Annotated in this window: 220 protein-coding genes, 6 tRNA genes and 2 pseudogenes (2 of these 228 only partly in view); 95 read left to right on the forward strand and 133 right to left on the reverse strand. The window is 74.8% G+C overall.

Features of this window, described 5'->3' with window-relative positions:
* Positions 1 to 522, reverse strand: partial view of an extracellular solute-binding protein gene (locus FHX36_RS08175; protein ID WP_110552782.1) — the 5' end (the start) only. Its footprint begins 816 nt before the window's first position; only the first 522 of its 1,338 coding nucleotides appear in the window; it begins with the start codon at positions 520 to 522; the stop codon falls past the left edge of the window.
* A 91-nt stretch (positions 523 to 613) separates the two neighbouring features.
* Complete coding sequence (locus tag FHX36_RS08180; protein ID WP_221202817.1) at positions 614 to 1,795, reverse strand: ROK family protein; 1,182 nt, start codon at positions 1,793 to 1,795, stop codon at positions 614 to 616.
* Between the two features lie 112 nt (positions 1,796 to 1,907).
* Between FHX36_RS08180 and selD the strand changes: the two genes are divergently transcribed.
* The 6 genes from selD to FHX36_RS08210 all read left to right on the forward strand — a co-directional run bounded on the left by selD (position 1,908) and on the right by FHX36_RS08210 (position 8,573).
* Positions 1,908 to 2,915 carry a selenide, water dikinase SelD gene (selD, locus tag FHX36_RS08185; RefSeq protein ID WP_110553083.1) on the forward strand — a complete coding sequence of 336 codons (1,008 nt, stop codon included), beginning with the start codon at positions 1,908 to 1,910 and terminating at the stop codon, positions 2,913 to 2,915.
* A gap of 208 nt (positions 2,916 to 3,123) precedes the next feature.
* Positions 3,124 to 4,098, forward strand: coding sequence for a carbohydrate ABC transporter permease (locus FHX36_RS08190; protein WP_220036005.1), 975 nt, complete (start codon positions 3,124 to 3,126; stop codon positions 4,096 to 4,098).
* Positions 4,095 to 4,997, forward strand: coding sequence for a carbohydrate ABC transporter permease (locus tag FHX36_RS22745; protein ID WP_110553082.1), 903 nt, complete (start codon positions 4,095 to 4,097; stop codon positions 4,995 to 4,997). Before FHX36_RS08190 ends, FHX36_RS22745 begins: the two co-directional genes overlap by 4 nt.
* A gap of 74 nt (positions 4,998 to 5,071) precedes the next feature.
* Positions 5,072 to 6,367 (forward strand): ABC transporter substrate-binding protein, encoded by a 1,296-nt coding sequence (locus FHX36_RS08200; RefSeq protein ID WP_110553081.1) that lies wholly within the window; start codon positions 5,072 to 5,074, stop codon positions 6,365 to 6,367.
* A 34-nt stretch (positions 6,368 to 6,401) separates the two neighbouring features.
* Positions 6,402 to 7,511 (forward strand): ABC transporter ATP-binding protein, encoded by a 1,110-nt coding sequence (locus FHX36_RS08205; RefSeq protein ID WP_110553084.1) that lies wholly within the window; start codon positions 6,402 to 6,404, stop codon positions 7,509 to 7,511.
* A gap of 96 nt (positions 7,512 to 7,607) precedes the next feature.
* Positions 7,608 to 8,573 (forward strand): zinc-binding dehydrogenase, encoded by a 966-nt coding sequence (locus tag FHX36_RS08210; protein ID WP_110553080.1) that lies wholly within the window; start codon positions 7,608 to 7,610, stop codon positions 8,571 to 8,573.
* A gap of 15 nt (positions 8,574 to 8,588) precedes the next feature.
* Here FHX36_RS08210 and FHX36_RS08215 read toward each other — a convergent pair whose 3' ends face one another.
* The 5 genes from FHX36_RS08215 to lepA all read right to left on the reverse strand — a co-directional run bounded on the left by FHX36_RS08215 (position 8,589) and on the right by lepA (position 13,915).
* Positions 8,589 to 8,897 (reverse strand): hypothetical protein, encoded by a 309-nt coding sequence (locus FHX36_RS08215; RefSeq protein WP_110553079.1) that lies wholly within the window; start codon positions 8,895 to 8,897, stop codon positions 8,589 to 8,591.
* A 46-nt stretch (positions 8,898 to 8,943) separates the two neighbouring features.
* Complete coding sequence (locus FHX36_RS08220) at positions 8,944 to 10,668, reverse strand: MFS transporter (protein ID WP_183513662.1); 1,725 nt, start codon at positions 10,666 to 10,668, stop codon at positions 8,944 to 8,946.
* Complete coding sequence (locus FHX36_RS08225) at positions 10,637 to 11,338, reverse strand: LppX_LprAFG lipoprotein (protein ID WP_110553296.1); 702 nt, start codon at positions 11,336 to 11,338, stop codon at positions 10,637 to 10,639. The genes FHX36_RS08220 and FHX36_RS08225 overlap by 32 nt, the downstream gene beginning before the upstream one ends.
* A gap of 64 nt (positions 11,339 to 11,402) precedes the next feature.
* The gene (locus FHX36_RS08230) at positions 11,403 to 12,071 is read right to left on the reverse strand and encodes an MOSC domain-containing protein (RefSeq protein ID WP_258372913.1); all 669 of its coding nucleotides are present in this window, start codon (positions 12,069 to 12,071) and stop codon (positions 11,403 to 11,405) included.
* Positions 12,068 to 13,915, reverse strand: a complete 1,848-nt coding sequence (gene lepA, locus FHX36_RS08235) for a translation elongation factor 4 (protein ID WP_110553297.1) — start codon at positions 13,913 to 13,915, stop codon at positions 12,068 to 12,070. The genes FHX36_RS08230 and lepA overlap by 4 nt, the downstream gene beginning before the upstream one ends.
* A gap of 227 nt (positions 13,916 to 14,142) precedes the next feature.
* Here lepA and rpsT point away from each other — a divergent pair, with 227 nt between their 5' ends.
* Both rpsT and FHX36_RS08245 read left to right on the forward strand, forming a co-directional pair.
* Positions 14,143 to 14,403 carry a 30S ribosomal protein S20 gene (gene rpsT / locus FHX36_RS08240; RefSeq protein WP_110553298.1) on the forward strand — a complete coding sequence of 87 codons (261 nt, stop codon included), beginning with the start codon at positions 14,143 to 14,145 and terminating at the stop codon, positions 14,401 to 14,403.
* Positions 14,404 to 14,503: 100 nt separating this feature from the next.
* Positions 14,504 to 15,088, forward strand: a complete 585-nt coding sequence (locus FHX36_RS08245) for an RBBP9/YdeN family alpha/beta hydrolase (protein WP_110553299.1) — start codon at positions 14,504 to 14,506, stop codon at positions 15,086 to 15,088.
* 73 nt (positions 15,089 to 15,161) lie between these two features.
* Here FHX36_RS08245 and holA read toward each other — a convergent pair whose 3' ends face one another.
* The 21 genes and pseudogenes from holA to ndk all read right to left on the reverse strand — a co-directional run bounded on the left by holA (position 15,162) and on the right by ndk (position 37,969).
* Positions 15,162 to 16,337: a DNA polymerase III subunit delta gene (holA, locus tag FHX36_RS22750; RefSeq protein ID WP_343056584.1), complete on the reverse strand. Its 1,176-nt coding sequence runs from the start codon at positions 16,335 to 16,337 to the stop codon at positions 15,162 to 15,164.
* 151 nt (positions 16,338 to 16,488) lie between these two features.
* Positions 16,489 to 18,621: pseudogene (locus FHX36_RS22755) on the reverse strand (ComEC/Rec2 family competence protein); the annotation flags it as partial.
* Between the two features lies 1 nt (position 18,622).
* Positions 18,623 to 18,976: a ComEA family DNA-binding protein gene (locus FHX36_RS22760; protein WP_343056585.1), complete on the reverse strand. Its 354-nt coding sequence runs from the start codon at positions 18,974 to 18,976 to the stop codon at positions 18,623 to 18,625.
* Positions 18,916 to 19,512, reverse strand: coding sequence for a hypothetical protein (locus tag FHX36_RS22765; protein WP_246405432.1), 597 nt, complete (start codon positions 19,510 to 19,512; stop codon positions 18,916 to 18,918). The genes FHX36_RS22760 and FHX36_RS22765 overlap by 61 nt, the downstream gene beginning before the upstream one ends.
* 138 nt (positions 19,513 to 19,650) lie before the next feature.
* Positions 19,651 to 20,559, reverse strand: a complete 909-nt coding sequence (locus FHX36_RS08265) for a DegV family protein (protein ID WP_110553881.1) — start codon at positions 20,557 to 20,559, stop codon at positions 19,651 to 19,653.
* A complete protein-coding gene (locus FHX36_RS08270; RefSeq protein ID WP_110553882.1) occupies positions 20,546 to 21,325 on the reverse strand; it encodes a histidine phosphatase family protein in 780 nt (259 codons plus the stop codon). Before FHX36_RS08270 ends, FHX36_RS08265 begins: the two co-directional genes overlap by 14 nt.
* Positions 21,322 to 21,801 (reverse strand): ribosome silencing factor, encoded by a 480-nt coding sequence (rsfS, locus tag FHX36_RS08275; RefSeq protein WP_110553883.1) that lies wholly within the window; start codon positions 21,799 to 21,801, stop codon positions 21,322 to 21,324. The genes FHX36_RS08270 and rsfS overlap by 4 nt, the downstream gene beginning before the upstream one ends.
* Positions 21,798 to 22,565, reverse strand: a complete 768-nt coding sequence (gene nadD, locus FHX36_RS08280) for a nicotinate-nucleotide adenylyltransferase (protein ID WP_258373015.1) — start codon at positions 22,563 to 22,565, stop codon at positions 21,798 to 21,800. Before nadD ends, rsfS begins: the two co-directional genes overlap by 4 nt.
* A gap of 306 nt (positions 22,566 to 22,871) precedes the next feature.
* Complete coding sequence (locus FHX36_RS08285; RefSeq protein ID WP_183513665.1) at positions 22,872 to 24,317, reverse strand: vWA domain-containing protein; 1,446 nt, start codon at positions 24,315 to 24,317, stop codon at positions 22,872 to 22,874.
* The gene (locus tag FHX36_RS08290; RefSeq protein WP_110554078.1) at positions 24,317 to 25,201 is read right to left on the reverse strand and encodes an AAA family ATPase; all 885 of its coding nucleotides are present in this window, start codon (positions 25,199 to 25,201) and stop codon (positions 24,317 to 24,319) included. The genes FHX36_RS08285 and FHX36_RS08290 overlap by 1 nt, the downstream gene beginning before the upstream one ends.
* 27 nt (positions 25,202 to 25,228) lie before the next feature.
* On the reverse strand, positions 25,229 to 26,479 hold the full coding sequence (locus tag FHX36_RS08295) for a glutamate-5-semialdehyde dehydrogenase (RefSeq protein WP_181428936.1): 1,251 nt from the start codon (positions 26,477 to 26,479) through the stop codon (positions 25,229 to 25,231).
* A gap of 33 nt (positions 26,480 to 26,512) precedes the next feature.
* A complete protein-coding gene (locus FHX36_RS08300) occupies positions 26,513 to 27,109 on the reverse strand; it encodes a GNAT family N-acetyltransferase (protein ID WP_110554077.1) in 597 nt (198 codons plus the stop codon).
* 3 nt (positions 27,110 to 27,112) lie between these two features.
* Positions 27,113 to 27,592 (reverse strand): peptide deformylase, encoded by a 480-nt coding sequence (gene def / locus FHX36_RS08305; protein WP_110554076.1) that lies wholly within the window; start codon positions 27,590 to 27,592, stop codon positions 27,113 to 27,115.
* A 94-nt stretch (positions 27,593 to 27,686) separates the two neighbouring features.
* Positions 27,687 to 28,808: a glutamate 5-kinase gene (gene proB, locus FHX36_RS08310; protein WP_183513666.1), complete on the reverse strand. Its 1,122-nt coding sequence runs from the start codon at positions 28,806 to 28,808 to the stop codon at positions 27,687 to 27,689.
* Complete coding sequence (gene obgE, locus FHX36_RS08315; RefSeq protein WP_110554203.1) at positions 28,805 to 30,292, reverse strand: GTPase ObgE; 1,488 nt, start codon at positions 30,290 to 30,292, stop codon at positions 28,805 to 28,807. The genes proB and obgE overlap by 4 nt, the downstream gene beginning before the upstream one ends.
* 120 nt (positions 30,293 to 30,412) lie before the next feature.
* Entirely contained in the window at positions 30,413 to 30,688 is a 276-nt protein-coding gene (rpmA, locus tag FHX36_RS08320) for a 50S ribosomal protein L27 (protein ID WP_110554204.1), read from the reverse strand.
* A gap of 7 nt (positions 30,689 to 30,695) precedes the next feature.
* Complete coding sequence (gene rplU, locus FHX36_RS08325; protein ID WP_110554205.1) at positions 30,696 to 31,007, reverse strand: 50S ribosomal protein L21; 312 nt, start codon at positions 31,005 to 31,007, stop codon at positions 30,696 to 30,698.
* A 203-nt stretch (positions 31,008 to 31,210) separates the two neighbouring features.
* Positions 31,211 to 34,519 (reverse strand): Rne/Rng family ribonuclease, encoded by a 3,309-nt coding sequence (locus FHX36_RS23840; RefSeq protein WP_343056586.1) that lies wholly within the window; start codon positions 34,517 to 34,519, stop codon positions 31,211 to 31,213.
* Positions 34,520 to 34,789: 270 nt separating this feature from the next.
* The gene (locus FHX36_RS08335; protein ID WP_110553940.1) at positions 34,790 to 35,557 is read right to left on the reverse strand and encodes a TIGR03936 family radical SAM-associated protein; all 768 of its coding nucleotides are present in this window, start codon (positions 35,555 to 35,557) and stop codon (positions 34,790 to 34,792) included.
* Complete coding sequence (locus FHX36_RS08340) at positions 35,557 to 37,482, reverse strand: TIGR03960 family B12-binding radical SAM protein (protein WP_110553941.1); 1,926 nt, start codon at positions 37,480 to 37,482, stop codon at positions 35,557 to 35,559. Before FHX36_RS08340 ends, FHX36_RS08335 begins: the two co-directional genes overlap by 1 nt.
* A 64-nt stretch (positions 37,483 to 37,546) precedes the next feature.
* On the reverse strand, positions 37,547 to 37,969 hold the full coding sequence (gene ndk, locus FHX36_RS08345; RefSeq protein WP_110553942.1) for a nucleoside-diphosphate kinase: 423 nt from the start codon (positions 37,967 to 37,969) through the stop codon (positions 37,547 to 37,549).
* Positions 37,970 to 38,043: 74 nt separating this feature from the next.
* Here ndk and FHX36_RS08350 point away from each other — a divergent pair, with 74 nt between their 5' ends.
* Together FHX36_RS08350 and FHX36_RS08355 are read left to right on the forward strand one after the other, a co-directional pair.
* Entirely contained in the window at positions 38,044 to 38,265 is a 222-nt protein-coding gene (locus FHX36_RS08350; RefSeq protein WP_110553943.1) for a helix-turn-helix domain-containing protein, read from the forward strand.
* Position 38,266: 1 nt separating this feature from the next.
* Positions 38,267 to 38,803 (forward strand): Clp protease N-terminal domain-containing protein, encoded by a 537-nt coding sequence (locus FHX36_RS08355; RefSeq protein WP_183513667.1) that lies wholly within the window; start codon positions 38,267 to 38,269, stop codon positions 38,801 to 38,803.
* An 18-nt stretch (positions 38,804 to 38,821) separates the two neighbouring features.
* Here the strand turns inward: FHX36_RS08355 and FHX36_RS08360 are convergent, their stop codons facing one another.
* From FHX36_RS08360 to FHX36_RS08370, 3 genes are all read right to left on the reverse strand, one after another.
* Positions 38,822 to 39,025 (reverse strand): hypothetical protein, encoded by a 204-nt coding sequence (locus FHX36_RS08360; RefSeq protein WP_110551423.1) that lies wholly within the window; start codon positions 39,023 to 39,025, stop codon positions 38,822 to 38,824.
* 176 nt (positions 39,026 to 39,201) lie between these two features.
* Positions 39,202 to 39,612, reverse strand: a complete 411-nt coding sequence (locus FHX36_RS08365; protein WP_110551422.1) for a DUF4233 domain-containing protein — start codon at positions 39,610 to 39,612, stop codon at positions 39,202 to 39,204.
* Entirely contained in the window at positions 39,609 to 41,006 is a 1,398-nt protein-coding gene (locus FHX36_RS08370) for a bifunctional folylpolyglutamate synthase/dihydrofolate synthase (protein ID WP_110551421.1), read from the reverse strand. The genes FHX36_RS08365 and FHX36_RS08370 overlap by 4 nt, the downstream gene beginning before the upstream one ends.
* A 19-nt stretch (positions 41,007 to 41,025) precedes the next feature.
* On the opposite strand from FHX36_RS08370, the gene valS reads away from it, so the two are divergent.
* The 3 genes from valS to FHX36_RS08385 all read left to right on the forward strand — a co-directional run bounded on the left by valS (position 41,026) and on the right by FHX36_RS08385 (position 45,532).
* Positions 41,026 to 43,614, forward strand: a complete 2,589-nt coding sequence (valS, locus tag FHX36_RS08375) for a valine--tRNA ligase (protein WP_110551420.1) — start codon at positions 41,026 to 41,028, stop codon at positions 43,612 to 43,614.
* Positions 43,611 to 44,477 carry a hypothetical protein gene (locus FHX36_RS08380; protein WP_146251540.1) on the forward strand — a complete coding sequence of 289 codons (867 nt, stop codon included), beginning with the start codon at positions 43,611 to 43,613 and terminating at the stop codon, positions 44,475 to 44,477. Before valS ends, FHX36_RS08380 begins: the two co-directional genes overlap by 4 nt.
* Positions 44,478 to 44,728: 251 nt before the next feature.
* Positions 44,729 to 45,532, forward strand: coding sequence for a DUF559 domain-containing protein (locus FHX36_RS08385; RefSeq protein ID WP_110551418.1), 804 nt, complete (start codon positions 44,729 to 44,731; stop codon positions 45,530 to 45,532).
* 110 nt (positions 45,533 to 45,642) lie between these two features.
* Here the strand turns inward: FHX36_RS08385 and clpX are convergent, their stop codons facing one another.
* From clpX to FHX36_RS08410, 5 genes are all read right to left on the reverse strand, one after another.
* Positions 45,643 to 46,917 (reverse strand): ATP-dependent Clp protease ATP-binding subunit ClpX, encoded by a 1,275-nt coding sequence (clpX, locus tag FHX36_RS08390; RefSeq protein ID WP_110551427.1) that lies wholly within the window; start codon positions 46,915 to 46,917, stop codon positions 45,643 to 45,645.
* Positions 46,918 to 47,234: 317 nt separating this feature from the next.
* On the reverse strand, positions 47,235 to 47,864 hold the full coding sequence (locus FHX36_RS08395; RefSeq protein ID WP_110551417.1) for an ATP-dependent Clp protease proteolytic subunit: 630 nt from the start codon (positions 47,862 to 47,864) through the stop codon (positions 47,235 to 47,237).
* 2 nt (positions 47,865 to 47,866) lie between these two features.
* On the reverse strand, positions 47,867 to 48,517 hold the full coding sequence (locus FHX36_RS08400) for an ATP-dependent Clp protease proteolytic subunit (protein ID WP_425487822.1): 651 nt from the start codon (positions 48,515 to 48,517) through the stop codon (positions 47,867 to 47,869).
* A gap of 290 nt (positions 48,518 to 48,807) precedes the next feature.
* Complete coding sequence (tig, locus tag FHX36_RS08405) at positions 48,808 to 50,259, reverse strand: trigger factor (protein WP_181428689.1); 1,452 nt, start codon at positions 50,257 to 50,259, stop codon at positions 48,808 to 48,810.
* A gap of 91 nt (positions 50,260 to 50,350) precedes the next feature.
* A tRNA-Pro gene (locus tag FHX36_RS08410) sits at positions 50,351 to 50,424 on the reverse strand.
* A 64-nt stretch (positions 50,425 to 50,488) separates the two neighbouring features.
* Here FHX36_RS08410 and FHX36_RS08415 point away from each other — a divergent pair.
* The 3 genes from FHX36_RS08415 (at position 50,489) to FHX36_RS08425 (ending at position 52,835) form a co-directional block, all read left to right on the forward strand.
* Positions 50,489 to 50,562: transfer RNA gene (locus tag FHX36_RS08415), tRNA-Gly, on the forward strand.
* 535 nt (positions 50,563 to 51,097) lie between these two features.
* Complete coding sequence (locus tag FHX36_RS08420) at positions 51,098 to 51,493, forward strand: ester cyclase (RefSeq protein ID WP_110551415.1); 396 nt, start codon at positions 51,098 to 51,100, stop codon at positions 51,491 to 51,493.
* Positions 51,494 to 51,698: 205 nt separating this feature from the next.
* A complete protein-coding gene (locus FHX36_RS08425) occupies positions 51,699 to 52,835 on the forward strand; it encodes a Gfo/Idh/MocA family protein (RefSeq protein WP_110551425.1) in 1,137 nt (378 codons plus the stop codon).
* Here the strand turns inward: FHX36_RS08425 and FHX36_RS24135 are convergent.
* The 4 genes and pseudogenes from FHX36_RS24135 to FHX36_RS08445 all read right to left on the reverse strand — a co-directional run.
* Positions 52,795 to 53,031, reverse strand: a pseudogene (locus FHX36_RS24135) (winged helix-turn-helix transcriptional regulator); the annotation flags it as partial. The gene FHX36_RS08425 and the pseudogene FHX36_RS24135 sit on opposite strands and share 41 nt — an antisense overlap.
* Before the next feature lie 75 nt (positions 53,032 to 53,106).
* Positions 53,107 to 54,129, reverse strand: a complete 1,023-nt coding sequence (locus tag FHX36_RS08435) for a TerC family protein (RefSeq protein WP_110551414.1) — start codon at positions 54,127 to 54,129, stop codon at positions 53,107 to 53,109.
* A gap of 207 nt (positions 54,130 to 54,336) precedes the next feature.
* The gene (locus FHX36_RS08440; RefSeq protein ID WP_110551413.1) at positions 54,337 to 55,230 is read right to left on the reverse strand and encodes an SDR family oxidoreductase; all 894 of its coding nucleotides are present in this window, start codon (positions 55,228 to 55,230) and stop codon (positions 54,337 to 54,339) included.
* Between the two features lie 44 nt (positions 55,231 to 55,274).
* On the reverse strand, positions 55,275 to 56,048 hold the full coding sequence (locus FHX36_RS08445) for an SDR family oxidoreductase (RefSeq protein WP_110551412.1): 774 nt from the start codon (positions 56,046 to 56,048) through the stop codon (positions 55,275 to 55,277).
* Between the two features lie 103 nt (positions 56,049 to 56,151).
* Between FHX36_RS08445 and FHX36_RS08450 the strand changes: the two genes are divergently transcribed.
* Positions 56,152 to 56,910, forward strand: a complete 759-nt coding sequence (locus FHX36_RS08450; RefSeq protein WP_220035857.1) for a TetR/AcrR family transcriptional regulator — start codon at positions 56,152 to 56,154, stop codon at positions 56,908 to 56,910.
* Between the two features lie 350 nt (positions 56,911 to 57,260).
* On the opposite strand, the gene FHX36_RS08455 is transcribed toward FHX36_RS08450, so the two are convergent.
* A complete protein-coding gene (locus FHX36_RS08455) occupies positions 57,261 to 58,433 on the reverse strand; it encodes an epoxide hydrolase family protein (RefSeq protein WP_110551411.1) in 1,173 nt (390 codons plus the stop codon).
* A 60-nt stretch (positions 58,434 to 58,493) separates the two neighbouring features.
* Between FHX36_RS08455 and FHX36_RS08460 the strand changes: the two genes are divergently transcribed.
* On the forward strand, positions 58,494 to 59,459 hold the full coding sequence (locus FHX36_RS08460; protein WP_110551410.1) for a helix-turn-helix transcriptional regulator: 966 nt from the start codon (positions 58,494 to 58,496) through the stop codon (positions 59,457 to 59,459).
* Between the two features lie 19 nt (positions 59,460 to 59,478).
* Here FHX36_RS08460 and FHX36_RS08465 read toward each other — a convergent pair whose 3' ends face one another.
* The 4 genes from FHX36_RS08465 to FHX36_RS08480 all read right to left on the reverse strand — a co-directional run bounded on the left by FHX36_RS08465 (position 59,479) and on the right by FHX36_RS08480 (position 61,919).
* The gene (locus FHX36_RS08465) at positions 59,479 to 60,456 is read right to left on the reverse strand and encodes a phosphotransferase (RefSeq protein ID WP_183513668.1); all 978 of its coding nucleotides are present in this window, start codon (positions 60,454 to 60,456) and stop codon (positions 59,479 to 59,481) included.
* A complete protein-coding gene (locus tag FHX36_RS08470) occupies positions 60,453 to 60,848 on the reverse strand; it encodes a DUF2255 family protein (protein WP_110551305.1) in 396 nt (131 codons plus the stop codon). Before FHX36_RS08470 ends, FHX36_RS08465 begins: the two co-directional genes overlap by 4 nt.
* A 112-nt stretch (positions 60,849 to 60,960) precedes the next feature.
* Positions 60,961 to 61,515, reverse strand: a complete 555-nt coding sequence (locus FHX36_RS08475; protein ID WP_110551306.1) for a dihydrofolate reductase family protein — start codon at positions 61,513 to 61,515, stop codon at positions 60,961 to 60,963.
* Positions 61,515 to 61,919, reverse strand: a complete 405-nt coding sequence (locus FHX36_RS08480) for a VOC family protein (RefSeq protein WP_220035849.1) — start codon at positions 61,917 to 61,919, stop codon at positions 61,515 to 61,517. The genes FHX36_RS08475 and FHX36_RS08480 overlap by 1 nt, the downstream gene beginning before the upstream one ends.
* 94 nt (positions 61,920 to 62,013) lie before the next feature.
* Here FHX36_RS08480 and FHX36_RS08485 point away from each other — a divergent pair, with 94 nt between their 5' ends.
* Entirely contained in the window at positions 62,014 to 63,453 is a 1,440-nt protein-coding gene (locus tag FHX36_RS08485) for an amidase family protein (RefSeq protein WP_181428677.1), read from the forward strand.
* A gap of 7 nt (positions 63,454 to 63,460) precedes the next feature.
* Here the strand turns inward: FHX36_RS08485 and FHX36_RS08490 are convergent, their stop codons facing one another.
* Complete coding sequence (locus FHX36_RS08490) at positions 63,461 to 64,468, reverse strand: sigma-70 family RNA polymerase sigma factor (RefSeq protein WP_110551308.1); 1,008 nt, start codon at positions 64,466 to 64,468, stop codon at positions 63,461 to 63,463.
* A 224-nt stretch (positions 64,469 to 64,692) separates the two neighbouring features.
* Between FHX36_RS08490 and FHX36_RS08495 the strand changes: the two genes are divergently transcribed.
* From FHX36_RS08495 to FHX36_RS08505, 3 genes are read left to right on the forward strand one after another with little or no spacing between them, the layout of a single operon-like run.
* The gene (locus FHX36_RS08495; RefSeq protein ID WP_110551309.1) at positions 64,693 to 66,012 is read left to right on the forward strand and encodes a sensor histidine kinase; all 1,320 of its coding nucleotides are present in this window, start codon (positions 64,693 to 64,695) and stop codon (positions 66,010 to 66,012) included.
* On the forward strand, positions 66,003 to 66,677 hold the full coding sequence (locus tag FHX36_RS08500; RefSeq protein WP_258372623.1) for a response regulator: 675 nt from the start codon (positions 66,003 to 66,005) through the stop codon (positions 66,675 to 66,677). Before FHX36_RS08495 ends, FHX36_RS08500 begins: the two co-directional genes overlap by 10 nt.
* Before the next feature lie 3 nt (positions 66,678 to 66,680).
* Complete coding sequence (locus tag FHX36_RS08505) at positions 66,681 to 66,824, forward strand: hypothetical protein (RefSeq protein WP_181428678.1); 144 nt, start codon at positions 66,681 to 66,683, stop codon at positions 66,822 to 66,824.
* A gap of 6 nt (positions 66,825 to 66,830) precedes the next feature.
* On the opposite strand, the gene FHX36_RS08510 is transcribed toward FHX36_RS08505, so the two are convergent.
* Positions 66,831 to 67,133, reverse strand: coding sequence for a DUF4097 family beta strand repeat-containing protein (locus FHX36_RS08510; RefSeq protein ID WP_110551310.1), 303 nt, complete (start codon positions 67,131 to 67,133; stop codon positions 66,831 to 66,833).
* A 713-nt stretch (positions 67,134 to 67,846) separates the two neighbouring features.
* On the opposite strand from FHX36_RS08510, the gene FHX36_RS08515 reads away from it, so the two are divergent.
* Together FHX36_RS08515 and FHX36_RS08520 are read left to right on the forward strand one after the other, a co-directional pair.
* Positions 67,847 to 70,042, forward strand: a complete 2,196-nt coding sequence (locus tag FHX36_RS08515) for an MMPL family transporter (RefSeq protein WP_221202824.1) — start codon at positions 67,847 to 67,849, stop codon at positions 70,040 to 70,042.
* Between the two features lie 51 nt (positions 70,043 to 70,093).
* Complete coding sequence (locus FHX36_RS08520; RefSeq protein ID WP_110551312.1) at positions 70,094 to 71,335, forward strand: GNAT family N-acetyltransferase; 1,242 nt, start codon at positions 70,094 to 70,096, stop codon at positions 71,333 to 71,335.
* 132 nt (positions 71,336 to 71,467) lie between these two features.
* Here the strand turns inward: FHX36_RS08520 and FHX36_RS08525 are convergent, their stop codons facing one another.
* Positions 71,468 to 72,058 (reverse strand): hypothetical protein, encoded by a 591-nt coding sequence (locus FHX36_RS08525; RefSeq protein WP_110551313.1) that lies wholly within the window; start codon positions 72,056 to 72,058, stop codon positions 71,468 to 71,470.
* 4 nt (positions 72,059 to 72,062) lie between these two features.
* Positions 72,063 to 72,548: a ribose-5-phosphate isomerase gene (locus FHX36_RS08530; RefSeq protein ID WP_110551314.1), complete on the reverse strand. Its 486-nt coding sequence runs from the start codon at positions 72,546 to 72,548 to the stop codon at positions 72,063 to 72,065.
* Here FHX36_RS08530 and FHX36_RS08535 point away from each other — a divergent pair.
* Together FHX36_RS08535 and FHX36_RS08540 are read left to right on the forward strand one after the other, a co-directional pair.
* A complete protein-coding gene (locus FHX36_RS08535; protein WP_221202826.1) occupies positions 72,547 to 73,257 on the forward strand; it encodes a DUF429 domain-containing protein in 711 nt (236 codons plus the stop codon). The two genes, FHX36_RS08530 and FHX36_RS08535, sit on opposite strands and share 2 nt — an antisense overlap.
* A complete protein-coding gene (locus FHX36_RS08540) occupies positions 73,254 to 74,015 on the forward strand; it encodes an MBL fold metallo-hydrolase (protein ID WP_110551316.1) in 762 nt (253 codons plus the stop codon). Before FHX36_RS08535 ends, FHX36_RS08540 begins: the two co-directional genes overlap by 4 nt.
* On the opposite strand, the gene FHX36_RS08545 is transcribed toward FHX36_RS08540, so the two are convergent.
* Both FHX36_RS08545 and FHX36_RS08550 read right to left on the reverse strand, forming a co-directional pair.
* Positions 74,012 to 74,779, reverse strand: coding sequence for an SDR family oxidoreductase (locus FHX36_RS08545; RefSeq protein WP_110551317.1), 768 nt, complete (start codon positions 74,777 to 74,779; stop codon positions 74,012 to 74,014). The genes FHX36_RS08540 and FHX36_RS08545 overlap by 4 nt on opposite strands.
* Before the next feature lie 91 nt (positions 74,780 to 74,870).
* Complete coding sequence (locus tag FHX36_RS08550) at positions 74,871 to 75,536, reverse strand: mycothiol-dependent nitroreductase Rv2466c family protein (RefSeq protein ID WP_110551318.1); 666 nt, start codon at positions 75,534 to 75,536, stop codon at positions 74,871 to 74,873.
* A 157-nt stretch (positions 75,537 to 75,693) separates the two neighbouring features.
* Between FHX36_RS08550 and pepN the strand changes: the two genes are divergently transcribed.
* Positions 75,694 to 78,243, forward strand: a complete 2,550-nt coding sequence (gene pepN / locus FHX36_RS08555; RefSeq protein WP_110551319.1) for an aminopeptidase N — start codon at positions 75,694 to 75,696, stop codon at positions 78,241 to 78,243.
* 130 nt (positions 78,244 to 78,373) lie between these two features.
* Here pepN and FHX36_RS08560 read toward each other — a convergent pair whose 3' ends face one another.
* The 3 genes from FHX36_RS08560 to FHX36_RS08570 are packed head-to-tail and all read right to left on the reverse strand — an operon-like array spanning position 78,374 to position 80,698.
* Complete coding sequence (locus tag FHX36_RS08560; RefSeq protein ID WP_246405434.1) at positions 78,374 to 78,835, reverse strand: DUF5130 family protein; 462 nt, start codon at positions 78,833 to 78,835, stop codon at positions 78,374 to 78,376.
* Positions 78,836 to 78,893: 58 nt separating this feature from the next.
* Complete coding sequence (gene ctaJ, locus FHX36_RS08565) at positions 78,894 to 79,226, reverse strand: aa3-type cytochrome oxidase subunit CtaJ (RefSeq protein ID WP_110551321.1); 333 nt, start codon at positions 79,224 to 79,226, stop codon at positions 78,894 to 78,896.
* Between the two features lie 41 nt (positions 79,227 to 79,267).
* Positions 79,268 to 80,698 carry an amidase gene (locus FHX36_RS08570; RefSeq protein ID WP_110551325.1) on the reverse strand — a complete coding sequence of 477 codons (1,431 nt, stop codon included), beginning with the start codon at positions 80,696 to 80,698 and terminating at the stop codon, positions 79,268 to 79,270.
* A 36-nt stretch (positions 80,699 to 80,734) separates the two neighbouring features.
* On the opposite strand from FHX36_RS08570, the gene kynU reads away from it, so the two are divergent.
* Positions 80,735 to 81,988 carry a kynureninase gene (kynU, locus tag FHX36_RS08575; RefSeq protein WP_110551322.1) on the forward strand — a complete coding sequence of 418 codons (1,254 nt, stop codon included), beginning with the start codon at positions 80,735 to 80,737 and terminating at the stop codon, positions 81,986 to 81,988.
* A 1-nt stretch (position 81,989) separates the two neighbouring features.
* On the opposite strand, the gene FHX36_RS08580 is transcribed toward kynU, so the two are convergent.
* Together FHX36_RS08580 and FHX36_RS08585 are read right to left on the reverse strand one after the other, a co-directional pair.
* Positions 81,990 to 82,841: an SCO6745 family protein gene (locus FHX36_RS08580; RefSeq protein WP_183513669.1), complete on the reverse strand. Its 852-nt coding sequence runs from the start codon at positions 82,839 to 82,841 to the stop codon at positions 81,990 to 81,992.
* Positions 82,838 to 83,449, reverse strand: a complete 612-nt coding sequence (locus FHX36_RS08585; protein WP_343056587.1) for an HNH endonuclease — start codon at positions 83,447 to 83,449, stop codon at positions 82,838 to 82,840. The genes FHX36_RS08580 and FHX36_RS08585 overlap by 4 nt, the downstream gene beginning before the upstream one ends.
* A gap of 122 nt (positions 83,450 to 83,571) precedes the next feature.
* On the opposite strand from FHX36_RS08585, the gene FHX36_RS08590 reads away from it, so the two are divergent.
* The 5 genes from FHX36_RS08590 (at position 83,572) to FHX36_RS08610 (ending at position 91,036) form a co-directional block, all read left to right on the forward strand.
* Complete coding sequence (locus tag FHX36_RS08590) at positions 83,572 to 85,650, forward strand: prolyl oligopeptidase family serine peptidase (protein ID WP_183513670.1); 2,079 nt, start codon at positions 83,572 to 83,574, stop codon at positions 85,648 to 85,650.
* 227 nt (positions 85,651 to 85,877) lie between these two features.
* Positions 85,878 to 87,290 carry an MFS transporter gene (locus FHX36_RS08595; RefSeq protein WP_281372007.1) on the forward strand — a complete coding sequence of 471 codons (1,413 nt, stop codon included), beginning with the start codon at positions 85,878 to 85,880 and terminating at the stop codon, positions 87,288 to 87,290.
* A complete protein-coding gene (locus FHX36_RS08600) occupies positions 87,287 to 87,712 on the forward strand; it encodes a globin (protein WP_110551878.1) in 426 nt (141 codons plus the stop codon). Before FHX36_RS08595 ends, FHX36_RS08600 begins: the two co-directional genes overlap by 4 nt.
* 106 nt (positions 87,713 to 87,818) lie before the next feature.
* Positions 87,819 to 89,330: a glycoside hydrolase family 13 protein gene (locus FHX36_RS08605; RefSeq protein ID WP_258372675.1), complete on the forward strand. Its 1,512-nt coding sequence runs from the start codon at positions 87,819 to 87,821 to the stop codon at positions 89,328 to 89,330.
* 152 nt (positions 89,331 to 89,482) lie between these two features.
* Complete coding sequence (locus tag FHX36_RS08610; RefSeq protein ID WP_110551880.1) at positions 89,483 to 91,036, forward strand: ATP-binding cassette domain-containing protein; 1,554 nt, start codon at positions 89,483 to 89,485, stop codon at positions 91,034 to 91,036.
* Between the two features lie 164 nt (positions 91,037 to 91,200).
* Here FHX36_RS08610 and FHX36_RS08615 read toward each other — a convergent pair whose 3' ends face one another.
* Positions 91,201 to 91,569: a hypothetical protein gene (locus tag FHX36_RS08615; protein WP_110551881.1), complete on the reverse strand. Its 369-nt coding sequence runs from the start codon at positions 91,567 to 91,569 to the stop codon at positions 91,201 to 91,203.
* 545 nt (positions 91,570 to 92,114) lie between these two features.
* Between FHX36_RS08615 and FHX36_RS08620 the strand changes: the two genes are divergently transcribed.
* Genes FHX36_RS08620 through FHX36_RS08635 form a run of 4 tightly spaced genes read left to right on the forward strand, consistent with a single transcriptional unit; the run spans position 92,115 to position 94,604 of the window.
* Positions 92,115 to 92,681 carry a biotin transporter BioY gene (locus tag FHX36_RS08620; protein ID WP_110551882.1) on the forward strand — a complete coding sequence of 189 codons (567 nt, stop codon included), beginning with the start codon at positions 92,115 to 92,117 and terminating at the stop codon, positions 92,679 to 92,681.
* An 11-nt stretch (positions 92,682 to 92,692) separates the two neighbouring features.
* Positions 92,693 to 93,433 (forward strand): energy-coupling factor ABC transporter ATP-binding protein, encoded by a 741-nt coding sequence (locus tag FHX36_RS08625; RefSeq protein ID WP_110551883.1) that lies wholly within the window; start codon positions 92,693 to 92,695, stop codon positions 93,431 to 93,433.
* Complete coding sequence (locus FHX36_RS08630; RefSeq protein WP_110551884.1) at positions 93,430 to 94,068, forward strand: energy-coupling factor transporter transmembrane component T family protein; 639 nt, start codon at positions 93,430 to 93,432, stop codon at positions 94,066 to 94,068. Before FHX36_RS08625 ends, FHX36_RS08630 begins: the two co-directional genes overlap by 4 nt.
* Entirely contained in the window at positions 94,065 to 94,604 is a 540-nt protein-coding gene (locus FHX36_RS08635; protein WP_110551885.1) for an MOSC domain-containing protein, read from the forward strand. The genes FHX36_RS08630 and FHX36_RS08635 overlap by 4 nt, the downstream gene beginning before the upstream one ends.
* Positions 94,605 to 94,658: 54 nt before the next feature.
* On the opposite strand, the gene FHX36_RS08640 is transcribed toward FHX36_RS08635, so the two are convergent.
* The gene (locus tag FHX36_RS08640) at positions 94,659 to 95,063 is read right to left on the reverse strand and encodes an acyl-CoA thioesterase (protein WP_110551896.1); all 405 of its coding nucleotides are present in this window, start codon (positions 95,061 to 95,063) and stop codon (positions 94,659 to 94,661) included.
* A 174-nt stretch (positions 95,064 to 95,237) separates the two neighbouring features.
* Between FHX36_RS08640 and FHX36_RS08645 the strand changes: the two genes are divergently transcribed.
* On the forward strand, positions 95,238 to 96,224 hold the full coding sequence (locus tag FHX36_RS08645) for an isopenicillin N synthase family dioxygenase (RefSeq protein WP_110551886.1): 987 nt from the start codon (positions 95,238 to 95,240) through the stop codon (positions 96,222 to 96,224).
* A gap of 82 nt (positions 96,225 to 96,306) precedes the next feature.
* A complete protein-coding gene (locus tag FHX36_RS08650) occupies positions 96,307 to 96,735 on the forward strand; it encodes a protein-tyrosine phosphatase family protein (RefSeq protein ID WP_110551887.1) in 429 nt (142 codons plus the stop codon).
* Positions 96,736 to 96,866: 131 nt separating this feature from the next.
* On the opposite strand, the gene ettA is transcribed toward FHX36_RS08650, so the two are convergent.
* The 3 genes from ettA to FHX36_RS08665 all read right to left on the reverse strand — a co-directional run bounded on the left by ettA (position 96,867) and on the right by FHX36_RS08665 (position 100,140).
* A complete protein-coding gene (gene ettA, locus FHX36_RS08655) occupies positions 96,867 to 98,537 on the reverse strand; it encodes an energy-dependent translational throttle protein EttA (protein ID WP_110551888.1) in 1,671 nt (556 codons plus the stop codon).
* 114 nt (positions 98,538 to 98,651) lie between these two features.
* Positions 98,652 to 99,179 (reverse strand): single-stranded DNA-binding protein, encoded by a 528-nt coding sequence (locus FHX36_RS08660; protein WP_181428736.1) that lies wholly within the window; start codon positions 99,177 to 99,179, stop codon positions 98,652 to 98,654.
* Positions 99,180 to 99,330: 151 nt separating this feature from the next.
* Positions 99,331 to 100,140 carry a class I SAM-dependent methyltransferase gene (locus FHX36_RS08665; RefSeq protein WP_110551890.1) on the reverse strand — a complete coding sequence of 270 codons (810 nt, stop codon included), beginning with the start codon at positions 100,138 to 100,140 and terminating at the stop codon, positions 99,331 to 99,333.
* 72 nt (positions 100,141 to 100,212) lie between these two features.
* Here FHX36_RS08665 and FHX36_RS08670 point away from each other — a divergent pair.
* A tRNA-Arg gene (locus FHX36_RS08670) sits at positions 100,213 to 100,285 on the forward strand.
* Positions 100,286 to 100,308: 23 nt separating this feature from the next.
* On the opposite strand, the gene FHX36_RS08675 is transcribed toward FHX36_RS08670, so the two are convergent.
* On the reverse strand, positions 100,309 to 100,869 hold the full coding sequence (locus tag FHX36_RS08675) for a TetR/AcrR family transcriptional regulator (protein ID WP_110551891.1): 561 nt from the start codon (positions 100,867 to 100,869) through the stop codon (positions 100,309 to 100,311).
* A gap of 63 nt (positions 100,870 to 100,932) precedes the next feature.
* Between FHX36_RS08675 and FHX36_RS08680 the strand changes: the two genes are divergently transcribed.
* The gene (locus tag FHX36_RS08680) at positions 100,933 to 101,436 is read left to right on the forward strand and encodes a DUF2867 domain-containing protein (protein WP_246405436.1); all 504 of its coding nucleotides are present in this window, start codon (positions 100,933 to 100,935) and stop codon (positions 101,434 to 101,436) included.
* A gap of 32 nt (positions 101,437 to 101,468) precedes the next feature.
* Positions 101,469 to 101,876 carry a hypothetical protein gene (locus tag FHX36_RS08685; protein ID WP_110551893.1) on the forward strand — a complete coding sequence of 136 codons (408 nt, stop codon included), beginning with the start codon at positions 101,469 to 101,471 and terminating at the stop codon, positions 101,874 to 101,876.
* Between the two features lie 4 nt (positions 101,877 to 101,880).
* Here the strand turns inward: FHX36_RS08685 and FHX36_RS08690 are convergent, their stop codons facing one another.
* Both FHX36_RS08690 and FHX36_RS08695 read right to left on the reverse strand, forming a co-directional pair.
* Complete coding sequence (locus tag FHX36_RS08690) at positions 101,881 to 102,375, reverse strand: pyridoxamine 5'-phosphate oxidase family protein (RefSeq protein WP_110551894.1); 495 nt, start codon at positions 102,373 to 102,375, stop codon at positions 101,881 to 101,883.
* Between the two features lie 61 nt (positions 102,376 to 102,436).
* Positions 102,437 to 102,580: a hypothetical protein gene (locus tag FHX36_RS08695; protein ID WP_181428737.1), complete on the reverse strand. Its 144-nt coding sequence runs from the start codon at positions 102,578 to 102,580 to the stop codon at positions 102,437 to 102,439.
* Positions 102,581 to 102,747: 167 nt separating this feature from the next.
* Between FHX36_RS08695 and FHX36_RS08700 the strand changes: the two genes are divergently transcribed.
* Positions 102,748 to 103,914: a S1C family serine protease gene (locus FHX36_RS08700; RefSeq protein WP_220035908.1), complete on the forward strand. Its 1,167-nt coding sequence runs from the start codon at positions 102,748 to 102,750 to the stop codon at positions 103,912 to 103,914.
* A gap of 93 nt (positions 103,915 to 104,007) precedes the next feature.
* On the opposite strand, the gene FHX36_RS08705 is transcribed toward FHX36_RS08700, so the two are convergent.
* The 5 genes from FHX36_RS08705 to FHX36_RS08725 are packed head-to-tail and all read right to left on the reverse strand — an operon-like array spanning position 104,008 to position 108,319.
* Positions 104,008 to 105,594 carry an AtzH-like domain-containing protein gene (locus tag FHX36_RS08705; protein ID WP_183513672.1) on the reverse strand — a complete coding sequence of 529 codons (1,587 nt, stop codon included), beginning with the start codon at positions 105,592 to 105,594 and terminating at the stop codon, positions 104,008 to 104,010.
* Between the two features lie 5 nt (positions 105,595 to 105,599).
* On the reverse strand, positions 105,600 to 106,037 hold the full coding sequence (locus FHX36_RS08710; RefSeq protein ID WP_110550879.1) for a cupin domain-containing protein: 438 nt from the start codon (positions 106,035 to 106,037) through the stop codon (positions 105,600 to 105,602).
* A gap of 34 nt (positions 106,038 to 106,071) precedes the next feature.
* Positions 106,072 to 106,806, reverse strand: a complete 735-nt coding sequence (locus FHX36_RS08715) for a cysteine hydrolase family protein (RefSeq protein ID WP_181428640.1) — start codon at positions 106,804 to 106,806, stop codon at positions 106,072 to 106,074.
* Entirely contained in the window at positions 106,803 to 107,546 is a 744-nt protein-coding gene (locus tag FHX36_RS08720; protein WP_110550880.1) for an SDR family NAD(P)-dependent oxidoreductase, read from the reverse strand. Before FHX36_RS08720 ends, FHX36_RS08715 begins: the two co-directional genes overlap by 4 nt.
* On the reverse strand, positions 107,543 to 108,319 hold the full coding sequence (locus tag FHX36_RS08725; RefSeq protein WP_258372588.1) for a creatininase family protein: 777 nt from the start codon (positions 108,317 to 108,319) through the stop codon (positions 107,543 to 107,545). Before FHX36_RS08725 ends, FHX36_RS08720 begins: the two co-directional genes overlap by 4 nt.
* A gap of 93 nt (positions 108,320 to 108,412) precedes the next feature.
* On the opposite strand from FHX36_RS08725, the gene FHX36_RS08730 reads away from it, so the two are divergent.
* Positions 108,413 to 109,723, forward strand: a complete 1,311-nt coding sequence (locus tag FHX36_RS08730; RefSeq protein ID WP_183513673.1) for an amidohydrolase family protein — start codon at positions 108,413 to 108,415, stop codon at positions 109,721 to 109,723.
* A gap of 79 nt (positions 109,724 to 109,802) precedes the next feature.
* Here the strand turns inward: FHX36_RS08730 and FHX36_RS08735 are convergent, their stop codons facing one another.
* Positions 109,803 to 110,771: an isopenicillin N synthase family dioxygenase gene (locus FHX36_RS08735; RefSeq protein WP_110552808.1), complete on the reverse strand. Its 969-nt coding sequence runs from the start codon at positions 110,769 to 110,771 to the stop codon at positions 109,803 to 109,805.
* A gap of 111 nt (positions 110,772 to 110,882) precedes the next feature.
* Positions 110,883 to 112,169 carry an FAD-binding oxidoreductase gene (locus FHX36_RS08740; protein ID WP_110552807.1) on the reverse strand — a complete coding sequence of 429 codons (1,287 nt, stop codon included), beginning with the start codon at positions 112,167 to 112,169 and terminating at the stop codon, positions 110,883 to 110,885.
* Positions 112,170 to 112,325: 156 nt separating this feature from the next.
* Here FHX36_RS08740 and FHX36_RS08745 point away from each other — a divergent pair, with 156 nt between their 5' ends.
* Complete coding sequence (locus tag FHX36_RS08745; RefSeq protein WP_110552805.1) at positions 112,326 to 113,384, forward strand: Rieske 2Fe-2S domain-containing protein; 1,059 nt, start codon at positions 112,326 to 112,328, stop codon at positions 113,382 to 113,384.
* A gap of 114 nt (positions 113,385 to 113,498) precedes the next feature.
* On the forward strand, positions 113,499 to 114,878 hold the full coding sequence (locus tag FHX36_RS08750) for an amidohydrolase family protein (RefSeq protein WP_110552804.1): 1,380 nt from the start codon (positions 113,499 to 113,501) through the stop codon (positions 114,876 to 114,878).
* 68 nt (positions 114,879 to 114,946) lie between these two features.
* On the opposite strand, the gene FHX36_RS08755 is transcribed toward FHX36_RS08750, so the two are convergent.
* From FHX36_RS08755 to FHX36_RS22775, 6 genes are all read right to left on the reverse strand, one after another.
* Positions 114,947 to 116,116: an ABC transporter substrate-binding protein gene (locus FHX36_RS08755; protein ID WP_220035982.1), complete on the reverse strand. Its 1,170-nt coding sequence runs from the start codon at positions 116,114 to 116,116 to the stop codon at positions 114,947 to 114,949.
* A gap of 181 nt (positions 116,117 to 116,297) precedes the next feature.
* On the reverse strand, positions 116,298 to 117,176 hold the full coding sequence (locus tag FHX36_RS23845) for an ABC transporter permease (protein WP_110552809.1): 879 nt from the start codon (positions 117,174 to 117,176) through the stop codon (positions 116,298 to 116,300).
* Positions 117,177 to 117,217: 41 nt separating this feature from the next.
* A complete protein-coding gene (locus FHX36_RS08765) occupies positions 117,218 to 117,991 on the reverse strand; it encodes an ABC transporter ATP-binding protein (protein ID WP_110552802.1) in 774 nt (257 codons plus the stop codon).
* 119 nt (positions 117,992 to 118,110) lie between these two features.
* Complete coding sequence (locus FHX36_RS08770; protein ID WP_110552801.1) at positions 118,111 to 119,355, reverse strand: amidohydrolase family protein; 1,245 nt, start codon at positions 119,353 to 119,355, stop codon at positions 118,111 to 118,113.
* Positions 119,352 to 120,353, reverse strand: coding sequence for a methylenetetrahydrofolate reductase (locus FHX36_RS08775; protein ID WP_183513674.1), 1,002 nt, complete (start codon positions 120,351 to 120,353; stop codon positions 119,352 to 119,354). The genes FHX36_RS08770 and FHX36_RS08775 overlap by 4 nt, the downstream gene beginning before the upstream one ends.
* A 174-nt stretch (positions 120,354 to 120,527) precedes the next feature.
* Entirely contained in the window at positions 120,528 to 121,493 is a 966-nt protein-coding gene (locus FHX36_RS22775; RefSeq protein WP_110554150.1) for a PDR/VanB family oxidoreductase, read from the reverse strand.
* Between the two features lie 90 nt (positions 121,494 to 121,583).
* Here FHX36_RS22775 and FHX36_RS08785 point away from each other — a divergent pair, with 90 nt between their 5' ends.
* The 3 genes from FHX36_RS08785 to FHX36_RS08795 are packed head-to-tail and all read left to right on the forward strand — an operon-like array spanning position 121,584 to position 124,323.
* A complete protein-coding gene (locus FHX36_RS08785) occupies positions 121,584 to 122,927 on the forward strand; it encodes an FAD-binding oxidoreductase (RefSeq protein ID WP_110554151.1) in 1,344 nt (447 codons plus the stop codon).
* Entirely contained in the window at positions 122,924 to 123,532 is a 609-nt protein-coding gene (locus tag FHX36_RS08790; protein WP_183513676.1) for a pyridoxamine 5'-phosphate oxidase family protein, read from the forward strand. The genes FHX36_RS08785 and FHX36_RS08790 overlap by 4 nt, the downstream gene beginning before the upstream one ends.
* A gap of 53 nt (positions 123,533 to 123,585) precedes the next feature.
* Positions 123,586 to 124,323 (forward strand): GAF and ANTAR domain-containing protein, encoded by a 738-nt coding sequence (locus tag FHX36_RS08795; protein ID WP_110552149.1) that lies wholly within the window; start codon positions 123,586 to 123,588, stop codon positions 124,321 to 124,323.
* 18 nt (positions 124,324 to 124,341) lie between these two features.
* Here FHX36_RS08795 and FHX36_RS08800 read toward each other — a convergent pair whose 3' ends face one another.
* The gene (locus FHX36_RS08800) at positions 124,342 to 125,373 is read right to left on the reverse strand and encodes an LLM class flavin-dependent oxidoreductase (protein WP_110552151.1); all 1,032 of its coding nucleotides are present in this window, start codon (positions 125,371 to 125,373) and stop codon (positions 124,342 to 124,344) included.
* Between the two features lie 130 nt (positions 125,374 to 125,503).
* On the opposite strand from FHX36_RS08800, the gene FHX36_RS08805 reads away from it, so the two are divergent.
* From FHX36_RS08805 to FHX36_RS08815, 3 genes are all read left to right on the forward strand, one after another.
* Positions 125,504 to 125,809 carry a DUF427 domain-containing protein gene (locus FHX36_RS08805; protein WP_110552148.1) on the forward strand — a complete coding sequence of 102 codons (306 nt, stop codon included), beginning with the start codon at positions 125,504 to 125,506 and terminating at the stop codon, positions 125,807 to 125,809.
* Positions 125,810 to 126,066: 257 nt separating this feature from the next.
* Positions 126,067 to 126,516, forward strand: coding sequence for an STAS domain-containing protein (locus tag FHX36_RS08810; protein ID WP_110552147.1), 450 nt, complete (start codon positions 126,067 to 126,069; stop codon positions 126,514 to 126,516).
* 96 nt (positions 126,517 to 126,612) lie between these two features.
* Complete coding sequence (locus FHX36_RS08815) at positions 126,613 to 129,063, forward strand: EAL domain-containing protein (protein ID WP_110552146.1); 2,451 nt, start codon at positions 126,613 to 126,615, stop codon at positions 129,061 to 129,063.
* 124 nt (positions 129,064 to 129,187) lie between these two features.
* Here the strand turns inward: FHX36_RS08815 and FHX36_RS08820 are convergent, their stop codons facing one another.
* Positions 129,188 to 129,886 (reverse strand): hypothetical protein, encoded by a 699-nt coding sequence (locus tag FHX36_RS08820; RefSeq protein WP_110552145.1) that lies wholly within the window; start codon positions 129,884 to 129,886, stop codon positions 129,188 to 129,190.
* A 77-nt stretch (positions 129,887 to 129,963) separates the two neighbouring features.
* Complete coding sequence (locus tag FHX36_RS08825; RefSeq protein ID WP_110552144.1) at positions 129,964 to 130,794, reverse strand: SGNH/GDSL hydrolase family protein; 831 nt, start codon at positions 130,792 to 130,794, stop codon at positions 129,964 to 129,966.
* Between the two features lie 111 nt (positions 130,795 to 130,905).
* Here FHX36_RS08825 and FHX36_RS08830 point away from each other — a divergent pair, with 111 nt between their 5' ends.
* Positions 130,906 to 131,691, forward strand: coding sequence for a transglutaminase-like domain-containing protein (locus FHX36_RS08830; RefSeq protein ID WP_110552143.1), 786 nt, complete (start codon positions 130,906 to 130,908; stop codon positions 131,689 to 131,691).
* Between the two features lie 21 nt (positions 131,692 to 131,712).
* Here the strand turns inward: FHX36_RS08830 and FHX36_RS08835 are convergent, their stop codons facing one another.
* The 5 genes from FHX36_RS08835 to FHX36_RS23850 form a co-directional block, all read right to left on the reverse strand.
* Positions 131,713 to 131,982 carry a hypothetical protein gene (locus tag FHX36_RS08835; protein ID WP_110552142.1) on the reverse strand — a complete coding sequence of 90 codons (270 nt, stop codon included), beginning with the start codon at positions 131,980 to 131,982 and terminating at the stop codon, positions 131,713 to 131,715.
* Positions 131,983 to 132,057: 75 nt separating this feature from the next.
* Positions 132,058 to 133,287 (reverse strand): sigma-70 family RNA polymerase sigma factor, encoded by a 1,230-nt coding sequence (locus tag FHX36_RS08840; protein ID WP_183513678.1) that lies wholly within the window; start codon positions 133,285 to 133,287, stop codon positions 132,058 to 132,060.
* Positions 133,284 to 133,631 (reverse strand): YciI family protein, encoded by a 348-nt coding sequence (locus FHX36_RS08845; RefSeq protein ID WP_110552140.1) that lies wholly within the window; start codon positions 133,629 to 133,631, stop codon positions 133,284 to 133,286. The genes FHX36_RS08840 and FHX36_RS08845 overlap by 4 nt, the downstream gene beginning before the upstream one ends.
* Before the next feature lie 84 nt (positions 133,632 to 133,715).
* A complete protein-coding gene (locus tag FHX36_RS08850; protein ID WP_110552139.1) occupies positions 133,716 to 134,642 on the reverse strand; it encodes an NAD(+)/NADH kinase in 927 nt (308 codons plus the stop codon).
* 3 nt (positions 134,643 to 134,645) lie between these two features.
* On the reverse strand, positions 134,646 to 136,070 hold the full coding sequence (locus FHX36_RS23850; protein WP_110552138.1) for a dihydrolipoyl dehydrogenase family protein: 1,425 nt from the start codon (positions 136,068 to 136,070) through the stop codon (positions 134,646 to 134,648).
* A 26-nt stretch (positions 136,071 to 136,096) separates the two neighbouring features.
* On the opposite strand from FHX36_RS23850, the gene FHX36_RS08860 reads away from it, so the two are divergent.
* Entirely contained in the window at positions 136,097 to 136,609 is a 513-nt protein-coding gene (locus FHX36_RS08860; protein ID WP_110552137.1) for a flavin reductase family protein, read from the forward strand.
* A 3-nt stretch (positions 136,610 to 136,612) separates the two neighbouring features.
* On the opposite strand, the gene FHX36_RS08865 is transcribed toward FHX36_RS08860, so the two are convergent.
* Positions 136,613 to 137,515 (reverse strand): serine hydrolase, encoded by a 903-nt coding sequence (locus FHX36_RS08865; protein WP_110552150.1) that lies wholly within the window; start codon positions 137,513 to 137,515, stop codon positions 136,613 to 136,615.
* Positions 137,512 to 138,402: a LysR family transcriptional regulator gene (locus FHX36_RS08870; RefSeq protein WP_183513679.1), complete on the reverse strand. Its 891-nt coding sequence runs from the start codon at positions 138,400 to 138,402 to the stop codon at positions 137,512 to 137,514. The genes FHX36_RS08865 and FHX36_RS08870 overlap by 4 nt, the downstream gene beginning before the upstream one ends.
* A 128-nt stretch (positions 138,403 to 138,530) precedes the next feature.
* On the opposite strand from FHX36_RS08870, the gene bla reads away from it, so the two are divergent.
* The 3 genes from bla to FHX36_RS08885 are packed head-to-tail and all read left to right on the forward strand — an operon-like array spanning position 138,531 to position 142,729.
* Positions 138,531 to 139,466: a class A beta-lactamase gene (gene bla / locus FHX36_RS08875; protein ID WP_110553833.1), complete on the forward strand. Its 936-nt coding sequence runs from the start codon at positions 138,531 to 138,533 to the stop codon at positions 139,464 to 139,466.
* A gap of 57 nt (positions 139,467 to 139,523) precedes the next feature.
* On the forward strand, positions 139,524 to 142,124 hold the full coding sequence (locus FHX36_RS08880) for a bifunctional FO biosynthesis protein CofGH (RefSeq protein ID WP_110553835.1): 2,601 nt from the start codon (positions 139,524 to 139,526) through the stop codon (positions 142,122 to 142,124).
* Positions 142,125 to 142,132: 8 nt separating this feature from the next.
* On the forward strand, positions 142,133 to 142,729 hold the full coding sequence (locus FHX36_RS08885; RefSeq protein WP_146251694.1) for a hypothetical protein: 597 nt from the start codon (positions 142,133 to 142,135) through the stop codon (positions 142,727 to 142,729).
* Positions 142,730 to 142,743: 14 nt separating this feature from the next.
* Here the strand turns inward: FHX36_RS08885 and yczR are convergent, their stop codons facing one another.
* Positions 142,744 to 144,126 carry a MocR-like transcription factor YczR gene (gene yczR, locus FHX36_RS08890; protein WP_183513680.1) on the reverse strand — a complete coding sequence of 461 codons (1,383 nt, stop codon included), beginning with the start codon at positions 144,124 to 144,126 and terminating at the stop codon, positions 142,744 to 142,746.
* A 61-nt stretch (positions 144,127 to 144,187) separates the two neighbouring features.
* Here yczR and yczE point away from each other — a divergent pair, with 61 nt between their 5' ends.
* The 3 genes from yczE to FHX36_RS23855 all read left to right on the forward strand — a co-directional run bounded on the left by yczE (position 144,188) and on the right by FHX36_RS23855 (position 146,399).
* Complete coding sequence (gene yczE, locus FHX36_RS08895) at positions 144,188 to 144,820, forward strand: membrane protein YczE (RefSeq protein WP_220036063.1); 633 nt, start codon at positions 144,188 to 144,190, stop codon at positions 144,818 to 144,820.
* Positions 144,821 to 144,893: 73 nt separating this feature from the next.
* Entirely contained in the window at positions 144,894 to 145,343 is a 450-nt protein-coding gene (locus FHX36_RS08900) for a cupin domain-containing protein (protein WP_181428905.1), read from the forward strand.
* 75 nt (positions 145,344 to 145,418) lie between these two features.
* The gene (locus FHX36_RS23855; RefSeq protein ID WP_110553815.1) at positions 145,419 to 146,399 is read left to right on the forward strand and encodes a LacI family DNA-binding transcriptional regulator; all 981 of its coding nucleotides are present in this window, start codon (positions 145,419 to 145,421) and stop codon (positions 146,397 to 146,399) included.
* 59 nt (positions 146,400 to 146,458) lie between these two features.
* Here FHX36_RS23855 and FHX36_RS08910 read toward each other — a convergent pair whose 3' ends face one another.
* On the reverse strand, positions 146,459 to 148,384 hold the full coding sequence (locus tag FHX36_RS08910) for a pectate lyase family protein (protein ID WP_220036062.1): 1,926 nt from the start codon (positions 148,382 to 148,384) through the stop codon (positions 146,459 to 146,461).
* Between the two features lie 193 nt (positions 148,385 to 148,577).
* On the opposite strand from FHX36_RS08910, the gene FHX36_RS08915 reads away from it, so the two are divergent.
* From FHX36_RS08915 to FHX36_RS08925, 3 genes are all read left to right on the forward strand, one after another.
* Positions 148,578 to 150,260, forward strand: a complete 1,683-nt coding sequence (locus FHX36_RS08915) for a DUF885 family protein (RefSeq protein ID WP_183513682.1) — start codon at positions 148,578 to 148,580, stop codon at positions 150,258 to 150,260.
* A 426-nt stretch (positions 150,261 to 150,686) separates the two neighbouring features.
* On the forward strand, positions 150,687 to 150,950 hold the full coding sequence (locus FHX36_RS08920) for a WhiB family transcriptional regulator (protein ID WP_181428827.1): 264 nt from the start codon (positions 150,687 to 150,689) through the stop codon (positions 150,948 to 150,950).
* A 42-nt stretch (positions 150,951 to 150,992) separates the two neighbouring features.
* Positions 150,993 to 152,006: an NADPH:quinone reductase gene (locus tag FHX36_RS08925; protein WP_110552869.1), complete on the forward strand. Its 1,014-nt coding sequence runs from the start codon at positions 150,993 to 150,995 to the stop codon at positions 152,004 to 152,006.
* A gap of 72 nt (positions 152,007 to 152,078) precedes the next feature.
* On the opposite strand, the gene FHX36_RS08930 is transcribed toward FHX36_RS08925, so the two are convergent.
* From FHX36_RS08930 to FHX36_RS08955, 6 genes are all read right to left on the reverse strand, one after another.
* Entirely contained in the window at positions 152,079 to 152,705 is a 627-nt protein-coding gene (locus tag FHX36_RS08930; RefSeq protein WP_110552870.1) for a hypothetical protein, read from the reverse strand.
* Complete coding sequence (locus FHX36_RS08935; protein ID WP_183513683.1) at positions 152,689 to 154,218, reverse strand: prealbumin-like fold domain-containing protein; 1,530 nt, start codon at positions 154,216 to 154,218, stop codon at positions 152,689 to 152,691. The genes FHX36_RS08930 and FHX36_RS08935 overlap by 17 nt, the downstream gene beginning before the upstream one ends.
* Positions 154,219 to 154,551: 333 nt before the next feature.
* Entirely contained in the window at positions 154,552 to 156,822 is a 2,271-nt protein-coding gene (locus FHX36_RS08940) for a metallophosphoesterase (protein ID WP_220035989.1), read from the reverse strand.
* Between the two features lie 219 nt (positions 156,823 to 157,041).
* Entirely contained in the window at positions 157,042 to 158,196 is a 1,155-nt protein-coding gene (locus FHX36_RS08945) for an acyl-CoA dehydrogenase family protein (protein WP_110552873.1), read from the reverse strand.
* 1 nt (position 158,197) lies between these two features.
* On the reverse strand, positions 158,198 to 160,192 hold the full coding sequence (locus FHX36_RS08950) for an ATP-binding protein (protein ID WP_183513684.1): 1,995 nt from the start codon (positions 160,190 to 160,192) through the stop codon (positions 158,198 to 158,200).
* Positions 160,193 to 160,222: 30 nt separating this feature from the next.
* Positions 160,223 to 160,408, reverse strand: a complete 186-nt coding sequence (locus FHX36_RS08955) for a hypothetical protein (protein ID WP_110553908.1) — start codon at positions 160,406 to 160,408, stop codon at positions 160,223 to 160,225.
* Positions 160,409 to 160,506: 98 nt separating this feature from the next.
* Here FHX36_RS08955 and FHX36_RS08960 point away from each other — a divergent pair, with 98 nt between their 5' ends.
* Complete coding sequence (locus FHX36_RS08960) at positions 160,507 to 161,031, forward strand: ferritin (RefSeq protein WP_110553907.1); 525 nt, start codon at positions 160,507 to 160,509, stop codon at positions 161,029 to 161,031.
* A gap of 31 nt (positions 161,032 to 161,062) precedes the next feature.
* Here FHX36_RS08960 and FHX36_RS08965 read toward each other — a convergent pair whose 3' ends face one another.
* Complete coding sequence (locus FHX36_RS08965; protein WP_110553906.1) at positions 161,063 to 162,676, reverse strand: carboxyl transferase domain-containing protein; 1,614 nt, start codon at positions 162,674 to 162,676, stop codon at positions 161,063 to 161,065.
* 63 nt (positions 162,677 to 162,739) lie between these two features.
* On the opposite strand from FHX36_RS08965, the gene FHX36_RS08970 reads away from it, so the two are divergent.
* Positions 162,740 to 163,363, forward strand: coding sequence for an SACE_7040 family transcriptional regulator (locus FHX36_RS08970; protein ID WP_220036067.1), 624 nt, complete (start codon positions 162,740 to 162,742; stop codon positions 163,361 to 163,363).
* On the opposite strand, the gene FHX36_RS08975 is transcribed toward FHX36_RS08970, so the two are convergent.
* Together FHX36_RS08975 and FHX36_RS08980 are read right to left on the reverse strand one after the other, a co-directional pair.
* Positions 163,337 to 165,130, reverse strand: a complete 1,794-nt coding sequence (locus FHX36_RS08975; RefSeq protein WP_183513686.1) for a hypothetical protein — start codon at positions 165,128 to 165,130, stop codon at positions 163,337 to 163,339. The two genes, FHX36_RS08970 and FHX36_RS08975, sit on opposite strands and share 27 nt — an antisense overlap.
* A gap of 135 nt (positions 165,131 to 165,265) precedes the next feature.
* The gene (locus FHX36_RS08980; protein WP_183513687.1) at positions 165,266 to 166,477 is read right to left on the reverse strand and encodes a hypothetical protein; all 1,212 of its coding nucleotides are present in this window, start codon (positions 166,475 to 166,477) and stop codon (positions 165,266 to 165,268) included.
* Between the two features lie 131 nt (positions 166,478 to 166,608).
* On the opposite strand from FHX36_RS08980, the gene orn reads away from it, so the two are divergent.
* From orn to FHX36_RS08995, 3 genes are all read left to right on the forward strand, one after another.
* Positions 166,609 to 167,289, forward strand: a complete 681-nt coding sequence (gene orn / locus FHX36_RS08985) for an oligoribonuclease (RefSeq protein WP_110552220.1) — start codon at positions 166,609 to 166,611, stop codon at positions 167,287 to 167,289.
* Between the two features lie 62 nt (positions 167,290 to 167,351).
* Positions 167,352 to 167,424: transfer RNA gene (locus FHX36_RS08990), tRNA-His, on the forward strand.
* A gap of 443 nt (positions 167,425 to 167,867) precedes the next feature.
* Positions 167,868 to 168,410 carry a DUF1353 domain-containing protein gene (locus FHX36_RS08995; RefSeq protein ID WP_181428760.1) on the forward strand — a complete coding sequence of 181 codons (543 nt, stop codon included), beginning with the start codon at positions 167,868 to 167,870 and terminating at the stop codon, positions 168,408 to 168,410.
* 57 nt (positions 168,411 to 168,467) lie between these two features.
* Here the strand turns inward: FHX36_RS08995 and FHX36_RS09000 are convergent, their stop codons facing one another.
* On the reverse strand, positions 168,468 to 169,643 hold the full coding sequence (locus FHX36_RS09000; RefSeq protein WP_110552222.1) for a L,D-transpeptidase: 1,176 nt from the start codon (positions 169,641 to 169,643) through the stop codon (positions 168,468 to 168,470).
* A 226-nt stretch (positions 169,644 to 169,869) separates the two neighbouring features.
* Here FHX36_RS09000 and FHX36_RS09005 point away from each other — a divergent pair.
* The 3 genes from FHX36_RS09005 (at position 169,870) to FHX36_RS09015 (ending at position 171,166) form a co-directional block, all read left to right on the forward strand.
* Positions 169,870 to 169,945, forward strand: a tRNA-Lys gene (locus FHX36_RS09005).
* Positions 169,946 to 170,152: 207 nt separating this feature from the next.
* Entirely contained in the window at positions 170,153 to 170,890 is a 738-nt protein-coding gene (locus FHX36_RS09010) for a GAF and ANTAR domain-containing protein (RefSeq protein WP_110552233.1), read from the forward strand.
* A 45-nt stretch (positions 170,891 to 170,935) separates the two neighbouring features.
* Positions 170,936 to 171,166: a hypothetical protein gene (locus FHX36_RS09015; protein ID WP_110552223.1), complete on the forward strand. Its 231-nt coding sequence runs from the start codon at positions 170,936 to 170,938 to the stop codon at positions 171,164 to 171,166.
* A 132-nt stretch (positions 171,167 to 171,298) separates the two neighbouring features.
* Here FHX36_RS09015 and FHX36_RS09020 read toward each other — a convergent pair whose 3' ends face one another.
* The gene (locus FHX36_RS09020; RefSeq protein WP_110552224.1) at positions 171,299 to 172,036 is read right to left on the reverse strand and encodes a GAF and ANTAR domain-containing protein; all 738 of its coding nucleotides are present in this window, start codon (positions 172,034 to 172,036) and stop codon (positions 171,299 to 171,301) included.
* Positions 172,037 to 172,390: 354 nt separating this feature from the next.
* Here FHX36_RS09020 and FHX36_RS09025 point away from each other — a divergent pair, with 354 nt between their 5' ends.
* From FHX36_RS09025 to FHX36_RS09035, 3 genes are read left to right on the forward strand one after another with little or no spacing between them, the layout of a single operon-like run.
* Positions 172,391 to 173,119 (forward strand): GAF and ANTAR domain-containing protein, encoded by a 729-nt coding sequence (locus FHX36_RS09025; protein WP_181428761.1) that lies wholly within the window; start codon positions 172,391 to 172,393, stop codon positions 173,117 to 173,119.
* A 20-nt stretch (positions 173,120 to 173,139) separates the two neighbouring features.
* A complete protein-coding gene (locus tag FHX36_RS09030) occupies positions 173,140 to 173,934 on the forward strand; it encodes an enoyl-CoA hydratase/isomerase family protein (RefSeq protein WP_110552226.1) in 795 nt (264 codons plus the stop codon).
* Between the two features lie 14 nt (positions 173,935 to 173,948).
* Positions 173,949 to 174,317, forward strand: a complete 369-nt coding sequence (locus FHX36_RS09035) for a hypothetical protein (RefSeq protein WP_110552227.1) — start codon at positions 173,949 to 173,951, stop codon at positions 174,315 to 174,317.
* On the opposite strand, the gene FHX36_RS09040 is transcribed toward FHX36_RS09035, so the two are convergent.
* Complete coding sequence (locus FHX36_RS09040; protein ID WP_110552228.1) at positions 174,262 to 175,491, reverse strand: MFS transporter; 1,230 nt, start codon at positions 175,489 to 175,491, stop codon at positions 174,262 to 174,264. The two genes, FHX36_RS09035 and FHX36_RS09040, sit on opposite strands and share 56 nt — an antisense overlap.
* Positions 175,492 to 175,535: 44 nt before the next feature.
* On the opposite strand from FHX36_RS09040, the gene FHX36_RS09045 reads away from it, so the two are divergent.
* Positions 175,536 to 176,078: a gluconokinase gene (locus FHX36_RS09045; protein WP_110552229.1), complete on the forward strand. Its 543-nt coding sequence runs from the start codon at positions 175,536 to 175,538 to the stop codon at positions 176,076 to 176,078.
* Between the two features lie 21 nt (positions 176,079 to 176,099).
* Here the strand turns inward: FHX36_RS09045 and pruA are convergent, their stop codons facing one another.
* The gene (gene pruA, locus FHX36_RS09050) at positions 176,100 to 177,725 is read right to left on the reverse strand and encodes an L-glutamate gamma-semialdehyde dehydrogenase (protein WP_110552230.1); all 1,626 of its coding nucleotides are present in this window, start codon (positions 177,723 to 177,725) and stop codon (positions 176,100 to 176,102) included.
* A gap of 13 nt (positions 177,726 to 177,738) precedes the next feature.
* The gene (locus tag FHX36_RS09055; protein WP_110552231.1) at positions 177,739 to 178,674 is read right to left on the reverse strand and encodes a proline dehydrogenase family protein; all 936 of its coding nucleotides are present in this window, start codon (positions 178,672 to 178,674) and stop codon (positions 177,739 to 177,741) included.
* A gap of 100 nt (positions 178,675 to 178,774) precedes the next feature.
* On the opposite strand from FHX36_RS09055, the gene FHX36_RS09060 reads away from it, so the two are divergent.
* From FHX36_RS09060 to FHX36_RS09070, 3 genes are read left to right on the forward strand one after another with little or no spacing between them, the layout of a single operon-like run.
* Entirely contained in the window at positions 178,775 to 179,959 is a 1,185-nt protein-coding gene (locus FHX36_RS09060) for a helix-turn-helix domain-containing protein (RefSeq protein ID WP_183513688.1), read from the forward strand.
* 41 nt (positions 179,960 to 180,000) lie between these two features.
* Complete coding sequence (locus FHX36_RS09065; RefSeq protein ID WP_181428887.1) at positions 180,001 to 180,654, forward strand: biliverdin-producing heme oxygenase; 654 nt, start codon at positions 180,001 to 180,003, stop codon at positions 180,652 to 180,654.
* Entirely contained in the window at positions 180,651 to 183,032 is a 2,382-nt protein-coding gene (locus FHX36_RS09070; protein WP_110553590.1) for a SpoIIE family protein phosphatase, read from the forward strand. The genes FHX36_RS09065 and FHX36_RS09070 overlap by 4 nt, the downstream gene beginning before the upstream one ends.
* 11 nt (positions 183,033 to 183,043) lie before the next feature.
* On the opposite strand, the gene FHX36_RS09075 is transcribed toward FHX36_RS09070, so the two are convergent.
* From FHX36_RS09075 to FHX36_RS09100, 6 genes are all read right to left on the reverse strand, one after another.
* Positions 183,044 to 183,301 (reverse strand): hypothetical protein, encoded by a 258-nt coding sequence (locus tag FHX36_RS09075; protein WP_110553592.1) that lies wholly within the window; start codon positions 183,299 to 183,301, stop codon positions 183,044 to 183,046.
* Between the two features lie 48 nt (positions 183,302 to 183,349).
* Positions 183,350 to 183,967, reverse strand: coding sequence for a class F sortase (locus FHX36_RS09080; RefSeq protein WP_110553594.1), 618 nt, complete (start codon positions 183,965 to 183,967; stop codon positions 183,350 to 183,352).
* Positions 183,961 to 184,932: an ice-binding family protein gene (locus tag FHX36_RS09085; RefSeq protein WP_181428888.1), complete on the reverse strand. Its 972-nt coding sequence runs from the start codon at positions 184,930 to 184,932 to the stop codon at positions 183,961 to 183,963. Before FHX36_RS09085 ends, FHX36_RS09080 begins: the two co-directional genes overlap by 7 nt.
* 166 nt (positions 184,933 to 185,098) lie before the next feature.
* Positions 185,099 to 186,163, reverse strand: coding sequence for an NAD(P)-binding domain-containing protein (locus FHX36_RS09090; protein ID WP_183513689.1), 1,065 nt, complete (start codon positions 186,161 to 186,163; stop codon positions 185,099 to 185,101).
* Positions 186,164 to 186,209: 46 nt separating this feature from the next.
* Positions 186,210 to 186,974, reverse strand: coding sequence for a class I SAM-dependent methyltransferase (locus FHX36_RS09095; RefSeq protein ID WP_246405440.1), 765 nt, complete (start codon positions 186,972 to 186,974; stop codon positions 186,210 to 186,212).
* A complete protein-coding gene (locus tag FHX36_RS09100; protein WP_343056588.1) occupies positions 186,971 to 188,002 on the reverse strand; it encodes a methylenetetrahydrofolate reductase C-terminal domain-containing protein in 1,032 nt (343 codons plus the stop codon). The genes FHX36_RS09095 and FHX36_RS09100 overlap by 4 nt, the downstream gene beginning before the upstream one ends.
* 144 nt (positions 188,003 to 188,146) lie before the next feature.
* On the opposite strand from FHX36_RS09100, the gene FHX36_RS23860 reads away from it, so the two are divergent.
* Positions 188,147 to 189,094, forward strand: a complete 948-nt coding sequence (locus FHX36_RS23860; RefSeq protein ID WP_181428803.1) for an ATP-binding protein — start codon at positions 188,147 to 188,149, stop codon at positions 189,092 to 189,094.
* A gap of 61 nt (positions 189,095 to 189,155) precedes the next feature.
* Here FHX36_RS23860 and idi read toward each other — a convergent pair whose 3' ends face one another.
* The gene (gene idi / locus FHX36_RS09110) at positions 189,156 to 189,698 is read right to left on the reverse strand and encodes an isopentenyl-diphosphate Delta-isomerase (protein WP_258372789.1); all 543 of its coding nucleotides are present in this window, start codon (positions 189,696 to 189,698) and stop codon (positions 189,156 to 189,158) included.
* A 153-nt stretch (positions 189,699 to 189,851) separates the two neighbouring features.
* Here idi and FHX36_RS09115 point away from each other — a divergent pair, with 153 nt between their 5' ends.
* From FHX36_RS09115 to FHX36_RS09130, 4 genes are all read left to right on the forward strand, one after another.
* A complete protein-coding gene (locus FHX36_RS09115) occupies positions 189,852 to 192,452 on the forward strand; it encodes an EAL domain-containing protein (RefSeq protein WP_146251622.1) in 2,601 nt (866 codons plus the stop codon).
* 49 nt (positions 192,453 to 192,501) lie between these two features.
* A complete protein-coding gene (locus FHX36_RS09120; RefSeq protein ID WP_110552657.1) occupies positions 192,502 to 193,335 on the forward strand; it encodes an alpha/beta fold hydrolase in 834 nt (277 codons plus the stop codon).
* Positions 193,336 to 193,364: 29 nt separating this feature from the next.
* Positions 193,365 to 194,453, forward strand: coding sequence for a winged helix DNA-binding domain-containing protein (locus tag FHX36_RS09125; RefSeq protein ID WP_110552658.1), 1,089 nt, complete (start codon positions 193,365 to 193,367; stop codon positions 194,451 to 194,453).
* Between the two features lie 63 nt (positions 194,454 to 194,516).
* Entirely contained in the window at positions 194,517 to 195,563 is a 1,047-nt protein-coding gene (locus FHX36_RS09130; protein WP_246405441.1) for an NAD-dependent epimerase/dehydratase family protein, read from the forward strand.
* A 15-nt stretch (positions 195,564 to 195,578) separates the two neighbouring features.
* Here FHX36_RS09130 and FHX36_RS09135 read toward each other — a convergent pair whose 3' ends face one another.
* Both FHX36_RS09135 and FHX36_RS09140 read right to left on the reverse strand, forming a co-directional pair.
* On the reverse strand, positions 195,579 to 196,733 hold the full coding sequence (locus FHX36_RS09135; RefSeq protein ID WP_110552661.1) for an acyl-CoA dehydrogenase family protein: 1,155 nt from the start codon (positions 196,731 to 196,733) through the stop codon (positions 195,579 to 195,581).
* 117 nt (positions 196,734 to 196,850) lie between these two features.
* Positions 196,851 to 197,705, reverse strand: a complete 855-nt coding sequence (locus FHX36_RS09140) for an aldo/keto reductase (protein ID WP_110552660.1) — start codon at positions 197,703 to 197,705, stop codon at positions 196,851 to 196,853.
* A gap of 167 nt (positions 197,706 to 197,872) precedes the next feature.
* Between FHX36_RS09140 and FHX36_RS09145 the strand changes: the two genes are divergently transcribed.
* Together FHX36_RS09145 and FHX36_RS09150 are read left to right on the forward strand one after the other, a co-directional pair.
* Complete coding sequence (locus FHX36_RS09145; RefSeq protein ID WP_221202835.1) at positions 197,873 to 199,138, forward strand: MFS transporter; 1,266 nt, start codon at positions 197,873 to 197,875, stop codon at positions 199,136 to 199,138.
* The gene (locus tag FHX36_RS09150) at positions 199,131 to 199,730 is read left to right on the forward strand and encodes a histidine phosphatase family protein (protein WP_110554188.1); all 600 of its coding nucleotides are present in this window, start codon (positions 199,131 to 199,133) and stop codon (positions 199,728 to 199,730) included. Before FHX36_RS09145 ends, FHX36_RS09150 begins: the two co-directional genes overlap by 8 nt.
* Before the next feature lie 79 nt (positions 199,731 to 199,809).
* Here the strand turns inward: FHX36_RS09150 and FHX36_RS09155 are convergent, their stop codons facing one another.
* Positions 199,810 to 200,889 (reverse strand): EAL domain-containing protein, encoded by a 1,080-nt coding sequence (locus tag FHX36_RS09155; RefSeq protein ID WP_110554187.1) that lies wholly within the window; start codon positions 200,887 to 200,889, stop codon positions 199,810 to 199,812.
* A 151-nt stretch (positions 200,890 to 201,040) separates the two neighbouring features.
* Here FHX36_RS09155 and FHX36_RS09160 point away from each other — a divergent pair, with 151 nt between their 5' ends.
* A complete protein-coding gene (locus FHX36_RS09160; RefSeq protein WP_110554186.1) occupies positions 201,041 to 201,661 on the forward strand; it encodes a TetR/AcrR family transcriptional regulator in 621 nt (206 codons plus the stop codon).
* A gap of 12 nt (positions 201,662 to 201,673) precedes the next feature.
* Here FHX36_RS09160 and FHX36_RS09165 read toward each other — a convergent pair whose 3' ends face one another.
* From FHX36_RS09165 to FHX36_RS09180, 4 genes are read right to left on the reverse strand one after another with little or no spacing between them, the layout of a single operon-like run.
* On the reverse strand, positions 201,674 to 203,923 hold the full coding sequence (locus FHX36_RS09165; protein ID WP_343056589.1) for a heavy metal translocating P-type ATPase: 2,250 nt from the start codon (positions 203,921 to 203,923) through the stop codon (positions 201,674 to 201,676).
* The gene (locus tag FHX36_RS09170; RefSeq protein ID WP_181428651.1) at positions 203,920 to 204,126 is read right to left on the reverse strand and encodes a heavy-metal-associated domain-containing protein; all 207 of its coding nucleotides are present in this window, start codon (positions 204,124 to 204,126) and stop codon (positions 203,920 to 203,922) included. Before FHX36_RS09170 ends, FHX36_RS09165 begins: the two co-directional genes overlap by 4 nt.
* A 26-nt stretch (positions 204,127 to 204,152) precedes the next feature.
* Positions 204,153 to 204,446, reverse strand: a complete 294-nt coding sequence (locus FHX36_RS09175; protein WP_110551018.1) for a metal-sensitive transcriptional regulator — start codon at positions 204,444 to 204,446, stop codon at positions 204,153 to 204,155.
* Positions 204,447 to 204,477: 31 nt separating this feature from the next.
* Complete coding sequence (locus FHX36_RS09180) at positions 204,478 to 204,975, reverse strand: DUF427 domain-containing protein (protein WP_110550980.1); 498 nt, start codon at positions 204,973 to 204,975, stop codon at positions 204,478 to 204,480.
* Between the two features lie 85 nt (positions 204,976 to 205,060).
* On the opposite strand from FHX36_RS09180, the gene FHX36_RS09185 reads away from it, so the two are divergent.
* Positions 205,061 to 205,297, forward strand: a complete 237-nt coding sequence (locus FHX36_RS09185) for a hypothetical protein (RefSeq protein WP_220035821.1) — start codon at positions 205,061 to 205,063, stop codon at positions 205,295 to 205,297.
* A gap of 27 nt (positions 205,298 to 205,324) precedes the next feature.
* On the opposite strand, the gene FHX36_RS09190 is transcribed toward FHX36_RS09185, so the two are convergent.
* The 3 genes from FHX36_RS09190 to FHX36_RS23870 form a co-directional block, all read right to left on the reverse strand.
* On the reverse strand, positions 205,325 to 205,618 hold the full coding sequence (locus FHX36_RS09190) for a DUF3618 domain-containing protein (protein WP_110550982.1): 294 nt from the start codon (positions 205,616 to 205,618) through the stop codon (positions 205,325 to 205,327).
* 71 nt (positions 205,619 to 205,689) lie between these two features.
* On the reverse strand, positions 205,690 to 206,280 hold the full coding sequence (locus FHX36_RS23865) for a QsdR family transcriptional regulator (protein WP_110550983.1): 591 nt from the start codon (positions 206,278 to 206,280) through the stop codon (positions 205,690 to 205,692).
* A 97-nt stretch (positions 206,281 to 206,377) separates the two neighbouring features.
* Entirely contained in the window at positions 206,378 to 207,226 is an 849-nt protein-coding gene (locus FHX36_RS23870) for an alpha/beta hydrolase family protein (RefSeq protein WP_220035822.1), read from the reverse strand.
* A gap of 316 nt (positions 207,227 to 207,542) precedes the next feature.
* Between FHX36_RS23870 and FHX36_RS09205 the strand changes: the two genes are divergently transcribed.
* Positions 207,543 to 207,623 (forward strand) — tRNA-Leu (locus tag FHX36_RS09205).
* A 10-nt stretch (positions 207,624 to 207,633) separates the two neighbouring features.
* Here FHX36_RS09205 and FHX36_RS09210 read toward each other — a convergent pair.
* On the reverse strand, positions 207,634 to 208,197 hold the full coding sequence (locus FHX36_RS09210) for a DUF6461 domain-containing protein (protein ID WP_146251525.1): 564 nt from the start codon (positions 208,195 to 208,197) through the stop codon (positions 207,634 to 207,636).
* Between the two features lie 85 nt (positions 208,198 to 208,282).
* Here FHX36_RS09210 and FHX36_RS09215 point away from each other — a divergent pair, with 85 nt between their 5' ends.
* Positions 208,283 to 208,894 (forward strand): class I SAM-dependent methyltransferase, encoded by a 612-nt coding sequence (locus FHX36_RS09215; RefSeq protein WP_110550986.1) that lies wholly within the window; start codon positions 208,283 to 208,285, stop codon positions 208,892 to 208,894.
* A 10-nt stretch (positions 208,895 to 208,904) separates the two neighbouring features.
* Here FHX36_RS09215 and FHX36_RS09220 read toward each other — a convergent pair whose 3' ends face one another.
* From FHX36_RS09220 to FHX36_RS09230, 3 genes are all read right to left on the reverse strand, one after another.
* Complete coding sequence (locus FHX36_RS09220) at positions 208,905 to 209,858, reverse strand: DUF6910 family protein (protein WP_258372606.1); 954 nt, start codon at positions 209,856 to 209,858, stop codon at positions 208,905 to 208,907.
* A gap of 4 nt (positions 209,859 to 209,862) precedes the next feature.
* Positions 209,863 to 210,111, reverse strand: coding sequence for a hypothetical protein (locus FHX36_RS09225; RefSeq protein ID WP_110550987.1), 249 nt, complete (start codon positions 210,109 to 210,111; stop codon positions 209,863 to 209,865).
* A 94-nt stretch (positions 210,112 to 210,205) separates the two neighbouring features.
* Positions 210,206 to 210,814 carry a hypothetical protein gene (locus FHX36_RS09230; RefSeq protein ID WP_110550988.1) on the reverse strand — a complete coding sequence of 203 codons (609 nt, stop codon included), beginning with the start codon at positions 210,812 to 210,814 and terminating at the stop codon, positions 210,206 to 210,208.
* Between the two features lie 218 nt (positions 210,815 to 211,032).
* Between FHX36_RS09230 and FHX36_RS09235 the strand changes: the two genes are divergently transcribed.
* Both FHX36_RS09235 and FHX36_RS09240 read left to right on the forward strand, forming a co-directional pair.
* Positions 211,033 to 213,177, forward strand: a complete 2,145-nt coding sequence (locus FHX36_RS09235; RefSeq protein ID WP_110550989.1) for a glycosyltransferase — start codon at positions 211,033 to 211,035, stop codon at positions 213,175 to 213,177.
* A complete protein-coding gene (locus FHX36_RS09240; protein ID WP_110550990.1) occupies positions 213,174 to 213,803 on the forward strand; it encodes a hypothetical protein in 630 nt (209 codons plus the stop codon). The genes FHX36_RS09235 and FHX36_RS09240 overlap by 4 nt, the downstream gene beginning before the upstream one ends.
* 4 nt (positions 213,804 to 213,807) lie before the next feature.
* Here the strand turns inward: FHX36_RS09240 and rdgB are convergent, their stop codons facing one another.
* The 3 genes from rdgB to FHX36_RS09255 are packed head-to-tail and all read right to left on the reverse strand — an operon-like array spanning position 213,808 to position 215,662.
* Positions 213,808 to 214,416: an RdgB/HAM1 family non-canonical purine NTP pyrophosphatase gene (gene rdgB, locus FHX36_RS09245; RefSeq protein WP_110550991.1), complete on the reverse strand. Its 609-nt coding sequence runs from the start codon at positions 214,414 to 214,416 to the stop codon at positions 213,808 to 213,810.
* Positions 214,413 to 215,135, reverse strand: a complete 723-nt coding sequence (rph, locus tag FHX36_RS09250) for a ribonuclease PH (protein ID WP_110550992.1) — start codon at positions 215,133 to 215,135, stop codon at positions 214,413 to 214,415. Before rph ends, rdgB begins: the two co-directional genes overlap by 4 nt.
* An 11-nt stretch (positions 215,136 to 215,146) precedes the next feature.
* Positions 215,147 to 215,662, reverse strand: a complete 516-nt coding sequence (locus FHX36_RS09255; protein ID WP_110550993.1) for a MarR family winged helix-turn-helix transcriptional regulator — start codon at positions 215,660 to 215,662, stop codon at positions 215,147 to 215,149.
* Positions 215,663 to 215,746: 84 nt separating this feature from the next.
* On the opposite strand from FHX36_RS09255, the gene FHX36_RS09260 reads away from it, so the two are divergent.
* From FHX36_RS09260 to gndA, 4 genes are all read left to right on the forward strand, one after another.
* Positions 215,747 to 216,634 (forward strand): alpha/beta fold hydrolase, encoded by an 888-nt coding sequence (locus FHX36_RS09260; protein WP_110550994.1) that lies wholly within the window; start codon positions 215,747 to 215,749, stop codon positions 216,632 to 216,634.
* A 60-nt stretch (positions 216,635 to 216,694) separates the two neighbouring features.
* Entirely contained in the window at positions 216,695 to 217,099 is a 405-nt protein-coding gene (locus FHX36_RS09265) for a YjbQ family protein (protein WP_110550995.1), read from the forward strand.
* Positions 217,100 to 217,142: 43 nt separating this feature from the next.
* Positions 217,143 to 217,628, forward strand: a complete 486-nt coding sequence (gene bcp, locus FHX36_RS09270; RefSeq protein WP_110550996.1) for a thioredoxin-dependent thiol peroxidase — start codon at positions 217,143 to 217,145, stop codon at positions 217,626 to 217,628.
* A gap of 103 nt (positions 217,629 to 217,731) precedes the next feature.
* On the forward strand, positions 217,732 to 219,171 hold the full coding sequence (gndA, locus tag FHX36_RS09275; protein ID WP_110550997.1) for an NADP-dependent phosphogluconate dehydrogenase: 1,440 nt from the start codon (positions 217,732 to 217,734) through the stop codon (positions 219,169 to 219,171).
* A gap of 99 nt (positions 219,172 to 219,270) precedes the next feature.
* Here gndA and FHX36_RS09280 read toward each other — a convergent pair whose 3' ends face one another.
* The 6 genes in view from FHX36_RS09280 to FHX36_RS09305 are tightly spaced (at most 43 nt apart) and all read right to left on the reverse strand, a layout consistent with a single transcriptional unit that may run on beyond the window.
* Complete coding sequence (locus tag FHX36_RS09280; RefSeq protein ID WP_110551020.1) at positions 219,271 to 220,230, reverse strand: DNA polymerase domain-containing protein; 960 nt, start codon at positions 220,228 to 220,230, stop codon at positions 219,271 to 219,273.
* A 40-nt stretch (positions 220,231 to 220,270) separates the two neighbouring features.
* A complete protein-coding gene (locus tag FHX36_RS09285; RefSeq protein ID WP_110550998.1) occupies positions 220,271 to 221,011 on the reverse strand; it encodes an MBL fold metallo-hydrolase in 741 nt (246 codons plus the stop codon).
* Positions 221,008 to 221,817, reverse strand: a complete 810-nt coding sequence (gene murI, locus FHX36_RS09290) for a glutamate racemase (protein WP_110550999.1) — start codon at positions 221,815 to 221,817, stop codon at positions 221,008 to 221,010. Before murI ends, FHX36_RS09285 begins: the two co-directional genes overlap by 4 nt.
* 13 nt (positions 221,818 to 221,830) lie before the next feature.
* The gene (locus FHX36_RS09295) at positions 221,831 to 222,565 is read right to left on the reverse strand and encodes an HAD-IA family hydrolase (RefSeq protein ID WP_110551000.1); all 735 of its coding nucleotides are present in this window, start codon (positions 222,563 to 222,565) and stop codon (positions 221,831 to 221,833) included.
* A complete protein-coding gene (locus tag FHX36_RS09300; RefSeq protein WP_110551001.1) occupies positions 222,562 to 223,512 on the reverse strand; it encodes a PLP-dependent cysteine synthase family protein in 951 nt (316 codons plus the stop codon). Before FHX36_RS09300 ends, FHX36_RS09295 begins: the two co-directional genes overlap by 4 nt.
* A 43-nt stretch (positions 223,513 to 223,555) precedes the next feature.
* Positions 223,556 to 223,713, reverse strand: the 3' portion of a protein-coding gene (locus tag FHX36_RS09305) for a MoaD/ThiS family protein (RefSeq protein WP_110551002.1). 121 nt of this gene lie beyond the right edge of the window; 158 of the gene's 279 nt are visible here — the last part of the coding sequence; the start codon falls outside the window, past its right edge; it ends in the stop codon at positions 223,556 to 223,558.

Here is a 223,713-nt window from a genome sequence, read left to right on the forward strand (position 1 = left end):
CTCGGCCATCGTCGTCGGCACCTGCACGCCGGCGGCCTGGAACAGGTCCTTGCGGTAGAAGACCGCCCGGGCACCGGAGTAGTAGGGCACCGCGTAGAGGGCGTCGTCGACCCGGCCGGCCTCGACGAAGCCCTGCAGCAGGTCGTCGCCGCCCAGGTCGTCGTACATGTCGCTGATGTCGCTGAAGGCGCCGGCGTAGGTGAAGGTCGGGCTCTGGGTGTTGCCCACCTCCACCAGGTCCGGCGTCTGGTCCTCCGAGGCCAGCGAGGTCTGCAGGCGGGAGACCAGGCCGGTCCAGTCCTGCTCCTCGATCACCAGCGTGTCGCCGGGGTGCTGGTCCTCGAAGGTGGCGATCAGGTAGTCCCGCAGCTCCTGCGGGGTGTCGGCGCCGTTGACCCACATGGTGAGCTCGGTGCCACCCCCGCTGTCGGCCTCGGCGTCCTCTCCGCCGCCCCCGCAGGCGGCCAGGGTGAGCATGCTGACGGCCACGGCGGCCAGGGCGCTCGTGCGTACCCTCGTCATGTCGGTCTTCCTTCCCGATGCGCGGACGGCGCCGGACAGCGCCGTTCCAGGGGTTGCGATCTCCGATGTGCAGGAGGTCGGCTCGGGGTGGTCACGTCACCCCGAGCTGACCGGACAGCACGAGCACGGCCGCCCCGGACAGGACGCCGTCCTCGCCGAGCGAGGTCATCCGCAGCTCCACGTGGCTGCTGATGGCCGGCATGGTGCGCTCCTGGAGGGCCGCCAGCGCTGCCTCGCGCAGCGGCCCGTCCAGCAGCTCGCGGGGGCCGCTGAGCACGACCTCCGCGAGGTTCATGGCGCTCACCACGGGGGCGAGCACGATCCCGAGGCGCCGGCCGACCGCGGCGAGCGCGGTGTCGGCGCCCGCGGCGTCCTGCCCGGCGGTGCGGCGGCGCATCGCCGGGACCGACAGCACGGTCTCCAGGCAGCCCATCCGGCCGCACGCGCAGGGGGCCGGCCGGCCGAGCGGGGCGTGGTCGACGTCGTCCCGCTCGTCGACGGCGGTGACGTGGCCGAGCTCGCCGGCCGCGTGCTCGTGGCCCTGGACCAGGGCGCCGTCCAGCACGATGCCGGCGCCCACGCCCTCCCCCACGGTGAGCACCAGCAGGCCGGTGTCGGAGGCGCCGCCGTAGGTGAACTCGCCCAGCGCCGCGGTGTTGGCGTCGTTAGCCACGTGCACCGGGACGCCGAGCGCCTCGTGCAGCAGGGCGGCGAGCGGGACGTCGTACCAGCCGCGGTTGGGCGCCTGGACGACGGTGCCCGCGTGGTCGATGACGCCCGGGGAGCCGACGCCGACGCCGAGCACCGGGTGGGTCGCCGCGGCGACCAGCTCCCGGCAGAGCTCGACCAGCGCCGCCACGGCGGCCTCGCCGGTGCGGCCGCCGACCGAGGCCGCCCGCCGCTCGCGCACCTCGCCGGAGAGGTCGAGCACCGCGCCGTGCATCCGCTCGTCGTCGGCGAGGTCGACCGCGACGATCTGGAAGGCGTCGGTGCGCAGGCCGACCAGGGTGCCGGGCTTGCCGACCTTGCCCTCCGCGCGCAGCCCCAGCTCGGTGACCAGCCCCTCGGTCATCAGCGAGGAGACGAGGTCGGAGACGGTGACCCGGGTCAGGCCGGTGGTGCGGGCCAGGTCGGCGCGCGAGCAGGGACCGGAGTGGAACAGCTGCTGCAGGACCATCGACCGGTTGTGGGCGCGGGCGTCCTCGGGCAGCACCTTGGTCGTCGGGCGCAGCAGCCGGCGCTGCCGCTGAGCTCCCTGCGTTGTCGCCGTCACGTTTGTTAGGACACCGTCCTTACATATTCCTGTCAAGGGGTGTCCACGTGCGAGACACGTTCGTGACACTCGCGTCCCACGCGCCTCGGACCGAGGCCTAGATTGCTGAGGCGTGACCACGACCTCGCTCCCCGTCCGGCTCACCCAGTACGCCCACGGCGGCGGCTGCGCCTGCAAGATCCCGCCCGGCGAGCTGGAGGCCGTGGTCGCCGGCCTCACCCACACCGGCCCCCGGGACCCGGCCGCCGAGCTGGTCGTCGGGCTGGACGACGGCGACGACGCCGCGGTGGTGCGGCTCCCCGGCGGTCAGGGCCTGGTGCTCACCACCGACTTCTTCACCCCGGTGGTCGACGACGCGTACACCTTCGGCCGGATCGCCGCCGCCAACGCCCTCTCCGACGTCTACGCGATGGGCGGGACGCCGGTGATGGCGGTGAACCTGCTGGGCTGGCCGCGCGACGTGCTGCCGGCCGAGCTGGCCGCCGAGGTGCTGCGCGGCGGGCTGGAGGTCGCGCACGAGGCCGGCTGCCACGTCGGCGGCGGCCACTCCATCGACGACCCGGAGCCCAAGTACGGCATGGCGGTCACCGGCGTGGTCGACCTGGACCGGCTGATCCGCAACGACGCCGCCGTCGCCGGGACGCCGCTGTCGCTGACCAAGCCGCTGGGTGTCGGGGTGCTCAACAGCCGGCACAAGAACACCGGCGAGGTGTCGGAGGAGGCGGTCGCGTCGATGACCGCGCTGAACGCCGAGGCCTCCGTGGCGGCGGTCGCGGCCGGGATCCGCGCCGGCACCGACGTCACCGGCTTCGGCCTGCTCGGCCACCTCTACAAGATGGCCCGGGCCAGCGGGGTCACCGCGGTCGTCGACGCCGCCGCCGTCCCGTACCTGGCCGGCGCGCGGCAGGCGCTCGCCGACGGCTGGGTCTCCGGCGGCACCCGGCGCAACCTGGACTGGGTGCGCCCGCACGCCGACCTGTCCGCGGTGTCGGAGGACGAGGCGCTGCTGCTGGCCGACGCGCAGACCTCCGGTGGCCTGCTGCTGGGTGGTGAGGTGCCCGGCGCCCCGGTGATCGGCGAGTTCGTGGCGCAGCAGGAGTGCGCCGTCGTCGTGCGCTGAGTCCCCCGCCGGGTCGCCCGCCGGCCCAGGGAGCCGACGCCACGCCACAGGAGTGGGCCGCGTCACAACCTTGGAGCTATCTTCTCGCCGTGAGCACCTGGGGGAAGGTCGTGCGGCAGCACGGGAACTGGCCTGTTCACCGGCGCGGGTGCCCGCCGAACCCCGGGCGCCACCTGCCGTTCACCGCACCCGGACAGGGTCCTCGGCTGTGAGCGCCGAGCCGATGACCGCTGCGCCGGCCCCGGCGCCCCTCCCGGCTCCGCCGTCCGGCACCCCCGGCAAGGTCCGGAAGTCGGGGAACCCGCCGGGCAACCGGCGCCGGGACCTGCTCATCGCCGCCGCGTTCCTGGTGCCCAACCTGGTCCTGCTCGTGGTGTTCACCTACCGGCCGCTGCTGGACAACATCCGGCTGTCCTTCACCAGCTGGAACATCTCCTCCCCGAGCGCGACCTTCATCGGCGTCGACAACTACGTCGAGTGGTTCACCAGCGACTCCAGCCGGCAGGTCCTCTGGAACACCATCGTCTTCACCGGGTCGGCGGTCGTCGGCACGATGGTGCTCGGCCTGGTGCTGGCCCTGCTGCTGGACCAGAAGCTGTTCGGCCGCAACGCGGTCCGCTCCCTGGTGTTCGCCCCGTTCGTGCTCGCCGGGGCGGCCGTGGGGGTGGCCTTCCAGTTCGTCTTCGACCCGACCTTCGGCCTGATCCAGGACCTGCTGGCCCGGGTGGGGATCGACGCGCCGCAGTTCTACCAGGACCCGGACTGGGCGTTGTTCATGGTCACCGCCACCTACATCTGGAAGAACCTCGGGTACACCTTCGTCATCTACCTGGCCGCGCTCCAGGCGCGCCGGGTCGAGCTGGACGAGGCCGCCGAGATCGACGCCGCCTCGACCTGGACGAAGTTCCGGCGGGTCACCTGGCCCCAGCTGCGGCCGGCGACGTTCTTCCTGCTGATCACGGTGCTGCTCAACAGCTTCCAGGTCTTCGACGTCATCAGCGTCATGACCCGGGGCGGACCGCTGGGGAACGGCACGACGACGATGGTCTACCAGATCTACCAGGAGACGTTCGTGAACCAGCGGGCCGGCTACGGCGCCACGGTGGCGACCATCATGTTCCTCGGCCTCCTCGTCATCACCCTGGTCCAGGTCCGCGTGATGGAGCGGGGGCGGGAGTCGTGACCACCGTCGCCCCCCGTCCGGAGACCGACGCCGCAGCCCGCCGCGGCGCGCACGCCGACACCGCACCGCACCAGCGCACCAGCCCGCTGTCCCGGGTGGGCGGCTACCTCGGGCTGCTGCTGGTGGTGGTGCTGGTCGCGCTGCCGCTGTACTGGATCCTGGTGACCTCGCTGAAGGACCGCCCGGACATCTACACGGTGCCCGTCACCTGGCTGCCCGACCCGTTCACCAGCGACAACTACCGCGCGGTCGGCACAGGCGTCTCGTTCACCGACTACCTGCGGAACTCGATCATCATCACCACGGTGCTGACGGTCGTCGAGGTCACGCTCGGGGTGCTGTCCGCCTTCGCCCTGTCCTTCCTGCGCTTCCCCGGCCGAACGCTGGTGCTGCTGTTCGTCATCGCCAGCCTGATGGTCCCCAACCAGGTGACGGTGATCAGCAACTACGCGCTGGTCGCCCAGCTCGGCTGGCGGAACACCTTCGCCGGCATCATCGTGCCGCTGGCCGGCGTCGCCTTCGGCACCTTCCTGATGCGCAACCACTTCCTGTCGCTGCCGAAGGAGATCATCGAAGCGGCGGAGATGGACGCGGCCGGACCGCTGAAGATGCTGTGGCGGGTCGTGCTGCCGATGTCGTGGCCGACGCTGATCGCCTTCACGCTCATCACCATCGTCAACGAGTGGAACCAGTACCTCTGGCCACTGCTGATGGCCGACGACTCCTCGACCGCGCCGCTCCCCGTGGGGCTCGCCCAGCTCCAGGACACGGCCGGGCTCACCAACTGGGGCCCGGTCATGGCGGGGACGGTCATCACCATGCTGCCCATCCTGGTCATCTTCCTGCTCCTGCAGCGACACATGATCAAGGGGCTCACCGCCGGGGCGGTCAAGGGCTGAGCCACCGGACCACCCACCACCGCCCCACCTTGACCGCACGCACTGCGCACTGATCGACGAACGGGAGCACCGCCATGACCGAACTGGACCGCCGCAGGTTCCTCCAGCTGACCGGCATCACCCTCACCGCCGCCGGCCTCGCCGCCTGCGCCGGCACCGGCTCCTCCGAGGACTCCGGCGACGACGGCCCCGTCGAGAGCCTGACGTTCTGGTCGAACCACCCGGGAGAGTCCAAGCCGGTCGAGACCGAGCTGCTCGACGCCTTCACCGCCGACACGGGCATCGCCGTCAAGCTGGTCACGGCGGGTGCGACCTACGAGGAGGTCGCGCAGAAGTTCAACGCCGCCCTCTCCGGCGGCGAACTGCCCGACCTCGTGGTGGCCTCGGACGTCACCTGGTTCAACTTCGCGCTCAACGAGGCGATCACCCCGATGAACGACCTGTGGTCGGCCGCGGACCTGGACGTCGACGGTTACGTCGAGTCCCTGGTCTCGGACTACGAGTTCGACGGGAAGAACTACGCGCTCCCCTACGCCCGGTCGACCCCGCTCTTCTACTACAACAAGCAGATGTGGGCCGCGGCCGGGCTGCCCGACCGCGGGCCGGAGACCTGGGCCGAGTTCGCCGAGTGGGCGCCCCGGCTGGCCGCCGCCAACCCGGGCATCCCGCCGCTGGCCCTGCCCGACGGCAGCAACTACCTCGACTGGCACTTCCAGGGGATGATCTGGACCTTCGGCGGCGCCTACTCCGACGAGTGGAAGCCGACCTTCACCTCGCCGGAGTCGCTCGAGGCCGGCCAGTACCTGCAGGACCGGTTCAAGCAGGGTCACCTGGCCATCAACAACGACCCGAACAGCGTGTTCGGCGCCGGCCAGGCTGCCTCGCTGCTGCAGTCCACCGGTTCCCTGGGCGGGCTGTCGGAGACCGCCGGCTTCGACTTCGGCACCGCCTTCCTGCCGGGCCCGACGCCCGGGTGCCCGACCGGTGGCGCCGGTCTCGCCATCCCGCAGCGGATCTCCGACGAGCGGAAGGAGAAGGCGATGCAGCTGCTCGCCTTCCTGACCAACACCGAGAACACGATCACCTTCACCCAGGCCACCGGGTACATGCCGGTGCGCAAGGACGCCGTCGACGACCCGAAGACGCAGGCCTTCCTGGAGGAGCGGCCGAACGCCCGCACCGCGCTGGAGCAGCTCGAGCTGACCCAGTCCCAGGACTACGCCCGGGTCTTCCTCCCCGGTGGCGGCGCGCGCATCGGGGCGGCCCTGGACCGCATCACCATCGGCGGCGAGGACGTGGAGACCGTCTTCGGGGAGCTGGACGAGGAGTCCACGACGGTGTTCGAGCGGGACATCGAGCCCAAGCTGTGACCAGCCTCCGCAGGACGGGTAGGGGGTGCCCGGCATGGCCTCGGTGACCTTCGAGGCGGTGACCCGCTCGTTCGCCCAGGCCGAGCGGCCGGCCGTCGACCGCCTCGACCTGGAGGTCTCCGACGGCGAGTTCCTCGTCGTCGTGGGGCCCTCGGGATGCGGCAAGTCGACCAGCCTGCGGATGCTGGCCGGCCTCGAGCCGATCGACTCGGGGCGGGTGCTCATCGACGGGCAGGACGTCACTGGGCGTCGGGCCCGGGACCGCGACGTCGCGATGGTCTTCCAGAGCTACGCCCTGTACCCCAACATGACGGCCGGGGAGAACATGGCGTTCGCGCTGAAGAACCTCGGGGTCGGGGCCGACGAGATCCGCACCCGGGTGGCCGAGGCGGCGCGGGTCCTCCAGCTCGAGGAGCTGCTGGACCGGAAGCCGGCGAAGATGTCCGGCGGCCAGCGGCAGCGGGTGGCGATGGGGCGGGCGATCGTGCGCGACCCCAAGGTCTTCTGCATGGACGAGCCGCTGTCCAACCTGGACGCCAAGCTCCGGGTCTCCACCCGCGCGGAGATCGCGAGCCTGCAGAAGCGGCTGGGCACCACCACCGTCTACGTCACCCACGACCAGACGGAGGCGATGACCATGGGCGACCGGGTGGTCGTCCTCCGCGACGGTCAGCTGCAGCAGGTCGGCACGCCGATCGACCTCTACGAGCGGCCGGTGAACACCTTCGTGGCCGGCTTCATCGGCTCCCCCGCGATCAACCTCGTCACGGGGGTGCCGGTCCGTGACGGGCGGGCCGTGCTGATGGAGTCGCTCCAGGTGCCGCTGCCCGCCACGGGTGCTGCGCGCGCCCTCGACCGGGTCACGGTGGGCATCCGCCCCGAGGGTGCGGACACGGTCGGCGCTGCCGGGTCGACGGGCGACGACCGGCTGACCGTGCGGGTCGCCCGGGTGGAGCGGCTGGGCTCGGAGGTCTTCGCCTACGTCGACCCGGTCGGGCTGGTCGACGGGGCGGTCGGGACCGCCGAGCACATGGTGTTCCGGCTGGACAAGCGCCAGGACCTCCAGGACGGCGCGGTGCTGCAACTGCGCGTCCAGCTGCCGGAGGTGCTGGTCTTCGACGCCGACGGGCACGCGCTGCGGTAGCACCAGGGACGCCGTCCGCACCGGTCGCCCGCCGGTCGGTGCGGACGGCTCCTGGCCGCAGTGCGCCCCTGGGGGTGGCGGTGCCATAGTCGCCCCATGCTGGCCGCCTTCGTCTCCACCCCCGCCCCGGACGACCCGCTCTCGGTGCTGGAGGTCGGTGACCGTCCCGAGCCCGAGGCCCCCGACGGCTGGACGACGGTGACCGTGAAGGCCGCCTCGCTCAACCACCACGACCTGTTCAGCCTGCGCGGCGTCGGGCTGCCGGCCGAGCGGATGCCGATGACGCTGGGCTGCGACGCCGCCGGCCTCGACGAGGACGGCAACGAGGTCGTCGTGCACGCGGTCATCTCGTCGGCCGGCTGGACCGGCGACGAGACCATGGACCCCAAGCGCTCGCTGCTGTCGGAGGTGCACCAGGGCACGCTGGCCGAGAAGGTCGCCGTCCCGCGGCGCAACCTGGTGCCCAAGCCGGCCGAGCTCTCCTTCGCCGAGGCCGCCTGCCTGCCCACCGCGTGGCTCACCGCCTACCGGATGCTCTTCGTCCGCTCGGGCCTGCGGCCGGGGTCGACCGTGCTGGTGCAGGGCGCCAGCGGTGGCGTCGCGACGGCGCTGATCCGGCTCGGCAGCGCCGCCGGCTACCGCATCTGGGTGACCGGCCGCAGCGAGGAGAAGCGGGCGGCGGCGCTCGCGCTCGGCGCGGACCAGGCGTTCGAGTCCGGTGCCCGGCTGCCCGAGCGGGTGGACGGCGTCATGGAGACCGTCGGCGAGGCCACCTGGAGCCACAGCATCAAGTCGCTGAAGCCCGGCGGCGTCGTCGTCACCTGCGGGGCGACCACCGGCTTCAACCCCGGCGCCGAGCTCAACCGCGTCTTCTTCACCCAGCTGTCGGTCATCGGCTCGACGATGGGCACCCGCGAGGAGCTCGACGACCTGATCCAGATGTGCCGGATCACCGGCGTCCGCCCGGAGATCGACGTCGAGCTGCCGCTGGCCCAGGCCCGCGACGGCTTCGAGCGGATGCTCGAGGGCCGCACCGCCGGGAAGATCGTCTTCACCCTCTGACGCGGCCCGCTCGGGTCAGGAGTGGACGTGGGCCGCGGGCACGACCAGGCCCCGCGGCTCGAACTCCTCCGTGAGCGGCGGAGCCGGCGATCGCCGGCCACCGGAGAGCTCCGCCATCGTCGGACCGACGACCTCGGCCTCGTAGCGGGCGTACTGCTCCCGGGACTCCCAGACCTCGAGCACCTGGAAGCCGGCCGGCGTCTGCCTCGCGACGTGGCAGAGCAGCCCCTCCACCGGGCCGGTCACCCGCCGGCGGAGCTCGGCGTGCATCGCGTCGTAGACCTCGATCGGTGCCGGTACGTCGATGACGATCCCGAAGGTCATGACGACCTCCTCACCCTGGTGCGGGTCATCCGGACGGCGCTCGACGCTAGTCCGCCGGGCTTCGGCGCGGAAGGCGCAGCAGCGCCAGGGCGGCGACGGCGGCCAGCGCGGCCGCGACCGCCGCGCCGGCGAAGACGGTGTGCAGCTGGGTGAGCACGGCTGCGTCGGTGGCCTGCTCGTAGGGCGCGCAGTCGGTCGGGGTCTGCGGGCACAGCTCGAACGGTGGGTCGATCGCGGCCACCTCGGCGGTGAACCGGCGCAGCGCGACCGCGGTGAGCAACGCCAGCCCGACCAGCATGCCGACGGTGCGGGCGACCACCGCCAGGGCCCCGGCACTGCCGTGCACCGCCGGCGGGGTGACCGCGAGCAGGACGGCGTTCACCGGCGCGATCGCCAGGCCGAACCCGAGCCCGGCCGCCGCCAGCACGACCGTCGACGCCGCCCCGTCCAGGGCCTGGGCGTCCCAGCCGGTCATCGCCCACAGCGCCAGGGCGGTGAGCGCCGCTCCCCCGGCGGCGACGAACCGGGGCGCGACCACCCGGCACAGCCAGCCCCCCGCCACCGCCCCGACCGGGACGGCGACCAGCAGCCGGACGAGCACCAGCGCGGCGCCCAGCTGGTCGTCCCCGCCGAGCGAGCGGGCGAACAGCGGGACGTCGACCAGGGCAGCGACCAGCGCGACGCCGACGAGCAGGTTGACCAGCAGCGCGCCCCACGCACCGGCCGGGCGCAGCGCCGCCAGCGGCAGCACCGGGTCCGGCGTCCGGCGCTCCCACAGCACGAACGCGACCGCGGCCGCAGCGGCCACCGGCAGCAGCACCGGGCCGTGCGCGACGACCTCGGTGGCCGGGTCGGCGGCGGCGAAGGCCCAGACCAGGGTTCCGAGGGCGACGACGACGAGCACCGAGCCGACGACGTCCAGCTCGCGGGCCAGTGCGGGCAGGCCGCGCAGCGGGAGCACCGCGCCGGCCGGCCGGGCCAGGCTGCGCACGATCAGGCCGAGCCCGGCGACGACGGCGACCAGCACCAGCGGCGTCACGCCGGCGACCGGCACCCACAGCAGCCCGAGCGTCACGTCCTCGGCGAGGGCGGCCGGCTCGGCCAGCCGCAGCCCCAGGGCCCCGGCGGCCAGCACGGCGAGCGCCAGGCCCAGCGGATCGGGCCGGCGGGTGCGGCCGGTGGCGAGCACGCCCGCCGCGAGCGCGAGACCGAGCAGCAGGTTGAGCCAGAAGATGGCCCGCCAGTCGGCCACGGCGAGCACCGCGGCGCCGGCGAGCGGCCCGAGCACCGCGCCCAGCTCCTGGACGGCGCCGACCACCCCCAGCGGCACCGCGCGGCGCTCGGGTGGCCAGCGGTCGGCCACCAGCGCGAGGGTCGCCGGCACCAGCCCCCCGGCGCCGACGCCCTGCAGCCCGCGGCCCAGCACGGCCGGCCCCAGCTCGGTCGCGGTGGCGGTGAGCAGCGAGCCGAGCGCGAACAGCAGCAGGCAGCCGACGAGCACCGGCACCCGGCCGCGCAGGTCGGCCAGCCGGCCGAGCAGCGGCAGGGTCGCGGTGTAGCCCAGCAGGAAGCCGCCGATGATCGGCGTGGCCCGCTGCAGCTCGTCCAGGCCCACGCCCACGCCGGTCAGGACGTCGGGCAGCGCCAGGACGACGACGTAGGTGTCGGCCGCGGTGACCAGCACGGCGAGCGCCGCGAGGACGACCACGGCCAGCCCCGGGGCGGCCGGGGCGGCGGCCTCAGCCGGTGGGCGGTGCGGTGATCTCGACATCGGCCCCGAAGTCGCTGAGCGCGACCGTGTAGGTGCCGTCCTCGTCGGCGACGAAGAACGGCCCGGTCAGCGCCACCTCGCGCAGCTGCCCGCTTTCGGTGGCGATCGACATCCGGGCCTGGACGGCCTGCGCGGGGTCCTTGCTGCTGAGCACCTGCTCGACCAGGTCACCGGGGATCGACGCGGTGACCTCGCGGACGACCTCGCCGTCCACCCGCCGCTCGTCGCCCAGCTCGGCGTCCTGGGCGCCGGTCAGCAGCTGGGAGATGCCGGACTCCGGGTCGAGCAGCGCGCCGGGGTCGCCGAGGCCGAACTGGGCCGGGTCGACCACGCTGAAGGTCGAGGCAAAGGGGAGCTGGGCGTAGACGGTGCCGTCGACCGAGACGACCTCGACGTCGATCGCCCCGCCGAGCGCCGTCACGTTCAGCGTCCCGGCGAAGGACGCCGGCCGGACGATGTCGCCCTCGCCGCCGACCAGCGTGGTGCCGGTCGGCGGGGCGCCCTCGCTGTCGAGGACGAAGTGCGCCGACGACGCGTCGTCCAGCGTCGTCCGGGCGCGCTCCAGCAGGTCGGCGGCCGACTCCTCCGGCTCACCGCCGCAGGCGGTCAGCGCCGGGGCGAGGAGCAGGGCGAGCGCGAGCACCGTGGTGCGTGCGCGGCGGTGCGACAACTGGACCTCCCCGTCGTGGCCGGCCGGTGCCCGGACCCCGGCGGACCCTAGCGCGGTGGCCCGGTCAGGTCTGGGCGGCGAGCCGTCGCTCGATCTTCGCGGCCAGCTTCGGCTGGTCCTTGAGCGGCAGGTGCGGCAGCGCCGGTGCGAGCTCGGGGAGCCGCGCCTTCTCGGTCATCACGATCCGGAACGCCGTCTCCACGGTGATCCCGTGGTCGGGCCGGGAGACGACCTCCACGGCGTCGCCGGCACCGAGCTCACCGGTCTCCAGCACCCGCAGGTAGGCACCGGTGGCGCCGTGCGCGGCGAACCGCTTGACCAGGTCGGGGATGCCCCAGAACCGGGCGAAGTTGGCGCACGGGGTGCGCCAGGCGGTGACCTCGAACAGCGCGGTGCCGATTCGCCAGCGGTCGCCCAGGACGGCGTCCCGCAGGTCCAGCCCGGTGGTGCGCAGGTTCTCACCGAAGCGGCCGGGCGGCAGGTCGCGGCCGAGCTCGACGGCCCACCAGTCGGCGTCCTCCTGGGCGTAGGCGTAGACCGCCTGGCCCTCGCCGCCGTGGTGCTTCTTGTTGACCTGGACGTCGCCGTCCAGGCCGAGCGGGTGGACGGCGACCCGGCCGGCGACCGGCTTCTTGTCGATGCCCGACCGGTTGGGCCGCTTGTCCGGCAGCGGCAGCAGGTCGCTGCCGGAGACGCAGACCGCCTCGACCCGGCCGCTGGCGAGCACGGTCACTTGGGCTTGGCGGCGGTCGACTCGTTGGTGGAGAGCGCGGCGACGAACGCCTCCTGGGGGACCTCGACGCGGCCGACCATCTTCATCCGCTTCTTGCCCTCCTTCTGCTTCTCCAGCAGCTTGCGCTTGCGGGTGATGTCACCGCCGTAGCACTTGGCCAGCACGTCCTTGCGGATCGCGCGGACCGTCTCGCGGGCGATCACCCGGGAGCCGACGGCGGCCTGGATCGGCACCTCGAACTGCTGCCGCGGGATGAGCTCGCGCAGCTTGCCGGCCATCAGGACGCCGTAGCTGTAGGCCTTGTCCTTGTGCACGATCGCGGAGAACGCGTCGACGGCCTCGCCCTGCAGCAGGATGTCGACCTTGACCAGCTGCGACTCCTGCTCACCGGCCTCGGCGTAGTCCAGGCTGGCGTAGCCGCGGGTGCGCGACTTCAGCGCGTCGAAGAAGTCGAAGATGATCTCGCCCAGCGGCAGGGTGTACCGCAGCTCGACCCGGGTCTCGGAGAGGTAGTCCATCCCGGTGAGCGACCCGCGGCGGCTCTGGCAGAGCTCCATGATCGCGCCGGTGTAGTCGCTCGGGGCGATGATCGTGGCGTTGACGATCGGCTCGTAGACCTTGTCGATCTTGCCCGCCGGCCAGTCGCTGGGGTTGGTGACGACGACCTCGGACCGGTCCTCCATCACCACCCGGTAGACCACGTTGGGTGCCGTGGAGATCAGGCTGAGCCCGGCCTCGCGCTCCAGCCGCTCGCGGACGATCTCCAGGTGCAGCAGGCCGAGGAAGCCGACCCGGAAGCCGAAGCCCAGCGCCGCCGACGTCTCCGGCTCGTAGACCAGCGCGGCGTCGTTGAGCAGCAGCTTGTCCAGCGCCTCGCGCAGCAGCTGGTACTCGCTGCCGTCGATCGGGTAGAGGCCGGAGTAGACCATCGGCTTGGGGTCGCTGTAGCCGCCGATCGGCTCGGTGGCGGCGTGGTGCTGCAGGGTGACGGTGTCGCCGACGCGGGACTGGCGGACGTCCTTCACGCCAGTGATGAAGTAGCCGACCTCGCCGACGCCGAGCCCGGCGACCGGCTTGGGCTCCGGGGAGATGACGCCGATCTCCAGCAGCTCGTGGACCGCGCCGGTGGACATCATCTTGATCCGCTCGCGGCCGCTGATCCGGCCGTCGACGACGCGGACGTAGGTGATGACGCCGCGGTAGATGTCGTAGACCGAGTCGAAGATCATCGCCCGGGCAGGGGCGTCGGCGTCGCCGACCGGGGCCGGGATCTTCTCCACGATGGCGTCGAGCAGCTCGGCGACGCCCTCACCGGTCTTGCCGCTGACCCGCAGCACGTCGTCGGGCTCGCAGCCGATGATGTTGGCGATCTCCGCGGCGTACTTCTCCGGCTGCGCGGCCGGCAGGTCGATCTTGTTGAGCACCGGGATGATCGTCAGGTCGTTCTCGATGGCCAGGTAGAGGTTGGCCAGCGTCTGCGCCTCGATGCCCTGGGCGGCGTCGACGAGCAGGACGGCGCCCTCGCAGGCGGCCAGCGACCGGGAGACCTCGTAGGTGAAGTCGACGTGCCCCGGGGTGTCGATCATGTCGAGGACGAACTCGGTGTCGGTGTGCGCGCCGGTGCGCGGCGTCCAGGGCAGCCGGACGTTCTGCGCCTTGATGGTGATGCCGCGCTCGCGCTCGATGTCCATCCGGTCGAGGTACTGGGCGCGCATCTGGCGCCCCTCGACGATCCCGGTCACCTCGAGCATCCGGTCGGCCAGCGTCGACTTGCCGTGGTCGATGTGGGCGATGATGCAGAAGTTCCGGATCCGGGTGGGATCGGTGGATGCAGGAGTGGTCACAGTGCTCCCATCGTCCCACGAGCAGGGCCGGCGTCCAGCCATTGCCCGTGACGGGCGTCGTCGCCGCCGGTGCAGCGCTGGTGCGGCGCTGGTGCGGCGCTGGTCGGACCGGCGCCGGTTGGGCCGACCGGGCCGGGCTGGTATCTTGTGAGGCCGGTCCGCTGTGCGCTCGATTGCGCCGTGGACGCACTGTCAGACACCTCCCTCCGATCACCCGAGGCTCACGCGTGGCGAACATCAAGTCCCAGATCAAGCGGATCAAGACCAACGAGCTGGCGCGCAAGCGCAACGTCGCGGTCAAGTCCGCCCTGAAGACGTCGGTCCGGCGCTTCCGCACGGCCGCCGACGCCGGGGACAAGGACGCGGCGGTCACCGCCCTCCAGGTCGCCAGCAAGGCGCTGGACAAGGCCGCCAGCAAGGGCGTCATCCACAAGAACCAGGCGGCGAACCGCAAGTCGGCGCTGGCCAAGAAGGCCGCCAGCCTCTGAGGCTGCGCACCCGCTCGACGGCGAGCCCCTCTCCCTGCTGGGAGAGGGGCTCGTTGCTGTCGGGGGGCTGGTACCCCCGGACTGATCGGAGGAGACCGCGATGGACCGGCGTTTCCTGGTGCTGCACGGCTGGCAGAACCACCGGCCGGCCGGGCACTGGCAGTGGCTGCTGACCGAGGCGCTGCGGGCCCAGGGGGAGCATGTGCTGTACCCGCAGTTCCCCTCCGCCGACGACCCGTCGCAGGCGGAGTGGACGGCGCTGCTGCGGGCCGAGCTGGCGCAGCTGGGCTCCGGTGAGCGGGTCGTGGTCGCGCACTCGCTGGGCGTCTGGCTGTGGCTGGCCGTCGCCGGCACGCTGACCGCCGACGAGCGGGTCGACCGGGTGCTGCTGGTGGCGCCGCCGTCGGCCGAGGTGCTCGCCGGGTACCCGGAGGTCGCGGAGTTCGCCCGGGTGCCGCTGGACCCTGCTGCGCTGGCCCGCGGGGCGGCGTCGACCCGGCTGGTCGCGAGCGACGACGACCCGTACTGCCCCGGCGGGGCGGCCTCCGTCTTCGCCGGGCTCGGGCTGGACGTCGACGTGCTGCCCGGCGCCGCGCACCTGGACCTGGACGCCGGCTACGGGCGCTGGCCGGCGGTGGAGGCCTGGTGCCGTGACCCGTCGACCCGGCTGACCCCACGGGCCTGAACCGGCTGGACCGGCTGGACCGGCTCGTCCGACCCGGCTGATCGCGTGAGCCGGGGCCGCGGAGCGGGCGTGCTCAGCGCCCGGAGCGGAGCCGTTCCCCGCGACCGGCGGCGCCAGCCGCCCGGATGGCGACGATCCGGCGGACGGCGCGCTCGAGGGCGTAGTCCGCGCTGGCCGCGGCGCCCTTGACGTCGGCGTTCAGCTCGGCGGCCACCCCGATCGCCTGCTGCAGGGCGTCGATCGTCCAGCCCCGTGCCTGGCTCTGCGCCTTCTTCACCTTCCACGGCGGCAGCTTCAGCTGGCGGGCCAGCTCCCCGGTGTTGGTGGTGTTGAGCGAGGCGACCCGGGCGGCGGTGCGGACCCCGTCGGCGAGGGCATCGGCGATCAGGACGTGCGCGACACCGCGGTCCAACGCCCAGCGGAGCATCTCGATGGAGCCGGCCGAGTCACCGACCAGCACGCGCTCGGCCACGGTGAACCCGGTGACCTCGGCCTGCCCGCGGTGGAACCGGGCGACCGCGTCGGCGTCGATGACCCCGCCGAAGTCCGACACCAGCTGGCTGGCCGCCGCGGAGAGGTTGCGCAGGTCGTTGCCGACCGCGTCGAGCAGGGCGGTGACCGCGTCCGGGGTGATCTTCCCGCCGGCGTGCCGGACCTCGTTGCGCACGAACGCGACCCGTTCCCCGGCGGAACTGATCTTGGGGCACTCGTCGACCGCCGCACCGGCGGCCTTGAACGCCTTGACCAGGGCCTCGTTGCGCTTGCCCCCGTGGTGCACGAGCACGAGCGTCAGCTCCGGGTCGGGTTCCTTGGCGTAGGCCACCAGGTACTCCGCCAGGGCCGCCGCGGCCTCGTGCACGCCGGTGACGACGACCAGCCGGTGGCCGCCGAACAGCGAGGGCGCCAGCACGTCGGCCAGGTCGCCGATCGGCAGGCCGGCCGCGGCCAGCTCGTGCTCCTCGCTGTCCTGGTGGAGCTCGCGCACCGCGGCCCGCACGGCCGAGACGGCGCGGGCGCGCAGCAGCTCCTCCTCGCCCGCCACGACCCGCAGCCGGGACGTCGGGGCGGGCGGTGCTGCCTGGGGTGCTGCCACGCGACCATGCTGCCACGGCGGACCGACGCTCCCGGACCGCTGCGGACCGGCCCGCCGGGACCCCGGGGACCCCGTCGGCGGTCGCCCGCTGGACGACGTCCGGTCCGCGCACGGCCACACCCCAGTCCCCCGCCTCCCCCACCACCGCGACGTCACCGTCCCGGTCGGTCCGGTAGGTGCGCATGCCCCCGTCGGCGACCAGGTCGAGCAGCCGGTCGGTGGGGTGCCCGTAGGTGTTGCCGGCGCCGACCGACACCAGCGCCACCGCGGCGCCGCTGGCCGCGATGAACCGGGCGTCGGCGTCGGCGCTGCCGTGGTGGGGCACCTTGAGCACGTCGGCGGACAGGTCGGTGCCGGCGGCGACGATCGCGGCCTCGGCCTCCGCGCCGAGGTCCCCGGTGAGCAGCACCCGCACCCCGCGCTGGGTGGCCCGCAGCACCAGGCTCAGGTCGTTGGGCTCGGCTCCGGCGGTCGCCCGGTCCGGATCGGGGGCGAGGACCTCGAACGCGGCCCCGCCCACGGTCCGGGTCTGGCCGGGCAGCAGCACCTCGTGGACCGCGCCCACGCCGGCCAGCACCCGCTCGAACTCCGGCACCCGCTCGTCGGTCGGTGCCAGCGTCCCGGTCGCGACCACGTCGACCGCACGGCCGGCCAGCGCACCGGCCAGCCCACCCACGTGGTCGGCGTCCAGGTGCGAGACCAGCACGAGCGGCAGGCGCCGGACACCGAGCCGGTCCAGGCAGCCGGCGACGAGGGCACCGTCGGGACCGGCATCGACCAGCACCCCCTCCCCCGGCCCGGTCGGCAGCACCAGCGCGTCACCCTGACCGACGTCGCAGGCGACGATCACGGTGTCCGGGAGCGGCCAGCCCCGGGCGGCCTGCCGGACCGGCCAGCCGATGACGACCACCCCGACCAGCGCCGCGAGCGCCAGCGGGCGCAGCGGTGGCCAGCGGACCAGCGCCCACGCCGCAGCGATCAGCAGCCCCGCGAGCAGCACCGCTCCCCTGGTGCCGGCCGGCCACCCCGTCGCGCCGTCCGGCACCGCCGCCGCGTGCTCGGCCACCACCACCAGCCAGCGCACCGGCCAGCCCGCCACCCAGGTCAGCACGTCGGCTCCCCCGGGCCAGACCGGCTCGGCCAGCGCGGCCAGCAGGCCCAGCACGGTCGCGGGCGCCACCGCCGGGGCGGCCAGCAGGTTGGCCGGCAGCGACACCACGCTGACCACGCCGGACAACGCGGCCACCAGGGGCGCGGTCACCACCCCGGCAGCGCCGCTCACCGCGAGGGCCTCGGCCAGCGGACGCGGCAGCCGGCGCCGCCGCAGCTGCCGGGTCCAGCCGGGAGCCAGGAGCACGATGCCGGCCGTGGCCGCCACCGAGAGCGCGAACCCGGGATCGGTGGCCAGCTCCGGTTCCACCAGCAGCAGGAGCACGATGGCGGCGCACAGCGCCGGCACCGCGGTCCGGGACCGCCCGGTGGCCAGGGCGAGCAGCGCCACCCCGCCCATCACCGCGGCGCGCAGCACGCTGGCGCCCGGCCGGGCCAGCACGACGAAGGCGGCGATCGCCAGCACGGCGACGGCGGCCTGGGCGCGCCGGTCGGCGGCACGGGCCCGCAACGGCCAGAGCACCAGGCCGACCACGATCGCGACGTTGGCGCCGGAGACGGCAGTCAGGTGGGCCAGCCCGGCTCGGCGGAACTCCGCGGTGAGCTGCGCGTCCATCGCGCTGGTGTCGCCGACGACCAGACCGGGGAGCAGCCCCGCTGGCCGGTCCGGCAGCGTCCGGTCCGCCGAGGCAGCGAGCCCGGCCCGCAGGTCCCCCGCTGCCTGCTGGACCCGGCCCGGCCCGCCGACCGCCGCCGGCGGCGACCTGGCCGAGAGCACGGCCAGCACGTGGTCGCCGGGTTCGGCCGCGCGCACCGCAGCCCGCAACCGCACCGACTGCCCGGGCAGCAGACCCGCCCACTCGTCGGCCGGCCCGAACAGCAGCACCGCGTCACCGGCGGTCGGGCGGCCGGCGACCTCGAGGGCGGTGCCGGCCACCAGCACCCGCGGACCGCCTGCGCCGGCGAGGACCCGCGGGTCCTCGTCCAGCTCGACCACCACCTCCGCCACCGCGCCCCGGGCAGCCAGCTCGGGCAACGGCGAGGCCGCTCGCGCCTGGGCGCCGACGGCGGCGACCGCCCCGACGACGGTGAGCGCCGCGAGGCAGCCGACCAGCACGCCGGCGGCCGCGCGTCGCGAGCGCAGCAGCAGCGCTGCACCGCCGGCGGCCGTTCCCGCTCCAGTCCAGAGCAGTCCGGTGGGCAGCGAAGGCGCCAGCAGGGTGGCTGCCCAGACCGTGGCCGCCGGAGGCACCAGCCGCAGGTCCAGCCAGGACCACCGCTCCGTCGCGCGCACCCGCCGCACCGGCGCCCCGGACCGTCGCCCGCCCACCTCAGACCCGCACCCGGTCGACGAGGTCGGCGAAGATCGCCGGGCCGATGCCGCTGACGTCGTCCAGCTGGTCGACGCTGGTGAACGGTCCCTGGGCCGTGCGGTGGTCGACGATCCGTTGGGCGAGCACGGGGCCGATCCCGGGCAGCGCGTCCAGGTCCGCTGCCGCCGCGGTGTTCAGGTCCAGCAGACCTCCGCCGGCTCCGGCCGGGGCGGCTCCGCTGCCCGCCGGCTGGGCCACGCCCGGGACCCCGACCGCGACCTGCTGCCCGTCACCGAGCACCGCCGCGGCGTTCACCGACGCCGGGTCGGCCTCCGGCAGCAACCCGCCGGCCGCGGCCAGCGCGTCGGCCACCCGCGCACCGGCGGGGAGCGTGACCAGCCCGGGGCGGACACCTGACCGACCACGGAGACCACCACGGTGCCGCCGGGTCCCGGTGTCGTGGGCGCCGCGCTGGGGATGGCCGAGCCGGGCTCGGCGGTCCCGCTGGGCACGACGGTGGTGACCGCCGCCGGGACCTGCTCGACGTCGGGCCGGTCCCACCACGTCCAGCCCACCAGTGCCGCTGCCGCCAGCACGGCCACCGCCCAGAGCGCCCACCCGGCCGGGTGGCCGGGGTCGAGCCGGGTGGTGCGGCCGGGTGCCCGGTGCCGGCCGAGGGTGGCCGGCAGCCCGTCCTCCCGCGTGGGGTGCTGCTCCCGCTCGTCGTCCGGGTCGTCGTCCCCGTCGTCGTCCCGGTTGTCGTCCGGGTCGTCGTCCGGGCCGGCCCACGGGTCGGTGGCCGGCTCGTCGTCCTCGGGCACCCAGCCCCGGTCGCGTTGCCCCTCGGCGAGCAGGGCACGCAGCCGGGCTCGGATGACGTCGTCGTCGTCACGGCTGCGGGTTCGCACCCGGCGAACGTTAGGAGCGCCGGGACGTCCCCGGCGACGGCCTCGGCGGACCTGTGGACGGCGTGCTCCGCTGTGGACAGCGGGCAGCGGCCCGGCGCACCTCCGGGTCAGGGTGGCGCGGTGTCCACCCCTCGCAGCTCAGTCCTCGGCGGACTGCCGGTCGGTTCCCTCGCGCGGCGTCGGGTCAACCACCACCCCCACCGCACCGGGGCCGACGTGGGCCCCGACGGCCGCCCCGAGCTCGCTGACGTACAGCTCCTGCAGCCCGGGCAGCCGCGCGGTCAGCTGGTCGGCGAGCCGCTGCGCCCGCTCGGGCGCCGCGAGGTGGTGGACGGCGGCGGAGACCGGCCGGTCGCCGGCGACGTCGGCGGCGCGCTGCACCAGCCGGTTCAGCGCTCGGGCCGAGGTGCGTACCCGCTCCAGCGGCACGACCTGGCCATCGGCGACGTGGAGCACCGGCTTCACCGCCAGGGCGCTGCCCAGCAGCGCCGCGGCAGCGCCGATCCGCCCGCCCCGGCGCAGGTGCTCGAGGGTGTCGACGACGAAGAAGGTGCGGGTGGCCAGCGCGGTCTCCCGGGCGGCCGACGCCACCGCCTCGGCGGTGCCCCCGGCTGCGGCTGCCCGGGCGGCGGCGAGGACGGCGAACCCGGTGCCCATGGCGGCGGACCGGGAGTCCAGCACGGTGACCACGTGCTCCCCCACCTGCCCCGCCGCGACCCGGGCCGCGTCCCAGGTACCGGAGAGCTCACCGGACAAGTGCACCGACACCACCCGGTCGGCGCCCCCGTCGAGCAGCCGGCGGTAGACCGCGACGAAGTCGCCCGGCGTCGGCCGCGAGGTGGAGACGTGCCCGCCGCGGACGCCGAGCGACCTCGCGACCTCCGCCGACGTCACGTCGCTGCCCTCCCGGCCGGAGCGGCCGGCGAGCACCACGTAGAGCGGCACCACCTCGATGCCGAACCGGTCGACGACGTCGGCGGGCAGGTAGGCCGTCGAGTCGGTGACCACCGCGACCGACAGCGGACGGTCGCGCTCAGCCGGCGGCATCGGCGTCCTCGACGGGAGCCGGGGGCGCCTCCTCCGGAGTGGCGCCGGACCGGGGTGCGTCCGGCACGTCGGAGGCCGACGGCCCGGGGAACGGGCCACGGTCACCGGCCGGGCGACGGCCGCCCTCCTGCGGGCCTGCCGCGGGGACCGAGAGGTTGTGCCGCATCAGCCGCCAGCCCGACGCCTGGAACGACAGCTCGCTCCAGTGGCAGTTGCCCAGCGGGCCGAACACGCGGCGGTGCTCCGAGCCGAGACCGAGGAGCGCCTCCAGCAGCCGCCCCGCCGTCCCGCCGTGGGTCACCAGCACCGCGGTCGACGCCGGCGGCAGGTCCGCCACGGCAGCCAGCGCCCGCGCGGCCACGTCGGCCTGCGCCTCGCCGCCACGCCCCGGCACCGGCTGACCGGACACCCACTGCTCGTACTGGTCCGGGTGGCGCTCGGCCACCTCGTCGCGGGTCAGCCCCTCCCAGCTGCCGAGCCCGTGCTCGCGCAGCCGCTCGTCGATGCGCAGTGGCGCGCCCAGCAGCGGCGCCAGGGCCTGCGCCGTGTCCACCGCCCGCTGCAGGTCGCTGGAGACCAGGACCGTGTCCTCGTTGCGCAACGCGGCGGCCAGGAACGGGGCGGTGCGGGCGGCCTGGGCCCGGCCCTCGTCGTCCAGCGGCGGGTCGAGCTGGCCCTGGAACCGCCCGGTCGCGTTCCACTCGGTGCGCCCGTGCCGCCAGACCAGCAGGCGGCGCACCGGCGGGGCCACCGGGCCCGCGGTCACCGGTCGGTCTCGCCCGGCTCCGCGTCCACCGGGTCGGTCGCCGTCTCGCCGGCCGGGCTGCCGTCGGTGTCGTCCGCGGTGCCGGCGGTGGGGGTCGCTGCGGCGGTGGGCGGCAGCGCCCGGTCGGTGAAGGGGATCACCGGGCAGTCCTTCCACAGCCGCTCGAGGGCGTAGTAGGCGCGCTCCTCGGCGTGCTGGACGTGGACGACCACGTCGACGAAGTCCAGCAGCACCCAGCGGCCCTCGGCGACGCCCTCGCGGCGCACCGGCTTGATGCCGTGCTCGCGCAGCCGTTCCTCGACCTCGTCGACGATCGACTGCACCTGGCGCTCGTTGGGTGCCGACGTCAGGACGAAGGCGTCGGTGATCGCCAGCCGGTCGCTGACGTCGACGATGGACACGTCGGTGGCGAGCTTGTCGGCTGCGGCCTGCGCTGCGATCAGCGCGGTCTCACGTGCCTCGGCCGAGGCGGTCATCGGGGGATCTCCTGCAGGTCGGGGGACGTGCCGTCCCCGGGGGCTGGGTCGTCGGGCAGCGAGGGCCGGACCGGGCTCGGCGAGTCCGGACCGGCCGCGGCCGGGTGGTGGTCGGCAGCTGGTCCGTCGCGGAACCGCAGCGCGGTCCCGGGGAGCACCTCGCCCGGGCGGACGGGGTCGCCGTGGTAGAGGCCGCGCTTCTCGATGTACTGCACGACACCGTCGGGCACCAGGTACCAGACGGGCATGCCGCGCCGCACCCGGTCGCGGCAGTCGGTGGAGCTGATCGCCAGCGCCGGCACCTCGACCAGGCTGACCGCGCCCTGCGGCAGGTCCGCGTCGGCCAGCTGGTACCCCGGCCGCGTGACGCCGACGAAGTGGGCGAGGTGGAAGAGCTTGTCCGTCTCGCGCCAGCCCACGATCTGGGCCAGGGCGTCGGCGCCGGTGATGAAGAACAGCTCCGCGTCCGGGTGCTCGCGGCGCAGGTCCGTGAGGGTGTCGATGGTGTAGGTCGGGCCGCCGCGGTCGACGTCGACCCGGCTCACCGAGAACCGCGGGTTCGAGGCGGTCGCGATGACCGTCATGAGGTAGCGGTCCTCGGCGGGGCTGACCCCGCGCTCGGACTTCTGCCACGGCTGGCCGGTCGGCACGAACACGACCTCGTCCAGCCCGAAGAGCCCGGCGACCTCGCTGGCGGCCACCAGGTGGCCATGGTGGACGGGGTCGAAGGTCCCGCCCATCACCCCGAGTCGACGTGCTGCCACCGAGCGAGCCTAGCCCCGGCGCCGTCGGAGCCGGTCGGCGGACCGACCAGCCCCGACGAGCGGGGGCCCCGGGGTCGGACGGCCGGAGGTCGCCACGACCCCCGTCCAGCGACCGGCCCCCCCGTGCAGCCGGTCGCTGGCGGCACCCCCTGGCACGCCCCGGAGGGCCTCACCACGGGCTGCAGTGCCGCCGCCGCACGCTGGTCAACGGGACGATGCCGTTTCGGTTACGGGGTGGACGCGGCCAATCGCGATGGCATCGATCCCACGGGCGTGTCGGCCCTGGCGAGCCGCCGGGCGGCCGGCTCAGAGCGTGGTGACGAAGTCGCCCAGCTGCGCGGCGGTGCGCACCTCCACCATCGGGATGACCTCCCGGTAGCGGTCGGCCGCCGAGTCACCGGTCCCCCACAGCCGGCGGGGCTCGGGGTTCAGCCAGTGCGCCGACCGGGAGCGCCGCACCAGGTCGGCGAGGGTGGGCAGGCCCGGGTGCCGGTAGTTGGTCCGGCCGTCGCCCAGCACCAGCAGGGAGGTCTTCGGCCCGACCGCCGCTGGCCACTTCTCCGCGAACACCTCGAAGGCGTTCCCGTAGTCGCTGTGCCCGTCGAAGCTGACCACGTCGGCCTCGCGGCCGATCCGCGCGATCGCGTCCACGACGTCGGCCCCCGGGGTGAAGAACCGGGTCACCTCGTCGGTCGAGTCGACGAAGGCGAACGCCCGGACACCGCTGAAGTGCTCGCGCAACGCCTGGGTGAGCATCAGCGTGAAGTGGCTGAACCCGGCCACCGACCCGCTCACGTCGCAGAGCACGACCAACTCCGGCTTGTGCACCGCCCGCGGGCGGTGGTGGGTCACCAGCGGCATGCCGCCGGTGGCCAGCGAGGCGCGCACGGTCCGCCGGAAGTCCAGCCGGCCCTCCCGGCCCAGTCGCCGGCGGGCCGACAGCTTGGCGGCGAGCCGCCGGGCCAGCGGCGCCACGGTGCGGCGCAGCTCGGCCAGGTCCGACTGCTGGGCGCGCAGGAAGTCGACCTGGTCGGCCAGCGGGCGGACGGCGTTGCGGGCGACCTTGTCCCGGCCCTTCTCCGCGGCGGTCCGCCGGCGCACCTCGGCCTCGACGGCCGTCCGGAACGCGGAGATCCGCTCCCGGGCGGTCTGCCGGGCCACCTGCTCGGCCAGCCCCCCGCGCTCACCGTCGCCGAGCAGTCCGGCGAGCAGCTGGGCGACCAGGGTGTCCGGCGAGAGCGCCCGCAGCACGCGGTAGCTGAAGAAGGACTGCCCCGAGGGCGAGGGAGCGCCGGCGCCGAGCTGGTCGACGGCCAGCCGGGCGAAGCGGCGCAGCGCCTCCTCGTCGCCCTCGGTCAGCAGCCGCAGCAGCTCCGCCCGCAGGGCCTCGGCCAGGGCGCCGGGGTCACCGACCGGCAGCGGCCCGTCGGCCGGGCGCTCGCCGTCCTCGTCGCCGTCCTCGGCCGGGCCCCCGGCTGCGGGCACCGGCCGGTCGGTGAGCGGCCACCACAGGTCGAACAGCACGTCGTACGCCGGCCGCTGGGCGGCCCGGCGCAGCAGCACCGCGGCCAGCCCGTGCCGCAGCTGCTCCCGGTCGAGCAGGTCGACGACGGTGAGCACCTCCGCCGCGTCGACGGCCTGGCTGATCCCCACCGGCACCCCGGCCTCGCGCACCGCCCGGACGAAGCCGTCCAGGTGCCCGGCGAGCCCGCCGGGCTCGACCGCCGAGAGCGGGCCGGCCGGTGAGGTCATCAGTTCAGCCGGAGCTCGGCGGCGGCCCGGACCTGGTCGCTGGCGTGCTTGAGCACCACGCCCAGCGTCGAGCGCATCGCGGACTCGTCCAGGGTGTCCAGCCCGAGCGCCAGCAGGGTCTGCGCCCAGTCCAGCGTCTCGGAGATCGACGGCGCCTTCTTCAGCTCCAGCGCCCGCAGCGCCCGCACCGTGCGCACCAGCTGGTCGGCCAGCCCCGGGGCGAGCTCAGGCACCCGAGACAGCACGATCTCCCGCTCCCGCTCCGCGCTGGGGTAGTCCAGCGCCAGGTACAGGCAGCGCCGCTTCAGCGCCTCGGACAGCTCGCGGGTGGCGTTGGAGGTGAGCACCACCATCGGTCGGCGGACCGCGGTGATCGTGCCCAGCTCGGGGATCGTCACCTGGAAGTCGCTGAGCACCTCCAGCAGCAGACCCTCGACCTCGACGTCGGCCTTGTCGGTCTCGTCGATGAGCAGCACGGTGGGCTCGGTGCGCCGGATGGCGGTGAGCAGCGGCCGGGCGAGCAGGAACTCCTCACCGAAGACGTCGTCGTGCACGGTGTCCCAGTCGGCACCGCCGGACCCGGCCGCGGAGATCCGGAGCAGCTGCTTCTTGTAGTTCCACTCGTACAGCGCGCGGGCCTCGTCCAGCCCCTCGTAGCACTGCAGCCGGATGAGCTCCGCGCCCGTCGCCGCGGCCATCGCCTTCGCCAGCTCGGTCTTGCCCACCCCGGCCGGCCCCTCGACCAGCAGCGGCTTGCCCAGCCGGTCGGCGAGGAAGACCGTCGTCGCGATCTGGTGGTCGGGCAGGTACCCCGCGGCCGACAGCCGCGTCGTCACGTCCGCCACGTCGGCGAACTGGGCGGCGTGGGTGGGCGTGCGGGACATGCGGCTCCTCCGTCGGTGCGGCAGGCGTCAGCGGGTGTGGCCGGCCCCGGTGACGACGTAGGTGGTCGAGGTCAGCTCGGGCAGGCCCAGCGGACCACGGGCGTGCAGCTTCTGGGTGGAGATGCCGATCTCGGCGCCGAACCCGAACTCGCCGCCGTCGGTGAACCGCGTCGAGGCGTTGACCAGCACCGCCGCGGCGTCGACCCCGGCCGTGAAGTCGCTGATCGCCCGCGCGGAGTCGGCCACGATCGCCTCGCTGTGCCCGGTGCCCCAGCGGGCGATGTGGTCCAGCGCCTGCGGCAGGTCGTCGACCACACGCACGGCCATGTCCATCGACAGGTACTCCGTGGCCCAGTCCTCGTCGGTCGCCGGGACGACACCGTCGTGCGCGGCCCGGGCGGCGCCGTCGCCGTGCAGGGTCACCCCCGACTCGGCCAGCGCAGACAGCAGCCGCGGCAGGAACGGGACGTCGCGGTGCACCAGCAGCGTCTCGGCGGAGTTGCAGACGCTCACCCGCGAGGTCTTGGCGTTGACCACGATCGCCTCGGCCACCGCCGGGTCGGCCGAGGCGTCCACGTACACGTGGCAGTTGCCCACCCCGGTCTCGATCACCGGGACCGTCGACTCCTCGACGACGCGGGCGATCAGCGACGCGCCTCCGCGCGGGATCACCACGTCGACCAGCCCGCGGGCGTGCAGCAGCTCGCCCACCGACGCCCGGTCGGCGGGCAGCAGCGCGATCGACCCGGCCGGCAGCCCGGCCTTCTCCGCGGCCTCGGTGAGCACGGCGACCAGGGCGGTGTTGGTGCGGTGCGCCGAGGCCGAGCCCCGCAGCAGTGCGGCGTTGCCGCTCTTGAGGCACAGACCGGCGGCGTCGACGGTGACGTTCGGCCGGGCCTCGTAGACGATCCCGACCACACCCAGCGGCACTCGGACCTGCCGCAGCTGCAGGCCGTTGGCCAGCGTCGAGCCGCGGACGACGTCGCCCACCGGGTCGGGCAGCGAGACGAGGTCGCGCAGCGCGTCGGCGACCCCGGCCAGCCGTGCGCGGTCCAGCCGGAGCCGGTCCAGCAGCGAGTCCGGTGTGCCCTCCGCGGCGGCGGCCTCGACGTCGGCGGCGTTGGCGGCGAGCACCTCGTCGGCCCGCTCGAGCAGCGCCTCGGCCATCGCGGCGAGCGCGGCGTCCTTGGTCTCGGTGGGCAGGGTGCGCAGCACGCGGGCGGCCTCGCGGGCGCGCGTCGCGGCGGCTCCGATCAGCGGGAGGTCAGCGGCGGACACGCATCGAGGCTACGCGGCAGCCGGCCCCGGGCATCAGCCCGAGTGCCGGGCCAGGCGGTGCTGCAGCCGGTTGCGCACCGCCGGCCACTCGGCGTCGGTGATGGAGAAGACGACGGTGTCCCGCAGCGACCCGTCGGGCTGGCGGCGGTGGTTGCGCAGCACGCCGTCCTGCTTGGCGCCGAGCGCGGCGATCGCGGTGCGCGACTGGGTGTTGTGCCAGTGCGTGCGGAACTCGACCGCCAGGCAGCCGAGCACGTCGAAGGCGTGCCCGAGCAGCAGCAGCTTGCTCTCGGTGTTGACCCCGGAGCGCTGCGCCGAGGCGGCGGTCCAGGTGTAGCCGATCTCCAGCCGCGGGGTCTCGGCGTCGACGTTGCAGTAGGTGGTCACGCCGACGACCGCGCCGGTGTCGTTGCGCCGCACGGTGAACGGCAGCATCGTGCCGGCGTCGCGCTGGGCGAGCTTGGCCTCGACGTCGGCCGCCATGCCCTCCCGGGTGGGCACCGAGGTGTACCAGAGCTCCCACAACCGGCCGTCCGACGCCGCGGTGGCCAGCGCGCCGGCGTGCTCGCGGCGCAGCGGCTCCAGCGTCACCACCTCACCGGCCAGCGTGACCGGCTGCAGGAACGCCACGGCTCAGCTCCGCAGCGCGCGGAGGACGCTCTTGCGCGCCTCGCCGGTGAGCCGGTCGACGAAGAGCTTGCCGTCGAGGTGGTCGACCTCGTGCTGCAGGCAGCGGGCCAGCAGACCGCTGCCCTCGATCCGCAGCGGCTCGCCGTGCACGTCGAAGCCCTCGGCCACGCAGTGCATCGCGCGCACGGTCGGCGCGTAGATGTTCGGGATGGACAGGCAGCCCTCGTCGCCGTCCTGGGTCTCCTCGGACCGCTCGGTGATCGACGGGTTCACCAGGTGCCCGATGACCCCGTCGACGTTGTAGGAGAAGACCCGCAGGCCGACGCCGATCTGGGTGGCGGCGACCCCGGCGCGGCCGGGGTGGTCGACGGTCTCCTCCAGGTCGCGGACGAGAGCGGCGAGGTCCTTGTCGAAGGCGCGGATCGGATCGGCCGGCGTGCGCAGCACCGGGTCCCCGATCTCGCGGATGGGTCGCACAGTCACCGCGACAGTCTCTCAGCCGACCAGCACGCCGGTCGGCATCCACCCCCGGTCCGCTCCTCGCTCGCCGGCGCTCGCTGCGATGCTCCCGACGGTGTCAGCCGACGACGCGGCGCCCGACGAGCACCATCTCGTCGCGGTGCACCACCTCGCGGCGGTGCTCGGGGTCGAGGTCGGCGGTCTTGCGGCCCAGCAGGTCCGGCAGCTCGCGCGCGTCGTAGGCGACCAGGCCGCGGGCCACCACGGCGCCGTCCGGGCCGACCAGCTCGACCGGGTCGTCGGCGAGGAACTCCCCCGTCACCCCGGTGACCCCGGCGGCCAGCAGCGAGGCGTGCCGCTCGCGGACCGCGCGCACCGCGCCCTCGTCCAGCAGCAGCCGGCCGCGCGGCCGGCTGGCGTACCGCAGCCAGAACTGCCGGGCCGACGGCCGCCGCCCGGTCGGCGCGAAGAGCGTGCCGACCCGCTCGCCGGCCAGCGCCGCCGCGGCCTGCGCGGTCGACGTGACGACCACCGGCACCCCGGCGGCCGAGGCGATGAACGCCGCCTCGACCTTGGTGGCCATGCCGCCGGTGCCCACGCCGTTGCGGCTGGCCGAGCCCAGGGTCACCGCGGCGAGGTCCTCGGGCCCGTGCACGGTGTCCACCAGCTGGGCCGGTCCGCTGCGCGGGTCGCCGTCGTAGACGCCGTCGACGTCGGAGAGGAGCACCAGCGCGTCGGCGACGGCCACGTGCGCCACCAGTGCCGCCAGCCGGTCGTTGTCGCCGAAGCGGATCTCCTCGGTGGCCACGGTGTCGTTCTCGTTGACGATCGGGAGCACGCCCAGGGCCAGCAGCCGCTCGATCGTCTGCTGCGCGTTGCGGTAGTGGCTGCGCCGGGTGAGGTCGTCGGCGGTGAGCAGCACCTGGCCGACGGTCACCCCGTGCCCGGCGAAGGCGTCGGCGTAGGTCTGCACCAGCCGCAGCTGCCCGACGCTGGCCGCGGCCTGGGCGGTGGCCAGGTCGCGCGGGCGGCCGGTCAGCGACAGCGGGGCCAGCCCGGCCGCGATCGCCCCGGAGGAGACCAGCACGACCTGCCGGCCGGCGGCCCGCAGCGCACCGAGGACGTCGACCAGCGCGCGCAGCCGGTCGACGTCCAGCCCGCCGGGCAGGGTCGTCAGCGACGACGACCCGACCTTGACCACCACCCGCTGCGCGGAGGCGATCTCCCCGCGCCCGCTCACCGTTCGGGCGTGCCGTCGATGAGGTCGGCGTCGATCCAGCCGTCCTCGGCCACCTCGTAGGGCAGCCGGCGGGCCTTCTTGGCCGCCAGCCGCTCGTCGGCGGAGAGCCGGTTGTTGTTCTCCAGCCGGGTGTCGGTGCCGCGGCCACCGAGGCCCGCGGTCTCCTCGACGGTGAGCGTGCCGGCCGGCAGCGTCGGCTCCCAGTCGAAGGTGACGTCGCCGACGGTGATCGCGTCGCCCGGCACGGCGCCGGCCTTGGCCAGCCCCTCCTCGACGCCGAGCCGGTTGAGCCGGTCGGCGAGGTAGCCCACGGCCTCGTCGTTGTTGAAGTCGGTCTGCCGGATCCACCGCTCGGGCCGGGTGCCGCGGACCAGCCAGCCGCCGGTGCGCGGGTCGGGCTCGACGGTGAAGCCGTCGTCGTTGGCCGCGCGCGGGGTGAGGGTGATCCGCACCGGCTCCACCTCGGGCATCGAGGCCCGGTACTGCTCGACCTCGCGGGCCAGCGCGAAGCCCAGCTGGTCCAGCCCCTCGTGGGTGGCCACGCTGACCGGGAAGACCTGCAGCCCGCGCGCCTCCAGGGTCTCGCGCACCAGGTCGACCAGCTCGCGGCCGTCCGGGACGTCGATCTTGTTGAGCACGGCGATCCGCAACCGGCTCACCAGGTCCAGCTCGTCGCCGCCGTACTCGCGCAGCTCGTGCTCGAGCGCCACGATGTCGCTCTCCGGGTCGCGCCCGGGCTCCATCGTCGCCATGTCGACCACGTGCACGAGCACGGCGCAGCGCTCGACGTGCCGCAGGAACTGCAGCCCGAGTCCCTTGCCGGTGGACGCGCCGGGGATCAGCCCGGGGACGTCGGCCATCGTGTACGTGACGTCGCCGGAGCGGACCACGCCCAGCTGCGGCACCAGCGTGGTGAACGGGTAGTCGGCGATCTTCGGCCGGGCCGCCGACATCGCCGCGACCAGCGAGGACTTGCCCGCTGAGGGGTACCCGACCAGGCCGACGTCGGCGATGCTCTTCAGCTCGAGGACGGCGTCCACCGACTCGCCGGGTTCACCGAGCAGCGCGAAGCCGGGGGCCTTGCGGCGGGCGTTGGCCAGCGCGGCGTTGCCGAGCCCGCCCTTGCCGCCGTGGGCGAGGACGAGGCGGGTGCCGGCGCCCATCAGGTCGGCGACGACCTCGCCGCCGACGGAGACGACGGTGCCCGGGGGGACGCGGAGCACCCGGTCCTCGCCGCGGCCACCGTTCTTGTAGTCCCCGGCCGCCTGCTTGCCGTTGCCGGCCTTCTGGTGCGGGGAGTGGTGGAAGTCGAGCAGGGTGTGCACGTTCGGGTCGACCTCGAGGACGACGTCGCCGCCGTCACCGCCGTTGCCCCCGTCGGGGCCACCCAGCGGCTTGAACTTCTCGCGGTGGACCGAGCTGACCCCGTGTGACCCGTTGCCCGCGGTCACGTGCACCGTGACGCGGTCGACGAAAGCGGCCATGATCGCCGCCTCTCTGCGCTACGGCCGAACTGGTGAATGGGAAACGGGTGGCGGCGCCAGATCGGCGCCGCCACCCGTCGAAGTTGCTGTTCTCCTCAGCCCTCGTCGGGCCGGAGAGCCTTACGCGGAGACGGTCTCGCGGGCCGGGACGGCCGAGATCGCGACCTCGCGGCGTCCGCGGCGGAACCCGAAGGTCACCGCACCCGGGACGAGCGCGAACAGCGTGTCGTCCTTGCCGCGGCCGACGCCGAGACCCGGGTGGAAGTGGGTGCCGCGCTGGCGGACGATGATCTCGCCCGCCTTGACGACCTGGCCGCCGAAGCGCTTCACGCCGAGGCGCTGGGCGTTCGAGTCGCGACCGTTGCGGGACGACGATGCGCCCTTCTTGTGTGCCATGTCGTCGTCAGCCCTTCGTGATGTCGCGGACCACGACGCTGGTCAGGGGCTGACGGTGCCCCTGCCGCTTGTGGTAGCCCGTCTTGTTCTTGAACTTGTGGATGTGGATCTTCGGGCCCTTGCCGTGCTCGACGATCTCGCCGGTCACGGTCACGGCCGCGAGCGCCTGCGCGTCGGTGGTGACGGTGTCGCCGTCGACCAGCAGGATTGCCGGGAGGGTGACGGTGTCACCGGCCTCCCCGCTCAGGCGGTTGATGGTGAACGTGTCACCGACACCCACCTTGTGCTGCGTTCCACCGGCCTTGACGACTGCGTACACCACTGACTCCTCGATCGGTCTCTACAGATCCAGCACTGTGTCCTGCGCACATCCCGGCGCGCGGCCGAGTGCTGGACGGGTTGCCTGCCGACGTGACGCACCACCTGGTGGCCTGTCGTTGCGCAGCAACCCGTCCAGCGTACCCGAGCCCGGAGGCCGGGGTCGAACCGCGTGCGGACGGCGCGGTCCGCGCCGTCCTCCTGCTACTGGGCCGGGGGCCCCGCCGGGCGGGACGCCGCCCGGCGACGCCGGGGACGGGCCACCGGAGGGGCGTCCTCGGCGACCGGCTCGGCGACCGGCTGCGGCGCGACGACCACGGCCGGCGCGGGCTGCGGGTCGGCGACCGACGGCTGCTCGACGACGGGCAGGTCCTCGGCGACGGCCGGCTCCACCGGCGCCTCGACGACCGGCTCGACCACCTCGGCGGCCGGCTCGACCGCCTCGACGACCGGCTCCGCCGCATCGACGACCGGGGACTCGGCGAGGTCGCCGGGCGTCCCGGCGATCTCCGCGGCCAGCAGCGTGTCGGGCGTCGGCCGCTCGACCGGCTCCTCGACGGCCGCGGCCGCGACGGGCGCGGTCTCGACCGGAGCGGTGTCGACGGTCGGGTCCTGGAGCGCGGCCGGCTCCTCGGCGACGACGACGGCGGTCTCGCCCGCGGGCAGCACCTCGTCGTCGGCGGCGTCGGTGCCGGCCTCCTCGTCCCGGCCGGCGGCGAGCACCGCGGCGTCCTCGGCGGCCCGCGCCTCACCGGACTGACCGCGACCGCGGCGTCCCCGGCTGCGGCGGCCGCTGCGGCCCTCCCCCGCGGCCGGCTCCGGCGTCTCGGCGCTCTCGCCGGTCTCCGGCTCCTCGACCGTGGCCTCGGTGGCCTCCACGGCGTCCCGGCGCGGCTGGTCGCCGCGGCCGTTGCCGGCGTCCCGGCCACCGTTGTCCTTGCCGCCGTTGTCCTTGCCACCGCCCGAGTCGGCACCGCGGTTGCGTCCGCCGCCGTTGCCGCCGCCGGAGTTGCCCCCGCCGCCGTTGCCACCGGCGCCGCCGTTGCGCTTCTTGTCGTCCACCGGGTCCAGGTGCACCAGCACGCCGCGGCCGCGGCAGTGCTCGCACGGCTCGGAGAAGACCTCGAGCAGGCCCTGGCCGACCCGCTTGCGGGTCATCTGCACCAGGCCCAGCGAGGTGACCTCGGCGACCTGGTGCTTGGTGCGGTCGCGGCCCAGGCACTCGGTGAGCCGGCGCAGCACGAGGTCGCGGTTGCTCTCCAGGACCATGTCGATGAAGTCGATGACGATGATCCCGCCGATGTCGCGCAGCCGGAGCTGGCGGACGATCTCCTCGGCGGCCTCGATGTTGTTGCGGGTGACGGTCTGCTCGAGGTTGCCGCCGGACCCGACGAACTTGCCGGTGTTGACGTCGACGACCGTCATCGCCTCGGTGCGGTCGATGACCAGCGAGCCACCGGAGGGCAGCCAGACCTTGCGGTCCAGGGCCTTCATCAGCTGCTCGTCGATGCGCAGGTCGCGGAAGACGTCGCCGGTGCCGGCGTAGCGCTGCAGCCGCTCGGACAGCTCCGGGGAGACGTGCGCGACGTAGGCCTCGACGGTGTCCCAGGCGTCGTCGCCCTGCACGACCAGCCGCTTGAAGTCCTCGTTGAAGACGTCGCGGATCACCCGGATCGCCAGGTCGGGCTCGCCGTAGAGCAGCGTCGGGGCAGATGAGGTCGAGGAGGCCTTGGTCTGGATGACCTCCCACTGCGCCTGCAGCCGGGCGACGTCGCGGGTGAGCTCCTCCTCCGAGGCGCCCTCCGCGGCCGTGCGGATGATGACGCCGGCGTCCTCGGGGACGATCTTCTTGAGGATGTCCTTGAGCCGCTGGCGCTCCTTGTCCGGGAGCTTGCGGCTGATGCCGGTCATCGAGCCACCGGGCACGTAGACCAGGAACCGGCCGGGCAGGTTCACCTGCTGGGTCAGCCGGGCGCCCTTGTGGCCGATCGGGTCCTTGGTCACCTGGACCAGGACCTTGTCGCCGGACTTCAGCGCGGTCTCGATCGAGCGGGACTTGCCGGACAGCCCGGCGGCGTCCCAGTTGACCTCGCCGGCGTACAGGACGGCGTTGCGGCCCTTGCCGATGTCGACGAACGCCGCCTCCATGCTCGGCAGCACGTTCTGCACGCGGCCGAGGTAGACGTTGCCGGCGAAGGACGTGGCCTGGGCCTGGGTGACGTAGTGCTCGACCAGGACGTCGTCCTCGAGGACGGCGATCTGGGTGCGCTCGCCCTGCTGGCGGATGACCATGGCGCGGTCGACGGCCTCGCGGCGGGCCAGGAACTCCGACTCGGACAGGATCGGGGCGCGCTTGCGGCCGCCGTCCCGGCCCTCGCGGCGGCGCTGGCGCTTGGCCTCCAGCCGGGTCGACCCGGCCACGCCGCGGACGTCGTCGTCGCTGGAGGTGCGGCCGTTGCGGCCGGCGCGCTCGGGGCGGTCGTCGTCGTCGGCGGTCTCCTCGGCACCACCCTCGGCGCTGCTCCCCCGGCGACGGCGGCGGCGACGCCGGCGGGTGCTCGAGCCCGCGCCACCCTCGGCGGTGTCGTCGTCCTCGTCGTCGTCGCTCTCGGCACCCTCGGCGGCGGAGGTCTCCTCGGCGTCCTCGGCGGCGTCCGGACCGGCGCCGGCCGGGACGTCGGTCTCGTCGTCGCCCTCGACGTCGCCGGAGTCCTCACCGGTGCGGCCACGGCCGCGACCGCGACGGCCCCGGCGGCGGCGACGGCTGCCGGAGGCACCGCCGTCCTCGCCGTCCCGGTCGTCGGCGTCGTCCAGGTCGCGGTCGGCGTCGCGGTCGGCGTCCCGGTCGGCGTCGCGGTCGTCAACGTCGGTGGCCCCGACCTCCTCGACCTCGTCGACCTCGACCGGCTCGACGGGGGCCTCCACCACGTCCCGGCGGCGGCCGCGGTTGCGGCCGCGCGGCGGGGCCGGCTCGTCGACCTGCTCGACCTCGGCGGCCGGGCTCTCGTCGAGCTCGACCGGGGACTCGGCGGGGCGGCGGCTGCGCCGGCGCGGCGGGGGCGCGGCGTCGGGCTCGGGGGCCACGAACGACACGAAGGCGGGGACGACCGGGGCCACCGGGGCGGGGGCCGGGGCGACCGACTCGGGGTCGGCCGGCAGCGCGGGCCGGGTCGCCCGGCGGCGCGGCCGGGCGGTCACGGCGGTGGGCTCGGGCGAGCTGAACTGCGCACCGAAGCGGGGCAGCTCGGTGTCGGTGTCGGGCATGGGGGTCGGCGCCGGGTTCTCCAGGACGACCGCCTCGTCCTCGGCCTCGCCGTCGGCCTCCTCGTCGTCCTCGGGGGTCACCGGGCCGGCCGGGACGACGTCCTCGTCGTCCGCGGTGGCGTCGATCGCCGGGTCCGGCTCGCCGGCCGGGGCCGTGCCGGGCTGCTCGTCGGGAGCCGCGGCCCCCTCGGGCGGGGTGCCGTCCACCGTGGTGTCGGCGCTGGTGTCGCTGTCGATGCGGTCGGCCACGAAGGGCTCGCCTCCTGTGCGTCCCCGGGCGCCGATCGTCTCCGACTGGCGGCCGCGCAGGAACGCGGGTTGGGCGGTCGGGGCGGGCCGCGGGATGCGGCTCTGATGCCCCTTCCGCGAAGTCTGGGTCGCGCCCCGGCCGGTGCGGCTGGGGCCCGGTGGTGCAGCGTGCTGTGCGGGTGGTGCCGGCGGAGCAAGATCGGGGTGGTGCGCTCGCCACGGCTGGCAGACGTGGCGCGGACGACGCCCGGCGCATCCGGCTCCGCCGGATCAGACCTGCGCGGGCTCCCCCTGGCAGCGGGAGCTGGTCACGCGGTCGGGCCCGAGCGGATCGGCGACGTCACCGCTGTCGTCGAGCCGGCCCTGCGCCTCACGCACGGCCCGGGGGGGCAACGGCGGGTGCAGGTCGGCGACGGCAGCCAGAGCAGCCATCACGTCATCCGGTCGAACGGTCGGCGTGAGCTGCCGTACGACCACCTGCAGTATGGCACAACCTGCCTCAACGGCCACCGCCGCACGGACGACTGCCTCGCGTGCGTCGACGTCCCGGGTGCCGTTCTTGGTGCGCTTGGCGACCAGCACGACGTCGCGGGCCAGGAAGGCCTGGACGGCGGCGGAGAGCTCGTCGGCGTCGACGCCGGGCAGGTCGATCCGCCAGCGGGTGGCGTCGAGCCGGTCGGCCAGCGAACCGCTGCCCTCGACGGCCTCGACGCACTCCAGGACGTCGATGCCCGGCGGCAGCGAGGCGTCGAGCGCGGCCCGCACCTGCTCCGGGTCGCGGCGCTCGGACAGCCCGATCTCGAAGTACTCCGCCTCCGAGGCCGCACCGGTGGGCGCCGCCCCCATGTAGGAGATCTTCGGGTGCGGGCTGAACCCGGCCGAGAACGCCATCGGCACCTGCGACCGGCGCAGCGCCCGCTCCAGCGCCCGCGCCAGGTCGCGGTGCGAGGCGAAGCGCAGCGGCCCGCGCTTGGTGTACCGCAGCCGCAGCCGCTGGACGGTCGGCGGCGGCGGGGGCCCGTCGGGCTGCCTGGCCATCAGCGCACCACGGTGAGCGGGATCAGGCTGCGCCCGGTGGGCCCGATCTGGATCTCGGTGCCCATGGTCGGGCAGACCCCGCAGTCGTAGCAGCCGGTCCACCGGCAGTCGCCGACCTCGTCCTCGGAGATCGCGTCCTGCCAGTCGTCCCAGAGCCACTCCTTGTCCAGCCCGGAGTCCAGGTGGTCCCAGGGCAGCACCTCGTGCTCGGTGCGCTCCCGGGTGGTGTACCAGTCCAGGTCCAGCCCGAAGGTCTGCAGCTCCTCGGCGGCGGCCGTCGTCCAGCGCTCGTAGGAGAAGTGCTCGCTCCAGCCGTCGAAGTGCCCGCCGTCGCGCCAGACCCGCTCGATGACCCGGCCGACCCGGCGGTCGCCGCGGGACAGCAGGCCCTCGATCACGCCGGGCTTGCCGTCGTGGTAGCGGAGGCCGATCGAGCGGCCGATCCGGCGGTCGGCGTTGATCGCCTCGCGCAGGATCCTCAGCCGGTGGTCGATCGTCTCGGCGCTCGCCTGGGCGGCCCACTGGAACGGGGTGTGCGGCTTGGGCACGAAGCCACCGATGGAGACGGTGCACCGGATGTCCTTGGACCCGCTGGCCTCGCGGCCGGCGCGGATCACCTCGACCGCCAGCTCGGCGATCTCCAGCACGTCCTCGTCGGTCTCGGTCGGCAGACCGCACATGAAGTACAGCTTCACCTGGCGCCAGCCGTTGGCGTAGGCGGTGGTGACCGTGCGGACCAGGTCCTCCTTGGACACGGTCTTGTTGATCACCCGCCGGATCCGCTCGCTGCCGCCCTCGGGGGCGAAGGTCAGGCCGGAGCGGCGGCCGTTGCGGGACAGCTCGTTGGCCAGGGTGACGTTGAAGGCGTCGACCCGGGTGCTGGGCAGGCTCAGGCCGGTGTTCGTGCCCTCGTACCGGTCGGCGAGCTCCTTGGCCAGCTGGCCGATCTCGGAGTGGTCGGCGCTGGACAGCGAGAGCAGCCCGACCTCCTCGTAGCCGGTGGCCTTGAGGCCGGCGTCGACCATCGAGCCGATGCCGGTGATCGTGCGCTCGCGGACCGGGCGGGTGATCATCCCGGCCTGGCAGAAACGGCAGCCGCGGGTGCAGCCGCGGAAGATCTCCACGCTCATCCGCTCGTGCACGCTCTCGGCCAGCGGCACCAGCGGCTGCTTCGGGTAGGGCCACTCGTCGAGGTCCATGACCGTGCGCTTGCCGACCCGGGCCGGGACGTCGTCGCGGGTGCGCAGCACCTCGGCGATCGTGCCGTCGCCGTGGTAGGTGACGGCGTAGAAGCGCGGGACGTAGACGCCGTCGACGCGGGCCAGCCGGGCCAGCAGCTCCACGCGCCCGCCGGGGCGACCCTGGGCCTTCCAGGCGGCCACGACGTCGGTGATGTCGCCGACGACCTGCTCGCCGTCACCGAGGACGGCGCAGTCGACGAAGTCGCTGACCGGCTCGGGGTTGAAGGCGGCGTGCCCGCCGGCGACGACGACCGGGTGGGTCTCGTCGCGGTCGACGGCGTGCAGCGGCACGTCGGCGAGGTCGAGCGCCTCGAGCAGGTTGGTGTAGCCCAGCTCGGTGGCGAAGCTGACGCCGAGGAGGTCGAAGTCGCGGACCGGGCGGTGGGCGTCGACGGTGAACTGGCCGACGCCGTGCTCGCGCATCAGCCCGGCGAGGTCGGGCCAGACGGCGTAGGTGCGCTCGGCCAGGGCGTCCGGGCGCTCGTTGAGCACCTCGTACAGGATCATGAGGCCCTGGTTGGGCAGGCCGACCTCGTAGGCGTCGGGGTACATCAGCGCCCAGTGGACGGCGACGTCGTCCCACGGCTTGATCTGGGCGTTGAGCTCACCGCCGACGTACTGGATCGGCTTCTGCACCTGGGCGAGCAGCGGCTCGAGGCGTGGGTAGAGAGACTCGACAGTCATGACCCGCCCAGGGTAGACGCCTCCCCCGGCGCCGAAGTGGCCACTTCGGCGCCGGGGAGGTGGTTCAGCCGAGGCCGGGGAAGAAGAGCGCGATCTCGCGCGCGGCCGACTCGGGCGAGTCGGAGCCGTGCACGATGTTGTTCTGCACCTCGAGGGCGAAGTCGCCGCGGATGGTGCCCGGCGCGGCCTTGACCGGGTCGGTGGCGCCGGCCAGCGCGCGGAAGGCCTCGATGGCGCGGGGGCCCTCGACCACCAGGGCGAGCAGCGGGCCGCCGGTGATGAACTCGACCAGCGAGCCGAAGAACGGGCGCTCGCGGTGCTCGCCGTAGTGCTCCTCGGCGACCTCGGCGGTCAGCGTGCGCAGCTCGGCGGCGACCAGGCGCAGGCCCTTGGCCTCGAGGCGGGTGATGACCTGGCCGACGAGGCCACGGGCGACGCCGTCGGGCTTGACCAGGACGAGCGTGCGATCAGCGGTGGGTGCAGACACGGGCGGGAGCGTACGGGACACCGGGCGGGTCAACCCTGGTTGACAACACCGCAGTGTCAACCTACGTTGACGTCATGGCCTCCCCCACCGACGTCACCACCGCCGCGGCGGCCGACGACCCGGACACCGGGTTGCGCGCCATCCGCGCTCTGCGCGACCTGGCCGACCGCCTCGAGGTCCTCCAGGTCTCCAACGCCCGGGACCGCGGCTGGTCCTGGCAGCAGATCGCCGACGCCCTCGGCGTCAGCAAGCAGGCCGTCCACAAGAAGCACGCCACCTCGAGAAGGGACCGCTGACGTGTTCGAGCGCTTCACCGACGAGGCCCGCCAGGCCGTCGTCCGTGCCCAGGAACAGGCCCGCGCGCTGCGGGCGGAGAAGATCGAGCCGGTGCACCTGCTGCTCGCGCTGGCCGTGGACCAGGGCCGGGGTGGCCACGTGCTGCGCGCCGCCGGCGCCGACCACGCCTCGATCAGGTCGGCACTGGCCCGCTCCGGCGGTGCGCTGGACGCCGACGCGCTGGCCGCGGTCGGCATCGACCTCGACCAGGTGCGCGCCGCCGCGGAGGCGGCCTTCGGGCCGGGCGCGCTGGACCGGCGCGCGGGCAGCCCGGCCGGCCACATCGCCTTCGCCGACGGGAGCAAGCGGGCCCTCGAGGAGTCACTGCGCCACGTGCTGCGGCAGCGGGTCCCCCGCCGGGCCCGGGCCATCGACAGCGGCGCCGTCCTGGCCGGGCTGCTCGCGGTGGCCGACCCGGTGGTCGACCGGGTGCTGCAGCAGCTGGGCACCGGGGCCGGCGCGCTCCGCGACCAGCTGGGCGACGCCAGCGCGGCGTGACCGGTCAGCGTCGAGCGGTCAGCGGCGGCTGGTCAGGTCCAGCCGGGCCATGTGCCGCCAGAGCTCCTGGTCCTTGTCGCTGAGCCCGTTCCAGCAGTCGTAGCTGGAGCGGGCGTGCAGCTCGCGGGCGTGCCGGTCGACCAGGTCGTCGTGCACCTGGTGCCGCACCCGGTGCGCGTACTCGACGATCGTCTGGCTGATCGCCCCGGCCGGTGCGATCACCGGCTCGTCACGACCGCGCTTCTTGGCAGCCGGGCGATCGTGGTGCGTTGCGCAGCAACGGCTGTGGTCGGCCATCGTCCACCCCCGTGTCCTCCGTGACCGGGACACCCGGTCACTGACTACTCACTCGACGTCAGCATGCCGCTGCCGCAGGTGGACCGCCCGGCACGCCACCCCTACGGGTGACCTGCCGGGTCGGTCGGCGGGGATGCGGCCGGGGGTGCGGCGGGTGGCGGCCCGAACGGGCTGCCGAGCAGCTCCTTGCGGATCTGCAGCAGGTAGGCCCAGATCAGCACGAACAGCCCGCCGACGAGCCACATCGCCGCCCCGAAGAAGCCGGTGAGCAGCAGCGGCACCTGCAGCACGGTGCCGACCACCAGCCCCTGCGGACGGCGCTGCACCCCGCTGGCCAGGACCAGCAGCACCGCCAGCACGATCAGCACGGTCAGCCGGAACCCGGTCAGCCCGTCACCGCTCTGCGCGATCCCCCGCGGCACGAACAGGACGGCGATCCCCTCCAGCAGCAGGATCGCCGCGGCGGCCCCGCCCAGCGCCTTCCCGGCCCGGACCGGGTCGGGCGCCGTCATGAGCGCTTGCCCCCGAGCAGGGCGCGCGCCTCCCCGGCGGTGATGACGCTGCCGGTGACCAGCACGCCGGACCCGCCCAGGGCATCGTCCGGACCGGCCTCGGCGAGCTCCATCGCCGACTCCAGGGCGTCGGTCAGCCGCGGGTGCACGCTCACCCGGTCGGCGCCGAAGACGTCGACCGCCAGCGCCCCCAGCTCGTCGGCCGGCATCGCCCGCGAGGAGCTGTTCTCGGTGACGACGAGCTCGGCGCACAGCCCCTCGAGCTCGGCGAGCATGCCGCTGACGTCCTTGCCGCGCACGCAGCCCACGACGCCGACCAGCCGGGTGAAGTCGAAGGACTCCCGCACCGCCGCGACGGTGGCCGCCATGCCGGCCGGGTTGTGCGCGGCGTCGACGAGCACCGTGGGCGAGCTGCGCACCCGTTCCAGCCGCCCGGGCGACCGGACGGCGGCGAACGACTCCCGGACGACGTCCTGCGCGATCACCCCGGTGGCCGCACCCGCGCCGAGGAACGCCTCGACGGCGGCCAGCGCGACGGCGGCGTTCTGCGCCTGGTGGGCGCCGAACAGCGGCAGGAAGACCTCGTCGTACTCACCGCCCAGGCCCTGCAGGCGCACCTGCTGGCCACCGACGGCGACCCGGCGCTCGAGCACGCCGAACTCGGTGCCCTCGCGGGCCACCGTGGCGTCGACCTCGATCGCCCGGCGGACCAGCGCCTCGAGGGCACCGGGGGGCTGGTGGGCGAGCACCGCGACGACCCCGCCGTCCGGGCGGCCGTCGGGCAGCACGCCGTCACCGGTGCTGGGCTTGATGATCCCGGACTTCTCGGTGGCGATCGTCGCGACGTCGGGGCCGAGGTACTCGGCGTGGTCCATCGAGACCGGCGTGACGACGGCGACCCGGGCGTCGGCGACGTTGGTGGCGTCCCAGGTGCCGCCCATGCCCACCTCCACCACGGCGACGTCGACCGGGGCGTCGGCGAACGCCGCGTAGGCCATCGCCACCGTCACCTCGAAGAACGACAGCGGGGCGTCGCTTCCGGCGTCGACCATCTGCACGTAGGGCGCGATGTCGTCGTACACCTCGACGAACCGCTCGGCGCCGATCGGCTCGCCGTCCAGCACGATCCGCTCGCGCATCGTCTCCAGGTGCGGGCTGGTGAAGCGGCCCACGCGCAGGCCGAACCCGCGCAGCAGCTCGTCGACCATCCGCGCCGTCGTCGTCTTGCCGTTCGTGCCGGTGACCTGGACGACGGGGAACGCGCGCTGCGGGGAACCCAGCAGGTCCAGCAGCGCCGAGATGCGCGTCAGGGACGGCTCCAGCCGGTTCTCCGGCCACCGCGCCAGGAGCGCCTGCTCGACCCGGTCGAGGTCACGGGAAAGGGAGGTGCTCACCGCTCCTAGGATGCCAGTCATGGCAGCCGACACCTCAGCCCCCGACAGCACCGCTCCGGGAGCTCTCGTCGGCGTACCCGACAAGCCCTCCCTCGACGGCCTCGAGGACACCTGGGTGCGCCGCTGGGCGGAGCGCGACACCTACGCCTTCGACCGCGCCGCCGCCCTCGCCGCCCCCCGCTCGGAGACGTACGCGATCGACACCCCGCCGCCCACCGCGAGCGGGTCGCTGCACGTGGGGCACGTCTTCAGCTACACCCACACCGACATCGTCGCCCGCTACCAGCGGATGCGCGGCCGGCACGTGTTCTACCCGATGGGCTGGGACGACAACGGGCTGCCGACCGAGCGCCGGGTGCAGAACTTCTACGGCGTGCGCTGCGACCCCTCGCTCCCCTACGACCCGTCGTTCTCCCCGCCGGAGAAGCCGGCCAAGGACCAGCTGCCGATCTCGCGGCGCAACTTCGTCGAGCTCTGCGAGCAGCTGACCGCGGTCGACGAGGCCGCGTTCGAGGAGCTGTGGCGCCGGGTCGGCCTGTCGGTGGACTGGTCGAACGTCTACCGGACGATCTCGGAGACCTCGCGGGCCACCGCGCAGCGGATGTTCCTGCACAACCTCGCCCGCGGCGAGGCCTACGCCCAGGAGGCGCCGACCCTCTGGGACGTCACCTTCCGGACGGCGGTCGCCCAGGCCGAGCTGGAGGACCGGGAGCGCCCCGGCGCCTACCACCGGATCGGCTTCGCCGGCCCCGAGGGCCCGGTGTTCATCGAGACCACCCGCCCCGAGCTGCTGCCGGCCTGCGTCGCCCTGGTCGCCCACCCCGACGACGCCCGCTACCAGCCGCTGTTCGGGAAGACGGTGCGCACGCCGCTGTTCGACGTCGAGGTGCCGGTCGTCGCGCACCGCCTGGCCGAGCCGGACAAGGGCTCGGGCATCGCGATGATCTGCACCTTCGGCGACCTCAACGACGTCACCTGGTGGCGGGAGCTGCAGCTGCCGACCCGCGCCGTCATCGGCTGGGACGGCCGGTTCGTGCTCGAGCCGCCGGCCGGCGTGCCCGCCGACGTCTACGCCGAGCTGGCCGGCAAGACCTCCTTCAGCGCCCAGCAGCGGATCGTCGAGCTGCTGCGCGAGTCCGGCGACCTGGTCGGCGACCCGCGGCCGATCACCCACCCGGTGAAGTTCTTCGAGAAGGGCGAGCGCCCGCTGGAGATCGTCACCACCCGGCAGTGGTACATCCGCAACGGCGGCCGGGACGCCGACCTGCGCGAGGCGCTGCTGGCGCGCGGCCGGGAGATCCAGTGGGTGCCCGAGCACATGCGGCACCGCTACGAGAACTGGGTCGAGGGGCTCAACGGCGACTGGCTGATCAGCCGCCAGCGGTTCTTCGGCGTCCCGTTCCCGGTCTGGTACCGGCTGGACGACGAGGGCGAGCCGGACTACACCTCGCCGCTGCTGGCGCCCGAGTCGGCGCTGCCGGTCGACCCCTCCTCCGAGGTGCCCGAGGGGTTCGACGAGTCGCAGCGCGGCGTGCCCGGCGGGTTCATGGCCGACCCCGACGTGATGGACACCTGGGCCACCTCCTCGCTGTCACCGCAGGTGGCCTCGGGCTGGGACACCGACCCGGAGCTGTTCGCGCACGTCTTCCCGATGGACCAGCGGCCGCAGGCGCACGACATCATCCGCACCTGGCTGTTCTCCACCGTCGTCCGGGCGCACTTCGAGCACGGCGCGGTGCCGTGGACGCACGCCACCATCTCCGGCTTCGTGGTCGACCCGGACCGCAAGAAGATGTCGAAGTCCAAGGGCAACGCGACCACGCCGATCGACGTGCTGGAGCGCTACGGCACGGACGCGGTGCGCTGGCGGGCGGCCGGCGCGCGGCCGGGTGCCGACTCGCCGTTCGACGAGGCCCAGATGAAGGTCGGCCGCCGGCTGGCCATGAAGATCCTCAACGTCGGCAAGTTCGTGCTCGGGCTGGGCGCCTCCACCTCGCTCACCTCGGCGCAGGTCACCGAGCCGATCGACCTCGGGCTGCTCAGCCAGCTGGCCCAGGTCGTCGACGAGGCGACGGCGGCGATGGACGCCTACAACTACACCCGCGCGCTCGAGCTCGCCGAGACGTTCTTCTGGTCGTTCTGCGACGACTACGTGGAGCTGGTGAAGACCCGGGCCTACGCCGACGACGCCGGTGCGGAGTCCGCCCAGGCGACGCTGGCGCTGGCGCTCTCGGTGCAGCTGCGGCTGCTCGCCCCGGTGCTGCCGTTCGTCACCGAGGAGGTCTGGTCCTGGTGGCAGAGCGGCTCGGTGCACCGGGCGCCGTGGCCGACCGCGACCGAGCTGCCCACCGGTGGTGACCGCGCCGTGCCGGCGGTGGCCGCCGAGGCGCTGGCCGCGGTGCGCAAGGCGAAGTCGGAGGCCAAGCAGTCGATGCGGGCCGACGTCGCCACCGCCACGGTGACCGCACCGGCCGCGCAGGTGGCGCTCGTCGAGGCCGCGCGCCGCGACCTGACCTCCGCCGGGCGGATCCAGGAGCTGACCGTCGTCGCCGGCGAGGGCCCGCTGACCGTGGACGTGGTGCTCGCCGAGCTCCCCGCCGAGGGGTGAGCGCAGCGCTCCCCCGGCCCGAGGGCTGGGGTCCGCGTCCGGGTCTGGGCACCGGCCGGCGTGCCGTGCTGCTGGTGCTGGTCGTGCTCGGCCTGGCCGCCGCGGCGTGGGCGCGCACGGCGTCGCGCGGCTGGGGGCTGGCCGCGCTGGGGGTCGTCGTCGTGCTCGCGGCGATCGTGCTCACCGTGCGGCCGCGGCCGGCGACCCGGCTGCCGGAGACCGGCGAGCTGGAGGTCGGCGGGCGGCGGGTGACCGGGCTGGTGCTGCCGCTGCGCCGGCCGTCGGGGGCGCAGGCGCTCGGGGTGGCGGTGCTGGCGGTGCTGTTCCTTGGCGCCGCCGTCGTCACGTTCGTGACCCAGCGCCCCGCACCGCCCGACGCGGTGTTCGGGATGGTGCTGCTGGCGGTGTTCGGGGTGCTGTTCGCGGTGGCCGCGCTGGCGCTGTGGGCGGCTTCGGGCCGGGTGCCCTACGTCGGGCTCACGCCGACCCACCTGCTGGTCTTCCAGGAGACGGCGCAGGTCGAGGTGCCGTGGTCGGACCTGGCCGGTGTGGCGCCGGTGGTGGCGCGCACGGGTGCGAGCCCGCTGCCCGACGCGGTGGGCAGCTGGGTGGCGGTGCGGGTGCGGACCGGCTCGCCCGCGGCGTCCGGGGTGAAGCTGCGGGGGCCGGCGTCCCGCGTGGTGACGCAGGTGCCCGGGCCCACGGGGACGACCACCGCCGCGCTGATCGGCGACGTGCACTGGGCCGTCGACCCGGTGCTCGCCTGGTGGACGTTGTCGTACTACGCCGAGCACCCGGCGGAGCGGCGTGAGCTGTCCGGCCCGGCCGCCGTCGAGCGCGTCACCGCCGGAGACCTCCGCTAGCTCGCTCGTCCGCGCACCGTCGGCCCGGTACCCGCCGATCCAGCCCGTGCCCTGGCGGCTAAGGGGACAACGCCCGACCGCTGTCCACAGATGTCCTCCGCTCGGGCCCGACGCCATCCGCGTCGCCCCAGGCTGGGCCCGTACACGACCTCCGCCGCCTCCTCGGCCCGACCGGCACGGCGAGCACCCGCACCCTGGCCGCGGCCTCCAGCACCCGCAGCGTCGAACGCTGGACCGCCGAGGGCCGGCTGGTGCGGCTGCACCCCGGCTGGGTCACCGTGCCGGAGCTCGAGCAGGACTGGACGGTGCGCGCCCACGCCGCCACCGGCTACAGCGGCGGGCCGTTGAGCCACCTGAGCGCCCTGGCCGTGCACCGGCTCGTCGACGTCGAGGTGACCCGCCTGGACGTCACCGTGCCGACCGGACGGCGGGTGCGCACCTCCCGGTGGCTGCGGGTCCACCGCACGGAGAGCCGGCTGGGGGTGGTCTCGGCCCGTGGCCTCCCTGCCACGACCATCCCCCGGGCGCTCGTCGACAGCTGGGGCGACGCGCACCGCCCTGGCGCCGGCCGGCGGCACACCGAGATGGTGCGCGCTGCGCTGATCAGGGCCGTCCGCGAGCGGCGGACCACCACGACGGCGGTGGAGGCCGCCCTCGCCGACCGACCCGAGCTCCCCGGGCGCGGCCAGCTCCTCGACCTTCTCGGCCTGCTGGCCGGTGGCTGCCAGAGCGAGCTGGAGGTCTTCGGCGTGCTGCACGTCCTGTCGGTGCCGGGCCTGCCGCCGTGCGAGCAGCAGCACCGCCTGCTGCTGCCCGACGGCCCCATCCGGCTGGACGCGGCCTGGCCGGAAGTGAGGCTGGCCGTCGAGCTCGACGGTGCGGCCTTCCACGGCAGCCAGGAGGCGCGAGAGCGGGACCTCCAGCGGGACGCCGCACTCGCCGCCCGTGGGTGGCTGGTCCTCCGGTTCAGCCACCGCCGGCTGACCCGGCACCCCGCGGCCTGCCAGGCGCAGATCGCCGCGGTCTACCGGGCCCGCCTGACCGCTGGCCACTGACCCGCCACCCGGCGAGCGCCCCTGGCGGCTGGGAGGTCGACGCCCGGAACGGCGACGGCCCGCTCCCCAGCAGGGGAACGGGCCGTCGGTCGTTCGGAGCTGCGTGCGACCTACGCGGACTTCTCGCGGGGGGCGCGGGCGGGCTTGCGCGGCACGATCGTCGGGTTCACGTGCTCCAGGACGACGTCCTTGGTGATGACCACGGTGGCGACGTCCTCGCGGCTCGGGATGTCGTACATCACCGACTGCAGGACCTCCTCCATGATCGCCCGGAGCCCACGGGCACCGGTGCCCCGCAGGATGGCCTGGTCGGCGATCGCCTCGAGCGCGTCGTCGGTGAACTCGAGCTCCACCCCGTCGAGCTCGAACAGCCGCCGGTACTGGCGCACCAACGCGTTCTTCGGCTCGGTGAGGATGTTGATCAGCGCCTCGCGGTCCAGCTTCTGCACGCTGGTGATCACCGGCAGGCGGCCGATGAACTCCGGGATCATGCCGAACTTCAGCAGGTCCTCGGGCATGACCTGGGCGAAGGCGTTGGCCTGCTCGATCTCCTTCTTGCCGCGCACCTCGGCGCCGAAGCCGATGCCCTGCTTGCCGGTGCGGGCCTCGATGACCTGGTCCAGCCCGGCGAAGGCGCCACCCACGATGAACAGCACGTTGGTGGTGTCGATCTGGATGAACTCCTGGTGCGGGTGCTTGCGGCCGCCCTGCGGCGGCACCGACGCCGTCGTCCCCTCGAGGATCTTCAGCAGCGCCTGCTGCACGCCCTCACCGGAGACGTCGCGGGTGATCGACGGGTTCTCGCTCTTGCGGGCGATCTTGTCGACCTCGTCGATGTAGATGATCCCGGTCTCGGCGCGCTTGACGTCGTAGTCCGCGGCCTGGATCAGCTTGAGCAGGATGTTCTCGACGTCCTCGCCGACGTAGCCGGCCTCGGTCAGCGCGGTGGCGTCGGCGATCGCGAAGGGGACGTTCAGCATCCGGGCGAGGGTCTGCGCCAGGTGCGTCTTGCCGCACCCGGTGGGGCCCATCAGCAGGATGTTGGACTTGGCGAGCTCGACGCCGTCGTCGCGGCTGCCGCGCTCACCGCCGGCCTGGATCCGCTTGTAGTGGTTGTAGACCGCCACCGCGAGCGTGCGCTTGGCCTGGTCCTGCCCGATGACGTACTGCTCGAGGAAGTCGTGGATCTCCTTGGGCTTCGGCAGCTCGTCGAACTTGAGGTCCGACGACTCCGAGAGCTCCTCCTCGATGATCTCGTTGCAGAGGTCGATGCACTCATCGCAGATGTACACCCCAGGGCCAGCGATGAGCTTCTTGACCTGCTTCTGGCTCTTCCCGCAGAAGGAGCACTTGAGCAGGTCGCCGCTCTCACCGATACGTGCCACCTGGCTGACCTCCACCTCGAGTGGGACGGCTCTGCCGCTGCCCCTGGTACGTGCGTTTCGTTGCCCTTGCCGACGCCTTCGCATCTGGCGTCCGTCGTCCCTGCGGTGCTGACCGGGGAATCGGGCGTTCGCCGAACCTACCCGGCTGCACCGACGTTCCGGAGCAGTGACGCACCCCGGTCGTCCGGCCCGCAACACCCGCCTCGCCGCTCCCCCGTGACCCGGTGGAGTGGCTGGGACCGACCCCGGCGGAGATGCGGCAAACGGTACGGGCCGAGAGCGCGACACGCGCGGCCTCGGCCCGTACCGCCACCGGATCAGGCGGGGAGGGCGTTGAGCTTCCGGCTGGCGATGACCTGGTCGACGATCCCGTAGTCCTTGGCCTGCTGGGCCGTGAGGATCTTGTCGCGGTCGATGTCGGCCCGGACCTGCTCGGGGGTCTGGCCGGTGTGCCGCGCCAGGATGTTCTCCATCTGCGTGCGCACCCGCTCGATCTCCGCGGCGTGGATCTCCAGGTCGGTGACCTGGCCGCCGGCCTCGCCGGAGGGCTGGTGGATCAGCACCCGGGAGAACGGCAGCGCCAGGCGCTTGCCCGGCGTGCCGGCCGCGAGCAGGACGGCGGCCGCGGAGGCGGCCTGGCCCATGCAGACGGTCTGGATGTCGGGCCGGACGAACATCATCGTGTCGTAGATGGCCGTCAGCGCGGTGAACGAGCCACCGGGGCTGTTGATGTACATCGTGATGTCGCGGTCGGGGTCGTTGGACTCCAGCGTGATCAGCTGGGCCATGACGTCGTTCGCCGACGCGTCGTCGATCTGCACCCCGAGGAAGATGATGCGCTCCTCGAAGAGCTTGTTGTAGGGGTTCGACTCCTTCATGCCGTAGCTCGTGCGCTCCACGAAGGAGGGCAGGATGTACCGGCTGGAGGGCATCTCGAAGTTGCTCATGGTCACTTCTCCGGTCCGTCGGTGACCGGGTTGTCGGTCGCGGTCATGGTGTCTGCGCGGGTGACGACGTGGTCGACGAAGCCGTACTCCAGCGCCTCCTTGGCGGTGAACCAGCGGTCGCGGTCGGAGTCCTTGGCGATCTGCTCGACCGGCTGGCCGGTGTGCAGCGCCTGGAGCTCGTTGAGCTCGACCTTGGTGCGCCGGAACAGGTCGGCCTGGATCGCGATGTCGGAGGCGGTGCCGCCGACGCCGGCCGAGGGCTGGTGCATCATGATCCGCGCGTGCGGCAGGGCGTAGCGCTTGCCCTTGGCACCGGCGGTGAGCAGGAACTGGCCCATCGAGGCGGCCAGGCCCATGCCGTAGGTCGCGACGTCGCAGTCGATGAACTGCATCGTGTCGTAGATCGCCATGCCCGCGGTGACCGAGCCACCGGGCGAGTTGATGTACAGGTGGATGTCGCGCTTGGGGTCCTCGGCGGACAGCAGCAGCATCTGGGCGGCCAGCTGGTTGGCGATCACGTCGTCGACCTGGCTGCCGAGGAAGATGATCCGCTCGCGCAGCAGGCGCTCGTAGACGGAGTCGCCGAGGTTCATCATCGAGCCGCCCGCGCGCATCAGCGGCGCGCTGGCGGTGATCAGGTCTGAGTTGCTCACGGGTGCGGTGACCTCCGTAGGACTGCGGTGCAGTCGGTCTCGTGGAACGGGTTGGCCGGTGGTCGGGGGGCGACCGACGACGCCGCGGACGGCCTCTCGGTGCCGGTCGTCGTCAGTGCGGCCTCGGGGATCGCCTCGGTGTCACGTCGACCCTAACGCGCACCCCTGACCGCTTCCTCCCGGTCGGGGCCGGTGTTCGCCGTGGGCGCAGCGGGGCGTGGGCGGGGCCGGGAACGACCGCGCCGCCCGCACCCGGGGAGGGTGCGGGCGGCGCGGTGTGCCGGTGGGGCTCAGGGCTTGTCGGTGCTGCCCTCGGCGTCGTCGACCGCCGCCTCGGCGTCAGTGACGACCTCGTCGGTGCCCTCGGCGTCGGCGTCGGCCTCATCAGCGGCCGCGTCGTCGGACGGGGCGGCGACGGTGCGCGGGCGCAGCGCCTCCAGGTCGACGACGTTGCCCGACTCGTCGGTGATCGTCGTCTCCTCGAGCAGCTGGGCCAGCGCCTTGGTGCGGCGGACGTCCGCGACGAAGTCGGCGATGTTGTTGCCCTGCTGCAGCTGCTGGGCGTACTGCTCCGGGCTCACCCGGTTGCGCTGGGCCTGCGCCATGATCTGCGCGGAGAGGTCCTCGTTGTCGACGGTGACCTCACGGGCGTCGGCGATCGAGTCCAGGATGAACTGGGTCTTGACGGCCTTCTCCACGTTCTCGCGCAGCTCGGCGTCGTACTCCTCGCGGCCGCCCTCGATGCCGGCGGCGGAGAAGTAGGCGTCCCAGTCCATGCCGGCCTGCTGGAGCTCGCGCTCCATGGCCTGGCTCCGCCAGGCGAGCTCCTGGGTGACCATGTTCTCCGGCACCGGGACCTCGATGGTCTCGAGCAGGTGCTCGACCAGCTTGTCGCGGGCCTGCGCCCCCTGCTGGAGCACCTTGGTGCGGGAGAGCCGGGTGCGGACGTCGTCGCGCAGCTCGGCGAGGGTGTCGAACTCGCTGGCGATCGAGGCGAACTCGTCGTCCAGCTCGGGCAGCTCCTTGGCCTTGACCGAGCGCACCGTCACGGTGACCTCGGCCTCCCGGCCGGCGTCCTCGCCCGACAGCAGCGCGGTGCTGAAGGTGGCGCTCTCGTCGGCGGACAGCCCGCGGACGGCCTCGTCGAGGCCGGCCATCAGGCCGCCCGAGCCGACCTCGTAGGACATGCCGGTGGTGCTGCCGTCCTCGAGGACCTGGCCGTCGAGGGTGGCCTCCAGGTCGATGGAGACGAAGTCGCCGTCCTCGGCCGCGCGCTCGACGCCGGACAGGGTGGCGAAGCGCTCGCGCATGACCGACACCTGCGCGTCGATCTCCTCGTCGCTGACCTCGACGTCGTCGACGGTCACCGCCAGGGAGTCCAGCGAGGGGAGCTCGAGGGTGGGGGCGACGTCGACCTCGGCGGTGAACGCCAGGGCCTCGCCGTCGTCGAGGCGGGTGACCTCGACGTCGGGCTGGCTGATCACGCGGACCTGGTTCTCGCGGACGGCCTCGGAGTAGACCTCGGGGACGGCGTGCTGGACGACCTGCTCCAGGACGACGGGGCGGCCGATCCGCTGGTCGAGCACGCGGTTCGGGACCTTGCCGGGGCGGAAGCCGGGAACGCGCACCTGGCGGCCGAGCTCCTTGTAGACCTCACCGAAGGCGTGGTCCAGGTCGCTCCACGGCACCTCGATCGCGAGCCGGACCCGGGTCGGGCCCAGGTTCTCGATGGTGCTCTTCACGGTACAGCGCTCCTCTGGAAGGGGGACGGACGGTGGGCGCGACGCTGTCCGCGTCGCAGCACCCCACGAGTCTAGAGACGTCGTCGGACTGTCGGGGTGGCGGGATTTGAACCCACGGCCCCCCGCTCCCAAAGCGGGTGCGCTACCAAGCTGCGCCACACCCCGTGGCGGCCTGAGTCTAGGCACGTCGGCGCCCGGTACCCTGTGCAGGCACCTCAGCGGTGCGCTCGCGGGTGTAGCTCAATGGTAGAGCCCCAGCCTTCCAAGCTGGCCATGCCGGTTCGATCCCGGTCACCCGCTCCACACATCGGTGTCGCCGGACACCCGTGAACGGTGTCCTGCGACGTCCTTCTCACGGCCGCCCGTCATCAGATCGGTGGTATCGCCACGGACGCGTCGGGCTTCGAGCTTCGTCCCGACGGTGCCCGACCTCGGACAACGCCGGGAGCGGGCGCTCCGGCCGCCCGTGGTGTGGAGCGGCAGGACCTGACCGCAGCAGCCCCCCGCGGAGGGTTTGCGGCTCGTCCAGGAGTCGTTCCGGGGACTCCGGGTCCGGGCGACGTCGGGGGCGGTGGGACCTGGTCAGGTTCCACCGGCACAACCCCTCTGGTGGCCGGACGCGTCACAGCACCTCTGGGCACCGCGCTGCTCGCGACTCTTCGCCGCTGACCCGCCGCACTTCCGGGTGGCGAGGGAAACGCTCGGGGGCCCTGTCGCACCCCGGGACCACCGGGGACCTGCCTCGGGTCACCGACCACTCATAACGTCGACCTGGCTCGCGTGAGCCACCGCGAAAGACCACCACAGTCCCGTGGGGACAGCAGAGATGGGGACAGCCATGGCCGACTTCGACATCCACGCCTTCTACACCGACTACATCGCAGCCCTCAACGACCGCCGGTTCGAGGACATGGACGAGTTCGTCGCCGACGAGGTGACCCTGAACGGCCAGCGCGGCACCCGTAGTGCCGTCGTCGCGGATCAGCGGGGCATCGTCGACGCCGTTCCGGACTTCCACTGGGAGGTGCAGGAGATCCTCGTCGACGGCGACCGGGCCGGGGTGCGCCTGGTCAACACCGGCACGCCGGTCAAGGAGTGGCACGGCGCGCCCGCGAGCGGCGCGTCCTTCCGGATCGTCGAGATGGCGATCTACCGCATCGAGAACGGCCGGTTCGTCGACATGACCTTCATCCACGACACCGCGGACGCCGACCGCCAGCTCCGCGCAGCCTGACCTCTCGAGGCACTGCCTCGCGGTCTGCCGCCAGGTCCGGGATCCCGCGCAGCGTCGCTGCGCGGGATCCCGGCTGCTGGGGCGGTCGGTGGCGCGTCCGCCGTCCGAGGGGCCTCAGCCGTCGACAGGACCGGACGACGACGGGGCACGACGTCCGAGACCTGCGTTCCACGAGAGGATCAGTGAGATGGCGAGCAGCGACGCGATGGAAGGCACTCCCGAGCAGGGGCGACCGTCCGCGCCGACGGGCGACCCGAGCCGGCGTCGTCCGATCGGCGTGGGCGTCGTCGGGCTGAGCGCGTCGGGAGGCTGGGGCGCCGCGGCACACCTCCCGGCGATGTCAGCGGTCGGCGGATTCGAGCTGCGGGGATTGGTGGCGAGCTCGTCCGAGTCGGCCCGGGCAGCGAGTGACGTCCACGGCGCGCCCGCGTACGGATCCACCGAGGAGCTCGCCCGAGCCGACGGCATCGACCTCGTCGTCGTCACGGTCAAGACGCCTCGGCACCGGGAGCTCGTGCTGCCCGCGCTGGCGGCCGGGAAGCCGGTGTTCTGCGAGTGGCCTCTGGCCGTCGACCTCGGCGAGGCGGAGGAGATGGCCCACGCCGCGCTGGGGATCTCGACCTTCGTGGGGCTGCAGGGCCGGTCCTCGCCCACGTTCCGCTGGCTGGCCGACCTCGTGGCCGACGGTCACCTGGGGGACGTGCTCTCGGTGACCGTCTCCGCGGCGACGTCGGAGTGGGGCACGCCGGTCGACCCCGGCAAGCTCTACACCCTCGACCGCGACCTCGGGGCGACCATGATGTCCATCGCCCTCGGTCACGCCATCGACTCCGTGTCGATGGTGGTCGGGGAGCTCCAGGACGTCGTGGCGACGACCGCGACCCGGCACCCGAACGTCGCGCTGGCTCGCAGCGGGCAGCACGTCCCGATGACCGCGGAGGACCAGATCGCCATCTCCGGCAACCTGCCGGGGGGTGCCGTGCTCTCCGCGCACCAGCGGGGCGGCGTCGTCTCCGGGGTCGGGTTCTCGATGACCATCGACGGTTCGGAGGGAACACTCCAGGTCACTGCACCAGACCACCCGCACATCGCACCGGTCACCGTGCACGCCGCGCGGAGTGGTGGTCGGCGCGTGGAGCTGACCGTTCCCGACGGCTACGACCGGTTCCCCCGGCTCGCCCGATCGCCCATCCACACGCTGACCCACGCGTACGCGGGCATCCGTGACCAGCTCCTCGGCGGCCGCGCCGGCGTCCCCGACTTCCGCGACGCCGTCATCCGTCACCGGCTCATGGACGCGATCAGGCGATCAGCCGCGACCGGGCGGCGCGTTCAGCCCTGACTGATCTGCTGCCCTCCCGCGTGCCGCTGACGTCACACCCACGTGAGCTCGGCCCGCGCGGCGGGCTCGTCCGGGTGGGGCGTCGTCCACGCCTCCCCCACGCACCCAGGGCACCGAGGACGCCGGGCAGTGCCGCTCCCGGCTCGGTCAGGACGTACTCCGACCGCGGAGGGCGGTGGCTGTACCGACGCCCAGTGAAGACGCCGCTCTCGGGCCGAACCTGACGTCAAGGGTGGCCACCGAACCTCCCGACGACGGCGGACGCGTGGTCCTATCCGGTCGGAAAGCGCTCACCGTCCGGGCCGTGGCCCGCCAGGCGCGCGCCGGCACGGTTCCGGCGGTCCTTGACGAGGCTGGCCACGGTGGTCACGAGCAGCGTGAGCAGGATGACCGCGAGCGAGATGCTGGTGGGTACCTCCGGGATCACGGTGACGTGCTCGCCGCCGTTGACGAAGGGCAGCTCGTTGGCGTGCAGCGCGTGGATCAGCAGCCTGGCCCCGATGAAGCCGAGGATCGCCGCCAGCCCGTAGTGCAGGTAGACCAGCCGGTCGAGCAGGCCGTCGACGAGGAAGTACAGCTGGCGCAGTCCCAGCAGCGAGAACGCGTTCGCGGCGAACACGAGGAACGTCTCCTGGGTGAGCCCGAAGATCGCCGGTATCGAGTCCACGGCGAACAGGAGGTCGGCGCTGCCTATGGCGACCAGCGCGACGGCCAGCGGGGTGACCAGGTGCCTGCCGTCGACCCCGACCATCAGCCTGTCGCCGTGGTAGTCGTCGGTGGTCGGTAGGAACCGGCGGACGAACCGCAGGACTCCGTTCTCGGTGTACTCGTCCTGCCCCTGGTGTCCACCCCGCGCCTGCGCGACAGCCGTCCAGACGAGGAAGGCACCGAACAGGTAGAACACCCAGCTGAACTGCTCGATCGCGGCGGCGCCGACGAAGATGAAGACGGTCCGCAGCGCGAGCGCGAACACGATGCCGTAGAGCAGCACCTTCTGCTGCAGCGCCCGGGGCACCGCGAAGCCGGACATGATCAGCACGAAGACGAAGAGGTTGTCGACCGACAAGCTCTTCTCGGTGATGTAGCCGGCGAAGTACTCCCCGCCGTACCTGCCTCCGTAGAGGGCCCACACCAGCACCCCGAAGGCGACGCCGACGCTGACGTAGGCGATCGACCAGATCGCTGACTCGCGAAGGCGCGGCTCGTGCGGACGGCGATGGCCCAGCAGGTCGAACCCGATCATCGCGACCACGGCGCCGACCGTGACGGCCCACGCCCAGAAGGGGACATCCATGCGACTACCACCTCCAGTGACTGGCGTGCATCAGTTGCCCGTCGCCGGGACGGTCTCGTGCCGACCTCCGGCTGAGAGCGCGAGGACCTTCCCGGCGGGATCGTCCGGAGCACCGGGCCCCGGGCGCCACGGCCCGCCATGCACGACGACGGCGCGGCTCGGGCACCGTGCGGCTCGAGCCGCGCCGCCCCGTCCGATCCCGGGGGATCAGTGCGCCGTTGGGCGGAGGGTGTCCTCCAGGCGCATCCGGCGGAGGAGCCGTTCCCGCTGCACCGTGGCCACCGCGGTGACCGGCACGTCCCCGAAGTCGGAGAAGTCGACGCTGGAGCGGTAGGGGCGCGACCCGGCCGGGAGGCCGACGACCCGCGCGATCTCGTCGGCGACCGCCTGGACGTCCTGCTGGACGCCCGGGGCGAACAGCGACTCGGTGGCGGCCTCGTTGCCGGCCAGGGCGGCGCCGTACTCGGCGTCGTAGGCGGAGGCCACCTCCGTGTCCGCCGGGAACCCGGCGTCGGGGAAGTGCGCCGTGCCCTGGGTGAACGGGCCCGGCATGACGATGGACGTCTCGATCCCGAACCGTGCCACCTCGATGGCGACGGAGTCGGCGAAGGAGTCCATCGCGGCCTTGGCCGCGGTGTAGGGGGCGAGGAACGGCGGAACGACCCTGCTCGTCCCGCTGCCCACCCACAGCAGCAGCCCCGACCGCTGCCGGCGCATGACCGGCAGGGCCGCGCGGTTGACCCGCAGCGCCCCCACGGTGTTGGTGTCGTACGCGGCGAGGACCTGTTCAGGGGTGAAGGCCTCCGTGATGCCGAACAGGAGGTGCGCGGCGTTGTGGACGACCACGTCCAGGCGACCTTGCTCGGCCTGGATGCGCTCGACCGCCGCGCGGGCCGAGGGCTCGCTGAGCACGTCGAGCTCCACCACGCGCAGGTCCAGGTTCTCCTGGGCGGCGAAGGTGAGCAGGTCCCCGGCCCTGTCCTCGTTGCGACTCTCGGGGTCGCGCATGGTGGCATAGACCGTGTGGCCGTCCGCGGCCACGGTTCGGGCCGCAAGACGGCCGATGCCGGTGCCTGCGCCGGTGATCAGGACGACGGACATGGTGACGTTTCCTCTCGTGCAGCGTGACGTTGGCGAGGGTCGGGTCAGGCCATGCCGCCGTTGACGTAGATCGTCTGACCGTTGATCCAGCGGGCGGCGCCGGCGAGGGCCGAGACCACCTCGGCGATGTCCTCGGGCGTGCCCAGCCGCTGCATGGGGTTCATGCCGGCCATCCGCTCGATGGTCGTCTCGTCCTTGTCGGACAGGAACAGTGCGGTGGCGGTGGGCCCGGGCGCCACGGCGTTGACGGTGACGTCGCGGCCACGCAGCTCCTTGGCGAGCACGCCGCTGACCGCGTCGACGGCGCCCTTGGTCGCCGCGTAAGGCCCGTAGCCGGGCAGGCCGAGCTTCACCACCGAGGTGGAGAAGTTGATGATCGCGCCACCGTCGCGGACCCGGCGCGCGGCCTGCTGAGCCACGACGAACGTGCCGCGGACGTTGGTGCGGTGCATGGCGTCGAGCACGTCGAGGTCGAAGTCGGCGATCGGCCCCAGGTGCATGACGCCCGCGGAGTTCACCACGACGTCGACACCGCCGAACTCGGCCTCGGCACGGTCGAAGACGGCGGCCACCGCCTCGGCATCGGCGACGTCGGCCTGCGCGGCGAAGGCGCGGGCACCGTGCTGCTCGGCAGCCGAGACGGCCTCCTTCGCCGCACCCTCGTCACCGGCGTAGACGATCACGACGTCCTGACCGTCCGCGGCGAGCCGCTCGACGACGGCCCGGCCGATGCCGCGCGACCCACCGGTCACGACGGCCACCCGCCGCCGACCGCCACCGGCCGAGGGCGTGCCGTCGGTGTTGTCAGTGATGGACATGATTGCTACCTCCGATGTCGTTCAGATGTTGGCGATGACTACATTGCCACGGGTGGCGCATTGTTGCAAGCGTTGACACCAGAGAACTGTTATCTTCGATCTCATGAGCGAGGAGATGGCCGCCACGCGTGGGGGCAGAGCGCACCGCGACACCATCGAGCGGGCGGCCCTGGAGCTGCTGGAGGCCGGCGGGCCGAGCGCGGTGACCACACGCGCCGTCGCTGCGGCCGCCGAGGTCCAGTCGGTGACCATCTACCGGGCCTACGGCGACATGGAGAGGCTGCTCGACGCCGCAGTGCAACGAGGCTTCCGCCAGTACATCGAGCTCAAGACCGGTCGCGCGCGCGTCGGCGATCCGGTCGACGACCTGCGTGAGGGCTGGGACCTGCACGTCGGCTTCGGGCTCGAGCACCCCCACCTCTACGCCCTGATGTACGGCCGGCCCAACGTCAGCCCTCCGGGTGCAGCCGCCGTCCAGGCCGACACGGTCCTGCTGGGACTGGTCCAGGCCGTCGCCCGTGCCGGCCGACTCCGCACTGACGTGGCCTCCGCTGCACGGGCCGTGCACGCGGCGGGATGCGGCGTGACGCTCTCGCTGATCGGAGTTCCGGTGGACGAGCGGGACCCGCAGCTCTCCCATCGGGTGCGGGAAGCCGTCCTCGGCTCGCTGACCACCGATGTCTGCACCGGGTCGGGCGAGGTCACCGACGCACCCGCAGGGAGTGTCCACGCCGTCGCGCTCGCCGCGACGCTGCGCGACGGGGACCCTTCGCCGCTCACCGAGGCGGAGACGAACCTGCTGGTCGAGTGGCTGGACAGGCTGGCGCGCGGGCCCGGAACGGGCCTCGTTGCGCCGTCATAGGCACGACTCTCGGCGGCGCCCGCAGAAGCGCCCAGGTCGTGCCCCGTATCAGCTCTGACTGAGATGGGCGAGTACCGACTGCGGCGAGGGCAGCCACACGTCCGCCCGCCCAGGCGAGGCCGCAGCTCCATACGCGAACAGCAGAGAGCAATGGGCAGCGGACCGGGCAACGCCGAGGAACTGCCTTCCCTGCCGCCCTGTGAGCTCAAGGCACGTGGGAGGCACGGCACCCGCCTGGCTTCGCGTTGACCAGCGATGATGCGCTTGGAGCCTGCAGCCTTCCGCGCTGGCCATGCCGGTTCGATCCCGGTCCCCCGCTCCACGCACGCCCGGCCTTCGGACGCCGGCCCTCAGCGGACCGGGCGGAAGAACGCGCGGATGTCCTCCACGACGACGTCCGGCACCTCCAGCGAGGCGAAGTGGCCCCCGCGGTCGAACTCGCTCCAGTGCACGATGTGGTCGTTGTCCCGGTCGGCGAAGGCGCGGATGGACCGGAAGTCGTCCTGGAACACCGCGACGCCCATCCGGCCGTGGTTGACCTGCGGCTCCCGCACGGCCCGGCCCTCCTCGAAGTGGTAGCGACCCGCGCTCGCCGAGGTGTTGGTGAGCCACTCGAGCGACACCGACCCGACGATCTTCTCCAGCGGTACGAGGCTCGTGCCGTTGCCGAAGTTGACGAACAGCTCGTTCCAGGCGAGCTGGCCGATCGGCGAGTCGGAGATGCCGACCGCCACGGTCTGCGGGCGGGACGCGTTGATCGCGTTGTAGCCGCCCACCGACTGGAACCAGCTCATGTGCTCCAGCGCCGCGTGGTCCCGCGGCGTCAGCGCCTCGAACTCCGCGGGGTCGCCCGAGGGGAAGGAGAACGCCTGGAGCACGTGCGACCCGAGGTACCCGGCCGGCTGGAGGAGACCCAGCTCCCGGCCGACGAGCGCCCCGGCGTCGCTGCCGTGAGCCCCGTAGCTGTCGTACCCCAGGCGGCGCATGAGGGTGTCGAACGTGCGCGCGACGCGCTGCATCGTCCACCCGCGGTCGACCAGCGGCGTGCTGAAGCCGAAGCCGGGGATCGACGGCACGACGACGGAGAAGGCGTCCTCGGCCCGTCCACCGTGTGCGACGGGATCGACCAGCGGGTCGATCACGTCCAGGAAGTCGGTGACGTTGCCGGGATAGGTGTGCACGAGCAGCAGCGGTACCGCGGCCTCGTGCGCCGACCGAACGTGCAGGAAGTGGACGGGCTGGCCGTCGATGTCGGTGGTGGCCTGCGGGTACGCGTTCAGCTGCGCCTCGAGCGCCCGCCAGTCGAAGGTCCGCCACGCCTCCAGGGCCTCGGTGAGCCAGGAGTTGGGCGTGCCGTACGTCCAGTCGTCGCCGGGCGCCGGCTGCGGGAGCCGGGTGCGGGCGAGCCGCTCGCGCAGGTCGTCCAGGTCGGCCTGCGGCACCTCGATCCGGAAGGGCCGGATCTCGTCGGGGCTGCCGGAGGACGGGGTCGGGTGCGGGCCGGAGGAGGAGGTCGTGGTCATGGCCCGCACGCTAGGGAGCAAAGAGGCACAGACCTTTCCTGTTCTGCCAGGCTGCGTTCGATGACCACGTCGGCCCGGCTGCTCGCCCTCCTGGGGCTGCTGCAGGCCCGCGCGAGCTGGACCGGTCCGGAGCTCGCGGCGCGGCTGGACGTCACCGTCCGCACCGTGCGCAACGACGTCGACCGGCTGCGCGAGCTCGGGTACCCGGTGACGGCGGTGCGCGGCGCAGCCGGGCACTACCGGCTGGGGCCGGGCGCCTCGCTGCCACCGCTGCTGCTCGACGACGAGGAGGCCGTCGCCCTCGCGGTCGGGCTCCGGTCCGCCTCGGGGGTGGCCGGCACCGCGGAGTCCAGTGCCCGCGCTCTGGCCAAGCTCGAGCAGGTGCTGCCCTCCCGGCTCCGCTCCCGCGTCGACGCGATCGCGCGCACGGTCGACCGCGGCCCGGACAACACCGGGAGCAACGCCCCCGACCCGGAGGTCGACCCGGCCGTGCTCGCCCAGGTGGCCCAGGCCATCGCCCGCGTGGAGTGGCTGCGGTTCGACCACCACCACCAGCCGCACCTGGTGGAGCCCTACCGCCTCGTGTCGTGGCAGCGGCGCTGGTACCTGGTGGCCCGCGACGTCGCCACCAGGGAGTGGGGCACGTTCCGCCTGGACTGGCTGACCCTCCGGACGCCGACCGGGCGCCGCTTCGAGCCCGAGCCGCTGGCGGAGGCCGACTACGACGCCTTCGTCCTGCGCGAGGTCGCGTCCAGCGGGTGGGCGGTGCACGCGCGGATCACGGTGGCCGCGCCGGCACCCGAGGTGCTGGGCCGGATCAACCCCGCGGTCGGCGTGGTGGAGCCGGTCGACGACCACACGTGCGTCCTGGTCACCGGCGCCGACAGCGTGGAGACCATCGCCGCCTACATCGGGATGCTCGGCCTGGACTTCCGGCTCACCGGCCCGCCGGACCTGGTCGAGGCGCTCCGCGTGATGAGCCGCCGCTACGCCGCCGCCGTCGACCACCCCGACGCGGGGACCTGAGAGCACCAGGTGAGGTCGCTCAGCGGCGGCCGAGCGCCGCCAGCTCCTGCACCAGCCAGTCCGCGACCCGGCCGTTCCACTCCGCGTGCTCGGCGCCGGCGGTCCCCCGCGGCACCGTCTCGACCACCATCAGCAACGCCAGGTGCACCCGGTACAGGTGCAGCCGGGCGCGGATGGCCTCGTCGAGCACGACCGGTCCCCCGGCCTCGGCGTAGCCGCCCAGGAAGTCGGCGTCGTCGGCGATGTCACCCAGCAGCGCCAGGGAGACGAGGTCCGCGGCCGGGTCGGCCCACAGCGCCCGCTCGTGGTCGATGAACCCGGTGACCGCCGGCTCGGGCCCGGCCAGGTCGACGAAGACGTTGCCGTCCCACAGGTCGAAGTGCACCAGCACCGGCGTGGTGACGGCGGGCAGCAGCTCGGCGGCCGCGGCACCCACCCGCCGCCGCAGGTCCTCGGCCGGCACCGGCAAGGGCGCCGCGTAGCGCTCGGCGTCGGCGAGCAGCGCGTCGATGATCCGCCGGTACGCCCCGGCCCAGGTGGTCGCCGCCAGCGGCCCCGCGGGGTAGCCGAACCGCCCGTCGCCGGTGACGGCGTGCATCGCCGCGACGTGCCGTCCGACCTGCCGCCGCAGCACCCGGTGCTGGTCCGGGCCGACGGCGGCGGACTGCGACTGCCACGACGCCCCGGGCAGCAGCGAGGTCAGCACGTACCCGCGCCCGGCCGCCGTCCCCGCCGCGACGAGCTCGGGCACCGGCACCCGCCCGGCGAACCGCCGCAGGCACATCGCCTCGGTGGCCAGCAGGTCGCGCTCGTAGCTGAGCACCGGGGTGCCCGGCGGCGGGGCGACCTTGAGCACCAGCTCCCGCCCGTCGGCGAGGGTCAGCGCGTACGCCGCGTTGCACGTGCCCTCGGTCAGCTCACGGACGGCGTCGAGCCGCACCCCCACGGCCTCGGCGACGACCCCGTCGAGCTCGGCGCGGGAGAGCGGCTCCTTCACGCCGCCCCGTCCACGGGGTGCGGGACGAGCCGCAGCGTCGTGGCCGCGGCCTCCGCCGTCACCATGGACGCGGCGCCGGCGCCGTAACCGGCGCGGTAGGCGGCATCGACGTCCGCGCGCAGCCCGGCGTCGGAGTCACCGACGTCCTCGACGGTGACCTCCGCCTCCAGACCCGGCACCCGGACCCGGGCGCGACGCGAGCCCACCGCAGCCCCGAACCACCCGGACTCCCGCCGGTACCAGCTGCGCACGTACACCTGCCCGTCGACGGAGGCGACCCAGATCGGCGTCCACGCCCGCAGCCCGCCGTCCGGGCGCCGGACGGCGATCTCCAGCTCGACGGCCCCGCCGAGGGCCGCCGCCTCCTCCGCGGTCCAGCTCGGCACGCCCATGGCAGCCATCATCCGAGCCCGGCCGCCGGTCGGGGCGGCGGGTCACCGCCGCCGGTGGTGCAGGTTCACGACGCCACCGGCGAAGCGGTGACCCGCCGGTCGGGGCGGCGGGTCACCGCCGCCGGTGGTGCAGGTGCACGACGCCACCGGCGAAGCGGTGCTCGCCGGCCAGCTCCAGGTCCAGCCGGACGCCGTCGGGCAGCGCCCGGGTGCCACCGCCGACGACCACCGGGTGCACGAGGAGGTGGACGTCGTCGACGAGCCCGGCGCGGAACGCCTGCGCGGCCAGCGCCGGGCCACCGATGGCCACGTCGGACGTCGAGCCGGCCACCAGCCGCCCGACCGCCGCCGGGTCGAACGCCCGCTCCAGCCGGGTGCGCGGCGTGCTGACCGCCTCCAGGGTGGTCGAGTAGACGACCTTGTCCGCCGCGCGCCAGATGTCGGCGTACTCGTTCTCGACGGCCGGGTGCTCCGGGCCGCCGATGGTCTGCCAGACCGCCAGCGTCTCGTACATCCGCCGGCCGTAGAGCGCGGTGCCGACCGGCCGCTCCAGGTCGTTGACGAAGGCGTGCACCTCCTCGTCGGGCGTCGCCCACTCGAAGGAGCCCGCGGCGTCCTCGGTGTAGCCGTCGAGGGAGCAGATCGCGACGTACTGCAGCCGGCCCATCAGCCCTCCTCGATCACGGAGAAGACGTTGCCCGCCGGGTCGGTGAACCAGGCGATCAGCGGCCCACCCGCCCGCATGACCCCGTTCTCGTCGGTCGGCGGGTCGTCGTACTGCTCGAACCGCACACCGCGGGCGGTCAGCTCGGCGACCGCCGCGTCGACGTCGGGCACCGGGAAGTTGAGCACCGTGTAGCTGGCCGGGGTGTGGTCGGCGCCCTTGGCGTAGACCAGCACGTCGCGCCCGCCCGCCAGGTGCAGGTGCATGATCCCGCGCATCTCCGGCTCCGGGCTGGTGCGCAGCCCGAGCACCCCCTCGTAGAACGCGCGGGCCGCGTCGAGGTCGTCGACGGAGAAGCCGCTGAACGCAGCGCTGTCGCTGAGCAGTCCTGCCGTGGTCTCGGTCATGGAGTGCAGACCACCTCCGCGCCGGGAACTCATCGGAACCTGTCGTTCACCTGCGGGGAGCGGCCGCGGAACACGGGCTGCCCAGGCTCGCCGCATGCCGACCGACCTGGACCTGCTGGCCTCCGGCACCGCGATGCTCGCCGCCCTGGCCGGCGGGCAGGTGGGCGCCGAGGAGCTCACCCGGGCGCACCTGCACCGGATCCGCGGCGCCGGGGCGGCGCTCAACGCCGTCGTCACCCTGGACGCCGAGGGTGCGCTCGCCGCCGCACGCGCGGTGGACGCCGACCGGGCCGCCGGCCGTCCGCTCGGTCCGCTGGCCGGGCTGCCGGTCACCGTCAAGGACACGATCGACGCCGCGGGCCTGCGGAGCTCGCACGGCCGGGCCTCCGACGCCCGGCTCGCCGCGGTGGACGCGCCGGTCGTCCGCCGGCTCCGCGCGGCGGGCTGCGTGGTGCTGGGCAAGACGAACGTGCCGGTCTACCTGGCCAGCCTGCACACCTGGAACGACTGGCTCGGCGCGACGTGGAGCCCGTGGGGCCCGCGGCTCTCCTCCGGCGGCTCGTCCGGGGGCGCGTCGGCGGCCGTCGCCGCGGGGCTGGCCGTCGCCGACCTCGGCAGCGACCTGGCCGGCTCGCTGCGGATCCCGGCCGCCTGGTGCGGTCTGTTCGGGCACCGGCCGAGCAACGGCGTCGTCTCCAAGCTGGGCAACCTCCCCTGGCCCCGGGGCGGGCTGCTCGAGCCGATGGTCTCCTCGGTGGGCCCGATGACCCGCAGCGCGGCCGACACCACCAGCTTCTTCGAGGCGATGGCCGGCGCGGAGGGCGTCGAGGCGGTCGGCTGGCGGCTGGAGCTGCCGCCGCCCCGGGTGCGGTCGCTGCGCGACGTGCGGGTCGCGGTGTGGACCGACGACCCGACCTGCCGGGTGGACGCCGAGACGCGGTCGGCGGTCCGGTCGTTCGCCGACCGGCTCGCCGACGCCGGAGCCCGGGTGGCCGAGCTGACCGCTCCCCCGGTCGGCGGGGCGGACGACCTGGCGTTGTTCGCCCGGCTGCAGGCCGGTGAGGTGGTGCACGGGATGGACGCCGAGGCCTGGGCCGACGCGGGTGCCCGGGCCGCCGCCGGGGACCCGGTGGCCCGGCTGTACCAGCAGGACCTGCGGTCGGCGCTGGACGACCTGGAGGCCCAGCGGGCCGCCACGGTGCGCTGGCAGCAGCTGTTCACCGGGGTCGACGTGGTGCTCTGCCCGGCCGTGACCCGGGGCGCGATCACCCCCGACGCCGACGGCCGGACGCCGGCGACCGTCGACGTGGACGGCAGCGCGGAGCCGGTCGACTCCCTGTCGGACTGGAGCCGGCTGTCCAGCCTCGGCCGGCTGCCGGCCACCGTCGTCCCGCTCGGGCCGGGCACGCGCAGCGGCCTCCCGATCGGCGCCCAGCTGCTCGGCCCCTACCTGGAGGACCGCACCCCGCTGCGGGTGGCCGAGCTGGCCGAGGAGGCCGGGCTGGTGGGCTTCCGCCCGCCGCCGGGCTGGTGAGCGCCGGTCAGGCGGGGGTGGGGTGCCGGGGCAGGCCGAAGAGGTCGAACAGCCGGGTGTCCAGGAAGGCGGTCATCCGGGTGACCCGCCCGTCGGTGAACTGCAGCGCGTGGACGGCCCACGGCTCGAACTCACCGTTCGGACCGCTGGGCCGCCACTGCGCGAACGCCGGGTTGCCGTTGAGCTCCAGCGGGACCACGTGCGAGCCGCGGCACTCCGCCCCCGGCCCGACGAACCAGGTGGCGATGTCGGCGGAGCTGCGCAGCCACATGGCGTAGGGCGGCATGTCCATCACGGCGTCCTCGTGCAGCAGGGCGACCAGCGCGTCGATGTCGTAGCGGGCGAACGCGTCGAGGTAGCGGTCGAGCAGGGCGGCGTGGTCGTCGGCCACCGTGGGCGCCGCCGGCTCCTCCGCCGCCTGCTGCACGGCGAGGGTGGCCCGGGCCCGCTGCAGCGCGCTGTTCACCGCCGCCACCGAGGTCTCCAGCAGCACCGCGACCTCGTCGGCCTTCCAGCGCAGCACGTCGCGCAGGATCAGCACCGCCCGCTGCCGCGGCGGCAGGAACTGCAGGGCCGCGACGAAGGCCAGCCGCACCGACTCCTTCTGCACCGCCAGGTCGGCCGGGTCGCCGCCGACCGGGAGCACCTGCCGGTCGAGGGCCGGCTCGACCCAGGCGCCGTCGGGCAGCACGCCGTCCAGGGACGCCTCGACCGGGGCGAAGGAGTCCTCGGAGAGGTCGACCGGCAGCGCCCGGCGCTTGCGGCCGTCGAGGGAGTCCAGGCAGACGTTGGTGGCGATCCGGTACAGCCACGACCGCAGCGCGCCGCTGCCCTGCAACCGGTCCAGCGAGCGCCAGGCCCGGACCATCGTCTCCTGGACGGCGTCCTCGGCGTCGAAGGCGGACCCGAGCATCCGGTAGCAGTAGCCGGTGAGCTCGCGCCGGTGCTCGGCCAGCCGCGGTTCGAGCTCGCTGGCGGTGGTCGTGCCGGGCCGTTCGGCGATCAGACCGGTCATCGTGGACTCCTTCGTCGACGTCCCCGCCGATCCTGCCGCACACCAGTGACAGGACCAAGGAGTCGCCCGACCCCGACCCGACCGGGTGGCCGGTGCTGGACACGACCTGCCCCCGCCGGGAGCATCCCGGTCGAGATGGAGAGCACCAGGTCGGGACAACCCGAACCGGCAACGGCCAGCCAGCGGGCTGGGTCCGGGCCCCTCCGCCGCGCAGGCTGGGGAGCATGACCACCGCCACCGCCGAGCTCCCCCTCCCCGCGGGGAACCCCGCACCCGAGCGGGGGCACCGCAGCTGGTGGCGGCAGCTGGGCGTCGACACGGCCTACGTGTTCGTCGGCTTCCCCCTGTCGATCGTGGCGTTCGTCCTGGTGATCGCCTTCCTGGCCGTCGGGGTGGGCACGCTGGTCGTCTGGGTCGGCCTGCCGCTGCTCGTGCTCACCCTGCTCATCGCCCGCGGCTTCGCCGCGCTGGAGCGGGCGCGCATCCCCGAGGTGCTGCAGCACCCGGTGCCCACGCCGGTCTACCGGCAGGCCGACCCGCAGGCGTCCCTCGTCCGCCGGCTGGTCGAGCCGTTGCGCGACCCGCAGTGCTGGTTGGACGTGCTGCACGCGCTGCTGCGGATGGCCCTGGCGATCCCGGCGTTCGTCGTCGTCGTCGTCTGGTGGTCGGTGGCGCTCGCCGGGCTGACCGCGGTGACGTGGGACTGGTCGATCCCCTACGGCTCCGACTCGCAGAACTACACGCTGCCCGAGGCCCTGGGGCTCGACGACACCGCGACCAACCGGGTGCTCGTGCACACCGCCATCGGCCTGCTGTTCGCCCTGATGCTGCCCGGCGTGGCGCGGGTCAGCGCCCTGCTGGAGGCCCAGTTCGCCCGGGCCCTGCTCACCCTGCGGGCCGGCACCCAGGCCGAGCTGGGGCGGCTGTCGGAGGGCCGGGACGCCGCCGTCGCGGCCGAGGCGGTCGCCCTGCGCAGGCTGGAGCGCGACATCCACGACGGCCCGCAGCAGCGGCTGGTGCGGCTGAGCATGGACCTGCACCGCGCGCAGCGGCTGATCGACACCGACCCGGACGGCGCCCGGAGCACGCTCGCCGAGGCGGCCACGATGACCCGCGAGACGCTCGAGGAGCTGCGCGCGCTGTCCCGCGGCATCGCGCCGCCGGTGCTCGCCGACCGCGGGCTGGCGGCCGCCCTGGCCGCCGTCGCCGCCCGCTCGCCGGTGCCGGTGGAGCTGGCCGTCGGGCTGCCGGCCGGGCAGCGGCTCGCGCCGGCCGTGGAGAACAGCGCGTACTTCCTGGTCAGCGAGGCGCTGGCCAACATCGCCAAGCACAGCGACGCCACGGTGGCCCGGGTGACCGTGGTCCGCGAGGACGGCCGGCTGCGGGTCGAGGTGGAGGACGACGGCCAGGGCGGCGCCGTCCTCGCCCCCGGCCACGGCCTGGCCGGCCTGGCCGACCGGCTCTTCGCCGTCGACGGCGTGCTGACCGTCGACAGCCCCCGCGGGGGCCCCACCCGACTGATCGGAGAACTCCCGTGTCCGTGACCCCCGAGGCGGTCCCCCGCCGCCGCGTCGTGCTGGCCGAGGACTCGGTCCTGCTGCGCGAGGGCCTGATCCGGCTGCTCGGCGAGGCCGGCACCGAGGTCGTCGCCGCCGTCGCCGACGGGCCGAGCCTGGTCCGCGCGGTCGTCGAGCACCGCCCCGACGTGGCCGTCGTCGACGTCCGGATGCCCCCGACGCACACCGACGAGGGCCTGCGGGCCGCCGTCGAGGCGCGCCGCGCCGTCCCGACCACCGCGGTGCTGGTGCTGAGCCAGTACGTCGAGGTCGCCTACGCCGACGAGCTGCTCGCCGACGGCGCCGGCGGGGTCGGCTACCTGCTCAAGGACCGGGTCGCCCAGGTCGACCAGTTCCTCACCGCGCTGGACGACGTGGTGGCCGGCGGCACCGTGCTCGACCCGCAGGTGGTGGCCCAGCTGTTCGCCCGCCGCCGCCGCGACGACCCGGTGCGCTCGCTGTCGCCCCGCGAGCGCGAGGTGCTCGGGCTGATCGCCGAGGGGCACTCCAACGCCGCGATCGCCCGCCAGCTGGTGGTCACGCCGGGCGCGGTCGAGAAGCACACCCAGCACATCTTCGCCAAGCTCGGCCTCGCCCAGGACGACGACCAGCACCGCCGGGTGATGGCGACGCTGGCCTACCTGCGGAGCTGACCGGTGGTGCAGCTCGACGGCCCGCGGGCCACCAACGGCGCCAGCCGGACCACCGAGGGCGCGACCGCCGCGCAGGTCGAGGCGGCCCACCAGGTCACCTGCGGCGACCTGACCCTGGCGGCCGACGGGGTCACCTCGGGGCCGTGAGGCCGGTCAGCCGGCGGTGCGCACCGTGATGTCCCCGGCGTCGCTCTCCAGGTCGACCACCCGGGGCGACGACGGGTCCTCGGGCACCCCGATCGAGACGTCACCGGCGTCGGTGCCGGCCCGGACGGCGTAGGCGGACCCGTCGGCCGGGAGCTCGACGAGCACCTCACCGGCGTCGGTGCGCACGGTCAGCTCGCCGACCGGCTCGGTCGCCGAGACCGAGACGTCGCCGGCACCGGTGTCGACCGCGACCTGCCCGGCGCGCGCCCCGCTGACCCGTACGTCGCCGGCGCCGCTGCTCAGCGTCAGCCGCCCGGTGACCTGCTGGACGTCGACCTCCCCGGCACCGGTTGCGCACCTCGAGGTCGCCGGAGGTGCCCTCGGCCCGGACGTCGCCGGCGCCGGAGTCGACGGTCACCGGCACCCCGGCCGGCACGCCGACGGTCAGCGCGCTCGTCGAGCCCCACACCAGCTGCACGCCCGGGCACCGGACCGAGACGACGAGCCGGCCGTCGGTGAGCTCGGCGTCGTGCTCGGGCTGGCTCGCCGACCAGCGGTCCGACCAGCGCACGTCCACGGCCGTCGCGGTCTCCGCAGGCACCAGGGTGACGTCGCCGCCGCAGTCCTGCCGGACGTCGACCGCGCTGACCCCCTCGTGCACCTCACCGCCCTGCGACGTCTGCCGGTCGCCGAGGGAGACCGCGACGACGACGCCGGCCCCCGCGAGCAGCCCGACCAGCCCGACGGTGAACAGCAGCACCCGGTTCCGGGAGGTCCTGGACACGTCGGCTCCGTTGCACTCGGCGGGCAGGCGCGGCGGTCGCCGGCGCACCCCCTGACCCTGGCAGCAGCCGGGCCGCCGCGGCAGCCAGGTGACCCCCCGGGCGCAGTCGGGTCAGCCCGACCCCGGCTGGGGTGGCAGCCGCAACGACAAGATCAGCAGCACCCGAGAACCTCGGTGCAGCGACGCCGCGACCGCGGCGCCCGAGCCCCGAGAGGCCACTGCCGTGAGCGTTCCCGTGATGACCGCGTTGCCCGAGACACCACCGCGCCGACCGCGCGACGGGGCGGTGGTCCGCATCGCCCGCTGGAGCGCCACCCACCGCTGGACCGTCGTGGGGCTGTGGCTGCTCGCCGTCGTCCTCGCCGTCGTCGTGGGCAGCGCGACCGGCACCAACACCCTCAGCGGGGCGGAGAGCGGGAGCGGTGAGTCCGGTCGCGCCGACGTCGTGCTCGACGACGCCGGCTTCCCCGACCCGCCGACCGAGCAGGTGCTGGTGCAGACCCGCGACGGGTCGGCGATCGGGCCGGAGGGCACGTCGGCGGCCAACGCCGTCGCCGCCGCCGTCCGCAGCCTGGACGAGGTCGCGGAGGTGGGCGACCCGGTGCCGTCGCTGGACGGGACGGCGCTGCTGGTGCCCGTCACCCTCGACGTCGGTGACCTGACCGGCGGCGACGCCTGGGAGGCCGGCGAGGACGCGGTCGGGCCAGTGCTCGACGCGGTCGCCGGCGTGCAGGCCGACCACCCGGACCTGTGGGTCACCGAGTCCGGTGGGAGCTCCATCGGCTCGGTCGTCGGCGAGCAGCTGGACGACGACTTCCAGCGCGCGGAGTTCCTCAGCCTGCCGGTGACCCTGGCCGTGCTGCTGGTCGCCTTCGGCGCGCTGCTCGCCGCCGGCGTGCCGCTGCTGCTGGGCATCACCGCCGTCGGCGGCGCGCTGGGCCTGGTCTCGCTGGTCTCCCAGCTCCGCCCGATCGACGAGAGCACCTCCAGCGTCGTCCTGCTGATCGGCATGGCCGTCGGGGTCGACTACGCGCTGTTCTACGTGCGCCGGGTCCGCGAGGAACGGCGGCACGGCGCGGGCACCGGGCTGGCCGTCGAGCTGGCCGCAGCCACCTCCGGTCGCGCGGTGCTCACCTCCGGGATCGCCGTCGCGGTCGCGATGTCGGGCATGTACCTGGCCGGCAACGCCGTCTTCACCTCCTTCGCGACCGGCACCATCCTGGTCGTCGCCGTGTCGGTGATCGGGTCGCTGACCGTGCTGCCGGCGACGCTGGCGCTGCTCGGCCGGGGCATCGAACGCCCCCGGGTGCCGCTGATCGGCCGGCTGGTCGGCCGGACCGACGACAGCCGGGTCTGGGGAGCGGTGGTCCGCCGCGTGGTGGCCCGCCCGGGCATCTCGCTCGCCGTGGGCGCCGGCGTGCTGCTCGCGGTGGCCGTGCCGGCGATCGGGATGAAGACGGCCATGCCCGGCATCGACGCGCTGTCCCGGGACAGCGAGGTGGTGCGTGCCTACGACGCGATCGCCGTCGCCTACCCGCAGGAGGGCACCACCGACGAGGTCGTCCTCTGGCGCGCCGACGGCGACGAGCTCGACGCACCCGCCGTGCGGGCCGCCGTGGCGGAGCTGACCGCGGCCCTGCCCGACCCGACCGCCGCCGGTGAGGTGGAGTTCAACCCGGCCGGCACCGTGGCCCGGGTCAGCATCGCCGGCGCCGGGGAGGCCGACAGCGCCGACGCGGTCGCCGGCCTGGAGCGGCTGCGCGAGGACCTGGTGCCCGGCACCGTCGGCGACCTGCCCGGTGTCACCACCGCCGTCACCGGGGACACCGCGGGGAGCCTCGACTTCGGCAGCACCATGTCCGACCGGCTGCCGGTGGTCATCGGCTTCGTGCTGGCGCTCACCATCGTCGTGCTCACCGTCGCGTTCCGGTCGCTGGCCGTCGCGCTCATCGCCGCCGTGCTGACGCTGCTGTCGGTGGGCGCTGCCTACGGCGTCCTGGTGCTGGTGTTCCAGTCGACCTGGGCCGAGGGGCTGCTCGGCTTCACCTCCACCGGGTCGATCGTGTCCTGGCTGCCGCTGTTCCTCTTCGTGGTGCTCTTCGGGCTGTCGATGGACTACCACGTGTTCGTGGTGTCCCGGGTCCGGGAGGCTGCCCAGGCCGGCATCCCGATGCAGCAGGCGATCACCACCGGGGTCACCCGGTCGGCGGGCGTGGTCACCAGCGCGGCGGTCGTGATGGTCGCGGTGTTCAGCATCTTCGCGACGCTGTCGATGCTGGAGTTCAAGCAGCTGGGGGTCGGGCTGGCGGTCGCGGTGCTCATCGACGCCACCCTGGTCCGCGGGGTGCTGCTGCCGGCGACCATGGCGCTGCTGGGCGAGCGCACCTGGTGGCTGCCGCGCTGGCTGCACCGGCTGCCGGCGGCCAGCCACTGACCGGGCGGAACTGGTTGGCGAATCGTCGCACCGGGGCGGTAGACACCCACCGTGACCGATCTCGCCGACCAGTTCCGTCCGATCACCGCCGAGGAGTGGCCGCGGTTCGTCCGCTCGATGGGGACCACCTTCGGCGAGGAGCTCAGCGGCCCCTTCCTCGACGAGCCCTCGCCGATCGCCGAGCTGGACCGCTCGCTCGCGCTCTTCGACGGCGACCGGGTGGCCGCGACCGCCGGCCTGTACAGCCTGGAGATGACCGTGCCGGGTGCCGTGGTCCCGACCGCGGGCGTCACCTGGATCACGGTCGCCCCCACGCACCGCCGTCGCGGTCTGCTCACCGCGATCATGCGGCGGCAGCTGGCCGAGGTGCACGAGGCGGGCCGGGAGCCCGTTGCGGCGCTGTGGGCGGCGGAGGCGTCGATCTACGGCCGCTTCGGCTACGCCCCGGCCACCTGGCGGGGCGGTTGGACCGGCGAGGCCCACCGGCTGCGGCTCCGGCCGGACGTCGACTGCGGCACCGGCACCGTCCGGCTGGTCGAACGGGCCGACTTCCAGCCTGCGGCGCAGGCGGTCTACGAGCAGGTGCGCCGGTTCGTGCCGGGGAACCTCGCGCTCGACGACCGCTGGTGGGACCGGCGGCTCTACGACTCCGCCGAGCGCAGCTCCGGCGGCACGCTCCGCCAGCACGTGCTCCACACCGAGGCCGACGGCTCCGTCACCGGCTACGCGACCTACCGGCTGCGCGCCGCGTGGAGCGCGACCAACGACCCCGAGGGCACGCTGACCGTCGAGGAGGTCCGAGGCAGCACCCCGGCGGCCCACGCCGCGCTGTGGCGGTACCTCTTCGACCATGACCTGGTGCGCACCGTCGAGGCGCCGGACGCCTCTGCCGACGACCCGGTCCGGCACCTGCTGACCGACCCGCGGGCCTGGCACGCCCGCCCGGTGGACGCGCTCTGGGTGCGGCTGGTCGACGTGGGCGCGGCGCTGTCCGCCCGGCGCTACCCGACCCGGCTGGACTTGGTCATCGAGGTGCGCGATCGGTTCTGCGACTGGAACGACGGGCGCTGGCACCTGTGGGGCCACCCCGCCGGTGCGTTCTGCGACCGCACCGACCGCGACCCCGACCTGGTCATGGACATCGAGGCGCTGTCGGCGGTCTACCTCGGCGGGGAGTCGCTCGCCGCGCTGCAGGGCGCCGGCCGGGTCACCGAGATCAGCCCCGGGGCGGTCACCCAGGCCGCGGCGGCGTTCCGCTGGCCGGTCACCCCGTGGTGCCCCGACCACTTCTGAAAGGACCTCCCTTCCCCCCACGCCTCGCAAGCTCGGCGCGGGCCCCTGAAGGGCGGCCGCTCCAGCACGTCACCACGCTCGGGCCGAGCCTCTGGACGGGGCCGACGGCTGGTGACGTCCACATCGACACGCTCAGCTGGGTACGGTGCCGTCCCACTCGTCGAGGGGGGCGCAGTGCCAGCGCCAGGAGGTCAGCGGCTCGCGGCCGGGCAGCTCGCCGCGGCCGGTCGCCCACAGCAGCGCCGCCCACGGGTCGTCGCCGGCCGGTGCCCAGGGGAACAGCCGGGCGAGCACCGCGTCGGCCAGCTCTGCGGGCGGCGCCCACTCCAGCTGCCGGCCGTCGGCGACGTCCCAGGTGTGCAGCAGCATCTCCGCGCAGCCCATCCCGGCGAACCCCGAGGCGTCGGCCAGGCCCCAGCTGTGCGCACCGCGCTCGTCGGGCCCGGCGGCGTCCACCACCCGGGCCAGCACCTCCGCCGCCGCACCGAGCTGCTTGCGCATCTCCGCCAGCTCCACGTCGGGACGGCGGACCAGGTCGAAGGCGCTCACCTCAGCCGGGCCGGCGACCAGGTCGGCGGCGTACCAGGTGAGGCAGGAGGTGATGTGGTGCGCGACCCCGGTGACGTCGGTGGCCAGCAGCGGCACGGCGGCGCCACCGTCGGGCACCCGGCCGAGCAGCTCCTGGACCGCGGCGTCGGCGGCGCGCAGGTCGTCGCCGGTCATGCCGTCACGGGGTGTCGGTGGGGAGCCCGCCCGCCGGGCGGTGCCGGTCCCGCTCGTAGTCGGTGAGCAGCCCGATCCGCCGGACGTGCCGGGCCTCGCCGCTGAACGGCTCGCGCAGGAAGGTCAGCACCAGCGCGGTGGCCTCCTCGACGCTGTGCTGCCGGCCGCCGACCGAGACGACGTTGGCGTCGTTGTGCTGGCGGGCCAGCCGGGCGGTGTCCTCGTTCCACACCAGGGCGGCGCGGACGCCGGGGACCTTGTTGGCCGCGATCTGCTCGCCGTTGCCCGAGCCGCCGATGACGACGCCGAGGGTGCCGGGCTCGGTGACCACCCGCTCCCCCACCTCGAAGCAGAACGGCGGGTAGTCGTCCTCGGCGTCGTAGTCGTACGCGCCGCAGTCGACGGGCTCGAAGCCCTCGTCGGCGAGCACCTGCAGGAGGTGGGACTTCAGTTCGAGACCGGCGTGGTCGGTGCCGAGGAAGACGCGCATGCCCCGATCCTCTCAGGCGGCCTGGCAGGCTGGCCCGGTGGCGGTGCTCGGGGTCGACGGCTGGCGGCTGGGGTGGGTGGGCGCCCTGCTGCACGGCCGCACGGTGGAGCTGCTCGCCCTCGGAACCGTCGATGACGTGCTCGCCGTCCCGGGCGTGGAGGTGATCGCGATCGACATGCCGATCGGGCTGTCGGAGGACGGCGTCCGGGTCTGCGACGTCGCGGCGCGGGAGCTGCTGACCGGGGCCGCCAGCTCGGTCTTCCCCACGCCGGTGCGCGGCGTGCTCGCCACCGACGACTACGCCGAGGCCCGGGCCATCTCCCGAGCCGCCACCGACCCGCCGCGGGCCCCCTCGGCCCAGGCGTTCCAGCTCGTCCGGTCCATCCGCGCGCTGGACGACGCCCTCGGCGACCCGCCCACCGACCGGGTCGTGGAGGTGCACCCCGAGCTGGCGTTCCGGCTCGGGCTCGGCGGCGTCACCGACCGCAAGGGCACCGCCCGCGGCACGGTGCAGCGGCTGCGGGCACTCCGCGCGGTGATGGACGTCGGGGAGGCGCTGGACGCCGCCCCGGTCGGCGTCCCGGTGGTCGACGCGCTGGACGCCTGCGCCGCGGCGTGGTCGGCCCAGCGGCTGGCCGACGGCCGCGCGGAGTGCGTCGGCGACGGGACGACGGACTCCCGCGACCGGCCGATGCGGATCTGCTGGTGACCGCCGGCTGGCGGGAGGTGGGCGACCGGGTGTTCGTCCGCCGGCACCGGGAGCTGGACCTCAACTGCGGGCTGGTCGTCGGCGACGGCGCCTGCCTGGTCGTCGACACCCGCTCGCACCTGGGCGAGGGCCGGGCGCTGGCCGAGGCGGTCCGCGCGGTCACCCCGTACCCGTGGTCGGTGGTCAACACCCACGCCCACTTCGACCACTGCTTCGGCAACGCCGCCTTCCGGCCGGCCGAGGTCTGGGCGCTGCGGGAGTGCGCCGCCGAGCTGGCCGCGACCGCCGAGCAGCAGCGGGCCGACGTCGTCGGCGCCCTGCTGGCCGACGGCGACCCGGCCGCCGAGCTGGTCGCGACGACGCCGCTGGACCTGCCCGACCGGCTCGTCGACGAGGCCGCCGTGCTCGACGTCGGCGGCCGTGCGGTGTCGCTGCGGCACCTGGGCCGCGGGCACACCGGCGCTGACCTGGTGGTGGCCGTGGACGACGTGGTCTTCGCCGGCGACCTGGTCGAGGAGGGCTCGCCACCGGCGATGGAGGACGCCTTCCCGCTGGACTGGGCCGGCACCCTGACCGCGCTGCTCGAGCTGGTGCGCGGCCCCGTCGTGCCCGGGCACGGCGCCGTGGTGGACGCGGCGTTCGTCGCCGAGCAGCGCGACGAGCTCGCCGGGCTGGCCCGCTGGCTCACCCGGCCGGACGGCGCGGCGCCGTTCGACGAGCGGACCCGGGCGATCGCCCGGACCCGGGTCGCCGGCTAGGACAGCTTCCGGACCACCGGCAGCGGCAACGCCCGGAGCAGCCCGGCGACCGGGCGCCACGGCCACTCCGGCACGTAGGCGCGGACCGGCTCCCGCTCGATCGCCTCGACCAGGGCGGTGACGCCGGTCTGCAGGTCGACGGTGAACGGGCCCCGGCGGCCGACGTTGATGTCGGTCTCGATGAACCCGGGGTGCACGGTGGTGACCCGGATCGCCCGGGTCGACCGGTCGCCGAGCAGGTCGGCGCGGATGCCCTCGGCGAGCACGGCGTCGGCGGCCTTGGAGGTGGCGTACGCCGTCCGGGTGCCGCCCATGCCGCGCACCCCGGCGACGGAGGAGACCACCACGAGGTGGCCGGCCCGCTGGGCGCGGAAGAGCTCGACCGCGGCCTCGCAGCAGGCGTGCGTGCCGAGCACGTTGGTGACCAGCACCTGCCGGTTGGGGCGCGGGTCGCCGCTGCCGACCGGGGTGCCCTTGCCCAGGCCCGCGTTGGCGATGAACCGGTCGATGCCGCCGAGCTGCCCGGCCAGCTGCGGGACGACCGCCGTCACGGCGTCCGGGTCGTCGACGTCGAGCTGCCCGACCACGACCCGGGTGCCCGGGTGCTGCGCCAGCAGCTCGTCGCGGAGCTCCTCGAGCCGGTCCAGCCGCCGGGCCACCAGCACCAGGTCGCGCCCGCGGGCGGCGAACCGGCGGGCCATGCCCTGGCCGAGGCCGGCGCTCGCGCCGGTGATGAGGATGCGCTGACGGACGGGGAACGGCATCCCGTCAGGATGCCGCACCCGCCGCCACCCCGAAGACGGCCATCTCCGGGGAACGGGAGACCCCGGAGATGGCCATGTTCGGGATGCCGGCCTACTGGGCGGTGCTGAGCTCCAGGGCGTCGGCCGGGACCGAGGACATGTCCGGGCCGGCGGTGCGGGTGCGCTTGAGCTCCCAGAAGTCGGGCAGGTTGGCCAGCAGGACGGCGCCGTCGAAGGCCTTGCCGGCGTCCTCGCCGGTGGGCACCTTGCTGATGACCGGGCCGAAGAACGCCACGCCGTCGATGTGCATGACCGGGGTGCCGACGTCGTCGCCGACCGGGTCCATGCCCTCGTGGTGGCTCTTCTCCAGCGCCTCGTCGTACTCGGTGGAGTCGGCGGCCTCGGCCAGCTCGGCGGGCAGGCCGACCCGCTCCAGCGCCGGCGCGATGAGGTCGGGCAGCTCGACGCCCTCGTGGTGCCGCAGCGTGCCCATCGCGGTGTACAGGTCGCCGAGGACGCCCTCACCGTGCTGCTGCGCGGCGGCGACGGCCACCCGCACCGGGCCGATGGCCTGGGCCATCATCTCGCGGTACTCCTCCGGCAGGTCGCGCCCGCGGTTGAGCACCGACAGCGACATGACGTGCCAGTGCAGGTCGATGTCGCGCACCTTCGCCGCCTCCAGCACCCAGCGGCTGGTCAGCCAGGCCCAGGGGCACAGCGGGTCGAACCAGAAGTCGACGCGGGCCTTGGTGGGGGCGCTCTGCACTGCCTCGGTCATGGGTGCTCCTCGCGTGTCGTCGGTGCCCCGGACGGTCGGTGGCGTCACGCCCGGGTCGTCTCCGGCCAGCAAGTCCGGCCGCAGTCCGGTTGTTCCCGGGCACCCCGCGCGGCACACGGGCGGAGGACCGTTGGCCCCGCATGGGAAGCTCCGGTACGTGGCCGTTCCCAACCTGACTCGTGACGACGCCGCGGCTCGCGCCGCGCTGCTGGCCGTCCACAGCTACGACCTCTTCCTGGACGTGACCGACGGCCAGGGCCATCCCGGCGAGGAGACGTTCCGCTCGGTCACCACCATCACCTTCGACGCCCGCACCCCGGGCGCGGAGACCTTCGTCGACCTGGTCGCCGAGCGCGTCCGCTCCGCCACGCTCAACGGCGTCGAGCTGGACGTGAGCGGCTACACCGAGGAGGGCGGGCTCGCCCTGCCCGGGCTGGCCGGGTCGAACGAGCTGGTGGTCGACGCCGACTGCCGGTACTCCCGCACCGGCGAGGGCCTGCACCGGTTCGTCGACCCGGAGGACGAGCAGGTCTACCTCTACACGCACTTCGAGCCGGCCGAGGCGAAGCGCATGTTCGCCTGCTTCGACCAGCCCGACCTCAAGGCGACGTTCACCGTGCACGTCACCGCGCCGTTCGACTGGCAGGTCGTCAGCAACACCGGCGACCGCACCATCGAGGCCGGTGACGCCGGCTCGCAGCTGGTGCACTTCACGCCGACCAAGCGGATCTCCACCTACCTGGTCGCCCTCGTCGCCGGCCCCTACGCACGGGTCACCGACCTGCACGACGGCATCCCGCTGGGCATCTACTGCCGGGCCTCGCTGGCCCAGCACCTCGACCCGGACGAGATCTTCGCGGTCACCAAGGCCGGCTTCGACTTCTACCACCGGGTGTTCGACTACCCGTACCCGTTCGACAAGTACGACCAGCTCTTCGTGCCCGAGTTCAACGCCGGGGCGATGGAGAACGCCGGGGCGGTCACGTTCCTGGAGGACTACGTCTTCCGGTCCAAGACCAGCCGGGCCCGCTACGAGCGGCGCGCGGAGACGATCCTGCACGAGCTGGCGCACATGTGGTTCGGCGACCTGGTGACCATGCGCTGGTGGGACGACCTGTGGCTCAACGAGTCCTTCGCCACCTACATCTCGACGCTCTGCCAGTCCGAGGCCACCGAGTACACGACGGCCTGGACGACGTTCGCCAACACCGAGAAGTCCTGGGCGTACGCGCAGGACCAGCTGCCCTCCACCCACCCCATCGCCGCCGACATGGTCGACGTCGCCGCGGTCGAGGTGAACTTCGACGGCATCACCTACGCCAAGGGCGCCTCGGTGCTCAAGCAGCTGGTGGCCTACGTCGGGCAGGACGCGTTCCTCGCCGGGGTGCAGCGCTACTTCCGCAAGCACGAGTACGGCAACACCACCCTCGACGACCTCCTCGGCGAGCTGTCGGCGGCGTCCGGGCGCGACCTGTCGGACTGGTCGGCCCAGTGGCTGCAGACCAGCCAGGTCAACACCCTGCGCCCGGTGTACGAGCTCGACGACTCCGGCCGGTACCGCTCCTTCGCGATCGAGCAGACCGCCGTCGCAGAGCACCCGGTGCTGCGCCGGCACCGCCTGGCGGTCGGCCTCTACACCGCCGGGCCCGACGGGCTGACCCGCTCGCACCGGGTCGAGCTGGACGTCGACGGCGCCCGCACCGAGGTCGCCGAGCTGGTGGGGCACCCCGCGGCCGACCTGGTGCTGGTCAACGACGACGACCTCACCTACGCCAAGCTCCGGCTCGACGAGCGGTCGCTGGCCACCCTGCGCAGCCAGATCGGTGCCCTGCCCGACTCGCTGCCCCGCGCGCTGTGCTGGTCGGCGGCCTGGGACATGACCCGCGACGGCGAGCTGCCGGCCCGCGAGTGGGTGCAGCTGGTGCTGGCCGGTGTCGACGCGGAGACCGAGATCAGCGTCGTCCAGTCGCTGCTCGCCCGGGTGCAGTCGGCGCTGGCCTCCTACGCCGACCCGGCGTGGGCACCGACCGGCTGGGCGATGCTGGCCGACAAGGCGCTGGCCGCGCTGCACGCCGCGGAGCCCGGCAGCGACGCCCAGCTGCAGTGGTCGCGCACGCTGGCCGCCGCCGCCCGCAGCGAGGAGCACGTGACCGCGCTGCGCGGCCTGCTCGACGGGTCGCTGACCGTCGAGGGCCTGGCCGTCGACACCGACGCCCGCTGGGCGTTCCTGCAGGGCCTGGTCGCCGTCGGTGCGGCCGGGGACGCCGAGATCGAGGCCGAGTCCGAGCGGGACGCCACCGCGACCGGTGCCCGTCGCGCCGCGACCGCCCGGGCGCTGCGGCCCACGGCGGAGTCCAAGGCCGAGACGTGGGAGCGGGCGTTCACCGACGAGTCGATCCCGAACGCGGTGCACGAGGCGATGGTCGCCGGGTTCTGGCACCCGGCCCAGCAGGAGCTGACGGCGCCCTACGTGGAGCGGTACTTCGCCGACATCCGCGGGCTCTGGGAGCGCCGTCCGGGTGAGATCGCCAAGAACGCGGTCGAGTACCTCTTCCCGAAGGTGATCGACGAGCGGACGCTCGCCGCGGCCGACGGGTGGCTGGCCGCCGACGACGTCCCCGCTCCGCTGCGCCGGCTGGTCAGCGAGGGCCGGGACGGCGTGGCCCGCGCCCTGTGGGCCCGCAAGCGGGACGCCGCCGCCGGCTGAACCCGGCGTGAACGCCAGCGGCCCAGGACTCGGTGAGTCCTGGGCCGCTGGCGTGGTGACGTTCTGGAACGGCCCCCTCGCAGGGTCCCGCCGCGAGCTCGCGAGCGGTGGGGGGCGAGGGGGTCCTTCGTCAGTGGGTGCGGCGGGAGGGGTGGCCGGCGGCGTCGGACATCTGGCGCAGGCCGTTGACGATCGCGCCGACCAGGTCGCCGGAGCCGAGCCGGCTGGTCATCGACAGCACCGCGAGGGCGCAGGCCCGGTCGGGCAGCCGGCGGGCGGCGGTGGCCCCGGTGACGATCTCGAGCACCCGCTGCCCGGGCGACAGGGCGACCAGGACGCTGTTGGCGGTGTCGCCGCCGGACCGGGAGTGCAGGTCCTCGGCGGTGCCGCGGGTGTCGGAGCCCAGGTCGCCCACGTAGACGGTGAACCGCAGGCCGGTCTCCCGGGAGGACATGGTCAGCGCCTCGTCGAGCCGGGCGAGGTCCTGGTAGGAGAACGGCCCGTTGCCGGACTCGTCGACCACCGAACCGCTGGTGTCCGAGGTCGAGGTGCCGCGGGTGTCGAGCTGCTGGCTCATCGGGGCGGAACTCATCGGGGCGGGGCCTCCGGAGGGTGACGGGGCGGCGGAGGAGGCGGTGCTCACGGCGCGGTCACCAGGTCCCGCGGGCGCCGCCGGCGGCGGTGCGCCGGGCGGGCTCGGGGACGTGCGGACCCTGACCGATGGCCAGCGCCGCGGTGGTCGGGCCCAGGGACGGGCCGTGGTGGCCGTCGGCGTGGGCGTCACCGTGGTCGGAGCCGTGGGCGGCCCCGGCCGAGGTGTCCGGGTGCGGCTCCCACCAGACCGGCGCCGCCGTCCAGGGCTGGCCGGGGCGGTACCTGGTCTTCTGCTGGCCGCGGCCGGGGATCAGCGTCGCGAGCGCCAGGAGGAGGAAGACCGCCAGCGGGATGACGCCGTAGATGAGCACGGTCTCGATCACGGGCATGGCGGCAATCTACCGGGACGGCGCTGCCCCGGCCTGGCAGGTCACCACGTGCCGGGGTGGCGGTGCGCCCAGGGGCGGGCCTCCTCCAGCTGGGCGGACAGCGCGATCAGCGTCGCCTCGTCCGCCGGGCGGCCGACCAGCATGGTGCCGATCGGCAGCCCGGACGCCGTCCACCACAGCGGCACGCTGACCGCCGGCTGGCCGGTGACGTTGTAGACGGCGGGGAAGGCGGCGTAGCGGGTCTGCCGGGCGAAGTCCTCCGCGCCGTCGTCGCCGAACCAGCCGACCGGTCGCGGCGGCATGGTGCAGATCGGCGACAGCAGCACGTCGTAGCCGCTGGTGGCCTGGAGGAACCGGCGGGCGAACAGCCGCAGGGTGAACATCGCGTCCATCGCGTCCTTGGCCGACAGCGCCAGCCCGCGCTCGCGCAGGAACCGGGTGAGCGGCCGCAGGTGCGGCACCGCGGCCTCGGGCACCGGCAGCGTGGTGGCCGACAGCGCCCAGACCACCTCGAAGGAGCCGAAGATGGCCTCCGCGGGCGGCCCGGCCGGCAGGTCCTCGACCTCGTGACCGAGCTCGGCCAGCAGCGACGAGGCGTCCTCGAACGCGGCCACCACCTCCGGGTCCAGCTCGGCGTCGGGCATGCCGGAGTCCCGGTAGCGGCCGATCCGCAGCGTGCCGGGGGCCCGGTCGGCGTGCCCGAGGAAGGTCTCCCCCGCGGGCAGCGGCGCGGCCCAGAACGGGTCACCGAGCACCGGCCCGGCCATCGCGTCGAGCACGGCCGCGGCGTCCCGGACGGTGCGCGCCAGCGGCCCCTGCACGCCGAGGGAGGTGACCTCGGAGTTGTAGGGCGCGTTGCTGACCCGGCCGCGGCTGGGCTTGATCCCGAAGAGCCCGTTGATGCTGGCCGGGATGCGGATGGAGCCGCCGCCGTCGGAGCCCTGCGCGAAGGGCAGCATCCCCGCGGCGACCGCGGCGGCCGCGCCACCGCTGGAGCCGCCGGCCAGCAGCGAGGTGTCCCAGGGGCAGCGGGCCGGGCCCACCACGTCGTTGTCGGTGTAGCAGGGGAAGCCGAACTCGGGGGTGTTCGTCTTGCCCAGGCTGATGGTCCCGGCGGCGGCCAGCGCGGTGACCACCGCGTCGTCGACGTCCGGCACGAACTCGGCCAGCGCGCGGGAGCCGAACGTCGTCCGCACCCCGGCGGTGTTGTTGAGGTCCTTGATCGCGGTCGGGACACCGTGCAGCGGCGGGAGCTCGGCGCCGTCGACGACCGCCTGGTCGGCGCGGGCCGCGGCGTCGCGGGCCCGGTCGGCGGTGACGGTGATGAACGCGCCGATGCCCGGGTCCAGCGCCTCGATCCGGGCCAGCGAGTGCTCGACCAGCTCGGTGGGGCTGACCTCCCGGGCCCGGACGGCCGCGGCCTGCTCGAGCGCGGTCAGGTCGTGCAGCTGCGTGCCGGTCGAGGAGGTCACGGCCCGGGACGGTAGCCGCTGGGAGAGCATGACGCCGTGGACCTCTCCCGTGCGGCTGCCGCCGCCCTCGACACCGCCGACCCGCTGGCCGGCTTCCGGGCCCGGTTCGCCGGGGTGGAGGACGACCTGCTGTACCTGGACGGCAACTCGCTGGGCCGGCTGCCGGTGGAGACGCCGGCCGCGGTGGCGCGGGTGGTCGAGCAGGAGTGGGGCCGCGGTCTCGTCGGGTCGTGGAGCAGCTGGGTCGAGCAGTCCCGCCGGATCGGCGACGTGCTGGCCGAGGGCGTGCTGGGCGCCCGGCCGGGCGAGGTGCTGGTCGCGGACACCACCAGCGTCGACCTCTACAAGCTGCTGGTGGCCGGGGCCGACGCCCGCCCGGGGCGCGACGTGCTGGTCTGCTGCGCCGACGACTTCCCGACCGACCGCTACATCGTGGCCGGGGTGGCCCGGGCCCGCGGCATGACCGTGCGCGAGGTGGACGCGCACATCGACACGGGCCTCGACCTCGACGTGCTGGCCGCAGCGCTGGACGAGCGGGTCGCCGCCGTCGTCCTCTCGCAGGTCGCCTACCGCTCCGGCGCGCTGGTCGACATCGCCGAGGTGACCCGGCTGGCCCGGGACGCGGGTGCGCTCGTGGTGTGGGACCTGAGCCACGCCGCGGGCGCCGTGCCGGCCGACCTGACCGCAGCCGGTGCCGACCTCGCCGTCGGCTGCACCTACAAGTACCTCAACGGCGGCCCCGGCGCGCCCGCGTTCCTGTACGTGCGCCGCGAGCTGCAGGAGCAGCTGCGCCAGCCCATCTGGGGTTGGTTCGGGGCTCGCGACCAGTTCGCGATGGGCACGGCGTACGACCCCGCCGACGGCGTGGACCGGTTCGCCGTCGGCACTCCCCCGGTGCTCGCCATGGCGGCGGTGGAGGTCGGCGCCCGGCTGACCGCGGAGGCCGGGATCCCACGGCTCGCCGCGAAGGGCCAGGCGCTCACCGACCTGGTGGTCGCCCTGGCCGACGAGTGGCTCGCCGGGCACGGGGTCACCGTCGCCTCACCGCGGGAGGCGGCCCGGCGCGGGTCGCACGTCAGCCTGGCGCACCCGCAGGCGTGGCAGTTGACCCAGGCGCTGGTCGACCGCGGCGTCGTCCCGGACTTCCGGACACCCGACCGCCTGCGGCTGGGCCCGGCGCCGCTCTACACCCGGTTCGTCGACGTCTGGGACGCGATGGACCGGCTGCGCTCCGTGCTCGCCGAGGGCGCGCACGCCGGGTACCCCACGGAGCGCAGCCGGGTCACCTGAGTCAGGCGGGTTCGGGGACGCCGATGGGGTTGTGCGCCGGCCAGTCGCCGATCGCCACGATCGCGTGCCGCACCGGGCCGAGCAGCTCGGCGAGCCGGTCGCACCCGGCGTCGCCGAGCGCGGCCCACGGCCCCTGCGCGAGCCGGTCGGTGTCGTCCTCCACGGCCGCCCGCACCGCACGGCCCTCGGCGGTCAGCTCCTCGCCGGACACCAGCCCCCGGTCGGTCAGCGCGTCACCGGCCGCCGCCCACTCCTCGGGCGACCAGCCCCGCGCCCGCTGCAGCCACTCCGCCGACGTCGTGCCGGCCGCCGCGGTCAGCACCAGGGCGGGCAGCCCCAGCAGCTCGTGCTGCAGCAGGCTGGCCAGGTGGCCGTCGCCGCGGTGCTCGCGGAGCGTGGTGAGCGCCTGCCACAGCAGCAGGTGCGGCTGGTCGGGCCAGGGCAGCGCGGCGTTGGCCGCGGCCAGCGGGCGGCCGGGGACGTCGACCGCGGCGGCCGCCTCCCGCGCCAGCGAGGCCGCCTCCACGCAGTCGGCGGAGCCCGCCCAGCCCGGCAGCGCCCGCTGCACCGCGGCGTCCACCCCGGCCAGCCGGGCGGCAAGGGCGGCCTCGGGCGGGGTCGTCGTCCACACCTCCGGCACGCGCCGGGCCACGAACGCCGGTGCGAACGACGCGAAGGTCGCCGTCACGAGCTGCGGCCCGACCGGGCCCAGCGGTGCTGCCCGCCCGGCGAAGTAGCCGGCCCAGAAGCCGTGCAGGCCGGCGTCCCGGAACGCCACCCGCGCCTCGTCGGCGAAGTAGGTCAGCGCGTGGAACGGCTCGCCCAGTGCCCAGAGCCGCCGCGCGCCGTTCACGCGCTGACGGAGTCGGGCATGCCCAGCCACTCCCGCCACCGGGGGTCGACCGTGCGGTGCCCGAGCAACCGCCAGGCCGCGCCGCTGGGTGCGCCCGGTGGGTGCGGCAGCGACCAGCCCATCTCGGCGAGCGACCGGTCGGCCTTGGTGTGGTTGCAGCGCCGGCACGCGGCCACGACGTTGTCCCAGGTGTGCGTGCCCCCGCGGCTGCGCGGCACGACGTGGTCGATGCTCGTCGCCGACCCGCCGCAGTACACGCAGGTCGACCCGTCGCGGGTGAACACGGCGCGGCGGGACAGCGGCACCTGCACCGGGTAGGGCACCCGCACGTAGCGGGTCAGCCGCACCACGATGGGCACGGCCAGGGTGATCCGCTCCGCGTGCACCTCGTCGTCGGTCACGTCGACGGCCTCGGCCTTGGCGGCCAGGACGAGCACGATCGCGCGGCGGCTGGAGACCACGCACAACGGCTCGTAGGTGGCGTTGAGCAGGAGCGTCGCCCCGGTGGTCGACGTCGCCGGGGCAGGCGCGCGCGGAGCGAGGGCGAGGTCGTGGCGGGCGCCTGGCTGACCCGGCGCGGACGACGACCCGAGTGCGGTGATCGACACGGGACACCTCCGAGTGCCCCCGGCCACCGACGGCTTCGACAGCCCACGGGCACCCTCATCCTGCACTGTCGGCCTGTGGTACGGGACGGCGACCTGTCGGGGCACCCGGTTACCGTCGGCGGGTGCGCTACCCCGGAGCCCCCCGCCTGGACCTGGTCGAGGAACTGCACGGCCACTCGGTCGCCGACCCCTACCGCTGGCTGGAGGACCCCGCCGACCCACGGACCCAGCAGTGGGCCGCCGAGCAGGACGCGCTGGCCGCCGACCTCCTCGCCGCGCTGCCCGGCCGCCCGGCCTTCGCCGAGCGGCTCGGCGAGCTGGTGCACGCCGGTGCGGTCGGCGTGCCGGTCTGGCGGCGCGGCCGGGCCTTCTCGACCCGTCGCGACCCCGGCCAGGAGCACGCGGTCCTGCGGGTCACCGAGCCCGACGGGACGGTGCGGGTGCTGGTCGACCCCACCGCGCTGGACCCCGCCGGCACGACCACGCTGGACGCCTGGTCCCCCTCGTGGGAGGGCGACCGGCTGGCCTACCAGGTGTCGGTCGGCGGCGACGAGGAGTCGCAGCTGTTCGTGCTGGACGTCGCCACCGGCGAGCTGCTCGAGGGCCCGATCGACCGCTGCCGCTACTCCCCCGTCGCCTGGCTCCCCGGCGGCGACGAGCTGTTCTACGTGCGCCGGCTCGCCCCCAAGCTGTTGCCGGCCGGTGAGGAGCAGTTCCACCGCCGGGTGTGGCGGCACCGGGTGGGCGGCGACCCCGGCTCCGACGTCCTCGTCCACGGCGAGGGCAGCGACCCCTCCACCTACTTCGGCGCCCGCACCAGCGCCGACGGCCGCTGGCTGGTCGTCTCCGCGTCGGTGGGCACCGCCCCGCGGGACGACGTCTGGCTGGCCGACCTGGCCGGCGACGGCGTGCTGCGCGAGCTGCAGGTGGGCGTCGACGCCCAGCTGACCGCCTGGGTGCCCCGCGACGGCCGGCTGTGGCTGCACACCGACCGGGACGCCCCGCGCAGCCGGCTGGTCGTCGCCGACCCCGCGGACCCGGCCACCTGGACGCCGTCGGCCTGGCGGGACGTCGTGCCGCAGCAGCCCGACGGCGTGCTCTCCGACCTGGCCCTGGTCGACGGGCCGGACGGCGGGCTCCAGGTGCTGGCCGTGCACGCCGTCGACGCCACCGACCGGTTGTCGCTGTGGGCGGCCGACGGGTCCGGCCGGCTGGCCGAGGTGACCGACCTCCGGCCGGGCAGCGTGTCCGGGGTCAGCGCTCCTCCCGAGGGCGGCACCACCGCCTGGGTCGGGTTCACCGACTACTCGACCCCGCCGTCCGTGCTGCGCTGGGACGCCACCGCACCCGGCGCGCTGACCTCCTGGGAGCAGGCACCCGTCGCCGGCGCCGTCCCGGACGTGCAGGTGCTGGAGACGCACGCGACGTCCGCCGACGGGACGCCGGTGCACCTGTTCGTGCTGTCGGCGACCGGGACGCCGGACACCCCGCGGCCGACCGTGCTCTACGGCTACGGCGGCTTCAACGTCTCGCTCACCCCGGCCTACAGCGCGCAGGCGCTGGCCTGGGTCGCCGCCGGCGGGGTGTGGGTGGTCGCCAACCTGCGCGGTGGCTCCGAGCACGGCGAGGAGTGGCACCGGGCCGGCATGCGCGAGCGCAAGCAGAACGTGTTCGACGACTTCACCGCCGCGGCCGAGCACCTCGTCGCCGGCGGTTGGACGACGCCGGCCCGGCTCGCCGTGATGGGCGGCTCCAACGGCGGGCTGCTCGTCGGCGCGATGACCACCCAGCACCCGGACCTGGTGGCCGCCGTGGTCTGCAGCGCCCCGCTGCTGGACATGGTGCGGTACGAGCTGTTCGGGCTGGGCCGCACCTGGAACGACGAGTACGGCACGGCCGCCGACCCGGTGGAGCTGGGCTGGCTGCTCGGGTACTCCCCGTACCACCGGGTGGTCGAAGGGACCGCCTACCCGGCGGTGCTGTTCACGACCTTCGAGTCCGACACCCGGGTCGACCCGCTGCACGCCCGCAAGCTCGCCGCCGCGCTGCAGCACGCGACCACCGCCGAGGCGCCCATCGTGCTGCGCCGGGAGCTGTCGGTCGGCCACGGCGCCCGGGCGGTGAGCCGCACGGTCGGGCTGGCCGCCGACCAGCTGGCGTTCCTGGCCGCCCACACCGGGCTGTCGCCGGCCGGGACCTGAGCCCGGTTGCCCTCCACGTCGCCGACCGGCCGGCCAGCCGTCGACCCGCCGGTACCGGAACGCCCCCGGCGCGCCGTCGGCGGGGCGGTCGGGTGGTCGACCGGGCTGCGGTCAGGTGCAACACTCCCCGCCATGAATCGCGCACAGGCGGTGATCCCGCGCCCCGTCCCGGGACGCCGGCTGCGTGATCTGCCGGGCACCGGCCCCGTCGACCGCGCGGGCCCGTCCTGAGCGGGCACCGGACCGGGCGGCGCCGTCCGCCCGGTCGCCCGGCCACGTTCGGCGAGGTCTTCGCCGTCGCGGAGTTCCGCCCGCTGTTCGGCTCCTACCTGCTCTCCACCATCGGCGACGAGCTGGCCCGGGTCGCGCTGACCGTGCTGGTCTACCAGCGCACCGACTCGGCGCTGCTGTCCGCCGTCACGTTCGCCATCAGCTACCTGCCGTGGTTGCTCGGCGGCCCGGTGCTGGCCTCGCTGGCCGACCGGTTCCCGCGCCACCGGGTGCTCATCGCCAGCGACGTCACCCGGGCGCTGCTGGTCGCGCTGATGGCGGTGCCGGGCATGCCGCTGCCGCTGCTGCTCGTGCTGCTGCTGGCGGTCTCGCTGTGCTCACCACCGTTCGAGGCGGCCCGGTCGGCGCTGATGGCCGACGTCCTGCACGGCGACCGGTACGCCGTGGCCACGGCCCTGACCGGCATCACCGCGCAGGTCTCCCAGCTCTTCGGGTTCGTGATCGGCGGCGTCCTGCTGGTCAGCTTCTCCCCCTCGGTCGCCCTGCTCATCGACGCGGCCACCTTCGCGGTCTCCGCGGTCTGGCTGGCGCTGCGCCTGCAGCGGCGGCCGGCGCCGGTGCCCGAGGCCGCCGACGGGGTCGACCGGTCGCTGTGGGCGGCCACCGCGAGCGGCGTGCGGCTGATCGCCGCCGCCCCGCGGCTGCGCGCGATCGTGGGCCTCACCTGGGTGGCCGCGCTCTTCGTCAACGCACCGGAGGGCGTGGCCACCCCGCTGGCCCTGCAGGTGCAGGGGACGATCGCGGCGACCGGGCTGCTGCTGGCCGCCAACCCGGCCGGCACCGCGCTGGGCGGGCTGGTGGTCGGCCGGTTCTGCCCGCCGGACCTCCGCGACCGGCTGCTCGCCCCGCTGCTGGCGCTGTCCCTCGTCGGGGTGCTGCTGGCCGGCCTGGTGCCGCTGGTGCTCGACCGCGGCGCCGCCTCCTACGTCGCGGTGCTGGCGCTGCTCTTCCTGGCCGGGGTCGGCGGGGCCTGCAGCATCCCGCTCAACGTCGCCTTCGTCCAGGCGGTGCCGAGCGCCTACCGGGGCCGGGCCTTCGGCGTCGCCGGGGCCGGGCTGGCCGGTGTCCAGGGACTCGGCGTCGTCCTCGCCGGGCTGGGCGCGGAGGCGCTGGCCCCGAGCACGGTGGTCGCCCTCTGCGGGGCGGTCGGCCTGCTCGCCGTCGCCGGCCCGCTGCTCGCGCTGCGCCGGGCGCCGCTGCCCGCCACCGCCACCGCCACCGCCACCGCCACCGCCACCGCCACCGCCACCGCCACCGCCACCGCCACCGCCACCGCCACCGCCACCGCCGGAGGAGACACGGCCCACGTGGCCTCGGTGTCCGGTGCTGAGGGACGATCGGGGGCATGAGCCAGTCGCTGCCGTCGGCGCGCACCTTCTACGACGAGATCGGTGGGGAGCCGACGTTCCGCACCCTCGTCGCGCGCTTCTACGCCGGCGTGCGCGAGGACCCGGTGCTCCGGCCGATGTACCCGGCCGACGACTGGGAGGGCGCGGAGACCCGGCTGCGGATGTTCCTGGAGCAGTACTGGGGCGGCCCGCGCACCTACTCGGAGGGCCGCGGCCACCCCCGGCTGCGGATGCGGCACGCGCCGTTCGCGATCGACGACAAGGCCCGCGACGCGTGGCTGACGCACATGCGCACCGCGGTGGACTCGCTGGAGCTGCCCGACGAGCAGGACGCCACGTTGTGGGGTTACCTGGAGATGGCGGCCCGCAGCATGCAGAACCGCTGGCCCGACGAGGCCGGCGGCACGCTCGGGACGCCCTGACCCCGACCCACCCCCGCCCAGGGAGCCCCCGCTGAGCCAGCACCCGACGTCCCTGCCCGGCAGCAGCGCCACCTGGTGGCGGAACGCCGTCTTCTACCAGGTCTACGTGCGCAGCTTCGCCGACGAGACCGGCGACGGAGTCGGCGACCTGGCCGGCATCCGGTCCCGGCTGCCCTACCTCGCCGAGCTCGGCGTCGACGCCCTGTGGATCACGCCGTTCTACCCCTCCCCGATGGCCGACCACGGCTACGACGTCGCCGACCCCCGCGACGTGGAGCCGGTGTTCGGCGACCTGGCCGGCTTCGACGCGCTGCTGGCCGACGCCCACGCGCTGGGCATCCGGGTGACCATCGACCTGGTCCCCAACCACAGCTCGCACGACCACGAGTGGTTCCAGGAGGCGCTGGGGTCGCCGCCCGGCTCACCGGCCCGGGCGCGGTACCTGTTCCGGGACGGCCGGGGCCCGGAGGGCAGCGAGCCGCCGAACAACTGGCCCTCGGTCTTCGGCGGCCCGGCGTGGACCCGGGTGCCCGACGGGCAGTGGTACCTGCACCTGTTCGCCCCCGAGCAGCCCGACCTGGACTACACCAACCCCGAGGTCGTCGCCGACCTGGAGGAGACGCTGCACTTCTGGCTGGACCGCGGGGTCGACGGGTTCCGGATCGACGTCGCCCACGGCATGGCCAAGCCGGCGGGCCTGCCGGACATGGTCCCGGCCGAGGACACCGGGCTGTTCGCCGACGACGGCCCCGGCGACCTGCGCTTCGACCAGGACCAGGTGCACCTGCTGCACCGCCGGGTGCGCGCGGTGCTGGACCAGTACCCGGACCGGATGGCGGTCGGCGAGGTGTGGGTCTTCGACGACGAGCGGCTGGCCCAGTACCTGCGCCCCGACGAGCTGCACCTGGCCTTCAACTTCCGGCTGCTGACCGCCGAGTGGGACCCCACCGAGCTGCGGACGGCGGTGGAGCACTCGCTGGCCACGGTGGCGTCCACCCCCGCGCCGGCGTGCTGGGTGCTGTCCAACCACGACCGGCCCCGGCACGTCACCCGCTACGGCGGCGGCGAGGTCGGCACCCGGCGGGCCCGGGCCGCGGCCCTGCTGCAGCTGGCGCTGCCGGGCGTGGCCTACGTCTACAACGGCGACGAGCTCGGCATGCCCGACGTCGACCTGCCCGACGAGGTGCTGCAGGACCCGATCTGGGAGCGCTCCGGGCACACCGAGCGCGGCCGCGACGGCTGCCGGGTGCCGGTGCCGTGGTCCGGTGACCAGCCGCCGTACGGCTTCTCCAGCACCGCGAGCACCTGGCTGCCCATGCCGGCCGGCTGGGGACCGCTCACCGCCGAGGCGCAGGCCGGCGACCCCGACTCGATGCTGTCGCTGTACCGGGTCGCGCTGGCGCTGCGGCGCACCTCCCCCGCCTTCGCCGGCGACGGGCTGGACTGGCTGCCGGCGCCGGACGGGTGCCTGGCGTTCCGCCGTCCCGGTGGGCTGGTCTGCCTGCTCAACACGTCCGGTGGGCCGGTGCCGCTGCCGGAGGGTCAGGTGCTGCTGGCCAGCGAGCCGATCGGCGACGGTCAGGTGCCGGCGGACGGCGCCGTCTGGCTGCGCTCCTAGGGGCCTCCGCGCGCCGCCCGCGACCCGCCGTCCCGGGAGGCGCGCCACGGTCCGGCAGGTAGCATCCATGTAGTTACACAGCGTCGCGGGGGGCGCTGCAACCGTCGTCTCCCGGTCGTTCCGGGGACGTCTCCGGGGGAGGTCCGCCGCTCATGCCGTTGCTGCAGGTCGAGCACCTGACGAAGTCCTTCGGGGCCCGTCGCGTCCTGCGGGACGTCACGTTCTCCCTCGCCGAGGGGGAGGTCGTCGGGCTGGTCGGCACCAACGGGGCGGGCAAGTCGACCCTCGGCGACATCCTGGCCGGTGGCACCGCCGCCGACGGCGGCACCATGACGCTGCTGGACCACCCGTACGCCCCGCTGTCGGCGCACGACGCCCGCCACCTGGGCGTCGGGGTCGTCGAGCAGCTGGTCCGCATCGACCCCGGCCTCACCGTCGCCCAGGCCGTCTTCCGCGGGACGGCGCAGGCCGGCCGCCCGCAGGCCGAGCTGCGCCGGCAGGCCCAGGTGCTGCTGGCCGAGGTCGCCCTGGAGGTCGACCCGGACACCCTGGTCGGCGAGCTCCCGCACTTCGTCCACGGGGTGGTCGAGATCGCCCGCGTGCTCGCCGAGGACACCCGGCTGGTGGTGCTGGACGAGGTGTCCGCGGCGCTGCTGCCCGTGGAGGTCGAGGGCCTGCACGCCGTCACCGGCCGGCTCAGCCGCCAGGGCCGGGGCGTCCTCTACATCAGCCACCGGCTGCCGGAGATGCTGGCGGTGGTCGACCGGGTGCTCGTGCTGCGCGACGGCCGGATCGCCCTGGACAGCCCGGCCGACGCGCTGGACCCGGTCCGGCTCGCCGCCGAGACCGTGGGCGAGCCGGTGGTGTCGCCCGCGCCGCGGAGGTCCCCGGCTGCCCCCGCTGCCCCGGTGGTCGCGGTGGAGGCCCCGGTCGTGAGCCCCGCGCCGCGGCCGGCACCGGCCGAGGAGGTGGTCCTGGAGGTGCGCAACCTCCGGGTGCCCGGCGCCGTGTCCGGTGTCGACCTGCTGGTGCGCCGGGGCGAGGTCATCGGGCTGACCGGTCACCGCGGCTCCGGCGTCGGCGAGATCGCCGAGGCCCTGTCCGGCGAGCTGCCGGCGATCACCGACGAGCTGCTGCTGCACGGCGAGCACCGGTCGCTGGGCTCTCCGGACGACGACGGCACGCTGCGACTGCCCGCCTACCGCCCCGACGAGGACGCCTACGGGGTCGACCCCGGCGAGACCATCGCCCGGACGCTCACCCAGGAGCGCTGGGGTGCGCTGACCGACCTGCGCAAGGAGATCGCCACGCTGCGCGGGGTGATCCGCACCGTCCACCAGATGGACGTCAAGACGCTGAGCATCCGGACCATGTTCGGGGCGCTCTCCGGCGGTGACCAGCACAAGATCGCGCTGGCCCGGTGGATGGCCACCTCGGCCCGGGACGTCGTCGTGCTGCACGAGCCCACCCGCGGTCTCGACGTCCGGGCCCGCCAGCAGGTGCGCCGGATGCTGGACGACGCGACCGCGCAGGGGACGTCGGTCGTCGTCGTCTCCGTGGACCCCGACGAGCTCGCCGAGTGCTGCGACCGGGTGGGCATCGTGTCCGACGGCCGGGTGGCCCGCTGGATCGACACCGACGGGCTGTCGGTGGACGCGCTCCGCGACCGCATCACCGAGGCCACCGCCACCGCCAGCGCGGCCTGAGGACCGTCGCCGCCCGAGAGCCGGCGCGGCTCCTGCCGGCGACCGCTGTGCCGGCGCCGCCTGTCGGGCGCCGCTCGTGCTGGTGCCGCGTGCGCGGCGGTGCCGACGCCCTCCCCGACCCCCGTCCGGGAGGGGCGTCGGCACCGATCGCTCGGGGCCTCGGCTCAGACGGCCACGCTGGTGGCGACCGCCCGCAGCTTGTGCCGGGCCAGCGCCAGGTTCGCCGTCACCCGGTTGAGCACCAGGTAGATGAACAGGCCGCTGTTGCCCTGGCCCTTGAGCACGTTGATCAGGTGGTACTGGCCCTGCAGCGTGATCAGGACGTCCTCGATCTCGTCCTTGAGCTCGAGGTCGGAGATGGTGCGGAGCTTCGCCCGCACCACGTTGGAGTTCCCGGCGGCGGCGACGTTGAGGTCGAAGCCGGGGGTGCCGCCGGCGGCGAGGGCCATGCCGCTGTCGATGTCGACGATCGCAGCGCCGCTGGCGCCTTCGATCGCGAGCAGGTCGGCGATGACTTGGTCGAGTTGTGCCACGGGTGGGGCTCCTGTCGTTCTCGGTGGGGGACGCAGCGGGGTGCTGCGCACCGGGTCAGGTGACCCGGGTCGACCGGACGGGCCGGACGTCTGGGTGTGCACGGGGCTCCGGGGCGGCGGCAGTGCCGGCCCGGCGTGCGACGCCCCCTCGGCGGTGGCGGGTGGGCCGGTGGGCGGCTCCGGCCGGGGACCCTCGTCGGGCCCGTCGTCCGGCTGCCGCGCGGGCTCCGCGGAGGAGCTCTGCGGCAACGGGCGCGTCCACCACCACAGCGACGCCCACCACCCGGTTGCCATGCCTTGTTCCGCCTTCGCCGAGGGGCTCAGGACCCCAGACAACACGTCCTCGGGAGGCCCAGCAAACCGGTGGGCGTACCTGCAGGTGAGCGACCCGCCACGCGCAGCGATCACCCCGGAGCGCCTCCGAGCAGCGGTCCCGGGACCCACCGTGCCCCGCTGCCCGCCGCCCGGCAGCCGCGCGCGGCTGCACCTCCGGTACCTTCCGCCGAGGGCGTCCGAGCCCACCCGCCGCCTGTGGAGGAGCCGTCGTGAAGACCCGTGACCTCGCGTACGTCGCCCTCTTCGCCGCGATCGTGGCCGTGCTCGGGCTCATCCCGCCGATCGCCGTCCCGCTGGTGCCGGTGCCGATCACGGCGCAGACCCTCGGCGTGATGCTCGCCGGCTCGGTGCTCGGCGCCAAGCGCGGCGGCCTGGCGCTGCTGCTCTTCCTGGCGGTGGTCGCCGTGGGCGCCCCGGTGCTCTCCGGCGGGAACGGCGGGCTCGGGGTCTTCGTCGGCCCGACCGCCGGGTACCTCTACAGCTGGCCGATCGCCGCGTTCGTCATCGGGCTGCTCACCCAGCTGTTCTGGCGGCGCTTCAACGCCGCCTACTCGTTCCTCGCCAACGTGATCGGCGGCATCGTCGTCGTCTACGCCATCGGCATCCCGTTCACCAGCGTCTACGCCGACGTCTCGCTGAGCGCGTCGTTCGTCGGGTCGTTCTCCTTCATCCCCGGCGACCTGGTCAAGGCCTTCATCGCCGCGCTGGTGGCCGACGGCGTCCGGCGCTCGTACCCGGTGATCGAGCTGCCCGCCCGGCAGCCGGCCCACCACTGACCCCCTCCGCCGTGGCCCGACCGTGGCGGCGGGCCGCACCGGAGCCGGCCGAGGACCCCGCCGTCCGCCCCCGGTCGGCGCTCGAGCTGGTCGACGTCGGGCACAGCTACGGCGACCGGGTGGTGCTGCGCGACCTGTCGCTGGTGCTCGCCGAGCACCGGGTCGGGGTGATCGGCGGCAACGGGTCGGGCAAGAGCACCTTCGCCCGGCTGCTGAACGGGCTGGTGGTGCCCACCTCGGGCCGGGTGCTGGTCGACGGCCTGGACACCGCCACCGACCTGCGCGCGGTGCGGCGCCGGGTCGGGTTCGTCTTCCAGGACCCCGATGCGCAGATCGTGCACCCGACCGTGGCCGAGGACGTCGCCTTCGGCCTGCAGAACCAGCGCGTGCCGGCGGCCGAGCGTGAGCAGCGGGTGGCCGAGGTGCTCGACCGCTACGGCCTGTCCGGGCACGCCGACCACCCGGCGCACCTGCTCTCCGGCGGTCAGAAGCAGCTGCTGGCGATCGCCGGGGTGCTGGTGATGCGGCCGGCCCGGGTCGTGTTCGACGAGCCGACGACCCTGCTGGACCTGGCCAACCGGCGGCACGTCGCCCGGGTCGTCGAGCAGCTCGACCAGGACGTCGTCATGGTCACCCACGACCTGGACCTGCTGACCGGGTTCGACCGGGTGCTCGTCGTGGAGGACGGCCGGGTGGTGGCCGACGGGACGCCGGCCGAGACCGTCCCCTGGTACGTGGCGCGGATGACGTGAGCGCGCTCGCCCTGCACTCCCCCGTGGCCGGCCCGCTGCACCGCACGCCGGCCGGCCTGAAGCTGGCGGTCCTGGCCGCGCTCAGCGTGCTGCTGTTCGTGGTGCCCGAGCTGCCGGTGGCGGGCACCGCGCTGGCGGTGGTCGTCGTCCTGGCGCTGGCCGGGGCACGGCTGACCGCGCGGCAGCTGCTCGCGCAGCTGCGGCCGGTGTGGCCGTGGCTGGTCGGCCTGCTGGTGTTCCACGTCGTCGTCACCGACCTGGCGACGGGGGCGCTCGCCGTCGTGCGGCTGGCGACCCTGGTGCTGGCCGCGGCGGTGGTGACCGCGACGAGCAAGGTGGCCGAGCTGGTCGCGGTGATCGAGTGGCTGTGCGCCCCGCTGCGGCTGCTGGGGGTGCGCCCGGCCCGGATCGGCCTGGCGGTGGCGATGACGCTGCGGTTCATCCCGGTGGTCGCCGAGCGGGCCGAGCGCATCCGGGAGGCGCAGGCCGCCCGCGGGTCGGCCCGGCCGGCGTTCCTCATGCTGGTGCCGCTGCTGGTGCAGGTGCTGCAGATGGCGCACACCACCGCCGAGGCGCTGGACGCCCGTGGCGCGGACGACGAGGCCCCACCCCGGCCGATCTGGCGGCGGGCGTGACCGGCCGGGTGCTGGAGGTCTGGACGGCGCCCGCGGCCGCGGCTCCGATGCAGCGCACCTCCTCGGTGGAGGCGGTCGCCGGTGTGGGGCTGGCGGGCGACCGGTACGCGCTGGGCGGCGGGACGTGGGCGTCCTACCCGCTGCAGGAGAAGCAGGTGACGCTGATCGACGCCGACGAGGTCGCCGCGGTGGCCGTCGAGGCCGGCGTCCCGCTCACCCCGGGCCTGACCCGGCGCAACGTCGTCACCCGCGGGATCGCGCTGCCCTCGCTGGTCGGGCAGTACTTCGCGGTCGGCGACGTGCTGCTGTTCGGCACCAAGCGCTGCCCACCGTGCACCCACCTGGAGCGGCTGACCGGCTGGCGGCTGGTCAAGGCGCTGGCCGCCCGGGGCGGGGTGAACGCTGCGGTGTTCGTCGGTGGCCCGGTGCGCGAGGGCGACGCCGTCCGGCTGGTGCCCGATGCCGAGGCAGCCGACCGAGGAGCGCCGGTGGGCGCGGACCGGCCGGTGCCGCGGATCGTCGCCCTGCCCGACTGACTCGGGCCGGGTCTCGACGCCGGATGCTGGCCGGGTTTCGGCGCCGAATGCTGGTCAGTCCTCCAGGTACTTGGCGAGGAAGACCTTCTCCTCCGGGGTGAGCCGGCGCGGCCGGTTCAGCGCGAAGTCGACCGGCACGAGCAGGGTGCTGCCGGTGACGGCGAGCTGCCCGTGGTCGAACAGCTCGTAGTGGCAGGTGAAGGCCGCGGCCCGCACGTTCGACACCCAGATCTGCACCTCGAGCGGCTCGGCGTCGTAGACCACCGAGCGCTTGTAGGCGATCTCGTGCGAGGCCACCACGATGCCGCGCCGCAGCCCGGTCTTCTCGTCGTGGGTCGGCTGGTCGAAGAAGAGGTCGACGCGGGCCATCTCGAAGTAGCCGAGGAAGGCCACGTTGTTGATGTGCTGGTAGGCGTCCATGTCCGACCAGCGCATCGGGACCGCCACGGTGTGCCTCACGGCGGTCACCTTGCCGTACGCCCACCTTGACGGCCCGGCGGGGGCACGTCGCCGGCCCCGTCAACTCCGCGTTACATCTGGCGCCGGCGGCTGGCGCGCCACCCGGGTGGCCGACTTGCATGGCGGCAGAGCCGCGACGGGACCGTCGTGCGGCCGCTCGAGAGGTCCACCCCCATGACCACCTCCTACTCCCTGACCGAGCTCGACCGCGAGGCGCGGATGGGCGCCGCGGGCAGCGAGAGCTCGGCGCGCGAGATCCGGCAGATCAGCCTCGCCGACTTCGCCACCCGCCGGGAGCAGATCGCCGACGAGCTGTGGGCAGCCGCCACGGACATCGGCTTCTTCCAGCTGGTCGACCACGGCATCGACGTGGCGCAGGTCGACCGCGCCTTCGCCCTGGCGCGGGAGTTCTTCGCCCTGCCGGAGGAGGTCAAGGCCCGCTACCCGCTCAAGAAGGGGCTCAACTCCGGTTGGGAGTCCAAGTCGCAGGTGCGCCCCTCGACCGGCACCCCGGACCAGAAGGAGTCCTGGCAGCTGACCCGGCCGCACATGGCCGGCCTGTGGCCCAGCGAGGAGGAGGTGGCGGGCTTCCGGCAGACGATCCTGGACTTCGAGGCCCGCTGCTGGCGGCTGGCGATGGACGTGCTGTCCTGCTTCGCGAGCAGGCTCGGCTTCGACCGCGACTTCTTCGCCCGGGCGCACGACCCGTCCTCACCCAGCTACCAGAGCACCCTGCGGCTGATCCACTACTTCCCGTTCCCGCCCGAGCTGGTCGGTGCGCCGGGCATCTGGCGGGCCGGCGCGCACACCGACTTCGACTGCCTCACCCTGCTCTTCCAGCGGGCCGGGCAGGGCGGGCTGCAGGTGCTGCCCGGCGCCGAGGCCCACGGGCAGGAGTGGACGCCGGTCGAGCCGTCGGACGAGGCGATCACCTGCAACATCGGTGACATGCTCATGCGGTGGAGCGACGACCTGCTGCCGTCGAACTTCCACCGGGTGAAGGTCCCGGGCGACGGCGACCACCTGGGCGCGCGCTACAGCATCGCGTTCTTCGCCCAGGCGGACAAGGACGCGCTGATCGAGTCACCGCGGGGCACCTACGAGCCGATCAGCGCCGGCGAGTACCTGCTGCAGCGGATCCAGGCCAACTTCGCCCGGTGAACAGCACCGGGTGGCGTTCCCGCGGGAACGGCACCCGGTGGGCGTGCGCGGTCCCGGTGGGGCGCAGCCCGGAGGCCCGGCCGTGACCTGGGAGCCTCGCGCACCGGGCGTGCTCGCGCTCCCCTCGGGTCGGCTCGTGCGCGGCCGGGGGCGGCGCGCGCCGTTGCCGCCCGGGCCCGAGCCGGAGCTCGGGGTGTACCTGCTGGGCCGCCGGCCCGAGCCGGTGCCGTGGGAGGAGCGCTGGGTGCGTTGGCCGGACTTCCGCCTGCCCGCCGACCCCGCGGGACTGCGGTCGGTGCTGCTGGAGGTGTGGGAGCGGTCGGCCGCCGAGCGGGTGGAGCTCGCCTGCGCCGGCGGGACCGGGCGCACCGGCACGGCGCTGGCCTGCCTCGCCGTGCTGGACGGTGTCCCGCCGGCGCAGGCGGTGGCGTTCGTCCGGGAGCACTACCGGCCGAAGGCGGTCGAGACCCCGGGGCAGCGGAGGTTCGTCAGCCGGTTCGCCCCCCGCTGAACGCCGACGGCCGGCCGGAGCGCGAACTCCGACCGACGAAGGACCCCTCCGCCCCCCACCGCTCGCAAGCTCGCGGCCGGCCCCTGCGGAGGGGCCGACCGCCTGCGAGCGGGGGGCAAGGGGGTCCTTCCTCAGTCCCGGGACAGCTTCCGGTAGGTGGCGCGGTGCGGGCGGGTGGCGTCGATGCCGAGCCGCTCGACCTTGTTCTTCTCGTAGTCCTGGAAGTTGCCCTCGAACCAGAACCACTTCGAGTCGCCCTCGTAGGCCAGGATGTGCGTCGCCACCCGGTCCAGGAACCAGCGGTCGTGGCTGACTACCACGGCGCAGCCTGGGAACTCGAGCAGCGCGCCCTCGAGGCTGGTCAGCGTCTCGACGTCCAGGTCGTTGGTCGGCTCGTCGAGCAGCAGCAGGTTGCCGCCCTGCTTGAGGGTCAGCGCCAGGTTCAGCCGGTTGCGCTCGCCACCGGAGAGCACGCCGGCCTTCTTCTGCTGGTCCGGGCCCTTGAACCCGAACGCGGAGACGTAGGCCCGGGACGGCATCTCGACGTTGCCGACCTTGATGTGGTCCAGCCCGTCGGAGACGACCTCCCACAGGCTCTTGTTCGCGTCGATGCCGCTGCGGTTCTGCTCGACGTAGCTGATCTTGACCGTCTCGCCGACCTTGACCTCGCCGTCGTCGGGCTTGTCCTGGTCGACCAGCATCTTGAACAGCGTCGTCTTGCCGGCGCCGTTCGGGCCGACCACGCCGACGATGCCGTTGCGCGGCAGCGTGAACGACAGGTCGTCGATCAGCACCCGGTCCCCGAAGCCCTTGGTGAGGTGCTTGGTCTCGATGACGATGCTGCCCAGCCGCGGGCCCGGCGGGATCTGGATCTCCTCGAAGTCCAGCTTGCGGAACTTGTCGGCCTCGGCGGCCATCTCCTCGTAGCGGGCCAGCCGCGCCTTGCTCTTGGCCTGGCGGGCCTTGGCGCCGGAGCGCACCCACTCGAGCTCCTCGCGGAGCCGCTTCTGCCGCTTCGCGTCCTTGGCGCCCTCGACCTTGAGCCGGGTCGCCTTGGTCTCCAGGTAGGTGGAGTAGTTGCCCTCGTAGGGGTACGCGCGGCCGCGGTCGAGCTCGAGGATCCACTCGGCGACGTTGTCCAGGAAGTACCGGTCGTGGGTGACGGCGACGACGGTGCCGGCGTACTTCTCCAGGTGCTGCTCCAGCCACGCGACGCTCTCCGCGTCCAGGTGGTTGGTGGGCTCGTCGAGGAGCAGCAGGTCGGGGGCCTCGAGCAGCAGCTTGCACAGCGCGACGCGGCGGCGCTCACCACCGGAGAGCACCGTGACGTCGGCGTCGCCGGGCGGGCAGCGCAGCGCGTCCATGGCCTGCTCGATGCGGGCGTCGAGCTCCCAGCCGTCGGCGTTCTCGATGACCTCCATGAGCTCGCCCTGCTCGGCCAGCAGCTTGTCGAAGTCGGCGTCGGGCTCGCCCATCGCCGCGCTGACCTCCTCGAAGCGGGTCAGCGCCGCGCGCAGGTCGGCGACCGCCTCCTCGACGTTGCCGCGCACGTCGAGGGCCTCGTTGAGCGGGGGCTCCTGCTGGAGCATGCCGACGGTGGCGTCGGGGGCCAGCATCGTCTCGCCGTTGGAGGCGGTCTCCATCCCGGCCATGATCTTCAGGACCGTGGACTTGCCGGCGCCGTTCGGGCCGACGACGCCGATCTTGGCGCCCGGCAGGAACGCCAGGGTGACGTCGTCGAGGATCACCTTGTCGCCGTGCGCCTTGCGCGCACGGACCATCGAGTAGATGTACTGGGCCACTGTGGGTTGGAGCCTTCCGTCAGGTCGCGAGCGGGGGCGGGGCAGGGCGGCCGTTGCGGCGGCACCGGCCCCGCCCCCTGCGTTCTCGACTCCGATCCTCCCAGTCCGGGAGGGTCACGTCAGTACCGGCACCGCCTCGCGGTCGCCGATCACGTCGGAGTCTGCCTGGTGCAACGTCGACTCCCCGCCGATGTAGTCCGTCGACCGGTCGGCGTACGGGTCCTCGGTCGGCGGGACCTCGGCCTGCGCCTCCTCCGCTGCGGGGACGGCCGCCGGTGACCCTGCGCGGGCCGGGCGGGTGAACGCAGACCAGCCGCGGGCCAGGTTCAGCCCGACGGCGACGGCCTTGATCCGGTTGGAGCTGCGCCGGCCCGCCTCGGACTCCCAGGACTCGGTCAGCAGGTTGCCGACCACGAGCACCGGGTCGCCCTTGGTGATGCTGCGGGCGACGTTGCCGCCGAGCTCGCCCCAGCAGGCGACGTCGATCCAGAGCGTGGCGCCGTCGACGAAGCCGCGGGTCTCCTCGTCCCAGCGCCGGGACGTCGACGCCATCCGGAAGTTGGTGACCGAGCCGTTGGCGGTCCGGTTGTGGCGGGGGACGTCGACGACGTTGCCCACGACGTGCAGGCTTGTCTCGTACACGGTGCTCCTCGGGTGATGGGCCGCGGCGACCTGCCGGGCTGCTCCCACCCTCGGGGCCGGCGTCGGCGCGGAGAAGGCCGCGAGCGCAGCTGTGGACGAGGGCCCCGGCTGTGGAGAGCGGCGCCCGGGGCGCGGGCGCGACCGCTAGGGCTCAGCCGGGCACCCGGCCGCGCACGGTCCACGCCCGGGCGGTCAGCGCGATCGAGCCGTCGTCCCGCACCGGGACGTCGGCGCGCAACGCCTCGCGCAGCGCCGTCCGGTCGTCGCGACCCAGGGTGGCGACGTAGGCCGGCGCGTGACCGGTGCCGCCGAGGAAGGGCGTCCAGTAGTCGTCGAAGTCGGCGAAGACCGTGGGGACGTCGATCGAGCCGGTGACGACGTCGGTGAGCCCGGCCCCGCGGAACAGCCCACCCAGCGGCCCCGGGGCGCAGACCGGGAAGCGGGCGCCCTCGTCCAGCGACCCGGCGGCGAGGGTCACCCGGGTGGCGGCGGCCCAGAACAGCCGCATCAGCTCCATGCCGCCGGCGTAGTCCCAGACGTAGGCGGCGACCAGCCCGCCCGGCGCGACCACCCGGCGCCACTCGGCGACGGCCGCCGGGTGGCCGGGCAGGAAGTTCAGCACCAGCCCGGAGACGACGACGTCGACCGCGGCGTCCTCGACCGGCAGCACCAGCGCGTCGGCGGTGCGGAAGGCGACGCGGGGGTCGACCACGTGCGCGGCCGCGTGCGCGACGAACTCCGGCGACCGGTCGACGCCCAGCACGCTCGCCGGTGCCGCGTGGTCGAGGACCGTCGACGTGAGCACCCCGGTGCCGCAGCCGACGTCCAGCCAGCGCCGTCCGGCCGGCACACCGAGCTCGGCGACGAAGCGCTGGGCCACCGGCCGGCTCCACCGGCCGACGTACCTCTCATACCGGTCACCGTCGGTCCAGGACCCGGTCACCGCGGTCGTCTCGTCCATCGCCACCCCACCTCGACGTGGGGTCATGCTGCCCGGGGACCGGCCGTTGTGGTGCGATGATCTGCGCCGCGAGCGCCCGTAGCTCAGTGGATAGAGCAGGTGCCTTCTAAGCACTTGGTCGCAGGTTCGATCCCTGCCGGGCGCGCTGAGGTGAGGCCGCCGGCGACGTCACGCCCCGGGTGCGCCGAAGAGCAGGTCGCTGGCGCGGGCGAGCACGTCTGCCCGGGTGCGGTCACCGTGGCCGGCGGCGAGGAAGTGCTCGCCGATCGCCAGGCAGAAGGCGAGCAGGCTGCGCGCCTCCACCTCGTCGGGGTCGGCGCAGAACGTGCCGATCAGCTCGCGCAGCAGCCCCATCCGCCGGTCGTCGACCCGGCGCAGGCGTCCGGCGACCGCCGGGTCGTGCCGTGCCCAGTCGCGGACGGCCAGGTCGATCGGCAGCAGGCGCTCGCTGGAGAACGTCAGCGCACCAGCACGGCGGATCCGGGCCGGCGCGTCCCCGCCGGCACGGTCGACCCGCTCGAGCACCTCGTCGGTGCTCTCCCGCTCCCAGGTCTCGAGCATGGCCTCCAGCAGGGCGTCCCGGTCGGCGAACGCCCCGTAGAACCCGCCCTTGGTGACGCCGAGCGCCTTGGCCAGCACCTCCACCCGGACAGCGTCCGGGCCGCCGGTCGCCAGCGCCCGCAGCCCGGCCTCGATCCACTGCTCACGGGTCGTGCGGACCGGGGGCACGGGGTCACCTCATCTGTATACGGAGCCGTACAAAGCCGTTAGCCTTTGTATACGGAACCGTACATGGACCGGAGGCCCACCATGCACCTCGTCCCCACCGCTCGGGTGACCCGCGACGTCCCCGACCGCCTGGGCGCACTCAGCGCGCTGCCCGCCATCGACTACGCCGACCGGTTCACGCTCACCACGGGAGCGGTCGCGACCCCGGAGGAGTGGGCCCGGGCGATGTTCGGCGACACCCCCAGCCCGGCCGAGGTGCTGATCTGGCGGGGGGTCCTCGGCTTCCGGCTCATCCGGGGGCGGTCACCGGCCACGGTCGGTGGCTGGCGCATCGGCGGACGCGGACCCGGCTGGATCCGGCTGGAGACCGCGTCCTGGTTCCTCAGCGCGAACATGCTGGTGCAGACCGGCGGCGGCGAGGTGAGCTGGACGACCTGCCTCCGCTTCGACCGCCCCCTGGGCCGGGTGGTCTGGATCCCGGCGTCGGCCGTCCACCGCCGCCTGGTGCCCGGCGTGCTCCGCGCCGCCGCCGCGCGTCTCACCGCCGGTGGCCGAGACGCCTCCTGAGCCCGTCACCCCGGTGGCTAGCCTGCTGCGCCATGGGGATGTTCGGCACGTTCACCTACAGCGCCGGCTCCTGGACCGGCACGGACTCCCCCACCGAGCCCGTCCTGGTCATCGACGTGCACGACAGCGACATCGCCACCGTCGACTACCGGCCGGCCGTCGACGCCGCCGGGCGCTGCTACCTGGGCTACCAGCCGCGGGTCTACTTCGAGGACCCGGCGGCCAGCGACCCGGTCGACAACGACGCCGAGGCCCGCGGGCTCGCGCGGTGGGCCCGGACGGCGACCGGCCGGGACGTCGACCCCGACGACGTCCTCGCGCTGCTGGCCCCGGACGACGAGGACGCCGACCCGGAGGACCTCTTCGTCGAGGACACCGTGCGCCGGCTGCTGGAGCTGGCCGGGCTCCCGGTGCCGGAGGAGCTGCTCCCCGAGGAGTGACCGGTCACGGCGGGGAGACGGCCAGCCTCGCGTCGGTGGCGTTGTCGAAACGCTGGTCGCCGCCCCGGACCAGCACGGAGTGCCGGTGCACGGTCGCCGCGTAGGCCCGCAGCGCAGCGCCCGGTCCGACCTCGTCGGTGCCGAGCTGCTGCCGCTCCGGCAGGCGGGCGTTGAGGAGCTCCAGCGCCGCCGGCAGCGCACCGTCGTCGACCGCGACGGCGGTCGCCTCCAGGTAGACCGCCTCGGCCCTGCCGATGGGCGCGTGCGTGTCGAACAGCGTGATCGCCACCGCCGGGCGGGCGACGAGGTTCCCGGAGTGGCGGCTGTCCGGCGAGGACACCCAGACGACGCGGCTGTCGCCGTCCGGGGCGAAGAAGAGCGGGGTGACCCACGGGCCGCCGTCGTCGTCGACGGTCCCGAGCACGAGGTAGCGGTGCTCGGCGAGCAGTCGCGGGACGGTCTCCCACATCGACCCGCTCAGCGGGTGCGCGTCGGGCATCGGGACGCCTCTCCTCGGGTGTGCGGCCAGCCTGCCGCAGGTCACCGAGGGGAGACCAGGCCTAGCGGGCCCGGCGTTCCGCGGCCGACCGCCGGCGGAGCACCCAGGCGGCACCGGCCGCGACGACGCCGGCCGCCACGCCGACGTACACGCAGCCCTCCAGCAGTCCCTGCATCCCGGTGAACGGTCCCTGCCACTCGGTCATCGCGTCCTCGCCTCTCGCTGCCCTGTGCGGACGACGTCGGCACGTCCCCCCTCGGGCTGGAGCCCCGGCGCCGGAGTTCATCCGAACGGGGGCACGGGCCGGGGCGTGCAGCCAACTCGCAGACCACGCACAGCGTCACCATGGCCGGGGCGCCTGTACTCGGCCCCGTGAGCGAGACAGCAGAGGCGCCGGCACCCTCGAACCCCACCCGGCGGAAGCGGACAGCAGCGATCGGCTCCCTGGTGGCGCTGGGCCTCGCGGCCAGCGCCGTCTTCGGCGTCCAGACGGCCCTCGGCGGCACCGCGACCGCCGCCCGGGCGATCGCCGCCCCGGCGAGCGACCCGGCCGTCGTCTTCGGCGGCCGCGGCGGCTACGGCTGGGGCCCCGGCACGCTGCCCGGCAGCGGGAGCACGGGCAGCTCCACCGTGGCCGCCGCGACCGAGGCGACGGCCGACCAGCTGGTCGGCGTCGTCGACGTCACCACGGTGCTCGGCTACGAGAACGGCGAGGCCGCCGGCACCGGCATGGTGCTCACCTCCGACGGCGAGGTGCTGACCAACAACCACGTGGTCGAGGGCGCCACCAGCATCACCGTCACGGTGCTGTCCACCGGCGTGAGCTACGAGGCGACCGTCGTCGGCACCGACCCCACCGACGACGTCGCCGTCCTGCAGCTCAGCGACGCCTCGGGGCTGGACACCGTGCAGGCCGACGACGACGCGGTCGCCGTGGGCGACGCGGTCACCGCGGTCGGCAACGCCGGAGGCGCGGCGGGCACCAGCGCCGCGGCCGGCACCGTCACCGCCCTGGACCAGTCGATCACCGCGACCGACGAGAGCGGCCAGGACGCCGAGCAGCTGACCGGCCTGATCGAGATCGCGGCCGACGTCGAGGCCGGCGACTCCGGCGGCCCGCTCTACGACGCCGAGGGCGAGGTCGTCGGGATGGACACCGCCGCCTCCAGCACCGGCGGTCAGGCCTACGCCATCCCGATCGCGACCGCGCTGTCCATCGCCGAGCAGATCACCAGCGGGGTGGACGACGAGACGGTCCACCAGGGGTACCCGGCGTTCCTCGGCGTCTCCGTGCAGAGCGGCGCCACCGGCGGTGCGGCGGTGGCCGGTGTCGTCGCCGGTGGGCCGGCCGACCAGGCGGGCCTCACCGCCGGCGACGTGGTCACCGCGGTCGGCGGGTCGACGGTCACCGCCGCGGAGGACGTCAGCGCGGCGCTGGCCGGGCTCGACCCCGGCGACGAGGTCACCGTGACCTGGACCGACGCCACCGGCCGGTCGCAGACGGCGACGGTCACGCTGGCCACCGGCCCGGCCGACTGACCTGCCCATCGGGCCGGACGTCGAGAGGCGGCCGGCTGCGGTGTCCGGGACCCCCGTCACCGCAGCCGGCCGCCTCTCGGCGCAGGCCCCCGTTCAGACCGGCGGGGTCAGCCGCCGGTCCCAGCCGGCGAGCAGCGCGGTCAGCGCCGTGTCGGAGCCGGCGGCCCCGAGCAGCGCGAGCCCGGCCGGCAGCCCGTCGACCAGCGCCGCCGGGGCGACGGCCACCGGCAGCCCGCCCACCCCGGCCAGGCAGGTGAGCCGCAACGTCGCGGCGCGGTACTCCGCCTTGCGGGCCGGGTCGGCCGCGATCGGCGGCGCGGTGGAGCTGGCCGCCGGCATGAGGACGGCGGTCCCGGCGGGCAGCCGCGCGGCCAGCGCGGCCCGCCCCTCGGCGACCACCTCGCGGGCCGCCGCCAGCTGCTCGGGTGCGACCGCGGCGCCGTCGGCGAACCGCTGGGCGACCCCTGGCCCGAGCACGCCGGGGTGCGCGGTGATCCAGTCACCGTGCGCGGCCCAGGCCTCGGCGCCCTGGACGGCGCGGAAGGCGGTGAACCAGCGTTCCCGCTCCGCCGCCGTCGTGAGCTGCCCGGCCGACAGCGGCAGCCCGGTGGCGGCCGCCAGCCCGGCCGCGGCGTCGGCCAGTGCGCGGGCCACCGGCGCGTCGGCGAGGGCCAGCAGGTCCTCGGCGAGCACCAGCTCGGTGGTCGCTGCTGCGGCAGCCGGCAGCAGCAGCGCGGCCACCCGGTGCAGCAGGCCGGCGTCGCGGGTCAGCCAGCCCAGGGTGTCGAAGCTGGGCGCCAGCGGCAGGACCCCGTCGAGCGGCACGACGCCGTGGGTGGGCCGCAACCCGTGCAGCCCGCAGTAGGACGCCGGCACCCGGATCGAGCCCGCGGTGTCGGTGCCCACCCCGACGTCGGCCGTGCCCCGGGCGACCGCGCTGGCCGGCCCGCTGGTCGAGCCGCCGACGACCAGCCCGGGCCCCCACGGGTTCACCGGGCTGCCGGAGTGCACGTTGGTGCCGGACAGGCTGTAGGCCAGCTCGTCGGTGCGGGCGATGCCGCGCACCTCCGCGCCGGCCGCGAGCAGCCGGGCGAGCACCGGGGCGTGCGCGGGAACGGGCAGCGACTCGGCGAGCACCACCGGGTTGCCGGCGCCGACCGGGTGCCCGGCCACCGCGACCAGGTCCTTCACCGCCAGCCGCACGCCGTCCAGCGGGCCGCTGCCCGTCGCGACCACCAGCGGGGTGCCGGTGACCCGCCAGGTGGCGGCGTCCTCCCGGGCCAGCACGTCGACGGCCGGGGGCGGCGGGGTCGAGCTGACGTGCGCCACCCGGATCTGCCAGCCCTGCGGGCCCTTCTCCCACACCTGGGTCTGCAGCCCGCGGGTGCCGTCCGGGCGCAGCGTCTCGGCCATCGCCGTCGCCACCCCGGGGGCGTGCACCCGCACGTGCAGCGAGGTGATCGTGCGGGCCGGGGCACCGCCGCGACCCCGGCGGTACGCGCTGATCGCCGCGTGCGAGACCAGCACGCCGGCCGGGTCGGCCCGGATCGTCTCGGCGCCGGGGGCGAACAGTTCGTCGAGCTCGGCGAGGTCGTCGGCGGCCAGCGCGGTCTCGTAGCGGGCGACGGCCTCCCGCACCTCCTGCTCGACCAGCGCGCTGAGCGGGACGGTCTCCAGCACCGGGGTCAGGCCCCGACGAGGACGGTGTTCAGCACCGCGGCGTCGTCCTCGTCCAGGGCGGCTTCCGGGCCGGTGAGGATCAGGTCGGCGAAGCCGCCGTCGTTCTCCATCACGGTGATCGTGTACAGCCGCTCGGTCGCCGAGGAGTTGACGATGTGGTGCACCGAGGTGGCCGGCAGCACGATGACGTCGCCCGGCCCGAGGTCGGCGACGTGCTGGTCGCTGTGGGCCCGCGCCGTCCCCTTGAGGACGACGAAGGTCTCGGTCGACTCCTCGTGCGAGTTGTCCGGCTGCGAGCCTCCCGGCTCCCAGATCTCCAGGACGACGGTCGTGCTGGAGCCGTCCGCCGGGCCGGACAGCACGGCGAGCCGCACCGTGCGGTTGTCGCCGATGTAGTGCGGGGTGATCTGGGCGAGGGACTTGACGACGGGCGCGGCGGCCACGGGTTTCTCCTGTCTGCGGGGTTCGGCGGGTGGGTCAGGTGAGCCCGGCGAGCAGCTCGGCCGAGGTGGTGGTGAAGCCGAAGCACTGGCGGACGTTGTAGAGCGTCGCCTGGGTGCAGAACTCCGGTGAGGTGGTGCCGCACAGGTCCTCGACCAGGACGACGTCGTAGCCCAGGCAGGCCGCGTCGACGAGCGTGGCGAGCACGCACTGGTCGACGTTGACCCCGGCGAACAGCAGGGTGTCGACCCGCAGGTTGCGCAGCACCGAGTCCAGCGGGGTGTCCCAGAAGCCGCTCATCCGGTACTTGGCCACGTGCAGGTCGCCCGGGTCGACGGTGAGCCCGTCGACCACCGCGGCCGACCAGGAGCCGAGCTCCAGCACCCGGGAGCCGTTGGGCAGCGGGTCACCGATCCCGGTGCTCGCGCCGTCGGGGTCGTAGACGTGCCGCACGCCGGGCGGCAGGTTGGCCAGGTCGGGCCGGTTGCCCCAGTTGAGCCAGAGCACCGGGACGCCGGCGGCGCGCAGCCTCGGCAGCGTCGTCTCCAGGGCCGCCACCGGTGCCCCGGAGACGTCCACGCCGATCGAGGCCAGCCAGCCCTCGGGTGCGCAGAAGTCGTTCTGCATGTCGACCACGACGACGGCGGTGCGGGCGAGGTCCAGGGTCAGCCGCTGCGGGAGGGCGGCGACCTGCACGGCGTGCTCGGATCGCGGCGGGCGGCGCAGGTCGACGGCGTCCGGGGCGAGTCCCCAGCTGTTGCGTCCGGTCAATGCGTGATCATCCCGCCGGTCACGTTGATGGCGTCGCCGGTGAGGTAGTCGGAGTCCTCGCCGGCCAGGAACAGCGCGGCCCGGGCGACGTCCCGCGGCTGCGCCAGCCGGCCCAGCGGCGAGAGCGCCGACCAGGCGCGGACGTCGTCCTCGGTGCGGGTGCCCGCGCCCATCTCGGTGAGGACGAACCCCGGGCACAGGCAGTTGACGGTGATTCCGAGCGGGCCGAGCTCGGCGGCCGCGGCCCGGGTCAGCGCGATGACCGCGGCCTTGGACGCCGCGTAGTGCGCCTGGCCCGCTCCCCCGGCCTTGCCGCCCATGCTCGCCATGTTGACGATCTTGCGGACCCCCGGCACCGGGTCGGCGGTCATCGCCCGCACCGCGACCTGGGTGGTCACCAGCATCGCCCGGGCGTTGACGGCGAAGACCTCGTCCCACTCCGCGGGGTCGATCTCCAGCAGCGGCGCGAACCGCAGGATGCCGGCGTTGTTGACCAGCACGTCGACCCCGCCCAGCTCGGCGACGGCCTTCTCGGTGACCTCCCGGGTCGCGGCGACGTCGGCCAGGTCGACGGCGTACCCGCGGCCGTCCACCTCCGCGGCCACCTGCCCGACCTCGTCGCCCAGCCGGTCGAGCAGCGCCAGCCGGGCGCCCTCGGCGGCGAAGGTGCGGGCGATCTCGGCGCCGATCCCGCGGGCGGCGCCGGTGACGACGACCCGTCGTCCGGCGAGCCGGCTCATCGCGGGGTCGGGTCGAACCGGGCGACCTCGGCGAAGGCCTCGCCGAGGTAGGCGACCATCGCCTTGGTGCGCTCCTCCCCGCGGGCCGCGGTGGCCTCGCGGGCGTCGCCGATCACCCCGCTGGGGCCGAAGTCGTCCGACGACCAGCCGAAGGAGACCGAGCCGCCGAACCGGACGTGGGAGTACTCGGCCAGGTGCTCGGGCACCCAGCGGTCGGCCTGGGTCATGTCGACCAGCTCCGGCCGCAGGTGCAGCATCAGCGAGGTCTCCTCGAGCCCGCCGTGGATGCCCATGCCGAGCTCGTCGGCGGGGCTCTCGCCGCCGTGGTCGGCGGGCAGCGCGGGGTGCATGGTGAAGGTGCGCAGCCCGGTCTCCAACCGGATGTCGCGGGCGGCGACCTGCAGCAGCGCGGAGTTGCCGCCGTGCCCGTTGAGGAAGGCCAGCCGGCGGGCCGGGGTCATCGCCACGCAGCGGGCGATGTCGGAGAGCACCGCGGTGAGCGTTGCGGCCGAGAGCCAGAACGTGCCCGAGGACCACGCGTGCTCGTTGGACTTCGTGTACGCCAGCGGCGGCAGCAGCCACAGGTCCAGCTCGTCGCCGAACTGCTCGACGGCGAGCTCGGCGAGGCTCTGCGCGGTGATCAGGTCGGTCGCCACCGGCAGGTGCGGGCCGTGCTGCTCCAGCGCCCCGGTGGGCAGCACGACCACGCTGTCGGGTCCGAGGGCCGCGGTGAGGGCGGGGGCGGACAGTTCGGTGAGCAGTCGGGCGGTCACCCGGCGCACGCTAGGGGCCGGTCGTTGCGCCGTCGTGACGGCTGGATTCCAGACGTCACCTGCCCGGAACACAGCTCTGCCAGGGTCGCCGGCGTGCTTGACGTGACGGGTGCCCTGGCCGTGTGGACCGGTACCGGGGAGGAGCTGATCGGGGCCGACGTCGGCTGCGGCGACGACGGCCGGGTCGCCGTACTGGGATCGGTGACCCCCGACGGCGACGTGCTGGACGCGACCGGCTGCGTCGTCACGCCCGGGCTGGTGAACGCCCACCACCACCTGCTGCAGACCGCCTTCCGCACGCTGCCCGGCACCCGCGGGGTGCCGATGGCGCAGTGGCTGCCGACGATGGCGGCGGCCTACGCCGAGGTCGGGGTCGACGCCGAGCTGGCCCACGCGGCGGCGTCGGCCGGGCTGGCCGAGGCGCTGCTGTGCGGGGTGACCACGGTCGCCGACCACCACCTCACCTGGCCGGCGCTCTCCGACGACGGGGTGGGCATCGCGACCGCCACCGCCACCGCGGCCCGCGAGCTGGGCGCCCGGGTGGCGTTCGTGCGGGGCAGCGCCCGCGACGACCCCGGGACGGCGGCCGCCTCGGCCGCGGCGATCGCGCAGGCGCTCGTGCCGCACGGCGGGGTGACCGACGACGGCGTGCTGCAGGTGGCCGTCGGCCCGGCCGGGGTGCACAGCGACCCCGCCGACACCTTCCGGCTGCTCGGCGAGGTGGCGGCCGCGCACGGGCTGCGGCGGCGGACCCAGGCCAACGAGCAGGTCGACGTCGTCATCGCGGCCGAGCGCCACGGACGCCGTCCGCTGGAGCTGCTGGACGAGTGGGGCTGGCTGGCCCCCGACGTCACCCTGGCCCACCTGTGCGGGGTGACCGACGCCGAGATCGCCCGGCTCGCCGCCGCCGGGGTCACCGCCACCCACGCCCCCGGCTGCGACCTGCCGATGGGCTGGGGCGTGGCGCCGATGGCCGCGCTCGCCGACGCGGGCGTGCCGGTCGGGCTGGGCACCAGCGGCGGTGGCTCGAACGACGCCGGGCACCTGCTCGCCGACGCCCGGCTGGCCCTGCAGGTGGCGCCGCTGGCCGGCCGATCGGTGAGCGCCCGGGAGGTGCTGGGGTGGGCGACCCGGGGCTCGGCCGACGGGCTGGGCCGCGCGGACCTGGGCCGGCTCGCCGTCGGCGCGCGGGCGGACCTGGTGTGCTGGGACGTCGGCGGGGTGGCCGACGCCGGCGTCGCCGACCCGGTCGCCGGGCTGCTGTGGGCCGCGCCCGGCCGTCGTCCGCGGCACGTGGTGGTGGGCGGCCGGGTCGTCGTCCGGGACGGGGTGCTGGTCAGCCGGCCCGAGGCCGACGTGGTGGCCGGGCTGCGCGCCCTGCTCACCACCCGCCGCTCCCGCTGACACCCCGCGCCTGGACCCCGGAGATGGCCATCTCCGGGGCTCACGGGAGCCCGGAGATGGCCATCGTCGGGGTCCTCCCTCAGACGGCGGCGGGCTCGGCGTACTTCTCGGCCTGCACGAACCGGGCCATGAACTGCTGCTGCCAGTCGTAGACGCTGATCGGGGCGAACCGCGGCCCCTCGGCGCCGACCGTGCTGGGCAGCGGCTCGACGACGGTGTCCAGGTCGGGCAGGTGGAACACCGCGATCGACCGGCGGCTGTTCGCGGTGGTCGGGCCGGCCACGACGCGGTGGATGGTGGCCGGGTAGACGCCGTTGGTCCACTGGCTCATCAGCTGCCCGATGTTGATGACGAACGCGTCCTCGATGATCGGCACGGTGGTCCAGCTGCCGTCGGGGCGCAGCACCTCCAGGCCCTCGTAGTCGCCGGACTGGTGCAGCACGGTGAGCCCGCCGGAGTCCGGGTGCGGGCGCAGGATCGTCTCGTCGTGCTCGACGTCGACCGGCTGCGGCGGGTACCAGTTCACCGCGGTCAGCGTCGGCGAGTGGGCGAAGGCGGCGTCGAAGTGGTCGGCCGGCATGCCGAGCGCCCGGGCGACCAGGCCCATCAGCAGGTCGCACACCCGGCGGGCCTCGTCGAGGTAGCTGCGCCAGGTCTCCCGGAACACCGGCAGCCCGGCCGGCCACACGTTGGGGGTGAAGAAGTCCGGGTGGCCGGCGGCGCCACCGTCGGCGACGGCCTCGGCCAGGTCGTCGTAGCGGAGGAACTTGAACGTGCGGCCGAGCACCCGGCCCTGGTCGTCGACCCGCTCGTTGAGCCCCCGCTCGGTGACCGAGGGGCGGATCAGCGCCCGCCGCTCGGCGGCCGGCAGCGAGTCGAGCAGGTCCATCGAGTCGTGCGCGGCGGTCACCAGGTCGGGCGAGACGCCGTGCCCGACGACCTGGAGGAAGCCGACCTCGCTCATCGCGGTGTGCAGCTGGGTGACCAGGTCGGTGGTGTCGCCGCCGGTGAGCGCCGGGGTCAGGTCGATGACGGGGATCGTGGTCATGCGGTGTTCCCTCTCCAGACCCGTCGACAGTGTGGCCGAACGGGGAGGTGACCGACCCTTCCCTGACCTGCACCGACCTGTCCACGCAGTGCGCGAGAAGTAACGCAGACGTCACGCGCGGACGGCGGCCGGCAGCTTCCCCGGGTTGAGCAGGCCGGCGGGGTCGAAGCGGGCGGCGACCCGGCGGACGTCGTCCAGCGGCTCGGTCAGCTCCCAGGTGTGCGGGTCGCTGACGTGCACGCCGAGCCTGCGGAGTGCGTCCATCGCCGCGTACAGCGCATCCGCGCCGGAGTACCGGGTCAGCAGCAGCCCGACGAACTCCGGGCCGTCCGCCCCACCCAGCCCGTCGAGGTGCACCAGCGCACCGGGCAGCAGGGCCCGCACCTCGTCGGCCCGCTCGACCAGCGCCGGCCCGCCGACCTGCAGGTGCGCCAGCCCCGGCCTCGTCCGCTGCACCCGGTGGGTGGCGTGGTTGAACGACAGCGACGTCAGCAGGGCCGGGCCGCCGGGGCGCACCTCCTCCACCACGCCGCCGGCCGCCGCCACCACCTGCCGGGCCGTGGTCAGCACGCCGGCGTCGACGATCGCCCGCAGGCTGGTCCGGCCCAGCGGCATGCCCGGGTCGGCCGGCAGCGCGGCCACGATGCCCGGCTCGTCGACCGACACCAGCCGCGGCTGCGGGTCCAGCGCGGACATCAGCGCGAGCCCGGCGTCGACCGCCTCCCGGTCGGTGCCGAAGGAGGCGAACAGCGCCGTCCAGTCCCGCCGCGGGCGCAGCCGCACGGTCGCCGTCGCGATCACCCCGGTGGTGCCGTAGGCGTGCAGCAGCGGCGCGGTGTCCGGGCCCGCGAGGTGGACCAGCTCCGCCGAGCCGGTGCACGGGACGACGTCCAGCGCCGTCACGAACCCGCTCCACAGCCAGCCGTTCTCGATCGAGCCGGTGCCGCCGGCACCGCCGGACAGGAAGCCGCCCAGCGTGCTGCCGACGGTGGACGGGAACGTCGCCAGCTCCTGCCCGCTGCGGCGGGCGGCGGCCTCGAGCGTGACGAACGACGTGCCGGCCTCGGCGGTGATGGAGCCCGCGCCGACGTCGAGCACCCGCCGGGCTCGGGTCAGGTCGACCACCAGCCCGTCGCGCAGCGGGATCGCCTGCCCGTAGTTGCCGGTGCCCTTGCCCCGCGGGGTCACCGGCACCCCGGCCGCGGAGGCGAGCGCCACCGTGCGGGCCAGCTGCGCGGCGTCGGCGGGGAAGGCGACGACGTCCGCCAGCCCGGCCGGCAGCTTCGCGGCGAGCACCGGCGACATGTGCGCCCAGTCGGTGGAGGCGGTCCGGCGCACGCCCGGGTCTACCGAGACCGCGTCGTCGCCCAGCGCCTGCTGCAGTTGCGTCACGAGCACCCCGACACCGTGGCGTGCCCGCGTTTCACCGGGATGAGCAGCGCGAGACGACTCGTCACGGCGGCGTAATCGCGGGGACACCGCTGCCGGGCACCCTCGCCGACGTCCGAGGCCGCGCGGACGGCGCGAGCGGCCCGGGGGCAGGAAGGCACGAGCATGACCCTCACCGAGTCCGAGCGGACGGCCACCCGCGAGACCACCCACCACGGCCCCGACCACCTCGTCATCTCCGAGCACCCGGTGTTCCGGCGGTTCTGGTACGCCGCGTGCTTCAGCGACGCGGTCACCGACGGCCCCGTCGAGCGCACCGTGCTCGGGCGGGAGCTGGTGATCTGGCGGCCGGTGCCCGGCGGCCCGGTCAGCGTGGCCTGGAACCGGTGCGCCCACCGCGACGCCCCGCTGTCGATGGGCTGGGTGAAGGACTGCCACCTGGTCTGCCCGTACCACGGCTGGGAGTGGGACGCCCAGGGCACGACCCAGCGCATCCCGCAGTTCCCGGCCGCGCCGCACCCCACCAAGAGCGGGCTGACCATGGTCCGCGCCCAGGAGCGCTACGGGATGGTCTGGGTGTGCCTGGCCGGCGACGACGAGGGCGGGCCGCTCGCCGACGTCCCGGAGGTCCCGCAGTACGGCGCCCCCGGCTGGCGGGTCGTCCCGGAGAAGCAGTGGGAGTTCGACTGCACCGCGATGCACCTGGTCGAGAACAACGTCGACCCCGGGCACGTGGCGTTCGTGCACAAGAACACCTTCGGCAACCCGGACGACGCCGAGCTGACCGAGGCCGAGCTCGAGCGCACGCCCTACGGGTTCGTCACCCGCAGCGAGGTGCCGGTGGCGGCCCGGCCCGGGGAGACCGGGTCCACGGTGCGCTCGACGGTGAGCGAAGTGCACCTGCCGTTCTTCATGAACCTGCACATCACCTACCCCGACGGCCTGGGGCACGTGATGATCAAGGCGATCACGCCGGTGGACGACGAGCGCTGCACGATCATCCAGACCGTGCTGCGCACCGACACCGAGGCGGACCGGCCGGCGGCGGAGATCATCGCCTTCGACGACGTCGTCGAGCAGGAGGACGCCGACCTGCTCAACCGGCTGCCCGCGCCGTTCCCGCTGGCTGCGCGGCTCAACGCGCACGCCAAGGCCGACCGGAACAGCCTGCTGCTGCGCCGGATGTACACCGAGCTGGTCACCGGCCGCTGGCTGCCCGGCTGACCTCTCCCCCGGAGATGGCCGTCTTCGTGGGCTCGGCGGCCCCGGAGATGGCCATCTTCGTGGTGGTGACCTGACCGTCACGGGGGCGCAACGTCGTCCCGGCATCGTCCGGCCGTGACCCGACTCCTCGTGCGCAACGCCGTCCTGCTGACCCTGGACCCCGACCGTCCCGACCCGTTCACCGGCTGGTTCACCGTCGGGGACGACGGCCGGCTGACCGCCGTGGAGCCCGGCGAGCCGCCCGCTGCGGTGGTCGCCGGGCTCGACGCCGGCCACGTGCTCGACGCCCGCGGCGCCCTGGTCGGGCCCGGCTTCGTCTCCGCGCACAGCCACCTGTTCACCTCGGGCTCGCGCGGCCTCGGGATGGACCAGACGCTGTACGGCTGGATCGAGGCGATGACCCGGTACACCGCGGCCGCCGACACCGAGGACATCTACTGGATGACCCGGCACGGCGCCCAGGACTTCCTCCGCAACGGCATCACCACCGCCTTCGACTTCAGCGACGCCGGGCTGCGCTTCGAGAAGCAGTCCGCCGGCATCGCCCGGTTCGACTCCGCGCTGCCCGACACCCAGTTCCAGCACGCCCAGCTGCGGGCCAAGGTCGACGCCGGCCTGCGGCACGTGCACAGCGTGATGCTCGGCCAGGGCGACGTGGACACCGACGCCGCCCTCGCCCAGCTGGACGACGTCGTGGCGCTGGCCGCCACGGCCGACCCCGACCTGCACCTGCGGCTCGCGATCAGCGGCACCGTGCAGTGGGCCGCCTCGCGGGACGCGGCGACGCTGGAGGTGGCCGCGATGCGCCGGCACGGGCTGCTCAACCAGCCGCACTTCCTGGAGAACCCGAACGAGGTGGAGCTGCAGCGGTCGAAGTTCGCCTGGTACGCCGACGCCGGGGCGCTCGGCCCGGACCTGGTGTTCGGCCACTTCATCCAGACGACCGAGGAGATCCTGCAGGCCGCGGCGGCCGCCGGCTGCGGGATGAGCTGGCAGCCGATGAGCAACGGCCGGCTGGCCTCCGGCGTCGCCCAGATCCCGCGGATCCGCGAGCTCGGCATGCGGGTCGGCATGGGCCTGGACGACCAGTCGTGCACCGACGTCAGCGACCCGTGGAACAACATGCGGACGGCGCTGGCGCTGCTCCGGGCGACCTACCACGACCCGGCCGCCATGCCCGTCCGCGACGTGCTGGCGCTGCACACCCGCGGCTCGGCCGAGGTGCTGGGCATCGACGACCACGTCGGCTCGCTGCGGGTCGGCCGGTACGCCGACTTCCTGGTCGTCGACCCGCGCGACCCCGACACCGGCCCGGTCTGGGACGCCCACGGCACCTACGTGCTGGCCTGCTCGCTGCGGAACCTGCACTCGGTGTGGGTCGGCGGCCGGCAGGTGGCCGACGGCGCGACGCTGTGCGACCCGGAGTCGGCCGAGGTCGTCGCGCAGGTGCACGAGCGGATGGCCCGGCTGCGCGTCGAGGTCGACGGCAGCTAGGGCCGGACAGCACTGCGCCGGCCGCCCCCTCGGGGGACGGCCGGCGCGGTGGCGGGACGGTCAGCGGCTCACTGCACGCCGATGGCGTCGTCGATGTACTCGTTGGTGACCAGGTCGTCGGGCGTGATCCCCTCCAGCGGCGGGGTGCCCTGCTCGGTGAAGATCGGCGTCGTCTGGTCGATCAGGGTCTGCACGCGGGCGGTGTCGAAGTTGCCGTGCGTGTCGTCGGAGCCGTTGCCGACCAGGCCCAGCTCGGCCTGCTGCTGCACCGAGAAGTCGGCGACGCCCTGCGAGTACACCCAGCCGGTGTCGTACTCCTCCACCAGCTCCAGGATGATCTCGTTCACCCGCGCCGGGTCCTCGAGGTAGTCGACGTCGGCCTGCTGCATCAGCGGCACCAGCTCGGTGAGGCAGCCGGACAGGCCCTCCACCTCGTCGGACCGCACCGAGATCGAGGACTGGTAGGGCTGGAAGCCGGCGTCGTAGACGAGCTCGTACTCCACGCCCTTGCCCCAGGCGTCGACCTCGTTCTCGTAGATGTAGGGCTCGGCCGAGGCGAAGCCCTGCTGGGCGGACTTCCCGGCGTCGGCGACGAAGCCGGCCGGGGTGCCGTCGTAGGAGCCGTCGACCTGGTCGGGGCTGAGGATCCCGGAGCCGGTCAGGTAGGCCATGTAGGCCGAGCCCTCGAAGTAGCGCACCGTGGCGTCGGTCTGGCCGAGGTCCTCGATGCCGGTGACGTCGGGGTAGGTCTCCGGGTCCCACATGATCATCGTGGGCGAGATCTCCAGCGGGGCGAGCACCGCCGTGGTCGGCTGGGTCGCGGACAGCTGGATCGCCTCGTCGGTGGCGATGTACCCGAGGGTGATCGCGTCGTCGGAGTACATCTGCGCGGTCACCGTCTGGAAGCCGATGGCCGGCCCGCCGGCGCGGATCTCCAGCTTCACCCCGGTGCTGTCGCCCTCGCCGTCGATCAGCGTGCCGCTGACGGTCTTGGACCCGGCGTCCACGACGTAGTCGTCACCGAGGGACTCGTAGAGCCCGCCGTGCTCGGACTCCGGGTTCCAGTCGGTCTGGACGACGACGGTGTCCGGGCAGCCGGCCGCAGCCAGGTCCGTGCTGCCGACCTCCCCGGAGGGCGCTGCCGCAGCGGCGTCGTCGTCACCCCCGCCGCAGGCGGCGAGGGTCAGGGCCAGCAGAGTCGCGGTGGCGGCGCCGGCGGTCATTCGGGTGATGCGCACTCGTGCTCCTAGGGGCGAGGGAGGGCGGCGCCTCAGGTTCGGGGCGCCGGCACCGGGGCCGCGGCGGTGCCGCGGCCCCGGGTGGTGCGGGCGGTGCGTACGGCTCCGGGGAGCGAGCCGGGCATGGGCAGCAGCGCCTCCCGGTGCGTCGCACGACGGACCGGGTGCTGCGGGCGGAGTGCTAGGCGGCGTCGCGGCTCTGGTCGTACCAGCGGCCGACGGCGAGCTTGGACAGCCAGCCGAAGAGGGTGAAGACGGCGAAGCCGAGCGCGGCGGCGACGATGATCGTCAGGAAGAGCTCGGGGCCCTGCAGCCGGGCGCGGAAGTTGTCCAGCAGGATCCCCAGCCCGGGATCGCCCTGCTTGAAGAACAGGTCACCGACGATCGCGCCGACCACCGACAGGCCCGCGGAGATGCGGAACCCGGCGAAGATGGCCGGCATGGCGGCCGGGAGCTGCAGCTTGACCAGCCGGGTCAGCCGGTTGGCGCCGTGCAGGCTGAACAGCTCGTGCATCCCCCGGTCGACCGACTGGAGGCCGAACAGCGTGTTCGACACGACCGGGAACAGCGCGATCATCACGCAGACGATCACCCGCGAGGGGAACCCGTAGCCGAACCAGAAGCCGATCAGCGGCACCAGGGCCAGGATCGGGATGCACTGCAGCGCGACGGCGTAGGGGAACAGCGAGCGCTCGATCGGCCGGGCCTGGCTCATCGCGATCGCCCAGGCCATGCCGATCGCGATGGCGATGGCGAGCCCGACGAAGGTCACCGTGATGGTGCGGCCGACGGCCTCGCCCAGCCGCTCCATCGTCGGCCCGTCGAACAGCGCGTCGGTGACGATGACGTGCGGCGCCGGCATCAGGAACCGCCGGGACGGGTCGAGCACCAGGTAGGTGATCGCGTACCAGATGCCGAGCAGCACGAGGAACACCCCGGCCGGCAGCAGGGCGTCGGTCAGCCGCTTGCGGCCGCGGCGGGGGCGCACCAGCGGTGCGGTGCCGCCGCCGGCCGGTGCCACGACCTCGACGGACGGCGGGGTCTCCACGGTGGCGCTCACGCCGGTCTCCTCGGTGCTGGTGGGGCGGTGCTCGACGGCGGTCACGAGTGACCGGCCCGGAGCGCGTGCGAGACCTCGCCGGCGAGCTTGGCGAACTCGGGGGTGAAGCGGAGCTCCGGCGTCCGGTCGGCCCCGAAGGGGACGTCGAAGGTGTCGACGATGTGGCCCGGCCGGCCGCTCATCACCATCACCCGGGTCGACATGTAGACCGCCTCGCTCACCGAGTGGGTGATGAACAGCGCCCCGAAGCCCTTGGCGTGGAAGAGCCGGATGAGCTCGTCGTTGAGGCGCTCGCGGGTGATCTCGTCCAGCGCGCCGAACGGCTCGTCGAAGAGGAACAGGTCGGGGTCCAGGGTCAGCGACCGGGCCAGCGAGGCGCGCATCTTCATGCCGCCCGACAGCGCCCGCGGGAGCTTCTTCTCGTGACCGGAGAGCCCGACCAGGTCGATGGCGTCACGGGAGGCCTGGTTGGTCGCGGTCTTGCTCATCCCGTGCAGCTCGGCCAGCAGCTGGACGTTCTTCAGCACCGAGCGCCAGGGCAGCAGGGTGGCGTCCTGGAAGACGTAGCCGATCCGGGCCGCCTCGATCTCGACCTCGCCGCCGGTGGCCGGCGACAGACCCGAGGCGATCCGCAGCAGCGTGCTCTTGCCGCAGCCGGAGGGGCCGACGACCGTGACGAACTCGCCGCGCCGGATGTCGAGGTCGACGCCCTCGAGCGCGACCGTGCCGTCGGGGAATGCCTTGGCGACGTCGCGGAAGTGCAGCACCCGGTCACGGGTGGCCGCGGCGGGAACGGTGGGCGCGGGTGCGCTCATCGGCAGCTCCCTGGGTCTGGGGACCGATTGCAGGATCGGCCCGTGGTGCGGACGGCCCTCACCATCGGTGCCGTCTGTTTCGGTCGCGTGTGCCGTCGGTGAACGGCGCGCGCCGTCCATCACGAGTTGGCCACAGCGGCCGCGAGCGGCCCGCCGACCTCGCGCAGCACCCGGGTCGAGGCGACGACGCGCCCCCTCGAGACGACGACCCGGGCGGTGCCCGCACCGGCCACCGCGGCGTCCAGGCTCTCCGCCTCGATCGCCACGAACTCGGCCACCGAGCCCACCGCGACCGCCGGCACGGGCAGGCCCATGCACGCCCGTGCCCCGGCGCTGACCGCCGTCCAGGCCTCCCGGGTGGACAGGTGGCCGGAGGTGACCAGCAGCGACGCGGCCTCGCACGCGTCGGCCCGGCCCATCGGGTTGAACGGGTCGCGCAGGTTGTCCCCGCCCGCGCCGAGCGTCGCGCCGGCGTCGAGCAGGGTGCGGACGGCGGTGAGCCCGCGCGGCCGGGCGACGTCGACGTCCCGGCCCTGCAGGTAGAGGTTGGTCTGCGGCAGCGCGACGACGCCGACGCCGGCCCGGGCCACCTCGGCGGCGGTCGCCCGGGCGACGTCCAGCGGGTGCACGCCCAGGCTCACGCAGTGGCTGGCCGTCGCCCCGGCGTCGAAGCCGGTGGCCAGCACGCGCTGGGCCAGCGCGAGCAGCCCCTGCGCGGTGGGGTCCAGCGTCTCGTCGGTGTGCAGGTCCAGCGGCAGGCCGTGCCGGACGGCGGCGTCGAAGGACAGCTGCAGCCCGGCCGCGCGGTCGGGCCACATGTGCGGCGCCCCGCCGACGAGGTCGACGCCGAGGTCGATCGCCTCCTCCAGCAGCCGGGCGTTGCCCGCCGCCTCCTCCGGCGTCCAGGGCGACGACGCCAGCGCGACCACCTGGACGTCGACCAGCCCGGCCAGCGCGTCGCGCACCTCCAGCAGCGCCCGCACGTGCCGGGTGCCGGAGTGGGCTCCGACGTCGGCGTGGGTGCGGATCGCGGTGGTGCCGTTGGCCAGGTACTCCAGCGCGGCCCGGGTCGCCCGCTCGACGAGGTCGGCGTGGGTGAACCCGGCGGCGATCTCCCGGATCGCGGTGACCGCGCCGGCCAGGTCGCCGGTGCGGTTGGGCGCCCGGTGGCTGGTGAGCGCCTTGTCCAGGTGGGCGTGCGGTTCGGCGGGCGCCGGCAGCAGCAGGTGCCCGGCGAGGTCGCGGACGTCGTCGTCCGGCCGGACCGGCAGCGCGGGTGCCACCGCGACGACGACGTCCCCGTCGACCCGGACGTCGACCCGGTGACCGTCCAGGTCGGTGACGGACTGCAGCAGCAGGCTCATGAGAGGGCCCTCCCGATCGTGGCCAGCGCACCGGCCGTGGTGGGTTCACGCCCCGGCGGGGACACGGCGGACAGGTCGACGCCGCGCACCCCCGGGATGGACAGCAGCGCCTCGGCGAGCGAGACCGCGGCGGCGACCCCGGCCCGGGCGGGGTCGCGGGCCTGCTCGACCGCGTCCAGGTACCCGGCCGGCAGCACCAGCCCGGGGAAGCGGCGCAGCTCGGCGGCGGAGGCGGCGTCCAGGGCCACGGCGACGCAGGCGACGAACGGGACGTCGGCCCCGGCGTCGAGCGCGGCGGCGACGAACTCGGCCACCGCCTCCGGCCCGCCGCAGTGGTTGACGACGCAGACCCGCGCACCGGCCCGCACCTTCTCGGCCAGCCGCAGCGGGCGCCGGCGCACCGGCGGCCCGGCCGGCGCCTCGGCCACCGAGACCAGCAGCCCGGCGGTCGCGGCGCGGGCGGCCAGCTCGGTGGAGTCGAGGTCGAACACCGGCTGGGCGTCGGGGCGGTCGCCGAGCGCGGTGTGGTCGCCGGTGACGCAGTGGACGGCGGCCGCGCCGACGTCCGCGAGCGCGGCCAGCTCCCCCTCCAGCGCCACCCGGTTCCGGTCACGGCAGTTCAGCCCCGCCCAGGCCGGCACACCCCGGGCCTGCACCAGCGCGGCCCGGTGGGAGGGCGGGAACTGCACCCGCGCGCCACCGGAGTCGCCCAGCAGCACCGCGTCCACCGTGCCGGCAAGCGCGTCGACGCTGCGCTCCAGCGACTCCCGGGACAGCGGCGCGGCGGGCAGGTCGGCGACCACGACCGGCCGCTGCCGCATCAGCGCCAGCAGCGGGGGCTCGGGGGCCAGGGGCCGGGGCTCGTCACCGCCGGCCCAGCGCACCGTCGGCCGGTCGAGGAACACGCACGGGCCGGGCGCCACCTCGCACCCACCGTCGGCCGCGACCCCGCCGCACGGACCGTGCGTCATGGTCTTCGGGCAGGACGGCGCGGTCACCCGCGCAGGCTGTCCCGCCCGTGTTCCCGCCCCGTTTCGCCCACGTTCCGACCCGCCGTCCGCCGGCCCGTGGTTGTTCGCGGGAAACCGCGCGTGGTTGTTCGCGGGATCCCCGCGTGGTTGTTCGCGGAAACCCCGCGGGGTTGTTCGCGGGAAACCGCGCGGGGCAGCGCGTCAGAGGTCGAGGACGAGGCGGGGGCCGGCGGCGCGGGAGACGCAGATCATCATCGCGGTGTCCTCCGCCTGCTCGGCCGGGGTGAACACCGAGTCGCGGTGCTCGACCGGGCCCTCCAGCACCGGCGTCTCGCACGTGCCGCAGGTGCCCACCCGGCACGACGAGAGGACGACGACCCCCGCGCCGGCGACGGCGTCGAGCACCGACTCCCCCGGCTCCACGGTGACCGTCTCCCCCGACAGCGCCAGCTCGACCTCGAAGGGCTCGGTCCACACCGGCTCGCCGAACTCCTTGGCCTCGAACCGCTCGGTGTGCAGCGCCTGCGCCGGCCAGCTCGCCGCCGCCGCCTCGACCGCGTCGATCAGCCGGGTCGGGCCGCAGACGTAGACGGCGGTGTCGGTGCGCGGCTCGGCGAGCAGGGCGGCGACGTCGAGCCGGGCGCCCTCGTCGGCGGCGTGCACCCGGACCCGGTCGGGGTGGGCGGCGGCCAGCTCGGCGGCGAACGCCATGGTGCTCCTCGACCGGCCGGCGTGGTCCAGCGTCCAGTCGGCCCCGGCCTCCTCGGCGGCGGCGACCATCGCGCGCAGCGGCGTGATCCCGATCCCGCCGGCCACGAAGCGGTAGCGGGTGCCCGGGGTGACCTCGAAGGCGAAGTGGTTGCGCGGACCGCGCACCCGCAGCCGGTCGCCCACCGCGACCTCGTCGTGCAGCGCGACCGACCCGCCCCGGCCGGCCTCCTCGCGGAGCACCGCCACCCGCCAGCGGGACCGGTCGGCGGCGTCGCCGCACAGCGAGTACTGCCGCTCCAGGCCGGGGCGCAGCAGCACGTCGACGTGCGATCCGGGGGTCCAGGCGGGCAGGTCGCGGCCGTTGTGGGCGACCAGGTCGAGGGCGACGACGCCGTCGGCGAGGTCGGTGCGGGCGGCGACGACGAGGTCGCGTTCGACGTCGGAGAAGAAGCTCACCGGCGGGATTCTGCACACGGATCGGACCGGCGACAGCGATGACCCGAAGAGGTCACACGGCCGTAACGGCAGCCGGTTACCAAGAGCAGCGTGACCCTCTCCGTCTCACCGCCGTCCTCCGCCGTGATCGCCGAACTGGAGGCGGAGCTCACCGCGCTGCTGGGTGCCCGCAACGTCACCAGCGAGCTGCGCGCCCGCGAGCGGGCCTCCGTCGACGGCGGCCGGATGAGCCCGATCATCAGCGAGCTGCTGCCGCTCGGGCTGGCCGACCTCGTCGCGTTCCCGACCACGGCCGAGCAGATCGGCGAGGCCGTGGCCGCCGCCGTCCGGCACGGGGTGCCGGTGACCCCGCGCGGCAAGGGCACCGGCAACTACGGGCAGGGCATCCCGATGGCCGGCGGGCTGGTGCTCGACCTGTCCCGGGCGCGGGCCGTCGTCGAGGTGGCCGAGGGCCTGATCACCGCCGAGGCGGGGACGCCGATGGTCACCCTCGAGCGGGCCGCGCACGCCACCGGCCAGCAGCTGTGGATGTACCCCTCGACCGCGCAGTCCTCGATCGGCGGCTTCCTCGCCGGCGGCTCCGGCGGCACCGGCAGCATCGTGCACGGCACCAACGACGCCGGCTTCGTCGCCGCCCTGGACGTCGTCCACGGCACCGGCTCCCCCGAGCTGGTCCACGTCGAGGGCGAGGAGGCGCAGCGGTTCGTGCACAACTACGGCACCGCCGGGATCATCGCCCGGGCCACCGTGCGGCTCGAGCCGCTGCAGGACTGGCGCGGGGTCTACGCCAGCTTCCCCGACTTCCGCAGCGCCCAGTCGGTGCTGCGCGCGCTCGGCGCGCTGGAGCCGCGGCCCCGGCTGGTGTCCGCCGACACCCCGGAGATGACCGCCACGCTGCCGCCGGACCCGGCGTTCCCGGAGGGCCGGGCGAGCGTCCGGGTCATCGCCGACGCGCGCACCGTGACCCGGGCGGCCGAGATCGTCGAGGCCGGGGGCGGACGGGTCGAGGACGTCCGCGAGGGCGCCCAGACGGCGCTGTCGCTGAGCATGCTCAGCTACAACCACCCCATCGAGTGGCTGCAGAAGAGCGCGCCGGGCGTCTACTTCCACGTCGAGGTCTCCGGTGCCGCGCTCATCGACCGGGTCGACGAGGTGCACGCCGTCTACGAGGGCGGGCTGCTGCACCAGGAGATCGGGCACACCGGCCCGATCGGCATGCTGGCCGGGGTCTACCGCAGCCCGGAGCAGGTGCTCGACGGCATCCGGGCACTGGGCGAGCTGGGCGTGGGCGTGCACAACCCGCACCAGTGGAACGTCGACTTCCAGCTGGGCCGCACGCTGGAGACGGCGGCGACCACCGACCCGCAGGGGCTGCTGAACCCCGGCAAGCTCAACCCCGGCTACGACGGCCCCACCAAGGGCGCGATCCGGTGAGCGCGGCGGTCGAGCTGTTCGACCTGCACGCCGACGGGACGCCCCCCGCCGACCCGCTGGTGCTGGCCCGCGAGTGGCTGCCCGGCGACGACGAGCCCGAGCGGCCGCAGGTCACCCTGGGCACGGTGGGCACCGACGGGTGGCCGGACGCCCGCACCGTGCTGCTGACCGCCTTCGACGAGACCGGCTTCGCCTTCCACACCTCGGCGGCGAGCCGGAAGGTGGCCGAGCTGGCCGCGCTCCCCCGGGCCAGCATGGTCGTGCTGTGGCCCGGCTCCACCCGGCAGCTGGTGCTCCGGGGCGACGTCGTGCCGGACGCCGAGGAGTCCGTCGCGGCGGCGTGGGCGTCCCGCTCGGACCACCTGCGCCAGCTGGCCTGGTGCAACACCGACGAGCTCGCGTCGCTCCCCCGGGCCGAGCGGCAGCAGCGGTGGGCGGCCTGGGCCGCGGCGAACCCGGCGCCCGGCCAGGCCGGCAGCTGGGTGGGCTACCGGCTGCAGCCGCGGGAGCTCACCTTCTGGGCGGGCGGGTACGACGCGGCGAGCCGGCGCCTGCAGTACACCCGGGCCGGCGGCGGCTGGCGCTGGCAGCACCTGGCCGGCTGAGGAACCGTCCGCCTCGGGACCGGATCGGCCGGATGAGGTCTACCGTCGCCAGCATGGCCGCCTCACACACGGGCTCGGGCCACACCGGGCTGCACGACGTCCCGCACGCCGCCCATGACCTCGGCGCGGTGATGAGTCGCATCGCCCGCACGCTGCAGCAGGAGCACGGCGACGTCCCGGCGACGCTGGAGTCGATCACCTCCGCCGCCGTGCGCACCGTGCCCGGCGCCGACTGGGCCAGCGTCAGCCTGGTCAGCGGCCGGAAGGTCTCCTCCCAGGCGCCCACCGACGACCGCACGACCCAGCTCGACGCGCTGCAGACCGAGGCAGGCCAGGGCCCGTGCCTCGATGCCCTGCGCGAGGAGCAGACGGTCCGGGTGACCGACTTCGCCACCGAGGAGCGCTGGCCGGCCTTCGCCGCCGCGGCCGTCGGGCTCGGGGTCGGCAGCCTGCTGAGCTTCCAGCTGTTCACCGACGGCGACAACCTCGGGGCGCTCAACCTCTACGCCGGCCACCCGGACGCGTTCGACGAGGAGGCCGAGACGGTGGGCCAGGTGTTCGCCTCGCACGCCGCCATCGCCCTGTCCGCCGCCCGGCAGGAGCGCAACCTGCGGGCGGCGATCGACCGGCGCGACCTCATCGGCCAGGCCAAGGGGATCCTGATGGAGCGGCACCGGCTCACCGCGGTGCAGGCGTTCGCGGTGCTGGTGGAGGCCTCCAGCACCACGAACCGCAAGCTCTTCGACGTCGCCGACGAGCTCACCAGCACCGGGATCATGCCCCCCGGCTGAGCGGTCAGCGCTGGGCGGTCAGCGCTGCGCCGGCGGCACCCAGCCGATGGCCGGGGCGACGTGCCGGGTCACCGTCTCGAGCAGGCGGGCGTTGTACTCGACGCCGAGCATGTTCGGCACGGTCAGCAGCAGGGTGTCGGCGTCCCGGACGGCGGCGTCCTTGGACAGCTCCTCGGCCAGCTGGTCGGGCTCGCCGACGTAGCTCTTGCCGAACCGCGACCGGGCGCCGTCCAGGTAGCCCACCTGGTCCTCGCCGGTCTCGCTGCCGAAGTACTGCCGGTCCAGGTCGCTGGTGATCGGCATGACGCTGCGGCTCACCGAGACCCGCGGCTCGCGCTCCCAGCCGGCGTCGGCCCAGGCCGCGCGGTACAGCGCGATCTGCTCGGCCTGCAGCTCGTCGAAGGGCACGCCGGTGTCCTCGGACAGCAACGTGGAGCTCATCAGGTTCATCCCCTGCTGCGCCGTCCACACCGCGGTGCCCCGGGTGCCCGACCCCCACCAGATGCGCTCGCGCAGCCCCGGGGACTGCGGCTGCACGGCGAGCCGGCCGGAGGCCCCGCCGGTCATCCGCGGGTCGGCGTCCACGACGGTCGCACCGCTGATCGCGGCCAGGAACAGCGCGGTCTTCTCCCGGGCCAGCTGGCCGTCCTCGGCGCCGGACGGCGGGACGTAGCCGAACGCCTCCGAGCCGCGCAGCGCGGTCTCCGGTGATCCCCGGCTCACGCCGAGCTGGAGCCGCTCGCCGCTGAGCAGGTCGGCGGCCGCGGCCTCCTCGGCCATGTACAGCGGGTTCTCGTAGCGCATGTCGATGATCCCGGTGCCCAGCTCGATGCGGCTGGTGCGCATCGCCATGGCGGTCAGCAGCGGGAACGGCGAGGCGAGCTGCCGGGCGAAGTGGTGCACCCGCACGTAGGCCCCGTCGACCCCCAGCTCCTCGGCGGCGACCGCCAGCTCCACGCTCTGCACCAGGGCGTCCCGCCCGGTCCGCACCTGCGAGCCCGGGATGGGCTGCCAGTGCCCGAAGGACAGGAACCCGATCCGCTTCTCCACGGTCCACACCTCTCGTCGTCTGCCCCCGCGACAGCGTCGGCGCAGCTCGCGGTGTTCCCCGGGGATGACGCGGGCCGGTGCCGGTGTTGCCCGCTGTGAACAGGGACACACGAGCCGAAGGAGCAAGCACATGCGCGCCACCGTCGGGGGCACCGTCATCGCCGAGGCCCCGGAGTCCGAGCTCGTCCGCATCGAGGGCAACTGGTACTTCCCGCCGTCGGCGATCACGCCGGGGGCCCTCACCGAGAGCCCGACGCCCTACACCTGCCCGTGGAAGGGCGCTGCCCAGTACTGGGACGTCGTCACGCCGGACGGCACCACCAAGGACGGCGCCTGGAGCTACCCGGAGATCAAGCCGTCGGCCGTCGAGCGGGTGGGCACCGACTTCGCCGGCTACGTCGCCTTCTCCCCGGGCGTGACCGTCGCCGAGGGCTGAGCGCCGCGGTGCCCGGCCGGAGGGTCGGCCGGGCACGTCGCCGACGCGGCGCACGGCGAGCGCTCTCGGCTGACGGGTGACACGCCCGGGCGCCGGGCGCGCCGGGGCGGGTCTGGCGTGTCGCGCCAGACCGCCCCTACCGTCGTCGGCGAGTCGAGCACCGGCTCCCCCGCGCCGGCGCGTGACCCGCCGAGCCGCCCGCGCACCCCGCCGCCCGCGCACTCCGCCACCCGCGCACCCCGCCACCCAGGAGCCCCGTGGTCCCCTCGTCCTCCTCGCCCGTCCCCTCGTCGATCGCGCCGCTGTCGGTCTCGGTCGACCTCTCCCGCGCCTCGGTGCGGGTGGCCGGTGAGCTCGACCGCGACACCGGTCACCACCTGCTCGACGCCGTCACCGTGCTGACCGCCCGACCGGAGCGGCGCTGGCGGGTGGACACCTCGGGCGTGACGTTCTGCGACGTCGGCGGGGTGCGCGCGCTCAGCGACGCCCACGCCCTGGCCGTCGCGCACGGCCGCAGCCTCCGGCTGGTGCGCACCAGCCGGCCGGTCGACCGGCTGGTCGAGCTGCTCGGGCGCGAGCGGGTGTTCCCCTCCCCCGACGCCGAGGCGCCCCGGTGCGACGCGGTCCGCGCCCCGTCCGTCCGCCGCCAGGCAGCGCCGGCGACCTGGGTGCGGCACGTCCGGTGTGGCACAACGGGAACCGTGTGACCGGAGGGTCGATCAGTCACCGAACGTGACGGCACGAACACGTGTCGACGGCCCGGGTTCCCGGGTTGACGGCTCCGGATGAGCCACGCTGTCCCGGTGACCACCACCGCCCCCGAGTCGTCGGGCGCCTCCGGGCCCACCGGCAGTGCCGGGCAGCGGCTGCGCGCGGCCGACGTGCTGCTGGCCGACCGGGGTCAGCTCTTCCGTGCCCTGTTCCTCTCCGCACCCGTCGCCAAGGCCGTCGTCGACCCGGCCGGCCGGCTGCTCGTCGTGAACCCGGCGATGTGCGAGCTGACCGGCCGGAGCTCCGCCGAGCTCGTCGGCCGCCACCTGGACCTGCTCACCCACCCCGACGACGTCCCGCTCGAGGACCGCGCCACCGAGCACGTGCCCGGCACCGCGCTGCTGGACCCGCAGCTGGAGGTCGTCGGTGAGCGCCGGCTGCGCCGCGCGGACGGCGAGAGCATCTGGGTGCACCAGTCCCAGGACCTCGTGCACCGCACCAACGGCGAGCCGCAGTTCGTGGTGCTCACCCTGGTCGACGTCACCGACCGCCGGCGCGCCGAGGAGGACCTGGTCCGCCGGGCGTTCACTGACCCGCTGACCGGGCTGCCCAACCGCCGTGCGCTCACCGAGCGGCTGCAGCACGCGCTGGCCGCCTCCCGCCGTCGCGGCACCCTGGTCGGGCTGCTGCACCTGGACCTCGACCGGTTCACCGCGGTCAACGACTCCCTCGGCCACGAGGGTGGCGACCAGCTGCTGTGCCAGGTCGCCGACCGGCTGCGCTGGAGCACCCGGGTCGAGGACACCGCCGTCCGCTTCGGCGCCGACGAGTTCCTCGTGCTGGCCGACGAGGTCGAGGACGTCGAGGCGCTGCGCACGCTGGCCGACCGCCTGCTCGGCGTGCTCGACGAGCCGTTCCACGTGCACGACCGGGAGATCACCCTCTCGGCGAGCGTCGGCATGACGCTGGGCTCGGACCTGGCCCCGGAGGCGCTGCTGCGCCAGGCGCACAGCGCGCTCGCCCGGGCCAAGGCCAGCGGCGGCCGCGGCCGGGTCGAGGTGCACGACGAGGCGCTCGGCGAGGGCTACGTCGACCAGCTGCAGCTGGAGACCGACCTGCGGCACGCGCTGGAGGCCGGCGAGCTGCGGCTGTTCTACCAACCGATCGTCGCCCTCTCCGACGAGCACCTGCTCGGCTACGAGGCGCTGATCCGCTGGCAGCACCCGACCCGCGGGCTGCTGCCGCCGGGCGCGTTCCTCTCCGCGGCCGAGGACAACCGGCTCACCTCCAGGCTGGGCGCCTGGGTGCTGCACCAGGCCTGCTGGGACGCCGCCGGCTGGGACTCCGACCTGCGCGTGCACGTGAACATCTCCGCCCGGCACCTCGCCGAGCCGGGGTTCAGCGAGCTGGTCGCCGACGCGCTGGCCGAGTCCGGGCTCGCCCCGGAGCGGCTGGAGCTGGAGATCACCGAGTCGACGGCGCTGTTCGCCGCCGACGCCACGCTGCACGCGGTCGACACCGTCACCGAGACCGGCGTGACCCTGGCGCTGGACGACTTCGGCACCGGCTACTCCGCGATCACCGCGCTGCACCGGCTGCCGATCCACACCGTGAAGATCGACCGGTCGTTCGTCGCCGACGTCGTCACCGAGCCGGCCACCGCCGCGCTGGTCCAGGGGCTGCTGCAGCTGGGCCAGGGCATGGGGCTGCAGGTGATCGCCGAGGGCATCGAGGACGGCGAGCAGGCCAGGTGGCTGCGCGAGCACGGCTGCGCGATGGCCCAGGGGTACGCCTTCGGCCGCCCCGCCCCGCTGCCGGCCCGCGAGCTCGACCAGCTCTCCGTGCCGATCGACCCCGCCGACGTCGTCGATCCGCCGGCACCGCACCTGGGCGCTGGTCCGGACGCCGCGCCGACCGGTGAGCTGGGCGACCTGGCCGAGGACGAGTGGGGCCCGGAGGCCGACACCGGCCCGACCCTGCGCTCAGCCGCGGTGCCGCAGCTGGACGCCTTCACCCTGCCGGCGACCGGGGTGCTCCCCGCCCAGCCCGTCGACCCGGGGACGGTCGGCGAGCCGGTCACCGGTGAGCTGCCCGAGCTGGCCGACGGGGCCTTGGTCTCGCCGGACGACGTCACCGCCCCGGCCGAGGCCGAGCTGCCCTACGAATCGGTCGCGGCGCTGGAGTCCCCGTCGTACTTCGACGCCCGGGGGTCCTTCGACGACGCCCCGGCGTACGCGGAGGTTGACGACGAGGACGCCGACGACGAGCCGACCGAGCCCGCCGGACCGACCCCCGGCTTCGACCCGGGCGTGTTCCGGCCGTCCCGCGCGTTCCTGGAGCTGCGCGAGCTGCTCGCGGCGAACGGTGCGCCGGACACCTCCGCCGTCCCCGAGCCGCGCGAGCCGCTGCAGTTCGGCGACCTCCGGTCGCTGGCGGCCGACCCGACCGACTTCTCCGGGCTGCGCCCCTGGCTGGAGTCCTTCCAGCAGCGGCTGGGCCCGCCGAGCACCGGCGACCTGCCGCAGGTCGGCGACCGGGCCTGAACGCGGCTCGAGCCGACCGGCAGGTGCGCCGGTCGGCTCGAGCGACCGCCCTGGGGCGGAGTGCGGCCCCTCTGCAGGGGCCCACGCCGAGCGTGCGAGGCGTGGGGGGCAGAGGGGTCCTTCGTCAGGAGGTCTCGACCGTGATGGTCGCGGCGCCGATCACGAACTCACCGGCGAGGGCGTCGGTGCCGAACGTGGTGTTCAGCAGCTCGGCGGCCTCGGCGGACAGCTTCACCGTGGTGCCGTCGAGCACCGCGGAACCGTCGGCGTCCATCGACGGCGCGGAGAGGGTGCTGCCGTCGAGGTTGAACAGCGGGGCGCTGGCGACGGCGAGCTGGCCGTTCACCGAGACGTTGCCGAAGAGCCGGGCCGGCTTGCCCGGGTCGATGGTGAAGTCGGTGAGCTCGACCGTGGTGGCACCGGCGGTCAGGCTCAGGCCGCTGCCCTCGTGGAAGATCGTGCCCTGGACCCACGGGCGGTAGCCGCTCTCGCGGTCGTAGAGGGTGACCTCGCCGCCGGTGATCGGGAAGGTGACGGTGCCGGTGGCGCCGTCCAGGGTGGCGCCACCGATGACGCCCGGGGTCAGGCCCAGGGAGGTCAGCGCGTCGGTGAAGCCGGCGTCCAGGGCCACGGCGGTGGTGCCGCCGGGGATCGCGGGGACGCTGGCGGCGGGGGCCGGGCGGCCGTAGGAGGCGCTGGAGCTCGAGTTGTCGGCGGCCTGCGCGGTGTCGGTGTCGTTGCTGCTGCAGGCGGAGAGGCCGACGACGGCACTCAGGGCGGCGGCGGCGACGAAGCTCTTGCGGGTGGCGCTCTTGCTGATCATGACTACTCCCAGTCGTCGAGCGGGTGAGGCAACGACAGGGGTTCGGGGTCGGCAGCGGATCCGGATGGGTTCTTAGGTCACGAATCGGTCACGGACGACAGAGTTGCCTCCAACGGCTCCGGCTGGGGCCGCTTGGCCGCCCGTCCGTCACCGGAGGACTCGCCGCGGAGCCGCCGGCCGATCCACGGCAGCACGAACCCGCGCACCCAGGCCAGCTCCTGCGCCACCACCTCGCGGGCGGGCTTCGGCGCCGCCGGCTCCAGCGGGGTGCGCCAGTCGGTGCGGTCACCGGCGACCGGCACGCCGAGCGCGGCGGCCGCGGCCAGCGCCGTCCGCCGGTGCCCCTCGGCGGTCAGGTGGATCCGGTCGCCCGGGTCCCACATCCGGGCGTCCTGGAGCCAGGCCGCGCCCCACTGGTCCAGCACGACGGCGCCCTGCCGGGCGGCGATCGACCACAGGTGGGCGTTGAAGACGGCGACCCGGCCACGGGTGCGCCGGATGATCGGGGTCTGCCGGGGGTCGACGCCGGTCGCCAGCAGCACGTCGGCGCCGGCCTCCCGGAAGGAGACGACCGCGGACTCGAGGTCGGCGGCGAGCACGTCGGGGTCGGCGCCGGGGCGCAGCAGGTCGTTGCCGCCGGCCACCAGGCTGACCAGGTCCGGCTGCGCGGCGAGCGCCACGGGCACCTGCTCGGCCAGCACCTGGGGCAGCAGCCGGCCGCGGATGGCCAGGTTGGCGTACTCGACCCGGCCGGTGGGCGACGCCGCCGCCAGGTGCCCGGCCAGCCGGTCGGCCCACCCGCGGAACGCGTCGGGGCCGGCCGGGTCCGGGTCGCTCAGCCCCTCGGTGAAGGAGTCCCCCAGCGCGATGTAGCGCTGCCACGTACGACGGTCGCTGCCCGGTTGCACGTCCGCTACTGCACCACGCCGTCCCGGCCGCGGCGGCGACGGGTGCGGCGCCGCACGGCCGACAGGCCCCCGACCCCTGCCGGCAACACGGGACCGCCAGGATGTGCGGTCATGCGCACCGACGTCGCCTGCTCGCTCACCGTCTCCTCCCCCGTGCCGGCGACCGCGCTGCTGCAGGTAGCGCTGGCGGCCCCCGACGGCGAGCAGCTGACCGTGCTGTCGGGTGGTCAGCCGGTCACCGCGGAGGAGATCGCCGTCCCGGGGGCGCGGGTGCACCGGCTCCAGCTGGCCGCCGGCGAGACGACGATCGCCTACACCGCGCACGTCGACGCCGCCGGCCCGCCGCGGGAGGTCACCCCGGCGGCCTGGGCCGAGTACGTGCGCCCCAGCCGGTACTGCCCCTCCGACCAGCTCGAGGGGTACGCCGGCGCCGAGTTCGACCGGTCGCTGCCGCGCGCCGAGCTCGTCGCCGCCGTCGCGGCCTGGGTCGGCCGGCGGCTGGTCTACACCTCCGGGTCCAGCCGGCCGGTGGACACCGCCGTCGACACCCTGCTGCTCGGCCAGGGCGTGTGCCGGGACTACGCGCACCTGACCATCACGCTGCTGCGCGCGCTGGAGGTGCCCGCGCGGCTGGTGGCGGTCTACGCCCCCGGCCTCTCGCCGATGGACTTCCACGCGGTCGTGGAGGCCGACGTGGACGGCGTCTGGCGGACCGTCGACGCGACCCGGCTGGCGCCCACCTCCTCGCTGGTCCGGATCTGCCACGGCCGGGACGCGGCGGACACCGCGTTCCTGTCGCTGTTCGGCGGTCGGGCCACGCTGGACCGGATGACGGTCACCGCCACGGTGGACGGCGACCTCCCGGCCCCCGACGACGAGCCGTTCCCGCTGCCCTGAGCCGGCCGGGGGCCCGGCGGCTCAGCTGCCGGCCGGCGTCACGCCGAACAGCAGCACGCGCCGCTCGACGTCGTAGTGCACCGTGCCGGTGTTGGTGAGCAGGTCCTGCAGGTTGTCGGCGTCGTCGGGGTCGAGGGTCAGCACCTCCTCCCAGGCACCCTGGTCGAGCACGAGCTGCAGGGTGTACGTGCCGGGCTTGCCGGGCTCCCCCGCGGTCCAGCTGAACTGGTAGTGGCTCAGCTGGCGCACCTTGATGGTGTTGTCGGTGACGGGCTGCGGTACCTCGGGCATGGTCGCTCCTCGTTGGGTGATCCAGGTCACAGCGGCCTACCCCACGTCCGCCGCACCGACACCCGGCATCGCCGGTCACCCCGCCGCGTCGAGCTCGGCCAGCCGGCGTTCCAGGAACGCCCGCTCGGCGGCGTTGCCCGCCCGCTGCGCCGCCGCGGCGTAGGCGGCCGCGGCCTCCTCGCGGCGGTCCAGCCGGCGCAGCAGGTCGGCCCGGACGGCGTGCACCAGGTGCCCGGGCAGGGTGAGCTGGTCGACCAGCGCCAGCCCGGCGGCCGGGCCCTCGACCTCCGCGACCGCGACCGCCCGGTGCAGCGCCACCACCGGGGTCGGGGCCAGCGCGAGGAGCAGGTCGTAGAGCTGCCGGACCTGCCCCCAGTCGGTGTCGGCGGCGGTGCGGGCGTCGGCGTGCACCGCGTTGACCGCCGCCTGCACCTGGTACGGCCCGGGCTCGCCGCGGCGCAGGCACTCGCGCACCAGCGCCTGCCCCTCCTCGACCAGTGCCCGGTCCCAGCGGCTGCGGTCCTGGTCGCCCAGCAGCACGAGGTCGCCCTCGGGCGTCGTCCGGGCCGGCCGGCGCGACTCGCTGAGCAGCATCAGCGCCAGCAGCCCGCTCACCTCCGGCTCGTCGGGCAGCAGCTCGTGCAGCAGCCGCCCCAGCCGCACCGCCTCCGCGCAGAGGTCCGCGCGGGCCAGCTGGTCACCGCCGGTGGCCGTGTGGCCCTCGGTGAAGACCAGGTAGACGACGGCCAGCACCGGGCCCAGCCGGGCGGGCAGGTCGGCCGCCGCGGGCACCCGGTAGGGGATCCGGGCGTCGCGGATCTTCGCCTTGGCCCGCACGAGCCGCTGCGCCATGGTCGACTCCGGCACCAGGAAGGCGCGGGCGATCTCGGCGGTGGTGAGCCCGCCGAGCAGCCGCAGGGTCAGCGCGACCTGCGCCGCCGGGGCGAGGGCCGGGTGGCAGCAGGTGAACACCAGTCGGAGCTGGTCGTCGGCGACCGCCCCGGTGTCGGCGGGCTCGTCCTGCGCGTGCAGCAGGGCGGCCTGGGCGTGCCGGTCGGCGCGCGAGGCCTCGCGGCGCAGCCGGTCGATCGCGCGGTTGCGCGCGGTGGTGACGATCCAGCCGGCCGGGCTGGGCGGGACGCCGTCCTCCGGCCAGCGCTGCACCGCCGTGGCGAAGGCGTCGGCGACCGCCTCCTCGGCGACGTCGACGTCCCCGAACACCCGCGCCAGCACCGCGACGGCGCGGGCGTACTGCTCCCGGAACACCCGCTCGACCTCGGCGCCGTCCGGCACGCCCGTGGTCACTCCCCGCCCTGGAAGGGGCGCACCTCGATCGGCAGCCGGGTGGCCCGGGCGAGCCGGGTGCCCCACCCCATCGCGGCGTCCAGGTCGGGCGCCTCGATGATCGAGAAGCCACCGAGGTGCTCCTTGCCCTCGGCGTAGGGGCCGTCGGTGGTGAGCACCTCGCCGTCGGTCACCCGGACGACGGTCGCCGTCCCCGGGTCGTGCAGGCCCCCGGCGAAGACCCACACCCCGGCCTCGCGCATCTGCCGGTCGACCTCGGTGACGTCGGCCATGATCTGGTCGAGGTCGGCCGGGAGGGGACCGTCGCCGCTGGGCTGGACGACGCTGAGCAGGTACTGGGTCATCGGGTGCTCCTCCTGGTCTGAGCCGGCCCGTCGCCGGCTCTCACCCTCTGTACGAACGGGGCCCCGCCGGATCGACAGCCCGCGTCAGTCGGTCGCGGTGGGCTGCGGGGCGTGCGGCGGGCGCAGCTCGTCGGGCACCAGCTCGACCAGCTCGTCGGGCAGCAGCGGGAGGTCCAGCAGCGAGAGCTTCACCCGGCTGCGGTCGGCCGCCCGGGAGTCGGTGATCCGCACCAGCAGGCCGGCGTCGGGCCGGGTGGTCACCTCCACCACGTCGCCGACCCCGCACTCCCCGGAGTAGACCCCGTCGATCTCCATCGCCGGGCGGCCCCCGGTGATCTGCAGCGACAGCGGCTCCAGCGGGCCGACCATGACGGTGCGGCTGATCCCGGTCATCGGCGCCGACGGAGTGACCAGCACGCCCTCGGCGCCCGGGCTCATCACCGGCCCGCCGGCGGCGTAGTTGTACGCCGTCGACCCCATCGGCGTGGAGACGATCAGGCTGTCGCAGCGGTACCGGCCGTACCGGCGCCCCGACACCGACAGCTCGCCCTCGACCTGCCCCTGGCCGGGCACCCGGGCGAGCACGACGTCGTTGAAGGCGACCGCCTCCCAGCCGGGCCCCCGCACCACCAGGCAGCTGCGCGGCTCGACGGTCGAGCGGCCGTCGGCCATCGCGGTCAGCGCCGAGTCCAGCTCGCGCGCCTCGACCTCGGTGAGGAAGCCCAGCCGGCCGAAGTTGACCCCGAGCACCGGCACCGGTTTGGCGGCGACCAGCCGCATGGCGCCCAGCAGCGTGCCGTCACCGCCGAGGGCGATCAGCCCGTCGACGCTGCCGGCGAGCTCGTCGACGCCCACCGGGGTCACGCCCTGCAGGGACAGCCGCTCGACGTCGGCCGCGCCGGCGACGAGCTCCACGCCGTGCGACGTCGTCCACGCCGCCACCTGCCGGGCCGCCCCGCCGCAGTCGCGGACCGGGTGCAGCACCAGGCCGATCCGCTTCCCGTCGTGCACGGCTCAGCCCCGGTAGGTCTCGAGCAGGCGGAGCCAGACCTCGCTGATCGTCGGGTAGGACGGGACGGCGTGCCACAGCCTGCTGATCGGCACCTCCCCGACCACCGCGATCGTCGCCGAGTGCAGCAGCTCGGCCACCCCCGGGCCGATGAACGTGACGCCGAGCAGCACCTCCCGCTCGGTGTCGACGACCGCGATCGCCGTCCCGGTGTAGCCGTCGGCGAAGACCGACGCCCCGGCCACGTCGCCGATCGGGTACTCGACCACCCGGTGCGGCAGCCCCTGCTCGGCGGCCTGCGCGGACGTGAGCCCGACGGCGCCGACCTGCGGGTCGGTGAAGACGACGCTGGGGGTGGCCAGCCGGTCGGCGGTGGCCACCGACGGCGACCAGTCGGCGAGGTCGACCTGCTCGCCGCGGGCCCGCGTGACGATGGCGTGCCCGGCCTGGCGGGCCTGGTACTTGCCCATGTGGGTGAGCAGCTGGCGGCCGTTCACGTCGCCGACCCCGTACAGCCACGGCACGCCGGGCACCTGCAGCGACTCGTCGACCTCCAGGTACCCGCCGGGCTCCAGGCCCACGGTGTCCAGGCCGATGTCGTCGGAGTTGGCCTCGCGCCCGGCGGCGACCAGCACCTCGTCGCCGCGCACCTCGTCGCCGCTGTCGCAGACCAGCACGACCTCGTCGCCGTCCCGACGGGCGGCGGTGACCCCGGTGCCCAGCTGGACGTCGACGCCCAGCGCCCGCAGCGACGCCTCGACCGCCTGGCCGGCGGCCGGCTCCAGGTGCGGCAGCAGCTGCTGCCCGTGCTGCAGCAGGGTCACCGCGGAGCCCAGCTGCTGCCAGGCGGTGGCCATCTCGCAGCCCACGTAGCCGCCGCCGAGCACCAGCAGCCGGCGCGGCGCCTCCTTGGCGCTGGTCGCCTCCCGCGGCGTCCAGGGCTGGACGTCGGGCAGGCCGTCGACCGGCGGGAGGGCCGCCCGCGACCCGGTGCAGACGGCGACCGCGTGCCGAGCGACCAGCACCAGCTCGCTGCCGTCGGCCCGGGTGACGACCACCCGCTTCTCCCCCGCCAGCCGGCCGTGCCCGCGGACCAGCGCGATGCCGGCGCCCTCGACCCAGCTGACCTGGCTCGCGTCGTCCCAGTGGCTGGTGAAGCCGTCGCGGCGGGCCAGCGTCGCGGCCACGTCCTGCTCCCCGGTGACCGCCGCGGCGGCCCCGCTCACCGCGCGCGCCGCGGCGAGCGCCTCGCTGCCGCGCAGCAGCGTCTTGCTGGGCATGCAGGCCCAGTAGGAGCACTCACCGCCGACCAGCTCGCTCTCCACCAGGACGGCGCTCAGGCCGCCCCGGACGGCGATGTCGGCGACGTTCTCGCCGGTCGATCCGGCGCCGAGGACGACGACGTCGTAGGTCTGCTCCGCAGTGGTCACGGGTGCATTGTGATCGACTGACCCCCGTGCCTGTCGATGCCGCGGAGTACGCCGCCGCCCTGCGCTCGTACGCGGCGGGGGTGGTGCTGCTGACCGTCCGCGACGACATCGACGACGTGGGGACGACGGTCACCTCGCTGATGAGCGTCTCGGCGGATCCCCCGCTGGTGGCGATCGGGCTGGCCGCCGAGGGGTACCCGGCCGAGGTGCTGCAGTCGATCGGCTCCTGCGCGGTCAACGTGCTGGGCTCCGCCGACGCGATCCTGGCCAGCCGGTTCTCCTCGGCCGGGCGGCCCTCGGCCCGGCACCTGCTGGAGTCGGTGCCCTGGCGGCGGGCACCGGTGAGCGACGCGATCGTGCTCGACGGTGCGCTGGCAGCGCTGGACTGCACCGTCTCCTCGGTGGTGGCGGCCGGCAGCCACGTGGTGGTGCTGCTGGCGGTCGAGGGGGTGCCGGTGCTCGCGCCCGACGGCGACCCGCTGCTGCGGCTGCGGGGCCGGTGGACCGACGGCGCGGGGGCTCCACTCCGCCGTCCCTGACGGTCAGCCGCCGCGCAGGACGTCCCGCAGCTGCCGGGCCACCTGGCCCAGCACCGCCTCCGCGCCCGGCTGGGAGACGGCGGCGACCTGCGACTCCGACAGCGCGGCGACCGCGAACCGCTGACCGTCGGCGTGCTCCACGACGCCCACCTCGTGCCGCAGGTTGAGCAGGGTCCCGGTCTTGGACGACCAGCGGGCGGCGTCGGTGGCGAAGTCCGGCGTGAGCCGCTGCCGGTGCAGGTTCGCGGCCAGCAGCGCGCGCACCCGCGCGGCGACCGGAGGCGCGACCGCCGAGGGCAGCCAGAGGGCCTGCAGCAGGTCCACGTGCGCCCGGGCGCTGCCGGAGTTGGCCCGGGTCACGTCCAGCTGGGCGACGGCGTGACCGCGCCCGCCGGTGCCGGCCGACCGGGCCAGCACGTGCGCCAGGTGCACCTCGCCGTCGGGGAACCGCTCGGCCGGGGTGTCGGTGAGGTCGCGGACGACGTGCCGGACGGCGATCCCCTCGATGCCCAGCCGGGCCAGCTCGGCCCGCACCCGGTCCGGCGGGGTGAGGTCGAAGAGCGCATCGGCAGCGACCCCGTCGCTGACCGCCACGGCCAGGTACAGCAGGTCGTCGACCGCGACGGTGGCCGGGTGCCGGAACCGGCTGATGCCCGGCGGCCCGGGTGCGCCGGCGTCACCCGGGCCGACCCGCAGCTCGGTGGCCCCGTCGAGCTCGCCGCGCTCGATGCGCTCCAGCGTGGCCACCGCCAGCGGCACCTTCACCAGCGAGGCGCTCGGGAACACCGCGTCGGGCTCCAGGCCGATCTCCTCCCCCGTGCCCAGGTCGCGGACGAGCAGCCCCGCCCGCAGCCCGGCCCCGCGCAGCAGCGACCGGGCCTCGTGCAGGACCGCGGCCGCACTCACGCCGGCCACCCGTCGTCCCCGGGGACGCCGAGGCAGCGCCCGACCGACGCGTGCAACTCGCCGCGGAGCCGTTCGGCGTCCTCCCGGCCCTGCCCCGCCACGTCGTAGCCGCGCACCACGGCCAGCTCGCCCAGCGGTCGCCAGTGCAGCCCCAGCTCGTCGGCCTGGACCGCGGAGCAGAGCAGCACGTCGGCCGAGCCGAGGACCTGGGCCGCCGCCGTCACCAGGGAGCGCGCGACACCGAGCTGGCCGGGGTGCAGGCCGACGGCGTCCCGGAGCCGGGTGAGCCGGTCCCGCACGTGCGGGACGTCGTCCTCGGGCTGCACCCAGATGCGGCGCCCTGGACCGCGGTCGGTCCGGCCGGGCCGGAAGGTGTCCAGGTGCACCACCGCCGTCCGCGGGGCCGCCCGGGCCGCCAGGCCCAGCGGCACCTGCCAGGCTGCCTCCTCCGGCGGCACGGCCACCACCGCCGCCCGCACCTCGGGGGTGAGGGCGAGCTCGGTGCGCCGGGCCGGGCCGGCGTTCTCCAGCTCCAGGTGCAGGCCGGCCCGCCGGGCGTCCAGCACCAGCTGGGCCAGCACCGGGGCGGCGCAGACCTCGGGCAGGACCAGCCGGAAGGGCCGGCGCCGGGCGCTGCGCGCCTGCTCGGCCATCGCGTCGGCGAGCTCCACCAGCCGGCGGGCCGACGGCAGCATGTCGCGGCCGAACGGGGTGAGCCGGACCTGCCGGGAGGTGCGGTCGAACAGCTTCCCGCCCAGGTGCCCCTCCAGCGCGGCGATCCGCCGGCTGGCCACCGACTGGGGGATCCCGCCGGCCGCGGCGCCGACGGTGAAGGTGCCGTGGGCGCTGACGTCGACGAAGGCACGGCACCCGGCGAGCACGTCCACTCGGTCAACCTATGCCGATTCGGCATGGGTGCGCGCACATCGGTCTTCGACAGCATCGCTCCCGGCGCGCAGGGTGAGGACGTCGAGCGGCGGGCACCCAGCACGCCGCCGCCAGGAACGGAGGACCCATGCCCCTGCCCCGCCGCGGGACGCGCGCCGCGCTGGTCGCGTCCACCTCGCTCGCGCTGCTCCTCACCGGCTGCGGGGACGCGCCGTCCGCGAGCCCGCCGGCCAGCACGTCGACCGCGACCAGCGCGCCCGCGCCGGCCCCGACCACCGACCCCGCGGTCGAGGAGGCGCTGGCCGCGCTGGAGGCCGAGTTCGGCGTCCGGCTCGGGGTGCACGCCGTCGACACCGGGTCCGGGGAGGTCGTCGAGCACCGCGCCGACGAGCCGTTCCCCTACGCCTCCACCTACAAGGCGCTGGCCGCCGGTGCGGTGCTCGACCGGACGACGCCCGCGCAGCTGGACGAGGTGGTGACCTGGACCGCCGCCGACCTGGTCACCTACTCGCCGGTCACCGAGCTGCACGTGGGCACCGGGCTGCCGCTGCGCGACGTGCTGGCCGCGGCCCTGCAGGTCAGCGACAACACGGCGGGCAACGTGCTGTTCGACCAGCTCGGCGGCACCGAGGGGTTCGAGGAGGAGCTGCGCGCGCTCGGCGACACCGCGACGTCGGCCGAGCGCTACGAGCCGGAGCTGAACACCGCCGTCCCCGGCGACGCGCGGGACACCAGCACGCCCCGGGCGCTCGCCACCGACCTGCAGGCCCTCGCCGTCGGGGACGCGCTCGAGGCGGAGGACCGCGAGCTGCTGCTGGGGTGGATGCGCACCGCCACCACCGGCACCGGCCTGGTCCGCGCGGGCGTGCCGGCCGGCTGGGAGGTCGCCGACAAGTCCGGCACGGCCGCCTACGGCACGCGCAACGACATCGCCGTGGTGCAGCCGCCGGGGCGGGCCCCGATCGTGCTCGCCGTCCTGTCCACGCACCCCGCGGCGGACGCCGAGCCCTCCGACGAGGTGGTCGCCCGGGCGGCCGCGGTGGTGGCCGGCGCGCTGGGCTGACGCCGTCCTTGCCCCGGGGAACGCGGACGTCATCTGCCCGGTCTAGCGTCAGAACCGATGAGCACCGCCATCCCCGCCCCTTCCGAGTCCGCCCTCCGCCGCGCCCTGGTGCGCGCCGAGCGCGGCGTGACGCTGGACGCCACCGAGGCCGAGACGCTGCTGCACGCCCGCGGCCTGGCCGACGGCGACCCGCTGGACCGGCTGCTGACCGCCGCCTCCCGGGTCCGCGACGCCGGGCTGGCCTCGGCCGGGCGCCCGGGCGTGGTCACCTACAGCCGCAAGGTGTTCATCCCGCTGACCCACCTGTGCCGCGACCGCTGCCACTACTGCACCTTCGTGACGACGCCCGGCCAGCTCCGGGCGCAGGGCAAGGCGCCGTTCCTCTCCCCCGACGAGGTGCTCGACATCGCCCGCCGGGGCGCGGCGCTGGGCTGCAAGGAGGCGCTGTTCACCCTCGGCGACCGCCCCGAGGACCGCTGGCCGGTGGCCGCCGAGTGGCTGGAGGCGCACGGCTTCGACTCGACGCTGGGCTACCTGCGGGCGATGGCGATCCGGGTGCTCGAGGAGACCGGGCTGCTGCCCCACCTCAACCCGGGCGTGCTGAGCTGGGAGGAGGTGCAGCGGCTCAAGCCGGTGGCCGCGTCGATGGGGATGATGCTGGAGACGACGGCCACCCGGCTCTGGTCGGAGAAGGGCGGCCCGCACTTCGGGTCACCGGACAAGGAGCCCGCCGTCCGGCTGCGGGTGCTCGAGGACGCCGGCCGCTCCGCCGTCCCGTTCACCACCGGGGTGCTGCTGGGCATCGGCGAGGACTACGCCGAGCGGGTGGACGCGATCGCTGCGATCCGCGCCTCGGCCCGGCGGCACCAGCACGTGCAAGAGGTCATCGTGCAGAACTTCCGGGCCAAGCCGCGCACCGCGATGGCCGGCTCGGGAGACCTCGACCTGCAGGAGTACGTCGCCGCGGTGGCGGTCAGCCGGCTGATGCTGGGGCCGGCCGCCTGGGTGCAGGCGCCGCCGAACCTGAGCGACTCCACCGAGCTCGGCCTGCTGCTGCGGGCCGGCGTCGACGACTGGGGCGGCGTCTCCCCGCTGACGCCCGACCACGTCAACCCCGAGCGGCCCTGGCCGAACATCGACAAGCTGGCCGCACTCAGCGCCGAGGCCGGCTTCACGCTGCGGGAGCGGCTGGCCGCGCAGCCGGGCTACGTGCTGCAGCCCGAGCCGTGGCTCGACCCGCGGGTGCGCCCGCACGTCGCCGCCCTGGCCGGGCCCGACGGGCTGGCCGTGGAGGGCCGGCTGCCGGTCGGGCTGCCGTGGCAGGAGCCGGACGAGGCGTGGACGTCGTCCGGGCGGGTCGACCTGCACGTCGAGGTCGACACCGTCGGGCGCACCGGCGACCGGCGCAGCGACTTCGACGCCGTCTACGGCGACTGGTCCGAGCTGCGCGAGGCGACCGTGTCCGCGCGCGACGGGCGCTCGACCGCGATCGCCGTCGGCGACCCGGAGGTGCACGCGGCGCTGCGGCACGCGGAGCGCGACCCGGCCGGGCTCTCCGACGCCGAGTACCTGGCCCTGCTGGGCGCGGACGGCGACGACCTGACGGCGCTCGCGGTCCTGGCCGACGCCGTCCGGCGGGACGTCAACGGCGACGACGTCACCTACGTGGTGAACCGGAACATCAACTTCACCAACGTCTGCTACACCGGCTGCCGGTTCTGCGCGTTCGCCCAGCGGCGCACCGACGCCGACGCCTTCACCCTCTCGATGCAGCAGGTCGGCGACCGGGTCGACGAGGCGTGGGCCGGCGGCGCGACCGAGATCTGCATGCAGGGCGGCATCCACCCCGACCTGCCCGGCACCGCCTACCTCGACCTGGCGCGCGAGGTGAAGGCCCGCCGTCCCGACATCCACCTGCACGCGTTCTCGCCGATGGAGGTCGTGAACGGGTCGGCGCGCACCGGGCTGTCGTTCGCCGACTTCCTCACCGCGGCGAAGGAGGCCGGCGTCGACTCGCTGCCCGGCACGGCGGCGGAGATCCTCGACGACGACGTCCGCTGGGTGCTCACCAAGGGCAAGCTGCCGGCCGCCACCTGGCTGGAGATCGTCCGGACGGCGCACACGGTGGGCCTGCCGACGACGTCGACGATGATGTACGGCCACGTCGACACCCCGGCGCACTGGGTCGCCCACCTGCGCACGCTGGCCGCGCTGCAGGACGAGACCGGCGGCTTCCGCGAGTTCGTGCTGCTGCCGTTCGTGCACCACAACGCGCCGATCTACCTGGCCGGGGTGGCCCGCCCGGGGCCGACTAACCGGGAGAACCGGGCGGTGCACGCGGTCGCCCGGCTGCTGCTGCACGGCCGGATCGACAACATCCAGACCTCGTGGGTGAAGCTCGGCGACACCGGCACCCAGGCGATGCTCGACGGCGGCGCCAACGACCTGGGCGGCACGCTGATGGAGGAGACGATCAGCCGGATGGCGGGCTCGGGCAACGGGTCGCTGAAGACCATCGCCGAGCTGGAGGCGATGGCCGCGGCGATCGGCCGGCCGGCCCGGCAGCGGACGACGGAGTACGGCACCCCGAGCGCCGAGCGGATGGCCACCGCCCGCTCCGTCGAGGGCCGCCGCGCGCTGACCCTCAAGCTGGTCTGACCGCCCCCGTGCGACGACCGGCGGCAGCGGCGCTGCTCAGCGGGGCGGTGCTGGCCGGCGGCCTGCTCGCCGGGTGCGGCTCCGACGACGCCGACGCCGGCAGCCCGCTCGACGTGTCCCTCGACGGGTTCGTCGCAGCCGCCGAACGGCCGACGCCGGCGACCCTCTGCGACCCGGACCCGGCCGACCCTGCGGCCACCCCGCCGGGGCTGCCCGCCGCACCGGGCTCCCCCGACGCGGCGTTCCTGCAGTCGGCGTCGACGACGGTGGAGGGCTACCTCTGGCGGACGGAGGACGCCGACGCGGCCGAGGTCGTGCTCGCCGAGGCCACCACCGCCGCCCGGGCCTGCACCTGGACCACCGTCGTCGGCGGCGCCCCCGGGACCCCGGGCTCCCAGGAGCAGCAGGCCGAGGCGTGGTCGTCCGGCGACTGGGCGGGCACCCGGATCGTGCGCACCGTGGCCGGCAGCGAGCAGGTCGACCGCCGGCTGGTCGCCCGCGGGGCGGTCGTCCTGCTGGTGGTGCTGCGCGCCGACGGTGACGACCCGGCCCTGCTGACCCCGGCCGACGACTACCTGACCGCGGTCACCGAGCGGCTGGGCTGAGCCCGGCGGTCGGCTCAGGCGGTCCAGCGGGACGGGATCCGGCGGCTGTCGGCCCCGGCCACGGTGCGCTCCTCCGCCGCCTGGAGCAGCGCCACCACCTCGTCCGCCTGGTCGGGCGGGACGGTCACCGGGAGCCGGAGCCACCGGTCCGCGGTGCCGTCGACGGTGAACCGCGGCCCCGGCGTCACCCGCAGGCCGAGGTCCAGGGCGTGCGCGGCCAGCCGGGTGGAGCCGGAGCCGGGCAGCTGGACCCAGAGCATCGACCCGGCGCGCGGCCGCACCACCCGCCAGTCGGGCAGCCGGACGGCGAGCGCGGCGAGCAGCGCGTCCCGGGCGGCGGTCAGCCAGGCGACCCGGTCGGCCAGCACCTCGTCGGCGACGGCCAGCAGCCGGACGGCGACCAGCTGCTCCAGCACCGGGCTGCTGAGGTCGATGGTGCCGCGCGCCTGGGCCAGCCGGGCGAGCAGCGGCGGGTCGGCGCGCACCCAGCCGACCCGCAGCCCCGACCAGTAGGCCTTGCTCATCGACCCGACCGTCACCACCCGGCGGTCGAGCGCGGCCAGCGGGGTGGGCCGGTCACCCTCCAGCACCAGCTCGGCGAACGTCTCGTCGGCCACCACCACCGGGCAGTCGAGGCCGCTCAGCAGCGCCCGCCGCTGGGCGTCGTCGGCGAGCAGCCCGGTGGGGTTCTGCCCGTCCGGGGTCAGCAGCGCGACGTCGGCCGCGGCCACCGGCAGCTCCCAGCCCTCGGCGCTGACCGGCAGCGCGACCGGCCGCAGGTGGTTGGCCGCGACGGCGTCCAGCGCCGCCGGGTAGGTGGGCTGCTCGACCAGGGCGCGCTGCCCGGGCCGGGTGACGGTGCGCAGCAGCAGGTCCCAGCCGGCCAGCGCGCCGTTGGTCACCAGCACCTGCTCGGGGCCGGTGGGCAGCCCGCGGCGGGTCAGGTGCGCCGCGACGGCGGCGCGCAGCGCGGGCAGGCCGTAGGGGTGCAGGCCGTGGCCGGAGAGCAGGGGGCGCAGGTCGGCGGTGGCGCCGGCGACGGCGTCCAGCAGCTGGGCGGGCGCCGGGGACGCGGCGATCGTGAGGTCCCGGACGACGGCCGGCTCCCCCGGGTCGGCGTCCGGGCGCACCGGCGCCGCCGCCGGGAGGGTGACCCGGCTGCCGGCTCCGGCCGCGCTGTGCAGGTAGCCCTCGGACCGCAGCACGTCGTAGGCGGCGGTGACTGTGGTGCGGCTCAGCCCCAGCGCCAGGGCGAGCTGCCGCTCGGAGGGCACCCGGGTGCCGACGGACAACCGGCCGTCCAGCGCGAGGCCGCGGATGCCGGCCGCGACGCCGGCGTACGCGCGCCCCTCGACCAGCCAGGGCGTGAGCAGCTCGGCCAACCGGTCGCTGTGCACCCGGCCATCGTCGCCGACTTGGCCCTGTCGCAGCAAGGCCAAGTCCGGGCAGGCTCTCCGCATGCGACTGATCGACCCCCTGCCCGCCGACCGCCGGGCGGCCCGGCTGGCCCTGCTGCTGCCCGGCCTCGCCGTGTACGGCGCCAGCGTCGGGATGATGCTGCGCGCGGACCTCGGTCAGATGCCGTGGGGCGTGCTGGACCAGGGGCTGGCCGGGGTGCTCGGCATCGAGGTGGGCACCAGCTCGATCCTGGTCGGCGCGCTGGTCCTGCTGCTGTGGGTGCCACTGCGCCGCCGGCCGGGTCTCGGGACGCTGTGCAACGTCGTCCTGGTCGGGCTGTCGATCAACGCGACGCTGGCGCTGCTGCCGGCACCGTCGTCGCTCGGCGCGCGCATCCCGCTGCTGGTCGCCGGCGTGCTGCTCAACGCCGTCGCCACCGGGGCCTACATCGGCGCCGGCATGGGTGCCGGGCCGCGCGACGGGCTCACCACCGGAATCGCCGCGCGCGGCCACTCCGTGCGGGTCGTCCGGACGACGATCGAGCTGGTCGTGCTGGGCGCGGGCTGGCTGCTGGGCGGCACCGTCGGCGTCGGCACGCTGCTGTACGCCGTCGCGATCGGCCCGCTGGTGCACCGCACGCTGCCGGCGTTCGAGCTCCGGAGCCGGCCGGTGGAGCCGGTCCCCACCGCCTGATCGGGGGGCGCCCTGGTGTCCAGCGGGCGGGGCCGACAGGGTGGGCGCAGCACCCGATCCCTGGAGGAGCACCGTGGCCGGACCGCAGCAGGACTTCCCCGACGACTGGCACCAGCCGCTGCGCCACGTCCGTGCCGACCAGCTCTCCGAGGAGACCGGCCAGACGAGCGGGATGACCCGCCGCGAGGCCGTCTCCGCGCAGACCGTGGGCGCCCAGCGGCTCTGGATGGGCCAGACGCACGTCGCCCCGCACACCGGCTCGGGCGACCACCACCACGGTGACTCCGAGACCGCGATCCACGTGCTCCGCGGCCACCCGGTCTTCGTCTTCGCCGAGCACGGTGAGGAGGTGCGGCTGCAGACGGGGCCCGGCGACTACGTCTTCGTCCCGCCGTACACCCCGCACCGCGAGGAGAACCCGCACGCCGAGGAGGCCGTCGTGGTGATCGCCCGCAGCAGCCAGGAGGCGATCGTGGTGAACCTGCCCAGCCTGCTGCCCGAACCGGACCGCGGCGACGACTGACCCCGCGCGGCCGGTCATCCGGCACGATGACCCGGCGCCGGCCCGGCCGGGCCGGGCGGTCCGGGAGGAGCGGTCGTGCCACGGGTCACCAGCGCCGACGTCGCGCGGGAGAGCGGGGTCTCCCGCACCACGGTGAGCTACGTCCTCAACGACACGACCGGCACGGTGATCTCCGAGGAGACCCGCCGCCGGGTGCGCGCCGTCGCCGACCGGCTCGGCTACGCCCCCTCGGCGGCCGCGCGGACGCTGCGCAGCGGGCGCAGCGACCTGGTGCTGTGCGTCCTGCCGGACTGGCCGGTGGGGCCGGTGGTCGACGCCCTGCTCGACCAGCTGACCGGCGAGCTCGCCGCCCGCGACCTGTCGGTGCTCGTGCACCACCACCGCGAGCACCGGCCGCTCGCGGACCTGTGGCGGGCGGTGACCCCGCGGGCCGTCGTCGGCCTCGCCGCCTTCTCCGCGGCGGAGGCGGAGGGCATGCGCCGGGCCGGCATCCAGGTGATCGGCTCCGTGGTCGACCCGGACCCCCGCGGACCCGACGAGTTCGCGGCCTACCAGACCCGGGTGGGCCGGCTGCAGGTGCAGCACCTGGCGGGCGCCGGCCACCGCGCGCTCGGCTACGCCACCACGACCGACCCCCGGCTGGCCGACTTCGCCGGTCCCCGGCTGGACGGCGTGCGCGAGGAGTGCCGGTGGCTGGGCCTGCCGGACCCACCGGTCGTGCCGGTCGACGTGACCGCCGAGGCGGGGCTGGCGGCCGTGCGGGCCCTGCGGCAGGGGCCGGTCACCGCGGTCGCCGCCTACAACGACGAGGTGGCCCTGGCCGTGCTGGCGGGTGCGCGGGCCGCGGGGGTGCGGGTGCCGCAGGAGGTGGCCGTCATCGGGGTGGACGACGTCCCGGCCGCGCAGCTCGCGGCCCCACCGCTGACCACCGTCTCGCAGTCCCTCGAGCTGCAGGCCCGGTTCCTGTCGGCCTCGGTGCTCGCCGCCCTGGACGGCGGGCCCGAGCCGCCGCGCCCCACCGACCTGCTCCGGCTGGTGGTGCGCAGCTCCGCCTGATCCAGCGGTGGGCCGGAGCGGTCGTCCGCTCCGGCCCACCGCCGTGCCGGGTCAGCCGGTCACGGCGCCGGGAAGTCGACGACGTACTGCGGCGCGCCCTGGGTGCTGCTGTCCGACCGGCCGCCCACGTCGTTGACCACGTGCTCGATCACGCCGATCCCGTCGAGGTGCACGGTCATCACGTGGTGCAGCTGCACGCCCGGGGTCTCCGGCACCCGGAACCCCGTGGCCGTGGTGATGCCGGGGGCGGCGTTGCGCTGGTAGCCGTACACCCCGCCGCCGTCCAGCCGGTGCTGCTGCACGTGGTCACCGACCACGTACGCGGCCCACCCGGGCGTGCCGTCCGGCTCCTGCCAGTCGGCCTGCGACGGCGGGTCGTACGGGATCTCGTTCTGGTACAGCACGACCCGGCCGCGCTCGCCGTTCCAGATGGTGTTGTGCTGCTGGAAGTGCTCGACGAACAGGCCGGTCGCGGTGACGTCCGACCCGTTCACGACCACCCCGGTGCGCCCGGTGTTGGTGCGCCACCGGTCGGTGTCACCGTTGACCCCGGCGGTGAAGCCCTCGACCCCGTGGTCGGCCCGCCACACCCAGGTGTGGTCGATGAGCACGTGGTCGCTGTTGACCACCAGCGCCGTGTCGGCCTTGCCCACGTGCGGGCCGCCGACCCGGAAGAAGACGTCGGACAGCGTCGTCGGGTTGGTCGCACCGCTCTTCTTCGGGCTGCTGTTCCCGTTCCTGCTGCCGACCTGCAGCAGCACCGGGGACTCCTGCGCGCCGGCGTCGATCGTGACGCCGGCGACGACCACACCCGGCACGTCGGCGACCGTCAGCGGCACCGAGCCGTCCACCGCGGTCAGCGTGGCGAGGCCCAGCCCGAGGACGACGGTGTCGGCCCGCTTGACCGCGATGCTCCGCGCGACGTCGTACACGCCGGGGGTGAGCAGCAGGTGCCTGCCGCGGGCGAGCTGCGAGTTGATCTCCTGCACCGACGTCGACGGTCGGGCGATGAAGAACTCGGTCAGCGGGACGGTGCGGCCGGCGGTCTGGCCCTCGTCCCAGCTCACGCCCCGGGTGTTCGCCTGCGCCGAGGGGACGCGGACCTGGTAGGCCCCCGCCGCGTCGACGAAGAGGTACGGCTTCTCCCGGCTGACCGGGGTGTCCTCCACCGTGGTGTACGGCGGGACCGGGAACCCGGCCTCGCTGGGCGCACCCTCGACCCCGGAGAAGACCTGGTTCCACACGCCGTTGGACCAGCTGCCGATCGTGCTGTTCCGGGTCAGCCACTGCTGCTGCGAGCCGTTGACGACGTCACCGGCCCGCGAGTCGGCGAGGAAGCCGCCGCTGGCGTACTGCGGCCCCTCGGTGCAGTAGTCCATCAGCGACAGGGTGCCGCCGGTGACCTCGACGCGGCGCATCGGCGAGGCCTGGGACACCGCGAAGAAGTTGGCGGTCTGCCGGCACCCGTCCTGGCCGGCGCCGTTGACCGCCAGGCGGAGGTTGGACACCGACCGCCAGAAGTTGTCCAGCGCGATGCAGTTGTTCGAGCCGTCGGCGTTGGGGCGGCAGCGGTTGTAGACCTCGACCTTGCCGTTGATCGTGACGTCCTGCGGCGAGGCACCCAGGCCGGCGACCTCGGTGTAGTAGCCGACCTTGATCTGCAGCGGCTGGGTCGCGGTGCCGTAGGTGCCCGGCTTGAACAGCAGCGCGTACCGCTGCGTGCCCATCTCGTTGGCCACCTGCTGCGCGTAGACGGCGTCGGCCTTCGCCTGGATCTCCGCCAGCGGGGTGCTGGGGTCGAACACGGTGACGTTCACACCCAGGTCGGGCCGGGTCGGGTCGACCTGCTGGGGCGGAGCGGCGGCGGCGACGCCCGTCGCCGCCGGTGCCGTGCTCAGGGCGACGGCCAGGGCCAGCAGCCCGGGCAGTCGCCGGAGCCGGCGGCGTGGTGTCAGGGGCTTCTCAGGAGCACGACCGGTGTCCATGCACGTCCTCTTCGTCGAGTGCGGCAGCAGCCTGGTGACTCGTGTCACTGCAGCACGAGGCTAGGGGCGCGCCGGGGCTTGTCAAGGCGAGCCGGACGACCTGGCGACCCGCGAACCCCCCGTCCTCCGGCGGGCCGGGCAGCGAGCGCGCACGGGGCAGCGACAGCGGGTCCCGGCCGCTAGCGTGCGGGGGGTGAGTGAGCCCGTGCGCCCGCCGTCCGATCTCGACCAGCTCGCCGACCGCTTCGTCGACGACTACGCCGCCTCGCAGCCCGCGGTGGCCACCTACATCGGCGTCCGGGGGCACGACGACCGCTGGCCCGACCTCACCCCGGACGGCCATGCCGCCCACGCCGACCTGCTGCGGACGACGATCGCCGCCGTCGACCGGGTCGACCCCGTCGACCGCCGCGACGAGGTCGCCCGCGCCGCGATGCTGGAGCGCCTGGGCGCCGAGCTGGCGCGCTCCGACGCCGGCTGGGCGCAGGCCGACCTGAACACCATCGACAGCCCGCTGCAGGCCTTCCGCTCCACCTTCGACCTGATGCCGACCGTGACCGAGCACGACTGGGCGACGATCGCCCGCCGGCTCGCGGCCGTGCCCGCAGCGCTGGACGGCTACGCCGTCGGCCTGGCGGAGGCGGCCCGCGGTGGCCGGATGTCCGCCGCCCGGCAGGTGCGGCTGGGCGCGCAGATCGCCCGTCGCTGGGCCGGCACCCCGGCGCACCCGGGCTTCTTCGCCGAGCTCGTGGCCGCCGCGCCGGCCGGGTCCGAGGGGCTCACCCGCGACCTGGCCCGCGCCGCGCAGGAGACCTCGGGTGCGCTGCTCGGCTTCGCCGACCGGATCGAGGAGCAGCTGCTGCCGCAGGCGCCGGAGGCCGATGGCGTCGGCCGGGAGCGCTACGCCCTGGAGTCCCGCTTCCACGCCGGCATCGACCTGGACCTCGAGGAAACCTACGCCTGGGGCTGGGAGGAGCTCGCCCGGATCGTCGCGGAGAAGGAGGCCGTCGCCGAGTCGATCGCCCCGGGGCAGGGCGTGGCCGGCGCGGTGGCCGTGCTGGACGCCGACCCGGCCCGCCAGGTGCGCGGTCGCGAGGCGCTGCAGGCCTGGCTGCAGGAGACCGCCGACCGGGCGATGACCGCGCTGGACGGCGTGCACTTCGACATCCCGGACCCGGTGAAGCGGATCGAGGGACGGCTGACCCCGACGTCCGGCGAGGGCGTCTACTACACCGGCCCGACCGAGGACTTCAGCCGGCCGGGGCGGATGTGGTGGTCGCTGCCCGAGGGCGTCACCGACATGACCACCTGGCGGGAGACGACGACGGTCTTCCACGAGGGGGTGCCCGGCCACCACCTGCAGATCGCGCAGACCGTCTACAACGCAGCACTGCTCAACCGCTGGCAGCGGCTGCTGTGCTGGTGCTCCGGGCACGCCGAGGGCTGGGCGCTGTACTCCGAGCGGCTGATGGCCGAGCTCGGCTTCCTCGACGACCCGGGCGACCGGCTCGGGATGCTCGACGCCCAGGAACTGCGGGCGGCGCGGGTGGTGCTGGACATCGGCGTCCACCTGGACCTGCCCATCCCGGCCGGCCGGGCGACCGGCGACCGGTGGACCTACGACGTCGCACTGGCGTTCCTGCGCACGCACGTGGACATGGAGGACGCGATGCGGGTCGACGAGCTGCACCGCTACCTCGGCTGGCCGGGGCAGGCGCCGGTCTACAAGGTCGGCGAGCGGGTGTGGCTGACCTGCCGGGAGCAGGCCGAGCTGCGGGCCGGCGGCGAGTTCGACCTCACCGCCTGGCACCGCACCGCCCTGGACCTCGGGCCGCTCGGGCTCGCCCCGCTGGCCGCCGAGCTCGCCCGGATCTGAGCGCGGCCCCACCCCTCGCCGGGGCCGGGCATGCACACGCACAGCGTCCGCACAAGCCCCGAACAGGCTGCCAACAGGGCCTCCGGGCCCATCTTGATCTGGACGAACCGGTCGCCCCCCGTCGGCAACACCTGACGCACCCACCGGCGCGTCGGACCCCTCCGTCCAGCCTCCTGAGGTGTCCGGGACGGGTGTGGCTCATGGGGTTCGGCGTAACGCGGACGACATTTGACCGCCCGGAACGACACCCGTGTAATTCCTCTCGACAGGGCACCGACGGTGACCCGCGGCAGTCGTCGAGCGACGAAGGCCGAACGAGACGCAGGGGGACGAATCGTGACCATGGCCGACGTGACGTGGATGGACGACTACCGGGCCGCAGCCGCCGAGGCCGCGCCGGTGACCTACGGGACCGACGTCCTGGGCATGGCCGACGTCTTCGACCCGGGCTTCCCCGGCTTCGGCGACGAGGAGCAGGGCTGGCAGGAGCGCGCGCTGTGCGCCGAGACCGACCCCGAGGCCTTCTTCCCGGAGAAGGGCGGCTCCACCCGCGAGGCCAAGAAGATCTGCACCGGCTGCGAGGTCCGCTCCGAGTGCCTCGAGTACGCCCTCGCCAACGACGAGCGCTTCGGCATCTGGGGCGGCCTCTCCGAGCGTGAGCGCCGCCGCCTCCGTCGCCGCGCCTCCTGAACAAGGACGACGCCGCCCGTCACCAGGGGGTAGGAAGGGCTCGTGCGAGCCATCTCCTACAGCCAGCCCGGTGGTCCCGACGTCCTGCAGCTCGGCGACCGCGCCACCCCTGAACCGGGGCCCGGTGAGGTGCGGGTGCGCCTGGCCTTCTCCGGCGTCAACCCGACCGACTGGAAGTCCCGCAGCACCACCCAGCCCGGCCCCGGCGGCCAGGTGCCCGACCAGGACGGCTCCGGCACCGTGGACGCCGTCGGCGAGGGCGTCGACCCGGTCCTCGTCGGTGAGCGGGTCTGGATCTGGGAAGCCGCCTGGCAGCGCCCGCACGGGACGGCCGCCGAGTACACCGTCGTACCGGCCCGGCAGACCGTCCTCCTCGGCGCCGACGCCTCCTTCGAGCTCGGCGCCGCCCTCGGCATCCCCTTCCTCACCGCGCACCGCTGCCTGACCGTCGCCGAGTCGCTCCCCGACCGGATCGGCCCGGGCACGCTCGACGGCCGCACCGTGCTCGTCCAGGGCGGCGCGGGCGCGGTCGGCAACGCCGCCATCCAGCTCGCCCGCTGGGCCGACGCCACCGTCATCGCCACGGTGAGCGGGCCGGACAAGGCCCAGCTGGCCGCCCGGGCCGGCGCCGACCACGTCGTCAACTACCGGCAGCAGGACGTCGTGGCCGAGGTGCGCAAGATCGCCCCGCACGGCGTGGACGCGATCGTCGAGGTCTCGGCCGCGACCAACGCCGCCGTCGACGCGCAGGTGATCGGCATGCACGGCTCGATCGCGATGTACGCCGACGACGGCGGCGCCGAGGTGACCATCCCGGTGCGCGCCCAGATGGGGCCGAACGCCCGCTGGCAGTTCGTGCTGGTCTACACCGAGCCGCGCCGGGCCAAGGAGCTCGCGGTGGAGGACGTCAACGCCGCCGTGCTCGACGGCGCGGTCCGGGTCGGCACCGACGCGGGGCTGCCGCTGCACGTGTTCCCGCTCGCCGAGACCGCGGCGGCGCACCAGGCGGTGCAGGACGGCGCCGTCGGCAAGGTGCTCGTCGACGTCACCCGGTGAGGTGAGGGAACGGCCTCTCCCTGCAGGACCCACCGCGAGCGTGCGAGCGGTGGGGGGCAGCGGGGTCCTCGGTCAGGCCGGGGTCATCGGCCGGACGTGCTCCGTCCACGGGGCCATCCGGTCGGCGACGTGGCCGGGCAGCCCGGCACGCCACTGCTCGCCGAGCTCGGTGCGCCGCCCGTCACCGTGCACCGCCGGCAGCCCCCGGGCCGCCTGCACGCCGAAGGCGGCGAGGACCAGCTTGCCGGCCACCCCGCGGCGACGGGAGGCCGGCTGGACGTAGACCTGGTGCACCAGCCCGGTCGCCGACCACCAGCGGACGGCGGCCACCTGCTGCTCACCGGCCACCCCGGCGGCCTGCGCCTGCTCGAGGTCGAGCACCGTGCCCTCGGGGTGCCGCTCGTCGGAGAAGGCCACCAGGGTGGTCGCCTCCGGCTCGGGCAGCGCGACGTACCAGAGCAGCGGGGCCTCGGGCAGCGCGACCTCGACCAGCTGCGGCCGGTCACCGCCCGGCGCCGACCGGACGGCGACCTGCCACCCGGTCGGCCGCCGGTCGTCGGGCAGGTCGACCACGGTGCCGGCCGGGAACTCGGCGGACAGCACCGCGGTCAGCACCTGCTCCCCCGGCCGCCCGGCTTCCCGGGCGACCGGGCACCGGGCGAACCAGGGGTCGCGCAGGGGCTCAGCCCCGCTGGGCACGCCGCCACACCAGGAAGCCGAAGCCACCGCCGACCACCAGCAGGAAGCCGACGCCGAGGGCGATCACCGCGGGGTCCGGCAGGCCGGAGCTGGCCGTCTGCAGCAGCGGCTCGTCCAGCTCGGCGGCCTGACCGGCCGGCTGCGGCGCGGCGCCGGTCGGCTGGGCGACGGTCGGCGGGCCGAGGCTGAGCGGCACCTCCGGCTCGGAGAGACCACCGTCCGACGGCACCTCCGCCGCGGCGGCCCGCCCGGCCGCCTGGGGGGCAGCGCCGGCGGCCACCGGTGCACCGGCCGGCTGGCCGGCGGCCGTCCCGGCGCCGGTCCCCGCGTCGACCTGGGCCGGGGGCGCCGCGACCGGCGCACCGGCGGTCGGCTGGGGAGCCGTCGTCGTCTGCGGCGTCGTGGTCTCCGGCGTCGTGGTCTCCGGCGTCGTCTCCGGCGCGGTGGTCTCCGGCGCGGTGGTCAGGGGCGTGGTGGTCTCCGGGGCCGCGGTCTCCGGCGCGCTGGGCTCTGACGCCGTGGTGACCGGCGCCGTGGTGACCGGGGCCTGGGTGGTCACCGGCGCACTGGTCACCGGAGCGCTGGTCTCCGGCGCCGTGGTGGTCGGCGGGGCGGTCGTCGTCGGCGCCGGGGTCGTGGTCGGTGCGGGGGTGGTGGTCGGCGTCGGCACCTCGGCGGCCCGCGCCACCCGGAGCTCGACGCCCCACGGCTGGCCGGTCTCGGCGCGGCTGCTGGTGCTGATCGAGAAGGCGGTGGGCTGGCCGGCCTGGTAGCCGGTGGGCACGGCGACCGGGGTCAGGGCGTAGCCGCTGCCCGGCACGAACCAGCCCGAGAACGAGACCAGGCCGAGGGAGTTGGTGGTGCCGGTGGGCGCCGGCTTCACCGGGGTGGTGCCCTGCTGGGCGTAGGCCGGGGCGGTGAGGGCGTAGCTGGCCCCGCCGAGCGGCAGCCCGAACGGCCGGGCGTCCCGGACGGCGGCCACGATGTCGCGCCGGAACACCGCCGTGTTGGCGACGGCGTCGCCCTTCTTGGTCTTGTCGCCCTTGACGATCTCGAGCTCGCCGGTGCCGCCGAGCCGGGCCAGGCCGGCCGGCACCGCGGTCTGCTGCACCGTGTACACACCGGAGGGCAGCGTGATCGACTCACCGGACCGGGTGCCCTTGTCGCCCTGGACGACGGTGCACTTCCCCTGGCCGTTGGTGGTGCACGTGCCCGTGACGCCGTCGCCGCGGGTCAGCTGGAAGGTGACGCCGGCGAAGCTGTAGTTGCTCGGCACGGTGCCCTTCTCGGCGCCGACGGTGAAGGTGAAGTCCGAGGTCGTGCCGTCCTTGCCCAGCCCGAAGTCGCCGCTGATCTGGCCGATGACGGGGGCCGACGGAGCGGCCTGCAGTGCCCCGGCGGTCTGCGGGCCGGTGGTCAGCTGGTCCTCGGGGCCGGTGCCGCCCCCGCTGGTCGTCCCGACCTCGGCCAGCGCCGCCGGCGCGGTGGCACCGGCGGCCACGAGCAGGCCCATGCCGACGAGCGTGCCCTGGGTGACCCGGCGGCGGGATCTCGCCGGGTGGTGCGGAACGGGACGACGGGTCGCCAGCATCGAGCTCTCCTCCGGTCTCTCCGACGACCGTCGTCGGGAGCCGGTGCGGAGCGTGCCGGGGCGGGCGAACGCGGATGATCACGTCCGCGGACGGCGCGCCGGACGAACCTGTGCTCATTCCCCAGCGTTCCCGCTCGCCCCGGCCGCCCCAGCCACCTGCGGGTCTTGAGCCGAAACGGCGGCAGATCGCACAGCACGGAGGGGGTGGGCGCGACCGCCCCCACCCCCTCCCTCAGCTGGTGCCCGACCCCGGGGTCAGCGGCCGAGGAGCTTGTAGATCGGCCAGAGCACCACCGACACCGCGGTCACCCGGAAGCGGACCCGCGACGCCTCTCCGGTGCGGTCACCCAGCGTCTGCGTGGCGACGACCTCACGGGTCCCGGGCAGCAGCGGGCGCGTGAGCTCCACCGTCCAGGTGCCGTCCGCGCCGACCACCGTGGTGGCCCGCACCGCACCGGTCACGGTGACGGTGGCCCCGGCCAGGCCGGTGCCGGTCACCCGGAGCAGCGGCTTCAGCCCCTGGTCCACCACCGGCGAGGTGATTGCGACCGCGTCGAGGTCCGCCCGGGCGGTGAGCCACTGGTCCGGGCCCACCGGGTGGTCGATGACGCGGGTCTCGCCGATGCAGCCGTTCCAGCCGTTGGTGGCCCGGTCGTCGACCCAGTCCGAGCCGAACAGCCAGGGCATCGCACCGTCCAGACCGTGGCCCACGGTGTCGGATGCGTTGCGGAGCACCGGGGCGCCGTTGACGTACATCGTCGTGGTCGCCGCGGCCGGGTCGTTCACCAGCGCCACGTGCGCCCAGGTGTCGACCATGATCTCGCCCGACCAGGCGGTGCGGTCACCCTTGGCCGTCTCGATCGGCACCTCGGTCCACTGGAACTCCTTGAGGTTCGAGAGGCCCAGCGCCACCGGGGACGCCGTCCAGTCCCACCGTGTCTCCGGCACGCCGATCTGCGAGCGGTTGCCGGAGCGGACGAGCGCCTTCATCCACGCGTTGTCGGACTGGTTCCAGCTCGGGTCGATCTTCAGGAACGTCTCGATCGTGTACCCGCCGGCGAGGGCTGCGGTGTTGACCGGCGCGTCCGCGCTGGTGGTCAGGTAGCTGAACCGGTTGGTCTGCTTGTTCGAGCCGGTGAAGCAGACGGCCGCGCCGTCGGAGGAGAACGGGTCGGCGTCGCCGGTGACGGTGACGTCGCCCGGCTGGGCCGTCGGGGACCCGGACTCCGCGATCGGCACCCGGGTCAGGTCGTTGCCACCTGCGACGTCGGGGATCGTCGCGCCCTCGGCGAGGGTGCCCTCGAGCCCGTTCATCCGCCAGTGCGCCAGGGTCCCCGGGACCTGCGGGAAGTCCGACGTGCCGGCGGGCCGCTCGGTGGTCACCGGGTCCGGTCCGACGAACCCGTCGAGCAGGATGTCCCGCGCCCGCTGGGTCAGCGAGGGCTCGTCGGGCGAGCCGGCCGTGAAGTCCGGGGCGAAGCCGGCGAACCGCTGCTGGAAGTCGATCCCCAGCGTGAACTGCTGGTTGTCGCCCTCGAGGAAGGCCTGGTCGTAGGCGGTCAGCTTCTCCGTCGGCTTGGAGACCACCCACGGCGACCCGGTCTGGACCGAGATCGTGCCGTTGGTGAGGTCGAACTCGAAGAGGCCGAGGTAGCCGTTCCCGCCCTCGTAGGCCATCTGGTGGTCCATGACGATCTCGGTCACCGGGTTGCCGGCGTCGTTGGTCTTCACCAGCCGCGAGGTCCCGTGGAAGTGACCGTTGAGGGTCATGAAGATCTGGTCGTTGCCGCGGATCAGCTGGTCCCAGAGCCGCAGCCCGTAGGCGGTCTCCTTGGGCGTGACGCCGTCCGGCTCGATGTTGAGCACCTCGTGCGAGGTCAGGATGACCGGCACGGTCGGGTGCTGCGCCATGACCTGGTCGGCCCAGGCCAGGGTGGCGTCGGAGGCCCGCCAGGACAGCGCGAGCACCATGAACTGCTGACCCTCGGCCTCGAACAGGTGGTAGGAGTTCATGCCCGTCGGGTCGCTGCCGCCGTAGGTCGACTGCTCGGCCGCCCGGTCGGGGCCGAACCAGTCCAGGAACGGCTCCTGCGCCAGGTCGTACTGGTCGTCGAAGAGGTCGTCGGCGGAGTTCCGCACGTCGTGGTTGCCGGCCAGGATCGAGTACGGCAGGTCCGCGTCGTCCAGGGTCCGCATGGCCGCGTCGGCGGTCCGCCACTCGACGTCCTGGCCGACCTGGTCGACCACGTCGCCGAGGTGCGCGACGAAGGGGACGTTCAGCGCGTCGGCGTTCTCCGCGAGCCACTCGGTCTGGACGGCGAAGGGGTTGTTGCCGTCGCCGTAGCGCTCCGGCAGCTCGAACTGCGACTCGGCGTACCGGGAGTAGAACTGCGTGTCCGGCAGGACGGCGAGGGTGAACCGGGACGCCGGCTCGGTGTCCGCGGCCTGCGCGGCCGGGGCGGAGACCGCGCCGCCGACCGTGGAGAGCGCAGCGGCCGTGGCGAGGACCCCGGTGAGGGCCCGCACCCCGGCCCTGCGGCCGGGCCGGTCCCCGTGACGTGCGGGCGTGGATCTGGACAGGTGCATGCGAGCCGGCCTCCGACTGGTCCGTGGGCGGTGGTGTTCCCACCGCGCCCAGACGCTGTCGACCGGCCGTGGCCGCCCGGTGTCCTGGCTGTGTACGGCACGACAGCCGGACGTGAAGCTGTAGTCACTCCACGGTCCGGCCCCGGCCGGTCCGGTCGCTCAGCCCAGGCCGAGCGAGCGGGCGATCAGCATCCGCTGCACCTCGCTGGTGCCCTCGCCGATCTCCAGGATCTTGGCGTCCCGGTAGAACCGGCCCACCGGGAACTCGGTCATGAAGCCGTAGCCGCCGTGCACCTGCGCGGCGTAGCGGGCGTTCTCCATCGCCATCTCCGAGCTGTAGAGCTTGGCGATCGACGCCTCGCGCTTGAACGGCTCGCCGCGCAGCATCTTCTCCGCAGCCCGGTAGTAGGCCAGCCGCGCGGTGGAGGCCCGCACCTCCATGTCGGCGATCATGAACTGCACCGCCTGGTTCTTGCCGATGGCCTGCCCGAAGGCCTCCCGCTCCCCGGCGTACTTCAGCGACTCGTCGACGCAGCCCTGGGCCAGCCCGACGGCCAGCGCGGAGATCGCGATCCGGCCCTCGTCGAGGATGGAGAGGAACTGCGCGTAGCCGCGGCCCCGCTCCCCCACCAGGTTCTCCGCCGGCACCCGCACGTCGCTGAACGCCAGCTCGCGGGTGTCCGAGGCGTTCCAGCCGACCTTGGAGTAGCGCTTGCCGACGGTGAAGCCCGGGGTGCCGGACGGGACGACGATCGCCGAGATCTCCTTGCCGCCGTCGGGCCGGGTGCCGGTGACCGCGGTGACGGTGACCAGGTCGGTCATCCCGGTGCCGGCGTTGGTGATGAACGCCTTCGAGCCGTTGACCACCCACTCGCCGTCCTCGAGCCGGGCGGTCGTCCTCGTCGCCCCGGCGTCGGAGCCGCCGCCGGGCTCGGTGAGCCCGAACGCGCCCAGCGCCTCCCCGGAGCACAGCCGGGGCAGCCACTGCTGCTTCTGCTCCTCGGTGCCGAACCGGTAGATCGGCATCGCGCCGAGCGAGACGCCGGCCTCCAGCGTGATGGCCACCGAGCTGTCGACCCGGGCCAGCTCCTCCAGGGCGACGCACAGGGTGAAGTAGTCACCGCCCGAGCCGCCGTACTCCTCCGGGAAGGGCAGCCCGAACAGCCCGAGCTCGCCCATCTGCCGGACGATCTCGGTGGGGAACTCGTCGCGCTCGTAGAACCCGCCGATCTGCGGTGCGATCACCTCGACGGCGAACTCGCGCACGACCTTCCGCAGCGCCTCGGTCTCCTCGTCGAGCCGGTAGTCCAGCAAGTCACTCCCCCTCGCCGGGCGGCGGTGGGGTCACCACGGCCACCCGCTCGTCCAGCCGGACCTGGTGGCCGGCCGTCACCGGGAGCTCGGTGACCGTGCCCGAGAGCGGGGCGGTCAGCACGTGCTCCATCTTCATCGCCTCGACGACCAGCAGCGGGGTCCCCGCCTCCACCTGGTCGCCGAGGGACACCTGCACCACGGTCACCGTGCCGGGCATCGGCGCGGTCACCGCGCCGTCGGACGCAGCCGCCCCCGTCACCGACGCGAGCCGCTCGTGCTCGCGCAGCGCCGCGACGTGGCCGTCGACGGCGAGCCACACGGTGCCGGCGGCGTGCACCACGGTGAAGCGGGTGGTGACGTCGTCCAGGGTCACGCTGAGCAGGTCGCCGTCCCGGCTCACCCGGGCGGCCACCGGCTCGCCGTCACCCACCCGCACCTGCGCGGCCCCGGACCGGCCGCGGACCCGCACCTCGACCGGCTCGTCGCGCTGGGACTGCAGCCGGCGCACCGTCCACGCCGGCTCGCCGAGCCGCCAGCCGGAGGTGTCCTGCCACGGGTCGACGAGGGCGCCGGTGGGCTCGGCCTCCAGCAGCAGCGCCAGCGCCGCGGCGGCGTAGACGTGCGGCGGCGGGGGCTCGGCGTGCGTGAGCGCGGCACCGCGCCGCTCGATCAGCCCGGTGTCCAGCCGGCCGGCGACGACGTCGGGGTCGTCGAGCAGGTCGCGCAGGAACGTGGTGTTGGTGGCCACGCCCAGCACGGCGGTGTCGCCGAGGGCGGTGACCAGCCGGGCGCGGGCGGTCTCCCGGTCCGGCCCCCAGGCGATGACCTTGGCCAGCATCGGGTCGTAGTCGGTGCCCACGACGCCGCCGACCCGCAGCGAGCTGTCCACCCGCACGCCCGGGCCGGTCGGCTCCAGCAGCCCGACGACCGTGCCGGCCTGCGGCAGGAACCCGCGGGCCGGGTCCTCGGCGTACACCCGGGCCTCGATGGCGTGCCCGTCGAGGGACACGTCGCTCTGGTCGAACGGCAGCCGCTCGCCCGCCGCGACCCGCAGCTGCAGCTCGACCAGGTCCAGCCCGGTGATGCACTCGGTGACCGGGTGCTCGACCTGGAGCCGGGTGTTCATCTCCAGGAAGAAGAAGTCCTCCGGCCGGTCGGCGTCGACGATGAACTCGACCGTGCCGGCGCCGGTGTACCCGACGGCGCGGGCGGCCTCGACGGCCGCGCCGCCCATCCGGGCCCGCAGGCGGGTGTCCAGCAGCGGGGACGGCGCCTCCTCGATCACCTTCTGGTGCCGGCGCTGCAGGCTGCACTCGCGCTCGCCCAGGTGCACGACCGTGCCGTGGGTGTCGCCGAAGACCTGCACCTCGATGTGCCGCGAGTGCCCGAGGTACCGCTCGACCAGCAGGGTGTCGTCGCCGAAGGAGCTGCGCGCCTCCCGGCGGGCGCCGGCGATCTGCTCGGTGAGGTCGGCCGGGTCGCGCACCACCCGCATGCCCTTGCCGCCACCGCCGGCGCTGGGCTTGAGCAGGACCGGGAAGCCGACCTCGATCGCGGCGAGCGCGACGGCGTCGTCGTCCATGCCCGGCTCGGTGCGGCCGGGCACCACGGGCACCCCCGCCGCCGCGACGGTCTGCTTGGCCCGGATCTTGTCGCCCATCGCCTCGATCGCGGCGACCGGCGGCCCGATGAAGACGATGCCGGCGGCCGCGCAGGCCCGGGCGAAGTCGACGTTCTCGGACAGGAAGCCGTAGCCGGGGTGCACGGCCTGCGCGCCCGTGCGGCGGGCGGCGTCGAGCACCCGCTCGACCGACAGGTAGCTCTCCGCCGCCGGGGCGGGCCCGATCGGGACGGCGACGTCGGCCAGCCGGGTGTGCAGCGCGCCGGCGTCGGCCTCGCTGTAGACGGCGACCGAGCGGATGCCCATCGCGCCCAGGGTGCGGATGACCCGGACGGCGATCTCACCGCGGTTGGCGACCAGGACGGTCTGGAACACCGTCAGCACCCCCCGCCGGCAGCGAGGGGCTCAGGCCGCCTTGCGGGTGCTCTTCGCGAGGACGACGTCGGCCTTGCCGACCTTGACCAGCCGGCGCTTCTTGACCGTGTACCCGGGCGGGAGGGTGCCCTCCGCGAGCGCGCGCAGCGGGCATCGCCCGCACCGGGGCCTGTCCTCGCAGCACTTCTTCTTGGGCATCTTCCCCGGCTTCCCCACGAGGTGAGGTTAGCCATGCCTTCCCCACCCGTCCACGCGCCGGGCGTGTCGCCCGCTACCGTTCCGGGGACGTCGTCCCACCGCAACGAGGAGCACCCATGGCCGCCGATGCCTTCATCGAGAAGCTCAACCAGCAGATCGGCCACGAGTTCGCGGCGCACCACCAGTACATCGCCATCGCCGTGTACTTCGACGAGCTGACCATGCCGCAGATGGCGCAGCTCTTCTTCGACCAGGCGGTCGAGGAGCGCAACCACGCGATGATGATGGTGCGCTACCTGCTCGACGCCGACGCGCGCGTGTCGATCCCCGGCGTCGTCGCCCCGGTCACCACGTTCGACGACGTCGTCGCCCCGGTCACCCTGGCGCTCGAGCAGGAGAAGCGGGTCACCCAGCAGATCAACGAGCTGATCGGCATCGCCCGCCGGGAGAACGACTTCTCCTCCGACCAGTTCATGCAGTGGTTCATCAAGGAGCAGGTCGAGGAGGTCAGCAAGATGAGCGACCTGCTGACCGTCGTCCGCCGGTCCGCCCACGACGTCGAGCAGATCGAGGACTACGTCAAGCGCGAGACGCTGCCCGAGGGCGCCGACCCGACCGCGCCGCGGATCGCCGGCGCCTGAGCCCGCCGCGACACCCGACGCGGGCTCGCGCTCACATCCGGAAGACGCCATAGCCGACCTCCTCCAGGGGGGCGTTGGCGCACGCGGAGAGCGCGAGCCCGAGCACGGTGCGGGTCTGCGCGGGGTCGATGACCCCGTCGTCCCACAGCCGCGCGGTGGCGTGGAACGGGTGGCCCTGCTCCTCGTACTGCGCACGGATGGGCGCCTTGAACGCCTCCTCGTCCTCGGCCGGCCACTCCTGGCCGCGGGCCTCGAGCCCGTCGCGGCGCACCTGCGCCAGCACGCTGGCCGCCTGCTCACCGCCCATCACCGAGATGCGGGCGTTCGGCCAGGTGAACAGGAACCGCGGCGAGTACGCCCGGCCGCACATCGAGTAGTTGCCGGCGCCGAACGAGCCACCGATGACGACGGTCAGCTTCGGCACCCGGGCGCAGGCGACGGCGGTGACCATCTTGGCGCCGTGCTTGGCGATGCCGCCGGCCTCGTAGTCGCGGCCGACCATGAACCCGGAGATGTTCTGCAGGAACAGCAGCGGGATCCTGCGGCGGTCGCAGAGCTCGATGAAGTGGGCGCCCTTGAGCGCGGACTCGCTGAACAGCACGCCGTTGTTGGCGATGATCCCGACCGGGTGGCCGTGCAGCCGGGCGAAGCCGGTGACCAGCGTCGGCCCGTACAGCGGCTTGAACTCGGCGAACCGGCTGCCGTCGACCAGCCGGGCGATGACCTCGCGGACGTCGTAGGGCGTGCGGGTGTCGACCGGGACGACGTCGTAGAGGCTCTCCGCCGGGTACCGGGGCTCCTCCACCGGCTCGACGTCCCACGGGCGGGGCTCGCGCGGGCCGAGGGTGCCGACGATCTGCCGGACGATCTGCAGCGCGTGCGCGTCGTCCTCGGCGAGGTGGTCGGTGACCCCGCTGACCCGGGAGTGCAGGTCGCCGCCGCCCAGGTCCTCGGCGCTGACCTCCTCGCCGGTCGCGGCCTTCACCAGCGGCGGGCCGCCGAGGAAGATCGTGCCCTGGCCGCGGACGATGACCGCCTCGTCGCTCATCGCCGGCACGTAGGCGCCGCCCGCGGTGCACGACCCGAGCACGGCGGCGACCTGGGCGACCCCGGCCTTGGAGAGGTTGGCCTGGTTGTAGAAGATCCGGCCGAAGTGGTCGCGGTCGGGGAAGACCTCGTCCTGCAGCGGCAGGAACGCCCCGCCGGAGTCGACCAGGTAGACGCAGGGCAGCCGGTTCTGGAGCGCGACCTCCTGGGCCCGCAGGTGCTTCTTCACCGTCATCGGGTAGTAGGTGCCGCCCTTGACGGTGGCGTCGTTGGCGACGACGACGACCTCCCGGCCGGAGACCCGGCCGACCCCGGTGATGATCCCGGCGGCCGGTGCCTCGCCGTCGTAGAGGCCGTGCGCGGCCAGCGGCGAGAGCTCGAGGAAGGGGCTGCCCGGGTCGAGCAGCGCGTCGACCCGCTCGCGGGGCAGCAGCTTGCCCCGGTCCAGGTGCCGCTGCCGGGCCCGCTCGCCCCCGCCCTCGGCGACCCGGGCCAGCTCGGCCGCCAGCTCGGCGACCAGTTCGCCGTGCCGCGCGGCGTTGCGCGCGGCCCCCGCCGGGTCGGTCGGCGGGGCGCTGGGGAGCACCGGTGCGTCCACGGGCAGAGGTTAACCACCGTTCACACTGTCGGTCCAGTGTGAACGGCCGCTAACCTCACCCGCGTGACGTCCCAGCCGGACAGCGCGCTGCACAGCGACGCGGCCAACCCGTCGCGGCGGGAGCAGATCCTGCGCGCCGCGGCGCAGCTGTTCGCCGAGCGGGGCTCGCGCGCGGTCGGCGTCGACGACGTCGGTGCGGCCGTGGGCGTCACCGGCCCGGCGATCTACCGGCACTTCGCGAGCAAGGACGCGATGCTCGCCGAGATGCTGCTGCGGATCAGCGAGCGCCTGCTGGCCGGCGGCACCGAGCGGATCGCCGCGGCCGGCGACTCCCCCGCCGGCCAACTGCGGGCGCTGGTCGACTTCCACGTCGACTTCGCCCTGGACAACCCGGCGCTGATCACCGTGCAGGACCGCGACCTCGGCGCGCTGAGCGAGCGGGACGCCCGCCGGGTGCGCCAGCTGCAGCGGCGCTACGTGGAGGAGTGGGTCGCCGTGCTCGCCCGGCTGCACCCGGACGCGTCGACCGCCACCTGCCGGGCCCGCGCGCACGCCGTCTTCGGCCTGATCAACTCCACGCCGCACAGCGCCGGTCGGCTGGCCCGCCCGGCGACGGCCGGGCTGCTGGCCGCCATGGCGGTCGCCGCCGCCACCGCCCCGTCAGGAGCCGTCGACCTCGCCGAGTGACAGGGCGGCGCTGGCCAGACCGTCCAGCGCCGAGTCGGCGCCCTCGTCGCCGGCCCAGGCGGTCTCCACGATGGTGACCGTGGGGCCGGTCTGGGCGCTGGCGTACTCGGCACCGGACAGCTCGGTCGGGCCGCCGTCGTAGCGGACGCCCTCGCGCAGCAGGTCGCTGACGTTGCCGCTGCCGTCGGTGTCGGCCAGCGCCCGCAGCGCCTGGGCGTTGCCGACGTCGGGCATGGTCACCCGGGAGAACGACACGACCGCGGGCAGGCCGGCGGCCTCGGCCGACCACAGCGAGCGCTCCAGGGCGGTGCAGTCGGAGCTGGCGAAGAACTCGGCGACGGCGTTGTAGGCGTTGCCCTGGCAGGTGTCGTCGGACTCGATCGCCTGCAGGGTGAAGGTCGTGCCGTTGACCACCGCGGTGTCGCCCACGGCCAGCGTGTCGGCCGGGGTGGTCGACGCCGGCGCGCTGGTCGACGGCGCAGCCTGGTCGCCGTCCTCGCCGGAGCCGCGGGTGAGCGCCCAGACGCCCACCCCGGCCCCGAGCAGCACCACCACGAGGGCGGCCAGGGCGATCAGCAGCCCCCGGCGCCGCGGCGACCGCGGGTCGCCGTCGGCGCTGCTGCCGGAGGACGGCGGCGCGGTGACCAGCCGGCGGGGACGCAGCTCGGGCGGCAGCTCGCGGGGCGGCGGTGGCGCGGCCTCCCCCGGCCCCCCGCCGAACAGCCCGCCGATCCCGCCGGTGTCCTCGGGCGCGGGGCGGGGGGTGGTGCGGCCGGCGTCGGCCGGTTCACCGGTGAGCGCGAGGGTGTCGCCGGACGAGCCCGACCGCAGCTCGACCGGGAGGGGCTGCTGGTGGGTGACGGGGGCCGGCGCGGGCACGGGTGCCGGGGCGACCGGGGGCGGCGGCGCGGCAGCGGCGGCCGGGGCCACCCGCTCGGCCTCCTCCTGCGCCTGCACGGCGGCGGCGGCGACCCGGGCGGCCGCGGCCGGGTCGACCAGCGGGCCGCCGGGCGACACCCGGTGCGGCGAGGTGCTCAGCCCGGTCGGGGGCGCGGCGGTGGTGCGGGTCGGCGAGGCGTTCATCGCCGCGGGGGTGAGCAGGTCGGGCCGGCGCAGCACGTAGGGCGAGTACGGGAAGCCCTCGCCGTTCAGCTCCTCGACCGAGGGGGTGCGGCCGGCGACGCCGAGCGCCTCCACCGCGGCGCGCACGTCGGCCGTCGTCCAGAGCCGGGGGTTGTCGGTGCCGGCGTAGCGGCTGGCCCGGCCGATGCCCAGCAGCAGCGACCGCGAGTCGACCAGGGCCACCTGGTCGCCCTCGCCCAGGTCGCCGTCGGCGGGCAGCAGCCCGGTCGCGGCCCCGGTGAGCACGGTCAGCCGGGCGATCCGCCCCGGCTCCAGCCCGGCCTTCCGCAGCGTCACCGCCGCGTGCATGCCGGCCCGCATCAGCCCCTCCAGCGGCGTGGAGCCACCGCCGTCCAGCTGCAGGACGTCGCCGGGCCCGTCGCCGGGGCCGATCGTCCAGGCACCCTCCGGGCTGGCCGTGACCACACCGCTCTGCCGCTCGACCTCGACCACCCGGACGACGGCGACGCCCTCGGGCACGAACAGGACGGCGTCGGCCTGGCGGCGCTGCATCGGGCCCTCGACGAGGGGCAGCGAGGCGACCACCGCACCACGCACCCCGCTGCCGGTGTCCCAGCTGGCGAGCTCCGCGAAGAACGCACGCTCGGCAGCCGTCTGCAACGGCGTCGGCGTGAGGATCAGCAACGGGTCTCCAGGGGCGGGGCGGCGGCTCAGCGGGGCCGGCGGTGCCCGGGTGGGGGTCGCCGACCGCGGCGGCACCGCAGCGGCTCGGGCGGCGGACCGACCCGACGTTACGTCATCGACCGACCCGCTCCGGGCTCACCGGGCGGACGCGCCGCTGCCCGCGGCCGGCACCGGCGTGTCGTCGGGGCGGCCCGGAGCCGGCTCCACCGGGGCCTGCCAGCGGGCGAAGGCGCGCGACGCGGTGAGCCGGTCGGCACCGCCCCAGAGGACGGCGAAGCCGACGGCGATGAACGGGACGGCGGCCCAGTCCCACGGCGGGATCACGCCGACGGACGCCTGGGCGAGCGCGGCCAGGGCCACCCCCGCGGTGACCGGCAGCGCGGCCAGCCACCCGGGGACGCGGGCGGTGACGGCGAGGTCGACCAGCACGGCGCCGGCCAGCAGCATCACCGGGAGCACCGAGGGCGGGAAGCCGGTCGAGGTGAGCAGCACCCAGCTCACCGCGCGGTAGGCGAGGTAGGTGCCGGCGACCGCGGTCGCCGTCCAGCGCAGGCCGACGGTGCGGCGCGCCACCACCAGGGCGAGCAGCCCGGCGCAGACCAGCCAGGCGGGGTGCACCCAGGACGGCACCGGGAGCATGAACTGCTCGGGCGACTGGCCCTGGGAGGCGGCGAAGTCCAGCAGCTGCGGCTCGGCCGTCGTCCGCCCGGCGCGGTGGTCGGCCAGGCTGAGCACGCCGTACTCCTGGTGCTGGTTGGGGAACAGGACGTTCTCCACGAAGAACAGCCACAGGCCCAGCGAGACCAGCGCGCGCACCCGGCCGGGCGCCGCGTACAGCCACCAGCCGCGCAGCGCCCCGGCCAGCATGATCGCCGTCCCCAGGTAGAGCAGCGCGTGGCTGGGGCTCCAGCTGGTGATGTCCAGGCCGTTGACCCGGTGGTTGACCAGGTCGACCGGGATGGCGACGAGGAAGGTGCCGATGCCGGCCTGCATCAGCCGCAGCGCCCGGCGGTCGACGCCGCGGCCGGTGTAGCTGGAGAACAGGACCAGGGCCACCACCAGCGCGGTCCCCGCCGAGTTCAGCAGGTGCGGCGGGGCCAGGTCGTCGCGCAGCCAGCGGAAGTGCCAGGAGACGTCCCAGGAGGAGCCGACCATCTTCAGCGCGAAGGCGAGCAGCCACGCCGAGTAGATCCAGCGCAGCTCCTGCTGGGTGGTCGGCCGCCCGGGCTCGCCGGGGGTCAGGTACGCCCGGCTGAACCAGCGGGTGAGGGCGACGGGGTGGCGGAGACCCGCCCGCAACGACGACGGCGCCCCGGTGGGAGGGGCGAGGGGCGTGCTGGTGGACACGAGTGCGGCTCCGCGGGGTGGGTGCAGGAACCCGGAGCGTAGGCGCGCGGAGCCGCGCACCGGCCCCGGGCCGGGCGGATTGGGGCGGGTGTGGCCGGTGATCCGGGGACGCGGTGCGTAGGGTCGCGCTCGTGGCGGACAGTGCGACCAACAACCTGGTCTGGATCGACTGCGAGATGACCGGGCTGGACCTGGTCAGCGACAAGCTCATCGAGGTCGCGGTCGTGGTCACCGACTCCCAGCTCAACGTGCTGCACCCCGGGCTCGACGTGATCATCCACGCCGAGGACTCCGACCTGGCCGGGATGGCCGAGGTGGTCACCGAGATGCACGCCCGCTCCGGGCTCACCGAGGAGGTGCGGGCGTCCACGGTCACCCTCGAGGAGGCCTCCGCCCAGGTGCTGGCCTACGTGAAGCGGTTCGTGCCGGAGCGCCGCACCGCCCCGCTGTGCGGCAACTCGATCGGCACCGACCGCGGCTTCCTGGCCCGGGACATGCCCGAGCTCGACGACCACCTGCACTACCGGATGATCGACGTCTCCTCGATCAAGGAGCTGGCCCGCCGCTGGTTCCCGCGGGTCTACTTCGCCCAGCCGCCCAAGGGCCTGGCGCACCGCGCGCTCGCCGACATCCTGGAGTCGATCCGGGAGCTGGCCTACTACCGGCAGACGCTGTTCGTGCCGGAGCCCGGACCGGACAGCACCCAGGCCCAGGCCGCGTCCGCGGACGTGGTGGCCGCCTTCGCGCCCGTGCTGGCGGCCGGTCTCGCCCCTTCGGACGACCTCGACAGCGAGGCCCCCGCAGCCGGCTGAACGGCTCCGGTATCGTTGGCGCGTCCACCGGGCCGGCTCTCGCCAGCCGCCCGGTGTGCATGGTGGGTGTAGCTCAGCTGGTAGAGCGCCAGGTTGTGATCCTGGATGTCGCGGGTTCAAGTCCCGTCACTCACCCCGACGGAGGGCCTGGTCAGGGAACTGACCAGGCCCTCCTGCTGTCCCGGGGCAGAGCGCCCCGGTCAGCGACGCGGCTGGAGGACCTCGCCGGTCGCGACCAGGTGGTCGGCGACGTCGCGCAGCTCCACGTTCGCGGCCTGGGAGGCCGGGGCCGGTACTGGAACGCCTGGTCAGCGGTCAGCTCGGCCGCTCCACGAGGACGCTCAGCGCACGACCCCGCAGAGCGGGGACCCGACCTGCGGGGGGCGGCGACCCCACCGGCCAGGGCTCGACCGATGGAGCCTGACCGCCAGGGCTGGTTCGTCAACCCTCGGCTGGCTGGGTCCGACCGTACGCGCCCCGGCCACGACGGGCCCCCGTCTCAGCGGGTGACCGGCTGCTGCACCGGCCCGCCAGACAGCCGCCGTGTGCGGCACCGGCGGCCCGGGCACAGGCCGGGCGTGCCGTTCGACTCCCTCGCCCTCACCGTCCGCCGGGCGTCCGACCAGCTGTGGGAGGTGGTCGAGCCGCTGGTCTACCGGGGCCGCCGGGACACCTTCGTCGTGCCGGCCGGTTTCCGCACCGACTTCGCCTCGGTGCCCCGGCTGGTCGTCTGGCTGATCCCCCGCTTCGGCCGCTACACGCCGGCCGCGGTGCTGCACGACTGGCTGGTCACCACCGGGCTGCAGACCCGGGTGGTCTCCTCCCGCGACGCCGACGGCCTGTTCCGGCGGGTGCTCCGCGAGCTGGGCGTGCCCCCGGTCCGGCGCTGGCTGATGTGGTGCGGCGTCCGCTGGGGCGCGCTGGCCAACCCGCTGCGCCGGTCCGGCTGGTGGGTCGACGCGCCGCGGCTGCTCCTGCTGTCGGTGCTGCTCGCCCCGCTCGTCGTCCCACCCGGGGTGGTGGTCGCCGCCGCGCTCGGCCTCTACACCGTGGTGGAGTCCGCCGTCGCCGCTCTCCTGCCGGGCGTCGGGCGCCGGGCCGACCGCGGGATGCGGCTGTAGACGCGGAGAGGCCGCGACCCCCGGTGCGGGTCGCGGCCTCCCGTGAGGTCCTGCTGGTCAGTTGAGCGCGCTGCCGGCCTTCCACTGGTCCCAGGAGATGGCCCAGTCGTAGATGTCGCCGTCCGCGGCCGACAGCGTGCCGCCCTGCGAGTTCACGACCTCCACGACGTCCCCGGGCTGGGAGAAGTCGTAGAACCACTGCGCCCGCTCGGTGGAGAGGTTGATGCAGCCGTGCGAGACGTTGGCCGACCCCTGCGAGCCCACCGACCACGGGGCGGCGTGCACGAACTCGCCGTTGTTGGAGATGCGCGTCGCGTACTGCACGTCGGTGCGGTAGCCGCCCGGGGCGTCGACCGCCAGGCCGAAGGTCGAGGAGTCCATCGTGATGTCGGCGAACTTCTCCAGCACGACGTGCGCCCCGTTGTGCGTCGGGTTCGCCGCGCTGCCGGCGCTCATCGGGAAGGTCTGCACGAGCTGGTCGCCGTCGTAGACGGTCAGCGTGTGCGCGGCGGCGTCGGCGACCGACACGTGCTTCCTGCCCACGGTGAAGGACACGGTGCGGTCCTTCTCGCCCCAGACGCCGTCACCGAAGGAGACGCCGTAGAGGTCGGCGTCCAGGGTGACCTCGATGCCGGCCGGCCAGTACGTGGAGGGGCGGAAGTGCACCTCGGAGTCGTTCACCCAGTTCCACACGCCGTCGGTGGGGGTGGAGGTGGTCACCAGCAGGTGGCTCTCCACGGCGGCCTTGTCGGCGACCGCGTCGTCGAAGAACACCCGCAGCGGCATGCCGACGCCGACGGTCGTGCCGTCGAGCGGGCCGATGCTCGGGGTGGACAGCGCCGTCGGGGTGACCGTGGTGAAGCTCGAGGTGGTCGTCGTCTCGTCGTCGTCGGCGTTGGTCGCGGTGGCGGTGACCTGGTAGCTGGTGCCGTAGGCCAGCTGGGTCTCCGGCGTCCACACCAGCGTCGACGGGTCGGCGGCCGCCGGGGCGACGCTGCCGGGCACCTCGGTGCCGGCGGTGTCGGCCACCGTCACGTCACCGAGCTCGCCACCGGTGACGGTGACCTCCAGCGGTGTGGACGGCGAGACGTCGACCGCGCCGTCGGGCATGCTCAGCGCCAGCTGCGCCGGCGTCGACGACTGCTGCGGTGCCCCGGTGCCGCCCGCGGCGTCGTCGTCGGACGACGACCCGGTGCAGCCCGCCAGCAGCACCAGCGATGCGGCGACGAGCACCGCGGCGAGCCGTCTCGCCTGCTGTGTCCCCACGAAGACCTGCCCCCTGTACCTGTGCGCGCCCGTGCCGGGACCCTCCCGGCGGACACCGCACCGTCTGCCAGTGTCCACGCTCGTGCTGGCAGTCGGTTGTGAACTGCACCGACCGGGCCGGAGGGCCCCCGGGCAGCGGCGTCGGACTGGCGTGTACAGTTCTCCACTGTTGCCCGGCCGCGCCGAGCGACACGCGCCATTAGCTCAATTGGCAGAGCAGCTGACTCTTAATCAGCGGGTTCGGGGTTCGAGTCCCTGATGGCGCACCAGCACGGACCTGCGGCTTCTCCCCTCCGGGAGGGGCCGCTTCGTCGTTCCGTGGCCTGCTGCAACGGGTACCGTCAGCAGCAGGAACGGGCGACCGTCCCTGCAGCGTGCGTCACACAGCCGGCGCGCCCCAGCGTGGAGCCCCTCGCAGTGCCGGGGCTCCGTGTCCGGAGGCGCCCTGGCCTCCGGTGAGCGACCCGGAGGGGCCGATGACCACCGACGAACGCACCCAGACCATGCCGGCCACCGAGGCCTTCGAGCGGCTCGGCTCGATGTCGCTGTCCGCGGAGTCGCTGGAGTCGGTGCTGCAGGCCGTCGCCGACCTGACCAAGCAGGTGCTGCCGGGCGACGTCGAGGCATCGGTCAGCGTGCTCGTCGCCGACAAGCCCGCCACCTTCGTCCACACCGGCCAGCTCGCCCTCGACCTCGACGAGAGCCAGTACGGCCGAGGCCACGGCCCCTGCCTGCAGGCGGCGGCGAGCGGCGAGCTGGTGGAGGTCGCCGACGCCCGCACCGAGAGCCGCTGGGCGGACTACATGCGGCGGGCCGTCGAGCTCGGGTCGCTGAGCTCGCTGTCGGTGCCGCTGGGCAGCTCCGAGGTGCTCGCGGCCGGGCTCAACATCTACGCCCGGCAGCCGGGCGCCTTCGACGACGACGCCGTCCGCCGCACGGCCGCCCGGTTCGCCCGCTTCGCCGGGGCTGCAGCGGCCAACATGCACGCGTACCAGCACGCGCGCGAGATGGCCGACAACCTCCAGGTCGCGCTGCAGTCGCGGGCCACCATCGACCAGGCCAAGGGCATCCTGGTCGAGCGGCACCGGATCACCCCCGACCAGGCGTTCCACCTCCTCGCCCGGGCGTCGATGGCGGCCAACCGCAAGCTCCGCGACGTCGCCGAGCACCTGGTCGCGACCGGCGAGCTGCTGGCGTCCCCGCAGCGCCGGTGACCCCCCGGCTGGACCCCGCCCGGCGGTCCAGCGCAGGCTGACCGGGTGGCGAACGTGATCGGGCTGCGGATGCGGCGACCGGGTGTGGACGACGACGACGGCGGCGCGCAGGAGAAGCTCGTCGGGCCGCTGCACGCGGTCGAGGGCGACGCCGGCCGCGCGGCCGCGGCGGCCTCCACCGAGGTGCAGGCGCTCTGCGGCGAGTGGGTGCAGGTGGTCGCGGTCGAGGACGTGCCCGACGACACCGGCCTGTGCGAGGCCTGCCAGTACGGCTGACCGCACCGGGGAGGCGGCTCGGTGGCCGGTCGCTCGACCACCGAGCCTGGGCCCGTCTGCGTGCCGGCACGCAGACGGGCCGTGCCCGCCCACTGCCCGCGCCGGCCGGCGTCCAACCGGCGCGGCCGAGGGTCAGGCCAGGCCGGCGGCGCCGAGGTCGATGGCACCGGTCGCGATCAGCTCCTCGGCGACGTCCCGGACCTTGGTGTTCGTCCGCATCGAGACCGAGGCCAGCGCACGGAACGCCTCGTCGGCGTCCAGTCGGTGGCGCTCCATCAGGATGCCCTTGGCCTGGTCGATCAGGGCTCGGGACTCCAGCGCCACCCGCAGGTTGTCGGCCAGGTCGCGAGCGTGCTGGTAGGCGTAGACGTTGGACGCCGCGACCGCCGCGTACGGCGCGAACCGGCGCGCCGTCGCCCGGGCGGCGTCGTCGAAGGCGTGCGCCTCGGTCGCGTAGAGGTTGAGAGCGCCCACCACCCTGCCCTCGACGGACAGCGGCACCGACAGCGAGCTGCCGTTCCCGCGTTCCGCAGCCACCCGGCAGTAGTCGGCCCAGCGGGTCTCCGTCGAGGTGTCGGCGATCTCCACCTCCGCACCGCTGGAGGCGGCCGTCAGGCACGGGCCGTACCCCCGGGTGTACTGGCTCTCGTCCAGCTCCAGGGCCAGCTGCGCGGTGGACGACGGCGTCGACGGGCGGCCGTTCACCACCATCGAGATGGACGCCTCCGGCCCACCCGGCAGCACCTGCTTGGCCAGGTCGACGACGGTCTGCAGCACCGACTCCACCGACTGGTCGGCCAGGGAGAGCCGGCCGAGCCGTTCGAGCGCCTCGACGGCCTCACGGGAAGGGAAGGGGTCACTGCTGGACATGGCGGCACTCCGGTCGACTCACCGGGGTGGCGACCTCGGCACGAGCCCCGCGGTGGGGCCCCGCTCGCATGCACGCCGCTGTGTGACGCACGGTGCCGCCGCGCGCACGCGGCAGTGCTGCGGACGGTACCCGCCGGGACTCCCGAGCGGGTTCGTCCGGACCCCGGGCGGCGGTCGCGCCGGAACGACCGCGCGCGACTGGCTATGCTGCTGCTGAACTGCGCGTCACACAGCCGGCGTGCGGCACCGGGGGTCCACCAGCGGTCCCCACAACGGTCGGGTCCTCTCATCGTGCGAGGGCTCCTCCCCGCCGGCACAAGCGCTGTCCGGTTGCCATCGACGCCGGAGTACGACGTGACCCGCCCCACCGCCCCCGATCCTGACGGCGACGTCGTCCAGCTCGCCTTCGACGAGCTGGGCCGGATGTCCTTCGCCGAGCACTCGCTCGAGTCGGTGCTGCAGAAGGTCACCGACCTGGCGGCGCGCGTGCTCCCTGGCGAGCCGGCCACCTCGGTGACGATCGTGGCCGACGGCCGGTCGAGCACCGTGGCCTCGAGCGATCCGCTGGCCCTGGAGCTCGACCTGGTGCAGTACGCCCAGGCCTCCGGCCCGTGCCTGGAGGCAGCGCTCAGCGGGCGGGTCGTGGAGCTCCTCGACACCGGCGCCGAGGAGCGGTGGGGTCCCTTCCCGCAGCTCGCCGCCCGGCGCGGTTGCCGCGGTGTGCTGTCCTTCCCCCTGCCGCCCCAGGAGCTGATCACCGGCGGGCTCAACGTCTACGCCCGCACCTCGCGGCCGCTGGACCAGCGGACCCGGGAGGTGGCGGCCCGGTTCGCCGCCTACGCCGTCGTCCCGGTGTCGAACATGTACCTGTACGAGACGGCGGTCGAGCGCGCCGAGCACCTGCGCGCCGCGCTGGACTCCCGCGCCGTGATCGACCAGGCCAAGGGCATCCTGATGGAGCGGCACAAGCTCTCCGCCGACCAGGCGTTCTCCGCGCTCGCCACGCTCTCCATGGAGCGCAACACGAAGGTGCGGGAGATCGCCGAGCAGTTCGTCCGGACCGGGGAGCTGCCGTCGTCCTGACCGGACGGCAGGATCGGGCCATGAGCGCACCGCGACGACGCGAGTCGGGCCTGACCACCGAGACCCGGGGGCACGTGCGCGTGCTGACCCTCGACCGTCCCGAGCGCCGCAACGCGCTGTCCAGCGCGCTGCAGGCCGACCTGGTCGAGGAGCTGCTGGACTGCGCGGCCGACGGCGACGTGCGGGCCGTCGTCCTCACCGGCAACGGCCCGGCGTTCTGCGCCGGGTTCGACCTCAAGGAGATCCGGGAGCGCGACCAGGCCGGGGAGGCCTTCCGGCCGCCGATGGACCGGCCGGGCCGCAGCCTGTTCGAGGTGCTCGGCGAGACCTACGTGCCGGTCGTCGCCGCGCTCACCGGGCACGCCGTCGCCGGCGGCTTCGAGCTGGCGCTGGCCTGCGACATCCGGATCGCCGCGCCCGGCATCAAGCTGGGCCTGCCCGAGGCGACGATCGGGATGGGCGCCAACTACGGCTCGGTGGTGCTGCCCAAGCGGATCCCGACCGGCATCGCGCTGGAGATGCTCTTCACCGGCGAGTACGTGACCAGCGAGGACGCCGCCCGGTGGGGGCTGGTCAACCGCGTCGTCCCGGCCGACGACGTGCTGGCCGAGGCGCTCGCGCTGGCCGACCGGATCGCGGCCAACGCCCCGCTGTCGGTGCGCCGGATGAAGGAGACCGCGCTCAAGGCGCTGGACCTGCCGCTGGCCACCGCGCTGCGGCTCGACGTCGGGCCCAACCCCTACCTGAGCGAGGACCGCAGGGAGGGCATCGCGGCGTACCTGGAGAAGCGGCCGCCGCGCTGGGCCGGGCGCTGAGGGAGAGTGGAGGGGTGACCGCACCGTCCGAGTCCCCCGCCGACACCGGCGCCCGCCGCGCCCGCGAGTACCTGCAGCTGGTCGAGGCCGGCCGCACCGAGGAGGCCGACGCGCTGCTGGCCGGGTTGTCCGACACCCGCGAGCTGGTGTTCGTCGGCGCCGGGTTCACCGCCCTCGCCCGGCGCACCGGCCGCACCCTGCCCACGGCCATGCGCGCCCAGGCCAGCACCCGGCAGGTGCTGCTGGGTCAGCTCCGCGACCGCAACCGACGCGACGTCGAGGGGCTGCGCGGCTGGCTGCGCCAGGCCGCCGAGGAGGTGCTGCTGGTCACCCGGCTCGCCGAGGCGGCCCGGCAGCGGCTGGGCGAGGCCCCGACCCGCTGACCCGTTCGCGCCCGGCGCCGACGACGACGGCCGTGGGCAGCGCGAGCGCGAGCAGGGCCGCCACCACGACGTAGGTCCACGGCAGCCCCAGCCCGGTCGCGGCCAGCGCCCCGACGCCGGCCGCGCCGATCGCCGTCCCGCTGTCGAAGCTGGCGTTCCACACGGCGCTGACCGTCGCCGCCGGCCCGGTGCCGGCGCGGCGGAGGGCCAGCACCATGCTCAGGTTCTGCACCGCCCCGTAGGCGGCGCCGAAGGCCAGCGCACCGGTCAGCACCGCGGCCGCGGCCGGGCCGCCCCGGCCGGTGAGGCCGAGCGCGACCAGCAGCACCCCGGCGACGCCGGTGGCCAGGGCCGCCGGCAGCAGCAGGCGGGCGCCCACCCGGTCGACGAGGACCCCGGCCCGCCAGCGCGACAGCGCGCTGGTGAGCCCGAACAGCAGCAGGGCCACCGGCGCGAGCGCCCCGTCGGGTCGCTCGATCGGGAGGAAGGTGAGCAGCCCTCCCCCGGCGAGCGTCACCACCAGCAGCACCAGCGACGGCGGCAGCGCGGCGCGCACCGCACCCCGCCCGTCCGGGGCCGGGGCGTCGGCACCCGGCCGGAGCACCGACCGGGTCGCGCGCGGCACGAACACCAGCGCGGCGACGGGGGCGGTGGCCAGCAGCGCCACCACCCAGAAGTGCCCGGCCAGCGTCAGCGCCGTCCCGGCCGGCACGGTGACCAGGGTCGGGACGGCGACCGCCAGCCCGTAGATGCCCAGCGACTCACCGCGGCGCTCGGGTGGCACCACCGAGGCCGCGATCGCGCCGCCCAGCACGCACAGCGCGGCGAACCCGAGGCCGCGGACGGCCGAGATGACGGCCAGCCACCGGACGTCGTCGGCCAGCGCGTACAGCGGGGACGGGGCGCCGAGCGCCACCAGCCCCGCCGCCAGCACCGGCGCCAGCCCCCACCGGCGCACCAGCAGCGGCACCGCGAGCTGGGCCAGCACCGTGGCGACCAGGAACACCGTGGTGACCGCACCGGCGGCGGTCAGCCCGGCGCCCAGCCGGGTGGCCTGGGCCGGCAGCGCGGAGATCAGCACCGAGTAGCTGAGGAAGCCCAGCACGTTGAGCGCGAACAGCGAGCGGACCGCCGGCAGCTGCCACAGGGAGCTGCGCCGGCCCGCCGTCGTCACGACCTCTCCCCCGCTCACCGCGCCGCGACCCCTACGGTCAGCGCATGGACACTCCGCCCAGCATCCCGGCGACCACCACGATCGTCGTCATGGGGGTCTCCGGATCCGGCAAGACGAGCGCTGCCCGCGAGCTCACCCGGCAACTGGGCTGGGAGTACATCGAGGGCGACGACCTGCACCCGGCGGCCAACGTCGCCAAGATGGCCGCCGGCACCCCGCTGGACGACGACGACCGCTGGCCGTGGCTGCGGGAGATCGCCGCGGTGATCGGCGAGCACGAGGCGGCCGGCACCGACCTGGTCATCACCTGCTCGGCGCTCAAGCGCAGCTACCGCGACCTGCTGCGCGACGGCCACCCGTCGGTCTGGTTCGCCCACGTCGACGTCCCGCGCGAGGTGCTGGCCGAGCGGCTGGCCCAGCGGAAGGGCCACTTCATGCCGCCGTCCCTGCTGGACAGCCAGCTGGCCACCCTGGAGCGGCTCGGCGAGGACGAGCCCGGCGACGTCATCGCCGGCGACGCCCCGCTCGAGGAGACCGTCGCCAAGGTGCTCGGCGACCTGCGCGAGGAGCGCCAGCTGCAGAGCTGACCGGCCCGCCGCCGGGGTCCGTCACCGCATGTGCGGGTAGCGGTGGTCGGTCGCCGGGACGAACGTCTCCTTGATCGACCGCGCGCTGGTCCAGCGGAGCAGGTTCTGCGCGGCGCCCGCCTTGTCGTTCGTGCCCGAGGCCCGGCCGCCGCCGAAGGGCTGCTGGCCGACGACGGCGCCGGTGGGCTTGTCGTTGACGTAGAAGTTGCCGGCCGCGTGCCGCAGGAACCGCTGCGCGTGTGCGATCGCCACCCGGTCCTGGGCGATGACCGACCCGGTGAGCGCGTACGGGGCCACCGACTCCATCTGCTTGAGCACCGTGTCGTAGTCGGCGTCGTCGTAGACGTGCACCGCGAGCACCGGGCCGAAGTACTCGGTGCTGAACACCTCGTGCCCGGGGTCGGTGCCCTCGATGACCGTGGGCCGCACGAAGAAGCCCTCGCTGTCGTCCGCCGTCCCGCCGGCGATGACGGTGAGCGCGTCGTCGCCCTTCGCGGCGTCCAGCACCTTCGACAGCTTGGCGAAGCTGCGCCCGTCGATCACCGCGCCCATGAAGTTCGAGAAGTCGGTGACGTCGCCCATCGGGATCCCCTCGACGATCCCGACCAGGTCGTCGCGGACCTTGCCCCACAGGCTGCTCGGCACGTAGGCGCGGGACGCCGCCGAGCACTTCTGCCCCTGGTACTCGAAGGCGCCGCGGATCATCGCGGTGCGCAGCACGTCGGGGTCGGCCGAGGGGTGGGCGACGATGAAGTCCTTGCCGCCGGTCTCGCCGACCACCCGCGGGTAGGTGCGGTAGCCGGCGATGTTCTCGCCCACCGTGCGCCACAGGTGCTGGAACACCCGGGTGGAGCCGGTGAAGTGGATGCCGGCGAGGTCCGGGTCGGCGAGCACGACGTCCGAGACCGCGACGCCGTCGCCGGGCAGCATGTTGATCACGCCGGCCGGCAGCCCGGCGGCCTCGAGCAGCCGCATGGTCAGGTGCGCGGCCACCTGCTGGGTGGGCGAGGGCTTCCACACCACGGTGTTGCCCATCAGCGCGGGTGCGGTGGGCAGGTTGCCGGCGATCGCGGTGAAGTTGAACGGGGTGACCGCGTAGACGACGCCCTCCAGCGGGCGGTGGTCGACCCGGTTCCACACGCCGGGGCCGGAGACCGGCTGCTCGGCGAGCACCTCGCGGGCGAAGTGCACGTTGTAGCGCCAGAAGTCGATGAGCTCGCAGGCGGCGTCGATCTCCGCCTGGTACGCGGTCTTGCTCTGGCCGAGCATGGTCGCGGCGTTGAGCGTCTGCCGCCACGGCCCGGCGAGCAGGTCGGCGGCCTTGAGGAAGACGGCGGCCCGGTCGTCGAAGGAGAGCTCCGACCAACCCGGCGCCGCGGCCTTGGCGGCCCGCACGGCGGCCTCGGCGTCGGCGGCGGTCGAGTGCGCCGAGGTGCCGAGCACCTGGGCGTGCCGGTGCGGGGCGACGACGTCGAACGAGGCGCCGCCGGCCATCCGCTGCTGCCCGCCGATGGTGGCGGTCAGCTCGAGCGGGGCGGCGGCCAGCTCGGTGAGCCGCTGCTGCAGCTCGGCGCGCTCGGGCGAGCCGGGCGCGTAGTCCTTGACGGTCTCGTTGCGCGGCGCGGGGACCTGGGTGACGGCGTCCATGTGGTGCTCCCGTTCAGTTCTTGGTGGCGAGCGAGCGGAGGAAGAACTGGAGGTTGGCCGGGCGCTCGGCCAGCCGGCGCATGAAGTAGCCGTACCAGTCGGCGCCGTAGGGCACGTAGGCGCGCACGGTGTGCCCGGCGCCGGCCAGCCGGACCTGCTCCTCGGGGCGGATGCCGTAGAGCAGCTGGAACTCGTAGCTGTCCGGGGTGCGGCCGGTCTCGGCGACCAGCGCCAGCAGCCGCTCGATCATCGCCGGGTCGTGGGTGCCGGCCATCGGGTAGCCGCCGCCGCGGACCAGCACCTCCAGGCAGCGGGCGTAGGCGGCGTCGACCTCGGCCTTGTCCTGGTGCGCGACAGAGGCTGGCTCCCGGTAGGCGCCCTTGACCAGCCGCACCCGCGACCCGGGGACGGCGAGGGCCCGGGCGTCGTCCTCGGTGCGGTGCAGCATCGCCTGCAGGACGGCGCCGGTGCCCGGGTGGTCCCGGCGCAGCTCGGCGAGCACGCCCAGCGTGGAGTCGACGGTGCGGCTGTCCTCCATGTCCAGGGTCACCGTGGTGCCCATCGCCGTCGCGGCCTCGACGACCGGGCGGACCAGCTGGAGCGCCACGTCCTCACCGCCCACCGGCAGCGCCTGGCCGAACGCGGAGAGCTTCACCGACACCTCGGCCCGGCGGCCCAGCTGCAGCGGCGCCAGCCCGTCGAGCAGGGCGAGGTAGGCGTCCCGGGTGCGCTGCGCCTCGCTGCGGTCGGTGACGTCCTCGCCGAGGTGGTCCAGGGTGACGGCGATGCCCTCGGCGGCCAGGGCGCGCACCGCGTCCAGCGCCTCGGGCAGCGTCTCCCCCGCGACGAACCGGTCGACCACCCGGCGGGTGACCGGCGTGCCGGTGACCACCCGGCGCAGGCCGGGACGGCGGGAGGCGGCGAGCAGGGCCTGCTGCAGGACGGGCACGGGGCAACGGTAGGGACGACGGCCGCCTCCCCACCACCGACAGATGTCCGGACTCGCCGCAGCCACCTCGTACGATCGTACGAACGGCGGGAGGAGCCCGGTGCGCGACGACCTGCAGGACCTGGTGGACGAGGTGTCCGCGGTGCTCGGCGCCCCGGCGACGCTGGAGGACCGGGACTTCACCCTGCTGGCCTTCTGCGCGCACGACGGCACCGGCCCGGCCACGCCCGGCGCGACGATGGACACCGTCCGCGCCCGCTCCATCCTGGGCCGCAGCTCCACGCCCGAGGTGCGGGCCTGGTTCGAGAGCCACGGCATCGCCCGCGCGACCGCCCCGGTGCGGGTGCCCGCCGACCCGGTCGCCGGCATCCTCACCCGGCTGTGCCTGCCGGTGCGCTCCGGCGACCGGCTGCACGGCTACCTGTGGCTGCTCGACGAGGGCCGCACCGACGTCACCGACCCCACCGCCCCCGGGCTGGGCGAGGCCGTCGCGCTCGCCGCGGAGGCCGGCCGGCTGCTGGCCGAGGGCCGCCCGGGCACCGACGACCTGTCGTCCGCGCTGCACGCCGTGCTCACCGGCCCGGCGCCGCAGCGCTCGGTGCGGGCGCTCACCGAGGCGCTGGGCGCCGGCACCCCGGTCACCCTGGTGGCCCTCCTCCCCGCCGCTCCCGGCCTCCCGGCCGGCTGGGCACCGCCGGGCGCCGGCGCGGTACCGGCGGTGCTCGGCGACGGCGCCGAGGTCGCGGTGCTGCTGCCGCTGCCCGGCGACGGCGACCCCCGTCCGGCGGGCGCGCTGAGCGGCGCGGCGCTGGGCGGCCTGCCCGCGGGCAGCACGGCCGGGGTGGCCGCCGCCCGGATCGGCTGCGGCGACCTGCCCGCCCAGTGGCACGAGGCGCGGACGGCGGCCCGGGTCGCCGCCGTCGACCCGCGGTTCGCCCCGGCGGCGTCCTGGCCGGAGCTGGGCGCGTGGCGCCAGGTGGCCGCGCTGCCCGGCCCCGACCCGTCGCTGGCCGCGCTGCTGGCCGACCCGGTGCTCACCGCGACCGCGGAGGTCTGGCTGGACTGCGCCGGCAGCCCGCAGCGCGCGGCGGGCGTGCTCTGCATCCACCGGCAGACGCTGTACTACCGGCTGGGCCGGATCGAGGAGCTCACCGGGCTGGACCTCGCCGACGGCGCGGACCGGCTGTTCCTGCACCTCGGGGTGCGTGCGGCGCGGCTCACACCTGCGGCCCCGGAGCGTCCGAGCCGTGGCCCGCGGGGTGACCTAAACTCGGCCGACAGATGACTTCTGCAAGTAAGGCTCCCTCCCCGCTCCGGGCCGGTGCCGTGGACGACGGGAACCGGGTGGCCGACGACGCGGACGTCCTGCGCCGGCTGCGCACCGGGACCGCCACCGAGCACCAGGCGGTCGAGGACGCACTCGACCTGCTCTCCCCCGACCTCACCCGCGCCCGGCTCGTCGACGTGCTCACCCGGATGCACGGCTTCTGGCTCGCCGCGGAGGCCGGCCTGGACGCGTGGGCGCTGGCCGAGCCCGCCGACGCCGAGCGGGCCGGCTGGCCGCGCCGCCGCCGCAGCCCGCTGTTCGCCGCCGACCTGGCGGCACTGGGGGCCCCGGCCGGTGCGACCCCGCGCCCCGAGCTGCCCGCCGTGCCGGACACCGATGCCGCGCTGGGCCGGCTGTACGTGCTGGAGGGCTCGTCGCTGGGCGGGGTCTTCATCGACCGGCACCTGGCGACCCTCCCCCAGCTGGCCGCCGCCGAGCGGGTGACCGCGTTCTCCCCCTACGGTGAGCAGACCGGGGCGATGTGGCACGCGTTCCGCACGGCGACCCGCGCCCGGGTCGCCGGAGGCGGGGACGCCGGACGCCTGGTCGCCTCGGCGCAGCAGACCTTCGGTGCGCTCGCCCGCTGGTGCGGCGCGCCCCTCCCCGTCGAACAGCGGCGGAACTCCCCTGAGCAGAACGGGGTCCCCGCATGACGGACCAGCTGCAGAGCGGCCCGTGGCTCGCCCCGGGTGAGGTCGTCGACCTCACCAACTGCGAGCGCGAGCCGATCCACGTCCCGGGGAGCATCCAGCCCCGCGGCGTGCTGCTCGCGCTCAGCGAGCCCGACATGGTGGTGCGCCAGGTGTCGCGGAACCTCGCCGACGTGGTCGGCGTGGCCTGGGACGACGCGCTGGGCCGCCCGCTGGCCGAGGTCGTCGGCATGGTGCCGGCCCAGGCCATCGCCCGCTCGGCACGGGCCTTCGGCGACCTGCGGGAGCGGAACCCGGTCGAGCTGACGCTGGACTGCGACGGCACGCCCTGCCCGGTCGACGCGATCCTGCACCGGGCCGTGCACTCGGCCGAGGAGGCCTTCCGCCCGCTGGCCGAGCCCGGCCCGCCGGTGAGCGGTCAGGTGTCGGCGGGCTCGGTGAGCACGCTGGTGGTCGAGCTGGAGCCGGCCTACGGCCCGCGGCCGTTCTCCTTCCCCAACACCTACCAGGCGGTGCGCGGGACGATCGGCGAGCTCAACCGGGCCACCAGCCTGCAGCAGCTCTACGACATCACCGCCGAGGCCGTCCGCACCCTCACCGGCTTCGACCGGGTGATGGTCTACCGCTACGACGCCGACTACAACGGCGAGGTGGTGGCCGAGGCGAAGCTGCCCGAGCTCAACTCCTTCCTCGGGCTGCACTACCCCGCCTCCGACATCCCGGCGCAGGCCCGGGCGCTGTACGAGAAGAACTGGATCCGGCTGATCTCGGACGTGACCTACACGCCGTCCCCGCTGGAGCCCGTCGACCTGCCCGCCACCGGCCGGCCGCTGGACCTCACCTACTCGACGCTGCGCAGCGTCTCGCCGATCCACTGCGAGTACCTGCAGAACATGGGCGTGCGGGCGTCCATGTCGATCTCACTGCTGCGCGACGACAAGCTGTGGGGGCTCATCGCCTGCCACCACTACTCCGGCTCGCACGCGCCGCCGTACGCGACCCGCGCGGCCGCGGAGTTCCTCGGGTCGACGCTGTCCCTGCGGCTGGTCGACCGGGCTGAGGACGAGGAGCACCGCCGGGCGCTGCAGGTGCGCTCGACGATGGCCTGGCTGACCGCGGCCGCCCTGGACGAGGACCGCCCGCTGGCCGAGACCCTGCTGGGCCGGCCGGGTCTGCTCGACGTGGTCCCCGCCGACTCGGTGGTGGTGGCCCTGCAGGGCGCCACCGGCACCGCCGGGGTCCCGCTGCCCGCCGAGGTCGTGCACGCGATCGCCGGCTGGGCCGCGGGCCAGGGCTCCGACGTCGTCCACACCGACCGGCTGCCGCTGGCCGCCCCGCAGCTGGACGTGCCGGCCGACCTGGCCTGCGGCGTCCTCGCGCTGCCGCTGCCCGATGGCCAGTACGTGGTCTGGACCCGGCGGGAGACGGTGCACTCGGTCGACTGGGGCGGCGACCCGCACAACAAGGCCATCGCCGAGCGCGAGGGCGACACCGTGCGGCTCTCCCCCCGCAAGTCCTTCGACCGGTGGCGCGAGACGGTGCGCAACCGGTCCGAGGACTGGTCCCCGGCGCAGCTCTCCGAGGTCGGCGACCTGCGCACCAACCTGCTCGAGGCGCTCTACGCCCGGTCGCGCAGGGTCGCCCAGGCGGCGCTGACCCTGCAGCGCAGCCTGCTGTCCGAGCCGCCGGACCCCGACCACCTGGAGTTCGCCGTCCGGTACGTGCCGGCGGCGCGCGAGGCCCAGGTCGGCGGCGACTGGTACGACGTCTTCCAGCAGCCCGACGGCGCGACCGCGCTGGTGATCGGCGACGTCGTCGGCCACGACACCGAGGCCGCGGCGTGCATGGGGCAGCTGCGCGGCCTGCTGCGCGGCATCAGCTACGACAGCGCCGACAGCCCGGCCGGCGTGCTGACCCGGCTGGACCGGGCGATGGACGGCCTGCAGCTGAAGACCCTGGCGTCGCTGGTCGTCGCCCGGCTCGAGCAGACGCCGGATGAGTTCGAGCAGGGCGTCACCCGGCTGCGCTGGTCGAACGCCGGGCACCCGCCGCCGGTGCTGCTGCTCCCCGACGGCTCGACCCGGGTGCTGACCGCCGACCCCGCGGAGATGCTGGTCGGCGTGCACGTCGACGCCACCCGCCGGGACCACGTGGTCACGCTGCCCCGCGGCTCGACGCTGCTCTTCTACACCGACGGCCTGGTCGAGCGCCGGGACCAGGTGTTCGACGTCGGCATCGACCGGCTGGCGGCCGAGCTCTCCACGCTGGCCGGCCTGCCGATGACCGAGCTGGCCGACCAGCTGCTGGACCGGCTGCTGCCCGAGCGGGCCGAGGACGACGTCGCGCTGATCGCCGTCCGGCTCAACCGCCAGGACCGCTGACCCGCCGCCTGTCAGCGGTCGGTGAACTCGGCGTCCAGCCCGTCGTCGTTGCCACCACCGCTGCCGGGCAGCGGGGCGTCGTCGTCGACCGCGGTGGCGACCTCGGGCGAGTCCTCCACGGCCGGCTGGGCAGTGCCCTCGGCCGGCTTATCCAGCTCCTCGAGCAGCGTGCGCTCGTCCTCGGCCAGCGGGCCGGTGCTGCGCTCGCCGGGGCTGCCCTCGTCGTTGCCGGTGGCCATCGCGGTGTCGGGGAGCTCGGGGTTGCTCATGCTGTGTGTCCTACCTGCCGGGCGGACGCGGTAACCGTCCGCGCCCGGTCAGCCGGTGGTCACCAGGTCGGCGAAGACGACGGTGTTGTCCAGGTAGCTGCGCGCGGCGGGGTCGAAGTCGCCGCCGCAGGTGATCACGCGCAGCCCGGCGTGCTCGAGGTCGGCGTAGACCGCAGCGGTGGGGAAGGCGTCCTTCGGGTACTGCCCGACCTCGACGACCCGGAACAGCGCGGTGCTGCCGTCCTCGCGCTGCACGGTGATCTCGTCCCCGACGGCCACGTCGCGCAGCGCGGAGAAGACGCCGGGCGACCCGGCCCAGTCGACGTGACCGGCGATGACGGCCGGCCCGCGCTCGCCCGGGGTCGGCGCGCCGGTGAACCAGCCCGCCGGGAAGCCGGTCGGGGGGACCTCGAGGGTGCCGTCGCCCTGCAGGCCCAGGTCCATCAGCTCGGAGTCGACACCGATCGAGGGGATCTGCACGCGCACCGGCCGGGACGCCGCGAGCACGGCGGGCAGGACGGCGACCGGGGCGCTGGTGGCCGTCGCGGACGTCGTCGCCGGGGCCGGCGCGGGCGCCGCGGCCGACTCCGTGGCGCAGCCGGACAGGCCCAGCGTGAGGGCGACGAGCAGCGCCCCGAGCCCGGCCCGTCCCCGCGGGGTCAGCACCGGGGCGACTCCACCAGGTCGGCGGCGGTGCTGCCGTCACCGGTGTCGACGGAGCCGACCGGCACGCGGCCGACCTGGCCGTACCGAGGTGCGTTCGGTGTCGTGCCGGTGGGTGTGGCCGTCGCCGGCGCGGTGGCGGTCGGCGTGCCGTCGGGCGTGCCGGTCGGTCCGGCGGTGGGGCCGGCGGTGGTGGGCGGCGCGACGACGGGCGTGACGAGCCCCGTCTGGCAGCCGGACCGGATGACCGTGTCGCTGATCAGCGTGACCGCGTCCTGGGCGAGCAGCCGGCCGTCGATGGTCGCGCCCGCGTCGACGGAGATGCTCGTCGTGGCCAGGATCGTGCCCCGGAACGTCGACCCCGCGCCGAGCGACGCCGAGCTGCCGATCTCCCAGAAGACGTTGCAGGCCTGGGCACCGCCGGTGAGGCTGATCGTGCTGGCCGAGGCGGTGGTGAGCCCGGCGGTGGCCCGGAAGACGAACACCGAGTCGTAGCTCCCGCCGCCGTCCAGCAGCAGCGGGCCGGTGAGCGCGAGGTCCGAGCCGGAGGTGTAGATGCCGGGGCCGAGCGGGCCGGAGAGCGCCAGGTTGGCCGGGCCGACGTCGGTCGCCGGGGTCTGCCCCCGGGCGTTGGTGATCGCCGCGGTCAGGCCGGCCAGGCCGGCGCCGACGTCGTTCCGGTCGATGCCCGAGGTGTGCACGATCGAGTTCGCCCCGGTCGGGCCGGTGCCGGTGCTGGTGCTGCCGCCGACGTCGCCGGCGACCGTGGAGATCCCGGTGTTGGTGACGGTGGTGCCCAGGACGCCGTAGACGTCGGCGCCGGCGAGCGGGACGGTGGTGGCGGCCTGCGCGGTGCCGGTGAGCCCGGCGAGGACCCCGAGGGCGGTGATCGCCACCAGGCTGGTCGAGGCGAGGCCGACGCGGCGGCCACGGGCCGTGGCGAGGGAGGTGGGGCGGACCGACGTCACGTCGGCGCTCCTGTCTCCGGCGACGAGTACCGCCGGGATCGTGGTGCGCTGAAGACGTCGCCGGCGTGGCTGCCGGAGCTCGAGGTGCCCTCGGTCAGCAGATTACCCGGGCGTAGTGGCGTGATGACGCTTTGTAGTCCCTACGAGTGACGAGCCGCGCGGCCGATCACGTGGCGTTCTGCCAGGCCGGCTGCGGCGTGGCGATCGTCCGCAGCAGCTCCCGTGCTGCATGCGGGCCGGCCCGGTTGGCCCCGATCGTGCTCGCCGAGGGTCCGTAGCCGACCAGGTGCAGCCGCGGCTCGGCGACCACCCGGGTGCCGTCCATCGCGATCCCGCCGCCCGGGCCGCGCAGGTGCAGCGGGGCCAGGTGGTCCATCGCGGCGCGGAACCCGGTCGCCCACAGCACGACGTCGGCCCGCACGAACCGGCCGGGGTCGCCGTCCCAGGCGACGCCGTCGGCGGTGAGCCGGTCGAACACCGGCAACCGGTCGAGCACCCCGCGGGCACGCGCCGCGAGCACCGCCTCGGTCTCCACCAGCCCGGTGACGCTCACGACGCTGCCCGGTGGCAGCCCGGCGCGCACCCGCTCGTCGACGAGCGCGACCGCGGCCCGTCCGGCCTCTTCGCCGAACCCCTCGGCCCGCCAGACCGGCTCCCGCCGGGTGACCCAGGTGGTGCTGGTGACCTCGCTGATCTCGATCAGCTGCTGCACCGCCGACGTCCCGCCGCCGACGACGACCACGTGCTGACCGTGGAACTCCTCAGCACCCCGGTACTGCGAGGCGTGCAGCTGGCGGCCGGCGAAGAGCTCGCGGCCGGGGTAGGCGGGCCAGAACGGCCGGGTCCAGGTGCCGGTGGCGTTCAGGACGCCGCGCGCCGTCCACTCCCCCTCGCTGGTGTCCAGCACGAAGCCGTCGCCGGTGGCGTGCACCGCGCGGACGGCGACCGGGCGATGCACCGGGAGCGCGTACCGCCGCTCGTAGTCGGCGAAGTAGCCGGCGACCACCTCGCTGGCCGGGCTGGCGGGGTCGGCGTCGGGCAGCACCGAGCCGGGCAGCGGGTGGATGCGGTGCGCCTTGTCCAGCCGCAGCGAGGGCCAGCGGTGCTGCCAGGCGCCGCCGGGGCCCGCGTCGCCGTCCAGGACGACGAAGTCCGCGCCGGCCCGGCGCAGCGCGTACGCCGCCGAGAGCCCGGCCTGCCCCGCCCCGATGACCACCACGTCTGCGTGCACGCGCGGTCCAACACCGCCGGCCGGGCACTCGATACCGGGTGCCCCCCTAGGTGGTGACGGCCGAGACCATCCTCGGCCGCAGGGCGCCGGAGCCGATCAGCCGCCCGACCCGGCGCGCGTTCTCCTGCGCCTGCCGCCACTCCGGGTCGCCGCCGTGCCGGCGCTCCACCTCCGCGTCGACGGCGTCGGCCCGCTGCTGCCACTCCGCCGGGCTGTCGGACAGGTCGGCGTCGGCGGTGCCGGTGACGGTGAACCCGGCACCGGCCAGCAGCTGCTCGACCTCCGCGGACGACGGGAAGCTGTTGCCGTCGGGCAGCGGGGGCGGCAGCGGCTCGTCGGCGACGAAGACCAGCAGACCCAGCCGGCCGCCGTCGGCCAGCACCCGGCGCAGCTCGGCCAGCAGCGCGGCCTTCTCCTCGGTGGTGCACAGCACGCCCAGGCACCACGCCACGTCGAACGAGTCGTCGGCGAACGGCAGCGCCTGGGAGAGCGCCACCACCGCGGGCAGCCCGAACAGGGCCCGGCTGGCGTGCACGGCCGGCGCCATCGGCTCGGCGCACACCGGCCGCACGCCCCGCTCGGCGGCCAGCCACCCGGCGGGCCCGCCGACGCCGGCGCCGGAGTCGAGCACCCGCTCACCCGGGCGGACCGCGAGGGCGTCGGCCAGCCAGCGCAGCGCACCCTCGCTGCCGCTCCCCCGGCAGCCGGCCGGGACGGCGTGCTCGGGCCCGAGCGCGCGCACCGCCTCCTCGGTCCACCCGGCGACCGTGCCGAACTCGGACTCCATGGCCTCGCTGGCGAGCTCGCTCATCTGCCCTCTTCCCGGATCCTCGTGGCCACCTCGGCCTTGACCGCCGCGGCCGTCGCCTCGCCGTGCGCCGACGCGAGCCCGGACAGGTTGACCCCCACCACCCCGGGGACGGCGAGCAGCGCCCGGGCCTCCGCGACCGCCGCGGCGATGCCGGCCACCACCGTGTCAGGTGCGGTGAGCACGCGCTCGACCACGGCGGCGTCCAGGTGCAGGCCGGGGAACCGCTGCAGCACCCGGGCCGAGCGCTCGTCGGTGTAGACGGCGACCGACGCGATGAACGGCAGCGTCGCACCGGCTGCCCTCGCGGCGGCGGTGAACGTCGCCAGCTGGGCGGGGCCGGCGACGTGGTTGAGCACGCAGAGCTGGGCACCCGCCCGCTGCTTCTCCGCGACCCGCGCCGGGCGCAGCGGCACCGGCGGCGCGTCGGGCGACTCGGCCACCGCGGCGGACAGCCCGGCCGCGGTGGCCAGCGCCGCGAGCCGGGTGCCGTCGAGGTCGAACACCGAGGACACCTCCGGCCGGGCTCCCGGCCGCCGCCCGTCGCCGGTCACGCAGAGCACGCCGTCGACACCGACGGCGGCCAGCCCGCCGAGCTCCTGCTCCAGCACCAGCCGGTTGCGGTCGCGGCAGGCCAGCGTCGTCCACGGCCGCCCGCCGGCGGCGAGCACCTCCTGGGCCATCAGCGTGGGCGGGAGGTCCGGTCGGCCCTGGTGCTCGCCGACCAGCAGGGCGTCGCTGACCGGGGCGAGCACGCCCACCACCGACCGCACCGAGGCCCGGTCGAACGGGGCCACGGTCAGGTCGGCGAGCACCACCGGCCCCCGCTGCGCGCGGTCGAGCAGCCCGTCCGGCCGCGGGGCGGGCGGGGTGGCGGGCCGCGCCGGCCAGCGCGGCAGCGGTGGCGCCAGGAAGACGCACGGGTGCTCGGCGAGCTCGCACCCCCCGTCGTCGCGGACCCCCCCGCACGGGCCGAAGACCATCCGCTTGGGGCAGCCGTCCCGGCGGGGCGGCAGCAGCGCGGCGGTCACCCCCGTGTCGCTGACCGCTGCGGGGGTCCGCGAAACGCCCGGCGGCGCGCCGTCCGGGTGTGACCTGGGTGCCGGATGGTTCCCGATCGGGGATGCCGGGCACAGGGCTGGTGTCGAAGCATCCGACACAGGGACGGGGGGTCCGTGGTGCAGCCGAGCCAGGACCAGCAGATCTACCGGCACGTCGGCCACGTGATGAGCACCGGGGAGGACGTCGCCACGACCGTGGCGCCCTTCCTCAGCGGCGCGCTGTCCACCGGGGAGCCGGTGGTGATCGCCTGCCCGGAGCCGGTCGCCGCCGCACTGGCCGGGGCGCTGGGTGGCAACGCGGGCGTCCAGGTGGTGTCCCCCGAACCGCTCGACCGGCGGCCACCGGACGCGATCGCCGCCCTCACCGCGCTCATCGACCGGGAGCTGCCCGGCGACGGACGTCGGCTGCACCTGGTCACCGGCCCCGGCCGGCAGGCCGACTGGTCGACCTGGACGCAGACCGAGGCGCTGCTCAACCACGTGCTGGCCGAGCGGCCGGTCGACCACCTGTGCCTGATGGTGCCGGCGGGCGAGGACGGCGGGTCGCTCGCCCGGGCCACCCACCCGTGGCTGCTCACCCGAGACGGCGCGGTCCGCAACGCCGACTACCGGCCGCCGGCCGAGCTGCTGCGCGAGGTGCAGCGCGCCCAGCCGCCGGACCCGCTGGAGTCCACCGAGCCGGCGCTGGCGATGGCCGACCTCGACGACATGCGGGTGCTGCGCCGGGCGCTCAACCAGGTCCTGGCCGAGAGCGCGCTCTCGGCGGACGCCGCGCAGGACTTCGTGCTGGCCATCGACGAGGTCACCGCCAACGCCGCCGAGCACGGCGTCCCGCCGGTCGACGTGACCCTGTGGTGCTCACCCGAGCGGCTGCTGTGCGCGGTCACCGACCGCGGCACCGCCTTCGACGACCCGCTGGTGGGCTACGGGCCGGCGCACGGCGACATGGCCGTCGGCGGGATGGGGCTGTGGCTGGCCCGCCGCTCGGTCGACAGCCTGACCACCGGCCCGGCCGACGAGTCCGGCGACGGCTGCACCGTGCGGCTCGTCGTCAACGCCTGACGGCCTTGCTGCAGGGGCCCGCCGCGAGCCTGCGAGGGGCGGGGGGCAGCAAGGTCCTCGATCAGGTCACCAGGCCGGCGGCCTCGATGAGGCGGGCCTGCTCGCGGCACCAGGGTGACCACTCGTCGTACTGGGTGGTCTCCTGCCGGGCCCGGAAAGCCGCCCACTCCAGCAGCTCCCACTCCCCGACCTCGGTCGGGTCGGGGGCCGGCGTGCCGGTGAACCGCCCCAGGTAGACCGGGCAGACCTCGTTCTCCACCACGCCGCGGAACTCGGCGCGGTAGCGGTAGGACGGCAGCGCCGGCCGCAGGTCGGCGACCCCGAGGCCGAGCTCGTAGCCGGCCCGGCGGGCGATCGCGTCCGGGTCGGGCTCGCCGGGGCCGGGGTGCCCGCACACCGTGTTGGTCCACATGCCGGGGAAGGTCGCCTTGTCCTCCGCGCGCCGGGTGACCAGCAGCCGGCCGTCGTCGTCGAACAGGTAGGCGGAGAAGGCCCGGTGCAGCGGCGTCTCGCCGTGGTGCACCAGCGGCTTGGGCATCGCGCCGATCGCCGTCCCGTCCTCGTCGACCAGGACGATCAGCTCTGCTGCCGGGGATGCCACCACGGGTGCCATCGTCCCCGACGCCGCAGCGACGTGCACCGACACCCCAGGACCAAGATCGACTCGGACGGGTGAGAGGCCGTCGTCACGGAGAGCGACTGTCCGCACACTGACGAGGACCCCAGGACGGGGACGAGGACAGGAGCACGGGCACGGATGACCAGCTCTCCCACGGTGACCGCAGCACCGGTCACCTCAGCGACCCCGGCCGGGGCGACGGCGGCGACCGCTGCGCCGTCCCTGCCCGAGGGAGTCCTGCAGGTCGCGCTGACCGCCGAGCTGACCCGGCCGGAGAGCCAGGTGCTCCTCGCCGAGCTGGCGCAGCCGGCGCGGCTGGTGCCGCCCACCGCGACGATGGCCTCGCTGGACGCCGTCTTCCGCCGGGACGCCGGCCTGCGCTGGGTGGTGCTCGACGTCCCCGGGCAGCCGGTGCTGGTCAGCCGCTCCTGGTTCGAGCTGGCGATGACCGGCCGGCTCGGCTACGGCCGGCTGCTGATGCAGCGGCGCACCGTCGTCGACGCCGCACCGCCGGAGGCCCTGGTCTTCCCGGCGGACTGCCCGGTGGGCCGCGCGGCCGCCGCGGTGATCCACCGGCGCAGCGGCGGCGACGACCTCCTCGACGCGGTCCTGGTGGCCGGGCCCGACGGCCGGCTCTCGGTGGCCCCGGTGACCGCCGTCTTCGAGCAGCTCGCCCAGCAGTACGCCTACCAGGCGCTGCACGACCCGCTGACCGGCCTGCCCAACCGGCTCTTCCTCGTCGAGCGGCTCCGCCAGGCCGAGCGCGGCCCCGGCCCCGCCGTGCTGTTCGTGATCGACCTCGACCGGTTCAAGGACGTCAACGACCACCTCGGCCACACCGCCGGCGACCAGGTGCTCGTCGAGTTCGCGCAGCGGCTGCGCGCCGTGGCCCGCAGCGGCGACCTCGTCGTCCGGCTGACCGGCGACGAGTTCGCGGTGCTCACCGAGGCGCCGCTCACCGGCGCGCAGAGCACCGCGCTCGCCGAGCGGATGGTGCTGACCGCCGCCGCGCCCTTCGTCGTCGCCGACGAGGAGGACGGCGCCGAGCAGCTGGTCAGCCTGGGCGCGAGCGTCGGGGTGGCCGGCTCGGCCGGCGGGCCGTCGACCTCGCCCGACGCGCTGCTGCACCAGGCGGACCTCGCGGTGGCCCGGGCCAAGTCGCTCGGCCGCGGCCGGGTCGCCCACTTCGGCGTCGAGCTGCTGGAGGACGTCGAGACCACCGACGCCGTCCGCGCCCGGCACCGGATGGAACGGCGGCTGCGCCGGGCGATCGAGACCGAGGACCTGCAGCTGCACTACCAGCCCGTCGTCGCGCTGCCCTCCGGTCAGGTGACCGGCGTGGAGGCGCTCGCTCGCTGGGACGACGCGGAGCTCGGCCGGGTGGCCCCCGACGTGTTCATCCCGCTCGCCGAGCGCACCGGCCTGGTCGTCGACCTGGGCCGCTGGGTGCTGCATACGGCGTGCCGGGAGGCGGCCGGCTGGCCGATCGGCCCCTCGGGCGTGGCGCCCACCGTCGCGGTCAACGTGTCGCCGGTGCAGCTGGCCCAGCGCGGGTTCATCGACGACGTCACCCGGGCGCTGAGCGACAGCGGCCTGGCCGCCGACCGGCTGTGCCTGGAGATCACCGAGACCGCGGCGATCACCGACCTCACCGCCACGGCCGCCCGCCTGTCGCAGGTGCGCGACCTGGGCGTGCGGCTCGCGCTGGACGACTTCGGCGCCGGCCACTCGGCGCTGAGCCTGCTGCGCGGCCTGCCGGTGCACCTGGTGAAGATCGACCGCTCGTTCATCGAGCGGGTGGCCAGCGACACCGCCGACGGCGTGCTCGTGCGGCTGGTCATCGAGGCGGCGCACAGCCTGGGCCGGCGGGTGTGCGCCGAGGGCGTGGAGACCGCCGAGCAGGCGCAGCAGCTGATCGCGATGGGCTGCGACTCCGCCCAGGGCTGGCTGTTCGGCCGGCCCGAGGAGGCCTCGCCGCGGCTGACCGGGCTGCTCACCTCCCGCGCGGTCGCCGAGCCGCTGGCCGGCGCGGACGGCGGACCGGTGCTGCCGCTCGGCGGGAACGACGAGCTGCTGCTGGTGACCACCCCGGACCGGGTCATCACCTACGCCTCGGCCAGCAGCGGCGCGATGCTCGGCTGGCTGCCCCAGGAGCTGGTCGGCGTCTCCGTCGGGCGCTTCCTGCACCCCGACGACCTGGCCCGGATGACCGCCGACCCGGCGCTCGCGGCCCGCTACGCGCAGGGCCAGGGGGTGCACCGCGCGGTGCACCGCGACGGCAGCGTCCGGTGGCTGGAGAGCGACACCCGCCAGCTCACCGACGCCGACGGCACCGTGCGGGAGGTGCTGTCGGTCTCCCGCGACGTCACTGCCACGGTCGAGGCCCGCCGGGCGCTGGCCGACAGCGAGGCGATGTTCCGGCACGCCTTCGACGACGCACCGATCGGCATGACGCTCACCCGGATGGACGGCCGGCTGCTGCGGGTCAACAAGGCCTTCGCCGCGCTGCTGGGCACCACCACCGACGCGCTGGCCGACCGGCGGGTGCTCGACCTCACCCCGGCCGGGGACCGGGCGGCGGTCGGCGGGCTGTTCACCGAGTTCATCGGCCTGACCGAGCTGTCGACCCGGTTCCTGCACGCCGACGGCTCCGAGGTGCCGGTGCTGGTGCGGGTGTCGGTCGTCCGGGACGCCGCGGGTGAGCCGACGTCGGTGTTCGCGCACGTCCTCCCCGAGTGAGCCCCGCCCTCCCCGAGTGAGCCCCGCCCGGAACGGGCAGAGTCGTCGCATGGACAGCTTCTCGCGCGGCGACCTGGTGTTCGACGTCCGTGACTCCGGCCCGGCCGACGGCGACCCCGTCGTCCTGCTGCACGGCTTCCCGCAGGACAGCTCGGCCTTCGACCGGCTGAGCCCGGTGCTGCACTCGGCCGGGCTGCGCACCCTCGCCCCCGACCAGCGCGGCTACTCCCCCGGCGCCCGCCCGACCGGGCGGTCGGCGTACGCGCTGCGGGAGGTGGTCGACGACGTCCTGGCCCTGCTGGACGCCGCCGGGCTGCGGTCCGCGCACGTCGTCGGGCACGACTGGGGAGGCATCGCCGCCTGGGCGCTGGCTGCCTGGCACCCGTGGCGGGTGCGCACGCTCACCGCGCTGTCGGTGCCGCACCCGGCGGCGATGAGCCACGCGCTCGCGCACAGCGACCAGGCGCTGCGGTCGTCCTACATCGCGCTCTTCCAGCTGCCCGCGGTGCCCGAGGGCGTGCTGCTGGCCGGCCACGGCACGGTGCTGCGGCGGATGCTCCGCCAGGGCGGGCTGCCGGCCGAGCTGGTCGAGGAGTACGTCGACCGGATGCGGCAGCCGGGCGCGCTGACCGCGGCGCTCAACTGGTACCGCGCGCTGCCGGTGGGCGCCCGCACGCCGATCGGGAAGGTGCGGGTGCCGACGCTGCACGTGTGGGGCGCCGGTGACGCGTTCCTCGGCCGGGCGGCCACCGAGGCGACCGCCGAGTTCGTCGCCGCGCCGTACGCGCTCGAGGTGCTCGAGGACGTCAACCACTGGATCCCCGAGCTCGCCGCCGAGCGCACCGGGGAGCTGATCACCGCGCACGTGCGCACCCACTCCTGATCGTCGGTGGTCGGTCGTACGGTCTGCGCGTGGCCCCGCTGCAGCTGACCCGCGCCGACGTCCTCGCGTCCCGGGTGCGCGCCCACCAGCTGGACCGCACCGCGGGCACCCTCGCCGACACCGCCGTCCTCGACCTCGGCGTGCAGGACACCGGCGCCGACGCCGGCCGCTGGGCGCTCGCCGTCCGCGGTCTGGACGACGTCGCACCCGACGACCTCGCCCTCGTCTGGACGCTGCGCGGCGCACCGCACCTCTACCGCCGGGCCGACCTCCCCGGCGTGGCCGCGGCGACCGCACCGTTCTCCGACGCCGACGCGGCCAAGCGCATCTTCGACGGGGCCAAGCCGCTCAAGGCCGCGGGCATCCCGATCCTGACGGCGCTGGACACCGTCGCGGCGCACATGCGGGAGGTCGTCACCGCCCCGACAGCCAAGGGCGAGATGTCGCGGCAGCTCACGGAGCGAGTGGATCCGCCGTACCTGCGCGACTGCCGAGCCTGCAAGGCCGTGCACGTGTACGAGCAGTCCTTCCGGCTCGCCGCCCTGCGCGCCGGCCTGGAGCTGCAGCCGGACACCTCTCCGCCGGTGCTGCAGCCGATCCCCGGGTTCGCGCCCGCCGACGCGGTGCCCGAGCACCTGGACGTCGTCCGGGGCTACCTGCGGCTGCACGGCCCGGCCACCCCGCAGCAGGTCGCCGCCTACCTCGACGCCCCGGTGAAGGAAGTGCAGGCGCACTGGCCCGAGGACGCGGTCGAGGTGCAGGTGGACGGCGAGCGGCGGTGGGCCCTGGCCGGTGACGTCGAGCGGCTGACCGCCGGCCCGGTGCGCACCACCCGGCTGCTCGGCCCCTTCGACCCCTACCTGCAGACCCGCGACCGGTCGCTGCTGCTGCCCGACGAGACCCGGGCCAAGGACGTCTGGCGCATCCTCGGCCGGCCCGGCGGCGTGCTCGTCGACGGCGAGATCGCCGGCACCTGGCGGCCGCGCAAGGCCGGCACGCGGCTGGGCGTGCAGGTGGAGCTGTGGCGCGACGTCCCCCGCCCGGCGCTGGAGGCCGAGGCCGAGCGGCTGGCCGCCGTCCGCGGCACCGAGCTCGCGGGTGTGGAGGTCAGCGGTTGAGCGGTGCCCGGTACCGGGTAGCCGCTGTGCATGGCTGAGCTCACCAGCGGACTCCTCCCGGGCATGACCGTGGCTGTCACGGGTGCCAGCGGCAACGTCGGCACGGCGCTGCTGCGCCGGCTCGCCGAGACCGGGGTGGGTGAGGTGCGCGGCCTGGCCCGGCGCCGGCCACCGGAGACCGAGCCGTACGCCGGGGTCCGCTGGTTCTCCGCCGACCTCGGCACCCCGGACAGCGAGCCGGTGCTCGCCGAGTTCCTCGACGGCGCCGACGTCGTCGTCCACCTGGCCTGGGCGCTGATCCCCGACCGGCAGCCCGACCTGCTGCACGCGGTGAACATCGAGGGCACCCGCCGGGTGCTCGCCGCCGCCGGAACGGCCGGGGTGCCGCACGTGGTGCACATGTCCTCGATCGGCACCTACGCCGCCGGCCCCCAGGAGCACCCGGTCCGCGAGGACTGGCCGACCACCGGCATCCCGAGCTCGCAGTACAGCCGGCAGAAGTCCGAGTGCGAGCAGATGGTGCGCGACTTCGACGCCGCGCACCCGCAGACGACCGTCTCGGTGACCCGCCCGACGCTGGTATTGCAGCCCGACGCGGCCAGCGAGATCGGCCGCTACTTCCTCGGCCCGGTGCTGTTCCCGGTCGCCCGGGCGTTCCCCGGCTCGGTGGCCAAGCTCCTGCCCCTGCCGCTGCCCAGCTCGTTGCACCTGGGGTTCGTGCACGCCGACGACGTCGCCGACGCGATCGCCCGGATCATCGACCGGCAGGCGCCCGGCCCGTTCAACCTGGTGGCCCCGCCCAACTTCGACGCCGACGGGATCGCCGCCGCGCTGGGCGTCCGGCGGGTGCCGGTGCCCGCGGTGGTGCTGCGCACCGGCATGCAGGCGGCCTTCCTCGCCCACGTGCTGCAGATCGAGCCGGGCTGGCTGGACCTGGGCATCGGCGTGCCGCAGCTGGACACCACCCGGGCCCGCACGCAGCTGGGCTGGGTCGCCCGGCACCGCGGCGGCGACCTGCTGCGGGAGTTCGTGGCCGCGCTGAGCAAGGGCGAGGGGCACACCGGCGCGCTGCTGCACCCCGGCACCGGCCCGGAGCACACCCCGGCCTGACGGCGGCTCCCCGCCTCAGCTCCTGGGCATGCCCGCCGCCCGGAGCAGCGCCCCGCCGATGATCACCTTCTGCACCTCGCTCGTGCCCTCGTACAGCCGGTACAGCCGGGCGTCGCGGTAGAAGCGCTCGACCGGCGTCGTCCGCAGGTACCCCAGGCCACCGTGCACCTGCACCGCGCGGTCGGTGGCCCGGGCGACCATCTCGCTGCAGAACAGCTTGGCCGACGACGGCCCGACCGAGGTGTCCTCGCCGGAGTCGTACCGGGCGGCGACGTCGAGGACCATGCTGCGCGCGGCCAGCAGCTCGGCGTGGCTCTCCGCGAGCATCGCCTGGACCAGCTGGAACCGGCCGATCGGGGCGCCGCCCTGCTGGGCCGTGGCGGCGTAGGCGACCGACTCGTCGAGCACCCGCTGGGCCATCCCGACGCACAGCGCTGCGATGTGCAGCCGGCCGCGGGAGAGCACGGTGAGCGCCTTGGCGTAGCCGCGCCCCTCCTCGCCGACCAGCGCGGAGGCGGGGACCCGGACGTCGTCGAAGAACACCTCGGCGGTCCAGGCGCCGGACTGCCCCATCTTCCGGTCGTGCGGCCCGACGGTGACGCCGGGCGTCCTCGCGGGGACGACGAAGCTGGAGATGCCGCGGCCGCCCTTCTCCGCCGGGTCGCTGCGGGCGAACACCACGAAGAGGTCGGCGATCGGCGCGTTGGTGATGTAGCGCTTCCCGCCGTTGACGACCCAGCCGTCGCCGTCGCGGCGGGCGCTGGTGCGCAGCCCGGCGGGGTCGGAGCCGGCCTCGGCCTCGGTCAGCGCGAACGAGCCGATGAGCTCGCCGGCGGCCAGCCCCGGCAGGTACGCCTGCTGCTGCTCCTCGCTGCCGAAGCGGGCGATGACCTGGCCGGCGATGCCGTTGTTGGTGCCGAACAGCGAGCGGAAGGCCGGGGTCGTGTAGCCGAACTCGAAGGCCAGCTGCACGTCCTCGCTCATCGAGACGCCGAGGCCGCCGTGTTCCTCGGGCAGCGCGTAGCCGAACAGCCCCATCTCGGCGGCAGCGGCGCGCAGCTCGTCGGGGACCCGGTCGGTGAGGTCGATCTCCTCCTCGCGCGGGACGACGACCTCACGGACGAGCCGGCGGACGGCGTCCCTGACCTGGGCGAAGACATCAGCGTCCATGCCCGACATGCTGGACCCCCGGTCGCAACGATCGCGACCGGGGGTCCACGGCCCTTCGACCCTCGTGCAGGGGCCCGCCGCGAGCTCGCGAGCGGCGGGGGGCACGAGGGTCCTTCGTCAGGCGAGGGCGTCGAGCTTCGCCACGTCGTCGGCGGAGAGCGTCAGCTGCGCGGCGCCCATGTTCTCGGTGAGGTGCTCGACCGACTTGGTGCCCGGGATGGGCAGGAGCACCGGCGACTTCTGCAGCAGCCAGGCCAACGCGACCTGGGACGGCGTCGCGTCGAGCTCCTTCGCCACGGCCGCGACCGGGCTGTCGGGCTTGGCCAGGTCACCGGTGGCGATCGGGAACCACGGGATGAAGGCGATGCCCTCGGCCTCGGCGTAGTCGAGCACGTCCTGGCTCTGCCGGTTGGTCAGGTTGTAGAGGTTCTGCACGCTGGCGATCTCGGTGATCTCGCGGGCGGCCTCGAGCTCCTCGACGGAGACCTCGGAGACACCGATGTGCCGGACCTTGCCCTGCTCCTTGAGCGTGGCGAAGGCACCGAGCTGGTCGGCCAGCGGCACCTGCGGGTCGATGCGGTGCAGCTGGATGAGGTCGATGCGGTCGACCTTCAGGTTCCGCAGCGAGAGCTCGACCTGCTGGGTGAGGTACTCGGGCCGGCCGCAGACCGGCCACTCGCCCGGGCCGGTGCGCAGCAGGCCGGCCTTGGTGCCGATGACCAGGCTCTCCGGGTACGGGTGCAGCGCGTCGGCGATGATCTGCTCGCTGACCTGCGGGCCGTAGGAGTCGGCGGTGTCGATGAAGTCGACACCCTGCTCGACGGCGGCCTTGACGACGGCGAGCGCACCCGCGCGGTCGGCCGGCTGGTCCCAGACGCCGGGGCCGGTGAGCTGCATGGCGCCGTAGCCGAGGCGGTGGACGGTGAGGTCGCCGCCCAGGTCGAAGGTGGTCGAGACGGTGGCGGTGGTCATGGAGCTCCTCGGGGAAGTCGGACGGCGGACGGCGCTGCGCCCACCCTGTTCCTGTTGTGCACAAGCGAGCCGCCCGGCCGCGGCTTCCCGGGTGCCGGTGATGTGAGCGGCCGCACAGCTGCTCCCCCGCCGCCGGGCGGGCTCTCGGCCAGGAGGATGGTGGACCGGTGCAACGAGGACGGCGGGCGGGTGCGGCGGCGCTGCCGGTGCTCCTGCTCGCGGGCGTCCTGCTGGTCGCGCTGAACATGCGCGGGCCACTGGTCGCGATCGCCCCGGTCACCGACGACCTGCGCCGCGACCTCGCCGTCGGGGCCGGCACGATCGGCCTGCTGACCAGCATCCCGGTGCTCTGCTTCGGCCTCGCCGCCCCGCTGGCCTCGCTGCTGATCGCCCGCACCGGCGTCCACCGGGCCGTGCTGGTCTCGATGGCCGGGGTGCTGGCCGGCACGCTGCTGCGGTCGCTGGGCTCCCCCGCCGCCGCGATCGCCGGCACGGTGGTCATCGGGCTGGCCATCACGGTGGCGAACGTCGTCGTCCCGGTGGTGATCGGGCGAGACTTCCCCGGCGCCACGAACGTCGTCACCGCCGCCTACACCGCGGCGCTCAACCTCGGCTCCACGCTGACCTCCGCCCTGACCGCGCCGCTGGCCGAGCTGGTCGGCTGGCAGGCCGCGCTCGCCGCCTGGGGGCTGCTGGTCGCGGTCGCCGCCGCCGTCTGGACCACCGCGCTGCGCCGGCAGGTCGCCCGGACCGCCGCCGCCGAGGCAGCCGGCACCGCTCCCCCGCCCCCGCCGCCGGCCGGGCCGACGCGCTCGGTGTGGCGCCGGCCGGTCGCCTGGGGCCTGACGCTGGCCTTCGCCGGTCAGGCGTTCAGCTACTACGGGGCGACGGCGTGGCTGCCGACGCTGCTCGCCGACGAGAACGGCATGACCAAGGCCGCGGCCGGGGTCAGCTCCTCGCTGTTCCAGGTGCTCGCCGTCGTCGGCGCCTTCGCCGTGCCGGCGCTGGTGGCCTGGTGGAAGCGGCCGTCGCTGGTGCTGCTGGCGGTCACCGCGCTGTGGGTGACGCTGCCGGTCGGGCTGCTGGTCGCCCCGTCGCTGTGGGCGCTGTGGTGCTGCCTGGCCGGCATCGCGCAGGGCGGCGGCCTCACCGTCGTGTTCATCGCCATCGTGCGGCGCTCGGCCGACCTGACCGAGAACCGCCGGCTCTCGGCGATGGTGCAGGGTGGCGGTTACGTCGTCGCCGCCACCGGACCGCTGGTGCTGGGGGCGGTGCACGACGCGACCGGCGGTTGGAGCGTCCCGCTGCTGGTCATCCTCGGGGCCGTGGGGGTCATGGCCGTCGCGGGCACGGCCTCGGCCGGCGGCCGCACGGACGACGAGATCGAGGCGGGGCCGGTGCCGGTGCCCGCAGGAGAGGAACGACGTGGGTGAGCTGGTGGTCGTCCGGCACGGGCAGACCGAGTGGAGCACGAGCGGGCAGCACACCGGGCTGACCGACCTGCCGCTGCTGCCCGGCGGGGAGGACGACGCCCGCCGGCTGCGCCCGGTGCTCGCGGCCCGGCAGATCACGCACGCCTTCGTCAGCCCGCTGACCCGGGCACGGCGCACCGCCGAGCTCGCCGGGCTCTTCGACGGCGGCATCGAGACCGCCGTCGAGCCCGACCTGGTCGAGGTCGACTACGGCCGCTGGGAGGGCCGCACGACCCCGGAGATCCGGGCGCAGCTGGGGCACTCCTGGTCGCTGTGGAGCGACGGCACCGAGCCCGGCGACACCCCGGGTGAGTCGCTGGCGCAGGTCGCCGAGCGGGTCGACCGGGTGCTGGAGAGGGCCCGCCCGCTGCTCGCCGACGGCGACGTGGCCCTCGTCGCGCACGGCCACGTGCTGCGCATCCTCACCGCCCGCTGGCTGGGCTTCGGCCCGGAGCAGGGCGCGCTCTTCCCGCTGGCCACCGGCCGCTACGGCGTCCTCGGCCACGAGCACGACTGGCCGGCGCTGACCGGCTGGAACGTCGGCTGCCCCTAGACCCTGGTGACGTGCTGGAACGGCCCCGCTGCAGGGTCCCGCCGCGAGCGTGCGAGTGGCGGGGGGCAGCGGGGTCCTTCTAAGCGAGGACGAGCTCCGGCTCGGACTCCGGCTCCGGGCGCACCGGCCGGCCGAACAGCCAGCCCTGCCCGAGGTCGGCGCCGACCGAGCGGGCCTGCGCGGCCATCTGCTCGTTCTCGATGCCCTCGGCGACGACCTGCCCGCCCTGCAGGTGGGTGAGCTCGCACAGCGCGCGGGCGATCGCGTTCGGGCCGGGCTCGTGCAGCCGGGCGACCAGCGTCTTGCTCAGCTTGAGCACGTCCGGCCGGACGACGGAGACCAGCGCGAGGCTCGACCAGCCGACGTGGACGTCGTCCAGCGCGACCCGCCAGCCCAGCGACCGGTGGTGCTCGAGCACCGACAGCAGGTGCTCCCGGTCGGTGACCGCGTGCGAGGCGACGACCTCGAAGACGAGCTGGCGCGGGTCGATGCCGCTGTCGTGCACCGCGCGCTCGGTGGTGGCCAGGCAGACCGAGGGCCGGGAGATGGCCGCCGGGTTGGAGTTCACGTAGAGGTCGGCGCCGCCGAGCCACGGGGCGGCACCGGCGATGGCGGCCTCCCGGGCCAGCCGGTCGAGCCGGCGCAGCCAGCCGGCCCGCTCGGCCAGGAAGAACAGGTCGCCGCCGCCGACCTCGCGGCCGTCGACCCGGCCGCGCAGCAGCGCCTCGTGGCCGACCATCCCGCCGGTCGCCAGCGACATGATCGGCTGGTACACCGGCCACAGCACGGCGTCGGTGAGCAGCGACATCTCCACGGTCACGCCGCGGCGGGCGAGCTCCACGGCGAGCGAGGGGGCGGTCAGCAGCCGGGTGGCGAGGGCGACGCCGTCGGTCGGCGGGTCGGTGGTGACCCGCACGGCCTCGGTCTCGGCGGCGGTCAGCTCCCGGGCCAGCCGCTGCAGCAGCCGGTCGATGCGCCGGCCGCCCTCGTCGTCGACGATGTCCAGCAGACCGGGGGCCGTGCCGATCCGCAGGCCCATCGCCCCGGCCACCCGCGAGATGCTCGGGAGCACGTGGCTGAGCTGGCTGGCCAGCAGCAGCCGGCGGGCACGCTGCGGGGTGTCCCACGAGGGACGCACGACGTCGACGGGACCGGTCACGTCCGCAGGATGACTGACCGCAGTGGCTCGCTCACGCAGGCGCGCGGGACACCGGGGCGTGCACAAACAACTGGGTCATCTGTCCCAGTTCGTGGCCTCCACCACGTGGAAGCGCGCGCACATCGATGATCAACTCGACTACAGTTCAGGTGTGCCTAACCTGCCACCAGTCGACGGCGCACGACCCGGCCGAGGTGGCCGGCCCCGGGACCCGTCCCGCGACGGCGCGATCCGGGCGGCGATCCTCCAGGTGCTGGCCGAGTCCGGCTACGCCGGGCTGACCATGGACGCCGTGGCCTCGGCCGCCGGGGTGGGCAAGGCGACGATCTACCGCCGCTGGCGCACCAAGTCCGACCTGGTCGCCGACGCGGTCGCCGAGCTGAGCTCGATGTCGATCGACGCCCCGGACACCGGCTCGCTGGAGGGCGACCTGCGGGTGCTGCTGCACTGGCTGGTCGGCGCGGTCAACGGCCCGCTCGGCGCGGCCACGCTGTCGCTGCTGTCGGCCCTGCCGCACGAGCCGGGGCTCCGCGAGGCGTTCCGCAGCGGCCCGATGGACGTCTGGGGCGCGACGTTCCGCACCGTCTGGGAGCGCGCCGAGGCCCGCGGCGAGGTGCACCAGCCGATGGCCGGGACGGCGGTCGGCTCCACCGCCAGCGCGCCGATCCTGCAGCGCTGGCTGTTCAGCGGCGAGCCGGTGTCGGAGGAGTTCGCCGACGAGGTCCTCGCCGACGTCGTCCTGCCGCTCATCTCGGTGCGCAACGCCGCCTGAGGGCCCCGCTCCTCAGGCCGGCTGGGCCGCCGAGCGGAAGCGGCGCAGCCGCAGGCTGTTGGTGACCACCAGCACCGAGGACGCCGCCATCGCCAGCCCGGCGAGCACCGGGTTGAGGAAGCCGAGCGCCGCCAGCGGCACCAGGGCGACGTTGTAGGCGAACGCCCAGAACAGGTTGCCCTTGATCACCGCGAGGGTGCGCCGGGACAGCCGGACGGCGTCGACGGCGGCGTCCAGGTCGGCCCGGACCAGGGTCAGGTCGCTGGCCTCGATCGCCACGTCGGTGCCCGAGCCCATCGCCAGCCCCAGGTCGGCCTGGGCCAGCGCCGGTGCGTCGTTCACGCCGTCGCCGACCATGGCGACCACCCGGCCGCGCGCCTGCAGGTCGCGGACGACGTCGACCTTGCCCGCGGGCAGCACCCCGGCCACCACCTCGCCGCGGTCGGGGTCGAGGCCGACGGCGCGGGCCACCGCAGCCGCCGCTCCCGCGTTGTCGCCGGTGACCAGCACCGGGGAGAGCCCGAGCGCGCGCAGCCGGCCGATGGCGGCGGCGCTGCTCGGCTTCACGGTGTCGGAGACGACGAGCACGCCGCGCACCTCGCCGTCCCAGGCGACCTGCACCGCGGTGCGGCCGGCCGCCTCGGCAGCCTCGACGACCGCGGCCAGCTCGGCGGGCAGCGGGGGCAGCTCGCCGCGGCAGCCGATGACCAGGTCGAGCCCGTCGACCCGACCGCTGACGCCCATCCCGGGCTGGCTGCTGAAGCCCTCCACCGGGGCGAGCGGGGTGCCGGCGGCGGCGACGACCGCCCGGGCGATCGGGTGCTCGGACCCGGCCTCGACGGCGGCGGCGAGCCGCAGCGTGTCCGGGTGACCGGCGACCTGCACCAGGCTCATCTGGCCGGTGGTGACCGTGCCGGTCTTGTCCAGCAGCACGGTGTCGACCCGGCGGGTGCTCTCCAGCACCTCGGGGCCCTTGATCAGCACGCCGAGCTGGGCGCCGCGGCCGGTGCCGACCAGCAGCGCCGTCGGCGTGGCCAGCCCCAGCGCGCACGGGCAGGCGATGACCAGCACGGCGACCGCGGCGGTGAAGGCCGCCGTCACGTCGCCGGTGGTGAGCAGCCACCCGGCCAGCGTCAGCAGCGCGATGACCAGGACGACCGGGACGAACACGGCCGAGACGCGGTCGGCCAGCCGCTGCACCTGGGCCTTGCCGCTCTGCGCCTGGGTGACCAGCCGGCCGAGCTGGGCGAGCGTCGTGGCGTCACCGACCCGGGTCGCCTCGACCACCAGCCGGCCGCCGACGTTGACCGTCGCGCCGGTGACCCGGTCGCCCTCGGCGACCTCCACCGGGACGCTCTCGCCGGTGAGCATGGAGAGGTCGACCGCGGAGGTGCCGCTGACCACGACGCCGTCGGTGGCCACCTTCTCCCCCGGCCGGACGACGAACCGGTCGCCCACCGCGAGCCGGTTGATCGGCACGCGCACCTCGACCCCGTCGCGCAGCACCGCGGCGTCCCGGGCGCCCAGCTCGAGCAGGGCGGCCAGCGCCGACCCGGAGCGGCGCTTGGCGCGGGCCTCGGCGTACCGGCCGGCGAGCAGGAAGACAGTCACCGCGGAGGCGACCTCGAGGTAGACCTCGTGCGTGCCGGCACCCCGCTCGGGGACCAGGTCGAAGGTCATCCGCATCCCGGTCATGCCGGCGTCGCCGAGGAACAGCGCCCACAGCGACCAGAGGTAGGCGGCGGAGATGCCGATCGACACCAAGGTGTCCATGGTGCTCGCGCCGTGCCGGGCGTTGACCACGGCGGCCCGGTGGAACGGCCAGGCGCCCCACACCGCGACCGGGCTGGCCAGGGTGAGCGCGAGCCACTGCCAGTTGTCGAACTGCAGCGCGGGCACCATCGACAGCACGAGCACCGGCAGCGCCAGCGCGGCGCTGACCAGCAGCCGCTGCCGCAGCGCGGCCTCCGGATCGTCGGCGACGGCCTCGGTCTCGTCCTCCACCGGCGGGGCCGGCAGGGCCGCGGAGTAGCCCGCGGCGGCGACAGTCGCCAGCAGCCGGTCGGTGTCGACCAGCTCCGGGTCGAAGCGGACCGTCGCCGCCTCGGTCGCGTAGTTGACGCTGGCCTGCACGCCGTCGAGCTTGTTGAGCTTGCGCTCGATGCGGTTGGCGCAGCTGGCGCAGGTCATCCCGGTGATGTCGAGGCGGACCTCGTCCGGGAGCTGCGCCGCCGGACGGGCCGCTTCGGGCCCGGCGGTCACGCCGGCTGCGCGGTGTAGCTGCCGGCCTCGGCGACCGCGGCCTGCACCTGCTCGGCGGTCACGTCACCGACGACGTGCAGCCGGCCGCTGGCCAGGTCGACGTCGACCTCGGTGACGCCGGCCAGCTCGGTGACCTCCTCGGTGACGGAGGCGACGCAGTGCTGGCAGGTCATGCCGGTGACGGTGAAGTCCAGGGTCTGCACGGGAGAGCTCCTCGGTGGTGGGGGGGTCAGGACCGGACGAGCCGGGCGATGGCGGCCGAGGCCTCGGCGATCTTGGCCTCGGCGGCGGCGCCGTCGTCCTCGGCACTGCTGGCGACCGCGTCCCGGACGCAGTGGCCCAGGTGGTCGTCGAGCAGCCCGAGGGCGACCGCCTGCAGGGCCTTGGTCGCGGCGGAGACCTGGGTGAGGACGTCGATGCAGTACGTGTCGTCCTCGACCATCCGCGCGATGCCCCGGACCTGCCCCTCGACCCGCTTGAGTCGCGCGAGGACCTGGTCCTTGTTGCCGGCGTAGCCCGTCATGCCGTTCACCATACCCCTGGGGGGTACGGGTTCACCACCCGCGGGTACCGGCCTCGCCCTTGAACGGGCCGACCACCTCAGCGGTGATCCAGCCGCCGTAGAAGTCGCCGGCCTGGGCGCGCACCGGCTCACCGTCGACCGTCGCGCGGTCCACCCGGCTCGGGTAGAACGCGAGCGCGCCGCGCAGGTGCTCGTAGCCGGCGGTCGGCTGCTCGTAGGACCAGGCGACCGAGGAGTGCCGCACCCCGTCCACGACGGCGTCCCAGTAGGTCGCCGTCCCCTTGAACTCGCACCACGAGGAGCCGACGGCCCGCTCGAGGACGCCGGGCGCCACGTCCTCGCGTGGGACGTAGAAGACCGGCGGGTGGCTGGTCTCGCAGACCCGCACGGCGCGGTCGGTGCTGGCGATGACCTGGCCGCCGAGGGAGACCTCGACCCGGCGTCCGGTCACCTGGGCGGACGGCGGGCGGGGGTAGTCCCAGACGGACTCCTGACCGGGGCCGACCGGGTCGGGCTTCGGGTGGCGCACGACCCGAGTGTGCACCTCGGATGTCGTGCGCCGGTCGGGGCGGCGCGGCTGGCTACCGTCGGCCCGTGGGCGACTCTCCTACCCGGTGCTGAACGAGGACTACGCCACCCGCATCGCCCGGGACTGGAACGTGCCGGCCAGCGGGATCGGGCACGTCACCCGGTTCCGCGTCCGCCGTGCGTTCCTGGACCGCTACGCCGTCCAGCAGGCCGGCGGTGCGACGATCCTGGAGTACTGGATCCCGGCCGAGGACCTGCCGGCGTTCGACGACGCCATCGTGGGTGAGATCGAGCTGGTGTCCACCTTCACCCCGACCGCGTGAACGGCGCCGGACGGGCCGCCCATCGCGTCAGCGGCGGGGCCGCACGCCCACGGGCACCGGGACGGTCACCACGCGCCTGCGGTCCCGCGCGTGGCGGACGCCCTGCACGACCCGGCGGGTGACGACGAAGGTGACCAGCAGCCCGACGCCGCCGGCGATCGCCATCCCGGGCGGGCTCTGCAGGAACGCCTGCGCCTTGGCCTTGCCCTGGTCCTTGAGGCGCTGTGGGCTGGTTCGGAACGCCAGCTCGTCCAGGGTCGCCGCCAGCGACTCGCGGGCGGCGTCGATCTCCTGCTGGATCTGCTCGGGGCTGCGCGGCACGGCGACAGCCTGCCAGATCTTGTGCCGCCCGGCCTGGTCAGCCCGCGCAGCTCCACCCGTCCGGGTGCCGGTCAGGACGGCGGGAGGCCGATCACCCCGGTCACCAGCGCGTCCAGCACGGTGGTCGCGGCCTTGAGGTCCGGGGCCCGGGAGACCATCACGTCGGAGTACAGGAAGGACTCTCCCAGCCGCACGACGCCGAACGCCAGCAGTGGCAGCGGCACCTGCGGGGTGAGCCCGTGCTCGTCGACGTCCCGCTGGAAGAGCTCGGTGTAGGCCTCCACCAGCCGGGGCTGCACCCGGCCGCGGGGGTCGGTGGCGATCCGCAGGGTGCTCGTCGGCTCCTCCGCGACCAGCCGGCGCAGCGCGGCGGACTCGCTGACTGTGTGCCGGAAGTCCTCGGTGACCGCGAGGCACCGCAGCCGGCCGGACGTCTCGGCACCCGCCGGCCGGGCGTCGTACGCCTCCGCCGCCGTGCGCAGCGTCCGCTCGGCCAGCGCCCACAGCGCCTCGCCGAGGATCGCGTCGCGGTTGCCGACCCGGCGGAAGAGGGTGACCCGGGAGATGCCGAGCTCGGCGGCGAGCGTGCTGGTGTCCAGCCGCTCCTCCCGCAGGAGGGTCCTGGCCGCGGCGCGGACGACCTCCTCGGGGGGCGCGATCACGGCGCGAGCGTAGGGGCGCCGGGCGCGCCGGCTCCACGACACGACGGCGGGCGGCCGCCGTGTTGCCACGGCGACCGCCCTCACCGGTGACGTGCGGTCACACCGGGCAGGTGGACCGGTAGTCCGAGACCGCGCCGGTCAGGGTGACCGACGGCCCCGGGCAGAGGAACTGGCTGTACCGGGTGTCGGTGTCCACCCAGCGCTTGAGCCACGCGATGGAGGTGCTCGCGATGGTGGTGTTCGGGCTGTTGGGCGCGAAGTGGCTGGCGCCGTTCAGCTCGAGGTAGGCCCGCTCCTGGGCGTTGGTCAGCGAGTTGTAGAACGGGATGGAGTGGCTGCTGACCGGGGCCACCGAGTCCGACTCCGCACCGATCACCAGGGTCGGCGTGGTGACCTCCGGCCAGGTCTTGTCGGTGTTCCAGCCGGTCAGCGGGATGGCGGCGTCCAGCGACGGCCGGTCCTTGGCCGCCTCGAGGGTGCCCCCGCCGCCCATCGAGTGGCCCATGACCGCCAGCCGGTCGGCGTCGACCCGGGCGCGCACCGGGCTGGAGGTGGTCAGGTAGTCCAGCGCGGCCAGCAGCTGGTCACCGCGCGAGGCCGGCTGGTCGTAGCGCGAGTTGGTGTCGAAGGTGATGACGACGAAGCCCTGCGAGGCGATCCGCGGGCCCAGCCAGGCGATGCTGGACTGGGTGGCGGTGTAGCCGGGCGAGATGGCCACCCCGCCGAACGTGCCGGCCGTGGTCGTCGTCGGGTAGTAGATCGTCGCCGCGCCGAACCCCGGCGTGGAGAAGCTGGACACGGTCGTGGACGAGGTCGCGAACGGCCCTTGTGCTGCGGAGATGCTGGCCTGGGTGGGGGCGGGACCCCGCCACCAGGACTCGTCGGCGCTGGCGGTGCCGGGCAGGGCGACCAGGGTCGCCAGTGCCAGGACGAACGCTGCGAGCACGCTCGTCAGGAGACGTCGGATGGGCACGGTTGTCCTCTCGGGGGCGACCGTGGGGACGCGACCGCACCACGGCACGGGGGTGAGGAGACCGCAACGGCGTCGGTGTCCGGACGAGGTCTGCGTCACGTCGCTGCGTGGCCGAAACGTAACGACGCGTGTCCGGCCGGGTCAACGCTTTCGAGAAACAATCTTGGTCTTTGTTCCAGGGCATTCACTGCCCCGCCACCCAGCCCCGAACAGGGCCATCTTCGGGGCGTCTGTCACCCCGGAGATGGCCATGTTCGGGGTGGGGGGTGCTCCTAGACTCCGGGGCCACGCGGGAGTGGTGTAACGGCAGCCACGCCAGACTTAGGATCTGGTGCCTTCGGGCGTAGGGGTTCGACTCCCCTCTCCCGCACGTGGGCCGGTCAGGGCCCGGGCGGACCCGCGGTGGACCAGGTGCGGTGCGGGCGCCCGAGCAGCCAGTCGCCGTCGAGGGACACCCCGGTCACCCGCCGGGCAAGCTCGACCGTGGCGGCGCTCTGGCTGGCGTCCTCCTCGCCGAAGGGCAGGCCCGCCTCTTCGGGCAGCGGCTCGCCGGTCGGCTCCCAGTCCTGGATGAACGGGTCCAGCGACCGGACGAGCTCGCCGCGACGGGCGAGTGAGAACTGGTACCTCGCGTTGACGTTCCAGAACACCGAGACCGCCACCCCGCCCGCGGACAGCGCGACGAGGACCTCCTCGAAGGTGGTCAGGTAGCCGTTGGGCTCGATGACGACCACCCAGCCGTCGAGCTCCTCCAGCTGCACCGGGAAGAGGTCCGTGTCGTCGTCCAGCACGTCCCACGCGTCGTCGAAGAGCACGGTCCGCTCGGTCGACCAGTCGACGCGCAGCACCTCGCCGACCTGGCGCAGGTCCAGCCCGTGCACCAGCGCGACCGCCGCGGCGTCCACCTGCTCGGCCCAGCCGTGCGTCCCCACGCTCTCCGCCACGGCGCACAGGGTGCTGGCCGGCGCACTCCCCGGCAAGGGGTCGGGCCTTGCGACCCGCGCACCGACCGGAGGACCCTGCTCGCGCATGGGCGTCTACAGCCGGCACCTGCGGCCCCGGCTCCACGACCGCCAGCTCGGGACGGCGGCGTTCGGGCTGGTGCGCGACCGGGTCTGCGCCGGGCTCACCGGCGACGTGCTCGAGATCGGGTTCGGCTCCGGCCACAACCTGCCGCACCTGCCACCGGAGGTCACCGGGGTCTGGGCGGTCGAGCCCTCGGCCACCGCGGTGCAGCTGTCCCGCGCCCGCCGGGACGCCTCCCCCGTGCCCGTCGTGCTCGCCGGGGACGACGCGCAGTCCCTCCCCTTCCCCGACGACCGCTTCGACTCCGCGCTGTGCACCTGGGTGCTCTGCGGCGTCCCGGACGCCGGCCGCGCGCTGGCCGAGGTGGCCCGCGTGCTCAGACCGGGCGCCGCGCTGCACCTGGTCGAGCACGGCCTGTCCCCCGACCCCGCCGTGCAGCGGTGGCAGCGCCGGGGCAACCGGGTCAACCGGGTGCTCGCCGGCTGCCGCCTGGACACCGACGTCGCCCGGCTGCTGGCCGCCTCGCCGCTGACGGTCGCGGAGCTGCGCACCCGCTACGAGGAGGGCGTGCCGCGGCCGGCCGGGTACCTCTACGAGGGGCGCGCGACCGCCTGACGGCGCGGGCTCACCCGAGGACGACGCGCAGGTCCAGCTCGGTCGAGGGCACGTCCGGGTCGTCGTCGTCCACCACGGCCAGCAGCCGCACCTCGTCCCCGCGAACGTCGACCAGGCCCAGCCCCTCGACCTTGTGCACCCGGCCACCCACCTCGGGCAGCGGCGCCACCGCCACCACGTCGTCGCCGTCGACCAGCGCGAGCGCGGTGGCCACCACCGGGCCGTCGTCGATCGCGTTGGGGCTGTCCTCGGCGGCCGCGCTGAGCAGCAGCCGGCCGTCGGGCAGGGCCACCGCGTCGGTCACCGCGAGCCCCACCCCCTCGACCTCGCCCAGCTCGTAGGTCAGCGGCCGACCCACCGGGACGTCGGCGGCGGGTGCCCGGCCCAGCACGGCGTCGACCAGGGCCGCCAGCGGCACCTCGACGCTCCCCGACGCGAGGCCGGCGGCGAGGTTGCCGCGGTGGAACCAGCGCACCGTGGCCTGGTGCCGGCTCGCGCCCTCCAGGTTGAGCTGGTCCAGCGGGACGTGCAGCGCCTCGGCCACCCGCGCGTAGACCGGGGCGAGGTCCGCGGCGTGCACCACCGGCCGCCCGTCGTCCAGGCGGACCAGGACCCCGCGCATCCGCCGTGCCGTCGACCCGGAGCCGAGCAGCAGGACGGCGGGCGCCCCGTCGACCTCGGCCGGGCAGGCCACCTCGAGGTCGGGCTTGAGGTGCTTCGTGCCGGCCGCCTCGCTGAACCGGTCGTGGCCCTCGACGGCGGGCAGCACCCGCACCGGCACCGTCGACCCGGGCCGGCGCCAGGCGGCGATCGTGGAGTCGTCCTGGGCGACGAGCCAGCCGTCGCCCAGCGGCGCGATCGCCGACGCCGCGGTCACCGGCGTCCCGTCGTCGAAGGACAGCTGCCGGACGGCGTCCACGAAGACCTGCACGACGCTGCAGTGCCCGGCGGGGAGGCCGGTCACGCGTTCAGCCGAGCGCCTCCATGACCTCGGCGCGGAACATCGCCAGGAACCCGTCGCGGGTGACGCCCCGCCGCTCGGCCTCCCGCTGGCAGAGCATCGCGATCACCAGCGAGGACTGCCGCACCACGTCGGCCCGGGTGTCCTCGTCCAGCCCGGCCAGCACCCGGGTCCACGCCGCCCAGTCGCCGTCGCCGGCGGCCTCGGCCATCTCCAGCACCAGCCCGAACCGGCGCATCGCCTCCAGGTCGGCCATCGCGCACCTCCGCTCCCCGGTCGCGGGGTGCGACCGCCCTGAGTGTGACCAGCGCTGCGCCCGGCCGGGTCAGGGGCCGGGCGCAGCGCTGCGGTCAGCGGCTGGTGCCGGCGCGCTGGGTGGCGGTGAAGGTCAGGGCGAGCTCGCTGGACTTCTCCTTGAAGGCATCGCCGGCGGCCGCCGGCAGCGACACCGTCACGGCCAGGTGGTCGGTCGCCTTGGCGGTGAGGCTCGCCGGGTTGCTCAGGTCGGCGGTGCGCACGACCGGGCCGGCCGCCAGCACGGTGCGGACGTCGCCGGCGCAGCTGCCCGCGGTCCACGCCACCGAGCAGGAGCGCACGGTCATCTGCAGGCCGTTCACGGTGTCGGTGTCCAGCACGCTGGAGACGGTCGCGGCGGTGGTGAGGCTGACCGAGGCCAGGCCTGCGTCGCCGTCGTTGACCAGGTCGAGCTCCTGGGTCACCGAGGCGCCGGGCACGACCCCGTCGAAGGCCAGCGGGACGGTCGCGGTGCCGTCGGCGGCGGACAGCGCGATGGAGACGATCCCGGACTGGACCGAGACCGGGGCCGGGGTGGTGCTGTCGGTGAAGCCACCGAAGGTGCCGATCCCGGCGACCGCGGCCGCCGTGCCGACGACCCCGATGGAGCCGAGCACCCGGGCGATGGTCACCCGCCGGGCGGACGTGCCGTTGCTGCCGTTCACGAGACTCCTCAGGTCGGTCCTGCCAGGAGGTGGTCCTCCCCGGCAGGACCGACCCTGCGCCGCCAACCGCAGGACCCCCGCCAGGGACCCGCAAGGGATCCGCAAGATCCGGCTCCGGCCGCCGACCTGCCCCCGATCGGGCGGCGCTGGTCACCCGGGCGGGTGACACGCACCCCCGGCGGCCACAGGAGGGAGCCGGTCCTGCCGACCAACTCCCGGTGACAGTCTTCGCGCACAGCGGCGCCGTCCCCGGCCCGGCGCCCCGCCGCGGCACCGGCCGGCACGCCGCGCCCGACCGCCTCGGCGACGTGCTCGTCGAGCAGGGCGCGCTGACGCAGGAGCAGCTCGACGAGGCGCTCGGGCAGCACCAGCGGGTCGGCGCGCCGCTGGGTGCCGTCGTCCTGGCCCGGGGCTGGGTCACCCGCCGGCAGCTCTACGTCGCCCTCGCCGAGGTGTGGGGCGCCGACCTGGCGTTCGTCGACCCGGTCGAGGTCGACGAGGAGCTGGCCCGCCGCTTCCCCGCCGCGATGCTGGCCCGCGAGACCTGGGTGCCGCTGCGCGTCGAGGAGGACGGCGACGGCCTGCCGCAGGTCGTCGTCGCCACCGCCGGCCGCCCGTCGGCGCACATCGCCGAGGAGGTCGTCCGGCGCACCGGCGTGCCGCGGGTGCGCCAGGTGGTCACCACCGACTGGGACGTCCAGCGCGCGCTGCGCACCGTGTGGCGCGACGAGCTGGTGCACGACGCCGTCCAGTCGCTGGCCGAGCGCCGCCCGGACGAGTCGGCGTCCACCGTCTTCATCTGGCCCCAGGTCGCCGCCGCGGTCGCGCTGCTGGCCGCCACCGTCGCCGGCCTGTTCCTCGACGCCTCGCTGACCCTGGTCGTGCTGGTGGCGACGGTGAACGTCGCCGTCGCCCTCGCGGTCGGCACCAAGGCGCTGATCAGCACCGTCGGCACCGCGTGGGAGACCGTCGAGCAGGTCACCGCCGAGGAGGTCGCCGCGCTCGAGGACACCGACCTGCCCGTCTACACGATCCTCGTCCCGGTCTACAAGGAGGCCGGCATCGTCGGCCTGCTGATGCGCAACCTGGCCGACCTCGACTACCCGCGGGAGAAGCTGGAGATCCTCCTCCTGCTGGAGGAGGACGACCCGGAGACGCTGACCGCCGCGCTGGCCGCCGCGCCGCCGGACCTGGTGCGCATAGTCGTCGTCCCGCACTCGCTGCCCAAGACCAAGCCCCGCGCGTGCAACGTCGGGCTGACCTTCGCCCGCGGCGAGTACGTCGTCATCTACGACGCCGAGGACCGCCCGGACGCCGACCAGCTGAAGAAGGCGATCGTCGCGTTCCGCAAGGGCGGCGACGACCTGGTCTGCGTGCAGGCGGCGCTGAACTACTTCAACGCCCGGGAGAACCTGCTCACCCGGATGTTCACCCTGGAGTACTCCTCCTGGTTCGACTACACCCTGGCCGGCCTGGACAAGCTGCGGCTGCCGATCCCGCTCGGCGGCACCAGCAACCACTTCCGCACCGACATGCTGCGCGACCTGGGTGGCTGGGACCCCTACAACGTCACCGAGGACGCCGACCTGGGCATCCGGGCGTCGGCCCAGGGGCACCGCGTCGCCGTCGTGAACTCCACGACGTACGAAGAGGCCAACATGGCCGTCGGCAACTGGATCCGGCAGCGCAGCCGCTGGATCAAGGGCTACATGCAGACGGTGCTGGTGCACACCCGCCACCCGTGGCGGCTGCTGCGCAGCGTCGGCCCCCGGCAGACGGCCGGCTTCGCCCTGCTCATCGGCGGCACCCCGCTGATGTTCCTGGCGACGCCGTGGCTCTACGCGATGCTCGTCGTCCAGCTGGTCTGGCCCGGCGCCCTCGTGCCGCTGCTGCCCGGCTGGCTGGTCGACGTCAGCACGGCCAACCTGCTGCTCGGCAACGGCGTGATCATCTACCTGTCGCTGCTGGCCGGCTTCAAACGCCGCACCTACGGGCTGGTGCCCTTCGCCCTGCTCTCCCCCGCCTACTGGCTGCTGCACTCGATCGCCTCGTACAAGGCGCTCTGGCAGCTGGTGGTCAACCCCTTCTACTGGGAGAAGACGGACCACGGGCTGTCCAGCCACGTGCAGGTCGAGGAGGTGGCGAGCCTCAGCGAGCCGGCCGACGTCGCGCCGGCGCCCACCCAGGCGCCGGTCGCTCGCCCGGCCCGGCCCGCCTCGGACGTCGTCCGGCTGATGGACCCGGCCGCCGTGCCGGTGCCGCCGCCGACCCGGCCGGTCGCGCCGCCCCAGGACGACGCACCGCGGGACCTGGTCGAGGACCTGCTCGACGCACCGCCCGCTGACCAGGAGGACCGGCCGTGACCGCTGCCAACCCGCTGTCGGAGCTCCGGACCGGCGCCTCACCCGCGGAGGCGGAGAGCTTCGCCGAGTCGCGCGTGCGGCTGGCCACGTCCGGCGTCACGCCGCCGCGGCTGCCGATGCGCCGGGTGCTGGTGCTGGCGGCGACCGTGCTCGCCGTCGAGACCGCCGTCCTGCTCGTCACCGACCGGTCGCTGCACGAGGTGCTGCTGCCCGGCTACCTGATCCTGATGGTCGCCTTCGGCCTGGTGTTCTGCCTGGGCGCGGTCACCGTCGCCGGCTTCGCCGCCGGTGCCGCCGCCGCCGGGCTGGTGCTGCTGGTGCCCGGCGCGCTGCTCCCGCTGCTCGGCGGGGCCGTGCTGCTCGCGCTGGGCTGCGGGTTCGCCCCCGGGTGGGCCCGGGTCGAGGCGTGGCAGGCCGCGCACTCCCGCCCGCTGACGGCGGAGGAGGAGGCGGCGGTCGGCCAGCGCGCGCTGGACGGCGGCCGGAGCCGGGGCTGGAGCCGCGGCGTCCGGCTGCGCAACTACTGGCGCACCGACCGGGTGCTCGCCGCGTTCCTGGTGCTGTCGTTCCACCCGCTGATGGCGGCGTTCTCGCTGTGGTTCATCGACTGGAGCGGCGGCCGCTGAGCGGTCAGCGCCCGGCCAGCGCCTCGCCGATCACCGGGAGCAGCGCGGCGAACGCCTGCCCGCGGTGGCTGATCGCGTCCTTCTCCGCCGGCGCGAGCTCGGCCGAGGTGCGGTCCAGCCCGGTGGGCACGAACACCGGGTCGTAGCCGAAGCCGTTGGTCCCCCGCCCCTCGCGGATCACCGTCCCCCGCCACTCCGCGCGCAGCACGTGCTCGGCGCCGTCGGGCAGCACGAGCGCGGCGGCGCAGACGAAGGCGGCCCCGCGCCGCTCGTCGGGGACGTCGGCGATCTGGGCGAGCAGCAGCGCGGTGTTGGCGGCGTCCTCGCCGTGCCGGCCCGACCAGCGCGCCGACAGGATGCCCGGCATGCCGTTGAGCGCGTCGACGGTGATCCCCGAGTCGTCGGCGACCGCGGGCAGCCCGGTGTACCGCACCGCCTCCCGCGCCTTGAGCAGCGCGTTCTCCTCGAACGTCGCCCCGGTCTCCGGCGCCTCCGGGTACTCGGCGACGTCGCGCAGGCCGAGGACCTCGACCCCGGGTACGGCGGTGGCCAGCAGCCGCTGCAGCTCGGCGAGCTTGCCGGCGTTGCGGGTGGCCAGCAGCAGCTGCGTCATGCCGACAGCGCCTGCTGCTGCAGCGCGGTGAGCTCGGCGCACCCGGCGACGGCGAGGTCGAGCAGCTGGTCGAGGGTGGCCCGGTCGAACACGGCGCCCTCGGCGGTGCCCTGCACCTCGACGAAGCCGCCGGCCCCGGTGCACACGACGTTCATGTCGGTGCCGGCCTTCACGTCCTCCTCGTAGGCGAGGTCCAGCCGGGGCTCGCCGTCGATGACGCCCACGCTCACCGCGGCCACCGAGTTCGGCAGCGGGTCGGCCTTCGCCAGCGTGCCGCGCTCGCCCAGCCAGGAGACGGCGTCGGCGAGGGCGACGTAGGCGCCGGTGATCGCCGCGGTGCGGGTGCCGCCGTCGGCCTGGAGGACGTCGCAGTCGATGGCGATGCTGTTCTCCCCCAGCGCGGCGAGGTCGATGCTCGCGCGCAGCGACCGGCCGATGAGCCGGCTGATCTCGTGGGTGCGGCCGCCGATCTTGCCCTTGACCGACTCGCGGTCGTTGCGGGTGTGGGTGGCCCGCGGCAGCATCGAGTACTCGGCGGTGACCCAGCCCAGGCCCGAGCCGCGGCGCCAGCGGGGCACGCCCTCGGTGACGCTGGCGGCGCACAGCACCCGGGTGCGGCCGAACTCCACGAGCACCGAGCCCTCGGCGTGGTCGAGCCAGTTGCGGGTGATGGTCACCGGGCGGAGCTGGTCGGCCGCGCGGCCGTCGGGGCGGGTCACGGGGAGCGAGACTAGCTCTGCCCCGCCGACGGGCCCGCCGGCGGCCGGGCCGGGTCGTCGACGTCCTGGCCGGCGAGCCAGCCGGGGGTGTCCAGGCGCACCGGTGCCCCACCGACCAGCTCGGTCAGCTGCGCCTCGAGCCGGGTGAGCTGGTCGGCACCGATCTGCGCCCCCCACCGGTCGCGCAGCTCGTCGAAGACGGCCTCGGCCTCGCGCAGCATGGCGAAACCCTGCTCGGTCACGTGCAGCTGCTTGCGCCGGGCGTCCGCGGGGTCGGCGCCCCGGCCCACGTAGCCGCGTTCGGTCAGCACGGCGATCGTCTTGGCCGCGGCCTGCTTGGAGACCGACATGCGCCGGCCCAGCTCCGACGCGCTGTCCGCGCCTGCGGCGATGGCCCGGATCGCGAAGTCGTGCACGGGCCGCACGTCCTCGTACCCGCGGCGGGCCAGCTCGGCCTGCGCGGCGTCCACCAGCGAGCGGAAGCCGCCCAGCAGGAGGAGCGCCAGGTCGGCACCGGAGCGGGACACCCGGCGATGGTAGCCAGCCGGTGGACGACGACAACCAGGTTGTCTACAGTGATGGACAACCTGATTGTCGATCGAGGAGCCGTCATGACCACCGCACCTGCGCCCGCGTCCCTGCCCGGTGTCACCCACCACCACGTCGAGGTCAACGGCACCCGGCTGCACCACGTCCAGGCCGGGACGACCGGGTCGCCCGTGCTGCTGGTGCACGGGTTCCCCGAGACGTGGTGGACCTTCCACCGGCTCATCCCGCTGCTGGCCGCCCGGCACCGCGTGCACGCCGTCGACCTGCGGGGCTTCGGCGACTCCGCCACCGGTCCCGATGCGGCCGACAGCGCCACCGCGGCCGAGGACCTGCACCAGCTCGTCGAGCGGTTGGGGATCGGACCGGTGCACCTCGTGGGTCAGGACATCAGCGGGGCCACCGTGTTCCGGCTGGCCAGCACCCACCCGCAGGACGTGCGCAGCCTGACCGCGATCGAGATGGGGCTGCCCGGGTTCGGCCTGGAGGCGCTGGCCGACGTCACCTCGGGCGGCAGCTGGCACATCGGCGCCCTCGCCGCGCCGGGTGTGCCGGAGCTGCTGCTGACCGGTCGGGAGCGGGAGTTCCTGGACCGGTTCGCCTTCGCGGCGCTGAGCGCGACGCCGGGCGCGGTCACCGGTGCCGACCTCGACGAGTTCACCCGCACGTACGCGCGGCCCGGCGGCTTCCGCGGCGCCAGCGGCCTCTACCGGTCGATGCTCCGGGAGGGTGCCGAGCTCGTCGCCCTGGCCGCCGCGCACCCGGTGTCCGTCCCGGTGCTCGCCGTCGGCGCCGGCGGCGGCGACTTCACCGCCGCGACGATGTCGCGGGCGGTCGCCGGGGAGGTCCGCCCGGTCACCCTCGACGGGGTCGGTCACTACGCGGCCCTCGAGGCGCCGCACCAGCTGGCGGCCGCGCTCCTGGACTTCCTGGGGGACGTCGACCGGGCCTGACCGGGGCACCCCGGCCCGGTCGCCCTGCGGGGCCGGGCCGGCCGGTGCCATCGTGGACCCATGCGCTCAGAGCTCCGTGCCGTCCGGACCGGGGGCGTGCCCTCGATCGTCGACCTCACCGACGAGTGCGCGGAGTTCGTCCGCGGCGAGGGCGACGGCCTGCTCCAGGTCTTCGTGCCGCACGCGACCGCCGGGATCGCGATCATCGAGACCGGGGCCGGCAGCGACGACGACCTGCTCGCCCAGCTCGACGTGCTCCTCCCCCGCGACGACCGCTGGCGGCACCGGCACGGCGCCGCCGGTCACGGCCGCGACCACGTGCTGCCGGCCTTCGTGCCGCCGCACGCCTCCGTGCCCGTGCTCGAGGGCCGGCTGACGCTGGGCACCTGGCAGCGCATCTGCTTCGTGGACACCAACATCGACAACCCGTCGCGGCACGTGCGGTTCAGCTTCCTGGCCGGGTGACCGGGTTGGGCCTGCGCGGCCCCGGTGCGGGAGGATGCGCACCATGACCGAGACCGACGTCGCTCCCGTCCGCCTCGCCCCCGGTGACCCCGCCCCGGCGTTCACCCTCCCCGACGCCGACGGCAGCGAGGTGTCGCTGACGGACTACCGGGGCCGACGGGTCATCGTCTACTGCTACCCCGCCGCGCTGACGCCCGGCTGCACCACCCAGGCGGTCGACTTCACCGCCGCCGCGGGCGACCTGGCCGAGGCCGGGCTGGACATCGTGGGCATCTCCCCCGACGCCCCGGAGAAGCTGCACCGCTTCCGGGAGCAGGAGGAGCTCGCCATCACGCTGCTGGCCGACCCGGACAAGCAGGTGCTGATGGCCTACGGCGCCTACGGCCCCAAGAAGCTGTACGGCAAGGAGGTCGTCGGGGTCATCCGGTCGACCTTCGTGATCGACGCCGAGGGCAAGATCGAGAAGGCCGCGTACAACGTGAAGGCCACCGGGCACGTCGCCAAGCTGCGACGCGACCTCGGGCTGTAGCGGCTCCCCTCCCCCCGGCTCGCAGCCGGTCCCGGCGGAGGAGCCGCTGCCAGGGACCGGCAGGACCTGGCAGTGCCCGCCCCGATCCGGCAGGGTCACGCCCATGAGCGATCAGATCGGCGTCACCGGACTGGCAGTCATGGGCGCGAACCTCGCCCGCAACCTGGCCCGGCACGGCCACCAGGTGGTGCTGCACAACCGCAGCCGCGGGCGCACCGACGCCCTCGTCGAGCAGCACGGCAGCGAGGGCGACTTCGTGCCGACCGGCTCGGTCGAGGAGTTCGTCGGCGCGCTCCAGCGTCCCCGCAAGATCATCATCATGGTGCAGGCCGGCGCCGCGACCGACGCCGTCATCGACGAGATCGCCCCCCTCCTCGAGGAGGGCGACGTGCTGATGGACGGCGGCAACGCCCGGTTCTCCGACACCATCCGGCGCACCGACGCGCTCACCGCCCAGGGGCTGCACTTCGTCGGCACCGGGATCAGCGGTGGCGAGGAGGGCGCGCTCAACGGGCCGAGCATCATGCCCGGCGGCTCGAAGGAGGCCTACGCGCTCGTCGGACCGCTGCTGGAGTCGATCGCCGCCGTCGTCGACGGGGAGCCGTGCTGCACCCACGTCGGGGCCAGCGGCGCCGGGCACTTCGTGAAGATGGTGCACAACGGCATCGAGTATGCCGACATGCAGCTGATCGCCGAGGCCTACGACCTGCTGCGCCAGGGGCTCGGCCTCACCCCCGCCGAGATCGGCGACGTCTTCGCCGGCTGGAACGAGGGCGACCTCGACAGCTACCTCATCGAGATCACCGCCCAGGTGCTGCGGCACACCGACGCCGAGACCGGGAAGCCCTTCGTCGACGTCGTGGTGGACGAGGCGGAGCAGAAGGGCACCGGCCGCTGGACCGTGCAGTCGGCGCTGGACCTGGGGGTGCCGGTCAGCGGCATCGCCGAGGCGGTCTTCGCCCGGGCGCTGTCCGGCCACCGCGAGCAGCGCAGCGCGGCGCAGGCAGTGCTGCCGGGGCCGGGGCGGGAGTGGGACGAGCAGGTCGAGGACAGGGACGCGTTCATCGAGTCGGTCCGCCAGGCGCTGTACGCGTCGAAGGTGGTCGCCTACGCCCAGGGGTTCGACCAGATCACCCAGGGCGCCGACCAGTACGGCTGGGACATCGACCGGGCGGCGCTGGCCCGGATCTGGCGGGGCGGCTGCATCATCCGCGCCAAGTTCCTGGACCGGATCGCCCAGGTGTTCACCGACGAGCCCGACGTCACCACGCTGCTGACCAACGACTACTTCCGCGGCGCGGTGAGCGAGGGCCAGGAGGGCTGGCGCCAGGTCGTCGCCGGGGCCGCCCGGCACGGTGTGCCGGTGCCCGGCTTCGCCAGCGCGCTCGCCTACTACGACGGGCTGCGGGCCGACCGGCTGCCGGCCGCGCTCATCCAGGGGCTGCGCGACCTCTTCGGCGCGCACACCTACCGCCGCACCGACAAGGACGGCTCGTTCCACACCATGTGGGGCGAGGACGGCCGCGAGGTGCAGACCGCCTGAGGCCGCACTCCCCGCGGCCGACCGCGCCGTCGGGCTGCCGCCTTCGCGCTCGAGGGCGAGGGCGGCAGCACGGGCGCGAGGTCGGCGGGTGTCCAGCGGTCAGGCCCCGTCCTCCGCGGTCTTCGCCCGTGCCCGGCGCTTGCCCTCGTGCATGGCCTGCACCCGGGCGATCGGGATGGTGTGGCCCTCCGCGACCAGGTCGGCCGGCAGCTCCTGCGGCTCGGGCAGCGCCGCCGCCCACGGGTCGCCGTCGGCGAACCGACCGGCCGCGGTGCGCACCGTGACGTCCCCCGGCCGCACGCCGTCCAGCTCCGCCCAGTCGACCGGCGCCGAGACCGGCAGTCCGGGCCGCACCCGGGGGCTGTAGGCGGCGGCGATCGTGCCCCGGCCGGACCGGGTGGAGTCGACGAACACCCGCATCCCCCGCTCGGCGACCACGTACGCGGTGGTGGCCACCTCGGGGTCCAGCTGCTCGGTGCGCGCGGCCAGCGCCCGGGTGGCGGCTGCGACGTCCTCGGCCGACGAGCCGTGCACCGGGACGACGACGTGCAGCCCGCTCGACCCGCTGGTCTTCACCGCCGCGGTCAGGCCGGCGTCGGCCAGCGCCCGGCGGCACAGCAGCGCGGTGCGCACCACCAGCTCGAAGTCGGCGCCGTCCGGCGGGTCGAGGTCCAGCACCAGCCCGGTCGGTTCCTCCTCCCCCACCCGGCTGAAGGGCACGTGGAACTCGACCGCGCGCTGGTTGGCCAGCCACAGCAGCGTGCGCCGGTCGTCGACCAGCACCTGGTGCACCTCGCGCCGGGCGCGGTCGGACCAGGTCGGCACGGTGCGCACCCAGTCCGGCGCCCCCTTGGGCACGTCGCGCTGGATGAACGGCTCGGCGCCGGGCCGGACTCGTTTCACGGTCAGCGGCCGCTCGGCCAGCAGCGGCACCAGCCGGTCGGCGAAGGCGTCGAGGTGGTCGACCAGGTCGCGCTTGGTCACCTCGAGCCCGTCGCCCAGCGGTGAGTCCAGGCTGCTCAGCCGGACGCCGTCCCGTTCCTCGTACTCGGTGGCCACCGCGTCACCGTGCCTGCTCGGCACCCGGGCGGCAACCTCCTCACACCTCGTGGACCGCCGCGTGCCGGGCGAGCTCGCTGGCCGGGAACACGCTGCGGGCGGCGGCCAGCTGCGCGTCGGCGTCCACCCAGGACGGCACGTGCGTGATCAGCAGCCGCCCGACCCCGGCGGCGGCCGCGTGCTCCCCGGCCTGCCGGCCGGTCAGGTGGAGCCCCGGCGGCAGGTCCGGGCCCTCGGCGTAGGCAGCCTCGGCGAGCAGCACGTCGGCCCCGCGGGCGAGCTCGACGACCGCCGGGCTCGGGCCGGTGTCACCGGTGTAGACCAGCGACCGGCCGCCGGCGGTCAGCCGCACGGCGTAGCACTCCACCGGGTGGGCGGTGCGGGCCGTGGTGACCTGGAAGGGGCCGAGCGTCCAGCTGCCCGGACCGATCGGGGTCACGTCGAAGACGTCGTCGATCGGCCCGCCGTCGGGGTCGTAGGCGGCCGCCAGCCGCCGGTCGGCGCCGACCGGGGCGTACAGCGGCACGGTGCGGCCGTCGGAGCGGCCGGAGTAGCGGTGCCAGACGACGAACGGGGCGGCGTCCAGGCAGTGGTCGGCGTGCAGGTGGCTGAGGTAGACCGCGTCGACCTCGCCCGGGTCGACCAGCGCTTGCAGCGCCCCGAACGAGCCGTTGCCCAGGTCGAGGAGGAGGGAGAACTCGTCGTGCTGCACCAGGTAGCAGGAGGCGGGCGACAGCGGCCCGGGCGCGCTCCCCGAGCAGCCCACGATCGTCAGCTTCACGCCGCGGCCCCGGTGCGGGAGACGGCGTCGACCTCGGGCCCGAGGAAGCGGCGGCCGAGCCGGGCGAACGGCTCCGGGTCGCCGGTCGCCAGGAAGGCGTGCACCGGCGGCGGCCCCTCCGGGTCGCGCAGCAGGTCGGTGCGGGTGAGCACGCGGTACACGTCCTTGGCCGTCTCCTCCGCGCTGGACACCAGGGTCACCTCGTCGCCCAGGACCAGCGACAGCACGCCGGTGAGCAGCGGGTAGTGCGTGCAGCCCAGGACGACGGTGTCGACGTCGGCGGCCAGCAGCGGGTCCAGGTAGGACTGGGCGAGCCCGACGAGCTGCCGGCCGCTGGTGATCCCGCGCTCGACGAAGTCGACGAAGCTGGGGCAGGCGGCGCTGGTGACGGTGAGCTGCGGGGCCGCGGCGAAGGCGTCCTCGTAGGCGCCGCTGGTGATGGTGGCCTGGGTGCCGATGACGCCGACCCGGCCGTTGCGGGTGGCCGCGGTGGCGCGGCGGACGGCGGGCAGCACCACCTCGACCACCGGGACGTCGTAGCGCTCGCGGGCGTCGCCCAGGCAGGCCGCGCTGGCCGAGTTGCAGGCGATGACCAGCATCTTCACGCCGGCGGCGACCAGGTCGTCCATCACCGCGAGCGAGTGCCGGCGGACCTCGGCGATCGGCTTGGGACCGTACGGGCTGTGCGCGGTGTCGCCGACGTAGCGGATCGACTCCGTGGGCAGCTGGTCGAGGACGGCGCGGGCCACGGTGAGCCCGCCGACGCCGGAGTCGAAGATCCCGATGGGGGCGTCGGCTGTCGTCATGGCGCGGGCCAGGCTAGCTGCCGGTGCCGACAGCCCGCAGCAGGGCCGCGGCCGGCAGCAGCAGGCCCTCGCCGGTCCAGCGGGCACCGGTGAGGTCGCGCACCACCACGTCGGCCGTCGTCCGCAGGGCGTCGGGTCCGATGCCGACCACCCGGCAGCCGGCCGCCTGGCCGGAGGCGATCCCGCTGACGCTGTCCTCGAGCACCAGCAGGTCGGCCGGCGGGATGCCCAGCCGCGCCGCGCCGGTGAGGTAGGGCTGCGGGTCGGGCTTGCCGGCCGTGACGTCCTCGGCGGTGACCAGCACGTCCGGGAGGTCGACGCCGGCCCCGCGGAGCCGGGCGGTCGCCAGCTCGCGGACCCCGGAGGTGACCACGGCCCACGGCACGCCGGTCAGCTGCGGCACGAGGTCGAGCACCCCGGGGACGGGCGCCGTGGCGTCGGCGTCCTCGAGCTCGTGGCGGGTGACGGTCGCGGTGGCCTCGTCGACCTGCTCCGGCCCGACGAACAGCGCGACGGTGTCCGCGGCCCGGCGGCCCGGCACGGCGGCGAGCACCTCCGCCGGGTCCAGCCCCTGGTCGACCGCCCACCGGCTCCAGGAGGAGACGACGCTCTTCTCGGAGTCGACGAGCACGCCGTCGTTGTCGAACAGCAGCCCGCGAGCCGGGATGGTGACGTCACTGGAACGGCCCTGCTGCAGGGACCCGCCGCGAGCCTGCGAGTGGTGGGGGGCAGTGGGGTCCTTGATCATGCCCAGAGCTGGCCCTCCAGGGCGGAGGACGCCTCCTCGAGCGTGCCGGCGTAGGCCCCGGTGGACAGGTACTTCCAGCCGCCGTCGCAGACGATGAAGACGATGTCGGCCTTGCGGCCGGCCGCGACCTCCTTGTCGGCGATGCCCAGCGCCGCGTGCAGGATCGCGCCGGTCGAGATGCCGGCGAAGATGCCCTCGCGCTCGACGAGCTGGCGGGTGCGGTGGACGGCGTCGTCCGGGCCGACCGAGAAGCGCGAGTCGAGCAGGTCGGCGTCGTAGAGCTCGGGGATGAAGCCCTCGTCGATGTTGCGCAGCCCGTAGACCAGCTCGCCGTAGCGCGGCTCGGCCGCGATCACCTGGACGTCGGGCTTCTTCTCCCGCAGGTACCGCGAGACGCCCATCAGCGTGCCGGTGGTGCCCAGCCCCGCGACGAAGTGGGTGATCGAGGGCATGTCGGCCAGGATCTCCGGGCCGGTGCCGGTGTAGTGCGCCTCGGCGTTGGCCGGGTTGCCGTACTGGTAGAGCATCACCCAGTCGTCGTGCTCGGCGGCCAGGCCCTTGGCGACGGCGACGGCCTGGTTGCTGCCGCCGGCGGCCGGCGAGCTGATGATCTGCGCGCCGTACATCTCCAGCAGCTGGCGCCGCTCGATCGAGGTGTTCTCCGGCATCACGCAGATCAGCTTGTACCCGCGCTGCCGCGCCACCATCGCCAGCGAGATCCCGGTGTTGCCGCTGGTGGGCTCCAGGATCGTGCTGCCGGGCTGCAGCCGCCCCTCCTTCTCCGCCGCGTCGATCATCGCGATGGCGGCGCGGTCCTTGATCGAACCGGTGGGGTTGTGGTCCTCGAGCTTGGCCCACAGCCGGACGTCCGGGGTGGGCGACAGCGACGGCAGACCCACCAGCGGGGTGTTGCCGAGCGAGTCGACGAGCGAGGCGAAGCGGGCCATGACGGGTCTCCAGGAGTTGCGGTGCCGGGCGGGGAGGCTCCGGTCAGCAGCCGCCGGCGACGGCGGGGAGGATGGTCACGGAGTCGCCGTCCTTGACCGCGGTGTCCAGCGCACCGGTGAAGCGCACGTCCTCGTCGTTGACGTAGACGTTCACGAAGCGGTGCAGCTTGCCCTCCTCGGTGACCAGGCGGTTCTTGATCC

It is taken from the genome of Modestobacter versicolor (assembly GCF_014195485.1).
GTDB classification, from domain to species: Bacteria; Actinomycetota; Actinomycetes; order Mycobacteriales; family Geodermatophilaceae; genus Modestobacter; species Modestobacter versicolor.

What these genes read in the sequence shown, in the direction of transcription:
- FHX36_RS08685 (WP_110551893.1), top strand. Translation starts at nt 101,469, where the DNA reads ATGGGGATGTTCGGCACGTTCACCTACAGCGCCGGCTCCTGGACCGGC.
- FHX36_RS09095 (WP_246405440.1), bottom strand. Translation starts at nt 186,974, where the DNA reads ATGAGCGAGCTCGCCAGCGAGGCCATGGAGTCCGAGTTCGGCACGGTC.
- rdgB (WP_110550991.1), bottom strand. Translation starts at nt 214,416, where the DNA reads ATGACGCAGCTGCTGCTGGCCACCCGCAACGCCGGCAAGCTCGCCGAG.
- FHX36_RS08285 (WP_183513665.1), bottom strand. Translation starts at nt 24,317, where the DNA reads ATGACCTCACCGGCCGGCCCGCTCTCGGCGGTCGAGCCCGGCGGGCTC.
- FHX36_RS08245 (WP_110553299.1), top strand. Translation starts at nt 14,504, where the DNA reads ATGGACCGGCGTTTCCTGGTGCTGCACGGCTGGCAGAACCACCGGCCG.
- FHX36_RS08445 (WP_110551412.1), bottom strand. Translation starts at nt 56,048, where the DNA reads ATGTCCATCACTGACAACACCGACGGCACGCCCTCGGCCGGTGGCGGT.
- FHX36_RS08645 (WP_110551886.1), top strand. Translation starts at nt 95,238, where the DNA reads ATGACCACCTCCTACTCCCTGACCGAGCTCGACCGCGAGGCGCGGATG.
- FHX36_RS09295 (WP_110551000.1), bottom strand. Translation starts at nt 222,565, where the DNA reads ATGATCAAGGACCCCACTGCCCCCCACCACTCGCAGGCTCGCGGCGGG.
- FHX36_RS08835 (WP_110552142.1), bottom strand. Translation starts at nt 131,982, where the DNA reads ATGCCCGAGGTACCGCAGCCCGTCACCGACAACACCATCAAGGTGCGC.
- rpmA (WP_110554204.1), bottom strand. Translation starts at nt 30,688, where the DNA reads ATGGCACACAAGAAGGGCGCATCGTCGTCCCGCAACGGTCGCGACTCG.
- FHX36_RS09140 (WP_110552660.1), bottom strand. Translation starts at nt 197,705, where the DNA reads ATGACCACCGCCACCGTCTCGACCACCTTCGACCTGGGCGGCGACCTC.
- FHX36_RS09045 (WP_110552229.1), top strand. Translation starts at nt 175,536, where the DNA reads ATGGACACTCCGCCCAGCATCCCGGCGACCACCACGATCGTCGTCATG.
- FHX36_RS08435 (WP_110551414.1), bottom strand. Translation starts at nt 54,129, where the DNA reads ATGGATGTCCCCTTCTGGGCGTGGGCCGTCACGGTCGGCGCCGTGGTC.
- bla (WP_110553833.1), top strand. Translation starts at nt 138,531, where the DNA reads ATGCCCCTGCCCCGCCGCGGGACGCGCGCCGCGCTGGTCGCGTCCACC.
- FHX36_RS08770 (WP_110552801.1), bottom strand. Translation starts at nt 119,355, where the DNA reads ATGAGCCTGCTGCTGCAGTCCGTCACCGACCTGGACGGTCACCGGGTC.
- FHX36_RS08530 (WP_110551314.1), bottom strand. Translation starts at nt 72,548, where the DNA reads ATGCGCGTCTTCCTCGGCACCGACCACGCCGGTCTCGAACTGAAGTCC.
- FHX36_RS08535 (WP_221202826.1), top strand. Translation starts at nt 72,547, where the DNA reads ATGCCCCGATCCTCTCAGGCGGCCTGGCAGGCTGGCCCGGTGGCGGTG.
- FHX36_RS09070 (WP_110553590.1), top strand. Translation starts at nt 180,651, where the DNA reads ATGACGGACCAGCTGCAGAGCGGCCCGTGGCTCGCCCCGGGTGAGGTC.
- bcp (WP_110550996.1), top strand. Translation starts at nt 217,143, where the DNA reads ATGACCGAGACCGACGTCGCTCCCGTCCGCCTCGCCCCCGGTGACCCC.
- FHX36_RS08350 (WP_110553943.1), top strand. Translation starts at nt 38,044, where the DNA reads ATGGCCTCCCCCACCGACGTCACCACCGCCGCGGCGGCCGACGACCCG.
- FHX36_RS08610 (WP_110551880.1), top strand. Translation starts at nt 89,483, where the DNA reads ATGCCGTTGCTGCAGGTCGAGCACCTGACGAAGTCCTTCGGGGCCCGT.
- FHX36_RS08560 (WP_246405434.1), bottom strand. Translation starts at nt 78,835, where the DNA reads ATGAGTTCCGCCCCGATGAGCCAGCAGCTCGACACCCGCGGCACCTCG.
- FHX36_RS08735 (WP_110552808.1), bottom strand. Translation starts at nt 110,771, where the DNA reads ATGACCACGATCCCCGTCATCGACCTGACCCCGGCGCTCACCGGCGGC.
- FHX36_RS08695 (WP_181428737.1), bottom strand. Translation starts at nt 102,580, where the DNA reads ATGACCGAGTGGCAGGGACCGTTCACCGGGATGCAGGGACTGCTGGAG.
- ctaJ (WP_110551321.1), bottom strand. Translation starts at nt 79,226, where the DNA reads ATGCCCGTGATCGAGACCGTGCTCATCTACGGCGTCATCCCGCTGGCG.
- valS (WP_110551420.1), top strand. Translation starts at nt 41,026, where the DNA reads ATGGCAGCCGACACCTCAGCCCCCGACAGCACCGCTCCGGGAGCTCTC.
- FHX36_RS08460 (WP_110551410.1), top strand. Translation starts at nt 58,494, where the DNA reads ATGACCACGTCGGCCCGGCTGCTCGCCCTCCTGGGGCTGCTGCAGGCC.
- FHX36_RS09225 (WP_110550987.1), bottom strand. Translation starts at nt 210,111, where the DNA reads ATGGCCGACCTGGAGGCGATGCGCCGGTTCGGGCTGGTGCTGGAGATG.
- FHX36_RS08335 (WP_110553940.1), bottom strand. Translation starts at nt 35,557, where the DNA reads ATGGCCAGGCAGCCCGACGGGCCCCCGCCGCCGCCGACCGTCCAGCGG.
- FHX36_RS09075 (WP_110553592.1), bottom strand. Translation starts at nt 183,301, where the DNA reads ATGAGCAACCCCGAGCTCCCCGACACCGCGATGGCCACCGGCAACGAC.
- FHX36_RS08220 (WP_183513662.1), bottom strand. Translation starts at nt 10,668, where the DNA reads ATGTCGAGATCACCGCACCGCCCACCGGCTGAGGCCGCCGCCCCGGCC.
- FHX36_RS08910 (WP_220036062.1), bottom strand. Translation starts at nt 148,384, where the DNA reads ATGGACACCGGTCGTGCTCCTGAGAAGCCCCTGACACCACGCCGCCGG.
- FHX36_RS08920 (WP_181428827.1), top strand. Translation starts at nt 150,687, where the DNA reads ATGGCCGACGTCTTCGACCCGGGCTTCCCCGGCTTCGGCGACGAGGAG.
- FHX36_RS08665 (WP_110551890.1), bottom strand. Translation starts at nt 100,140, where the DNA reads ATGGACGAGACGACCGCGGTGACCGGGTCCTGGACCGACGGTGACCGG.
- FHX36_RS08480 (WP_220035849.1), bottom strand. Translation starts at nt 61,919, where the DNA reads ATGACCGAGACCACGGCAGGACTGCTCAGCGACAGCGCTGCGTTCAGC.
- FHX36_RS08805 (WP_110552148.1), top strand. Translation starts at nt 125,504, where the DNA reads ATGCGCGCCACCGTCGGGGGCACCGTCATCGCCGAGGCCCCGGAGTCC.
- FHX36_RS09175 (WP_110551018.1), bottom strand. Translation starts at nt 204,446, where the DNA reads ATGACGGGCTACGCCGGCAACAAGGACCAGGTCCTCGCGCGACTCAAG.
- FHX36_RS08485 (WP_181428677.1), top strand. Translation starts at nt 62,014, where the DNA reads ATGCCGACCGACCTGGACCTGCTGGCCTCCGGCACCGCGATGCTCGCC.
- FHX36_RS08830 (WP_110552143.1), top strand. Translation starts at nt 130,906, where the DNA reads ATGCGCACCGACGTCGCCTGCTCGCTCACCGTCTCCTCCCCCGTGCCG.
- FHX36_RS08600 (WP_110551878.1), top strand. Translation starts at nt 87,287, where the DNA reads ATGAGCCAGTCGCTGCCGTCGGCGCGCACCTTCTACGACGAGATCGGT.
- FHX36_RS08425 (WP_110551425.1), top strand. Translation starts at nt 51,699, where the DNA reads ATGGAAGGCACTCCCGAGCAGGGGCGACCGTCCGCGCCGACGGGCGAC.
- FHX36_RS08690 (WP_110551894.1), bottom strand. Translation starts at nt 102,375, where the DNA reads ATGCCCGACGCGCACCCGCTGAGCGGGTCGATGTGGGAGACCGTCCCG.
- FHX36_RS09265 (WP_110550995.1), top strand. Translation starts at nt 216,695, where the DNA reads ATGCGCTCAGAGCTCCGTGCCGTCCGGACCGGGGGCGTGCCCTCGATC.
- FHX36_RS09120 (WP_110552657.1), top strand. Translation starts at nt 192,502, where the DNA reads ATGGACAGCTTCTCGCGCGGCGACCTGGTGTTCGACGTCCGTGACTCC.
- gndA (WP_110550997.1), top strand. Translation starts at nt 217,732, where the DNA reads ATGAGCGATCAGATCGGCGTCACCGGACTGGCAGTCATGGGCGCGAAC.
- FHX36_RS08490 (WP_110551308.1), bottom strand. Translation starts at nt 64,468, where the DNA reads ATGACCGGTCTGATCGCCGAACGGCCCGGCACGACCACCGCCAGCGAG.
- FHX36_RS08820 (WP_110552145.1), bottom strand. Translation starts at nt 129,886, where the DNA reads ATGATCAGCAAGAGCGCCACCCGCAAGAGCTTCGTCGCCGCCGCCGCC.
- FHX36_RS08720 (WP_110550880.1), bottom strand. Translation starts at nt 107,546, where the DNA reads ATGAGCCGGCTCGCCGGACGACGGGTCGTCGTCACCGGCGCCGCCCGC.
- FHX36_RS08960 (WP_110553907.1), top strand. Translation starts at nt 160,507, where the DNA reads ATGGCCGCCGATGCCTTCATCGAGAAGCTCAACCAGCAGATCGGCCAC.
- FHX36_RS08475 (WP_110551306.1), bottom strand. Translation starts at nt 61,515, where the DNA reads ATGGGCCGGCTGCAGTACGTCGCGATCTGCTCCCTCGACGGCTACACC.
- FHX36_RS08550 (WP_110551318.1), bottom strand. Translation starts at nt 75,536, where the DNA reads ATGACCGAGGCAGTGCAGAGCGCCCCCACCAAGGCCCGCGTCGACTTC.
- FHX36_RS08205 (WP_110553084.1), top strand. Translation starts at nt 6,402, where the DNA reads ATGGCCTCGGTGACCTTCGAGGCGGTGACCCGCTCGTTCGCCCAGGCC.
- FHX36_RS09115 (WP_146251622.1), top strand. Translation starts at nt 189,852, where the DNA reads ATGACCAGCTCTCCCACGGTGACCGCAGCACCGGTCACCTCAGCGACC.
- FHX36_RS08450 (WP_220035857.1), top strand. Translation starts at nt 56,152, where the DNA reads ATGAGCGAGGAGATGGCCGCCACGCGTGGGGGCAGAGCGCACCGCGAC.
- FHX36_RS09215 (WP_110550986.1), top strand. Translation starts at nt 208,283, where the DNA reads ATGGGCGTCTACAGCCGGCACCTGCGGCCCCGGCTCCACGACCGCCAG.
- murI (WP_110550999.1), bottom strand. Translation starts at nt 221,817, where the DNA reads ATGACGACAGCCGACGCCCCCATCGGGATCTTCGACTCCGGCGTCGGC.
- obgE (WP_110554203.1), bottom strand. Translation starts at nt 30,292, where the DNA reads ATGGCCGCTTTCGTCGACCGCGTCACGGTGCACGTGACCGCGGGCAAC.
- yczE (WP_220036063.1), top strand. Translation starts at nt 144,188, where the DNA reads ATGCGACTGATCGACCCCCTGCCCGCCGACCGCCGGGCGGCCCGGCTG.
- FHX36_RS09020 (WP_110552224.1), bottom strand. Translation starts at nt 172,036, where the DNA reads ATGTCCAGCAGTGACCCCTTCCCTTCCCGTGAGGCCGTCGAGGCGCTC.
- FHX36_RS08495 (WP_110551309.1), top strand. Translation starts at nt 64,693, where the DNA reads ATGACCACCGCCACCGCCGAGCTCCCCCTCCCCGCGGGGAACCCCGCA.
- FHX36_RS09130 (WP_246405441.1), top strand. Translation starts at nt 194,517, where the DNA reads ATGACCGTGGCTGTCACGGGTGCCAGCGGCAACGTCGGCACGGCGCTG.
- FHX36_RS08290 (WP_110554078.1), bottom strand. Translation starts at nt 25,201, where the DNA reads ATGTCCCGCACGCCCACCCACGCCGCCCAGTTCGCCGACGTGGCGGAC.
- FHX36_RS09030 (WP_110552226.1), top strand. Translation starts at nt 173,140, where the DNA reads ATGAGCGCACCGCGACGACGCGAGTCGGGCCTGACCACCGAGACCCGG.
- FHX36_RS09300 (WP_110551001.1), bottom strand. Translation starts at nt 223,512, where the DNA reads ATGGCCCGCTTCGCCTCGCTCGTCGACTCGCTCGGCAACACCCCGCTG.
- FHX36_RS08935 (WP_183513683.1), bottom strand. Translation starts at nt 154,218, where the DNA reads ATGGGCCTGCTCGTGGCCGCCGGTGCCACCGCGCCGGCGGCGCTGGCC.
- FHX36_RS08515 (WP_221202824.1), top strand. Translation starts at nt 67,847, where the DNA reads ATGACCGCGTTGCCCGAGACACCACCGCGCCGACCGCGCGACGGGGCG.
- FHX36_RS08215 (WP_110553079.1), bottom strand. Translation starts at nt 8,897, where the DNA reads ATGACCTTCGGGATCGTCATCGACGTACCGGCACCGATCGAGGTCTAC.
- FHX36_RS08395 (WP_110551417.1), bottom strand. Translation starts at nt 47,864, where the DNA reads ATGAGCAACTTCGAGATGCCCTCCAGCCGGTACATCCTGCCCTCCTTC.
- FHX36_RS08440 (WP_110551413.1), bottom strand. Translation starts at nt 55,230, where the DNA reads ATGTCCGTCGTCCTGATCACCGGCGCAGGCACCGGCATCGGCCGTCTT.
- FHX36_RS08470 (WP_110551305.1), bottom strand. Translation starts at nt 60,848, where the DNA reads ATGGGCGTGCCGAGCTGGACCGCGGAGGAGGCGGCGGCCCTCGGCGGG.
- pruA (WP_110552230.1), bottom strand. Translation starts at nt 177,725, where the DNA reads ATGGACGCCGTCACCCAGGTCCCCGCGCCGCGCAACGAGACCGTCAAG.
- rsfS (WP_110553883.1), bottom strand. Translation starts at nt 21,801, where the DNA reads ATGACCGCCTCGGCCGAGGCACGTGAGACCGCGCTGATCGCAGCGCAG.
- FHX36_RS08210 (WP_110553080.1), top strand. Translation starts at nt 7,608, where the DNA reads ATGCTGGCCGCCTTCGTCTCCACCCCCGCCCCGGACGACCCGCTCTCG.
- FHX36_RS08745 (WP_110552805.1), top strand. Translation starts at nt 112,326, where the DNA reads ATGACCCTCACCGAGTCCGAGCGGACGGCCACCCGCGAGACCACCCAC.
- FHX36_RS09260 (WP_110550994.1), top strand. Translation starts at nt 215,747, where the DNA reads ATGACCACCGCACCTGCGCCCGCGTCCCTGCCCGGTGTCACCCACCAC.
- FHX36_RS08340 (WP_110553941.1), bottom strand. Translation starts at nt 37,482, where the DNA reads ATGACTGTCGAGTCTCTCTACCCACGCCTCGAGCCGCTGCTCGCCCAG.
- FHX36_RS09010 (WP_110552233.1), top strand. Translation starts at nt 170,153, where the DNA reads ATGACCACCGACGAACGCACCCAGACCATGCCGGCCACCGAGGCCTTC.
- FHX36_RS09135 (WP_110552661.1), bottom strand. Translation starts at nt 196,733, where the DNA reads ATGGACGCTGATGTCTTCGCCCAGGTCAGGGACGCCGTCCGCCGGCTC.
- FHX36_RS08420 (WP_110551415.1), top strand. Translation starts at nt 51,098, where the DNA reads ATGGCCGACTTCGACATCCACGCCTTCTACACCGACTACATCGCAGCC.
- FHX36_RS08880 (WP_110553835.1), top strand. Translation starts at nt 139,524, where the DNA reads ATGAGCACCGCCATCCCCGCCCCTTCCGAGTCCGCCCTCCGCCGCGCC.
- FHX36_RS08795 (WP_110552149.1), top strand. Translation starts at nt 123,586, where the DNA reads ATGGCCGCCTCACACACGGGCTCGGGCCACACCGGGCTGCACGACGTC.
- FHX36_RS08845 (WP_110552140.1), bottom strand. Translation starts at nt 133,631, where the DNA reads ATGACCCAGTACCTGCTCAGCGTCGTCCAGCCCAGCGGCGACGGTCCC.
- FHX36_RS08265 (WP_110553881.1), bottom strand. Translation starts at nt 20,559, where the DNA reads ATGCCGCCGGCTGAGCGCGACCGTCCGCTGTCGGTCGCGGTGGTCACC.
- FHX36_RS08680 (WP_246405436.1), top strand. Translation starts at nt 100,933, where the DNA reads ATGGACCGGAGGCCCACCATGCACCTCGTCCCCACCGCTCGGGTGACC.
- FHX36_RS08525 (WP_110551313.1), bottom strand. Translation starts at nt 72,058, where the DNA reads ATGACCGGCGACGACCTGCGCGCCGCCGACGCCGCGGTCCAGGAGCTG.
- FHX36_RS08455 (WP_110551411.1), bottom strand. Translation starts at nt 58,433, where the DNA reads ATGACCACGACCTCCTCCTCCGGCCCGCACCCGACCCCGTCCTCCGGC.
- FHX36_RS08365 (WP_110551422.1), bottom strand. Translation starts at nt 39,612, where the DNA reads ATGACGGCGCCCGACCCGGTCCGGGCCGGGAAGGCGCTGGGCGGGGCC.
- FHX36_RS08200 (WP_110553081.1), top strand. Translation starts at nt 5,072, where the DNA reads ATGACCGAACTGGACCGCCGCAGGTTCCTCCAGCTGACCGGCATCACC.
- FHX36_RS08545 (WP_110551317.1), bottom strand. Translation starts at nt 74,779, where the DNA reads ATGCCGTTCCCCGTCCGTCAGCGCATCCTCATCACCGGCGCGAGCGCC.
- FHX36_RS08765 (WP_110552802.1), bottom strand. Translation starts at nt 117,991, where the DNA reads ATGAGCGCACCCGCGCCCACCGTTCCCGCCGCGGCCACCCGTGACCGG.